Source organism: Flavobacterium dankookense (assembly GCF_004362665.1).
GTDB classification, from domain to species: Bacteria; Bacteroidota; Bacteroidia; order Flavobacteriales; family Flavobacteriaceae; genus Flavobacterium; species Flavobacterium dankookense.
Window position 1 is genome coordinate 1 of the sequence record NZ_SNXR01000013.1, and the last position, 230,686, is coordinate 230,686.

General features: G+C 31.4%; 202 protein-coding genes and 2 tRNA genes (1 of these 204 cut by a window edge). 138 read left to right on the top strand and 66 right to left on the bottom strand.

The features are described 5' to 3' along the window. The 4 genes from BC748_RS06625 to pafA form a co-directional block, all read left to right on the top strand. The coding region (locus BC748_RS06625; protein ID WP_133532697.1) for a T9SS type B sorting domain-containing protein at nt 1–5,533 on the top strand (5,533 nt) is incomplete at its 5' end. Between the two features lie 5 nt (nt 5,534–5,538). Next, a complete protein-coding gene (locus tag BC748_RS06630; RefSeq protein WP_246014016.1) occupies nt 5,539–6,504 on the top strand; it encodes a PorP/SprF family type IX secretion system membrane protein in 966 nt (321 codons plus the stop codon). A 9-nt stretch (nt 6,505–6,513) separates the two neighbouring features. Next, a complete protein-coding gene (locus BC748_RS06635; protein ID WP_133532698.1) occupies nt 6,514–8,394 on the top strand; it encodes an OmpA family protein in 1,881 nt (626 codons plus the stop codon). Nucleotides 8,395–8,539: 145 nt separating this feature from the next. Next, nucleotides 8,540–10,153 carry an alkaline phosphatase PafA gene (pafA, locus tag BC748_RS06640; protein WP_133532699.1) on the top strand — a complete coding sequence of 538 codons (1,614 nt, stop codon included), beginning with the start codon at nt 8,540–8,542 and terminating at the stop codon, nt 10,151–10,153. 43 nt (nt 10,154–10,196) lie between these two features. On the opposite strand, the gene BC748_RS06645 is transcribed toward pafA, so the two are convergent. The 3 genes from BC748_RS06645 to BC748_RS06655 all read right to left on the bottom strand — a co-directional run bounded on the left by BC748_RS06645 (nt 10,197) and on the right by BC748_RS06655 (nt 12,792). Continuing rightward, on the bottom strand, nt 10,197–10,991 hold the full coding sequence (locus tag BC748_RS06645; protein WP_133532700.1) for a DUF3667 domain-containing protein: 795 nt from the start codon (nt 10,989–10,991) through the stop codon (nt 10,197–10,199). Between the two features lie 90 nt (nt 10,992–11,081). After that, on the bottom strand, nt 11,082–12,287 hold the full coding sequence (gene lysA, locus BC748_RS06650; RefSeq protein ID WP_133532701.1) for a diaminopimelate decarboxylase: 1,206 nt from the start codon (nt 12,285–12,287) through the stop codon (nt 11,082–11,084). 85 nt (nt 12,288–12,372) lie between these two features. Beyond that, nucleotides 12,373–12,792 (bottom strand): hypothetical protein, encoded by a 420-nt coding sequence (locus BC748_RS06655; protein WP_133532702.1) that lies wholly within the window; start codon nt 12,790–12,792, stop codon nt 12,373–12,375. 164 nt (nt 12,793–12,956) lie between these two features. Between BC748_RS06655 and sucC the strand changes: the two genes are divergently transcribed. The 12 genes from sucC to ctlX all read left to right on the top strand — a co-directional run bounded on the left by sucC (nt 12,957) and on the right by ctlX (nt 32,817). Beyond that, a complete protein-coding gene (gene sucC / locus BC748_RS06660; RefSeq protein WP_133532703.1) occupies nt 12,957–14,150 on the top strand; it encodes an ADP-forming succinate--CoA ligase subunit beta in 1,194 nt (397 codons plus the stop codon). A 92-nt stretch (nt 14,151–14,242) separates the two neighbouring features. Further along, nucleotides 14,243–15,595 carry a glycosyltransferase family protein gene (locus BC748_RS06665; RefSeq protein ID WP_133532704.1) on the top strand — a complete coding sequence of 451 codons (1,353 nt, stop codon included), beginning with the start codon at nt 14,243–14,245 and terminating at the stop codon, nt 15,593–15,595. Nucleotides 15,596–15,692: 97 nt separating this feature from the next. Continuing rightward, nucleotides 15,693–17,657, top strand: coding sequence for a tetratricopeptide repeat-containing sensor histidine kinase (locus BC748_RS06670; RefSeq protein ID WP_133532705.1), 1,965 nt, complete (start codon nt 15,693–15,695; stop codon nt 17,655–17,657). 86 nt (nt 17,658–17,743) lie between these two features. Further along, on the top strand, nt 17,744–18,505 hold the full coding sequence (locus BC748_RS06675; protein ID WP_133532706.1) for a LytR/AlgR family response regulator transcription factor: 762 nt from the start codon (nt 17,744–17,746) through the stop codon (nt 18,503–18,505). A 102-nt stretch (nt 18,506–18,607) separates the two neighbouring features. After that, nucleotides 18,608–20,938: a T9SS type A sorting domain-containing protein gene (locus BC748_RS06680; RefSeq protein ID WP_133532707.1), complete on the top strand. Its 2,331-nt coding sequence runs from the start codon at nt 18,608–18,610 to the stop codon at nt 20,936–20,938. Between the two features lie 129 nt (nt 20,939–21,067). Next, entirely contained in the window at nt 21,068–23,782 is a 2,715-nt protein-coding gene (locus BC748_RS06685; protein WP_133532708.1) for a DUF7619 domain-containing protein, read from the top strand. 268 nt (nt 23,783–24,050) lie between these two features. Next, nucleotides 24,051–25,334, top strand: a complete 1,284-nt coding sequence (locus BC748_RS06690) for a citrate synthase (protein WP_133532709.1) — start codon at nt 24,051–24,053, stop codon at nt 25,332–25,334. 76 nt (nt 25,335–25,410) lie between these two features. Then, complete coding sequence (locus BC748_RS06695; protein ID WP_133532710.1) at nt 25,411–26,229, top strand: FkbM family methyltransferase; 819 nt, start codon at nt 25,411–25,413, stop codon at nt 26,227–26,229. A gap of 361 nt (nt 26,230–26,590) precedes the next feature. Next, nucleotides 26,591–28,828 carry a beta strand repeat-containing protein gene (locus tag BC748_RS06700; protein ID WP_133532711.1) on the top strand — a complete coding sequence of 746 codons (2,238 nt, stop codon included), beginning with the start codon at nt 26,591–26,593 and terminating at the stop codon, nt 28,826–28,828. 1 nt (nt 28,829) lies between these two features. Further along, entirely contained in the window at nt 28,830–30,797 is a 1,968-nt protein-coding gene (locus tag BC748_RS06705) for a T9SS type A sorting domain-containing protein (RefSeq protein ID WP_133532712.1), read from the top strand. 111 nt (nt 30,798–30,908) lie between these two features. Further along, the gene (locus BC748_RS06710; RefSeq protein ID WP_133532713.1) at nt 30,909–31,823 is read left to right on the top strand and encodes a dimethylarginine dimethylaminohydrolase family protein; all 915 of its coding nucleotides are present in this window, start codon (nt 30,909–30,911) and stop codon (nt 31,821–31,823) included. A gap of 58 nt (nt 31,824–31,881) precedes the next feature. Continuing rightward, nucleotides 31,882–32,817, top strand: a complete 936-nt coding sequence (ctlX, locus tag BC748_RS06715) for a citrulline utilization hydrolase CtlX (RefSeq protein WP_133532714.1) — start codon at nt 31,882–31,884, stop codon at nt 32,815–32,817. A 100-nt stretch (nt 32,818–32,917) separates the two neighbouring features. On the opposite strand, the gene BC748_RS06720 is transcribed toward ctlX, so the two are convergent. The 3 genes from BC748_RS06720 to BC748_RS06730 are packed head-to-tail and all read right to left on the bottom strand — an operon-like array spanning nt 32,918 to nt 35,668. Next, nucleotides 32,918–33,541, bottom strand: a complete 624-nt coding sequence (locus BC748_RS06720; RefSeq protein WP_133532715.1) for a chromophore lyase CpcT/CpeT — start codon at nt 33,539–33,541, stop codon at nt 32,918–32,920. 12 nt (nt 33,542–33,553) lie between these two features. After that, the gene (locus BC748_RS06725; protein ID WP_133532716.1) at nt 33,554–34,984 is read right to left on the bottom strand and encodes an SDR family oxidoreductase; all 1,431 of its coding nucleotides are present in this window, start codon (nt 34,982–34,984) and stop codon (nt 33,554–33,556) included. A gap of 48 nt (nt 34,985–35,032) precedes the next feature. After that, nucleotides 35,033–35,668, bottom strand: coding sequence for a MarC family NAAT transporter (locus BC748_RS06730; protein WP_133532717.1), 636 nt, complete (start codon nt 35,666–35,668; stop codon nt 35,033–35,035). 87 nt (nt 35,669–35,755) lie between these two features. Between BC748_RS06730 and BC748_RS06735 the strand changes: the two genes are divergently transcribed. After that, a complete protein-coding gene (locus BC748_RS06735; protein ID WP_133532718.1) occupies nt 35,756–36,121 on the top strand; it encodes a CoA-binding protein in 366 nt (121 codons plus the stop codon). A gap of 270 nt (nt 36,122–36,391) precedes the next feature. Here the strand turns inward: BC748_RS06735 and BC748_RS06740 are convergent, their stop codons facing one another. After that, nucleotides 36,392–37,888, bottom strand: coding sequence for a sodium:solute symporter (locus BC748_RS06740; RefSeq protein ID WP_133532719.1), 1,497 nt, complete (start codon nt 37,886–37,888; stop codon nt 36,392–36,394). Between the two features lie 122 nt (nt 37,889–38,010). Here BC748_RS06740 and recR point away from each other — a divergent pair, with 122 nt between their 5' ends. From recR to BC748_RS06890, 30 genes are all read left to right on the top strand, one after another. After that, complete coding sequence (gene recR, locus BC748_RS06745) at nt 38,011–38,631, top strand: recombination mediator RecR (RefSeq protein WP_133532720.1); 621 nt, start codon at nt 38,011–38,013, stop codon at nt 38,629–38,631. A gap of 76 nt (nt 38,632–38,707) precedes the next feature. Then, nucleotides 38,708–39,493 (top strand): polysaccharide biosynthesis/export family protein, encoded by a 786-nt coding sequence (locus BC748_RS06750; RefSeq protein ID WP_133533059.1) that lies wholly within the window; start codon nt 38,708–38,710, stop codon nt 39,491–39,493. A gap of 13 nt (nt 39,494–39,506) precedes the next feature. Continuing rightward, complete coding sequence (locus tag BC748_RS06755) at nt 39,507–41,972, top strand: exopolysaccharide transport family protein (RefSeq protein ID WP_133532721.1); 2,466 nt, start codon at nt 39,507–39,509, stop codon at nt 41,970–41,972. After that, on the top strand, nt 41,972–42,952 hold the full coding sequence (locus BC748_RS06760) for an SDR family oxidoreductase (RefSeq protein ID WP_133532722.1): 981 nt from the start codon (nt 41,972–41,974) through the stop codon (nt 42,950–42,952). Before BC748_RS06755 ends, BC748_RS06760 begins: the two co-directional genes overlap by 1 nt. Nucleotides 42,953–42,959: 7 nt before the next feature. After that, on the top strand, nt 42,960–44,351 hold the full coding sequence (locus BC748_RS06765; RefSeq protein ID WP_133532723.1) for a UDP-glucose 6-dehydrogenase: 1,392 nt from the start codon (nt 42,960–42,962) through the stop codon (nt 44,349–44,351). Between the two features lie 55 nt (nt 44,352–44,406). Continuing rightward, a complete protein-coding gene (locus tag BC748_RS06770; RefSeq protein WP_162846424.1) occupies nt 44,407–45,684 on the top strand; it encodes a nucleotide sugar dehydrogenase in 1,278 nt (425 codons plus the stop codon). Between the two features lie 3 nt (nt 45,685–45,687). Beyond that, complete coding sequence (gene rfbB, locus BC748_RS06775; RefSeq protein ID WP_133532724.1) at nt 45,688–46,734, top strand: dTDP-glucose 4,6-dehydratase; 1,047 nt, start codon at nt 45,688–45,690, stop codon at nt 46,732–46,734. A gap of 12 nt (nt 46,735–46,746) precedes the next feature. Next, complete coding sequence (locus BC748_RS06780) at nt 46,747–48,252, top strand: oligosaccharide flippase family protein (RefSeq protein WP_133532725.1); 1,506 nt, start codon at nt 46,747–46,749, stop codon at nt 48,250–48,252. A 2-nt stretch (nt 48,253–48,254) separates the two neighbouring features. Then, nucleotides 48,255–49,532 (top strand): hypothetical protein, encoded by a 1,278-nt coding sequence (locus BC748_RS06785; RefSeq protein WP_133532726.1) that lies wholly within the window; start codon nt 48,255–48,257, stop codon nt 49,530–49,532. Between the two features lie 13 nt (nt 49,533–49,545). Continuing rightward, nucleotides 49,546–50,520 carry a polysaccharide pyruvyl transferase family protein gene (locus BC748_RS06790; protein WP_133532727.1) on the top strand — a complete coding sequence of 325 codons (975 nt, stop codon included), beginning with the start codon at nt 49,546–49,548 and terminating at the stop codon, nt 50,518–50,520. Nucleotides 50,521–50,540: 20 nt separating this feature from the next. Beyond that, nucleotides 50,541–51,305 carry a glycosyltransferase family 32 protein gene (locus BC748_RS06795; protein ID WP_133532728.1) on the top strand — a complete coding sequence of 255 codons (765 nt, stop codon included), beginning with the start codon at nt 50,541–50,543 and terminating at the stop codon, nt 51,303–51,305. Next, nucleotides 51,302–52,504, top strand: a complete 1,203-nt coding sequence (locus tag BC748_RS06800) for a glycosyltransferase (RefSeq protein WP_133532729.1) — start codon at nt 51,302–51,304, stop codon at nt 52,502–52,504. The genes BC748_RS06795 and BC748_RS06800 overlap by 4 nt, the downstream gene beginning before the upstream one ends. 63 nt (nt 52,505–52,567) lie before the next feature. Next, nucleotides 52,568–55,078 (top strand): DUF7619 domain-containing protein, encoded by a 2,511-nt coding sequence (locus tag BC748_RS06805; protein WP_133532730.1) that lies wholly within the window; start codon nt 52,568–52,570, stop codon nt 55,076–55,078. Between the two features lie 104 nt (nt 55,079–55,182). After that, the gene (locus tag BC748_RS06810) at nt 55,183–56,613 is read left to right on the top strand and encodes an MBOAT family O-acyltransferase (RefSeq protein ID WP_133532731.1); all 1,431 of its coding nucleotides are present in this window, start codon (nt 55,183–55,185) and stop codon (nt 56,611–56,613) included. Beyond that, complete coding sequence (locus BC748_RS06815; protein ID WP_133532732.1) at nt 56,614–57,531, top strand: SGNH/GDSL hydrolase family protein; 918 nt, start codon at nt 56,614–56,616, stop codon at nt 57,529–57,531. After that, complete coding sequence (locus BC748_RS06820) at nt 57,528–58,625, top strand: EpsG family protein (RefSeq protein ID WP_133532733.1); 1,098 nt, start codon at nt 57,528–57,530, stop codon at nt 58,623–58,625. The genes BC748_RS06815 and BC748_RS06820 overlap by 4 nt, the downstream gene beginning before the upstream one ends. Nucleotides 58,626–58,629: 4 nt before the next feature. Beyond that, a complete protein-coding gene (locus tag BC748_RS06825; protein ID WP_133532734.1) occupies nt 58,630–59,553 on the top strand; it encodes a glycosyltransferase family A protein in 924 nt (307 codons plus the stop codon). A 3-nt stretch (nt 59,554–59,556) separates the two neighbouring features. Beyond that, nucleotides 59,557–60,546: a glycosyltransferase family 2 protein gene (locus tag BC748_RS06830; protein ID WP_133532735.1), complete on the top strand. Its 990-nt coding sequence runs from the start codon at nt 59,557–59,559 to the stop codon at nt 60,544–60,546. 109 nt (nt 60,547–60,655) lie between these two features. After that, a complete protein-coding gene (locus tag BC748_RS06835; RefSeq protein ID WP_133532736.1) occupies nt 60,656–61,822 on the top strand; it encodes a pyridoxal phosphate-dependent aminotransferase in 1,167 nt (388 codons plus the stop codon). Continuing rightward, nucleotides 61,810–62,346: a hypothetical protein gene (locus BC748_RS06840; RefSeq protein ID WP_133532737.1), complete on the top strand. Its 537-nt coding sequence runs from the start codon at nt 61,810–61,812 to the stop codon at nt 62,344–62,346. The genes BC748_RS06835 and BC748_RS06840 overlap by 13 nt, the downstream gene beginning before the upstream one ends. Nucleotides 62,347–62,430: 84 nt before the next feature. Beyond that, nucleotides 62,431–63,438, top strand: coding sequence for an ATP-grasp domain-containing protein (locus tag BC748_RS06845; RefSeq protein ID WP_162846425.1), 1,008 nt, complete (start codon nt 62,431–62,433; stop codon nt 63,436–63,438). Nucleotides 63,439–63,447: 9 nt separating this feature from the next. Continuing rightward, nucleotides 63,448–64,611, top strand: coding sequence for a glycosyltransferase family 4 protein (locus tag BC748_RS06850; RefSeq protein WP_133532739.1), 1,164 nt, complete (start codon nt 63,448–63,450; stop codon nt 64,609–64,611). Nucleotides 64,612–64,620: 9 nt separating this feature from the next. Further along, entirely contained in the window at nt 64,621–65,226 is a 606-nt protein-coding gene (locus tag BC748_RS06855; protein WP_133532740.1) for a sugar transferase, read from the top strand. Continuing rightward, nucleotides 65,226–66,197 (top strand): ATP-grasp domain-containing protein, encoded by a 972-nt coding sequence (locus BC748_RS06860; RefSeq protein ID WP_133532741.1) that lies wholly within the window; start codon nt 65,226–65,228, stop codon nt 66,195–66,197. The genes BC748_RS06855 and BC748_RS06860 overlap by 1 nt, the downstream gene beginning before the upstream one ends. Beyond that, nucleotides 66,198–66,827, top strand: coding sequence for an HAD family hydrolase (locus tag BC748_RS06865; protein WP_133532742.1), 630 nt, complete (start codon nt 66,198–66,200; stop codon nt 66,825–66,827). A 12-nt stretch (nt 66,828–66,839) separates the two neighbouring features. Beyond that, on the top strand, nt 66,840–67,637 hold the full coding sequence (locus BC748_RS06870; protein ID WP_133532743.1) for an FkbM family methyltransferase: 798 nt from the start codon (nt 66,840–66,842) through the stop codon (nt 67,635–67,637). Between the two features lie 8 nt (nt 67,638–67,645). Next, the gene (locus BC748_RS06875) at nt 67,646–68,776 is read left to right on the top strand and encodes a DegT/DnrJ/EryC1/StrS family aminotransferase (RefSeq protein WP_133532744.1); all 1,131 of its coding nucleotides are present in this window, start codon (nt 67,646–67,648) and stop codon (nt 68,774–68,776) included. Between the two features lie 65 nt (nt 68,777–68,841). Then, complete coding sequence (locus BC748_RS06880) at nt 68,842–70,788, top strand: polysaccharide biosynthesis protein (RefSeq protein ID WP_133532745.1); 1,947 nt, start codon at nt 68,842–68,844, stop codon at nt 70,786–70,788. Between the two features lie 54 nt (nt 70,789–70,842). Then, nucleotides 70,843–71,601: a polysaccharide biosynthesis/export family protein gene (locus BC748_RS06885; protein WP_133532746.1), complete on the top strand. Its 759-nt coding sequence runs from the start codon at nt 70,843–70,845 to the stop codon at nt 71,599–71,601. A 5-nt stretch (nt 71,602–71,606) separates the two neighbouring features. Continuing rightward, nucleotides 71,607–74,009, top strand: a complete 2,403-nt coding sequence (locus BC748_RS06890) for a GumC family protein (RefSeq protein ID WP_133532747.1) — start codon at nt 71,607–71,609, stop codon at nt 74,007–74,009. Here BC748_RS06890 and BC748_RS06895 read toward each other — a convergent pair. Then, nucleotides 73,992–74,729 (bottom strand): tyrosine-protein phosphatase, encoded by a 738-nt coding sequence (locus BC748_RS06895; RefSeq protein ID WP_133532748.1) that lies wholly within the window; start codon nt 74,727–74,729, stop codon nt 73,992–73,994. The two genes, BC748_RS06890 and BC748_RS06895, sit on opposite strands and share 18 nt — an antisense overlap. 149 nt (nt 74,730–74,878) lie before the next feature. Here BC748_RS06895 and BC748_RS06900 point away from each other — a divergent pair, with 149 nt between their 5' ends. The 28 genes from BC748_RS06900 to BC748_RS07035 all read left to right on the top strand — a co-directional run bounded on the left by BC748_RS06900 (nt 74,879) and on the right by BC748_RS07035 (nt 104,290). Then, on the top strand, nt 74,879–75,739 hold the full coding sequence (locus BC748_RS06900; RefSeq protein ID WP_133532749.1) for an ABC transporter permease: 861 nt from the start codon (nt 74,879–74,881) through the stop codon (nt 75,737–75,739). Continuing rightward, a complete protein-coding gene (locus tag BC748_RS06905) occupies nt 75,739–77,028 on the top strand; it encodes an ABC transporter ATP-binding protein (RefSeq protein WP_133532750.1) in 1,290 nt (429 codons plus the stop codon). Before BC748_RS06900 ends, BC748_RS06905 begins: the two co-directional genes overlap by 1 nt. 19 nt (nt 77,029–77,047) lie before the next feature. Next, complete coding sequence (locus BC748_RS06910; RefSeq protein ID WP_133532751.1) at nt 77,048–77,890, top strand: NAD-dependent epimerase/dehydratase family protein; 843 nt, start codon at nt 77,048–77,050, stop codon at nt 77,888–77,890. Further along, entirely contained in the window at nt 77,869–78,846 is a 978-nt protein-coding gene (locus BC748_RS06915; protein ID WP_133532752.1) for an ATP-grasp domain-containing protein, read from the top strand. The genes BC748_RS06910 and BC748_RS06915 overlap by 22 nt, the downstream gene beginning before the upstream one ends. Nucleotide 78,847: 1 nt before the next feature. Beyond that, nucleotides 78,848–79,486: an HAD family hydrolase gene (locus BC748_RS06920; protein ID WP_133532753.1), complete on the top strand. Its 639-nt coding sequence runs from the start codon at nt 78,848–78,850 to the stop codon at nt 79,484–79,486. Further along, a complete protein-coding gene (locus BC748_RS06925; protein WP_133532754.1) occupies nt 79,483–80,112 on the top strand; it encodes an acetyltransferase in 630 nt (209 codons plus the stop codon). The genes BC748_RS06920 and BC748_RS06925 overlap by 4 nt, the downstream gene beginning before the upstream one ends. A 1-nt stretch (nt 80,113) precedes the next feature. Next, nucleotides 80,114–81,247, top strand: a complete 1,134-nt coding sequence (gene rffA, locus BC748_RS06930) for a dTDP-4-amino-4,6-dideoxygalactose transaminase (RefSeq protein ID WP_133532755.1) — start codon at nt 80,114–80,116, stop codon at nt 81,245–81,247. Continuing rightward, nucleotides 81,237–82,388, top strand: coding sequence for a TDP-N-acetylfucosamine:lipid II N-acetylfucosaminyltransferase family protein (locus BC748_RS06935; protein ID WP_133532756.1), 1,152 nt, complete (start codon nt 81,237–81,239; stop codon nt 82,386–82,388). The genes rffA and BC748_RS06935 overlap by 11 nt, the downstream gene beginning before the upstream one ends. Then, nucleotides 82,381–83,328, top strand: a complete 948-nt coding sequence (locus tag BC748_RS06940) for a glycosyltransferase family 2 protein (RefSeq protein ID WP_133532757.1) — start codon at nt 82,381–82,383, stop codon at nt 83,326–83,328. The genes BC748_RS06935 and BC748_RS06940 overlap by 8 nt, the downstream gene beginning before the upstream one ends. 4 nt (nt 83,329–83,332) lie before the next feature. Next, on the top strand, nt 83,333–84,259 hold the full coding sequence (locus BC748_RS06945) for a glycosyltransferase family 2 protein (RefSeq protein ID WP_133532758.1): 927 nt from the start codon (nt 83,333–83,335) through the stop codon (nt 84,257–84,259). Next, nucleotides 84,260–85,513, top strand: coding sequence for a glycosyltransferase family 1 protein (locus BC748_RS06950; RefSeq protein ID WP_133532759.1), 1,254 nt, complete (start codon nt 84,260–84,262; stop codon nt 85,511–85,513). A gap of 70 nt (nt 85,514–85,583) precedes the next feature. Then, nucleotides 85,584–86,591 (top strand): N-acetylneuraminate synthase family protein, encoded by a 1,008-nt coding sequence (locus BC748_RS06955; protein ID WP_133532760.1) that lies wholly within the window; start codon nt 85,584–85,586, stop codon nt 86,589–86,591. Further along, complete coding sequence (gene neuC / locus BC748_RS06960) at nt 86,588–87,748, top strand: UDP-N-acetylglucosamine 2-epimerase (RefSeq protein ID WP_133532761.1); 1,161 nt, start codon at nt 86,588–86,590, stop codon at nt 87,746–87,748. Before BC748_RS06955 ends, neuC begins: the two co-directional genes overlap by 4 nt. Further along, nucleotides 87,748–88,446: an acylneuraminate cytidylyltransferase family protein gene (locus BC748_RS06965; protein WP_133532762.1), complete on the top strand. Its 699-nt coding sequence runs from the start codon at nt 87,748–87,750 to the stop codon at nt 88,444–88,446. The genes neuC and BC748_RS06965 overlap by 1 nt, the downstream gene beginning before the upstream one ends. Next, nucleotides 88,427–89,368, top strand: coding sequence for an NAD(P)-dependent oxidoreductase (locus BC748_RS06970; RefSeq protein WP_162846426.1), 942 nt, complete (start codon nt 88,427–88,429; stop codon nt 89,366–89,368). Before BC748_RS06965 ends, BC748_RS06970 begins: the two co-directional genes overlap by 20 nt. After that, the gene (locus tag BC748_RS06975) at nt 89,369–90,805 is read left to right on the top strand and encodes an MBOAT family O-acyltransferase (protein ID WP_133532764.1); all 1,437 of its coding nucleotides are present in this window, start codon (nt 89,369–89,371) and stop codon (nt 90,803–90,805) included. It begins immediately after the preceding gene. Next, nucleotides 90,805–91,701, top strand: coding sequence for a hypothetical protein (locus tag BC748_RS06980; RefSeq protein ID WP_133532765.1), 897 nt, complete (start codon nt 90,805–90,807; stop codon nt 91,699–91,701). The genes BC748_RS06975 and BC748_RS06980 overlap by 1 nt, the downstream gene beginning before the upstream one ends. 97 nt (nt 91,702–91,798) lie before the next feature. After that, nucleotides 91,799–93,196, top strand: coding sequence for a UDP-glycosyltransferase (locus BC748_RS06985; RefSeq protein WP_133532766.1), 1,398 nt, complete (start codon nt 91,799–91,801; stop codon nt 93,194–93,196). Continuing rightward, entirely contained in the window at nt 93,193–94,341 is a 1,149-nt protein-coding gene (locus tag BC748_RS06990; protein WP_133532767.1) for a glycosyltransferase family 4 protein, read from the top strand. Before BC748_RS06985 ends, BC748_RS06990 begins: the two co-directional genes overlap by 4 nt. A 104-nt stretch (nt 94,342–94,445) precedes the next feature. Then, the gene (locus tag BC748_RS06995) at nt 94,446–95,987 is read left to right on the top strand and encodes a glycosyltransferase family 2 protein (RefSeq protein ID WP_133532768.1); all 1,542 of its coding nucleotides are present in this window, start codon (nt 94,446–94,448) and stop codon (nt 95,985–95,987) included. Continuing rightward, nucleotides 95,984–96,982, top strand: a complete 999-nt coding sequence (locus BC748_RS07000; protein WP_133532769.1) for a glycosyltransferase family 2 protein — start codon at nt 95,984–95,986, stop codon at nt 96,980–96,982. Before BC748_RS06995 ends, BC748_RS07000 begins: the two co-directional genes overlap by 4 nt. After that, nucleotides 96,979–97,785 carry a class I SAM-dependent methyltransferase gene (locus tag BC748_RS07005; RefSeq protein ID WP_133532770.1) on the top strand — a complete coding sequence of 269 codons (807 nt, stop codon included), beginning with the start codon at nt 96,979–96,981 and terminating at the stop codon, nt 97,783–97,785. Before BC748_RS07000 ends, BC748_RS07005 begins: the two co-directional genes overlap by 4 nt. 14 nt (nt 97,786–97,799) lie before the next feature. Beyond that, on the top strand, nt 97,800–98,354 hold the full coding sequence (locus BC748_RS07010) for a serine O-acetyltransferase (protein ID WP_133532771.1): 555 nt from the start codon (nt 97,800–97,802) through the stop codon (nt 98,352–98,354). Continuing rightward, nucleotides 98,354–99,490: a glycosyltransferase family 4 protein gene (locus BC748_RS07015; protein WP_133532772.1), complete on the top strand. Its 1,137-nt coding sequence runs from the start codon at nt 98,354–98,356 to the stop codon at nt 99,488–99,490. The genes BC748_RS07010 and BC748_RS07015 overlap by 1 nt, the downstream gene beginning before the upstream one ends. After that, complete coding sequence (locus BC748_RS07020; RefSeq protein ID WP_133532773.1) at nt 99,468–100,541, top strand: glycosyltransferase family 4 protein; 1,074 nt, start codon at nt 99,468–99,470, stop codon at nt 100,539–100,541. Before BC748_RS07015 ends, BC748_RS07020 begins: the two co-directional genes overlap by 23 nt. A 6-nt stretch (nt 100,542–100,547) precedes the next feature. Then, entirely contained in the window at nt 100,548–101,897 is a 1,350-nt protein-coding gene (locus tag BC748_RS07025; protein WP_133532774.1) for an O-antigen ligase family protein, read from the top strand. After that, nucleotides 101,860–102,870, top strand: a complete 1,011-nt coding sequence (locus BC748_RS07030) for a glycosyltransferase family 4 protein (RefSeq protein ID WP_133532775.1) — start codon at nt 101,860–101,862, stop codon at nt 102,868–102,870. The genes BC748_RS07025 and BC748_RS07030 overlap by 38 nt, the downstream gene beginning before the upstream one ends. 28 nt (nt 102,871–102,898) lie before the next feature. After that, nucleotides 102,899–104,290 carry a sugar transferase gene (locus tag BC748_RS07035; RefSeq protein ID WP_133532776.1) on the top strand — a complete coding sequence of 464 codons (1,392 nt, stop codon included), beginning with the start codon at nt 102,899–102,901 and terminating at the stop codon, nt 104,288–104,290. Here the strand turns inward: BC748_RS07035 and BC748_RS07040 are convergent. Continuing rightward, a complete protein-coding gene (locus tag BC748_RS07040) occupies nt 104,270–105,385 on the bottom strand; it encodes a lipoprotein N-acyltransferase Lnb domain-containing protein (RefSeq protein ID WP_133532777.1) in 1,116 nt (371 codons plus the stop codon). The two genes, BC748_RS07035 and BC748_RS07040, sit on opposite strands and share 21 nt — an antisense overlap. Nucleotides 105,386–105,389: 4 nt before the next feature. Beyond that, a complete protein-coding gene (locus BC748_RS07045; RefSeq protein ID WP_484083215.1) occupies nt 105,390–106,457 on the bottom strand; it encodes a putative type IX sorting system protein PorV2 in 1,068 nt (355 codons plus the stop codon). 109 nt (nt 106,458–106,566) lie between these two features. Between BC748_RS07045 and BC748_RS07050 the strand changes: the two genes are divergently transcribed. Beyond that, a complete protein-coding gene (locus tag BC748_RS07050; protein WP_133532778.1) occupies nt 106,567–107,292 on the top strand; it encodes a CDP-alcohol phosphatidyltransferase family protein in 726 nt (241 codons plus the stop codon). Between the two features lie 13 nt (nt 107,293–107,305). Here the strand turns inward: BC748_RS07050 and lptB are convergent, their stop codons facing one another. The 4 genes from lptB to BC748_RS07070 form a co-directional block, all read right to left on the bottom strand. Then, nucleotides 107,306–108,058: an LPS export ABC transporter ATP-binding protein gene (gene lptB / locus BC748_RS07055; RefSeq protein ID WP_133532779.1), complete on the bottom strand. Its 753-nt coding sequence runs from the start codon at nt 108,056–108,058 to the stop codon at nt 107,306–107,308. A gap of 111 nt (nt 108,059–108,169) precedes the next feature. Beyond that, the gene (locus BC748_RS07060; protein ID WP_133532780.1) at nt 108,170–108,511 is read right to left on the bottom strand and encodes a carboxymuconolactone decarboxylase family protein; all 342 of its coding nucleotides are present in this window, start codon (nt 108,509–108,511) and stop codon (nt 108,170–108,172) included. Then, on the bottom strand, nt 108,504–109,316 hold the full coding sequence (gene tatC / locus BC748_RS07065) for a twin-arginine translocase subunit TatC (RefSeq protein WP_133532781.1): 813 nt from the start codon (nt 109,314–109,316) through the stop codon (nt 108,504–108,506). Before tatC ends, BC748_RS07060 begins: the two co-directional genes overlap by 8 nt. Then, on the bottom strand, nt 109,316–110,281 hold the full coding sequence (locus BC748_RS07070; RefSeq protein WP_162846427.1) for a KpsF/GutQ family sugar-phosphate isomerase: 966 nt from the start codon (nt 110,279–110,281) through the stop codon (nt 109,316–109,318). Before BC748_RS07070 ends, tatC begins: the two co-directional genes overlap by 1 nt. An 86-nt stretch (nt 110,282–110,367) precedes the next feature. On the opposite strand from BC748_RS07070, the gene recQ reads away from it, so the two are divergent. Next, entirely contained in the window at nt 110,368–112,566 is a 2,199-nt protein-coding gene (recQ, locus tag BC748_RS07075; RefSeq protein ID WP_133532782.1) for a DNA helicase RecQ, read from the top strand. Nucleotides 112,567–112,665: 99 nt separating this feature from the next. Here the strand turns inward: recQ and BC748_RS07080 are convergent, their stop codons facing one another. Both BC748_RS07080 and BC748_RS07085 read right to left on the bottom strand, forming a co-directional pair. Beyond that, nucleotides 112,666–117,075, bottom strand: a complete 4,410-nt coding sequence (locus tag BC748_RS07080; protein ID WP_133532783.1) for a beta strand repeat-containing protein — start codon at nt 117,073–117,075, stop codon at nt 112,666–112,668. A gap of 127 nt (nt 117,076–117,202) precedes the next feature. Then, nucleotides 117,203–117,439, bottom strand: a complete 237-nt coding sequence (locus BC748_RS07085; RefSeq protein WP_133532784.1) for a hypothetical protein — start codon at nt 117,437–117,439, stop codon at nt 117,203–117,205. A gap of 58 nt (nt 117,440–117,497) precedes the next feature. Here BC748_RS07085 and BC748_RS07090 point away from each other — a divergent pair, with 58 nt between their 5' ends. The 3 genes from BC748_RS07090 (at nt 117,498) to BC748_RS07100 (ending at nt 121,979) form a co-directional block, all read left to right on the top strand. Further along, the gene (locus BC748_RS07090; RefSeq protein WP_133532785.1) at nt 117,498–118,550 is read left to right on the top strand and encodes a DUF2891 domain-containing protein; all 1,053 of its coding nucleotides are present in this window, start codon (nt 117,498–117,500) and stop codon (nt 118,548–118,550) included. A 176-nt stretch (nt 118,551–118,726) separates the two neighbouring features. Continuing rightward, nucleotides 118,727–120,292 carry an NAD(P)/FAD-dependent oxidoreductase gene (locus BC748_RS07095; protein ID WP_133532786.1) on the top strand — a complete coding sequence of 522 codons (1,566 nt, stop codon included), beginning with the start codon at nt 118,727–118,729 and terminating at the stop codon, nt 120,290–120,292. 106 nt (nt 120,293–120,398) lie between these two features. Continuing rightward, nucleotides 120,399–121,979: an NADP-dependent glyceraldehyde-3-phosphate dehydrogenase gene (locus BC748_RS07100; protein WP_133532787.1), complete on the top strand. Its 1,581-nt coding sequence runs from the start codon at nt 120,399–120,401 to the stop codon at nt 121,977–121,979. Between the two features lie 97 nt (nt 121,980–122,076). On the opposite strand, the gene BC748_RS07105 is transcribed toward BC748_RS07100, so the two are convergent. Then, on the bottom strand, nt 122,077–123,174 hold the full coding sequence (locus tag BC748_RS07105; RefSeq protein WP_133532788.1) for a bifunctional methionine sulfoxide reductase B/A protein: 1,098 nt from the start codon (nt 123,172–123,174) through the stop codon (nt 122,077–122,079). 163 nt (nt 123,175–123,337) lie between these two features. Between BC748_RS07105 and idi the strand changes: the two genes are divergently transcribed. The 14 genes from idi (at nt 123,338) to BC748_RS07175 (ending at nt 132,991) form a co-directional block, all read left to right on the top strand. Beyond that, nucleotides 123,338–123,865, top strand: a complete 528-nt coding sequence (gene idi, locus BC748_RS07110) for an isopentenyl-diphosphate Delta-isomerase (protein ID WP_133532789.1) — start codon at nt 123,338–123,340, stop codon at nt 123,863–123,865. A 31-nt stretch (nt 123,866–123,896) separates the two neighbouring features. Next, nucleotides 123,897–124,307, top strand: a complete 411-nt coding sequence (locus BC748_RS07115; RefSeq protein WP_133532790.1) for a 6-pyruvoyl trahydropterin synthase family protein — start codon at nt 123,897–123,899, stop codon at nt 124,305–124,307. A 1-nt stretch (nt 124,308) separates the two neighbouring features. Continuing rightward, on the top strand, nt 124,309–124,764 hold the full coding sequence (locus BC748_RS07120; RefSeq protein WP_133532791.1) for a peroxiredoxin: 456 nt from the start codon (nt 124,309–124,311) through the stop codon (nt 124,762–124,764). A gap of 41 nt (nt 124,765–124,805) precedes the next feature. Then, on the top strand, nt 124,806–125,768 hold the full coding sequence (locus BC748_RS07125; RefSeq protein WP_133532792.1) for a type I phosphomannose isomerase catalytic subunit: 963 nt from the start codon (nt 124,806–124,808) through the stop codon (nt 125,766–125,768). 55 nt (nt 125,769–125,823) lie between these two features. Further along, nucleotides 125,824–126,090, top strand: coding sequence for a hypothetical protein (locus BC748_RS07130; protein ID WP_133532793.1), 267 nt, complete (start codon nt 125,824–125,826; stop codon nt 126,088–126,090). A gap of 78 nt (nt 126,091–126,168) precedes the next feature. Next, a tRNA-Thr gene (locus BC748_RS07135) sits at nt 126,169–126,242 on the top strand. A gap of 100 nt (nt 126,243–126,342) precedes the next feature. Continuing rightward, nucleotides 126,343–127,254: an EamA family transporter gene (locus tag BC748_RS07140; RefSeq protein ID WP_133532794.1), complete on the top strand. Its 912-nt coding sequence runs from the start codon at nt 126,343–126,345 to the stop codon at nt 127,252–127,254. Between the two features lie 53 nt (nt 127,255–127,307). Beyond that, nucleotides 127,308–128,015 (top strand): aquaporin Z, encoded by a 708-nt coding sequence (aqpZ, locus tag BC748_RS07145; RefSeq protein WP_133532795.1) that lies wholly within the window; start codon nt 127,308–127,310, stop codon nt 128,013–128,015. Between the two features lie 72 nt (nt 128,016–128,087). Continuing rightward, the gene (locus tag BC748_RS07150) at nt 128,088–128,690 is read left to right on the top strand and encodes an alpha-ketoglutarate-dependent dioxygenase AlkB family protein (protein WP_133532796.1); all 603 of its coding nucleotides are present in this window, start codon (nt 128,088–128,090) and stop codon (nt 128,688–128,690) included. Nucleotides 128,691–128,713: 23 nt separating this feature from the next. Then, on the top strand, nt 128,714–129,538 hold the full coding sequence (locus BC748_RS07155; protein ID WP_133532797.1) for a sterol desaturase family protein: 825 nt from the start codon (nt 128,714–128,716) through the stop codon (nt 129,536–129,538). Nucleotides 129,539–129,644: 106 nt separating this feature from the next. Then, nucleotides 129,645–129,920 carry a TIGR03643 family protein gene (locus tag BC748_RS07160; protein ID WP_133532798.1) on the top strand — a complete coding sequence of 92 codons (276 nt, stop codon included), beginning with the start codon at nt 129,645–129,647 and terminating at the stop codon, nt 129,918–129,920. Nucleotides 129,921–129,974: 54 nt separating this feature from the next. Next, entirely contained in the window at nt 129,975–130,256 is a 282-nt protein-coding gene (locus BC748_RS07165; RefSeq protein WP_133532799.1) for a TIGR03643 family protein, read from the top strand. Between the two features lie 85 nt (nt 130,257–130,341). Then, nucleotides 130,342–132,192: a M61 family metallopeptidase gene (locus BC748_RS07170; RefSeq protein WP_133532800.1), complete on the top strand. Its 1,851-nt coding sequence runs from the start codon at nt 130,342–130,344 to the stop codon at nt 132,190–132,192. 85 nt (nt 132,193–132,277) lie between these two features. Beyond that, nucleotides 132,278–132,991 carry a DUF4369 domain-containing protein gene (locus BC748_RS07175; protein ID WP_133532801.1) on the top strand — a complete coding sequence of 238 codons (714 nt, stop codon included), beginning with the start codon at nt 132,278–132,280 and terminating at the stop codon, nt 132,989–132,991. A 22-nt stretch (nt 132,992–133,013) separates the two neighbouring features. Here the strand turns inward: BC748_RS07175 and BC748_RS07180 are convergent, their stop codons facing one another. Next, entirely contained in the window at nt 133,014–137,018 is a 4,005-nt protein-coding gene (locus BC748_RS07180; protein WP_133532802.1) for a DUF7948 domain-containing protein, read from the bottom strand. 140 nt (nt 137,019–137,158) lie between these two features. Between BC748_RS07180 and BC748_RS07185 the strand changes: the two genes are divergently transcribed. Further along, nucleotides 137,159–139,345, top strand: coding sequence for a B12-binding domain-containing radical SAM protein (locus BC748_RS07185; protein ID WP_133532803.1), 2,187 nt, complete (start codon nt 137,159–137,161; stop codon nt 139,343–139,345). Here BC748_RS07185 and BC748_RS07190 read toward each other — a convergent pair. From BC748_RS07190 to BC748_RS07205, 4 genes are all read right to left on the bottom strand, one after another. Next, a complete protein-coding gene (locus BC748_RS07190; RefSeq protein WP_133532804.1) occupies nt 139,342–139,779 on the bottom strand; it encodes a hypothetical protein in 438 nt (145 codons plus the stop codon). The two genes, BC748_RS07185 and BC748_RS07190, sit on opposite strands and share 4 nt — an antisense overlap. Before the next feature lie 6 nt (nt 139,780–139,785). Next, the gene (gene rimO, locus BC748_RS07195) at nt 139,786–141,090 is read right to left on the bottom strand and encodes a 30S ribosomal protein S12 methylthiotransferase RimO (RefSeq protein ID WP_133532805.1); all 1,305 of its coding nucleotides are present in this window, start codon (nt 141,088–141,090) and stop codon (nt 139,786–139,788) included. A 110-nt stretch (nt 141,091–141,200) separates the two neighbouring features. Then, entirely contained in the window at nt 141,201–142,709 is a 1,509-nt protein-coding gene (locus tag BC748_RS07200) for an OmpP1/FadL family transporter (protein ID WP_133532806.1), read from the bottom strand. 56 nt (nt 142,710–142,765) lie between these two features. Then, entirely contained in the window at nt 142,766–143,743 is a 978-nt protein-coding gene (locus BC748_RS07205) for a hypothetical protein (RefSeq protein ID WP_133532807.1), read from the bottom strand. A 101-nt stretch (nt 143,744–143,844) separates the two neighbouring features. Between BC748_RS07205 and proS the strand changes: the two genes are divergently transcribed. The 3 genes from proS to rpsT all read left to right on the top strand — a co-directional run bounded on the left by proS (nt 143,845) and on the right by rpsT (nt 145,758). Continuing rightward, the gene (gene proS / locus BC748_RS07210; protein WP_133532808.1) at nt 143,845–145,323 is read left to right on the top strand and encodes a proline--tRNA ligase; all 1,479 of its coding nucleotides are present in this window, start codon (nt 143,845–143,847) and stop codon (nt 145,321–145,323) included. 78 nt (nt 145,324–145,401) lie between these two features. Beyond that, nucleotides 145,402–145,473 (top strand) — tRNA-Glu (locus tag BC748_RS07215). 30 nt (nt 145,474–145,503) lie between these two features. Beyond that, the gene (rpsT, locus tag BC748_RS07220; RefSeq protein WP_133532809.1) at nt 145,504–145,758 is read left to right on the top strand and encodes a 30S ribosomal protein S20; all 255 of its coding nucleotides are present in this window, start codon (nt 145,504–145,506) and stop codon (nt 145,756–145,758) included. A 51-nt stretch (nt 145,759–145,809) separates the two neighbouring features. Here rpsT and BC748_RS07225 read toward each other — a convergent pair whose 3' ends face one another. Both BC748_RS07225 and BC748_RS07230 read right to left on the bottom strand, forming a co-directional pair. Further along, nucleotides 145,810–146,220 (bottom strand): response regulator, encoded by a 411-nt coding sequence (locus tag BC748_RS07225; RefSeq protein ID WP_133532810.1) that lies wholly within the window; start codon nt 146,218–146,220, stop codon nt 145,810–145,812. Further along, nucleotides 146,221–147,942 (bottom strand): PAS domain-containing sensor histidine kinase, encoded by a 1,722-nt coding sequence (locus tag BC748_RS07230; protein WP_133532811.1) that lies wholly within the window; start codon nt 147,940–147,942, stop codon nt 146,221–146,223. A gap of 160 nt (nt 147,943–148,102) precedes the next feature. On the opposite strand from BC748_RS07230, the gene typA reads away from it, so the two are divergent. After that, entirely contained in the window at nt 148,103–149,899 is a 1,797-nt protein-coding gene (gene typA / locus BC748_RS07235; protein WP_133532812.1) for a translational GTPase TypA, read from the top strand. Nucleotides 149,900–149,959: 60 nt separating this feature from the next. Here the strand turns inward: typA and BC748_RS07240 are convergent, their stop codons facing one another. The 5 genes from BC748_RS07240 to uvrA all read right to left on the bottom strand — a co-directional run bounded on the left by BC748_RS07240 (nt 149,960) and on the right by uvrA (nt 159,831). After that, on the bottom strand, nt 149,960–150,436 hold the full coding sequence (locus tag BC748_RS07240) for a hypothetical protein (RefSeq protein ID WP_133532813.1): 477 nt from the start codon (nt 150,434–150,436) through the stop codon (nt 149,960–149,962). A gap of 172 nt (nt 150,437–150,608) precedes the next feature. Further along, the gene (locus BC748_RS07245) at nt 150,609–153,014 is read right to left on the bottom strand and encodes an alpha-ketoacid dehydrogenase subunit alpha/beta (RefSeq protein ID WP_133532814.1); all 2,406 of its coding nucleotides are present in this window, start codon (nt 153,012–153,014) and stop codon (nt 150,609–150,611) included. 185 nt (nt 153,015–153,199) lie between these two features. Continuing rightward, nucleotides 153,200–156,025: a gluzincin family metallopeptidase gene (locus BC748_RS07250; RefSeq protein WP_246014017.1), complete on the bottom strand. Its 2,826-nt coding sequence runs from the start codon at nt 156,023–156,025 to the stop codon at nt 153,200–153,202. A 54-nt stretch (nt 156,026–156,079) separates the two neighbouring features. Continuing rightward, nucleotides 156,080–156,805, bottom strand: a complete 726-nt coding sequence (locus BC748_RS07255; protein ID WP_133532815.1) for an LOG family protein — start codon at nt 156,803–156,805, stop codon at nt 156,080–156,082. 194 nt (nt 156,806–156,999) lie between these two features. Further along, a complete protein-coding gene (uvrA, locus tag BC748_RS07260; RefSeq protein WP_133532816.1) occupies nt 157,000–159,831 on the bottom strand; it encodes an excinuclease ABC subunit UvrA in 2,832 nt (943 codons plus the stop codon). Between the two features lie 112 nt (nt 159,832–159,943). Here uvrA and BC748_RS07265 point away from each other — a divergent pair, with 112 nt between their 5' ends. Beyond that, on the top strand, nt 159,944–160,465 hold the full coding sequence (locus BC748_RS07265; RefSeq protein ID WP_133532817.1) for a hypothetical protein: 522 nt from the start codon (nt 159,944–159,946) through the stop codon (nt 160,463–160,465). 31 nt (nt 160,466–160,496) lie between these two features. Here BC748_RS07265 and BC748_RS07270 read toward each other — a convergent pair whose 3' ends face one another. Genes BC748_RS07270 through BC748_RS07285 form a run of 4 tightly spaced genes read right to left on the bottom strand, consistent with a single transcriptional unit; the run spans nt 160,497 to nt 165,300 of the window. Next, the gene (locus BC748_RS07270; protein WP_133532818.1) at nt 160,497–162,317 is read right to left on the bottom strand and encodes a chloride channel protein; all 1,821 of its coding nucleotides are present in this window, start codon (nt 162,315–162,317) and stop codon (nt 160,497–160,499) included. Between the two features lie 37 nt (nt 162,318–162,354). Beyond that, nucleotides 162,355–163,026 (bottom strand): DNA alkylation repair protein, encoded by a 672-nt coding sequence (locus BC748_RS07275; protein WP_133532819.1) that lies wholly within the window; start codon nt 163,024–163,026, stop codon nt 162,355–162,357. A 9-nt stretch (nt 163,027–163,035) separates the two neighbouring features. Continuing rightward, on the bottom strand, nt 163,036–164,703 hold the full coding sequence (gene ggt / locus BC748_RS07280) for a gamma-glutamyltransferase (protein WP_133532820.1): 1,668 nt from the start codon (nt 164,701–164,703) through the stop codon (nt 163,036–163,038). 6 nt (nt 164,704–164,709) lie between these two features. Further along, entirely contained in the window at nt 164,710–165,300 is a 591-nt protein-coding gene (locus BC748_RS07285) for an acyl carrier protein phosphodiesterase (RefSeq protein ID WP_133532821.1), read from the bottom strand. Between the two features lie 208 nt (nt 165,301–165,508). Between BC748_RS07285 and glmM the strand changes: the two genes are divergently transcribed. Then, nucleotides 165,509–166,915: a phosphoglucosamine mutase gene (glmM, locus tag BC748_RS07290; RefSeq protein ID WP_133532822.1), complete on the top strand. Its 1,407-nt coding sequence runs from the start codon at nt 165,509–165,511 to the stop codon at nt 166,913–166,915. Between the two features lie 81 nt (nt 166,916–166,996). Here glmM and BC748_RS07295 read toward each other — a convergent pair whose 3' ends face one another. The 14 genes from BC748_RS07295 to BC748_RS07360 form a co-directional block, all read right to left on the bottom strand. Beyond that, nucleotides 166,997–167,776, bottom strand: coding sequence for a hypothetical protein (locus BC748_RS07295; protein ID WP_133532823.1), 780 nt, complete (start codon nt 167,774–167,776; stop codon nt 166,997–166,999). Nucleotides 167,777–167,888: 112 nt separating this feature from the next. Then, on the bottom strand, nt 167,889–168,248 hold the full coding sequence (locus BC748_RS07300; protein ID WP_133532824.1) for a bleomycin resistance protein: 360 nt from the start codon (nt 168,246–168,248) through the stop codon (nt 167,889–167,891). A 59-nt stretch (nt 168,249–168,307) separates the two neighbouring features. After that, complete coding sequence (locus BC748_RS07305) at nt 168,308–168,670, bottom strand: DUF2200 domain-containing protein (RefSeq protein ID WP_133532825.1); 363 nt, start codon at nt 168,668–168,670, stop codon at nt 168,308–168,310. A gap of 335 nt (nt 168,671–169,005) precedes the next feature. After that, complete coding sequence (locus BC748_RS07310) at nt 169,006–169,266, bottom strand: hypothetical protein (RefSeq protein WP_133532826.1); 261 nt, start codon at nt 169,264–169,266, stop codon at nt 169,006–169,008. 243 nt (nt 169,267–169,509) lie between these two features. Next, entirely contained in the window at nt 169,510–170,313 is an 804-nt protein-coding gene (locus tag BC748_RS07315) for a hypothetical protein (RefSeq protein WP_133532827.1), read from the bottom strand. 174 nt (nt 170,314–170,487) lie between these two features. Next, nucleotides 170,488–171,516, bottom strand: coding sequence for a HEPN domain-containing protein (locus tag BC748_RS07320; RefSeq protein WP_133532828.1), 1,029 nt, complete (start codon nt 171,514–171,516; stop codon nt 170,488–170,490). Between the two features lie 165 nt (nt 171,517–171,681). After that, the gene (locus tag BC748_RS07325) at nt 171,682–172,596 is read right to left on the bottom strand and encodes a toll/interleukin-1 receptor domain-containing protein (protein ID WP_133532829.1); all 915 of its coding nucleotides are present in this window, start codon (nt 172,594–172,596) and stop codon (nt 171,682–171,684) included. A 245-nt stretch (nt 172,597–172,841) separates the two neighbouring features. Continuing rightward, on the bottom strand, nt 172,842–173,279 hold the full coding sequence (locus BC748_RS07330; protein ID WP_133532830.1) for a VOC family protein: 438 nt from the start codon (nt 173,277–173,279) through the stop codon (nt 172,842–172,844). Nucleotides 173,280–173,297: 18 nt separating this feature from the next. Further along, nucleotides 173,298–174,146 (bottom strand): SRPBCC domain-containing protein, encoded by an 849-nt coding sequence (locus BC748_RS14365; RefSeq protein WP_342772711.1) that lies wholly within the window; start codon nt 174,144–174,146, stop codon nt 173,298–173,300. A gap of 403 nt (nt 174,147–174,549) precedes the next feature. Continuing rightward, complete coding sequence (locus BC748_RS07340; RefSeq protein ID WP_133532831.1) at nt 174,550–174,999, bottom strand: hypothetical protein; 450 nt, start codon at nt 174,997–174,999, stop codon at nt 174,550–174,552. Nucleotides 175,000–175,158: 159 nt separating this feature from the next. Continuing rightward, entirely contained in the window at nt 175,159–176,625 is a 1,467-nt protein-coding gene (locus BC748_RS07345) for a polysaccharide biosynthesis C-terminal domain-containing protein (RefSeq protein ID WP_133532832.1), read from the bottom strand. A 14-nt stretch (nt 176,626–176,639) separates the two neighbouring features. Next, nucleotides 176,640–177,935, bottom strand: a complete 1,296-nt coding sequence (locus BC748_RS07350; protein WP_133532833.1) for a glycosyltransferase family 4 protein — start codon at nt 177,933–177,935, stop codon at nt 176,640–176,642. Next, nucleotides 177,936–180,380 carry a YfhO family protein gene (locus BC748_RS07355; protein WP_133532834.1) on the bottom strand — a complete coding sequence of 815 codons (2,445 nt, stop codon included), beginning with the start codon at nt 180,378–180,380 and terminating at the stop codon, nt 177,936–177,938. It lies immediately after the preceding gene. 93 nt (nt 180,381–180,473) lie between these two features. Beyond that, nucleotides 180,474–180,746 carry a DUF4834 domain-containing protein gene (locus tag BC748_RS07360; protein ID WP_342772712.1) on the bottom strand — a complete coding sequence of 91 codons (273 nt, stop codon included), beginning with the start codon at nt 180,744–180,746 and terminating at the stop codon, nt 180,474–180,476. A 100-nt stretch (nt 180,747–180,846) separates the two neighbouring features. Here BC748_RS07360 and BC748_RS07365 point away from each other — a divergent pair, with 100 nt between their 5' ends. The 3 genes from BC748_RS07365 to BC748_RS14170 all read left to right on the top strand — a co-directional run bounded on the left by BC748_RS07365 (nt 180,847) and on the right by BC748_RS14170 (nt 183,383). Then, entirely contained in the window at nt 180,847–181,842 is a 996-nt protein-coding gene (locus BC748_RS07365) for a transporter (protein WP_133532835.1), read from the top strand. A gap of 2 nt (nt 181,843–181,844) precedes the next feature. Further along, nucleotides 181,845–182,963: a GTP cyclohydrolase gene (locus tag BC748_RS07370; RefSeq protein ID WP_133532836.1), complete on the top strand. Its 1,119-nt coding sequence runs from the start codon at nt 181,845–181,847 to the stop codon at nt 182,961–182,963. 213 nt (nt 182,964–183,176) lie between these two features. After that, nucleotides 183,177–183,383: a hypothetical protein gene (locus tag BC748_RS14170; RefSeq protein ID WP_162846428.1), complete on the top strand. Its 207-nt coding sequence runs from the start codon at nt 183,177–183,179 to the stop codon at nt 183,381–183,383. A 36-nt stretch (nt 183,384–183,419) separates the two neighbouring features. Here the strand turns inward: BC748_RS14170 and BC748_RS07375 are convergent, their stop codons facing one another. Continuing rightward, nucleotides 183,420–184,370, bottom strand: a complete 951-nt coding sequence (locus tag BC748_RS07375) for a TerC family protein (protein WP_133532837.1) — start codon at nt 184,368–184,370, stop codon at nt 183,420–183,422. 145 nt (nt 184,371–184,515) lie between these two features. Between BC748_RS07375 and BC748_RS07380 the strand changes: the two genes are divergently transcribed. Continuing rightward, nucleotides 184,516–185,031 carry a hypothetical protein gene (locus BC748_RS07380; RefSeq protein ID WP_133532838.1) on the top strand — a complete coding sequence of 172 codons (516 nt, stop codon included), beginning with the start codon at nt 184,516–184,518 and terminating at the stop codon, nt 185,029–185,031. Nucleotides 185,032–185,253: 222 nt separating this feature from the next. Beyond that, a complete protein-coding gene (locus BC748_RS07385) occupies nt 185,254–187,443 on the top strand; it encodes a glutamine synthetase III family protein (protein ID WP_133532839.1) in 2,190 nt (729 codons plus the stop codon). Nucleotides 187,444–187,512: 69 nt separating this feature from the next. Here the strand turns inward: BC748_RS07385 and BC748_RS07390 are convergent, their stop codons facing one another. Together BC748_RS07390 and BC748_RS07395 are read right to left on the bottom strand one after the other, a co-directional pair. Further along, nucleotides 187,513–188,634 carry a cadherin repeat domain-containing protein gene (locus BC748_RS07390; RefSeq protein ID WP_133532840.1) on the bottom strand — a complete coding sequence of 374 codons (1,122 nt, stop codon included), beginning with the start codon at nt 188,632–188,634 and terminating at the stop codon, nt 187,513–187,515. Between the two features lie 36 nt (nt 188,635–188,670). Continuing rightward, nucleotides 188,671–189,123 (bottom strand): T9SS type A sorting domain-containing protein, encoded by a 453-nt coding sequence (locus tag BC748_RS07395; protein WP_133532841.1) that lies wholly within the window; start codon nt 189,121–189,123, stop codon nt 188,671–188,673. Nucleotides 189,124–189,229: 106 nt separating this feature from the next. Here BC748_RS07395 and BC748_RS07400 point away from each other — a divergent pair, with 106 nt between their 5' ends. From BC748_RS07400 to BC748_RS07455, 12 genes are all read left to right on the top strand, one after another. Next, complete coding sequence (locus BC748_RS07400) at nt 189,230–190,114, top strand: OmpA family protein (protein ID WP_162846429.1); 885 nt, start codon at nt 189,230–189,232, stop codon at nt 190,112–190,114. Beyond that, nucleotides 190,114–190,932 carry an OmpA family protein gene (locus tag BC748_RS07405; protein ID WP_133532842.1) on the top strand — a complete coding sequence of 273 codons (819 nt, stop codon included), beginning with the start codon at nt 190,114–190,116 and terminating at the stop codon, nt 190,930–190,932. Before BC748_RS07400 ends, BC748_RS07405 begins: the two co-directional genes overlap by 1 nt. Continuing rightward, complete coding sequence (locus BC748_RS07410; RefSeq protein ID WP_133532843.1) at nt 190,933–191,700, top strand: OmpA family protein; 768 nt, start codon at nt 190,933–190,935, stop codon at nt 191,698–191,700. It begins immediately after the preceding gene. Nucleotides 191,701–191,778: 78 nt separating this feature from the next. Continuing rightward, nucleotides 191,779–192,957 carry an AIR synthase related protein gene (locus BC748_RS07415; RefSeq protein ID WP_133532844.1) on the top strand — a complete coding sequence of 393 codons (1,179 nt, stop codon included), beginning with the start codon at nt 191,779–191,781 and terminating at the stop codon, nt 192,955–192,957. A 116-nt stretch (nt 192,958–193,073) separates the two neighbouring features. Further along, a complete protein-coding gene (locus tag BC748_RS07420) occupies nt 193,074–195,227 on the top strand; it encodes a TonB-dependent receptor (RefSeq protein WP_133532845.1) in 2,154 nt (717 codons plus the stop codon). Nucleotides 195,228–195,439: 212 nt separating this feature from the next. Continuing rightward, entirely contained in the window at nt 195,440–196,060 is a 621-nt protein-coding gene (locus tag BC748_RS07425) for a hypothetical protein (RefSeq protein WP_133532846.1), read from the top strand. A gap of 46 nt (nt 196,061–196,106) precedes the next feature. Continuing rightward, nucleotides 196,107–197,447 (top strand): 2TM domain-containing protein, encoded by a 1,341-nt coding sequence (locus BC748_RS07430; RefSeq protein WP_133532847.1) that lies wholly within the window; start codon nt 196,107–196,109, stop codon nt 197,445–197,447. Between the two features lie 2 nt (nt 197,448–197,449). Next, the gene (locus BC748_RS07435) at nt 197,450–197,770 is read left to right on the top strand and encodes a 2TM domain-containing protein (RefSeq protein ID WP_246014018.1); all 321 of its coding nucleotides are present in this window, start codon (nt 197,450–197,452) and stop codon (nt 197,768–197,770) included. 2 nt (nt 197,771–197,772) lie between these two features. After that, entirely contained in the window at nt 197,773–198,075 is a 303-nt protein-coding gene (locus BC748_RS07440) for a 2TM domain-containing protein (RefSeq protein WP_246014019.1), read from the top strand. 2 nt (nt 198,076–198,077) lie between these two features. Next, nucleotides 198,078–198,386, top strand: coding sequence for a 2TM domain-containing protein (locus tag BC748_RS07445; protein WP_133532850.1), 309 nt, complete (start codon nt 198,078–198,080; stop codon nt 198,384–198,386). Between the two features lie 36 nt (nt 198,387–198,422). Then, nucleotides 198,423–199,067, top strand: coding sequence for a DUF2306 domain-containing protein (locus tag BC748_RS07450; protein WP_133532851.1), 645 nt, complete (start codon nt 198,423–198,425; stop codon nt 199,065–199,067). Between the two features lie 62 nt (nt 199,068–199,129). Then, nucleotides 199,130–199,885 (top strand): LytR/AlgR family response regulator transcription factor, encoded by a 756-nt coding sequence (locus BC748_RS07455; protein WP_133532852.1) that lies wholly within the window; start codon nt 199,130–199,132, stop codon nt 199,883–199,885. Between the two features lies 1 nt (nt 199,886). On the opposite strand, the gene BC748_RS07460 is transcribed toward BC748_RS07455, so the two are convergent. From BC748_RS07460 to BC748_RS07490, 7 genes are all read right to left on the bottom strand, one after another. Beyond that, nucleotides 199,887–200,186, bottom strand: coding sequence for a type II toxin-antitoxin system RelE/ParE family toxin (locus BC748_RS07460; RefSeq protein WP_133532853.1), 300 nt, complete (start codon nt 200,184–200,186; stop codon nt 199,887–199,889). Next, on the bottom strand, nt 200,179–200,427 hold the full coding sequence (locus tag BC748_RS07465; RefSeq protein WP_133532854.1) for a type II toxin-antitoxin system ParD family antitoxin: 249 nt from the start codon (nt 200,425–200,427) through the stop codon (nt 200,179–200,181). The genes BC748_RS07460 and BC748_RS07465 overlap by 8 nt, the downstream gene beginning before the upstream one ends. Before the next feature lie 119 nt (nt 200,428–200,546). After that, the gene (locus BC748_RS07470; RefSeq protein ID WP_133532855.1) at nt 200,547–201,407 is read right to left on the bottom strand and encodes an OmpA family protein; all 861 of its coding nucleotides are present in this window, start codon (nt 201,405–201,407) and stop codon (nt 200,547–200,549) included. Between the two features lie 246 nt (nt 201,408–201,653). Continuing rightward, nucleotides 201,654–202,046 carry a DUF1801 domain-containing protein gene (locus tag BC748_RS07475; RefSeq protein ID WP_133532856.1) on the bottom strand — a complete coding sequence of 131 codons (393 nt, stop codon included), beginning with the start codon at nt 202,044–202,046 and terminating at the stop codon, nt 201,654–201,656. A 51-nt stretch (nt 202,047–202,097) separates the two neighbouring features. Continuing rightward, nucleotides 202,098–203,150 carry an Omp28-related outer membrane protein gene (locus tag BC748_RS07480; RefSeq protein WP_133532857.1) on the bottom strand — a complete coding sequence of 351 codons (1,053 nt, stop codon included), beginning with the start codon at nt 203,148–203,150 and terminating at the stop codon, nt 202,098–202,100. Next, a complete protein-coding gene (locus BC748_RS07485) occupies nt 203,151–203,888 on the bottom strand; it encodes a T9SS type A sorting domain-containing protein (RefSeq protein ID WP_133532858.1) in 738 nt (245 codons plus the stop codon). It abuts the gene before it with no gap. Nucleotides 203,889–203,890: 2 nt separating this feature from the next. Beyond that, nucleotides 203,891–205,327 (bottom strand): T9SS type A sorting domain-containing protein, encoded by a 1,437-nt coding sequence (locus BC748_RS07490; RefSeq protein ID WP_133532859.1) that lies wholly within the window; start codon nt 205,325–205,327, stop codon nt 203,891–203,893. A gap of 139 nt (nt 205,328–205,466) precedes the next feature. Between BC748_RS07490 and BC748_RS07495 the strand changes: the two genes are divergently transcribed. From BC748_RS07495 to BC748_RS07510, 4 genes are all read left to right on the top strand, one after another. Beyond that, nucleotides 205,467–205,946, top strand: a complete 480-nt coding sequence (locus BC748_RS07495) for a TlpA family protein disulfide reductase (RefSeq protein ID WP_133532860.1) — start codon at nt 205,467–205,469, stop codon at nt 205,944–205,946. A gap of 1 nt (nt 205,947) precedes the next feature. After that, nucleotides 205,948–207,630, top strand: a complete 1,683-nt coding sequence (locus BC748_RS07500) for a DUF6029 family protein (RefSeq protein ID WP_133532861.1) — start codon at nt 205,948–205,950, stop codon at nt 207,628–207,630. Between the two features lie 86 nt (nt 207,631–207,716). Then, the gene (locus BC748_RS07505; protein WP_133532862.1) at nt 207,717–208,208 is read left to right on the top strand and encodes a TlpA family protein disulfide reductase; all 492 of its coding nucleotides are present in this window, start codon (nt 207,717–207,719) and stop codon (nt 208,206–208,208) included. Nucleotides 208,209–208,213: 5 nt separating this feature from the next. Then, a complete protein-coding gene (locus BC748_RS07510) occupies nt 208,214–208,819 on the top strand; it encodes a thioredoxin family protein (RefSeq protein WP_133532863.1) in 606 nt (201 codons plus the stop codon). Between the two features lie 38 nt (nt 208,820–208,857). Here BC748_RS07510 and BC748_RS07515 read toward each other — a convergent pair whose 3' ends face one another. The 4 genes from BC748_RS07515 to BC748_RS07530 form a co-directional block, all read right to left on the bottom strand. Next, nucleotides 208,858–209,628, bottom strand: coding sequence for a CDP-alcohol phosphatidyltransferase family protein (locus tag BC748_RS07515; protein WP_133532864.1), 771 nt, complete (start codon nt 209,626–209,628; stop codon nt 208,858–208,860). A gap of 50 nt (nt 209,629–209,678) precedes the next feature. Continuing rightward, complete coding sequence (locus BC748_RS07520; RefSeq protein ID WP_133532865.1) at nt 209,679–210,698, bottom strand: COX15/CtaA family protein; 1,020 nt, start codon at nt 210,696–210,698, stop codon at nt 209,679–209,681. 69 nt (nt 210,699–210,767) lie between these two features. Further along, nucleotides 210,768–212,189, bottom strand: a complete 1,422-nt coding sequence (locus tag BC748_RS07525; protein ID WP_133532866.1) for a CCA tRNA nucleotidyltransferase — start codon at nt 212,187–212,189, stop codon at nt 210,768–210,770. Between the two features lie 99 nt (nt 212,190–212,288). Beyond that, on the bottom strand, nt 212,289–212,855 hold the full coding sequence (locus BC748_RS07530; RefSeq protein ID WP_133532867.1) for an L-threonylcarbamoyladenylate synthase: 567 nt from the start codon (nt 212,853–212,855) through the stop codon (nt 212,289–212,291). A 74-nt stretch (nt 212,856–212,929) separates the two neighbouring features. On the opposite strand from BC748_RS07530, the gene BC748_RS07535 reads away from it, so the two are divergent. Together BC748_RS07535 and BC748_RS07540 are read left to right on the top strand one after the other, a co-directional pair. Next, nucleotides 212,930–213,823 (top strand): lysophospholipid acyltransferase family protein, encoded by an 894-nt coding sequence (locus tag BC748_RS07535; RefSeq protein ID WP_133532868.1) that lies wholly within the window; start codon nt 212,930–212,932, stop codon nt 213,821–213,823. A gap of 31 nt (nt 213,824–213,854) precedes the next feature. Continuing rightward, nucleotides 213,855–214,670, top strand: coding sequence for a glycosyltransferase family 2 protein (locus BC748_RS07540; protein ID WP_133532869.1), 816 nt, complete (start codon nt 213,855–213,857; stop codon nt 214,668–214,670). Here the strand turns inward: BC748_RS07540 and BC748_RS07545 are convergent. Genes BC748_RS07545 through BC748_RS07560 form a run of 4 tightly spaced genes read right to left on the bottom strand, consistent with a single transcriptional unit; the run spans nt 214,667 to nt 218,262 of the window. Next, nucleotides 214,667–215,713 carry a CDP-glycerol glycerophosphotransferase family protein gene (locus BC748_RS07545; RefSeq protein ID WP_133532870.1) on the bottom strand — a complete coding sequence of 349 codons (1,047 nt, stop codon included), beginning with the start codon at nt 215,711–215,713 and terminating at the stop codon, nt 214,667–214,669. The genes BC748_RS07540 and BC748_RS07545 overlap by 4 nt on opposite strands. Before the next feature lies 1 nt (nt 215,714). Then, nucleotides 215,715–216,395, bottom strand: coding sequence for a phosphocholine cytidylyltransferase family protein (locus BC748_RS07550; protein WP_133532871.1), 681 nt, complete (start codon nt 216,393–216,395; stop codon nt 215,715–215,717). 29 nt (nt 216,396–216,424) lie between these two features. Then, nucleotides 216,425–217,408, bottom strand: coding sequence for a Stealth CR1 domain-containing protein (locus BC748_RS07555; RefSeq protein WP_133532872.1), 984 nt, complete (start codon nt 217,406–217,408; stop codon nt 216,425–216,427). 38 nt (nt 217,409–217,446) lie between these two features. Beyond that, complete coding sequence (locus BC748_RS07560; RefSeq protein WP_133532873.1) at nt 217,447–218,262, bottom strand: 2,3,4,5-tetrahydropyridine-2,6-dicarboxylate N-succinyltransferase; 816 nt, start codon at nt 218,260–218,262, stop codon at nt 217,447–217,449. A gap of 198 nt (nt 218,263–218,460) precedes the next feature. Between BC748_RS07560 and ruvX the strand changes: the two genes are divergently transcribed. The 14 genes from ruvX to BC748_RS07630 all read left to right on the top strand — a co-directional run bounded on the left by ruvX (nt 218,461) and on the right by BC748_RS07630 (nt 230,325). Beyond that, nucleotides 218,461–218,877, top strand: a complete 417-nt coding sequence (gene ruvX / locus BC748_RS07565) for a Holliday junction resolvase RuvX (protein ID WP_133532874.1) — start codon at nt 218,461–218,463, stop codon at nt 218,875–218,877. A 33-nt stretch (nt 218,878–218,910) separates the two neighbouring features. Then, entirely contained in the window at nt 218,911–219,498 is a 588-nt protein-coding gene (gene def, locus BC748_RS07570) for a peptide deformylase (RefSeq protein ID WP_133532875.1), read from the top strand. Between the two features lie 57 nt (nt 219,499–219,555). Continuing rightward, entirely contained in the window at nt 219,556–220,035 is a 480-nt protein-coding gene (locus BC748_RS07575; protein WP_133532876.1) for a DUF5606 family protein, read from the top strand. 133 nt (nt 220,036–220,168) lie between these two features. Continuing rightward, nucleotides 220,169–220,942, top strand: a complete 774-nt coding sequence (gene mazG / locus BC748_RS07580) for a nucleoside triphosphate pyrophosphohydrolase (protein ID WP_133532877.1) — start codon at nt 220,169–220,171, stop codon at nt 220,940–220,942. A 123-nt stretch (nt 220,943–221,065) separates the two neighbouring features. Beyond that, on the top strand, nt 221,066–221,368 hold the full coding sequence (locus BC748_RS07585) for an antibiotic biosynthesis monooxygenase family protein (RefSeq protein WP_133532878.1): 303 nt from the start codon (nt 221,066–221,068) through the stop codon (nt 221,366–221,368). Nucleotides 221,369–221,419: 51 nt separating this feature from the next. Next, complete coding sequence (locus tag BC748_RS07590; RefSeq protein WP_133532879.1) at nt 221,420–222,868, top strand: APC family permease; 1,449 nt, start codon at nt 221,420–221,422, stop codon at nt 222,866–222,868. A gap of 27 nt (nt 222,869–222,895) precedes the next feature. Further along, the gene (locus BC748_RS07595; protein ID WP_133532880.1) at nt 222,896–223,735 is read left to right on the top strand and encodes a 1,4-dihydroxy-2-naphthoyl-CoA synthase; all 840 of its coding nucleotides are present in this window, start codon (nt 222,896–222,898) and stop codon (nt 223,733–223,735) included. 97 nt (nt 223,736–223,832) lie between these two features. Further along, nucleotides 223,833–224,348 carry a PH domain-containing protein gene (locus BC748_RS07600; RefSeq protein ID WP_133532881.1) on the top strand — a complete coding sequence of 172 codons (516 nt, stop codon included), beginning with the start codon at nt 223,833–223,835 and terminating at the stop codon, nt 224,346–224,348. Beyond that, entirely contained in the window at nt 224,348–225,841 is a 1,494-nt protein-coding gene (locus tag BC748_RS07605; protein ID WP_133532882.1) for a PH domain-containing protein, read from the top strand. Before BC748_RS07600 ends, BC748_RS07605 begins: the two co-directional genes overlap by 1 nt. Nucleotides 225,842–225,883: 42 nt before the next feature. After that, the gene (menA, locus tag BC748_RS07610) at nt 225,884–226,807 is read left to right on the top strand and encodes a 1,4-dihydroxy-2-naphthoate octaprenyltransferase (RefSeq protein WP_133532883.1); all 924 of its coding nucleotides are present in this window, start codon (nt 225,884–225,886) and stop codon (nt 226,805–226,807) included. A gap of 24 nt (nt 226,808–226,831) precedes the next feature. After that, entirely contained in the window at nt 226,832–227,320 is a 489-nt protein-coding gene (locus tag BC748_RS07615) for a hypothetical protein (protein ID WP_133532884.1), read from the top strand. A gap of 10 nt (nt 227,321–227,330) precedes the next feature. Next, entirely contained in the window at nt 227,331–228,008 is a 678-nt protein-coding gene (locus BC748_RS07620; RefSeq protein ID WP_133532885.1) for a metal-dependent hydrolase, read from the top strand. A 78-nt stretch (nt 228,009–228,086) separates the two neighbouring features. Next, nucleotides 228,087–229,283, top strand: coding sequence for a tetratricopeptide repeat protein (locus BC748_RS07625; protein ID WP_133532886.1), 1,197 nt, complete (start codon nt 228,087–228,089; stop codon nt 229,281–229,283). A 7-nt stretch (nt 229,284–229,290) separates the two neighbouring features. Next, nucleotides 229,291–230,325, top strand: a complete 1,035-nt coding sequence (locus BC748_RS07630) for an o-succinylbenzoate synthase (RefSeq protein WP_133533067.1) — start codon at nt 229,291–229,293, stop codon at nt 230,323–230,325. 111 nt (nt 230,326–230,436) lie between these two features. Here the strand turns inward: BC748_RS07630 and creD are convergent, their stop codons facing one another. Continuing rightward, nucleotides 230,437–230,686 carry the 3' end of a cell envelope integrity protein CreD gene (gene creD, locus BC748_RS07635; protein ID WP_133532887.1) on the bottom strand. 1,106 nt of this gene lie beyond the right edge of the window, so only the last 250 of its 1,356 coding nucleotides appear in the window; its start codon lies off the right edge, out of view — the gene reads right to left on this strand; the stop codon is at nt 230,437–230,439.

The following is a 230,686-nucleotide window of genomic DNA, read 5'->3' on the forward strand; positions in this document are numbered from 1 at the left end:
AAACGCAGCAGGAACAGCTACGATAGTAGTAAGTCCAACAGCAACAGGAACTATCAATATAGTAAGCGTAGCAAGTTCAGGTAATCCAAGTTGTATCAATCCACAAACGAGTAGTATTCCAATCACAGTTTTACCCTTACCAACGGCAAGTGTAACGGCCAATCCAACAACGATTTGTCAAAACGGAACTACGACTTTAACGTTTACAGGAACACCAAATGCAACAGTAACGTACAACATCAATGGAGGAACCAACCAAACGATAACATTAAACGCAGCAGGAACAGCCACAATATCAGTAAGTCCAACCACAACAGGAACAATCAATATAGTAAGCGTAGCAAGTTCAGGAACACCAAGTTGTATAAATCCACAAACGAGTAGTATTCCAATCACAGTTTTACCATTACCAACGGCAAGTGTAACGGCCAATCCAAGTACTATTTGTGAAAACGGAACCACGACTTTAACCTTTACAGGAACACCAAATGCTACAGTAACGTACAACATCAATGGTGGAACCAACCAAACAATAACCTTAAACGCAGCAGGAACAGCTACGATAGTAGTAAGTCCAACAGCAACAGGAACTATCAATATAGTAAGCGTAGCAAGTTCAGGTAATCCAAGTTGTATCAATCCACAAACGAGTAGTATTCCAATCACGGTTTTACCATTACCAACGGCAAGTGTAACGGCTAATCCAAGTACTATTTGTGAAAACGGAACTACGACTTTAACGTTTACAGGAACACCAAATGCTACAGTAACGTATAACATCAATGGTGGAACCAACCAAACGATTACGTTAAACGCAGCAGGAACAGCTACGATAGTAGTAAGTCCAACAGCAACAGGAACTATCAATATAGTAAGCGTAGCAAGTTCAGGTAATCCAAGTTGTACAAATCCACAAACGAGTATCATTCCAATCACAGTTTTACCATTACCAACGGCAAGTGTAACGGCCAATCCAAGTACTATTTGTGAAAACGGAACCACGACTTTAACCTTTACAGGAACACCAAATGCAACAGTAACGTACAACATCAATGGAGGAACCAACCAAACAATAACACTAAACGCAGCAGGAACAGCTACGATAGTAGTAAGTCCAACCACAACAGGAACAATCAATATAGTAAGCGTAGCGAGTTCAGGAACACCAAGTTGTACAAATCCACAAACGAGTAGTATTCCAATCACAGTTTTACCATTACCAACTGCGAGTGTAACGGCCAATACAAGTACTATTTGTGAAAACGGAACCACGACTTTAACCTTTACAGGAACACCAAATGCTACAGTAACGTACAACATCAATGGTGGAACCAACCAAACAATAACCTTAAACGCAGCAGGAACAGCTACGATAGTAGTAAGTCCAACGGCAACAGGAACAATCAATATAGTAAGTGTAGCAAGTTTAGGAACACCAAGTTGTATCAATCCACAAACGAGTAGTATTCCAATCACGGTTTTACCCTTACCAACGGCAAGTGTAACGGCCAATCCAAGTACTATTTGTGAAAACGGAACTACGACTTTAACGTTTACAGGAACACCAAATGCAACAGTAACGTACAACATCAATGGTGGAGCAAACCAAACAATAACCTTAAACGCAGCAGGAACAGCTACGATAGCAGTAAGTCCAACAACAACAGGAACTATCAATATAGTAAGTGTAGCAAGTTTAGGAACACCAAGTTGTAACAATCCACAACCGAGCAGTATTCCGATTACTATAGTTGAAGCACCAGTTGCTGGAGTTGCACCACAACCCCAAGTATTTTGTGTCACTTCACCGTCAATTGATTTATTTTTATTACTTGGAAATACAGCCCAAACTGGTGGAACTTGGTCATCAGCATTGGCAAGTGGAACAGGTGTTTTCAACCCTGCTGTTGATTTGTCAGGAAGTTATACTTATACTGTCACTGGCAATCCATTATGTCCTCCAGCACAAGTAACAGTACAAGTAACTGTAAATCCAATTCCAAATGCTGGAAGTGATGTCGTTAATTACAATATATGTTCCAATCAAAATCCAGTTGATTTGTTTACACTTTTGGGTTCAAATGCTCAAACAGGCGGAACTTGGTCACCAACATTAGTAAGTGGAACAGGAGTTTTGAATCCTTCTGTTGATGCTTCAACAACTTACACTTATACAGTAGTTGGAATTGCTCCATGTGTAGATGATTTTGCAACTATTGAAGTAATAATCACTCAAGGACCAGAAGCAGGAAATAGTAATTCAATCACTGTTTGCGAAAATAGTAATCCTCAAGACTTATTTTTAGCTTTAGGACCAAATGCTCAAACAGGTGGAACTTGGTCACCAGCATTAACAAGCGGAACAGGAGTTTTCGATCCTGCTTTAGACTTGGCAGGAGATTACACGTATTCACTTTCTGGAAATGACCCATGTGATAATGATGAAGCGACAATAACTGTAATTGTAAATCCTGTGCCTGATGCTGGAGAAGATGGGACACATATTTTCTGTACAAATGATGCACCTCAGGATTTATTTGATTTCTTAAATGGTAATCCACAAACAGGTGGAACTTGGTCGCCAGCATTAGCTAGTGGAACTGGCGTATTCAATCCTTTGGTTGATGTTGCTACTACTTATACCTATACTGTTGGTGGGAATTTATGTGATACTGATACTGCAAATGTTGTAATTACTGTGGTTCAATCTCCAATTGCTGGTGCTGACGGGCAATTAACAACATGTGCAGATGTAATAAATTTAGATTTAACTACTGGTTTAGATGGAACGCAAGGAGTTGGAACTTGGACAGATGATGACAATACTAGCGCTTTAACTGGAAATGTTTTCAATCCATCATTAGTTGGTGTTGGAACTTATACATTTACTTACACAGTTACAGGAGGAACTTCACCATGTACAACAGATACTTCAGTCGTAACTGTAACAGTTAATCCATTGCCAAATGCTGGAGATTTTGTAGCTACTTCTCCAATTTGTACTTCAGTAGGAACGTTTGATTTGGATACTTTATTGACAGGTCAGGACTTGGGTGGAAATTGGCTCGATAGTACAAATACAATAATAGTAAATCCAATTAATGTTAGTGCTTTAACCTCGGGAGTCTATAATTATACTTATGAAGTTACTAATTCTTGTGGAGATGACGAGCAGTTAGTACAATTAGAAATCTTACCAACACCAGTTGTTTTAACTTCAAATGTAACCATAACTCCAATTTGTATTGGCGGTAATGCTACTGTTCAGTTTAGTGGAATGCAAGATGGAAACTATACTATAAATTATTCTGTTTCGGGTGTAAATAATATCACAACTCAATCCGAAACTATAACAATAACTGGCGGTTTAGGAAGTTTTAGCATTCCATCAACATCGCTTTCTAACATCGGAACATCTACTATAACATTTGAAAACATTACTAATACAGTAACAAATTGTACCGCTACTTTAACAAATAGTTCAGCGATTATCGAAGTGAAACCTTTATTAGATATTTTTCCAAATGTAATCACAGTTGCAAATGTTTGCCTTGGTACTGATGTTACAGTTGTATATACTAATGCAACTAATTTCCCAGACGGAACATATCAATTTAATTATACCATTCCAACAGGAAATCCAACAACAGGAAATTCAGGAGATGTTTTAATTACTGCTGGAAATGGTCAATTTACAATTCCTGCATCTGTTTTTGCAACGGTTGGAAGTTATGCTTTAACTTTAACTGGAATAACTTCTACTACGGAATGCTCTAATCCAACGGTTTCATCATCGGTTACTTTTGATGTTCAAGCGACGCCAAATTCAGGAACATTTACTGGATTAATTTCTATTTGTCCATCAACGGGAGTTTTAGATTTAAATTCACTTTTGGAGAATGAAGATACAGGTGGCGAATGGAAAGATAGTACTGGACAAGTTGTCAATTCTCCTTTGACGATTATCAATTTTTCTCCAGCAACTTATTCTTATACCTATACTGTCACCAATTCGTGTGCTTCGGTTTCTACAACGGTTCAGTTTACTATTTTACCAAATCCACAAATAGCGTCATTTAATATTTCAATAAATCCGAACTGTCTTGGAATAGATACAATTGTAACTTTAAATGGAATGGTAGATGGTATTTATGCAATATCCTATGATTTGTCTGGAAGTAATACCTTAGCTGGACAAACTGCAACCGTAACAATTGCAGCTGGTACAGGAACTTTTACTATTCCAAGTTCAAATTTGACCAACATTGGAACAACTGTTATCACAATTACTGCTATTTTGAATACAGTAAGTACTTGTTCTAATAATGTTGTTAATGTTTCTGCTCAAATACAAATTACGCCACTTTCTTCAATTGATAGTTCTAATATTAGCATATCAAATGTTTGTATTGGAGATGATTTGACTGTTCAAATAACAAATGCTACCAATCTAGTTGATGGAGTATATCAGTTTAGTTATTCCATTCCTAATGCAAATCCAACTACTGGAAATTCAGGCGATGTAACAATTACTTCTGGTAACGGACAGTTTACAATTCCTGCAGCTTCCTTTTCAACAGCTGGGAATTATATTTTAACAATCGTTGGTATAACTACTAATTCGGGTTGTTCTAATACAACAGTTACAGCTACTACTAATTTTACAATTCAACCATCTTTAGATATAACTGGCGCAACGGTTTCTGCACAAGATACTTGTGTTAATTTTCAAAGTTTAGTGACTATTTCAAACGCAAATAATTTGCCAGATGATAGTTATACCATCACTTATACTTTATCTGGAGCAAATGCATTTACCGAAACCATAACAATTCCTTTTGTTTCTGGTTCTGCAATTTTCCCACTAGCGCAAACCAATTTAACTAACGCTGGTTCAACTACAATTACGATTACGGATATCATTTCTACCACAGTGATATGTGGATTAAACGGAATAACTTTTCCACCATATTCATTTGAGGTTGAACAATTAGGCACACCAACTTTAATTCAAGAAGGCAATCTTTTCTGTGAAGATGAAAATCCAACCATTGCTAATTTATCGGCAAATATTTTAAATGGACAAACTGTCATTTGGTACACTTCTGAAACTGGCGGAACAGCTTATGCAGAAACAGATTTATTAGTTCACAATACAACTTATTATGCTGCTTTAATTTCTCAAAGTGGTTGCGAAGGACCAACACGATTAGAAGTTACAGTTGATTTAACCATTTGTGATGATATTCTAATTCCTGATGGTTTCTCTCCAAATGACGATACCATCAATGATACTTTTGAAATTAAAAACCTGCCAATAGTATACCCTAATTTTAAATTAGAAATATATAATCGCTACGGAAACATATTATATAATGGAAATAAAAATACACCACTTTGGGATGGAACTACAACTGAAAAAGGATTGAATGTTGGAGGAAATGTACTGCCTACAGGTGTTTATTTCTATATTCTATATTTCAATGATGGTGTTAAAAAACCAGTTCAAGGCAGATTATATTTAAGCAGATAAAGGAAATGAGTACAATTATGAAACATCGATTTTTAAAATACCTCATTGCAACAGCATTCTTTTTGATGGCTGTAAAATCCTCTGCGCAACAAGATCCTATGTTTACACATTATATGTATAACATGAGTGTAATCAATCCAGCTTACGCTACTGATAATACTGATGTATTAAATCTTGGTGGATTATATCGAGCACAATGGGTTGGCGCAGTTGGCGGACCAACTTCAGGAACATTTTTTGCTCATAAAGCGATGTCAAAGAGAGTAGAGTTGGGTGTTTCTATTGTTCATGATGAAATTGGTGATGTGGTAAATGAAAATAATATATACGTTGATTTTGCTTATGTTTTGCCCATTTCAGAAACCATGAAATTATCGCTTGGCGCAAAAGGTGGTGTAACTTTATTTGACACTAATTTCAATGGTTTTGAATTTACTGATCCTGAACTTGATCCTGCATTTGCAAATAACATAAGTAAAGTTTATCCAAATGTTGGAGCAGGAATGTATTTGTTTGGCGATAATTATTATGCTGGAGTTTCTGTGCCAAATTTATTAATGACCAGACATCTCGAACGTCAAGATGGAATTGTTGAAACTGGAGTTGAAGCAATGCACTTTTTTATCACAGGTGGTTATGTTTTCAAATTTAACAATAACGAAAATTTCAAACTAAAACCAGCTTTCATGGCAAAAGCAGTTTCTGGCGCTCCATTATCTCTTGATGTTACGGCGAATATGCTTTTCAATAATAAGTTTGAATTTGGAGTTGGATACCGTCAAGGCGACTCGGTTTCAGGATTGGCTAGTTTCTATGTAACTCCAACACTGCGAATTGGCTATTCCTATGATTATACATTAACTAATTTAAGAAATTTCAATTCGGGTTCGCATGAAGTTTTCCTTTTATTTGATATTGATTTTGGAAAACTTTCAGGGAAAGGATATGATAAATCACCGCGTTTCTTTTAATACTTTGGCATGAAAAAAATATTCTACATACTATTTTTAATCGGTTGTTTTTCAAATCTTTTTGGACAAAAAAAAGGTACAGTAAAACAAGCCAACAAGCTTTTTGAAAGAAAAGCCTATGTTAAAGCCGCAGAAATGTATGAACAATTAGAAACGACCAAAGAAGTACTTCAAAATTTAGGAGATAGCTATTATTATAATTTTCAAATGCAGAATGCCGTTCGCGCTTATGGTCAATTGTTTTTTTCACATAAAGACAGTTTGAAACCCGAGGTGTATTTTAGATATGCTAATGCTTTAAAAGGAATAGCTGATTTTGACAAAGGTGATGCCATCATGACTGAGTATTTGGGCTATGAACAAAACACACCTAAATTCATGAAAAACATCACTAGAAATGCTGCTTTTACATATAAATTGGTGATGATGTCAAAAAATAAAACCAATGGTGATTTTGGTATTTCTTTTTATGGCGATAAAGTTGTTTTTGCATCCTTGCGAAATGCTGAAAATGCTTCCTATGGTTGGAACGAAAGACCTTATCTTGATTTATTTTCAGCTACCGTAAATAATGAAGGTCAATTGACAAATGTTGAACCATTTCCTGAAGAAATAAATACAAAAACTCACGAAAGTTCGGCAGTTTTCTCAGCTGATTTGCAAACCATGTATTTTAATAGAACGGGTGACAAACAAGTACAAATTGGCAACGAAAGATTCGCAACCGTAAAATTGTACAAAGCAGAATTTAAAGGAGGAAAATGGACAAACGTAACAATGTTGCCTTTTTCTAGCGATGAATATTCAGTAGAACATCCAGCACTTTCTAAAGACGGGAAACAACTTTTCTTTGCCAGTGATATGTTGGGAACTATAGGTTCTATGGATATTTTTGTTGTTGATATTAACGACGATGGAACGTATAGTCAACCACGAAACTTGGGCGAAACAATAAACACCAAACATAGAGAGCAATTTCCATTTATAGCCGATGATGGTTCGCTCTATTTTGCATCAGATGGTCATCAAGGTCATGGAAATTTAGATATTTTCATGAGTTATAAAATTAGCGAAACAGAGTTTGACAAGCCTCAAAATCTTGGATTAACCATCAATAGTGAAATGGATGATTTCAACCTAATTCTAGATTATAAAACAGGTAAAGGTTATTTTTCTTCCAATAGAACAGGCGATGATAATCTCTACACAGTAGCTATGGAGGAAAACAAACTTCTATTTGCAGTTGAAGGTGTTGTGCGTGATAAAAATTCCCTACAATTATTACCTGGAACAGCTGTGAAACTTTATAACGAAGCTGGCGAATTAATAGAAGAAGTTATTGTCGGAAAAGATGGAGATTTCGTTTTCAACACGGAACCAGATAAGAAATACAAAATCATGGCGTTCAGAGATTTTTATATTCCAGCCGAAGCCTATTTTGATACCAGCATAAAAGGAAAAGTATTCATTGATTTAGAGATGAAAGTAGAGTCGTATTCTGATGCTGAAAAGAATATTAAGAAAGATGCAGAAGGTTCATTCTTTATTGAGTTAGAAAATATTTATTTCGATTTAGATAAATCAGTAATTAAACCTCAGGCTGAACAAGTACTTGACGGATTATTAGCACTTCTTAAAAAATACCCTTACATGGAAATTGAAATTGGAGCACACACCGATTCCCGTGCTTCTGATATGTATAATTTACGATTATCTAACCGAAGAGCTGCTGCTGCTTTAGAGTATTTAGTTCAAAATGGTATTGATAGAAAACGTCTTCGCTCAATTGGTTATGGCGAGACAAGATTGTTAATTATTTGTCCGAAAAATGATTGTACAGAAGCTGAACATGCAACCAACAGACGTTGTACGTTTAGAATATTAAAATAATAGTTGTTGAATTTTAGTTGTTTTTTAAAATTGGGTACAAATGCACACTAACAAGTGTGCATTTGTTTTTTATAATAATTGATTAACACAAAAAAACATCCATTTTCAATACGAATCCTTACTTTTGTTTTTCAATCTTTATGTTATGAAAAACGTCCAATCAATTATCCTTTTACTAGTAGTTCAATTCGCCTTTGCACAAAATAAACAGCCAAAATTGGTTGTTGGAATTGTAATCGACCAAATGAAAATGGAATATTTATACCGTTTCAATAGTGATTTTTCTGAAAATGGTTTTAAACGATTAATGAACGAAGGATATACGTTTCATAACATGCATTATAACTACATGCCAACTTATACTGCACCTGGACATGCTTCTATTTATACAGGAACAACACCAGCAATGCACGGAATTGTTAGTAATGAATGGTTTCACAGAACCTTAAAAAAAGAAGTGTATTGTACAGATGATGACTCTGTGGCTACTTTAGTTTCGGGAACTGAGAAAGAAGGTAAAATGTCTCCAAAAAACCTTCAAACTACTACGATTACAGACGAACTAAAATTAGCTACCAATTTCAAAGGAAAAGTTATTGGGATGAGTATTAAAGATAGAGGAGCAATTTTACCAGCTGGGCATTTTGCCGATTGGGCATTTTGGTATACTAAAACTGGCAACTTTATTTCGAGTTCGTTCTATGGAAAAGAATTACCTAGTTGGGTAACCGAATTCAATAACGAAAAACAATATGAAACCTATTTAACTAAAGGTTGGAACTTGCTGAAGCCTATCGAAACCTACAATGAAAGTTTAGTAGATGACAATCCTTATGAAGGTAAACTGTATAAAAAACCACCTGTTTTTCCTTATGATTTAAAAGGAATGTATGAAGGAAATGATGCAGGTGTTTTGAGAGTAACACCTTTTGGTAACGATGTTTTGGCAAATTTAGCCAAAAGAGCCATAGAAAAAGAATCGCTTGGAAAAGATGATGTTACCGATTTTCTTGCGGTAAGTTTTTCATCAACAGATTATATTGGACATACTTTTGGTCCACGTTCAATTGAAATTCAGGATACTTACTTGCGTCTGGATTTGACCATTGCTGATTTTCTAAATTATCTTGACAAAACCGTCGGTAAAGGGAATTACCTCGTGTTTATGACTGCTGATCATGCTTGTGCCGAGAATTCATCGCACTTAAAAGACCACAAATATGAAGTGGACAATATTAGTTATAAAGATGTATCTAAAGATTTAACCGCGTTTTCTAATGCTACTTTCGGAGCTAATTTACTATTGAAATACGATAGTTATAATGTTCATTTAGATAAAGATATGATTAAATCAAAAGGACTAGATTTAGTTAAAGTGAAACAAAGCTTTAAAGACTTTTTATATACTAAAAACTATGTTAAACGAGTATATACTGAGGAAGAAATACTAGCGTCATCGAGCAACGATCAATTATTGAGTTTTGTATACAAAGGATATGATCCAACACAAAATGGTGATTTGTATTTTGTATATAAACCCGGTTTTGTAGAATATTCTGCAACTGGCGCAACTCATGGTTCGCCTTATACTTATGACACCAATGTGCCGTGTATTTTCTATGGCTGGAATATTCCAAAAGGAAATTCACACGACAAAAAAGTGATTACTCAAATTGCACCAACTTTAGCGCAGAAACTAAAAATCACTTTGCCTAATGCTACTGATAGTAATGTTTTGGAAGAAGTTTTAAGGAACTAGTCAAAAGTAAAGACTGCTTTTAAGTAGTCTTTTTTTTTAAAAGTTATTTTGGCTGTGGCGCTAATTTCAACAATCCTTCTGGACCAGAAATAATTAATGTTCCTATGATGAAAATGAATATTAAAGCAACATACAAAATAAAGCCAATAAGGATAAAGAAAACTACTTTAACAATAATATCACCAATGCTTTTTTCAGGATAGAATTCTTTATAAAACCAAACCATGATTACAGGAATGGAAAATATAGACAACAAGGAAATAATCATATAAGTAGTAAGATGACCATCTTTTAAAAAAAATAATATTGGATAGAGAATCAAAATGCAATAAATCGTATAACAGCACTGAATATAAGCATTCATGATAATGTGCTCATAGTAATTATTATTCCAACGTTTTAATAATAAGTAGGTTACCACGGAAATTAAAGGAATTGCCAAGAGCATAACCAACGAATTGTAGTTGGAAAGGAATGACATATACTCGTTGATAGCCGATTTATTTATGTTTTGTTTATCATAAGTTTGTTCCATTATTTTAGATACATTCAATATTTTAAACGAAATAAATGAAGAAATACCACTCAAAACAAAGGCAAGCATAAGTGGTTTGTAATGGTTGACACGATTACCTTCAATAAATTCTTTGGCGGTTTTCCCTGGATTTCTAAGAACATTTTTTGCAGAATAGAAAAAACCTTTATTGGTGTGCAAAAAAATGTATTGTATTTCGTCAATCAAGTACTTTTTATCAATACGCTTGAATTTCTTTTGTCCACAATTATTACAAAAATTACTAGCTACTAAACTGCCACAGTTTTTACAGTTGTCTTCCATTTCAGTGTTGATTTGATTAATTGACCAGAGAATATGTTAATTTTAACATCCAAAACTACAAAAAACCCCGAAATAAATTCGGGGCTTTTTTTATAATTCAATCATAATTTGATTTTGAAGTAAATCTTCAAATGTTTCTCGCTCTCTAATCAAATGACCTTTTCCATCTTTCCATAACACTTCGGCGGGTTTAAAACGCGAGTTGTAGTTTGATGCCATAGAAAAACAATAAGCACCAGCATTTCTGAAACACAAAGTATCACCTTCGTGAATTTCGGATATTTTACGGTTATTTGCAAAAGTGTCTGTTTCGCAAATATATCCAACAACAGTATAAAAACGTTCTTTCCCTTTTGGATTAGAAATGTTCTCAATAGTGTGTTGTGAACCATAAAACATCGGACGAATTAAATGGTTGAAACCACTATCAATACCTGCAAAAACTGTTGAAGTAGTTTGTTTTATTACATTTACTTTCGCCAAAAAATAACCTGCTTCACTCACTAAAAATTTCCCAGGTTCAAATGCCAACGTCAACTCGCGACCATATTCTTTTTCAAAAGACAAAAATCGTTTGGTTAGTTTTTTTCCTAATTCTTCAATATTGGTTTCGATATCGCCTTTTTTATATGGTACTTTAAACCCAGAACCAAAATCCAGAAAATCTAAATCTTTAAATTGTTTTGCAGCATCAAATAAAATTTCGGCAGCATATAAGAATACTTCAATGTCCAAAATGTCCGAACCCGTATGCATGTGAATTCCATTGATATGCATTTTTGTATTTTCAACTATGCGAAGAATATGCGGAATTTGATATATGGAAATCCCAAATTTACTATCAATATGTCCAACAGAAATATTCTCGTTTCCACCAGCCATTACATGTGGATTAATACGAATACAAACTGGAACTTTTGGATGTTTAGTGCCAAAATGTTCCAAAACCGAAAGATTATCGATATTAATTTGAACTCCAAGCGCGGCTACTTCTTCTATTTCTTCAAATGAAACACCATTTGGAGTGAAAATGATTTTATCTGGAGTGAATCCTGCATGCAAACCCAATTGCACTTCTTGAATAGAAACGGTATCAAGTCCTGAACCTAAATTCTTCAGTAGCTTCAGAATTGAAATGTTTGACAAGGCTTTCATTGCATAGTTGATACGAAGCTTTTCTACCTTGGCAAAAGCATTAGTTAAACGATTGTACTGAAATTCTATTTTTTCAGCATCATACACATAAAGTGGATTCCCAAATTCGCGGGCCAATTGTTCTAATTCTGTCGGTTGCATAATTATAATTTAAATTTATGCAAAGCTATCATTCCAAGTAGGGAAAAGCAAGGAAAAAAATAACAGAATTCGTGCTTTTTGAAAGCTATTCTATGAATTCTAGTTGAAAACCATCAGAGAAAGATTGATCGATAACTAATTTATTATTAACGATATCGATACAACCCATTTCAATTCCATCTATAGTGATAACATCATCACAAAGATTTGAAACAGGATTATTCTCAATTTGGTATTCATAAACACCAGTTTCAAAACCATCATAAATAATACTGTCGTCAGGATTGTTATTTACAATTGTAACTGTGTTGTTCGAAGTATTAAAAGTCCAAACAATTGTTATTGGGTCAAAAGTATGATTGATACCAACTAATCCACCAGCAACTTTTGTTAAACGCCACTGACCATTAATTTGATTTTCGAAGTTATCGTTTCTTTCGTCATCATTACAGCTAAACTGTGTTAAAACTAGCAATAGTAATAAGGTTTTGTAAATTGTTTTCATAAAATGTTTTTTACTTTAGGATGAAAAAAGAAAAAAATGGTTGCGCCAAATAGTTCAACGAATGTTAAAAATAATAATTGTACTAAATTGACATACATTTCTTTTTCGTTTGATACTAATTAATTACTTTTGTGACACTTTATAAAGCAAATAAAAATTTCAATATGAACATTCACGAATATCAAGGAAAAGAAATATTAGCTAGTTATGGCGTTAGAATTCAACGTGGAATTGTAGCAAACAGTCCAGTTGAGGCTGTGGCTGCTGCAAAACAACTAACAGCTGAAACAGGAACTGGTTGGCATGTTATCAAAGCTCAAATTCACGCAGGTGGAAGAGGAAAAGGTGGTGGAGTTAAACTAGCAAAAAACTTGCAACAAGTAGAAGAAATTGCTGAACAAATCATTGGGATGCAATTAATCACGCCACAAACGCCACCAGAAGGTAAAAAAGTGCATAAAGTATTAATTGCGGAAGATGTTTATTATCCTGGTGAAAGTGAAACATCTGAGTTTTACATGTCTGTTTTATTGAACAGGGCAAAAGGTAGAAACATGATTATGTATTCAACCGAAGGTGGAATGGATATTGAAGAAGTAGCAGAACACACACCACATTTAATTTTTACAGAAGAAATTGATCCAGCTGTTGGATTGCAAGGTTTTCAAGCGAGAAGAATTGCTTTTAACTTAGGACTTTCTGGAAATGCTTTCAAAGAAATGGTGAAATTTGTTGATTCATTATACAATGCTTACATAGGTTGTGATGCTTCAATGTTCGAAATCAATCCAGTTTTAAAAACATCGGACAACAAAATAATGGCAGTTGATGCTAAAGTAAATATTGATGATAACGCTTTGTTCAGACAACCAAAATATGCTGATATGCGTGACATTCGTGAAGAAAATCCAATCGAAGTGGAAGCTAAAGAAGTTGGACTTAACTATGTTGATCTTGATGGAACTGTGGGTTGCATGGTAAACGGTGCAGGATTAGCAATGGCAACTATGGATTTAATTAAATATGCCGGTTTTGAACCAGCAAACTTCCTTGACGTTGGTGGAACAGCTGATGCAAAACGTGTGGAAACAGCTTTCCGTATCATTTTGAAAGATCCAAACGTAAAAGCAATTTTAATCAATATTTTTGGAGGAATTGTACGTTGCGATAGAGTAGCACAAGGTGTTGTTGATGCTTATAAAAACATGGGTGATGCTATTAAAGTGCCAATCATTGTTCGTCTTCAAGGAACAAATGCAGAAATTGCAAAAGAGTTAATTGATAATTCTGGTATGCCAATTTTATCTGCAGTTCAATTCCAAGAAGCAGCAGATCAAGTCAAAGCAGCTTTATCATAATTAAAAATTTATCTTCTTATATTTAAAAATCCTGAGTTTTAACTCAGGATTTTTTATTACTTTTCGACACAATTAATTGATTTAAAGTTGTAATGAAAAACAAGTTGTTTCCTTTTAAAAAGTCGGATATCCTTATCGTAGCTATCTCTTTATTAATGATGATAGTAGTATTAAATCTGCCTTTCAAAGCAAAACCATTTGGTGATATTACTTTTCATGAAGAAGCAAAAAATTTAGCTCTATATATAAAAGGTGCGGTTGACTATGATAAAGTTACAATCACAAAAGCGCCTGGACCTGTTTTCTTTTATACACCTGCTTATTTATTGGCATCATCAACAGCTACAGATAATCAATTATGGGTTTATGGTGTAGTTTTTACATTTTTAATAATCACCATTAGCATGCTAATGATTTTTAGAATTGGTTCTAATTTGTTCTCAAAAGAAGTTGGATTGTTGAGTGTTTTACTATTTTTTATTTTTCCAATACATTGTTATTATTCTCTCGGTATTTTAGCCGAAGTTCCTGCTTTTTTCTCCCTTACAGTAGCTTTGTTTGGTTGGTCTATCTTGTTGAAAACGCCAGATAAATTCAAAGGATGGCTGTTTCTAATTTTAGGAGTTTGGTTTTTAATATTAAACCGACCTAATGCTATTTTGATTTTACCAATTGGATTTTTAGTAGTGATATATGCATTCTTTAAGAACAAAGATTTTTTTAAAACCTTTGCAAAAAAGCTGCTTATAAGCTTCTTTTGTATTGGTATCATGGGGTTTTTAACTTTGAAGTTGGCAAAAGCTATTTCAAGTTCTAAAACCTCAAGTGACCAAGTAGGATTATTATATTATGTAGCATTTCAAGGAAGATTTCAGTTTAGAGAGGAACCATTTGATTTTAGATTTTGGGATGATACTGTTCGACCTGATAGCAAGGATTATCAAAATTGGAAGTCAACAGGAGCTATTTTATCAGCAAAGACGGAAAATGAAAACGTAACTTCAACTCAAGTCTACAAAGATTTTTTAATTGATGATGCAATGGAACATCCGATATGGTTTACTAGACAGTTTTTTGTTAAATCTCTTTATGGACATATTTATGTGATCAATAGTGTAAAACCCGAAACATTTAAAATCGGACCAATTAAAGGAGCAGCTTTTTATTGGATGTTTATTGCGCTAATCAATTCCGTTAATATTTTAATTATTATCGGTGCATTTGTGTTTATTCGAAAGCAAAAAAACTTGGTTAACTATTGGCCATTTTGGTCTATTATCATTGCGTTGCTGCTATTTCATGGTTTGACTTATATGGAACCGAGATACATGTTCCCAGCACGTGTTGCTTTATACATAATGAGTGCTGCAGGTTTGTATCAAATTAAATGGTTTCAAAAGAAAGTAAATTTTATTGCAAACTTTGCCTTGAATTCTCGTCTTTAAATCAAATTCTAATTCAAACTACTCAAATACTCATTTAGTAATTGTTACTTCAAAGGAAATAGTACTTTTGTTAGAAATAGTGTTCAAACTGTTTCTAATGAAGAAAAAATATCTTTTATCGGTTTGTTTTTTGTGGCTTTCAACCCTATTAATGAATGCTCAAAACACAAAGATTGACAGCTTACTTCTTGTTTTATCTAAAACTAGAAATGATATTGACAAAGCACAACTACTCAACGCTGTTGCTGATCAGTATAAAACTTCCGACCCAAAATTAATGTTAAACTATGCTAACAAAGCATTAGCATTAGCCAAAAAAATTGACTTCAAACTTGCCGAAGGAAATGCGTTGCTAAATATTGGTAATGCCAATATCATTTCGGGAAATTATAGTGTTGCTCTACAATCATTTACTGAAGCACAACATCTTTTTGAAACGTTTGAAAACAAAACTATTGAAAAACAACAAGGACTTGCTAAAGCGTTAGGAAGTATTGGAATTGTTTTTTCGGAACAAAGTAATTATTCCAAAGCATTACAATATTATCTAAAAGCGGTAAAAATTTATGAGCAATTAAAAGACGAAGAAAAATGCGCCAAACTTTATAACAACATCGGAATTGTTTATACTTCACAAGCTTCCGATTTTAAAGCGTTAACTTACTTTGTTAAAGCGCAAAAAATTCAAGAAAAAAGAAATGATGCTAATATAGGAATAACCTATACCAACATCGGTAATGGCTATTTGAAACAAAAAAACTTACCTAAAGCATTTGATTATTACACCAAAGCCAAATCATCATTCGATAAACACCCAAATCCAAGAGCTTTAGGCGAATGGCATAACAATGTTGGACTGTATTATAAATCAGCCAATCAGCCAGAAAAAGCAATTGAAAGCTGGAATGCTGCTATTAAAACTTTCAAAACTATAGATGATAAATTTGGTGTTGCAGACAGTTATATTTATTTAAGTCAGCTGTTTTTAGAACAAAACAAATTGGCAATGGCAATGCAGAATGCAAAAAATTCATTGAATTTGGCGAAAGTAAGTAACGTTTTAGAACAAATAGTAATTTCAGAAAAACTACTAAGCGATATTTATTCGAAGCAAAATAATCTTCCGTTAGCGTTTCAACATTTTAAATCTTATAGCCAAGCCAAAGACAGTTTGACCAACGAAGAACACATTCGCAGAAGCGTGGAAGAAGAACTATCATTTGATTTTGAAAAACGCGAAGCCATTCAGCAAAAAGAAATTGAAAAGAAAGAAGTATTGCTTCAAGAACAATCCAAGCAGAGCAAAATGGAATTATTTTTTGCTGCTATTTTCGGATTGTTACTCTTTGGAATTGGATTTTTAATTTACAGTAGAATTCAACTCAAAAAGAATTTAACACTTCAAAAAGAGTTAGCTGAATACGAACAAAAAGCCTTGCATTTGCAGATGAACCCACATTTTGTATTCAATTGTTTGGGTTCAATATCTAGTTTTATTGTTCAAAACGGAACTGACTCCGCAATTAAATATTTATCCAAGTTTTCAAAACTGATGCGATTAACATTGGAATATTCCAAAGAAAGTTTAATCCCAATTGATAGAGAAATCGAGAGCTTACAAAACTACTTAGAACTAGAGCAATTGCGTTTCAATAACAAATTTACTTTTAGTATTTATAAAAGCGATGCAATAGAAGACGATTTGGCATTGCCACCACTTTTGTTACAACCTTTTATAGAAAACGCCATCATTCATGGAGTAATTCCTAAGAAGGAAATAGGAAGTATTGCTGTTCGTTTTACGATAGAAAAGGATAGTTTGCTTTGCACAGTCGAAGATAATGGAGTTGGTTTTCAACAGTCGCAGGCAGCAAAAGTAAACTCTGTAGTGGCGCACAAATCAATGGCATTGGATATTACCAAAAAGCGTTTGGAAATGATAGAATCAACTACCAAACAAAAAACCAATTTTACTATTGAAGAAGTGAAATCCGATAACGAAATAAAAGGAACAAAAGTAGTTTTGAATTTACCGATTCAGTATTTGAGCAATAAGCCATAAGCCATAAGCTCAAAGCCGAATTTGATAACGATAAAATAATAACAAAGCATAAAGCTTACTGCTTAAAGCATAAAGCCAAAAAACATATGATTACAGCAATACTAATAGACGACGATGATAATTTAAGAAGCGGAATGAAAAGTTTGCTTTCTCGCTATGCGCCCGAAATTAGAATTATAGGCGAAGCCGATAGTGTAGCAAACGGAACAACTTTGCTCATGGAAACCCAACCTCAAGTGGTGTTTTTAGACATCCATCTTGGCGATGGTTCGGGTTTTGATTTGTTGGAAGAAGTTTATAAAAACGGCGTGAAAGTAACAGCACAAATTATTTTCATCACCGCTCATGAGCAATACGCCATCAAAGCATTTCGATTTAGTGCGTTGGATTTTCTTCTAAAACCAGTTGATCCAGACGAACTCCAAAAGGTAATTGCCAAACTAAAAAGTGTAATTGACAAAAGTGATAGCGCAGCACACATCGATTTGTTATTAGAAAACATTAGGAAAAAAGTTGATAATTTCAAACGAATAGCCTTGTCTAATTCCGATGGAATACATCTTTTTGATGTCAGCGATATTATTCGTTGCGAAAGCGAAGACAATTACACTAAGTTTTATATTAAGAATAGCAAGCCGATTTTAATTTCAAAAACCTTAAAAGAATACGAAGAATTATTGGCAGAACATGGATTTGAGCGCATTCATCAAAGTCATTTGATAAACATCGCTTATCTAAAATCATACATCAAAAAAGATGGCGGTTATGTGGTTATGGCAGACAATTGTAATTTACCTATTTCGCAACGAAAGAAAGACCGTTTACAAGAGTTGTTAAAAATGATGTAGCGAATTCTAAATAGAAATAGGACTTTACTCATTTACAAATAATACATTAAATTGATTACAGTAATTTTATAAAAAAAGATTGTCAAAATAATAATACATACCATGAAAAAGCTATTTTACATTTTAATACTAATCACAGGATTTGCAAATGCACAGATTGTAAATATTCCTGATGCAAATTTTAAACAGAGTTTGATAGAGAATGGAGTTGATAGCAATAGCGATGGGGAAATTCAAGAAACTGAAGCGTTGGCAACTCTTGGTCTTCAAATTTATAGTCCTCAAACTATTTCAACGGAAGGTATTTCAAGTTTTATAAACTTACGAAATCTTACACTTGAGGGTATGAGTAATTTGCAAAGTTTAGACTTGTCAAATTTATCAAATTTACAATCTCTTACACTCGATATTTTGCCTGTTTTAGTAGATTTAAATCTTCCTATTCAATCTAGTGTTACAAATATGAGTTTATATGATTTACCATTATTAACTAGTGTAGGTTTTGATAATCTTACTTCTTTAATCTATTTAAGAATTATAAGAGCAAACAATTTATCAAATATAGATTTAAGTGGAAATATCAATATTGAAACATTAACTATAAATTACACTGCTAGTGGAGGATTGGTACCACCAATGAATTTGAATTCTTTAAATCTCACAGGATGTACTTCATTAACCTACTTAGAAATTGCTAATACTACTTTATCAGCACTTGATTTGTCAACTTGTATAAATTTAGAAACTTTAAGATATGAAGACAATCAAGTTGCGAATTTATCTCTTACTGGATTAGTTAATTTACAAGATGCATGGGTTATGTCAAATTCTGGTTCAAATACACTTCAAACTTTAGATGTAAGTGAATGTATTTCACTAACATCTTTACGACTTGATTTTAATTATCAACTTCACACAATATTTATGAAAAATGGAGCAAATGAGACTATTAATTTTTATCAAACTCCTAATATTCAATATATTTGTGCAGATGAAAGTCAAATTATTGCGGTGCAAAATAAACTTAATCTAGCAGGATTAACTCAGACAGTTTTAAGTTCCTACTGCACCTTCACGCCAGGTGGAAATTACAACACCATCGTTGGACAAGTACAATTTGATGAAGATAATAACGGTTGCGATGTAAACGGCGCTGGTTTGCCAAACGTTAGAATAAACATCGCAGATCCATCACTAATTGGTGCAACCTTTAGCAATGCAAACGGCGGTTACACTTTTTACTCCCAAGCCTTAAATCACGAACTATTTGTAGCTACCGAAAACCCAACATGGTTTACTGTTTCACCAGAATTAGCATCAGTTTCTTTTACGGATATAAACAATAATCAAACACTTCAAAACTTTTGTGTAACACCAAACGGCGTTCATCCTGACCTAGAAATCGTAATCACACCAATAAATCCAGCACGACCAGGATTTGACGCAACGTATAAAATTGTTTACCGCAACAAAGGAAACCAAACCTTGTCGCAACAATATGGTATCAACTTTTTCTACAATCAAAATCTGATGGAATATGTTTCTGCATCAGTAGTACCAAGTCAAATGGTTGCTGGAGGAATTTCTTGGGATTATGCCAATCTACAACCATTTGAAAGTAGAGAAATTGTATTTACCCTAAACATCAATGCACCAACGGAGGATATCAATCCAGTGAATAATGGAGATGTTTTAACTTTTACCACGTCCATCATGCCACAAGCAGGCGATGAAAACACAGGTGACAATACCTTTGTTCTAGACCAAATTGTTGTTGGTTCTTATGATCCAAACGACATCACGTGTCTCGAAGGCGATATCGTTTCACCAACCGAAATAGGCGAGTACCTTCACTACAACATTCGTTTTGAAAACACAGGAACAGCATCTGCCGAAAATATAGTGGTAAAAACCGAAATCAATCCAGCCGAATTCGACATCAACACTCTTCAACTATTAAATGCTTCTCATGCCGTTGATGCTAGAATAAGAGGAAACATAGTTGAATTTATTTTCAAAGAAATTTATCTACAAACTGGCGGACACGGAAACGTATTACTAAAAGTAAAAACCAAACCAAATTTACAAATAGGCGATTTGGTTAAAAACAAAGCCAATATCTACTTTGATTATAACTTCCCAATCCTAACCAATGATGCCGAAACCGTTTTCCAATCATTAAGCAACCCTGATTTTGAAACCGATAATAGCGTAAAAATCTACCCAAATCCAAGCAATGCAATAGTCAATATCAAGTCCGATTTCAATATCAAATCAATACAATTATACGATGTCCAAGGCAGAATACTGCAAACCAACATCGTAGAAGAAAACACCGCTTCGCTTGATATTGCCTCAAAAGCAAAAGGCATTTATTTTCTAAAAGTCATTACTGATAGAGGAATAAAATTAGAAAAGTTAGTCAAAGAATAACAGTTTTTCGATTACATCATCCGTCAATGTTTTCGAATTCTAAATGAAACCATTTGTTTGCTCAATCATTAAATAAAAACGAACAAAATCAGTATAATTTTATGAAAACAAAATAATAAAACAAACGCTATGAAAAAGTTTTTTTATAATTTACTATTGTTAAGTTCTTTTGCAGGAACTTCTCAAGTGGTTACAATTCCCGATCAAGTGTTCAAACAAGCACTATTATTATCAAACAGTACAAACCAACAAGTTGCCTATGATTTTCAAGGAAACCCAATGGTGGTTGATGTTAATCAAGATGGTGAAATTCAAACAACAGAAGCACTTGCTGTTTTTGGTCTTGACTTAGCAGGAAATGAAAATGGATTATTTTTAATAGAAGGAAATCCAATAACCGATTTAACTGGACTTGAGGCCTTTTTGAATCTAAAAAACTTAGATATCTCAACTAACCAGCTTACAGGACAAACCTTAAACGCTACATTATTTAGTAATCTAGAAAGTTTAAAAACACAAAACTCTGGATTAATAGCAGTGATAGTGAATAATTTAACATCATTAAGAAAATTAGATGTAACTGGAAATCTTCTAACAGAAATCAATTTAAATGGTTTAATTAATTTGGAAGAGTTAATTATAAATAGTAACCAAATATCTACTATAGATTTTTCTCAGACTTCATCATTAGTGAAATTGAATGCTAGTAGTAATCCCTTAACTACTTTGAATTGGTCGCAACTCACTCAATTGACCGATTTAGATCTTTCACAATGTAGAGAAATACAATCAGTAGATGTTAGTAGTTTGATTAATTTAAGGACTTTAAATGTATCCTTAACAGAAATTACAAGTTTAGATGTAAGTAATAATTTATTGTTGACCAAGCTAGATTGTTCCAAAGATGCAGTTTCGCAGGCTTCAATTTCAACTTTAGATGTTTCACCATTGATTAATCTAAAAGAACTAATTTGTAGTGGCAATCAATTGAATGGTCTTAATGTTAGCGGATTAACAAGTCTAGAATATTTGCAATTTATAGGCTGTAATGTAGCTACTCCTATTTTCGGTAATAACAATAATTTAACTACTATAGAATGTACTTCAAATCAAATTACAGCTCTTGATTTATCAATTTTCCCACAATTAATAAGCTTGTACTGCGCAAATAATAACCTATCAACATTAGATTTCTCAACTTTACCAAATCTAAATGCAGTCTCTTGTTCGTTAAACCAATTTCAATCGTTAGATTTTTCAAATAATCCTAACATAACCTATTTGGATTTAGGGACAAATAACGAGTTACAATATTTAAATATTAAAAATAATTCCTCAATGTTTTTTGGTTTTGTTTTTGATAGTGAATTAAATCTTCCAAATTTGATTTTTATTTGTGCCGATGATGATGAAATTCAATTCATTGAATCATTTTTATTACAAAGTATAGAGCAACAGATAGTTGTAAACTCCTATTGCTCATTTGTTCCAGGAGGAAGTTACAATACAATTAGTGGTTCCGTGACTTTTGATTCCAATCAGAATGGTTGCAGTCTAGAAGATATAGTTCAACCTTATATTAAGGTAACCATAAATGATGGAACAAATCAAGGTTCTGTTTTTACAGATTTAGATGGTAATTTCAAATTCTACGCTCAAGAAGGTAACTTTACTGTTAATGCCACAATAGAAAACAATTCACTTTTCACAATAAATGGACAAAACACCCAAGTATCCTTTTTAAATAATGAAAATAATACTGCAATTGTGCCATTTTGTATACAAGCATTAGACAATCAATCTGATTTGGAAGTTATTGTCTCTCCATTCTCATACCCAATTCCTGGCAGTGAAAATTTATATCAAATATTTTATAAAAATAAAGGAAATCAAACTCTATCAGGAAATATTAATTTTAATTATGACACATCCAAAGCAACTTTTTTATTTTCAGAACCAGTTCAAAACGCTATCAATCAAGCAGGCGAGTTAGAATACAGTTTCAATAATTTGCTTCCTTTTGAAAGTAGAACAATTATTGTTAGCTTAAATTTAAATGGACCAACTAGCCAAAATCCACTCACCGTTGGCGATATATTAGAGTTTACTGCCACAGCATCTATTAATTCGACTGACATAAACCCTTCAAACAATCAATTTACATACAATCAAATAATTGAAGAATTTATGCTATTAAACTCAATCATTTGCGTTGAAGGCGAAGAGGTTAGTGCCGACTTGATTGGGGATTATTTACACTATTCAATAAATTTTGAAAACAACACAAACCAAACAAGTTCGTTTATAGTTTTAAGAGCAACAATAAATCCGCAACAGTTTGATATTAATTCCATCCAACTCTTAGCCAGTTCAAGCAATGTTGAGGTCAGAATTACAGGAAATCTATTAGAATTAATTTTTGGAAATTTAGAACTTCAAACAGGTGGTCATGGAAATGTTTTACTTCGAATTAAATCTTCAAATCAACTTCAAGTAAATGATACAGTTAGATTTGAAACAGCTGTCTTTTTTAATGAAACAGAAGCTACCCAAACAAATACTGCTGAGACCACTTTTAGATTAGCAGGAAATTTGAACAATGATAATTTTGAAAAGACATCAATATTAATTTATCCAAACCCTACTAAATCAATTGTTTCAATAACATCCGATTTCAGCATCAAATCAATACAATTATACGATGTTCAAGGCAGAATACTACAAACCAACATCGTAGAAGAAAACAGCGCATCGCTTGATATTACATCAAAAGCAAAAGGTATTTATTTCCTAAAAGTGATTACAGATAAAGGAATAAAAGTAGAAAAGTTAGTCAAAGAATAAAAAGTTAATTTTAATTAATTAAAAAAACTCGCGACCTATAATCGTGAGTTTTTTTATATCATAAAATTAGGGTAAAACCCTATCCACTCGGGGTAAAACGCTATCCAATTGGGGTTATTCCAAATAATACAAAGCAACTACAAGCTAAATACCCGCTTTTTATAAAAAAATTAACTAAAACGTTATAGAAATTCTTTTTTATTTCGTTTTCAATTCCCTAATTTTGTTGAATTAATGATTTTATTAAGATTTATTCCCTTTTTATACCATGTCTAAAACAGCAATATTAGAATACGATGGCAACAAGTATGAATTTCCAGTAATAGTTGGAAGCGAAAACGAACCTGCTATTGATATTGAAAAATTACGTGCCTTAACTGGTGCTATTACTCTTGATCCAGGTTACAAAAACTCTGGTTCATGCCAAAGCGATATTACATTCCTTGATGGCGAAGAAGGAATTCTACGCTACAGAGGTTATGCCATCGAAGATTTAGCCGAAAAAGCCGATTTCCTAGAAGTATCCTATTTGGTTATTTTTGGTGAATTACCAACAAAACAACAATTAACCCAATTCGAAACCGACATTCGTAAATATACTTTGGTAAACGAAGAAATGAAAAACATCATTGATGGTTTTCCTAAAACAGCTCACCCAATGGGCGTTTTATCTTCGTTAACCTCTGCCTTAACTGCTTTCAATCCAAAAGTAGTCAATGTAGAGAACGAAAAAGAAATGTATGAAGCAGTTTGCAAAACCATGGGTAAATTTTTGGTTATTGCCACTTGGACGTACAGAAAAATGATGGGTTATCCATTAAACTATTATGATAATACACAAGGATATGTTGAGAATTTTATGCAGTTAATGTTTAAATTACCAACAGGACCATATACTGCTAATAAAACAGTTGTTGATGCTCTAGATAAATTATTTATTCTTCACGCAGACCACGAACAAAACTGTTCTACATCAACGGTTAGAATAGTAGGTTCTTCACACGCAGGTTTATTTGCATCTATATCTGCTGGAGTTTCTGCACTTTGGGGTCCATTACATGGTGGTGCAAACCAAGCCGTTTTAGAAATGCTTGAAGCTATTCAAAAAGATGGTGGCGATGCTGCAAAATATATGGCTAAAGCCAAAGATAAAGACGATCCATTCCGTTTGATGGGCTTTGGACACAGAGTATATAAAAATTTTGATCCAAGAGCAAGAATTATCAAAAAAGCAGCCGATGAGGTTTTAAAAACGCTAGGAGTTGACGATCCAATTCTAAACATTGCAAAACAATTAGAAGAAGCAGCTTTAGTAGACGAATACTTCGTTTCTAGAAAATTATATCCAAATGTAGATTTCTATTCTGGTATTATTTACCGTGCATTAGGAATTCCAACGGATATGTTTACCGTAATGTTTGCCATTGGTCGTTTACCAGGTTGGATTGCTCAATGGAAAGAAATGCGTGTAAACAAAGAACCAATCGGAAGACCAAGACAAGTCTATACTGGACATCCATTGAGAGATTTTAAACCGATGGATAAAAGGTAGTTTTAATATTATATTTAAAATTCACAAACTCTTCGTGAAAGCGAAGAGTTTTTTTATATTTGTTAAAAAATACAACATGAGTTTAAAAAAGAAACTAAAAAAGGGAATTAGCTTTTTTGTGCCAAAAGGATACACCAAAGAGAAAATAAAACTCTTTTTTTATAAAACGTTTAGTAAAAACAATGTTTCCTTTGATGTGCTAAAAGTAGCTAACACACACACACAAGGAAGTTACGTTTACAAAACAACTTTTGACGATATAACACTACTTACAAATCAAGCATTATATCCAATAGTAGATGATTTCGGATATTATAATTACAAATACAAAGCAAAAAGCGGAGATGTAATAATTGATGCTGGAGCTAACCTTGGACATATTTCAATATTCTTCTCAAAGTGTGTAGGCAAATCAGGAAAAGTATTTTGCTTTGAACCAGATAAACATAATGTAAAGCAGTTAGAGAGTAACATCAAACTCAATAAAGATTTAGAAGACAATATCATTTTGCAAGATATGTTATTGTGGAATGAAGACACTTTTATTGATTTTGAAGAGGCAGGAACAGTTGGTTCATCAGCAAAATGGTTTTCAGGAAATGCTAATGTGGTAAAAAAGCAAGCCATAACAATTGATAGTTGGGTGAAACAAAACAATATAAATCGATTAGATTTAATAAAAATGGATATTGAAGGCGCAGAAATAGAAGCCGTTGAAGGATGTTTAGAAATTATGAAAACATTGAAACCTAATTTTGCCATTGCTTCCTATCACATTATTAATGGAGAGCCAACTTACATTAAGTTAGAGGAGTTTTTTAAGAAAAATAATTACCCATATAAAACAGTTACTTTTAGAGGAAATGAAATTATAACATTTGCAGGAACTATTTAATAGTAATAATTTTAAGTCATAAGCTTCGCTACTCAGCGGAGCTTTTTTATTTAATGACTATTTATTATAAATTAAGAATTGTAGGTAAAATACATAATTGAAATATTAAAAAGTGTATTTCATCGAAAAAATATGCTTTTAATGGTTTTTTATAAACTCTTCTTCTATATTTGAATTGTCAAAAACAAGCAATATAAAAATCAAATAATTTAATAAACTCAAAGGTTAAATTATTTACATAAACAGGTTTTTATATCCTAGCTGTATAAGATTTAACGTTTCAGTTATTAATCAAAAATTAAAATTGTGAAAGCAATTTTTTGTGTTAAAAAGAATTAAAAAACCTCTAAATCCTACAGTTATGAAATTAAAAAATTACTCATTTATCTTATCATTTATTATTCTGGCTGCTATTGAAAATGGTTATAGTCAAAGTGGTAATACTTTTTCTGGTGAAGAAGCTGGAACTAATAGCACAGGAAATTATAATACTGGTTTTGGATTGTTTTCGCTTCATGATAATGCCAATAACAGTAATACTGCTTTTGGTGCCAATACTTTACCTTCCAATAGAGGAGGATTTAATTCTGCTTTTGGTAATGATGCCTTAAAACGAAACATAGATGGTCAATTAAACTCAGCTTTTGGAACAAGAAGTTTGGAAAATAATTTAACTGGAACTGGCAATGTTGCCGTTGGATTTAGAGCATTAGGTAATTCAAATATCACAGGTTCTAATAATACTGCAATTGGCTATGCCAGTCTTTTGATAAATGAAGGAAATTCAAATGTCGCTCTCGGTCAATACTCTGGATGGAATTTAGTATCGGGTAATGGAAATGTTATAATTGGTACAGACTCAGGTAAATTTTTGCAAAATGGTAACCAAAATGTTTTTCTAGGAAAAGTTGTCTTAGAAAATCAACCATCTACAAGTTTATTAGTTGGAAATGATGCTAGTAGAATTATTACTATTGCTGATGGTGCTGGAAATCAAAGAATTTTGGTAAACAATAACGGTAATGTTGGAATTGGTCTTGGTAACAATGTTAGACCATTGAATAGATTGGATGTAAATGGTGGAGTTGTAATTGGTAAAAATTATATGCCTAACATTGCTGACACGCCAGATGTTATTGCACCTGCAAATGGATTATTAGTTCAAGGAAATGTTGGTGTTGGTACAACTTTACCAAAAAACAAACTTGAAATTACTCATGGAACAGATGGAAAATCAGGGCTTCGATTTACAAATTTAACTAGCAATTCAGCACTTGATAACAACACTGCAACGGATAAGTTTTTAACTGTAAATGCGAATGGAGATGTGGTTTTGCAAAAAACAGCGACTAGTGCTTTGATTGGAACTTTAACAACAAACAATAATACCATTACTAGTAATGTAAATGGAAGTATATCTAATGCTTCAATAATAAATTCAGTTACAAATACTATAAACTCAAACAATCAATTAGTGACTACAATAAACGGAGTTACGAGTACACCAATCACATTTCCATCATTTACCGATACTGATGCTCAATCTCTTTCCTTGGTTGGAAATACATTATCTATTTCAAATGGTAATTCAGTAGTATTACCAAACTTTAACGAAGTTGATGGAAGTACAACTAATGAACTTCAAACTCTTTCTCAAGCAGGAAATATTATAACATTGTCTAATGGTGGAGGTTCTTTTCAATTACCAACTTTAACAGACACTGACGCTCAATCATTATCGCTTACTGGAAATACATTATCAATTTCAAATGGTAATTCAGTAGTATTACCAAACTTTAACGAAGTTGATGGAAGTACAACTAATGAACTTCAAACTCTTTCTCAAGCAGGAAATACTATAACATTGTCTAATGGTGGAGGTTCTTTTCAATTGCCAACTTTAACAGACACTGACGCTCAATCATTATCGCTTACTGGAAATGTTTTAGCAATATCAAACGGAAACTCTGTAACACTTCCTGTTCCCGTATTTACAGGAAATGGAAACATAACGATAACAGGAAATGGCTCAACAGCAACTCCTTATCTTATTAATTCAATTGACACAAGTATTTATACTAATAATGGAAGCATTAATCAGTTATCAACTACCAATGGGAATAGAGTTGTAGATATGAACAGTAGAAATATTTGGTTTAACACAGCAAACAGTCCAACTAACGGAAAAATTTATTTAGGTTCAACTGCTAATTATCCTAGTTCAACAGGAAATTATAAATTATTTGTAGAAGGTGGAATTTTAACCGAAAAAGTAAAAGTAGCTTTAAGAAGTACAGCAAATTGGGCTGACTACGTTTTTGCAGATGATTATAAATTAATGCCATTAGCAGATGTTGAAAAATTTATTTCTAAAAACAATCATTTGCCAGGTATTAAATCAGCTTCAGAATTGGCTGAAAACGGGTTAGATGTTGCAGAAATGCAAGCCAAACAAATGGAAAAAATTGAAGAGTTAACATTATATGCAATTGAGCAGGACAAAAAAATAAAGGAACAAAATCAATTGATATCTAAATTCAATACCGAATTAGAAGAATTAAAAAATCAAGTAAAAGCACTAATCGAAAAAACAAAATAACATGCAAAAAACAGCAAAAATAGTTTTGCTATTGTGTTTTTGCTTTCACTCCTTTTCGATTTTTGCTCAACATGATGAGTATATAGCTGCCGAAAACAGAAGGATTGCAAACACTAAGCAAACAGAGATAGAAATAGAAAAATTTGTCAATGATAATTTCAAGAATTACAAATTAGCTCGTGAAGTTAATGATGAAGTTATAAAACATCTTAGAGAGGAAGAAGAATTCACTCAAGAAGAACTTGAAGCGGCATTGATAAATGCAAAAAAACACGAATTAAGAAAATTATTCTTTAGAGAAAATCCAGATAAAAAAGCAGACTATTCTGCAGCTGAAATTTCGCGTTCTATTGCACAAGATTGTGTTAATGGTGATTTTGAAAATGGAACTGCTGGGTATTCATTTTGGTCTGATAATTATGCACAACCAGATTCGGGTGAAGATTTTTTCTTGTCTTGTGCAACGCCAACAGCACTTTCAGCATCAAATGTAATGACTGCTTCAACAAATAATTTTAATTCTAGAGTTAATTTAATTAATAGCACGGCACCGAACTACAGACAATTTGATCCAATTTTGCAAAGCTTTGGTGTTGATGTTCCAACTCTTAATTCCAATGGTGGTGAAAAATGTATAAAACTCAATAATACTGGTGGATATGGTTCGTCTGATATAACATCATTTTCTCGCTATTTTCCAAGTATTAATCAATCGACTATCGATTTCAATTTCTCGTTGATAATGGATAATAAACCAGAGCATGGTCAACCTATTCAACCTTTTTTTAGAGCTAGAGTTTTAGACCAAAACGGAAATGTTGTTGATGAAATATGTATCATTGCTAATCCTGATAATTGTCTTTTTAATATCATATATGTTAATGATGAAAGAAGAATATTGTACACCGATTGGATTTGTGCTCGATTAAATGTTGAAAGTATTTTAAATCAACCTGGTACAATTGAGTTTACTATTAGTGATTGTCAACCATCTAAACATTTTGGAACAGTTTATATAGATAACATCTGTGGTCTAACTTGCCCATCTCCGCAACTTGGTGCTTTAAGTTTAGATCCAACAAATATTAGTTGTCCCGATGTTTTATCGATAACGCCATTTAATGTTTGTGGAACCTATCAATCGCCTGCAAATGCTACACTTAATACTTTGATTTTACATATTTTACAAGATGATGCGATTGTTGCAACAATAAATGCGCCGACACAGTTAACCGCTAACACGTTTTGTTTTGAAGTACTGCCTAGTTTATTTGGAGTTGATCCGTCAGGTAATTTTGAATTTCAAGTTGATGCTACGTTTAATGTCACTTGTCCAGCAGGAAATTTTGTATACGACATAACCGATTTCTCTGCCAATGTTGGTCCTGATGTTTCATTTGAAGATTGTTGTATAGCAACACTTACCGTAACTTCACCAGCTGATGATTTGAGTAATCAAGCACCAAATAGTGAGAAGAAAAGAGAACGGTCCGATTGGATTAGAGCAACCAATATAATTGAAGTTGGAAATAATGATTTACAAGATGGAGTTGTTTATCACTCTGGTAATTTTGTGGAATTAAATCCTGGTTTTGAAGCGCTTTCAGGAGCACAGTTTGCAGCTTATATTGAAGGATGTTCTAGTAATTTTATGTATCGAACTGAAGTAGTAAATTCTCCTGTCGAAAAACAACCAATACAGGAAGAAGAATTAAATTTAATCAAGTTAGCAACAGGATTTACTATTCAGCCAAATCCTTCAAGTAGTTTTATTGAAATAATAATGAAAGATTCTCAATTTGATAAAGTGACAATAACTACAATTGACGGAAAATTGGTTTTGGAAAAAAACATTCAAAAAACGGATAGAGCACAACTAGATGTAAGCCGTTTTGCTAATGGAGTTTATCTAATAAATATTCTAACAAAAGATGGTCAACTCTTTACTGAAAAACTAATGAAAAATTAAATGTCAATTTGAAAAATACTTATAAACAAAGCTTCTCTTAATCGGGAAGCTTTTTTATATTTGTCAAAATCAGTGTTAAAAAGTGATGCTTTTTTGCACAAAATTAATTTTATGCTACAATTAAATGTAAAAAACGAAACGTCTCGATTGCGTGCAGTGGTTTTAGGTTCAGCGCTTAATAACGGACCAACACCAACTGCCGAAGAAGCTTATGATCCAAAATCTTTAGAACACATTCTCGCTGGAACATATCCAATAGAAGCTGATATGGTAAACGAAATGGAAGCTTTTAATCAAGTATTTCAAAAATATGATGTAAAAGTTTTTCGTCCGGAAATGATTGAAAATTACAACCAAATTTTTACTCGCGATATTGGTTTTGTAATCGACGATACATTTGTAAAAGCCAATATTTTACCTGATAGAGAACGAGAATTAGATGCCATTCAATATGTTATTGACCAAATAAATCCCGCTAAAGTCGTTCGTCCGCCAGATGATGTTCATATCGAAGGTGGCGATGTTATGCTATGGAACGATTATATTTTCATCGGAACATACAAAGGTTCGGATTATAAAGATTATATCACCGCACGAACTAATATGCAAGGTGTTCAGTATATTAAGGATTTGTTTCCTAATAAAATTGTGAAAGAATTCGATTTGGTAAAATCAAAATTGGAAGCGCGAGATAATGCTTTGCATCTCGATTGTTGCTTTCAACCTGTTGGTTCAAACAAAGGTATAATCTATAAAAGTGGTTTCCGAGAAGAAGCCGATTATGTGTATTTAGTAAAACTTTTTGGAAAAGAAAATCTGTTTCACATCACGCGAGACGAAATGTACCACATGAATTCCAATGTGTTTTCAATTGATGAAAATGTAGTTGTTTCGGAGAGAAATTTCACCCGATTGAACAATTGGCTTCGCGAAAACGGATTTACAGTTGAAGAAATTCCATATGCCGAAATTGCAAAACAAGAAGGATTGTTGAGATGTTCAACATTGCCATTAATTAGAGATTAATCTTTAAAGATGATGCATTGCACAAAGTCTTTAAATCCAAATAAATAAAATAAACAAAATGAACCAAACAACAAACTCAATTCTAATGATTCGTCCAGTAGCGTTTCGAATGAACGAACAAACTGCTGTTAACAATTATTACCAAAAAGTTCTCGACGGATTATCGCCTGAAACAGTAAATGCAAAAGCCCAACAAGAGTTTGATGTTTTTGTTGCCAAATTAAGAAAAGTTGGCGTGAATGTTATTGTCGTTGACGATACGCTTGAACCCAACACGCCAGACAGTATTTTTCCAAACAATTGGATATCATTTCACGAAAGTGGTGATGTAGCTTTATATCCAATGTTTGCCGAAAATCGTCGCGCCGAAAGAAGAGAAGATATTCTTGATATTCTTGAAGACGAAGGTTTTGTCATCAATGAAATCATGGATTACACTCTCGCAGAAGAAGATAACGTCTTTCTTGAAGGAACAGGTAGTTTACTTCTCGACCGAGAAAACGGAAAAGCCTATTGTGCTCTTTCACCACGTGCCGACGAAGAACTGATGATAGAATTTTGCGAAGATTTTGAATTTACACCCGTAATTTTCGAAGCTTTTCAAACGGTAAACGGCGAGCGAAAACTGATTTATCATACCAACGTAATGATGTGTCTTGGCGATACATTTGCTGTGATTTGTGCCGATTGTATTGATGACAAAAAAGAACGCAAAATGGTGCTCGACAGTCTTCGTGGTGATGACAAAGAAGTAATTTTAATTACCGAAGATCAAGTCAATAACTTTGCGGGAAACATGCTTGAAGTAAAAGGAAAAGACGATAAAAGATTTTTAGTAATGAGCGAGTCGGCTTATAAAAGTTTAACCAAAAAACAAATCGCTCAGCTCGAAGCGCATGTTGAAATTATTCATTCCAGTTTAGATACCATCGAAGCTTGTGGCGGCGGAAGCGCACGTTGTATGATGGCAGAAATTTTTCTTCCAACGGAGTAAGTTATTATTATTTAATAAATCAAAGAAAATAAAAATCCCAAATTCTAATTATGCTATTGGAATTTGGGATTTCATTTTTTGAACTCTTTTGAGTTTAAGATTATTTAATTTTAACAAATTTATATCCACCTTTTTCAGCACCCCAAACTTGCTTTCCGTCTTTATCAAAACCTTGATCCCAGGAAACAATTCCGTCCTTAGTAACAGTAACAATTGAATTGGCAAAACTAGCACCACGAAGTTCGCTTGGGCAAGTTTTATCTCCAGTTGAACCACTAAATTTATTTTTCTCAACTCGTTTTAAAACTACTTCACAACCTTGTTTTAGCTCAATGTCTGTCTCTGATAATTGGTTATATACTTCAGGATTTGTCCATTTTCCAATCCAATCTTTTTCATTTTTAAGGGTATAAATTTCACTTACAAATTCGTCGCCTCTTTGACTGACTTTATAAACTCTTACTCTATATGGTTTGCCTTGTTTGTCAAACATGGCTTGTTCTACAAAAAGATAATTTCCTTTTTCTTTCCAAATAGGTGTCATTCTTAAAGAAATGTTATAATATGATTTATCTTCAATGGAATGTGCTTCGGATGAATAATGTCCTTGCATGATTGAAACTAGTTCTTTTAAATTTTTATCAGTTTCTTTTTCTTTGTATGCTGCCGATTTACAGGATGAAAATAAAATTGAATAGAATAGTAAACATAAAAAAGACTTCATTTGTATTTTTTTTTAGGATTTATATTTGATGATATTGTCAATCATACCACCAAAGATAAAAAAATGAAATGGAACTAAGGAATACCAATACAATCTTCCCCAAATTCCTCTTGGTCTAAAGGTAGCAATCTGATGTAGTACATTATCGTCATCAATTCTAAATTCAAGCCAAGCTTCACCCGGAAGTTTCATTTCGGCATAAAGTAATAATCTTTTTTCCTCCTTGTTAGCAAGTAAAACACGCCAAAAATCGAGCGAATCTCCGTTATCTAAATGAATTGGATTTGTTCTACCTCGCCGTAAACCAACTCCTCCAAAAATTTTATCAATAAATCCACGTAGTTTCCACATCCAATTTCCATAATACCATCCACGAGAACCGCCAATAGACCAAATGTTCAAAAGTGTATTTTCAACATTTTCAATTTTTCTCATCTGATGGTCTTTCAAACAGCCATATTTTGGAATTTGGATAAATTCCGAAAAATTTGGAGCAAATTGACTACTACTTATGCTGTCTTTCCAACTAGAAATTACTAAGTTCTGCTCAATTTTTATAAAAGCAAGTTTGATAGCATCAACATAAGTGATTGGTTTTATATTTAATATTTTTTGTAATCGATTGTCACTACAAACCACTTCCATCTTCATACTATTAACTAAATTGATGGCAAGTTTGTATGAGGTTGAGGTAACAAAATATAACCAATAAGACGACAGTTTTGGTGTCATCATTGGTATTGTTACAATCATTAATTTAATACCTCGAGTTTTTGCATAAAGTTGCATCATTTCTTTGTAAGTTATGATATTTGGTCCGCCAATATCAAACGATTGGTTGTAGCATTCTTCTTTAGAAATGACACCCAACAAATAGTTAATTACATCGCGAATAGCAATGGGTTGACATTTTGTTAAAACCCATTTTGGTGTAATCATTACAGGAAGTTTTTCGCATAAATCTCTAATAATTTCAAAGGATGAACTTCCTGAACCTACAATTATTCCAGCACGTAAAACAGTAGTGTTAAAGTTACCTTGATATAAAATGGTTTCAACATCCTTTCGAGATTGTAAATGTTTTGAGAGTTTGTCTTCGTTTACAATTCCACTTAAATAGATAACTTGCTTAATACCAATTGCTTTCGCATATTCATTAAAATTTTTAGCAGCCTTGGATTCTAAAGTATCAAAATCTGTAGTTGAAGAAGACATTGAGTGTATCAAATAATATGCAACATCAATGTCTTTTGTAATTTTTTCAAATGAAGGAGTAGTCAAAAAATCGACTTCCCAAATTTCAATTAAATCCAAAGTAGATTTATCTAATCCCAATCGGTTTTTATCCCGAACACTACAAACCACTTGGTGTCCAGCTGTCAAAAGTTCGGGCAACAATCGTCTGCCAACATAACCATTAGCACCAGTAAGTAGAATTTTCATAAATACTATTTTGAAATAAAGATAGTACTTAAAAACATTCAACAGTAGTTAAATTCCTCTGATGATACTTAAAATAGCACTTATAATATACTGAATTCCAATAGCAACGGTTAAAAACCCTACAATTCTAGAAATAGCAACAATTCCCGAAGCTCCAAGATATTTTGCTAAATAATGAGCACTTCTTAAAATAAGGAATATCAAAAGTGAAACAATCATTATGGATAGTGAAGAAGCTAAAATATCCGTAGTGGAATTATGATCTTGGTTAAAAGCAATCAATAATGAAATCGAACCTGGACCAGCCAACATCGGCATCGCAAGTGGCGTTAACGCAATCGAATTTCGGTTCAACGAATCTTCTTCCACTTTTTTGCTAATTCCTTTTCGTTTTTTTGGATTCGCATTTAGTAAACCAAAACCAGAACTTGCAATCAAAATTCCACCTGCAATTCGAAGTGCCGAAATCGTAATTCCAAAAAATTTCAAAACATATTCACCAATAAAAAACGATATCAATAAAATAATACAAACATTTATTGCCGTCATTAGCGAAACTCGTGAACGTTCCGTTTTACTATAATCTTGTGTCAAACCAACAAAAATAGGAATAGCACCAATTGGATTTAGTACCGAAAACAAAGCACCAAGAAGAACAAAAAATGTGTTTAAAAAGACATCCATTTTTTCTAAAATTTTTATTCACTGCAAAGATAAACAAAGAATAAAAGGCAACGTTAAATAAAAAATAATATTCACTAATTTTGCAATATGAAAAACAAGAAAACACTCGTTCTCGGAGCTACAACAAAACCTGAAAGATACGCTTTCAAAGCCATCACAATGCTAACCGAAAAAGGACATTCCGTTTTGGCAATCGGGCAAAATGCAGGTGAAGTTGCCGGAATAAAAATCTACACAAAACAAATTCCACTAAAAAATATCGATACTATAACCTTGTATTTAAACCCAGTTCGTCAGCGCGAATACTACAACTACATCATCGAAACCAAACCCAAAAGAGTACTTTTCAATCCCGGAACCGAAAATCCAGAGTTTTACCAACTTCTGCAAAGCAATGGAATCAAGGTTGAAATCGCATGTACTTTGGTATTACTTGCAACCAATCAATATTAGGAGCGAATCGTTCAGGCATTTTATAAGCCATTTTCCCGCTTTTCGTTACAATCTGTCATTGCGAGGAACGAAGACACACGAGCGAAGCGAACTGAGCGTAAGCTAATCTCATCAAACTTTTGGCTCTGCAATGACAGGATTTCCACTTCAATCGGGGCTAAAAAGTTATCCATTTGAACTTTTGGAAAAAAAATCCGTGTGAATCTGTGAAATCTGCGTCATCCGCGTTCCAAAAATTCAAAAATATTTTGTGTTATTCGTGGTTAAATTTTAAAATCTAGTTTCAGAAGTAGCTGGTTTACTAATCAACAACAAACCAATAAACGTAATCAATCCGTTGATGATAATTAATTCGTTATCAATAACATAATTCCCAAAAAGCACTGCCGAATTTTTTGCCAAGAAAAAACAAACCAATGGAGAAATAATGCAAATAAACGGAACAAATTTATCGTGAACTGTTTTCGATTTCATAAACAAACCAAAAGCATACAATCCCAATAACGGACCATAAGTATAGCTTGCTACTTTAAAAATCATCGTCACAACCGATTGGTCATTCAAAGAATTAAAAACGATAATCACCAAAAACATCAATAGCGAAAAACCTAAATGAACCAAATGTCGCTTTTTTACATTTTTAGGATTTGATGCGTTTTCAGTTTTGTCCATGTTTAGAAAATCCACACAAAACGAAGTAGTTAAAGCCGTCAAAGCACTATCTGTTGTAGCAAAAGTGGCAGCCGTTAATCCTAACAAAAATATAATAGCAGGGAAAATTGCCAAATGATTAAACGCAATTTCCGGGAAAAGATAGTCCGTTCGTGCAACGCCATTTACCATCGGAATTTCAATATTGTTTTTAGTCGCAAAAAGATAAAGCAATGCACCAACACTAAGAAAAAAGATGTTGATAACCACAAAAATTCCAGTAAAAGTGAACATGTTTTTTTGAGCTTCGCCTATGTTCTTACAGCTTAAATTCTTTTGCATCAAGTCTTGGTCAAGTCCAACCATAGCGATAGTAACAAAAATTCCTCCAAGGATTTGTTTCAAAACAAAATTCCCTTTTAGATAATCTTCATAAAAGAAAATTTTGGAATAATTGCTGTTTTTTACCGCTTCAAAAGCTTCAATTGCCGATAAATCTAGACTTTGGCAAATGAAAATTATCGTCAAAAACACCGAAGAAACTAAGAAAAAAGTTTGTAAAGTATCCGTAATAATAATCGTTTTTAATCCGCCGCGATAGGTATAAGCAAAAATTAATCCGAGCGAAATTAAAACCGTTGCTGCAAACGGAACATCAAAGAAATCAAATACATAGCGTTGCAAAACTATTACAACCAAATACAATCGAAAAGCCGAGCCAATTGTTCTACTAATCAAGAAAATAGAAGCGGCTGTTTTATAGCTAACTATACCAAGTCGTTGTTCTATATAACCATAAATGGAAGTCAAATTCATCCGATAATACAACGGAAGTAAAACTTTAGCGATTATCAAAAATCCAATAGCATTTCCTAAAACAAATTGAAAATAACTAAACTGACTTTCAGGTGAACCAACATTTCCTGGAACCGAAATAAAAGTAACGCCAGACAATGCTGTTCCAATCATCCCAAAAGCAACTAAATACCATTTTGAATTTTTATTGGCTTTAAAAAAAGTATCATTATCCGAACTTTTCTTTGAAACTAAATTTGAAATTAGAATTAAAACTCCAAAATAAATGATGATGATGACTAAAATAGTTCCTGCTGACATGTGTGATTTTTTGTTGTGCTAAAATAGAAATAAAACAGAATATAGAAGAAAGAAAATAGAGAATAGATAACTCTGCATTCTTTGTTCTATTTTCTTTTCTCTTTTTACACTATTTTTGTCAAATGGAATTTTCTTCGAAATTGTTAGAAAAAGCAGTCAACGAAATGGCGCAATTACCTGGAATTGGTAAAAGAACAGCACTTCGTCTAGTTTTACATTTATTAAAACAACCTGTGGAACAAACTCAGTTTTTGTCGCAAGCATTAACAACGATGCGAGAAGAGATTAAGTTTTGTAAATCCTGTCACAATATTTCCGACGTTGAGGTTTGTGAAATTTGTAATAATTCGGCTCGAAACCATAAAATTATTTGTGTGGTTGAAGATGTTCGCGATGTTATGGCTATTGAAAACACCAATCAGTTCAAAGGAATTTATCATGTTTTGGGAGGTAAAATTTCTCCAATTGATGGCGTTGGTCCAAGTCAGTTGACAATTAATTCATTAGTTGAAAAAGTAAAGACAGGAACAATTGAGGAGTTGATTTTTGCGTTAAGTTCAACAATGGAAGGCGATACAACCAATTTTTATATCTACAAACAAATAAAAGAGTGTGAAATAAAAACTTCAACAATCGCACGAGGAATAGCTGTTGGCGACGAATTAGAATATGCTGATGAAGTTACGCTTGGAAGAAGTATTTTGCACCGAGTTCCATTCGAATTATCAATAAATAAGTCATAACAAAATAATAGCTTTCTACATTTTTGTAATTAGAATTGAAAAACTATCTTTGTTGGCTAACAAGTTATTACAGATAATGAATAAATACAATATTTTTCTTTTGGTATTCATAAGTGTGTTTTTTACATCATGCATTCCAACAAAGGATTTAATCTATCTACAAGAAAATAAAAACAAGGATAATAATAAGGCTGTTGAAGCTATAACGGACAAGCCTTACAGACTTCAGGTAAATGATTTATTAAACGTTACAATAAAGGCTATGGATCCTAAACTTGTTGAAATATTTAACTCAACTATAGGTTCAGCAGTAAACAATGAACAAGCGATATATTTTAATGGTTATGTTGTTGATGATCACGGAAATATTAGACTACCAGTTTTAGGAGAAATTAATGTTCTTGGTCACACATTTGAAGAAGTCAGAATTAAAGTAGAAAAGAAGTTATTAGAAGAATACTTTAATAAAGAAGCTGGGATATTTGTAAATGTTAGATTAGGAGGTTTTAGGTATACTGTAAATGGTGAAGTTTCTAGTAGCGGAACAAAAGTCTTGTATCAAGATCGAGTAAATATAATGGAAGCAATTGCGAATTCAGGTGATATAGAAATTACTGGAAATAGAAAGGATGTAGTTGTCATTAGAAGATTTCCTCAAGGGAACCAAACCTATCATATTGATTTAACTGATTCTAATGCTGTAAATTCACCTGCTTATCAACTTCAGCCCAATGATTATATTTATGTAAAACCGTTAAAACAAAAAACTTGGGGAACAGGAAGAACTGGAATAGAATCGCTTTCAACAATAATAACATTATTGTCATTGGCCACAACAACTTACTTATTACTTAATAGATAAACTCAATTTATCCATGCTGGAAGTTAAAGATTTTTCATTTTTTGAAAAACAAAATAGTTTTGATTTTAAAAGTTTCTTGGTCAAAATAGTAAGTTATTGGAAATGGTTTCTAATTTCTTTACTAATCACTTTTACAATTGCACATCAAGTAAACATAAGAAAGCAAAAAATTTATGGGATAGATACAGTTATTTCGGTGACGGAAGAAAATAACCCATTGTTTACTTCAAACACCAGTTTAATTTTTAATTGGGGTGGAACTTCGGATAAGGTACAGAGTATCGCAACAACATTTAAGTCAAGATCACACAATGAAATTGTAGTTGATAGTCTCCAGTTTTACACTGATTATTATACTAAAACAGATTATTATTTCAAAGATGTTTATGGGCAAGTGCCTTTTAAAGTGAGAATAAATCCTTCTGAATACCAAGTGTATTCGAAGTTCTTGAAAGTTAAAATGATTTCTTCAGACACTTATCTTTTGACAATACCATTTGACTCAGGCTCAATTGAAACTGTTAGATACATAGATGACTCTCACAAGTTTATTGATGTAGAAAACAATGAGTTTAGCAAACAATATAAAGTTGGACAACAAGTTGTTTTGCCATTTTTAAATTGGAAATTAGACAGAGATTCTTCGGTTAAGTTGAATATCGGAGAAGAAGTATTAATCCGTTTTAACTCATTTAACGAAACCGTATCCAAATATAAAAATATTGGTATCAATATAGATGAAAAGGCAGCTTCAATTCTGAGATTGAATATGGAAGGAACAAATAAACAACGAATGGTTGATTATCTGAATACTACAGTAGCTGTTTTAATAAAAACACAATTAGAGAATAAGAACCTATTTGCAAAAAACACAATTGCCTTTATCGACGAGACACTAGCTTCAATGGAAGGACAACTAAAAGATTCGGGAGATGAATTGAAAGATTTTAGCAGGAAAAATAATGTTTTGGATATTCAGGATAACGGTGCTGATTTTAAAGGGCGATTTCTTCAGTATGATGTTCAAAAAGATGGTGTTGAAAGAAAAATAGCTTATCTGAACTCGTTAAAAAATTATCTTAAAAATAGTGTTGATTATTCAAAATTGCCTGCACCGACGATAGCAGGAATTGAGGAGCCAAACATTTCAGCTAATGTTGCCAAACTTATAACATTATCTGTAAAGCGTTTTGAAATAAGAAAGGCCGTAAAAGGAACGATTTATTTTGATGAAATAGATAATGAAATTGAATCTCTTAAAAAAGTTCTACTTGAAAATGTTACTTCTTATCGAGCTACATTGCAATATGATTTAGATCAAGTTAATAGTAAATTAGCGAGTATTGAAGGTGAAATTAGAAGATTGCCAGAAAGCTCACAGCAGTATTTAAAAATTTCTAGGAAGTATAATTTAAGTGATAATATTTATAATACCTATTTACAAAAAAGAAGTGAAGCTTCAATTGTTAGAGCAGCGAATCTTTCAGATATAAGATTTATTGATACAGCTAAAGATGTTGGTGGTGGATTACTTGGACCAAAAACAACTGTAAATTATGTTTTAGCATTTATAATAGGTTTACTTATTCCGCTCGTTGTGGTGTTTTTATTATTTTTCATTAATAATGCAATTCATAATATTGAAGATATCTCTGCAATAACTCAAATTCCACTTATTGGAATTGTTGGTATAAAACATACAGATTCTAATCTTTCTGTTTTTGAAAGGCCAAAATCAGCACTTGCTGAGTCTTTTAGAGCAATTCGTTCCTCACTACAATTTTTATATAAGAAGCAAATTCATGAAGGCGCAAGAACGTTGATGCTGACATCATCAGTCAGTGGTGAAGGAAAAACATTTTGTTCAATTAATATAGCAACCGTTTTTGCTTTAAGCGAGAAAAAAACAATCATTCTTGGACTAGATTTAAGAAAACCAAAAATCTTTGATGATTTTAATATTCAAAATAATTTTGGTGCTGTAAATTATTTAATTGGTCAAAAAGGATTAGATGAGATTATTCAAAAAACGCATATACCTTATTTAGATGTAATTACTTCTGGACCAATTCCTCCAAATCCTTCTGAGTTAATTCTGGGAGAATCGATGAAAGAAATGATTACCTCATTGAAAAAACAATATGATTATATAATCTTAGATACACCGCCAGTTGGATTAGTTTCTGATGCGCTAGAATTAGCACAATTTAGTGATGTTACATTATATGTTGTTAGACAAAACTTCACCAAAAAAGAAATGCTAACTTTATTAAATAACAGAACAAAACGCGGTGAGTTGAACAATATCAGCATTGTGTTTAACGGTTATGAAAATAAAGCAAAATACGGAACAGGCTACGGTTATGGTTATGGTTACGGTTATGGTTACGGATATGGCTATTCAAATGGATACCATGATGATGATGTTCCAAAAGGATTTTTTGAAAAGTTGAAATATAAATTTTTGAAAAGAAAATAATGAGTTCAACACAAAATAGCATTTTAATAACAGGTGGAGCTGGATTTATTGGTTCCAACCTATGTGAATATTTCCTTGAAAAAGGAAATAAAGTTACTTGTTTAGATAACTTCGCGACTGGACATAAATATAATATTGAACCATTTTTAAAAAATCCTAACTTTCGTCTTATTGAAGGCGATATTAGAAATATCGAAACCTGTAGAATTGCGGTTAAAGACATTGATTATGTTCTTCATCAAGCGGCATTAGGTTCGGTGCCAAGATCAATTAATGATCCAATTACTAGTAATGAAGTTAATGTTTCAGGTTTTTTGAATATGTTAACCGCTTCTCGCGATGCTGGAGTTAAAAGATTTGTTTATGCTGCAAGTTCATCAACATATGGCGATTCAGAAAGTTTACCAAAAGTAGAAGATAAAATTGGAAAGCCGCTTTCTCCTTACGCTATTACAAAATATGTAAACGAATTGTATGCAGATATTTTCAGTAAAACTTACGGATTAGAAACTATTGGACTTCGCTATTTTAATGTATTTGGAAGAAGACAAGATCCAAATGGAGCTTATGCAGCGGTAATTCCAAAGTTTGTAATGCAACTTATGAAAAATGAAAGTCCAATAATTAATGGTGATGGTAATTTTTCGAGAGATTTTACTTATATAGATAATGTAATTCAAATGAATGAGTTAGCTATTACAACACAAAATAACGCAGCAATTAATACCGTTTATAACACCGCTTTTGGTGATAGAACAACACTAAATGATATGGTGTTTTATCTAAAAAAATATTTATCAGAATTTGATTCGAAAATTGCTGATGTAAATATAATTTACGGACCAAACCGAGTTGGCGATATTCCTCATTCGCTAGCAAGTATTGATAAAGCAAAACAATTATTAAATTATAATCCTAAATTTTCATTTCAAGATGGTTTAAAAGTGGCTGTGAAATGGTATTGGGAAAATCTAAAATAGATTACAAATGAATATTACAAACATTTGTTGTATTGGAGCAGGTTATGTTGGTGGACCAACAATGGCAGTCATTGCTGAAAAATGTCCAAATATAAAAATTACAGTTGTTGACTTAAATGAAACTAGGATTGCAAATTGGAATGATGAAGATGTAAATAATATACCAATTTATGAACCTGGTTTAAATGAAATTGTAGCAAGAACACGTGGTAAAAACTTATTTTTCTCTACTGATGTTGATAAAGCGATCGATGAATCACAACTTATTTTTATTTCTGTAAATACACCAACAAAAACGTATGGCACAGGAAAAGGAATGGCTGCTGATTTGAAACATATTGAATTGTGTGCTAGGCAAATTGCTAAAGTGGCAAAGAATAATAAAATAGTTGTTGAAAAATCTACTTTACCTGTTAGAACTGCTGAAGCATTGAAAAGCATCCTAGATAACACTGGAAATGGAGTTCAATTTCAAATTCTTTCAAATCCTGAATTTTTAGCCGAAGGAACTGCAATCCAAGATTTATTAAATCCAGATAGAGTTTTAATTGGTGGTGAAACATCACCTGAAGGTCAAAAAGCGATTGAAGCGTTAGTTGATGTTTACGCCAATTGGGTTCCAAGAGAACGAATTCTTAAAACTAATGTTTGGTCATCTGAGTTATCAAAATTAACAGCAAATGCTTTTTTAGCTCAACGTGTTTCTTCTATTAATGCAATGTCTGAACTATGCGAAAAAACTGAAGCAAATATAAATGAAGTAGCCAAAGCTATCGGAATGGATAGTAGAATTGGTTCTAAGTTTTTAAAAGCATCTGTAGGTTTTGGCGGTTCTTGTTTTCAAAAAGATATATTAAATCTTGTATATATTTCAAAAGCTTTTGGACTAAATGAAGTGGCTGATTATTGGGAACAAGTAATTATAATGAACGACCATCAAAAAAGACGTTTCTCAAAAAATATTGTACAAACATTATATAATACTGTTTCTGGAAAAAAAATTACATTTCTGGGTTGGGCTTTCAAAAAAGATACAAACGATACAAGAGAATCTGCCGCAATATATGTTGCTGATGATTTAATAAATGAACAAGCTTACATAGCCTTATTTGATCCAAAAGTAAGCCAAAAACAAGTATTATCTGATTTAGATTATCTTGAAACAAGAACTGCATCAGAAAATGAAAAACATATCACGTCATATGAAAATCCTTATGAGGCTTGTAAAAACGCTCATGCAGTTGCAATATTAACGGAATGGGATGAGTTTAAAGACTATGATTGGCAAAAAATATATGACAGTATGTTAAAACCAGCCTTTGTTTTTGATGGTAGAAATTTGTTAGATGCTGAGAAAATGAAATCAATAGGTTTTGTTTATCAATCAATTGGTTCTTAGTTAAATAAGTATATTTGTAAGCCAATAAAATTATAATTTTAATTAGAAAAATTTCATGAATATTAAAATAGCAATCATCGGACTTGGATATGTAGGATTACCACTTGCAAGACTATTTGCAACTAAATATCCTGTCGTTGGGTTTGATATAAATCAAAAAAGAATAAGTGAGTTAAACGCCGGAACCGATTCAACACTTGAAGTTGACGAAGACGTTTTAAAGCAAGTATTAGTTACTTCATCTTCTAACGAAAATGGACTTTTTTGTAGTAATCAAATGGATGATATAAAAGATTGTAATTATTATATAGTTACTGTTCCAACTCCAGTTGACAAAAACAATAGGCCAGATTTAACACCATTGTACAAATCCAGCGAAACGGTTGGAAAAGTATTGAAAAAAGGTGATATTGTGATTTATGAATCAACAGTTTATCCTGGTGTTACCGAAGAAGAATGTATTCCAGTTTTAGAAAAAATTAGTGGGTTGAAATTTAATGTAGACTTTTTTGCAGGCTATTCTCCAGAAAGAATAAATCCTGGAGACAAAGAACATACTGTTGAAAAAATTCTAAAAGTAACTTCGGGTTCAACTCCAGAAATAGGTCAAAAAGTCAATGATTTATACAAGTCAGTTATCATCGCTGGAACTCATTTAGCTCCATCAATAAAGGTGGCTGAAGCCGCAAAAGTTATTGAAAATTCACAGCGCGATATCAATATCGCTTTTGTAAATGAATTGGCTAAAATTTTCAATTTATTAGAAATAGATACGCATGCAGTGCTTGAAGCAGCAGGTACAAAATGGAATTTTCTTCCATTCAAACCAGGTTTAGTTGGCGGACATTGTATTGGTGTTGATCCTTATTATTTAGCTCAAAAAGCTCAGGAAAAAGGATATCATCCTGAAATTATTTTAGCAGGTAGAAGACTAAACGATAGTATGGGTGAATATGTTGCTTCACAAGTAGTTAAGCTAATGATAAAAAAAGGAGTAACTATTAATGGCGCAAAATTATTGATGCTCGGAATAACTTTTAAAGAAAATTGTCCAGACGTTCGAAATACTAAAATTGTTGACGTAGTTCATGCACTGGCAGATTATGGAATTCAAGTTACTATTTTTGATCCATGGGCAAAACCAGCCGAAGTTGAGCACGAATATCAGTTAAAAACAACTAATGATTTACCTACTGAAACTTTTGATGCAATTGTTCTTGGTGTTGCTCATAACGAGTTTACAGCTATCGATTTGTCAAAATTGAAAAAGGAAAATGGAGTTTTATTTGATGTAAAAGGGGTTTTAAAAGATAAAGCAGACGGAAGACTTTAAAAGATGAAAAAGATTTTAATAACTGGAGGTGCAGGATTTATTGGTTCACATGTTGTTCGTCGATTTGTGAACAATTATCCAAATTATCAAATTTTCAATCTTGATGCGCTTACTTATGCAGGTAATCTTGAGAATATAGCTGATATAGAAAACCATCCAAATTATACTTTTTTAAAAGCGGATATTACTGATGGTGAAACTATTATGGATTTGTTCAAAGAACATCAATTCGATGGTGTAATTCATCTTGCGGCCGAATCTCATGTTGATAGGTCAATCACCGATCCATTGGCATTTGTAAAAACAAATGTTATCGGAACCATGAATTTATTAAATGCTGCCAAAACCATTTGGAACGATAATAAAGAAAATAAACGATTTTATCACATTTCTACTGACGAAGTTTATGGAACTTTAGGCGCTACGGGTTTGTTTAGTGAAACCACAGCTTACGATCCCAATTCACCTTATTCAGCTTCAAAAGCAAGTTCAGACCATTTTGTTCGCGCTTATGGTGAAACTTATGGTTTGCCTTATGTGATAACAAATTGTTCCAACAATTATGGACCAAATCATTTCCCGGAAAAATTAATTCCACTTTTTATAAATAATATCATCACTAATAAGCCTTTACCAGTTTATGGCGATGGAAAATATACTCGTGATTGGCTTTATGTAATTGATCATGCTGTAGCTATTGATTTAGTTTTTCATGAAGGAAAAAATCATGAAACCTACAATATTGGTGGTTTCAACGAATGGCAAAATATTGATTTAGTAAATTTACTTTGCCAAAAAATGGATGAAAAACTAGGAAGAGTTTCTGGTGAATCTGAAAAATTAATCACTTACGTAAAAGATAGACCAGGACACGATTTGCGATATGCGATCGATGCTTCAAAAATAAAAAAAGAATTAGGTTGGAAACCATCAGTAACTTTTGAAGAAGGATTATCACAAACTATAGACTGGTATTTGAACAACGACGATTGGTTAAAAAATGTAACTTCTGGTGAGTATAAGAAATATTACGAAAAGCAATATTCATAAACTGCTAAATAAATGAGCCAACTTAAAAAAGGTGCGCTATTATCCTATGTTACCATACTATTAACCAATGGAATAGGATTAGTATTGACACCTTTTATGATTCATAAATTAGGTGATTCAGAATATGGTCTTTATACACTTATTGGTTCACTAATTGGATATATCAGTGTATTAGATTTTGGTTTAAATAATGCAATTATTCGATTTGTATCTAGATTTAGAGCATTAGAAGACAAAAAAGGCGAAGAAAATTTCCTAGCTACAACCATGATTATTTATGCTTTTATAGCTTCTTTAATAATAATTATTGGTATCGCATTATACTTCAATATTGAATCAGTTTTTGAAAAGTTAAGCCCAACCGAAATTGGAAAGGCTAAAGTGATGTTTGCAATTCTAATTTTTAATTTAGCAATAACACTTCCCGGTGGCGCATTTGCAGCAATATCAAGCGCATATGAGCAATTTGTTTTTCCCCGAATGTTAAATATTGTTAAGTATATCGTTAGGTCATTACTACTAGTTTCTATCTTGATTTATGGAGGAGATTCTATTTCAATTGTTATTCTAGATACAATTGTCAACCTTTTAGTAATAGCTATTAATGCGTATTTTGTTTTTAAAAAATTAAATGTTACTATAAAATTGCACAAACTTGAGTCTATATTAATCAAAGAAATATTTAAGTATTCCTTTTGGATATTCTTATTTGCAATGGTTGGTCAGTTTCAATGGCAATCTGGACAAGTGATTTTAGGAATGATTTCTGGAACAACAGCCGTTGCCATTTATGGAGTTGGAATAATGCTTGGAACATACTATGGCGCTTTTTCGACTGCAATTTCTGGAGTTTTTTTACCAAGAGCAACAAAAATGACTGTTCAAAACGCAACCAATGATGAAATGACTGATATGATGATAAGAATTGGACGTTTTTCTTTTATAACCTTATTATTAATTCTTGGAGGATTTATATTGTATGGACAGCAATTTATTCTGTTATGGGTTGGAAAAACATATCAAAATTCATGGATAATTGCATTAATAATTATGGTTTCATATACATTACCATTAGTACAATCTTTTGCTAATTCAATTTTAGAATCTAAAAATTTATTTTCCTTTAAAGCAAAAACGTATATAACTTTAATTGTTTTAGGAACAATTTTAGGTTTTTTTCTTTCAAAAAAATTCGGAAGTTTAGGTTTAATTACTGGAACAACTTCAGGATGGATTTTAAGCCAAATCATTATGAATTTTTATTATAAAAATGTATTACAACTCAATGTTTTTCGTTTTTTTAAAGAATTAGCAAATAAACTTGTACCAACATTTTTATTAATTTTAATTCTTGGTTGGCTTCTTAATTTTTTACCTGGAAATAATTGGTTTAATTTGGTAGTAAAAATATCAATATTCGTATCTATTTTTTCACTTTTGATGTTTAGATTTGGAATGAATCAAGAGGAAAGACAAACTATAAATTCTATGTTACCTAAATTTCTTAAATCAAAATAGTCATGCTCAAATTAGATAATTTATCCTATTCTGAGAAAGGAAAGAAGTTGACTTTCGGATATTCTTATGATACTTCTTTAGCAAAGTATTTTAATAAAAAAGAACTTTACTATGTTTATTATCAGGAGGATATTTCAAGTATTCCGAATAGTATTAATACAATTCCATTTTTAGCGAGTGTGATGCCAATAGCATGGTTTGTTGGTTTTGATGTTTATGTTGACGAATTAGACGAAACATTTTATAATTCACTTCATGAATTAAAAAAAGAGTTTGCTATTCATTTTCCACAGATAAAAAATGACACAAAACTTCATGTTAAAAAATTAGTTGCCAACACATTTGATAAAGACAATTATGGTCTTCTTTTTAGTGGTGGTTTAGATGCATTTGAATCGCTAACAAGAAATATTGAAAAGAAACCATTTTTAATATCAATTCACGGAGCAGATATTGAAATTAAAGATGAAAAGCGTTGGAATGATTTTAAAACATTCAATCTCGAAGAAGAAATTATCGAAGAAGAAAGAGTTTGTTATGTTGAGTCTAATCTAAGAACATTTTATACGTATGAAGTTGATTTATTAGTTGGTTTAGGTTGGTGGGGAAAAATTCAACATGGTATGGCTTTGTTGAGTTTGATTGCGCCATTAAGTTACATTCATGGAATAACAACTACATTAATTGCCTCTTCCAATACTGGTGAAGTTAATTTTGGTTGGGGTTCAACATCAGAAACAGATGAAAAAGTAAAATGGGCTAATCAAAAAGTCATCCACGATGGATTTCATTTGAGAAGAACTGAGAAGATTGAAAACATTGTTGCTTTTGCAAAAAAAACAGGATATCGAGTAAAACTCAGAGTTTGTTATTCGGAACTTCGAGAAGGATACAATTGTAGCCGATGTCCAAAATGTCAGCGAACAATGCTAGGTTTCATTCTTGAAGGTCAAAATCCAAATGACTATGGTTTTGAAGTTTCAAATGATTTTTATAAACTCATTTTGAAGAATTTTGATAAGAATGCTGTAATGTCTGTTGGAGTAAAATATGAGTGGCAATGCCTACAAGATAAAGCGAAAGTTATTTCCAAACCTTACATTATTAAAGATGAAAATTCAGAGTTAGAATATTTCAATACCTTTGTCAACCTAAATTTAGATGAAATAGTTAACAAGAATCAAGAAAAAGTACAAAAACAAAACGAGCTTAAATTTAAAATCATCAATAAGTTCCCTAAGTTGTTTCAATTATATCTAGATTTAAGAAGAAAATTATAAAAATTTCAAACGCATGAAATACGGTATTTTTACATACGAAGAAAATAAAAAATCATTCAATGTTGGTGATAATGTGCAAAGTTTAGCAGCAAAACAATATCTACCTCAGTTGGATACTTATATAAATAGAGAACATCTTGCTGATTATCACGGTGAAAAAATGAAAGTGATAATGAATGGTTGGTTCACTCACAATTATAACAATTGGGTTCCATCCGAAGATATTGAACCGTTTTTTGTTTCTTTTCACGTAAACAATACTGCAGCACCAGGCATGTTAAACGATAAAGGAATTGCTTATCTAAAAAAACACGAACCAATTGGATGTCGCGACCAGTTTACGGCAGATTTGCTAAAATCGAAAGGTATTGATGCTTATTTTTCTGGATGTTTAACTTTAACATTAGATACCTACAAGGTTGATGATTCTTTGCGTGGTGATGATATATATATCGTTGATCCGTTATACAGTTATCCAACATGGGAAAAAGTGACTTATGATTGGAAACATTTTTTGAGAAGTATCCAAAATGGAACTATTTTCAAACTAGGTGAAAGAAAAAAGCATGTTAGTAATTTTATAGACGCAGACTTATTAAAATCAGCTAAATATATCAATCAACAACCACCATCAAACACTTATTCTGATGATCAAAAATTTGCCATGGCTGAAGATATTTTAAATCAATATGCCAAAGCAAAACTGGTAATCACTTCCCGTATTCATTGTGCTTTACCTTGTTTAGCAATGGGAACACCAGTTATTTTTGTTAACGGATTTGACAGTTTTGTAGACTCATGCCGTTTTGATGGAATTTTAGATTTATTTAATCGAGTTGATGTGAATACAAAAACAGGAGAGTTTACTGCTAATTTTCCTTTAGATGGAAAAATTTCTAAAAATACTATTGTTAAAAATTTAGGAAAACACCATGCATTAGCAGAACCAATGAAAGAAAAATGCCGAGCATTTATTAATAAAAAATAGTTTTTATTCAAAAGCAAGTAATGATACCAAAAATAATACACTACTGTTGGCTTAGCGGAGATAAATATCCAGATAGTATTGAAAAATGTATAACTACTTGGAAAGAAAAACTTCCAGATTATGAGTTTATACTTTGGGATACAGCTAAGTTCAATCTTGAAGATTCACTTTGGGTCAAACAAGCCTTTGAAACCAAAAAGTATGCTTTTGCAGCTGATTACATTCGTCTTTATGCAGTCTATAATTATGGCGGAATTTATATGGATACTGATGTTGAAGTGGTAAAAAGCTTTAATGATTTATTAGAATTACCCTATTTTATTGGAACTGAAGGTGGAGGAATTGTTGAAGCTGGAGTTTTTGGAGCTGAACTAAAAACACAATGGGTTGGTGAATGTCTCGAATATTATAAAAATAGAGAATTCATAAAATCAGATACGACATTAGACATCCGAACGTTGCCAAGTATAATGATGGAGCAAATAGGAAAAACTAAAGTTGTAACTGAAATGAGCACAGATGAAAAGATATCATATTCATCAGATAGTTCTAAATTGATGATGTTTCCAGTTGATTATTTTTGCGCAAAAAATCAAGGAACAGGAATTGTTACTGTCACAAAAAACACCTACACCATCCATCATTTTGCAATGTCTTGGATTTCTAAAAAAACTACATTTCTACCCAATATCAAACGAAGTTTGATGAAAGTTTTTGGAGTGAATACGATTAATAAAATTATTGAAATTTTAAAACTTAGAGAAATTAAGAAAAAATTGTCATGAAAAAAATTTTACTAATTATGCCTTATGGAAGTGTTGGTGGAATGGAAAGATTGGCACTCAACTTTTACAACCATTATTCCAAACAAAATTATGAAGTCAAAGCTTTAAAAATAATTAGGCTAAAGGATGATATAATTAGTTTTGGAAATGATGAAATTGCTTTATCCGAGATTGACTTTTCAGAAATGTCTTCTTCCCAACGATTAAAGTTTTACTTCAAAGCGCCAATGATGATTCGTAAAATCATCAAAGAAAATCAGATTACGCATTCAATTTCTTTTGGTGATATGGCTAACTTTTTCTCTTCATTGTCTTTTACAAATGAACACAAAGTAGCAAGTATTCACGCACTCAAGAGTGTTGAATTAATTAACAAAAGTTTTTTTAATACAATTTCAAAAATCTCCTATAAATCCACTTACTATTTTTTTGATAAAGTAGTTTGTATCAGTGACGCTATCAAGAAAGATTTAATTGAAAATTGCGGTTTTGCTTTCAAACAAAAATTAAAAGTAATCTATAATCCGCACGACATAGAAAATATAGAATTTTTGTCTAATATTCCTATTGATTCAGAAGATGAAAAACAATTATTTAATAACGATGTAATAGTATTTTTAGGTAGATTTTCTTTTCAAAAATCGCCTTGGCATTTGATAAAAGCATTTAGTTTAATAGAAAAAAAACATCAAAATTTGAAGCTAGTTTTCATTGGAGATGGAGATTCAAATGTTGAAAGCTACCTGCAAGATTTAATTTTAAAGTTAAAAATATCGGATAAAGTTTTTTTCTTAGGAAGAAAATCAAATCCATATCAATATTTAAAAAAATCAAAAATACTTGCATTGAGTTCAAATTATGAAGGAACACCGAACGTTATAGTTGAATCAATTGCTTGTGAAGTTCCTGTTGTTTCTTCTAATTGTACAGATGGTATTATTGAGTTGATGAGTCTAGGGGAAATGAAAAAAACAGATAATCTTCTCGAAACAGAAAGCGGATTTATCACACCAAATTTCTTTAAAGGAGTTTTAGCAATTCCAAATAACGATGAAATTACAAGTGAGGAAAAAGATTTTGCTCATGCATTAGAATTAATTTTATCAGATGAAAAGTATAAGCAGAAATTGCTTCTCAATAAAATTGAACTTCTCTCAAAGTTTGATTTAAAAATAGTTACGAAAGCTTATTTGGATTGAACATAGGTTAAGATATTATTTTTATTATTTATATTTGAGGAAAATCCCCTGAAATCTATTCCTATGAAACAATTTTATTCTTTTAGTTTATTTTTTTTAATGATAAACTTAAACGCTCAAATTATAAACATTCCTGACTTAAATTTTAAAAATAAACTGTTATCTTCAAATCCGACTAATTATATTGTTTTTAATTCTAATGGATACCCAATTTCAATTGATGCGAATGGAAATAATGAGATTGAGGTATCTGAAGCGTTGCTTGTTGGTGAAATTAATGTTAGTAATTCTGCGATTCAATCATTGGACGGAATTTCAAACTTTGAAAATTTAAAAAGCTTACTTTGTGCAAACAATTCAATTACTTCATTAGATTTAACAGCGAATGTTGCTTTAAATGTTTTAAATTGTAATTATAATCAAATTAATTCAATTTTAATCAATCAGCCCAGCAATATCAGGAGTTTTGAGGCAAGGAATAATGCTTTAACTACTTTTGATTATTCTTTTTTCCTAATCAATAGAATTGACATTCAGTATAATCAAATCACAACAATTTCATTAGATATTCAGAATTATATTGCAGAAGGCATTATTGGATTTTATTGTAACAACAACCAGTTATCATCTATAAATGTTTCAGCACTGCTTCCAATTTTTATACAAGAATTTAACTGTAGTTACAACAATCTTACATCTTTAGATGCTGAGAGTTTTGATGTATCAGAACTTTTTAATTTTAATTGTTCTCACAATCAGTTAACTTCACTAGGTGTATTAAATTTTGTTGGTGGAGATTTTGACTGTAGTTATAATCAATTAACAGAGCTTATATTTCCTAATACATGTTTGTGGAAAGTTAGATGTAATAATAATTTGTTAACAAATTTTTCTCTTCCACCAGTAACAACAAATAATTGTATTTCTATGTTAAGTTTAAGTGACAATTTATTAACTTCTATTGATTTAAGTTCGATTGGGTCTGGAATTGTTGAAGTGTTTTGCTATAATAATCCAAATTTAACAAATCTAAATTTAAAAAATGGCATAGGAACAACTTATTTATTAATTACAGATAATCTATTTTTATATAATTTGCCAAACTTAGAATATGTTTGTGCCAACGAAAATGAAGTAACTTTAGTTCAAGAATATCTTTTAGAAAGAGGCTTTACAACTAGTGTTGTAAACTCTTATTGTAGTTTTGTTCCGGGTGGCGTTTTTTATACTATCAATGGAAATTCACGTGTTGATTTGAATGATAATGGTTGCGATAGTAACGATACTGTAGTTCAAAATCTAAAACTGAACATTACAAATGGTACTGCTTCAACAACTATTATTCCAAATGCAACAGGAAATTATTCTATACCAGTACAACAAGATTCGCATACTATAACACCAGTTTTTGAAATCCCATCTTATTTTACTGTATCACCGGCATCAATTACGGTTTCTTTTCCTGCACAAACAAGTCCTTTTGTTCAAAATTTCTGTGCTTCTTTTAATGGTTCTCATCCCGATTTAGAAGTTATTGTTATTCCACTAACAATCCAAAGACCAGGTTTTGATGCACTTTATAAAATTACATATAAAAATAAAGGAACTGTTGCCTTAACAGGTTCTGTAAATTTTCAATACCAAAACGATTTTCAGGAATTTGTTTCATCTATTCCTGGTGTTTCATCACAAAATACAACTACTTTGAGTTGGGATTTTGTTTCTTTAGCGCCATTTGAAAGCAAAGAAATTTATGTAACATTTAATTTGAATGCACCAACCGATAATCCACCGTTAGAAAGTGGTTCTATTTTGAATTATACCGCTTCAATTATAGGAAATCTAGAAGACGAAACACCATCAGACAATACTTTTGTTTTCAATCAAGAAGTGGTAAACTCATTTGATCCAAACGACAAAAGATGCCTTGAAGGAAATACAATTCCTTTAAACAAAGTTGGCGATTATGTTCATTACATGATTCGATTTGAAAATACTGGTACGGCAAACGCTCAAAATGTAGTTGTAGTAGATAATTTGGATGTTTCAAAGTTTGATGTTAGCAGTTTTCAAGCACTTAATAGTAGTCATCCATTTGTAACAAAAATTTCAAATTCGAATAAAGTGGAATTTATTTTTGAAAATATTAATCTTCCTTTTGATGATGCTTCAAACGATGGTTATATAGTTTTTAAAATTAAAACAAAAAATAATTTACAACTAAATGATACTTTTAGCAACACGGCAAGTATTTATTTTGATTATAATTTCCCTATCGTTACTGAACCCGCAATTACAGTTGTTTCGCAAGCATTAGGATTAGTGGAAGTAGATGGAGTTTTTGTTTCAATTGTACCAAACCCAACACAAGATGTGCTAACTATCACAACTAAAAACGAAATAAGTTCGGTTATGATTTTTGATACTAACGGAAGAATTATACAAACTAAAATACAAAACAACGAGCTAGAAACCCAACTTGATTTAACTTCATACCAACAGGGCGTTTATTATGTCAAAGTAATTACAAAAGAAGGATTTGGGATTAAAAAAATTGTAAAAAACAATAAATAAAAGAATTAATTTTCTAGTTTTCAAAAGGATGTTATGACCAATAAACATCCTTTTTTTATGGTAAGTTTATAAAAAGAAATATATTTGCTTCAAATAGATATAAAATGGTTTTTAATTCGTTTAACTTCTTATTGTTTCTTCCTATTGTTTTTGCGCTCTATTGGATTTTAGCCAAGAGCAGTAGTAAAAGTCAAAATATTTTATTACTTGTTTCAAGTTATTTCTTTTATGCTTGTTGGGATTATAGGTTTTTGTTTCTATTAATGTTTTCAACGTTTTTAGATTACTTTACAGGTATAAAAATGCACGAAGCTGCTTCTCAAAAAGGAAAGAAATTCTGGTTTTGGCTCAGTATTGGTATTAATTTAGGATTTTTAGGAATTTTTAAATATTATAATTTTTTCATTAGCTCTTTTCAAGAATTATTAGAAGGTTTTGGTTTCCATGCTAATTTTTGGACTATTTCAGTTATTCTTCCAGTTGGAATTTCGTTTTATACTTTTCATGGATTATCCTATGTGATTGATATTTATAACGATAAAATTAAACCAGAAAAAAATATAGTTGACTATTCTGTTTTTGTTAGTTTTTTCCCTTTGCTCGTTGCCGGACCAATAGAACGTGCCACTCATTTATTACCTCAAATTCAACGCGAACGCCATTTTGATTACACAAAAGCTGTTGATGGATTACGACAAATACTTTGGGGATTGTTTATGAAAGTGGTAGTTGCTGATAATTGTGCAACGGTTGTAAATCATGTTTTTAAAGACCAAGAATCATTAAATGCAGGTTCGTTATTTGTTGGAGCAGTATTTTTTGCTTTTCAAATCTATGGTGATTTTTCAGGATATTCTAATATTGCTCTTGGAACTGCTCGATTATTTGGTGTTGAATTGTTACGTAACTTTAATTACCCTTATTTTTCTAGAGATATTGCAGAGTTTTGGCGTCGTTGGCATATTTCTTTATCGTCTTGGTTTAAAGATTACTTATACATTCCACTTGGCGGAAGCAAAGGCGGAATGTGGATGCAAGTTAGAAATACAATTATAATTTTTGTAGTCAGTGGTTTTTGGCACGGTGCCAATTGGACATTTATTATTTGGGGTGCTTTGAATGCACTGTATATCTTGCCTTTAGTAGTTTTTAAATTAAACAGAAACAACACCAATATAGTTGCCGAAAATTCATTTTTGCCATCAATCAAAGAAGTTATTCAAATCACAATTACATTTATCCTAACTACAATTGCTTGGGTGTTTTTTAGAGCAGAAACGGTTACAGAAGCTTGGGTTTATGTTGTTAAAATGTTTAATTTTAAAGCATATGGCTTTCCTCAAGTTGATTTAAAACCATTTATTTACATATTCATTTTACTTTTTGTAGAGTGGATTCAAAGAAAGAAAAAGCATGGTTTAGAATTATCAAATGTTAGACATACTTATATTAGATGGATCATTTATTTATTAGTCTTTATTTTGATTTTATTTTTTGGTGCAAGTTCTGATTCATTCATTTATTTCCAATTTTAGATGAAAAAGTTTATACTACGACTTCTAGTTTTTTCAATACTTATTACAGGTATCATATTGTTTTTATTAAATAGATATGCTGGATATGTAGATTATTTCTATGGTAAAGTTTCTTCACCGGCGCAATCGTCATTAATCATTGGAGACTCTCGAAGTTTTCAAGGATTGCAACCAACGGTGTTTAATCAAAATTTGAGCAATACATTTGATTTACCAATGTATAATTTTAGTTTTACGCTAGCTCAAGTTTCGTATGGCGAAAGCTTATTGAAAAGTATTAAATCAAAAATAAATCCAGATACTAAAAACGGATTATTTATTCTTTCGGTTCATCCTTACATACTCTCACAAAGGGATAAAGATGATTTTGAAAACGGAGTCTATTTTGAAGAATCCTTTCCGCCAGGAAATATGAATTATGTAAACATGAATCCTAATGTTGAATATTTTTTCAAAAATTACGAATACTTTCATTTTAAAGCTGTCATAAGAAAAAATTCTATTGTTCATGATGATGGATGGTTAGAAGAAACCAATTTAACCACTGATAAAGCAACTTTAAACGGTTGGAAAAAAACACAAATAGAATTGTATGGTGGATTTATTAAAAAATGGAAAAAATCAGACTACAGAGTTCAAAAACTAAGTGAAACCATAAAGTTTCTTAAAAACCACGGAAGAGTTGTTTTAGTTAGAATGCCAAGCAGTGATGATATTGTAGCTATAGAAAATAGCTATTGGAACGATTTTAATCTTCAAATGAAAAACGTTGCTGATGAAAATAAAGTTCAGTATCTCGATTTTACATCTAACATGAGTTCTTTTCCAACCTATGATGGCGTTCACCTGGGCAAATCTGCTGGACAAAAATTCACAAAATCGGTGTGCGATTCAATCCTAAAATATAACAACAATTGAATACATTAGTTCCAATAGAGTATTATACTACAATATATTATAATATTTTGTTGTTTTTTATGCTGTTTTTTTTTATTTCAACTTTTAGAGAAGAGTTAACAAGTAAAATAAACTTAAGTACCAAAAACGCTTTTGGAATTTTTTTGTTAGTTTTTGTTATAAGCTATATTGGTTTTCGTCCTATAGATCCAATATTTGGTGATATGACAACCTACAGAGATTATCTGGAACGGTATGCTAGTGGTGAAGACTTTTTAGGAAATGAAAACGATTATATTTTTCAAGTTTTTATGAGATTTTGTGCCAGAAATGCAACACATGAAATATTCTTTCTCTTGTGCGCAATGCTATACATATATCCGCTTTATTCTGCTAGTAAAAATTTATTCAAAGAATACTGGTTTTATGCTTTCTTAATGCTAGTTATATCTTTTTCATTTTGGGGTTATGCTGTAAATGGTATTAGAAATGGAATTGCAACTACCATTTTTATTTATGGAATTTCCCAAAAAAAACGACTACTAATGTTCGCGCTGATTGGAATTAGTTATCTTACTCACAACGCAATGATGATTCCTGCAGCTGCTTTTTTAATTGCTATTTCATTAGACAAGACGAAATGGTTTCTATACGGATGGCTTTTATGTATTCCATTATCTCTTGTTCTCGGTGGTTCTCTAGAACTCTTTTTTAACGATTTAGTAGAATCAGAGAGAACGGTTGGATATCTGTCTGATACGGATGAGTTTTCGGAGCAGTTTTCATCTACTGGTTTTCGTTGGGATTTCTTATTGTATAGTATGAGTGGTGTTTATGCAGTTTGGTATTTTATCATAAAGCAAAAATTTGAAGACAAAACATATAGCTTAATTTGCAATACTTATTTGATTGCCAACGCTTTTTGGATACTAGTTATTAGAGCATCTTTTAGCAATAGATTTGCCTATTTATCTTGGTTTTTAATGGGAATCGTTATCATTTATCCTTTTTTGAAAAGGAAATTCTTTAGCGAACAACATAAACTTATGGGAAGATTGATTTTTGTTTATTTTGCATTTACTTATATAATGAATATCCTAAGAGGAAATAATTAAAACCATGAAAACACTTACCGTTTTTACCCCAACTTTTAATCGTGCTTATTGCTTACATCAACTTTACGAAAGTTTGGTAAGACAAAAATCTACTGATTTTTTGTGGTTAATTATTGATGATGGTTCTTCTGATGGAACTAATGAACTAGTGAAATCTTGGCAAGACCAAAACTTGATAGAAATTAGATATGATTATAAACCAAATGGTGGAATGCACACGGCTCATAACAGAGCTTATGAGTTGATTGATACAGAACTAAATATGTGCATCGATTCAGATGATTATGTAACTGATGATGCAATAGAAAAAATACTCTCATTTTGGTTAAAGAATAAAAATCCAAATGTTGGAGCAATTTATGCACTCGATGCTACGAAAGACGGATCAATTCTTGGCGATAAATATCCAGATGATTTAAAGTCTTTTCAAGGTTGGGGTTGTAAAATTGTAATCTACAATGAAAATAAAATTCATAAAGTGGTTGGCGATAAAAAATGTATTGCTGTAACAGCTTACTTAAAAAAGTATCCACCAATTCCTGTTTTTGAAGGGGAAAAGTTTTATTCCTTGTATTGGAAACAGCATTTTCTTGAACGTGATTATACCATTCTAATTCTTAACGAACCTGTTTGTATAGTTGAATATTTGCCCGATGGAGCGAGTATGAACAAATTCAAGCAATATTTTACCAATGCGAGAGGTTTTCAACATATGAGGATTATGTTGATGAAAATTTCACCTACATTCAAGCTTCGTTTTATGGAATGTATCCATTACATAAACAGTTCAATAATATTAAAAGACAAACAATTTTTTAGTAAAAGTTCTAATAAGTTGCTAACGATACTAGCCATTCCATTTGGAATTGTGCTATATTTTTACGCCAGATATAATTATGACAAGCAATTAAATTTAAACAAAAAGTAAATCATGCTCATCAGTGTCATAATACCTGTTTATAACGTAGAAAATTATATCAAAAAAGGAGTAGAAAGCGTTCTCAATCAAAGTTATACCAATTTTGAACTACTTCTCGTTAATGATGGTTCAAAAGATAACTCACCAAAAATTTGTGATGATTTTGCTTCAAAAGATAGCAGAGTAAAAGTACTTCATAAAATAAATGGTGGCGCATCCGATGCTAGAAATCAAGGAATTTTAGCTGCTAAAGGCGATTATCTGATGTTTCTTGATTCTGATGATTATTGGGATGATAATAATGCTATTCAAAAAGTTGTCAATAGATTGACGGAAAGTAAAAATGTTGATATTCTATTATTTTATTGGAAACAAATTAATTTAAACACTAACCGAGTTGAGATTTCCAATAAAAAATACCAAACTGAAATTTCCAAAAATGCAACAAAAACTGAAGTTTTAAAAAGTTTATTTGATACAGGTCTATTTCCTTCTTCCGCTGTGATAACAGTTGTTAATAGAGCGTTTATACTCCAAAACGAGCTGTTCTTTGTGAAAGGTATAAAAGCTGAAGATGTAGATTGGACTCTCAATGTTTTTAAACAGGCCAATAAAATTGATGCAATAAACGAAGATTTTTATGTTGTTTTGCTTAACAGAGAAGGAAGTGTGACTTCTACTGCTGATGTAAAAAGTATTGAAAGTATTTTGTTTATTCTCGATAAATGGTGTCCTGAATTTATAGCTAAAAACGACCCGTTAAGTCATCTTTTTTTAGGACATCTTTCGTTTCATTATAGTACTTGTTTTGTCATTTATCCCAATTTATCGAATGATGAGAAACAATTGGTAAAAAACAGGTTAATTGCCTATTTGTATTTGTTTAAATACACTCATAGCAAGAAAGCAGCACTTGTAAAATACATTATATCTTTTCTAGGAATTGAATTAGGAACTAAGCTATTAGATATCCTTTTTAGAATTAGAAAAAAAACAAGATAAAAATTTTTAGGTTTTCTAAACGTTTTTTTTAATACTCCTTTTTTAACAAAAAATTAATAAGTACTCACATTTTAACTAAATTTGCATTCTCAAGAAAACATTAATTATTATGAATTCAGAATTAAGCATCGACGTAGTCAATAAAATCAAAACATTAAAATCAGATTCGGGAACACATTCGCCTAGCATTGATACCATCTTGAATGAATGTCCTGAATTAAAAATAGGCGTTGATGCTTGTTTTTTATCAAATCCTTATGCAACTGATTTGTTTATGAAATGTCTTCATGAAGATTTGATTGATAATAACAAGTTAAGAGATGTTCTTGAATTTTATCCACCTCAAAATAGGGAAGTTGCAAAGTACATCTCCAAAGCAATAAATGTAGATTACAAAAAAATATTTGTTGGAAATGGTGCTATTGAAATTATTCAAGGTATTCTTCACAATTTTGTTGCAAAAAAAATATGCATTATTTCACCAACTTTTTCATCCTATTATGAATTTGTAAAAGATGATATAGAAATTGTATATTTTCCTCTTTTAAAGGAAGAAGAATATCTTCTTGATCCAAAAAAATATGTTGATTTCATCAAAAAGGAAAAACCAGATACTATAGCAATCATAAATCCTAATAATCCAAATGGTGGTTATTTAAAACAAGAGGATTTTCTATATATTTTATCAAGCTTGAGAGAAGTTACAAATGTTATCATTGACGAAAGTTTCATACACTTTGCATATGAAGATATAGAACTTTCACAAATTACTTCTGAAGAATTGACAGATACTTATTCCAATTTAATTATCGTTAAAAGTATGTCTAAAGATTTTGGGATTGCAGGACTTCGAGCTGGATATGCAGTTATGAATGCTGACAAAGTAGATAAGTTACTCAAAAACGGTTATTTATGGAATGTTTCTGGTTTGACTAATTATTTCTTCAAGGTATATTCTGAAAAAGAATTTATTGATAAGTATGATATTGAGCGTAAGAAATACATAATGAATACATTAATGTTTCTTAACGAATTAAAAAATATTCCAGGAATAAAAGTGTATCCTTCAAGGGCAAATTTTGCATTGGTAGAAATAGAAAACGGAATGACTTCGTTTGATTTTACTATTAGTCTTCTAATAAAATATGGAATTTATGTTAGAGATTGTTCCGACAAGATTGGTCTTGATGGTCAGTTTGTTCGTATTGCATCAAGGTCTTTCGAAGAAAACTTGTTAATTATAAAAGCAATGAAAGAACTTTTATGCGAAAAATAATTAAAGCTTTTTACAATCCTTTCATACAGTTCTATTTTAATTCACAATTAAAAACGTTTACTAAAACAAAAAAATCAAATTCATTTTTAGTTTTAGATATTGATAACACAATTGCGGATACTTGGACTAATTTAAATGGATTTAAAAAAGACAGAAATGCTTTTTTTTTAAATCTTCAACCACTTCATGGAACTTTAAATTACATCAATAATCATTTCTCAAACTTGCCAGTCATTTTTATAAGTAACAGGAATATTATTGACTATAAAGTAACAAAAAAATGGTTGATAAAAAATGGTTTTAACATGAATGATAACTTATTGATTGTTACTAATAATCCAATTGATAAAATTAAATATTTAAAATATCTTAGTAATAATTTTGAAATAATTTACTTTGATGATTTAAGTTATAATCATGAAAAAGGAAAACCGCTTTTCTTCGGAGAAGTAATAGATGAAGTAAAAAAAATGAATTTAAAATATTATGATTATCAGTTTATTTTAAATTTGAATTCAAAATAATTTAATTCCATAACAATGAAGTTTATCAATCGATTGTTTTCAAAAATTTTTGCATTTCTTTATTTATTTCTAAGAATATCTAAAATGAAATGGATTAAAAATTATGATAAAAATGCTGATACCATAATTTGGATTAAAACAAACCCTTTCACAACATTATTGCGATATCTAAAACATAACGATTTGCTGAGTGATTTTGCATTGATAGAATCTATTGCAATCAGAAATATTCCTTTTAAAATTGTTATTGGAAACAATATTGGAAAATATAATAATAAAACTATTTTCTATACTGTTTCTGAAAATTGTAATCCGTACAAAGTAGCAAATTATTCTGCAACACTTTTTCATACCGTTCATGAGCTTGAAAATCAAGGAAATAAACTTTTTCCTGAAACAAGTGAAATTGAATATTGGGAGAATAAAGCTTTTATGCAAGAACAATTTTTAAAACTTGGAATAAATCATCCCAAAACAATAATTTTAAATAGAAATTATTCGATTAATGAATTGGATAATCTTCAGTTTCCAGCATTGATAAAAGAAATACATTCCGCAGGTTCTCGTGGAATTACAAAAGTAAACTCAAAGGAAGATTTACTTAAAAATTTGGATAAAATTTGGGCAAAAGGTCATTCAAAAACTATTGTTCAAAAATTGGTTGATATGAGACGCGATTTGAGAGTTGTAATCTTAAATGGTGAAGTAATTTCGTTTTATTGGAGAGTAAATTCTAGTAAAGAGTGGAAACCAACGGCAACCTCATTTGGAAATACTACTGAATTTGGGAATTTCCCTGAACAATGGAAATCTCTATTTATTGATTTTTTACACAAAATGAATTTACCAACCGGAGCTTTTGATATTACTTGGGAAAAGGATGATTTAAATTCTCAACCTTTAGTTTTGGAGGTTAGTCCATCTTACCAATTAAATCCAAGTTTGCCTGAACGCTATAAATCAATAACTTATAAAGAATATAAAAAGAAACTCTTTGTTTCTGATGCTTACTATAAAGAATATGTTGATATAGTTTTTAATTGTAGAAAACAAATCACAAATTACTATTTTAATAAGTTGAAAAAAGCATAAAAATTGTTTATGCAAAAAAAAACTCTCATACGAATTACAACAGTTCCAATTTCACTTGAAAAATTACTTTCAGGGCAGTTAGAATATATGGGTAATCATTATAATCTAATAGCCGTTTCATCTGAAAAAGAAAATTTAGAAAAACTCGGAAAGAAAATAAACCTACCTGTTTTTTTTGTTAACCTAACACGACAAATTACACCAATAAAAGACTTGTTGGCGCTTGTGAAAATGTATTTTTTTTTCAAAAAAACAAAACCATTTATAGTGCATTCTCATACTCCAAAAGCAGGAACAATAGGAATGTTAGCTGCAAAACTCGCAGGTGTTCCAAATCGTTTACACACAGTTGCTGGTTTACCTTTATTAGAAATTGGTGGAAAAAAAAGAAAACTGTTAGATTTTGTTGAAAAACTAACTTACAGTTGCGCAACTAAAGTTTATCCAAATTCATTGGGTTTAAAAGATATAATAATCGAAAATAAGTATTGCAAAGCCAACAAATTAAAAGTTATAGGAAACGGAAGTTCTAATGGAATTGACACTTCGTTCTTTAATCCAGAATTGTACTCTTTTGAAAATAACCAAGATTTAAAAACAAAGTTAGGAATTGACCAAAACGATTTTGTCTTCATCTTTGTGGGAAGATTAGTAAAAGACAAGGGAATTAATGAGTTAATTGCTGCTTTTTCTAAACTTCAATCTCAACATAAAAACATAAAGCTCTTACTAGTAGGTGATTATGAAACCGATTTAGATCCACTTTCATCAGAAACATTAGATGAAATAACATCAAATTCATCAATAATTTCAACTGGATTTGAATATGATGTTCGACCTTATTTCGCCATTAGTAATGCCTTAGTTTTCCCAACTTATCGTGAAGGATTTCCAAATGTGGTGATGCAAGCAGGAGCAATGAATTTACCTTGTATAGTAACCAATATAAATGGTTGTAATGAAATTATCATTGAGGGAGAAAACGGAATAATTATTCCCGTTAAAAATGAAAATGCTATTTTTGAAGCTATGAATGATTGTATTCTTAAATCTGATGCAATACTAAGAATGAAAAAAAATGCACGAAAAATGATTGTGTCTCGATATGAACAACATGTAGTTTGGAAAGCAATTTTTGAGGAATATCAGTCCTTTGAAAAAAATAATCACTAAAAATTTAAAATGTACAAACATTTTTTTAAACGAGTTATAGACTTTACAGCATCACTAATTGGATTTGTTTTAGTGTTACCTTTATTTATTCTAATAGTATTATTTTTAACAATTGCCAATGATGGAAAGCCTTTTTTCTTCCAAAAACGTCCAGGAAAAAATGGTAAAGTATTCAGAATAGTTAAGTTTAAAACTATGAATGACAAAAAAGATAAGGATGGAAAGTTACTTTCTGATGAAGTAAGATTAACTGCAGTAGGTAAATTTGTTCGAAAAACTTCATTAGATGAAATTCCTCAGCTTTTAAATGTAATTATTGGAGATATGAGCTTAATTGGACCAAGACCATTATTAACGGACTATTTACATTTATATAATGATTTTCAAAATCGTCGACATGAAGTAAAACCCGGAATAACAGGTTGGGCACAAGTCAATGGTAGAAATGCCATATCATGGGACAAAAAATTTGAATATGATGTTTGGTATGTGGATAATATTGGTTTTTTACTCGACTGCAAAATAATTTTAAAAACAGTTCAAAAAGTAATCCAAAGCGAAGGAATAAATGCCCAAGATGGAAATACAATAGAACCATTTAATGGATATAATTAATGAATAATATACTAATAACATCAGCTGGACGTCGTGTTTCTTTGGTCCGATTTTTTCAAAAAGAATTGAAAAGCGTTTTTGCTGAAGCAAAAGTTTTTACTACAGATGCAAATCCAGATTATGCTTCAGCGTGTCGAATTTCGGATGGTTATTTTAAAATGCAACGCGTCACCGAACCAAATTATATCGACGATTTGCTACAATTAGCGATAGAAAATGGTGTTAAAATTATTGTCCCAACCATAGATACTGAGTTACTTATTCTTTCTAAAAACATTGAAGTATTCAAGTCAAAGGGAATAGAGGTCGTGATTTCGGATTATGAAATAATGAAAATATTCAGAGACAAGAGATTAACACATCAATTTTTTGAAAAATATGGTATTAATTGTGCCAAAGAATATTCTAAAGAAAATTATCAGTTACCTATTTATATCAAACCTTACGACGGAAGTAGAAGTGTAGATAACTTTATTATTACAACTCAAGAACAATTAACCGATTATCATTTTCAAAATGACAAACTACTATTTCTTGAATACTTGGATCACAAAAAACATACAGAGTTCACTATTGATTTATACTATGATAAGAATTCGGATTTAAAATGTTTTGTTCCAAGACAACGAATTGAAGTTCGTGACGGTGAAGTGAATAAAGCCGTAACAAAAGACGCATTTTTTATACCAGAAATTTGGAAAAAAATGCAACATATTGACGGTTTTCGAGGTTGTATAACGTTTCAAGTTTTCGTTAATTTAGAGACGCAGCAAATATTTGGAATAGAAATAAATCCTCGTTTTGGTGGCGGTTATCCTTTGAGTTATTTAGCAAAAGCTAATTTTCCTAGATGGATTATTCAAGAATATATGATGGAAAATCAAGGTGTTGAAGTTTTTAATGATTGGGAAAAAAACTTGATGATGCTTCGATATGATGATGAAATTCTAATACATAATTTTAATCACTAAATGACTAAAACTGTTGTTTTTGACCTTGATGATACCATCGTTAAAGAAATTGAATACCTCAAATCGGCATTTAATTCGATTGCTGAATATGTTGATATTAAAAACGAAACTCTTTTCGAACAGATGATGGAATGGTATTTTGATAAACAAAACGTCTTTCAAAATATTATTAATCAATATCAAAACATCGAAATTCAAACATTAAAAAATATTTACAGAAATCATTTTCCAAATTTTAATTCACAATCAGAAGAACGAAATCTTTTAATTGATTTAAAAAATAAAGGATATAAATTAGGATTAATTACTGACGGATTTTCAATTACACAGCGTAACAAAATCAAAGCTTTAAACATTGAAAATTTATTTGATTTAATTATAATTTCAGAAGAATTTGGAAGTGAGAAACCAAATAAAAAAAACTATGAAGTTTTTCATAAATTCAAAACAGATGATTACTACTATATTGGTGATAATGTTAAAAAAGACTTTGTTACTCCAAATGAATTGGGATGGAAAACAATTTGTATTTTAGATGATGGAAATAATATCCATAAACAAGATTTTAATAAAGAAGTACTATATTTACCGCAGATTAGACTTTCTAATCTTTTAGATATCAATCTATAATTTAAACACATTATGTTACGAAAAATTGTCCTTAAAATTTTAAAAGCTACTGCAAAAGATATAACTATCACACATCACTATACTCATAAAAAATTCATGCTTAATTCCTATAACCACAAAGGTTATTGGTATCATGGAAAAAAACGTGAAGAAGAAACCGTTGCCATGTTCAAAAAATGGATTTCTAAAGATAATTATGTTTTAGAAATTGGTGGTCATATTGGATATTTTTCAACTTTTTATGCAGATTTGGTTGGCGATAAAGGTAAAGTTGTAGTTTTTGAGCCGAGCAACGAAAATTTGAAATACCTTACTAAGAACATTGATTTTTTAGATGAAAATTTAAAAAGTATTATATCAATTGTTCAAAAAGGTGCAGGAGATATTGTGGGAGAATTAGATTTTTATATTGATCCAATTTCGGGACAAAACAATTCTTTTGTTAAAGATTTTGACGGATTTAAAACGAGTAGAGCACATTCAGCAGATACAAATGTAGATGTTGAAGTGCAAAAAGTGCCTGTAATTACTTTAGATAGTTTTTATGAAAATGAAACTAAGTTTCCCGATTTTGTTAAGATAGATGTTGAAGGATTTGAATGGAATGTCATTCAAGGTTTTAAGCAGACTATTGAAAAAGCCAAGCCAAACTTAATGATTGAAATTCAGAGTGATGAAGATAAAATCATAAACTATTTCAAAGGAATAGGTTATATTATTTATAACGATAAATTAGAGAGTATAAATTCTATTGAAGATTACAAAAGAAAACGTAGTGCAAATATTTTTTTCAAATGGGGACAAAAATAGAAGATATTTTGAAAACTAAAATCTGGCTTTCTTCACCACATATGGGTGGAAATGAACAAAATTATGTCAAAGAAGCATTTGATACCAATTGGGTTGCACCACTAGGTCCAAATGTTACTGGTTTTGAACAAGATTTAGAAAAATTTCTCAATGAAGATGTACATATTGCTGCATTAAGTTCAGGAACAGCGGCGTTACATTTAGGATTAATATTATTAGGAGTAAAGGCTGGTGATGAAGTAATTTGTCAAAGTTTTACCTTTTCAGCTTCCGCCAACCCAATTGTATATCTTGGTGCAACACCTGTTTTTATCGATAGTGAAATAGAAACTTGGAATATGTGTCCAGTTGCCCTTGAAGATGCAATTAAAGATAGAATATCTAAAGGTAAAACACCAAAAGCTATTATCCCAGTTCATTTATACGGAATGCCATATAAAGCAGATGAAATAAGATCAATTGCAAACAAATATAATATTCCAATCCTTGAAGATAGCGCTGAAGCTTTAGGAAGTCATTACAAAGGAAAAATGTGTGGAACGTTTGGAGATATTGCAGCTTTATCATTTAATGGAAATAAAATTATTACAACTTCTGGTGGTGGAGCTTTGGTTTCTCATTCAAAAGAAATAAAAGAAAAAGCTGTTTTCTTAGCAACACAAGCAAGAGATAATGCGCCTCATTACCAACATTCCGAGATTGGATATAATTACAGATTGAGTAATATTTCTGCAGGAATTGGAAGAGGACAAATGGAAGTCCTTCAAAAACACATTAATTTAAGAAGAGAAATGCACGACTTTTATAAGTCTATTTTTAAAGATAATGATGCAATAACCGTGTTTCAAGAACCAAATTCAGACTATTTTTCAAACCATTGGTTATCTTGCATTACCATAAATTCTGATAAACTAGGAAAATCAAGAGAAGAGATTCGACTTGAGCTTGAAAAAGAAAACATAGAATCAAGACCACTTTGGAAACCAATGCATTTGCAACCAATATTTAAGGATTATCCATACTACGGCGGGAAAATATCTGAAACATTATTTGAAACAGGTCTTTGTTTGCCGTCTGGTTCAAATTTGAATAACGATGATAAGAATAGAATTAAAGAAGTTTTTCAACGATTTTTTTAATATTTATATTTAAAAATGTCTTTAATGTTAATTTTATCTTAAATTTGTTAGTCGAATAGTATTATATGGGTAACTCTACTTTTTCAGAAATAAAAAATAACGTAATAAGTAAACGCTTTAGCAATATTGGTTATTTACCAAGATGGATAATATTTGCTATCGATGTGTTTATTGTTATAACAGCTATTATTGTAACCTATGTTATTTTAGATAGTTTGTCTGTTATCTATACTAGTCAACTTGAAAGACCATTTCGGGCAGGAATAATTATTCTTGTTAATGCAATGTTTTTTCTTTTTTATAGAACCTACTCAGGAATTATTAGACATTCAACTTTTATTGATGGAGTTAAGCTACTAGTTGCTACAACATCGTCTTATTTATTTTTATTAACGGTAAATTATTCATTAGTTTTCTTTTTCAAAATAAAGATTTTTCTATCAACAAGTTTGTTTATTACCTATGTAATTTCATTTTTATTATTATTTTTATTCAGGATTTTAGTCAAAAACTTTTTCGAAAAATATCTTCAATCTGACGATAAAGTTAAATTGGTTAAAGCTGTAATTTATGGAGCAGATGCTAATGCTATTTCTGTTGCCAATGCTTTAAGAACAGAAAAACCATCACGTTTTAAGTTAGTTGCATTTATTGATAAATATAAAAAAGTAAAAACATCCAAGAGCATTCTAAATTTACCGATTATAAATCAATCTAAAAAAGTTCACGTAATTTTAAGAAGTTTAGGAGCTGAAGCTTTAATCATTGCAGAAAAAAGTTTGTCAAAAGAAGAAACAATTGCACTAGTTGAGGAATGTTTAGAATATAATTTCAAAGTTTTTACAGTTCCATTAATAACAGATTGGGAAGACCAAAAGCAGATATCCAATCAGTTAAAGAACTTTGCTATTGAAGACTTATTAGAACGAAAACCCATTTTATTAGATAATCATGGAATTTCATCTCAAATAAAAGGTAAAACAGTTTTAATAACAGGTGGAGCAGGTTCTATTGGAAGTGAAATAGTTAGACAAGTAATAAATTTTGAACCACACAAAATTGTTATTCTTGACCAAGCCGAATCGCCATTACATAATTTAAAATTAGAGATTTCTGAGTTTGCAGATAAAATAAAAATTAGAACGGTTTTAGCGGATGTTAAAGATTTTGTAGCTGTTGAAAATGTTTTCAAAAAATTTAAACCAGATTTTGTTTATCATGCTGCTGCCTACAAGCACGTTCCTTTAATGGAGGAAAATCCATCACAAGCAGTTTTTACAAATGTTATCGGAACAAAAAACTTAGCCGATTTATCGAGTAAATATTTAGTAGAAAAATTTGTTTTGATTTCTACTGATAAAGCAGTAAATCCAAGTAGTGTGATGGGAGCAAGTAAACGAATTGCAGAAAAATATGTACAATCTTTAAATTTTTATTTAGCAAATTCTAAAAGAGAAAATAAAACAAAATTCATCACTACTAGATTTGGAAATGTATTAGGTTCTAATGGCTCAATTGTTCCATTATTTACAAAACAAATACAAGAAGGCGGACCACTTACCATTACACATCCAGAGATTATTAGATATTTCATGACAATACCAGAAGCTTGTCAACTTGTTCTTGAAGCAGGTGCAATGGGACAAGGCGGAGAAATCTATATTTTTGATATGGGTAAACCAGTTAAAATAATTGATCTTGCAAACAAGATGATACGCTTAGCAGGTTTTATACCAGATAAGGAAATTAAAATAAAAATTATTGGTTTGCGTCCAGGTGAAAAATTATATGAAGAATTATTGAATGATACTTCAAAAACTCTGCCAACCCACAATGAAAAAATTCTTATTGGACAAGATAATTTTGATAAATTTGAAGAAGTAGATATTCTAGTTAATGAATTAATTGCGACTTCAAAAAAAGCATCAAATGATGAAATAGTTGGTTTGATGAAAAAAATTGTCCCAGAATTCAAAAGTATGAATTCAATTTTTGAAACTCTTGATGCATAATTCAACTTTACTATAAGATAAATCGTTAACTTTGCATTCTTTATAATATTTAATATGAAATTCTCTAATGTACTAGCAACATTATTAAGTGTTTGCCTTTTTTTATCATGTGCTTCTAGAAAAGACATTGCTTATTTACAAGATGTAGATAACCAAACTTTAGCTAATACTAGTTATGAGCCAATAATAAAATCTGATGATTTGTTGAGCGTAATAGTTGCAGCATCACAACCTGATCTAACTATACCTTTCAATTTACCTCAAGTTCAAGGAAATTATCAAGATGGTGATAGTCAGGCTGGAATAAAAACATATTTAGTTGATAGTGAAGGGAATATTGATTTTCCTGTGATAGGGAAAGTAAAGTTAGGTGGGTTAACTAGAACTCAAGCAAAAAATTTGTTAGAAGAAAAAATTAAAGAATACATAATTAATCCTTCTGTTAATTTAAGAATGTTAAACTATAAAATATCGGTTTTAGGAGAAGTTAATAAGCCAAATACATATAAAATAGTTAGTGAACGCATTACAATATTAGAAGCTTTAAGTTTAGCAGGTGATTTGACAATTTATGGGAAAAGAGATAACATATTGGTTATAAGAGAAATTGATGGTAAAAAAACTTTCAATAGATTGAATTTAACTAATAAAGATTTTGTTTCCTCACCATTTTATTACTTAAATCAAAATGATGTAGTTTTAGTTGAACCTAATAAAACAAAAATGAATTCATCAGTTATTGGGCCAAATATTTCAGTTACAATATCTGCACTATCATTAATTACCACAATTGCAATTATTCTATTTAGATAAAAATTATGCAAGAACACCAATCTTTTAACAATAAAACAAACGATGAAAGTTTAAATATCAGAGAACAATTTGATAAATATTTTATTCATTGGAAATGGTTTTTATTATCAATAATTATTTGTTTTATAATAGCACTTTTATATTTAAGATATACGGTTCCACAGTATAGTGCATCAGCAACAATATTAGTGAAAGATGAAAGAAAAGGTGGAATCCAATCAGAGTTAAGTGCTTTTTCTGAATTAGGTTTTGTTAAAAATGTAAAAAACAATGTTGATAACGAAATTGAGATAATAAAATCTAGAAACATCATCAACCAAGCAGTTAAAAGCTTAAACTTAAACGTTGAATATTTTGCAGAAGGACGAGTTAAATCTGTTGAGTTGTATAATGAAAGTCCAATAGAGGTTAGATTCTTTGAACCAAATGATAGCTTTTATAACAAAAATTTTAGCTACGAAGTTATATATTTAAGTGCAAATCATTTTGAACTAAAAAAATATCAAGGAAAGTCATTAGGTAAATTTAATTTTGGCTCAATAGTTAATTTACCAGAAGCCAAACTCGTTGTAACAAAGAAACCTTTTATTACTAAATACATAACAAAAGAAGACTATAAAATAATAGTTAAAGTTAATAAATTAGCTAATGTTGTTCAGAAGTATAGAAGTAAAATAAATATCACACCGCTAAGTAAAAACTCTAGTGTTGTAGAACTTTCAATGAATGATCCAGTTGCTGATAAAGCAGAAGATTTACTAGATGCAGTTATTGAAAACTATAACAAAGATGCAATAGAAGATAAAAAATATGTTTCGTTAAACACACAAAAGTTTATAAACGACAGATTAAAATATATCACAGAAGAACTCGGTGATGTTGAAAAACAAGGAGAAGATTTCAAAACAAATAACAGAATCACAGAAATTACTGCTGATGCTGAATTGTATATTCAAAATTCTGCACTTTTCGAAAAATCACTTATAGAAACCGAAACTCAAATTAGGATAATACAATCCATGATTGCCTATTTGAATAGTTCACCAACTGACGAAATTATACCTAGCAATATTATTCCACAAGATAATAACGCTTCGATAATGATAAATGATTTTAATGAAGTAGTTATAAGAAGAAATAGAGTTCTAGGTAGTGGAACTGTTAAAAATCAGAGAGTTATTGATTTAAATGCAGAGATTGATGAAAAAAGAAGGAACATTAAAGAAAGTTTAGCACGACTTTTAGAAACCTATAAAATCAAAAGAGAAGATTTACAAAAGCAAGATAGATCGTTAAATAATAAAATTTCTAAAATACCTAATCAATCTAGAGAACTTACAAGTATTGGAAGACAACAACAGATAAAAGAATCGCTTTATCTATATCTTTTGCAAAAAAGGGAAGAAATTGGAATTTCTTTAGCAGTTGCTGCACCAAATTCTAAACTTATAGACTCAGCATTAGCTACAAGTTCTCCAGTTTCACCAAATAGAAACTTTGTTTTATTGGGAGCAATTATCGCCGGATTGTTGATTCCATTTCTGATTTTATTTGTATTAGATTTATTAGATACAAAAATCAAAAATAGACAAGACATTGAATCTAAAACAAACATTCCATTCCTTGGTGATATACCAAAATCAGAAACACAAGATGAATTGATAAATGCAAGTAGCCGATCTAGTTCAGCAGAAGCCATTCGAATAGTTAGAACAAATTTAGAATTCATGCTAAATAATGTTCCAGCTGATAAAGCTAAAACAATATTTGTAACATCAACTTTACCTAAAGAAGGAAAAACGTTTGTAGCATTAAATCTTGCTAGTACAATTGCACTTTCAAATAAAAAAGTATTACTAATAGGTTTAGATATTAGAAATCCTAAAATTGATAAATATGTCAACATTCCTTCAAAAGGATTGACTAATTATTTAGCAAAAGCCAACCAAGATGTAAAAGATTTTATTGTAAAAATTGATAATTTCGAAAACTTCTATATTCTACCGTCTGGAATTATTCCACCAAATCCAGTTGATTTATTGATGAGCGATAAAATAGGAGAGTTATTTGACACTTTTAAAAATCAATACGATTATATTATTGTAGATACAGCGCCAGTTAGTTTAGTAACAGATACTTTATTAGTAGCTAAATATGCTGATTTGTTTATCTATGTTATGAGAGCTAATTATTTAGATAAAAGACTTATAAAAGTAGCTGACAGTTTCTATCAAGAAAAGAAATTACCAAATATGGCAGTACTTTTAAATGACACTATTTGGAGAAAAACCTATGGTTATGGCTATGGTTATGCTTACGGCTATGGATACGGCTATGGTTATGGTTATGGAAACGATGTAGAGCAAACAAAAAAATCGTGGAAAGATAAACTATGGATGAAAAAATAGATTTTTATCAATAGCAAACTTTAGTGCTTCAGTATTTTTAATTGAAACTTTTTTATAAAAAGATTGAATGTGATTAGTATGATGAACATCACTACCAACAAAATCTATCATTCCTTTTTGCAAAAGTTTATCAGCAATTGAAGTGATATTTTTTCCATAATAATCAACTGTTGATAATAAGTTGAGTTGAAACAGACATCCTGTTTTTTTAAGTTTTTCGTACTCGGAAAAATTATTGTGATAGAAATTATAACGCTCAGGATGTGCTAAAATCGGCTTATACCCTGCAAGTTGAATTTCAAAAATTATATCATACAATTGAATTGGAGGATTTAAATAAGACATTTCGATTAGGATAAAATTACCCTTTAAAGTCAACAACTTTTCAGTTTCCAATCTTTTCATAAAGAAAGAATCTATCATATATTCTGCTGCCACATTAAACGACGAAAAAAGTTCTTCTTTTTCTAGTTTACTAAATACGGATTCGTAATGCTTTTTTATATTTTCTTCCGTATTGTCCCATACATTGGTTATGATATGTGGAGTTGTAATGAAATGATTGTATCCAAAACTTTTCAATTCTAACATTAAATTTCGCGTATCGTCAATTGTTTTAGCTCCATCATCTATTCCTGGTAGTAAATGAGAATGAATGTCAACAAAATTATTTGGAATTAAATCCTTTAAAACGGGTTTTTGTTTAAAAAAAGAAATCAAAATTTTAAATATTTAGAACGGTAAAAATAACTAATATTTTAAAGTTATGTAACGATTAATTATCAAATAAATATGTATTAATCGTTTCATAGGATTTTGTTATTTATATATTTGCAATAATAAGTTTTTCAAACATTAAAAATAGATTAATGCAACACATTCAACCTGAAAAATGGGACTTAGTTATCAAAGGTCATACATCACTTTTTGATGTAAAGTTTAAAGATCTTTGGCATTATAGAGATTTATTGGCGATGTTTGTCAAAAGAGATTTTGTTAGTTTTTATAAGCAAACAATACTTGGTCCACTTTGGTTTTTTATTCAACCTATTTTTACTACTATAGTTTTTTCATTTGTATTTGGTAACCTTGCAGGAATTAGTACTGATGGTGCGCCAAAATATCTTTTCTATTTAACAGGAATAACATCATGGGCTTATTTTTCAGATTGCCTTACTAAAACAAGTACCGTTTTTAGGGACAATGCTAATATTTTTGGAAAAGTATATTTTCCAAGATTAATTATGCCATTAAGTATTGTTGTTAGTAATTTGGTTCGATTTGGAGTGCAATTACTTTTGCTAATTTGCATGATGATTTATTTCTACTTTTTTCCCGAAGGAACATTTCACATTACACCTGCAATACTTCTCTTCCCAGTTCTAGTGCTATTAATGGCGTTACTTGGTTTAGGATTAGGTTTAATCATCACTGCAATGACTACAAAATATAGAGATTTAACTTTCTTAGTGACTTTTGGAGTTCAATTATTAATGTATGCCACTACGGTGATTTATCCTTTAAGTTACGCAAGAGAAAAAGGATATGATCATATAGTACAATTAAACCCTATGACAGGAGTTATTGAAGCTTTTCGTTACGCTTTTTTGGGAACAGGTGAGTTTACTGCCGCAAGTCTTGGCTATTCTGCTGTTGTGACCATTATAATTTTATTTTTAGGAATAATCATTTTTAATAAAACAGAGAAAAACTTTGTTGATACAATCTAATGAGTAACAAAATAATAAAAGTAGAAAATTTATCCAAAGCATATCAAATTGGGCAAATAGGAACTGGAACAATCTCAAAGGATTTAGAGCGTTTCTGGGTTACAAAAGTGCTTGGAAAAGAAGATCCATTTCTGAGAATAGGGGAAACTAATGATAGAAGTGTAAAGGGAGAAAGCAACATCGTATGGTCATTGCGAGATATTAATTTTGAAATAAATCAAGGCGATGCAGTAGGTATTATTGGAAAAAACGGTGCAGGAAAAAGTACACTTTTAAAGCTTTTATCTAGAGTAACTTCTCCAACAACAGGCGAAATAAAAGTCAAAGGTAGAATAGCAAGTTTACTTGAAGTAGGAACAGGTTTTCATCCAGAATTAACAGGTAGAGAAAATGTCTATCTCAATGGAGCAATTCTCGGAATGCGAAAAAAAGAAATCACCAGAAAACTTGATGAAATTATTGATTTCTCTGGAGTTGAACGATATATTGACACTCCTGTGAAAAGATATTCATCAGGAATGTATGTGCGTTTAGCATTTGCTGTTGCAGCTCATCTAGAGAGTGAAATTCTAATTGTAGATGAGGTTCTAGCAGTTGGAGATGCAGAATTTCAAAAAAAATGTCTCGGAAAAATGAGTGACATCAGTAAAGGACAAGGAAGAACAGTTCTTTTTGTTAGCCACAATATGGCTGCTGTAAAAAGCTTATGTAATAGTGGAATAGTTCTAGAAAACGGCAAAGTAGTATATCAAGGAGAAAGCGATGATGCAGTTAATTTTTATCTATCAAATTCATCAAAAACAAAAGATATTTCACTCCAAAATCGATTAGATAGATTGGGCAATTTAAAATTAAAAGTTGTAGGAGTTGATTTTTTAAACGATAAAAATCAAAGTGTAACTCAAGTAATATCGGGTGAACTTTTGAAAGTAAGATTGCATATTGAGAAAAGAAGTTTTGTTGACTTATCGAAATTATTTGTCGGGATTGCTTTTTTCGATAATCAAGAAAATAGAGTTCTTTCTTTTTTTAGTGATGAAATGGCTTCAGATTTTACTAATCTTGAAAAAAGCAATTATATTGAATTAAATATACCTAAATTTTTCATTCGCGCCGGAGGTTATGATTTAACAATTCAATTAAGTGATGGTTCAACTCGGGCAGATTCTTTTATTGATGTTGTTGAAAAAGCAGCTGAAATATTTGTACTTCCTGGAGATATTTGGCAAACAGGCAAGACTAATAGAGCTGGGACATATGCAGTTCTACCAGGTTTTTTTGAGAGCTAAACATTATAATATCTAATTAATGAAAGTATTAATTACTGGGATTTATGGTTTTTTAGGATCTAATTTGGCAAATGAACTTTGCTCAAACCATGATGTTTTTGGTTTATACAATACAAGTAAAAATAAAATAATTAATGACTCAATCACAACTTTTGCAGCTCTAGAAGAAATAAGTTTTTCTCCAGATGCAATTGTAATGTGTCATGCGGCAATAAACTCGGGAACAACAGTGCTTTCTGATGATGAATTGAAGAAAACAAATGTTCTTTTTACAAAAAAGATTTTAGATTATTTTCCAAACGTAAGAGTAATTTATATTTCATCGGTTTCTGTCTTTGGAGATACTTTAGATAGATTAACAGAGTTATCAGTTCCAAATCCTGAGAATAATTATTCCAAATCAAAACTTGAAGCCGAAAAACTTGTTTTAACAAATAAATTAAATAATGTTATTCGATTGTCTTCATTGTATGGAATTGGAATGAAAGAAAACACTTTGATACCTAATTACTGTAATCAAGCAATAAAAAACAATAAAATTGAAGTATGGGGAAATGGTTCACGTAAGCAAAACTATATCCATATTGATGACGCTATTGATTTGATTGCTAGAGTAATTCAACATAAAAAAAATATTAATTTCCCGATTCTTGGTGTTGATAAAAATGAATATTCAAATATTCACTTAGCAGAAATTATTGCTTTAAAGACAAATTCTAGAATAGAGTATGTTGGAAGTGATAATTCATTTTCATACTTTTATGATAATAAACTAACTCAAGAAGAATTAAATTGGAATACTAAAATTGAATTAAAAGAAGGAATAACTAACTACTTAGAATGGAAAGAAAAACAGTTTTAGTAACAGGAATAGGTGGAAATGTAGGTCAAGGAGTTTTGAGAAATATTATAGATTTAAATTTAGATATATTTCTTATTGGTACAGATGTTGCAACTTTTACGGCAGGAAATTATCTTTGTGATGTTACATACAAAGTTCCATATGCTTTTGATACAAATTATATCTCTGAAATTTCTGCTATTGTAGAAAAACATCGAGTTGATATAATACTACCAACAACTGATTATGAAGTATATTTTTTATCATTAAATCAAGATAAAATCAAATCAACAGTCGTTGCAAGCGATTCCTCTCTAGCAAAAAAATATTTAGATAAATATTTAACCTTTTTACACCATCAAGAATTAAATATTCCATTTGCAAAAACATGGTTGCCCAGCCAGTTTGTTAAAATTGATGGAGATATTATTGTCAAACCACGCGAAGGAAGAGGATCAAGAGGAATTGAAATTAATCCTGAAAATCCTTCTAGCTTTTCTGATGAATATTTAATACAACCACTTCACAAAGGAAAAGAGATTACTACAGCTTTTTATGTAAAAAAGGATGGCAGCTTACATGGATTATTTACAATGGAAAGAGAACTCACTAATGGAGCAACATCGAAATCAAAAACATGCAATAAATATGATGCCGAATTAGAAAAAATCATCAAGAGTATGATACAATTTCAAGGATTAAGAGGAAGTATAAACATACAATCTATTGTTGAAGATGATCAAACTATAATACCATTTGAAGTGAATTGTAGAATTTCAGGAACAAATTCTATTAGGCACAATTTAGGTTTTCAAGATGTTAAATATTCACTTCAAGAATACTTGTATAATCAAGAGCCAGATGAAGTTAAGACAATCGAAGGTATTGCCACACGATTATTATATGATGTGATATATCCAAATGCAACAGACGAAAATCTGTTGAATAATAATTCAAGTAATTTTAAACTTTATTAAAATGAAATATTTATTACTGGATGTTTCTGGAACGATTTTGCACAAACCAATTTTTTTTGAAAAAATAGCAACTATATTATACGATTTCGGATATGAAGTAGGAATAGAAAAACTTAAATATAACCACAAACTTCTCTCAGAAACAATAAAATTTCCCGATAGAACTGATAGCACTTTCTATCATTATTTCAACACGGAGTATCTATTTTCGCTAGGTATCGTACCTAACGAAAATATTTTGGAAACAATTTTTAAAGCTTGTTCCTATTTGCCATGGGAGAAATATGATGATACCAAAGTTCTTAATAATTTAGATATTCCAATTGGAATACTTTCAAATTTCAACTCATCATTAGAAGATAAGCTGAACAATTATTTTGGACCAATTTTTAAAGATATTTTCGTTTCTGAAACAATCGGAATTTCTAAACCGTCATTAGATTTTTATCAATATGCAATAGATAAAATTGGTGTTTTACCTTCCGAAATTATTTATGTAGGAGACTCTTTTAAACTTGATTTTGAACCTGCAACTAATTTAGGAATTACTACATTTGTAATTGATAGAGATGGATTTTATCCAAAAAGTGATAAAATCATTAAATCATTAAATGATTTAGAAGGAAAGTTATATTCATGAAAACACTCGCAATTCTGGGTTCAGGACACTTAGGACAGCAAATTGCACATTATGCTTTGTCCGACAATCATTTTGATAATGTTGTGTTTTTTGACGACTTTTCATCTGAAAATAAAGTTAATGGCATTCCTATATTGGGCAATTCGAATCAAATTATAAGTGAATTCGAAAAAGGTTCATTTGATGAAATAATTCTTGGAATAGGTTATCATCATCTCAATGAAAAAAAAGAAATTTACAATCGATTTAAAGATTATTTACCTTTTGCAACACTAATTCACTCCTCGTCTTGGGTTGATAAAACAGCAATTGTAGAACAAGGATGTGTAATTTATCCAAACTGCGTTATTGATGCAAAGGTTGTTATTAAAGCAAATACAGTTTTAAACATCTCTTGCACAATTGCACATGATACAGTTATAAAAGAACACTGCTTTTTATCACCAAGAGTTGCAGTTGCTGGATTTGTAACTATAAATGAAAAATGTATAATAGGAATTAATGCAACATTAATCGATTCAATTCAAATAGCTGAAAACACAAGAATTGGCGGAGCAACTGTAGTTATAAAATCAATTGAAAAAAGTGGGTTATATGTTGGCAATCCAGCAAAATTTATAAGATAAAATGATACCATTCAATAAACCTTTCCTAACAGGAAATGAAACAAAATACATAGAACAAGCTGTAAAATCAGGAAAAATCTCTGGAAATGGTGATTTTACCCAAAAATGTCAACGCTTTTTTGAAGATAACTATGGAATAAAAAAAGCATTATTAACAACATCTTGTTCTGATGCTTTAGAAATGTGTTCAATGCTAATCGATTGCACTCAAAATGATGAGATAATTGTTCCTTCATATACTTTTGTTACATCTGCACTGGCTTTTGTTCGTCAAGGAGCAAAAATTGTTTTTGCAGATTCCTTACCTAATCATCCAAATATTGATGTATCCAAGCTTGAATCTTTAATAAACAGTAATACTAAAGCTATAGTTGTAGTTCATTATGCTGGGATAGCAGTCGATATGGACGAAGTGATGCGATTAGCAGATAAATACAATCTGTTTGTAATAGAAGATGCAGCGCAAGCTATTGATTCATTTTATAAAGGAAAACCTCTTGGAAGTATTGGTCATCTTGCAGCATTTTCATTTCATGAAACTAAAAACATAATTTCAGGAGAAGGTGGTTTATTAGCAGTTAATGACGATAGATTTATTGAAAGAGCAGAAATAATTTGGGAAAAAGGAACTAATAGAGCTTCATTTTTTAGAGGTGAAATAAACAAATATGGTTGGGTTGATACTGGTTCTTCATTTTTACCTTCAGAAATAATAGCCGCTTTTCTTTGGGCACAACTTGAAAATATAGATGTTATTCAAAAAAGAAGAGTTGTAATTTGGGATAATTATTTTGAACAATTAAAACAATTAATTTCAAGTAGAAATATAACTTTACCTGAAATCCCTGATTTTTCTACAAACAACGGACATATGTTTTATTTAGTTTGCAATTCATTAGATGAAAGAACGAGATTAATAAAAACACTAAAAAATTCAGATATTCTAGCAGTATTTCATTATCTAAGTTTGCATAAAAGCGAATTTCACTTAAAAAATAATGAATCTGTAGAGTTACCAAATGCTGATTTGTTTACAGATAGATTAGTTAGATTGCCTTTTTATTATGAATTAACCAATGAAAATCAGCAAAAGATAATTGATATTATAGTAGATTTTTATAAAAATGAAATATAATATTATTCATATCTGTGAAGACGAAAAATTTATCAACTCGGCAATAAACCAGTTTGAAATAATTTTTCCAAATCAGAACAAGTTTTACATTGTTGATACGGATAATTCAATTCCATTTAGACATGTAACACCTTCAAATTGCACCAAATCTATAAGCACTATCGAATTGGTTCAATTATCTGAAACTTTGGACAAGTCTAGCTTAGTTATTTTGCACAGTTTATCTAGTAAGTTTTATTCTTTTGTTCTAAAACTTTCGAAAGAAATAAAAATAGTTTGGTTATGTTTTGGTTTCGAAGTCTATAATGATTCATACTATTATAAAAACAATCAATTATTAGATAAAATAACATTAAAAAAATATCCGTCAAATGACAAAACCTTAAGTTGGCGCAAAAAAATTAGACCTTTATACCGTATTATAAAACCCAATTTACCTTTTTCTGATTATGAATTAAAAAGAAAAGCTATCCAAAGAGTAAATTATCTAGGTTCAACATTTCATGATGAATATGTAGTTATTCAAAAGTTATTGAATGTTAAAAAAGATTTTTTCAATTTTTGGTATTATCCTCTAGAGCAAATAGTTGAAATCAATTCGCCAATAAATTTTGATAAAACTACAATGCTAATTGGAAATTCAGGATTCAAATCATTAAACCATCTTGATGTTTTTGATAGAATAAAAAACTATAACTTAAAAGCATCAAAAGTTATTATTCCTTTAAATTATGGTGTTGAGAGTTATATTAATGACATTGTTGAACAGTCTAATTTAACCTTTGGAGAAAAGTCATTTCCTCTTTTGAATTTTCTATCTTTGTCTGATTACAATGAATTACTTAACAACGTTGGAATTGCAATTTTTAATAATCATAGACAACAAGCATTAGGAAATACTATAGCGTTATTATGGTTTGGTGTGAAGATTTTTTTAAGTGAACAAAATCCTTTCTATACTTTTTTAAAAAGAAATAATATTCATATTTTTAGCTACGAGAATGAGTTAAATGAAAATTCATGTAATACATTTTTAACACAAGAAGAAATAGAACAAAATAGATACATATTATTTAAATTACTACAACAAGACGTAGTTACAGCTATACTTAAGAAACATATAGATACAATCTATGCATAATCCATTATTTTCTATAATCATTCCTACATACAACAGATCACATCTGTTGAGTAAAACTATTAATAGTTTAATTTCTCAAACTTATAAAAATTGGGAATGTATAATTGTTGATGATGTTAGTACTGATGATACAAGAACTCTAGTTGAAAAATATAGTAAGTCAGATTCAAGATTTCAATTTTATGTTAGAGAAAATAATCCAAAAGGTGCTTCACATTGTAGAAATATTGGATTAGAAAAGGCAAAAGGAGATTATATTATTTTCCTTGACTCAGACGATATGTTGCTGGATTTTTGCTTAGAAAAGAGATTGGACTATATAAATAAAAATCCATTCTTAAATTTTTACGTTTTTCCAATGTTAACAGAAGTGAAAACCAATGTTTTTAAAGAGAAAAAAATTCCTGAAAGCAATTATCTTGAAGATTTTTTGAGTTATAAAATTTGGTGGGGAATTATGTGTGTTACTTGGGAAGTTAGTTTTTTAAAAAAATTAGGAGGCTTCAATATTAATTATGCAAGGCTAAATGATCCCGAAATTCATATTAGAGCTATGTTATTAAGTGATAATAACTATAAAGTTTTTAATGATTCACAACCAGATTCAAAATATGTTCTAGCAGAACGAAAAGATTATAAAGTTTTTTCGCAGAAATATTACGATACAATTTTATTATTCATTCCAGATATTATAAAAAAATTAGAAGAGAAGAATAAATCTGATTTGAAGCATCTATTAATAAGCTATTTACATACTTGGTTGAAGCATTTTATAAATTATGCCAGTATAAAACAGAATAGACATGTTTATTATTTATTTAAAAAAAATAGTATAATTGGTCACAATATGTATAGATTATTAAGGATTTATTCCTATTTCCGAAAAGTAGATAAATATTTAGGATTTAGAATAAAAAGAATATTAGCAAAGACTATTTAAATTAATGAAACCAGAAATTTCAATTATAATGGCAACCTACAATAGAGCACATTTTATTGTAGAAACATTGCAATCTATTCAAAAACAAACATTTGAAAATTTTGAGTGCTTAATAATTGATGATGGTGGAACAGATAATACGCAAGAGGTTATTCAGCCAATTCTGGACAACGACAAACGATTTTTATTTCAAAAAAGAACAGAAAAATATAAAAAAGGATTACCTGGTTGTAGAAATTATGGGTTAGATATAGCCAAAGGAAATTATATAATTTTTTTTGATGATGATGATATTATTCATTCACAAAATTTAAATACACTAATTCAAATAATAAAAACTAAAAACATAGATTTCTGCAGCTATCAAAAACAATCTTTTAAGAATAAAATTCCTAAAGAAAAAAATGAAAAAGTAGTTGTCGAAAATACGATTTCAATAAAAACCATTTACGAAATAGTTACAAAAAAAATACTTATTGCTTCTTGCACTGTACTTTGGTCAAAAGAATGTTTTGAAACTATTAGATTTAATGAGAATTTAATGTATGCCGAAGAATGGGAATGCTACACCAGAATTATTTTAGAAAACAAAAAAGGTATTCAAATTAATTCTATACTATATTTCAATCGTAAACATCCAAATTCTAACACAAGTGAGTTTTATGCCAATAATCCTGTTAGAAGAAATTCAAACAAAGATGCAGTACTTGAAAATTTAAAAAATATACAATCAAAAAAAGTATTATCGCAAAAGTTGTTTAAGTATTTTGTACAAATTGCATATAATTTCAGAGATTTTAATCTGATAGATGATGTGTTTAAAGAAGTAAAATTATCTTTGCCCATAAAAATATACTGGAAGTTCTACTATAAAACACTTCCTTTTCGAATAGCAAATACCAGATTATTAAAGCGGTTAAAAATAAAATAAATGAAAATTTTAATAATTTCTGAATCTATAAATGTTGAAGATAGCAGTGCATCAAAAGGAAGAGTTGCGCTAATAAATAATCTCAATAAAGCAGGATTTGATTTAAAAGTTCTTCATTATTCACACAAAGAAATTAAACTGCCGAATATTGATTGTCAGTTGATAAAAGAAAATAAATTTTCAATTTTATTCCTTCTCTCTAGGGCAGTTAGAATATCACAAAGAATTTCTAAAATTTATTTTAATGAAAAATTAGAAAAAATATTCGGATTTTCATTTACTCACACAAATGACACAAATGCTATAGCCAAAGCAATAAAGAGAAATCAAGATTATAAACCAGATTTAATTTTTACATTAAGCAAAGGAGGAAGTTTTAGACCACATAGAGCAATGTTAAAATTACCTGAATTACATTCAAAATGGATGGCATATATCCATGATCCATATCCTTTTCACGTATATCCAAGACCATATAATTTCGTTCAAGAAAGTTACAAATCAAAGGAAGAATTCATGCAATTAATAACGCAAAAGGCTAACATTTTATCCTTTCCAAGCTTATTGTTAAAAGAATGGATGCAAAGTTATTTTCCTGATGTTACTAATAAAAGTGTCATAATTCCACATCAAATCAAGGTTGATGGAGAATTGCAACCACTTCCTGATTTTTTTCAAGTTAATCAGTTTTCTCTTTTGCATGCTGGAAATTTGTTGAAACAACGGAATCCTGCTTTCTTAATTGATGCATTTTTAAATTTTCTAGAAAAAAATCCATACGCTAAAACCGAAGCTAAACTTTATTTCGTTGGCAATTATAACGAACACTCAGCACTTTTAGATAAATATAAAAACCATCCAAATATTATAATCCATGGTTATGTTGAATATAAAATTATTCAAACCATTGAAAATGAAGCAGCAGTAAATATTGTTCTTGAAGCAATCTCTGAAATAAGCCCTTTTTTGCCAGGAAAATTTCCAAATTGTATCAAATCGAATAAGCCAATGCTTCTCGTTGGACCATATTATAGTGAAGTTAGAAGATTGTTAGGAAAGGAATATCCATATTGGTCTGAAGCGAATGATAGTTTGGCAATTCAAAAGAACATAGAGGAATTATACACAATCTGGAAAAATAATCCAAATGAATTCAAATTAAATAGAAAAGATTTAGAAAATTATTGTGATGAAATCGCATTGAAGAAAGTCTTTGATGTTGAAGTCAAAGAATTATTAGCCATAAAAAAGTAATTTGGAACAATAATTTACCTCAAAAAAATAAAATTAGTTACTTTTACTACCATATCAATCCGTTTTTTGAATGAAAAACAAGCCCTATTTAATTGCCGAAATTGCTCAAGCTCACGATGGAAGTCTAGGAATTCTTCATTCCTATATTGATGCAGTAGCTAAAACTGGCGTGCAAGCCATTAAGTTTCAGTTGCATATTGCTGATGCTGAAAGCAGTATTCATGAACCATTTCGAGTAAAATTTTCAAAAGAAGATGCTACACGTTTTGATTATTGGAAACGAATGGAATTTACACTTGAACAATGGAAGGAAATCAAAAGCCATTGCGATGAAGTAGGTTTGGATTTTATTTGTTCTCCATTCAGTAATTTGGCTGTAGATTGGCTGGAACAAATTGATGTAAAACAATATAAAGTTGGTTCAGGCGAAGTAAATAATTTTCTTCTTTTGGAAAAGATTTGTCAAACAGGAAAACCAATCATTATCTCATCTGGAATGAGTAGTTTTGATGAATTAGACAAAACAGTTGAGTTTCTTAGAAGTAAAAAGGCAACATTTTCGATACTTCAATGTACCACAGCTTATCCAACAAAGCCCGAACAATATGGTTTAAATGTTATTTCTGAATTAAAAAAACGATACGATGTTCCAATCGGATTTTCCGACCACTCGGCCAAAGTAGCTACAGGAATTGCTGCTGTAACTCTTGGAGCTGAAATTTTAGAATTTCATGTGGTTTTTAATAAACAAATGTTTGGACCAGACGCAGTTGCTTCTCTAACAATAGAAGAAACAAAGCAGCTGGTTGATGATGTTGCTGCTATTTATTTGGCTCAAAATCATGTGATAAGTAAAGAAACTAATGAACAATTCAAAGAATTGAAAGCCATTTTTGAAAAGTCATTAGCAATAAATAAAAATTTGCCAAAAGGTCACATTATAACTTTTGACGATTTAGAAAGTAAAAAACCCAAAGGATATGGAATTCCTGCTTCCGATTTTCAAAAAGTAATTGGAGCCAAACTAAAAAACGATAAATCCCAATGGGATTTTTTGAATGAAGATGATTTAGCATGAGCGAAAAAAGAAAAATAGCTGTAGTAATCACAGCAAGACCATCATATAGTCGAGTAAAAACCGTTTTATCGGCTATAAAAAAGCATCCCGAATTGGAGTTACAGCTTATTGTTGCTGCATCTGCATTACTAGATAGATATGGAAGTGCTGTGAATTATATTGAAAAAGATGGGTTTGAAGTTGCTGCCAAAGTTTTTAATGTGCTTGAAGGCGAAAATCTTACGGCTGCAGCCAAAACCACTGGTATCGGAATTTTAGAATTATCAACTGTTTTTGATAATTTAAAACCAGATATTGTAGTGACAGTTGCTGACCGATTTGAAACTATGGCAACAGCAATTTCAGCTTCTTATATGAATATTCCTTTGGCACATATTCAAGGCGGTGAAGTTACAGGAAATATAGATGAAAAGGTACGACATTCAATTACTAAATTAGCTGATTATCATTTTGTTGCTTCTGAAAATGCGAAAGTTAGAGTAATTCAACTCGGTGAAAATCCCAATATGGTTTTTAATACGGGTTGTCCATCAATTGATATTGCAGAAGAAGTTGCAAAAAACACACAACTAACCTTCAATCCTTATGAAAAGTATGGCGGTGTTGGTTCTCAACCCGATTTGAAAAATGGTTACATAGTAGTAATGCAACATCCTGTTACTAATGAATATCAAGACTCAAGAAAGCATATTGAGTCCACACTTCGTGCTATTCAAAAAATAAATAGACCCACGCTTTGGTTTTGGCCAAATGTTGATGCTGGAGCCGATGGGACTTCCTCTGGAATTCGTTCTTTTCGTGAAAAATATAAAATGGAAAATGTGCATTTTTTCAAAAACATGGAAGGTGACGATTTCTTGAATTTATTAAATCATTCGTTGTGTTTGATAGGAAATTCAAGCGTTGGAATTCGTGAATGTGCTTATCTTGGTGTACCAACGATTAATATTGGTTCAAGACAAAATCGCAGAGATAGAGGAAGCAATGTAGTTGATGTTAGCTACAGTGAAGAAGAAATTATTAATGCAATAGAATATAGTATTACCAATAGTAAAAGAGAAAAATCAACCGTTTATGGTGGTGGAAATGCAGGCGAAAAAATTGCAGAATTGCTAAAAGATTTACCATTACAATTTCATAAAACCATTACGTATTAATGAGAGTTTTAGCTATTATTCCTGCGCGTGGCGGTTCAAAAGGTGTTCCAAAGAAAAACATAAAACTTCTTGGTGGTAAACCTTTGATAATGCATGCCATTGATTGCGCTAAAAATGCTAGTAAAGTGACTAAAGTTGTTGTTTCCTCTGATTCTAATGAAATTATTCAGATTGCTATCCAAAATGATTGTCAAGTAATTAAAAGACCAACAGAATTAGCCGATGATAATAGTAATGTAGTTACAGCTGTTGAACATGTTTACAACCAACTTAACGAAGAGTTTGATGTTATTGTTTTGCTTCAACCAACATCGCCATTAAGAACACCAAATGATTTAAATGCTATCATTTCTATGTTTGAAAAAGAAGCTGATTTGGATGGTGTTATTAGTGTTGTTGCTTTTGATGATTATCATCCTGCAAGAATGTATAGTTTAGATGAAAATTTAGAGATGATTCCACTTCAAAAAGAAGGAGAAACAACCAGAAGACAAGATTTAAAACCTGTTTATTATCGTAATGGTTGTTTTTATGCGGTGAGAGTAAAAGCCTTTTTTAAAGAGAAATCTTTTATGGTTAAAAATAAAAAAGGATTCATAATGGATGCTAATTGGCTTTTAAATATTGATACCCAAAGAGATTTTAAAATAGCAACTTTGCTTTACGATGACTGGAAAAATGAAATTGTTAATCACTGAATCTGAAAATTTTAGTGAAGATGCTATTCTTGAACTCAAAAAACATTTTGAGGTTGAAGTAGCAAATCTATTTTCAGAAGCAGAACTTATTGAAAAGATTCAAACAGTAGATGTACTTTTTATTCGTTTGAGATTTAATTTATCTAAAGAAATTTTAAGCCAAACTAGTTCATTAAAATATATTTTAACTGCAACAACTGGCCTAGATCACATTAATGTTGATTATTTTCAAGGAAATGGTGGAAGAGTAATTTCCCTAAAAGGAGAAGCCGATTTTTTAGGCACAATACCATCAACGGCAGAACATACTTGGGGATTGTTATTGGCTTTAATGAAAAAAATTCCAAATGCTTTCGCAGATGTTAAATCAGGAAACTGGAATAGAGATAATTTTAAAGGGAATAATTTAAAAGACAAAAAAATTGGAATTCTTGGTTTAGGAAGAGTAGGTAAGCAAGTGGCAAAATTTGCAGAAGCTTTTCAGATGGAAATAGCCTATTTTGATGTTCAACAAATTGAATCGTATTATTTGAAATTTACTGACGCTAAAGATTTATTTTCTTGGGCTGATATAATTTCGATACATATTCCTTATACTTTTGAAAATGAAAAGTATGTTGATAAAGATTTATTAAGTAGTTGTAATTCAAATGCAATTTTAATTAATACTTCTCGTGGAAAAATTTGGGATGAAACTGTAGTAGCTGAATTTTTGAGAGAGAACAAAATAAAGGCAATTGCCACTGATGTGCTCTTTGATGAGTATAATAATTCAGTGTCCAAAAATCCGTTAGTTCAATTGACAAATTTAAATTATAATATAATTATCACACCACATATTGCAGGAGCAACTTTCGAATCAATGACGATGACGGAAGATTTTATTGTAATGAAGTTTTTAAATACTTTAAAATCCAATTAAATGCTTTTTAATTCTATTTCCTATTTATTTTTTCTGCCAATAGTTTTTGCAATTTATTGGATGTTGAATGCCAGAAAATTGAAATGGCAAAATTTATTTTTATTAACAGCTAGTTATTTTTTTTATGCTTGCTGGGATTGGAGATTTCTTTTTTTATTGATGTTTTCAACAGGATTAGATTATTTTACAGGAATAAAAATGTTTGAAGCAAAAAGTGTTAAACTGAAGAAATTTTGGTTTTTTGCTAGTATTTTTATTAATGTTGGATTTTTAGGAGTTTTTAAATACTATAATTTTTTCATAGAATCCTTTGAAGATTTGCTAACTAATTTTGGTGTTACTTCTCATTTTTGGACATTGAAAATTATTTTACCAGTTGGTATTTCATTTTATACATTTCACGGATTATCTTATGTCATTGATATTTACTATAATAGAATAAAACCTGAAAAAAACATCGTTGACTATTCATTGTTTGTTAGTTATTTTCCATTATTAGTTGCCGGACCAATTGAAAGAGCAACCCATCTTTTGCCTCAAATTAAGAAAAAAAGAGTTTTTAATTATGAAAATGCAATGGAAGGTTTTTATCAAATTCTCTGGGGTTTGTTCAAAAAACTAGTCATTGCTGATAGCTGCGCGGTTTATGCAAATGAAATTTTTGATAATCATCAAAGTATGAATTCTATTTCATTACTACTTGGAGCAGTCTATTTTTCATTCCAAATTTATGGAGATTTTAGTGGCTATTCTGACATTGCATTGGGAACATCCAAACTCTTTGGAATTGATTTACTTAGAAACTTTAATTATCCCTATTTTTCAAGAGATATAGCAGAGTTTTGGCGAAGATGGCATATATCATTATCTACTTGGTTTAGAGATTATTTATACATTCCGTTAGGTGGAAGCAAAGGAGGAATGACAACTAAAATTAGAAATACCTTTATCATTTTTTTGGTTAGTGGTTTTTGGCATGGAGCGAATTGGACATTTATAATATGGGGATTTTTAAATGCTTTATTTTTTCTTCCTCTGTTAATCACAAACAATAATAGAAACAATATATCTATTGTTGCTGAAGGGAAAATGTTTCCAACAATCAAAGAGTTCTTCAGTATATTATTGACATTTACAATTACAACCTTTGCATGGATATTTTTCAGGTCAAATACGGTTAGTCAGGCTATTGAGTTTATAAAAAATATTTTTAAGTTTAATGTTAATGGTGGTTTTCAATACTTAACTTTTGACAGATATACCATTGAATTGGTTTTTCTTTTACTTCTTTTTCTTTTTATAGAATGGATTTCAAGAGAAAGAGTTCATCCAGTTTTTGGTAAATTCAAATCGTTAAAAGTAATCGCCATAATAACCATGATCTTGATTTTTGGAGTATTTTCAGAAGCTAAAGAGTTTATATATTTTCAATTTTAATGAAGAAGTTTATAGTAACCATATTATCCTATTTGATGGCAACATTTTTAATAATGTTCGCTCTTGATTTTGGCTATACTAAAGTGTATGAAAATGCTAAACCTAGAACAAAGTTTCAATATTTTAGGTCTTTAAAAAATAAACAATTTGATTGTGTTTTTCTTGGTTCTTCTCGTGTTGAAAATGGTATAATTCCTACTATTATAAAAGAAAAAACAGGATTGGAAACACTCAACATGGGTTTTCAAGCCTCAAAATTGAATGACATTTATACAATTTTACAACTTCTAAAAGAATATAATATTCAAGGAAAAAGAATTTTTATTCAAATTGATTACATCTATAATTTAAAAGGGAATTCTAAAATTCTTCAGTATCAAATGATACCTTTTATAAATGAAAATGAAGTATTGAATAAACATTTTAAAAACAATTCTGAAGATTATTTTGGATACAATTATGTTCCATTTTATCGATATAGTCGTAATGACTTAAAATTAAATTTTAGAGAAATACTACTTAGTATTGCTAAGAAAAAAACAAACGCAATGGAAGGAAATGGTTATGCTCCAAAATATGGAACATCAAAAAACCATAGATTGACACTTCCTACAGAGTTAGAAAAAGAAAATGTAGTTTTCGATTCAATTATTAAATACATTGAAAAAAATAAAATAAATGCTACTTTCTATTGTGCACCTTTCTGCTATCATGGAAAAAACATGGAATTCATAGCAAAACTCAAAAATAAAGTTCCAAATTTTTATGATTTTTCAAGAGCTGTTTCTGACGAAAAATTATTTCAAAATTCAAATCATCTCAATCATGATGGAGCAATATATTTTACCAATATTTTTATCGACCAAGTACTTTTGAAAAATAATATTGAAGAGTAAATGCAACTCTAGTGAAAATCTATTTATTATATTTTTCACATTGATTTTTTAGTTCCTTTAAAAATCAAGATATTTGGTGTCAAATTGAAAATTATAGATGACTTCCAAAAAAATATTCATATTACTACCCGATGGTATTGGTTTAAGAAATTTTGCTTTTACAAATTTTCATAAAATTGGTTTAGAAAAAGGTTTTGATATTACTTTTTGGAACAATACACCATTCGATATAAGTGAATTAGGCTATAAAGAAGTAAAAATTAATAATCCTAAAAACCATCCTCTTACAGAGATATACAAAAATGCTAGAAAGCAAATAGAGTTAAATCTTTTTATAAAAAGATTTAACGATACAACTTATAATAGTTATCGCTTTCCATTTTCTACTAAAACTGTAAAACAAAAAATAAAAACCTTTCTCACCAAAAGAATAATTTCAAAATATAATTCAGAAACAAGACTTAAAATTCTTTTAAAAAAAATTTCCGAGTTAGAAAAGAAAACGAACTATTTTGATGATTGTATAAATACGCTTCAAAAAGAGAAACCCAATTTTGTTTTTTGTACCAACCAAAGACCAATGTCAGCAATTGCTCCGATTGAAGCAGCAAAACAACTTGGAATTCCAACAGCTACATTTATTTTCTCTTGGGATAATCTTCCTAAAGCTACATTAGTTATCGATACAGATTATTATTTCGTTTGGAGTGAATTTATGAAAAAGGAAATATTGAAATATTATCCAAATATTTATGAAAATCAAATAGTTATAGTTGGAACGCCTCAATTTGAAAATCATTTTGATTTAAGTTTAAAAGTTGAAAAAGAAGTGTTTTTCAAAAAAAACAATCTTGATTTAGATAAAAAATACATTTGTTTTTCAGGTGATGATGTTACGACTTCTCCTAATGATCCACAGTATTTAAAGGACACTGCTGATGCTATTAGAAATCTGAATAAAAAAGGATTTAATCTAGGAATAGTTTTCAGAAGATGTCCTGTTGATTTTTCTAATAGATTTGATATTGTTCTAAATGATTACAAAGATGTTATTGTTCCAATAAATCCAGTTTGGAGAAAAATTGGTGAAGGATGGAATACCATTTTGCCAACATATGAAGACATGATACTACAAACAAATACCATTGCTCATACTGAATTTGTTATAAATCTTGGTTCTTCGATGGTTTTTGATTATGTATGTTATCAAAAACCATGTGTTTATATAAATTATGATGTCCTTAAATTGGAGTCATCAAATTGGAACGTTGAAAAAATTTATAAGTATATTCATTTTCGTTCGATGCCAACAAGTAATTCAGTGATTTGGTTTAACAATGTTGATGAAATAGAACAGAAAATTCAATCTATTTTAGAAAGAAAAGTTACAACATTGAAAGAGGCAACAACTTGGTTTGAAATTATAAATCAAAAGCCAGCAAACCAAGCATCAGAAAGAATTTGGGAATTTATTAATACGCTAACAGAAAAATGAAAATAGGATTTTTAACACCCGAATTTCCACATCCAAAATTTGGACATTCTGGTGGAATTGGTACAAGTATATTGAATTTATCAAAAGGACTATCCCAATTAGGAAATCAGGTTTCAATTTTTGTTTATGGACAATCTGAAGATGAAGTATTTGAAGAAGATGGAATTACATTTTACAGAATTAAAAATGTAAAAATAAAAGGACTTTCATTATTTTTTACTCAAAAAAAAGTTCAAAAACTAGTTAATTCTTTAGTTAAAAAAAATCAATTAGATCTATTAGAATCACCTGATTGGACAGGATTTTCATCGAATATAAAAGCCAAATGTCCATTAGTAGTTAAGTTACACGGTTCGGATACTTATTTTTGTCATTTAGATAAAAGGCCTGTTAAATTCAAAAATAAATATAACGAAAAAAAAGCATTGAAAAATGCAGATGCAATAGCATCAGTTAGTGAATATACAGCTAATGTAACGAGAGAATTATTTGATTTAGATAGAAAAATTGAAGTTATTCCAAATAGTATTGACTTGAAACAATTTTCCGCAATTGATAGTAATTCAGACCATATTATACTTTATTTTGGAACTCTAATTCGGAAAAAAGGACTTCTTGAATTGCCTTTGATTTTTAATGAAGTATATAAGCAAAATCAAGAAGCAAAATTAGTTCTTGTTGGAAAAGACACACCCGATGTATTATCTGGAAATGACTCTACTTGGACTATCATGCAAAAATTATTTGATACCAAGGCGTTGGAAAATGTTACTTACTTAGGAAGTGTTTCTTATGATAAAATTAAAACACTAATTAGCAACGCAACATTATGCGTTTTCCCTACATTTGCCGAAGCATTACCAGTTTCATGGATTGAGTCAATGGCAATGGAAAAGCCTGTAGTAGCAAGTAATATAGGTTGGGCAAAAGAAATTATTGAAGATGGAAAGGAAGGATATTTAGTTGATCCAAAATCGCACCATGAGTTTGCTGAAAAAATAAATAAATTGCTACTTGATAAAGAACTCAGTCTAAAATTTGGTAAAGCATCAAGAGCCAAAGTTATACTTAAGTTTAGTCTTGAAGTTGTAGCTAATCAAAATGTCGATTTTTATAAAAAAGTTTTATCAAATTGGCATAGATAAGATTGATTTTAATATTAAGTAATTGATTAACAAATAATAAAAATCAGCCTCGAATCCTGTCAAATAATTACTTTTGTTGGATTAGTATTGAATACATTTTAAAGATGATTATTTTTTTTCACGATAATTCAAAAATTACAGAAATAGTTTCTTCAAATGGAGATAATTTTTCGGTTACAAAGAATAGTTTGATTGTTCCAACAATCATTGAATTTGCTGAAAAAAATAATAATGAAATTCTTGTATGGTGTCATCAAAATGAAAAAGAAAACTTAAATCATTCCTTTATTGAAAGCTTTTTTTTCCACAATAAGTTTTTAATATCATTCAATCCTAGTGATTCTAATTACTTTGAAAGATATGTTGGATATATTGAAGATACTCAGTTTGTTAATGTTAACAAAAAAGTAAAATATGCTACTTGGATGATGAGTAGTTATGTTGGAGCAATACATGCCGCTACGATTATTGCATTTAAAAACAGTAATAATAGAAAAGATAATTTTGATTATTTTTTAAACTCAATTGCTCGATTGGGATTACCAAAAGGATTATTTTGTTATTCCGCACCAAAATTATTAATCAAACCATCTCAAAATGTCAATCTAAAATCGGCTTCTCTTTTTGATTTATATCGTTTCACAAAACAGCATTATAGAATTAGATGGGTTTTTCTACTTTTTTTCAGTTTACTTCTTTTTGAAAAGAAATTTACTTTTGCTCCTTTTCTTGCTTCACTTTTCTATAAAAGAAGAACAATAAGCACCAAAAATTTAGACCAAATTACTTTAGTTTCTAAAATAAATAAATTAGAAATAAGGTCAATTGATGTCCTGATACCAACTATTGGAAGAAAAAAATACTTGTTAGATGTTTTAAAAAAATTAGCATCTCAAACTCATTTGCCAGCTAATGTTATCATCATTGAGCAAAACCCAATTGAAAATTCAGTCTCTGAGTTAGAATATATCGATGAAAACTGGCCTTTCAAAATAAAACATCATTTTACACATCAAACTGGTGCTTGTAATGCTAGAAATATTGGACTTCAATTAATAGAAAGTGAATTTGTTTTTATGGCGGATGATGATATTGATTTTGAAAACACCTTACTTGAAAATGCTATTTCGATTTTTGAAAAAATGAATTTTGATGCCTTTTTAGTCGCTTGCCATCTTCAATCACAAGTAATTAAAGTAGAATCACCAAAACAATTTGCCGTTTTTGGTGCAGGACATGCTTTTGTAAAATCAAGCTGTTTAAAAAACATTAAATTTAATACTTCGTATGAATTTGGATTTGGTGAAGACAATGATTTTGGAATGCAACTCAGAAATAAAGGATACGATATTCATTATATTTCCGATTTTAAAATTTTACACCTGAAGGCGCCAATTGGAGGTTTTAGAGTAAAACCAAAACGTCTTTGGAGTGATGATGTTATTCATTCTAAACCATCGCCAACGGTTATGTTATTTAGAATTCTACATTGTTCAAATGAACAAAATTCCAGTTATAAATTAACTTTGTTCATCAAAAACATTAATAAAAGTTTTTTTTTAAATCCTTTCAATTACATATCATTGTTTAAAAAAAGATGGAATAGAAGTTTGTATTGGGCAAATATTTTAAAAAATAAAAGATGAATTTCACATTAATAATATGCACATATATGCGACCTGAAGCGTTGTGTAAATTATTACTATCAATTGATAAACAAACGGTATATCCATCTGAAATTTTGATTATTGATGGTTCATTGAACAATGAAACCAACCTTATGCTAGAAAAAAATGTCTTCAAAAATCTACATTATTTTTTAGTTGATAGGGTAAATAGAGGTTTGACAAAACAACGAAACTTTGGAATTAATAAAACTTCTGAAAGCTCTGAAATCATTTTTTTTCTTGATGATGATACGATTTTAGAACCAAACTATTTTGAAGAAATCTTAAAGACTTATTCTTTATATCCAGATGCATTGGGAGTTGGAGGTTACATCAATAATGAAGTAGTATGGAAAAAAGTTCCGGGAGATTATAGACCAAAAAGCAACGAATTTTTATATGATGGTTGGATAAGAAATGAAAGTAGTCGATTTATAATTAGAAAAAAATTACAACTCGATGCTGATAGAAATCCAGGTTGTCATCCTTCATTTTCTCATGGAAGAAGTATTAGTTTTTTACCGCCATCGGGAAAAACATATGAAGTTGAACAGTTAATGGGTGGTGTTTCCTCTTTTAGAAAATTAGTATTCAAAACTTTTCAATTTTCTACTTATTTTGAAGGATATGGTTTGTATGAAGATGCTGATTTTACGCTAAGAGTTTCTAAAACTGGAAAATTATATATAAATACAAATGCACAACTTGGTCATTTTCATGACTCAGCAGGAAGACCGAATAAATATAATTATGGAAAGATGGTTGTTAGAAATGGTTGGTATGTTTGGCGTGTTAAATATCCAAAACCAAGTATAAAAGATAAATTTAAATGGCATTCTATAACTTTATTATTGACATTCATCAGATTTAGCAATATATTTACAACCAATAAAAAACAAGAAGCTTTTACTGAATTTATGGGGAGAACATTAGGATGGTTTTCTTTATTTAGCAACAAACCAAGACAGAAATGAGAACGCAAGAGGAAATAATTGAAATCAACAAAAAACAAAAAGAGTTTTATAATCATAAAAAGAAAAATCTTCCAACAAGAATTTGGTCTTTTGTTCGTGAAAAAACATTAAAAAAAATCAGAAAAGATATTGGAGTACTCAATCAATCTTATGATTTACATAAAGTTTGGTTTGGAGATGTTTCAAATAAAAAAGTACTTGATTTAGGTTGTTTTGCCGGGAATTATTGGAGTTTATATTTAGCGGAACATAGTAAACAATATATAGGACTAGATTTAAGTGATTTAGCGATTGAAAAACTAAATAAAAGGATTGAGAAATTTCCAAATGCAAAAGCCGTAGCTGTTGATTTTCTCTCGGATGACTTTGCTGAAAAAGATTTTGATATAATTTATGCCTATGGCGTTTTGCATCACTTTCAAAATCCGGATGTATTAATTGCTAAACTAAACGAAAAATTAGCTCCAAACGGAACCATAATTAGTTATGATCCATTGGAGACAAGTTTACCGATAAAATTTATCAGAGTTTTGTACAGACCATTTCAATCAGATAAAGATTGGGAATGGCCATTTTCCAGAAAAACCTATTATAAATTTCACAATACTTTTAAAGTTATTGAAAGACATGGTGTTTTAGGTCAAGCGAAATGGTATTTTTTGATAAACTTATTGCCAATTTCAGATGAAAAAAAGCAAGCAATTGGAAAAAAATGGCATAAAAAAGATTGGGATTTATCAGCTACTTCAGATAGTCATTTATTTAAGTGTATGCAATTGACGATGTTAATGCAGAAAAAGTAATTTAAAAAAACTTAATGACTGTTGTTCAATTAATAATATCCGATTTCAAAAAACACAAAAAATATGGTGCTAACTTTCTTGTAATACTATTTTTTACACAAGGATTTTGGGCAACTTTTCAATACCGAATTGCTAATTATTTTCACAGAAAAATAAGATTGCAGCCATTTAGAGCAATTTTTTTGTACCCAATGTTTTTTTGGCAAAAATTAATTGAGATTTTCGCAGGAATTTCAATACCGTCATCTGCACAAATAGGACATTCTTTTTATGTAGCCCATTTTGGTGGAATAATTTTAAATTCGAAGGTCATAATTGGCAATAATTGCAATATTTCTCAAGGAGTTTCAATTGGTGTTTCAGGATTAGGAGAATTTAGAGGAGTTCCAATAATTGGCGACAATGTTTTTATTGGTTCAAATAGCATTGTTGCTGGTAAAATAAAGGTTGGAAATAATGCTTTAATTGGTTCATGTTCTTTGGTAACTTCAAATGTTGAAGAAAACGCTGTTATGCTTGGCGTTCCAGCGGTAAAAATTTCAGAAAAAAGTTCAAAAGGATATATTTAATGAGATTAGTTATACTATCAAATGCACCATTAATAAAGCAGCAAGAGGAATATTTTGCTTACAGTCCTTATGTAAAAGAGATTGAATATTGGATGAAGCACTCTGATGAGACTGTCTTTGTGTGTGCTGTTTTACCTGAATATAAAAATCTTTTAATAGAAAAAATAAATCCCATAATAAAAGAAGTAGTTGTACTCAAGGATTTTAATCTAACAACAATAAAAAATTCTTTTTTTGCTTTTTTCTATTCGTTTTATAATTGTTTTATAATTTACAAAGCATTCAAAAAAGCGGATCACATCCATTTGCGTTGCCCCGGAAATATTGGATTGTTGGGTTGTTTAGTTCAAATTTTATTTCCAAAAAAAATAAAAACTGCTAAATACGCAGGAAATTGGGCTCCAAATTCTAATCAGCCATTAACATATCGAATTCAAAAATGGATTTTAAACAATACCCTTCTTACCAAAAATATGCAAGTATTAGTTTATGGCGAATGGGATGGAAGTTCAAAAAATATAAAACCTTTTTTTACAGCAACTTATAAAGAAATTGATAAAGCCAATGTTTTTCCAAGAGATTTTTCAAATGCAATAAAGTTTTTATTTATAGGAACATTATCTTCCGGAAAAAGGCCATTATATGCTATACAACTCATCGAAAGTTTAAGAAAATCAGGGTGTAAAGTTGCATTGGATTTATATGGAGAAGGAAGTGAAAGACTTGATTTAGAAAACTATATTAAAAATAATTCACTTGAGAATTATATAAATTTAAAAGGAAATCATTCTCAAGAAACAATTAAAAAGGAATTGCAAGAAAATCATTTTGTAGTTTTACCCTCAAAGAGTGAAGGTTGGCCAAAAGTTTTAGCTGAAGGAATGTTTTGGGGTTGTCTACCCATTTCGACAGCCATTTCTTGTGTTCCAACTATGTTAAATAATGAAGAAAGAGGCTTATTACTTTCACTAGATATTGAAAAAGACACGGAAAAAATTTTAAAACTACTTTCAAATGAAAATCATTATCAAAAAATGTCATTGAAAGCAATAGAATGGTCTAGAAAATATACACTTGACTATTTTGAAACCGAAATAAAAAAATTACTTCAAGATGAGAATAATTCAAATCATTGATTCCTTGGAAGTTGGAGGAGCAGAAAAAATGTCTGTCAATTATGCTAATGCGTTATCAGAAAAAATTGAATTTTCAGGATTAGTTTCCACTAGGAAGGAAGGCTATCTTAAAGAGCTTATCGATAAAAAAGTTAGCTATCTTTTCCTTAATAGAAAAAAAAGATTTGATATTGAAGCTGTTATGCGTTTAAAAGAGTATTGTATTTTTAATAATGTAGAATTTGTTCAATCTCATAGCAGTTCTTATTTTATTGCTTTCATGTTAAAGCTTATCTATCCTAAAATTAAAATTATTTGGCATGATCACAATGGTTTGAGTGAGTTTTTAGGAAAAAGGAATACCTATGCCGTTAAAATGGCTTCCTTCTTATTTAGAGGAGTAATAGCAGTAAATTATCAGTTAAAAAATTGGGCAGAAAGAGATTTGTTTTGTAAAAATGTAACCTATTTGCCAAATTTCACCAAGTTTGATAAAGGTATTGAACACGAAACAGTATTAAAAGGAATTTCAGGAAAACGAATTTTGTGTTTAGCAAATTTGCGCCATCAAAAAAATCATTTTTTATTATTAGAAATAGCAGAAAAATTTAAATCAAATTACCCAGATTGGACTTTTCATTTGGTTGGTAAATGTTTTGAAGATCAATATTCTAAAGATGTAAGGGAAATGCATGTTCAAAAAAATCTTCAAGAAACTGTATTTATTTATGGAACTAGAAAAGATACAGAAAACATAATAAATCAATCTGACATAGCTATTTTAACTTCTAATTCAGAAGGATTACCTGTTGCTTTGTTAGAGTATGGATTGTGTAAAAAACCGGTTGTTTCAACTAGTGTTGGTGAAATTCCATTAATTATTAAAAATGATGAAAATGGTTTTACAGTTCCTGTAAATGATGTTAAAAGTTTTTACAATGTTCTAGAAAAATTGATAAATGATAAAGGATTAAGAGAAAAACTTGGAGCAAATTTGAATGTAACTATAAACGAGAATAATTCTGAAGAAGCAATTATAAATAGGTACATAACTTGGTTAAAAACAATATAAATAACAATGAAAGATAGAAATTATATACTTTTAGTTGTGATTCATGCTTTATTGGGCATTCTAATATATTTATTTCCATTTTTATCAAAAATTTATGCTGTAGCAATTGTAGTTTTTGGATTTTTATATGTTTTAAAAACTCAGAACAAAAGCAATAATGTTCTACTAGTTGCAGGTTATGTTGTTGGTAGTGAGGTTTTTTTAAGGATGACACAAGGAAGTTTTTTTTATGAATTCTCAAAGTATGGCGTTATGTTTTTCTTGCTTATGGGAATGTATTATAGAGGATTTTCTAAAAATGCATTACCTATGTGGATATACTTATTGCTACTAATTCCAGGAGTAATAATAGCCACAGAAACCCTCAATCTGACTACTGATATAAGAAAAGCTATTCTATTTAATATTTCTGGACCTCTTTGTCTTGGTGTAGCTGGTATTTATTGTTATAACAGAAAAATTTTATTCACTGATGTTAATAAAATATTGCTTTTTATAGGTTTACCAATTATATCAAATACAGTATATCTAATTTTAGTAACACCAGATTTAAAAGAAGTTCTAGTAGGAACAGGTTCAAATCCATTAACCTCTGGAGGTTTTGGACCTAATCAAGTTGCTACTGTCTTTGGGTTAGGAATGTTTGTTTTCTTTTCACGATTGTTGTTCGAATCAAAATCCAAACTGATTATGATTGTTAATATGATAATTGTTTTCAATATCTCTTATCGTGGTTTATTAACATTTTCAAGAGGAGGAATGATTACTGGATTTATAATGATAATTATATTATTAGTAATCATTTACATAAAAACTAATTCTGCTGTAAAAAGCAAATTGAATTTAATGTTTATTTTTTTATCTATAATTATGTTAATAACATGGTTATATGCATCCAATGAAACGGATGGACTTATTGAAAAACGATATGCCAATCAAGATGCAAGTGGGAGAACAAAAGAAAGCCAGCTGTCTGGTCGAGAAGATATTTATAAATCTGAAGTTAATGCATTTCTTGCAAGTCCTGTTTTTGGTGTTGGAGTAGCAAAAGGAGTAGAAATTAGAGAAGCAGAAACAGGAGGTCTTATTATAGCTTCACATAATGAAATTACTAGAATGCTTGCAGAACATGGTATTATGGGAATTTTTGCTCTAATGATTTTATTTATAACACCAATGTTCTTGTATATATCCAATAGAGAACATTTATTTTTGTTTTGTTTTATAATATTTTGGATTTTAACAATAAATCATGCTGCAATGAGAATAGCAGCTCCAGCCTTTATTTACTCACTTTCGCTATTAAAAGTCAAAATGTATGAAGACGATACTATATATAGGGAACAAACTGTCTAACAAAGGTAATAACCCAACTTTAATTGATACTTTAGGTAAGTATCTCGAAAGTGAAAATTATAAAGTTTACTACGCATCCTCACAGAAAAATAAGGTTTTAAGAATGCTCGATATGACTATGTGTGTTCTAAAATATGCAAAAAAAGCTGACTATGTTTTAATAGATACTTATAGTACAACTAATTTTTGGTATGCTTTTCTAACAAGTCAAATATGTAGAATATTTTCAACTAAATATATACCAATTCTTCATGGAGGAATGTTACCTTCAAGGCTTATAAAAAGTAAAACAATTTCAGAGATGATTTTTAAAAATGCTCACATAAATATCGCGCCTTCAGGATTTTTATTGAATGCATTTATATCGAATGGATTTGAAAATACTAAATTAATACCTAATTCAATTCAGCTAGAAAATTTTCCATTTCAATCAAGAAGTTATGATTTTCCTAGATTATTTTGGTTAAGGTCATTTTCTAAAATTTATAATCCTATTTTGGCTGTAAAAGTATTTTTAAAACTTAGGGAAACATTTCCTCAAGCCACACTGTGTATGGTTGGACCAAAAAAAGACGATAGTTTTGAAGAAACTAAGAATTTTGCTGAAAAGAATAACTTAAATATTGAATTTAAAGGAAAACTTTCAACAAAAGAATGGATTTCAATATCTAATAATTATAATGTTTTTTTGAATACAACACATTTCGACAATACACCATTAAGTGTTATTGAAATTATGGCTTTGGGAATTCCAATAGTTTCTACAAATGTTGGTGGAATACCTTATTTGCTTGATCATAATTTTAATGCTTTGTTAGTAAATGATAATGATTTAGAAAAAATGGTTTCAGAAGTTGAAAGAATATTTGTAGAAAAAGAGTTAGCGGAAAAATTGATTACCAATGCCCAAAATACGGTCAAGAACTTCGATTGGAAAATTATAAAAAACCAATGGATTGAGATATTACAATAATTAGTAACTTGCAGCTTCAAAAAAGTTTATGAATAAATATAAAGATATACACTTTGAAGTTTCAGAAAGGAAAATTCTACTTAGGATTTTTGACGTAATTTCTGTGCTTCTTTCTTTATATTTTGTAGGTGTAATTTTTCATTTTGATTATTTCAATATCTCAGCAACTAATTACTATTGGACAATTGTTTTAGCAGTTTATATCTTAATGATTGGTTCCATTTTTGAAATGTACAATTTACAAGTAGCAAGTAGTCAATTTCAAATAATAAAAAGTATAATATTAACCTCTTCAACAACAGTTCTTTTATATCTTTTAACACCTTTTTATACACCAGTTTTACCATCAAATCGTGTTCAAATTTTAATTTTCTTTTTTGCCATTTTTGGAGCATTGTTTTTGTGGAGAATTACTTATGTTCGTTTTTTTGCTTCCAATAGATTTGTGAAAAAAGTAATCTTAATTTGTGATCAAGATCAAGCAGAAGAGTTAATTAATGGATTGGTGTCTGTTGATCCACATTACAGAGTTTTAGGTTTTGTAAATTCTGATAGTAATGCAGAGCACAATGATAACTTTATCATAAATAACATACCAATTGATGGGTTAGGGAAATTTGTAAATAAAAATTCAGTTTCAGAAATAGTTGTTGCATCTCAAAAAACGGATGGAATAACAGTTAAACTTTATAATCAACTAATTAATCTTTTAGAAAATGGTTATATAATTCGTGAATATACTCAAGTTTATGAGTCAATAACTCAGCGAATTCCTGTTCAATATGTTTCAAGAGATTTTTATAGATATTTTCCTTTTAGCAGAAGCAATCAAAATCATTTTTATTTAATAATTGTTAGACTTCTTGAAATCATAATTTCTTCAATAGGAATTGTATTTGGAATAGTAATACTACCACTAATTCTAATAGGGAATTTGATTGGAAATAGAGGTGATTTATTTTATACTCAAAAACGTGTCGGCAAAAATGGTGAAGTTTTTAAAATCGTAAAATTTAGAACGATGGTTAAAAATGCTGAAAAAAATGGAGCTGTTTTTGCAACTACAAACGATGTTAGAATTACACCATTCGGTAAATTTTTAAGAAAATCACGATTGGATGAATTTCCTCAATTTATTAATATTTTAAAAGGTGATATGGCAGTTATTGGACCTAGACCAGAACGACCAGTTTTTGTAAAAGAAATTGCTGAAGTAATGCCTTTTTATGAAACAAGACATGTTGTAAAGCCTGGTTTGACAGGTTGGGCACAAGTCAATTATTCTTATGGAGCAACTATTGATGACAGTTTAATTAAACTTCAATATGATTTATATTATATCAAGCACAGAAGTCTTTTTCTTGATTTTAATATACTTTTTAAAACCTTTAGTACTGTTTTATTTTACAGAGGACAATAGTTTTTCCTGACTTTTTTTCTTTAATTTTAGTAAAATATAAATACTACTCAAAATGAATGGTATCATAAGAACTAAATAAGGTTTTGTGAAAATAATTACAATATAAACTAATAAAAGAATTAGATTAAAATCTATTATTTTTTTGAAAATGTTTCCTTTTACAAATGGTAATAGAATAAATAAAGGACTAAAAAGTAGTGCGTTATAATTCCAAAGAATTTCTTGATGTTCTGAATAAAAACCAACTAAACAAAGGAAAATACCCAAAAGTCCGCAAACAGATAAATAACTCAAAAATAAAATTCGTTTGTTGATTACAATTATAAGTAGGAGAAAAGCAATTATAAAATAAATGCTGTTAAAGAAAGAAAAAGAAGTTGGTTTTTCTTTTCCTTTAATAATAATCTCTTTTTTTGATACAAGTAATTTTCCATCAACTTTTGCCTTGTCTAAACTATTTAAAAGTTCAACAGGTAAGAACAATTTTTCAGCTTTCGCATCTGTTTTTGCGCCAAAAATGATGTTGATGCCTAGTTTGTACCAAAAATAATCATCAAAATAAGGATATAATAATTCGCGGTAACTGATTGATTTGTCATCTACTTTTTCAATAAGTTTTTCGCTAAATAATCCATTGATTTTATCGGCAACCATAGTAGTGCAGTTTTTGTCAATGAACTTGTAGGTGTAATATTTTTCAGTAGAAAATAAGTTGGTATTCAAATGCTCAAAAAGTTCTTGTTTTTTTTCTAACGAAAGATTTAATTTTTGTTCAATAACTTCTCTTTCGTCCATTTGATATTCCATGATAAAATCTTCTACTGAAGTTGCTGTCATGAAATATTGTAAATCGCCTTTGACAAATTTTAAATAAAAATTCTCGGTTCTAAAATCAAAAGCACCATAATTATACACTACATCCAGTTGATTTTCAACATCTTTAATTCGTAAAGCAGTATGACCAAAAGTGGAATACAATTGATCTCCACGTCCGCAAGTAAAAATACTTACTTCGGTTGATGGCGAAAGTTTTTGTTCCTGTGAAAACGCAATACTAGTGAATAGTAAAAGAAAAAAGAATATTTTTTTGAACATGATTTTATCTAAAAATGCTTAAATCTACTTTTACCGAAAATATATTGGAATACAAAGCGGCACTTTGGTCACCCAAATCGGTTAAGGCATAATCAACTTGAATTCCTCTGTATTTAAAACCTAAGCCAATATTTGGTTGAAAATTTACTTTAGTTGAACCATCAAGTTGTACTACATTTTGAAAATTTCCAACTCCAGCACGAAGAAAAACTAAATCGGTATAGCCAAATTCAAATCCAATTGCTGGATCAATACTAACTGCATCGGAAGCCAAAATATCATTAGTTCTTGCAAATTGCATGTTTAAATTTACGGCAGCTAATAATGTATAATCATAATGGAATTCAAATTTTTTAGCAATTCCAAGTTGTGCTTTCGGTAAAGTGATTTCGGTATCTTCAGGCAGATCTTGATTTTGACCTTCAACAGCATCTTTAATTTCGTTGAATTTATCTTCATCAATTGCCCAAACATTATAAGTTGTAGTTATGTCGCGAACCATTATACCAAATTGCCAATCATCTTTCTGATATTGCAAACCAGCATCTATTCCAAAACCCCAAGAATTAGCAAATTCACCAATAATTCTTCGGATAACTTTAGCATTTACTCCATAGGTAATCTCTTTTAGTTGTGATTTTCTAGCATAGGAAAACGTCAAGGCATAATCGGCAGTAGAAAAAAGACTAATTCTATTATAATCAATATTTCCTTGACTATCAATTAATTGTGTAGTGTTTAAAATATCATCAACTCCAAAACGAATTAATGAAATTCCCCAAGCACTTCTGTCATCAATTTTTTTGGCGTAAGCAGCATAATCATATTGGGCAATATTGGCAAAATAACTGGCATGCATCAACGAAGCTTCACTGTCTTCTATTCGAAATAATCCTGCAGGATTCCAATAGCCTGAATTAACGTTTCCAGTTGAAGCGGTAACTGCATTCGACATTCCTAATGCAGCAGCATCAACACCAATATTCATAAACTCATTAGAATACTTTCTAACTGACTGAGCATGAGTTAAAATGCTAACAAAAAGCAATAAAACAAAAAGCGTTTTTTTCAAGGCAATTTTTCTTTTTACAAATATCATATAAAAATCTCTAATATAAAACGTAGAATGCTCTAACATATTGTATTAAATTTGTAAAAATTTCAAATTAATACACTAACCAATGAATATCAAAGCCCTAATTCCCAACTTATTTACGATGCTTAATTTGTTTTGTGGTTGCGTTGCATTGGTTTTTGTGGCTGATTTTAAATTTGAATTAGCTTTTTATCTGGTATGTTTGGGTATTTTTTTCGATTTTTTTGATGGTTTTTTTGCTAGAAAATTCAATGTTGCTGGTCCGCTTGGAGTTCAATTAGACTCATTAGCTGATATGATAACCAGTGGAGTTGTTCCAGGTTATGCGATGTATCAAATTTTGTATAATATAGAGATGTTTTTTGGAACAATTTACAGTGATTTTATTCCTTTTCTAGGCTTTATCATTACTCTTGGTGCTTGTTATCGCTTAGCAAAATTTAATATTGACACACGACAATCCGATAGTTTTATTGGCTTGCCAACACCAGCAAATGCTCTTTTTTTTACAAGTTTACCTTTAATAGCCGATTATTTTCACACTGAAATTGATTTAGGTTTTTCTTATAGTAAATGGATTTTATTAGCATTAACTTTTTTAAGCGCTTATGTCATGAACGCTGAAATTCCATTGTTTTCTTTAAAGATTAAAAACTTCATTTTTGCCAAATATAAGTTGCAGATTTTCTTTTTAGCCATTTCAGTTTTGATGCTGATTTTTCTTCAAATTGTGGCTGTTCCACTGATAATCTTGATTTATGTCTTACTTTCAGTAATCAATAATATAGTAAACAAAAAAGCTTCCGTTTAGAAAGCTTTTTTATTTAATGAGGCTGATTAAAATCAATTTTCTTTTTACGAAGTTCAAAATTTTGACCTAAATATACTTTTCGTACCATTTCGTCTTCAACTAATTCTTCTGGTTTTCCAGCTTTCAAGATTCCACCTTCAAACATTAAATAGGTTTTATCAGTGATAGCAAGTGTTTCTTGAACGTTATGGTCGGTTATTAAAATCCCGATGTTCTTATTTTTTAATTGCGCTACAATTCGCTGAATATCTTCTACGGCAACAGGATCAACTCCGGCAAATGGCTCGTCCAAAAGAATAAATTTCGGGTCGGTTGCCAAGGCACGTGCGATTTCGGTTCTTCGTCGTTCTCCACCAGAAAGTAAATCACCACGATTAGTTCGGATATGTTGCAAACTAAATTCGTCAATTAAACTTTCCATTTTAGCTTCTTGTTCCGCTTTTGAAAGATTGGTTAACTGCAAAACACTCAAAATGTTATCTTCAATACTCAGTTTTCTAAAAACCGAAGCTTCTTGAGCTAAATAACCAATGCCATATTGTGCGCGTTTGTACATTGGAAATTCGGTAATATTCATATCGTCAAGATAAATATTACCTGAATTTGGTTTTACTAAACCTACAATCATATAGAACGAAGTTGTTTTTCCAGCTCCATTTGGACCAAGTAATCCAACAATTTCTCCTTGATTCACTTCTACAGAAATGCCTTTTACAACACTTCTTTTTTTATAGGTTTTAACTAAATTTTCAGCTCTTAATTTCATATCTAGAGATTCAGATTTTTAGAAAGTTAGATTTTTTGACAAATTAACAAATAAACTAATCACCAAATCGACGATTTAACTAATTATTAATTTTTAATTCTCAATTTTTAATTATTTTTCCAATGCTTCCCAAAATTCATAAGCTCTTCGCAAATGAGGAATAACAATCGTTCCACCAACTAAGGTTGCAATTCCCATGGTTTCCATCATTTCTTCTTTGGTTACTCCATGCTTGTAGCTGGTTTCTAAATGATATTTGATACAATCATCGCATCGCAAAACCGCCGAGGCAACTAATCCCAGAAGTTCTTTGGTTTTTACGTCCAATGCACCTTCAGCATAAGCATTAGTATCCAAATTGAAAATTCTTTTGATAACTAAATTGTTATCTGCCAATAATTTTTCGTTCATTTTAGAACGATAATCGTTAAATTCTTGTACTAAATCAGCCATTTTTTAATTTCTTTTTTTCTACAAATACCGATAAAAATATACTTGCTTCATAAATTATAAGCATTGGAATAGCTACTGTAATTTGGCTCACAACATCTGGAGGTGTTACAATTGCCGCCACAATTAGCACAATTACGATAGCGTATTTTCTATATTTTCTGAGGAAATTTGGTGTTACTAATCCTAATTTGGTTAAAAAGTATATAATAATTGGCAGTTCAAAAAACAATCCGGCTGCTATAACCGATGTTTTTATCATACCTATATATGAATCTAAATTGAATTCATTTTTTACAACATTACTGACTGAAAATGTTGCCACAAAGTTGATAGAAAGCGGTACAATGACAAAATAGCCAAAAAGCACACCAAGAAAAAATAAAACAGACGACATTAGTATGAAACCAATTGCGCCTTTTTTTTCTTTTTCATACAACGCTGGACTTATAAATTTCCAAAGTTCATACAATATATATGGAAATGCAAGAATAAATCCAGCCGTGATACACGTCCAAATGAAAACATTAATTTGTCCTTCCATTGAAGTGTTTTGTATTGTGAAAGGAAGATCTTTGACACAAATATCGCCTGTTACACCAAGTGACTGAGCCAAATCACAAAAAAAGCGATAGGTTATGAAGTCAGTATGAGTTGGACCAAATATGATGTCGTCAAAAATAAAATCACTAAAAGCGTAGGTCACAATCGCCATAATTACAATTACAGCCGAACTTCTTACTAATAACCATCTTAAATCTTCAAGATGATCCAAGAATGACATTTCATTTATATTCTTTTTTGCCATTATACAATACCTTCTTTTAGAATATCATGTAAATGCAAAACACCTTTATACTCACTTCCGTCAACTACTACAAGTTGTGTAATCGAAAAATCTTCGAGTATATTCAGTGCATCACTGACTAAATCAGTAGTTTTAATCGTTTTTGGATTAATAGTCATAATGTCTTTTGCCGTTAAACCACTAATAGTCTCGGTTTTATTTAACATTCTTCGAATATCACCATCGGTAATAATTCCAATTACTTTTTCATTTTCAACAACTGCCGTTACACCAAGTCTTTTTTCGGATATTTCTACAATTACTGTTTTTACACTCGAATCTGATGAAACAATAGGTTTGTGAGTTGTATCCAGCATTTCACCAACACGGAGTAAAAGTTTTTTTCCTAAAGCTCCACCAGGATGGTATTTGGCAAAATCTTCCGCAGTGAAATTTTTCATTTCCATCAAGCAAACTGCAATTGCATCGCCAATAACTAATTGAGCAGTTGTGCTGTTAGTTGGCGCTAAATTATTAGGACAAGCTTCTTTTTCTACATGAGTGTTTAACGTGTAATCAGCTTCTTTTCCTAAAAATGAAGTTACATTTCCAGTAATGGCGATTAATTTATTACCAAATCGTTTTAAAAGCGGAACCAAAGCTTTAATTTCAGGACTGTTTCCACTTTTAGAAATACAAATAACTACATCATCCGGTTGCACCATTCCCAAATCGCCATGAATCGCTTCTGAAGCATGAAGAAATAAAGAAGGCGTTCCAGTAGAGTTTAATGTAGCAACAATTTTTTGAGCAATAATAGCACTTTTTCCTATTCCTGTAACCACAAGTCTACCTTTGGAGTTGAAGATAGTTTCAACTGCTTTTACAAAATCAGTGTCAATATAATTAACTAGTTTACTGATAGATTCACTTTGAGAAAGGATTGATTTTTTTGCTGATGCTATAATGTCTTCTGTAGTTATCAAAATTGAAATAATATAAAATTTGTATGTTTAAAAGAAAGTTGTATCTTTATGTGGTGCAAATTTATGTAAAATACCATTAACTAAGAATGAATTCAAACGAAATTGACATACATAAAGAATTAAAAAAGTATTTTGGTTTCTCGCAATTTAAAGGGTTGCAAGAAAAAGTTATAAAAAGTATTATTAATCGTAATAACACTTTTGTTATTATGCCAACTGGTGGTGGAAAATCTCTTTGTTATCAACTTCCAGCATTAATTCATGAAGGAACAGCTATTGTAGTTTCTCCTTTAATTGCTTTAATGAAAAATCAGGTTGACGCTATTAGAAGTTTATCATCTGAGAATGGAATTGCTCATGTTTTAAACTCTTCGTTGACCAAAACAGAAATCAATCAAGTAAAAAAAGACATTACTTCGGGAATTACTAAACTTTTATATGTTGCTCCAGAGTCGTTAACAAAAGATGAATACGTAGAGTTTCTTCAAAGTGTTCCTGTTTCTTTTGTTGCCATTGATGAAGCACACTGTATTTCAGAATGGGGACATGATTTTAGACCTGAATATAGAAATCTTCGCCATATTATAAAACAGCTTGGAGAGAATATCTCAGTTATTGGTTTAACAGCTACTGCTACACCAAAAGTACAAGAGGATATTTTAAAAAATCTTGACATGTCGGATGCAACAACGTTCAAGGCATCGTTCAATCGTCCCAATTTATTTTATGAAGTAAGAACAAAAACTAAAAATATTGAAGCGGATATCATTCGTTTTATAAAACAAAACAAAGGAAAGTCAGGAATTATTTATTGCTTGAGCAGAAAAAAAGTTGAAGAAATTGCAGGAGTTCTCCAAGTTAACGGAATTTCTGCTGTTCCTTATCATGCAGGTTTAGATGCAAAAACTAGAGCCAAGCATCAAGATATGTTTTTGATGGAAGATGTTGAAGTTGTTGTTGCTACAATTGCATTCGGAATGGGAATCGATAAACCAGACGTTCGTTTTGTAATTCATCACGATATTCCTAAATCATTAGAAAGTTACTATCAAGAAACGGGTAGAGCTGGACGCGATGGTGGTGAAGGTCATTGTTTAGCTTACTATTCATATAAAGATGTAGAAAAATTAGAAAAATTCATGTCTGGAAAGCCAGTAGCAGAACAAGAAATTGGATTTGCTCTTTTGCAAGAAGTTGTTGCTTATGCAGAAACTTCAATGTCTCGACGTAAATTTTTATTGCATTATTTTGGTGAAGAATTTGACAGTGAAACTGGCGAAGGTGCTGATATGGATGACAATGTTCGTAACCCAAAAGTAAAAGTTGAAGCAAAAGACAATGTTAAAAAATTATTGGAAGTAGTTCGCGATACCAAACATTTGTATAAATCAAAAGAAATTGTTTTCACTTTAATTGGAAGAGTTAACGCTACTATAAAAGCACACAGAACTGATACGCAAAGTTTTTTTGGATGTGGAAATGACCAAGAAGAACGTTATTGGATGGCGTTAATTCGTCAGGTTTTAGTTGATGGAATGCTTACAAAGGATATTGAGACTTATGGAATTTTAAAAGTTTCTGATAAAGGACACGATTTCATTAAAAATCCAACTTCGTTTATGATGTCAGAAGATCATGAATATAACGAAGCTGAAGACGACGCCATAGTAACAGCTGCAAAATCATCAGGAACTGCAGATGAAGCATTGATGGCAATGTTGCGTGATTTGAGAAAAAAAGAAGCAAAAAAGCTTGGTGTTCCACCGTTTGTAGTTTTTCAAGATCCATCATTAGAAGATATGGCTTTGAAATATCCAATAACTATGGATGAATTAATTAATATTCATGGAGTTGGTGAAGGAAAGGCAAAAAAATATGGTGCTGCATTTGTTAATTTAATTGCAAGATATGTAGAAGATAACGATATCATTCGTCCTGATGATTTAGTTGTGAAATCTACAGGCGCCAACTCGGCAAATAAACTGTATATTATTCAAAATATTGATCGAAAACTTTCTTTGGAAGATATTGCCAAAGCAAAAGGAATGAAAATGGACGATTTGATCAAAGAAATGGAGCAAATAGTCTATTCAGGAACAAAACTGAATATAAAATATTGGATAAATGAAATCCTTGATGATGAGCAACAAGAAGAAATCCATGAATATTACATGGACTCAGAGTCAGATAATATTGAAGCTGCTCTTGCTGCATTTGATGGCGATTATGATATTCAGGAGTTACGATTGATGCGAATAAAGTTTATTAGCGAAGTTGCTAATTAATTTTTTTAATAGATTATTGAATTAATCTTTTTAATTCTTAAAAACAAAATCGGCTACTTTTTTAAAGTAGCCGATTTTTATTTGAATTGAAGTTTAGTTTTATCTTTTGATAACTTGAAGTGTTTTGGTTTTTCCTTCTTGAGATACTGAAACATTGTAAACTCCAGTTGGATAGCCATTACCAATTTCTGCATTTGATAAATTAGTATAATTAACCACTTTGTTTTCAATTAATCGTCCAATCATGTCATAAACTTTGATTATAACATCAGCTGAACTGTTAGTTTGAATGTCTAATTTAAATGTTTCAGAATAAGGATTTGGATAAGCAATAACTTTTGTTAATGAATCTGAAAATGTAGGATTTCCTAATTCACATTCTTCAGCCGTTTGAACTGTTGCAATAACAGGAATTCTTGCAGATGAACATACTTCAGTAACATCCCAATCAAAGAAAAAGTTATAACTATATGTATCGATAAAACCGTTGTTAATATCTCCAATTATAGATACAGCACCATTTGTAACAGGGAATGGACTAGGAAATGGACTAACATAAGCTAATGCATTATCATAAGAAGCACCATCAGTAATTTCAAGTGAGTAATTATTACCTGCTTGTAATGAATAATTAAGAGTAATAGTTTGTGCCGTAGTTGTTGGAGACCAACCAGAAGCAGCATCTGGAGTGAAAATCACTTCAGAAGTTCCTGGAACTTGAACACCATTTTGAAATACTTTAATTGTAATTGGAGCTACGCCAGTTCCTCCTGAATTTTGTTGTGGATAAACTTTAACTGAATTCAAAATAATTGAATTTGCTAAATTAAATACTAATCCTCTGTTTAAACCACCTGAACCGTATCCGTCATTTGTATATTGTAAACCAGCTGTACCGTTAGAGGTAGTTTCTGTTCCAGCATAGAAAGTTGTAGTTTCTGTAATTACTGGTGTTGTAAATGTATTTCCAGTTCCAAGTGCTGTTCCGCCAACTTGTGTTCCATACCATTTTACATCACCTGAAGATGAAGTAGCTGATAAAGTGGCAGTATCAATAGGCATACAAATAGTTGCAGGTGTAGCAGAAACTATAGTATTATTTAACGTTAATTGAACTGCTGTTGAAGCTACAGTTGTCGAACTAAACGAACAACTAACATTGCAACGATAGTATGTATCTTGAAGCGGTGTAACAGAACAAGTCGTAGCAGTTTCACCATCAATATCTGTGTAATCTGTACCGTTTATTGAACTTTGCCATTGATAAGTAATACCTTCACCAATAATAATGTTTTCTAAACTTAAAGTAACTGATTTTCCAGAACAAACTGCTGTTTCAGAAGCAAGTGTATTGCCAGGAGTAACTGTAGAACATTCTGCTTGTCGAGCAGTAGAAAAGTAACCTTTGAAATCATCAAACGATAATGGTTCGCTTGTTGATGTTAATGTATTTGGCGTTCCAGCAACAAAAGTTGAAGTTATTCCAAAATCATTGTCATAAACTCCAGTAGCTGAATCTGCCTGAACAATGATACTAGTCTCAATGGCGTTTGCATCTGCAACACTAATATTAAAATCGATAACTGTTCCTGCTGTTTTTGAAACTTCCCATCTGTTTTGGCTTAAATTTGAGATATTTGATGAAGCTGTTCCAGGATTAGTTTCAAAAGCTTCTACTTTTAAATTTGTTCCAGGACTACCAAATGATCCAGCCGGCGTTGTAACTGCAACCCAAATTGGAGCATAAGATGATTTTCCAACTGGGAAAAAGAATTTATCTATAAAACCAGAACCGTTTGTTAAATCATTTGCATTTTGTCCGCCTCCGATATCTTTTGCAAATGGACCATCAATATAACATGTTTCTCCAAAATTTCCAGATACAGATGCTGTATATGACATTGCTGGAGCTCCAATTTTTAAGATACTTGTTTCAGAAGTATGAATAATACCTGCTGTCATGTTTAGTCCAACAACTACGTTGAATGGCACTAAGAAAGTTACACCTTCTGAACTAGTATTATTCACTCTAAGTTGAGAAACTGAACCGGTATTAGCTGGAGTATTTAGCATTACATCAGTTTGTGCATTAAATGTTCCTGTTCCAGAAATAGTTTGCGGTTTTGAAGTAGCTACATAATTCCCATCAATAAAATTTCCAAAAGTTGTAGTGTTATATAAATTTAATTCGCCATTGTTTGTAATGTTTCCACCAAAATAAGTCTCCACGCCAGCGCCTTTTACTTTTCCTTGTGTTATTGTAAAATCATTTTGAACATTCATTGTAGAAGAACCACTTGGGTTGCTTGAATCTAAATTAACAAAACGGTTTGTAGCATCTAAAGCATTAATAGTTAAATTATTCAATGATAAAGTTCCGCTATTAGCTCTGAAACTACAATTAAATCCATTCGTAGTTACAACACTTTTTTGAGTTGAAATACCATCACCTATTTGAAGTGTATGATTTTCTCCTGCGGCGTAGTTATTACTAGAGTCGTAGATAAATGTAGAAGGAGAATTAGTCACAGTATAAAAAGTCAATTCTAGTGGTAAATTTAATCCTGTTTCTGGTAAACTTGGATTAGTATTAATTGAACCGTCAAAATTAATGTTTGCAATGGTAGTTCCAGCAGGAATTCCATCACCAACAACAACTTGTCCAACGGATAATCCATCAACCGAATCTAAAGTAACACTTGTTGGATACCAGCACAAAAATCCTACGCATGGAACAATAGCTGTTGCTGTATGAGTTGTTGCTATAGTTGCACTCGAAACGGCTGGATCTACTATCGTTATTTTTCCTCCAGTTAAGTTTAATGTTGCATTTCCAATTTTGAAAAGTGTTTGGTCAATACTTGTTGCAGCATCACCATTATTATTTCCATCTACAATGATATCACCACCAATTTGATTGAATGTACTTCCATCAGTATGAACTATATTTCCATTAACAACTAATGAACCACCATTAATGGTATATGTTCCTCCATTGAAAAATGTAGCGTTATTATTAGTACAACCAACGGTTAAGGTTGCAGATTCGTTAATTAAAGTTGCTCCTGCAGAAATATTCACACCTGTTACTGCACTGGCAGAGTTGATAGTTATGGAATGTCCTGAAAGTAGCGTTACTGTATCACTACATGTTGGAATACTGTTGCTACTCCAAGTTGAAGCGTCATTCCAATTTCCTGATTGAATAGATGTTACAGGTGTGTCTACAGCAGCATTATATCCTATTTGAAAAACATTTTCTAAATCAGAATCCGAAAGACCAATTCTAGTAGCAAAAGGTATAATTGTTCCAGATTGATGATTTCCAATTGTTGTTCCATCTGCTTTTACAATTCTTGAATTACCATTTTTAACTAAATAAGCATCTTGAGCAGAAAAAGCTATAGAATGATTTCCGATTGGAAACGAATAAGTAGCATCTTTTGAAACAACCCAAGCACTTTCATAAATGTCGGTTACTGTATAAGTTCCATCTGCAATTGCAAATCCTGAAGAAACAGCAGTTGCATCATAATAAGCAACAGAAAGTTCTCCTGAAACTGCTGATGAAGTGTTATCATTTGGTCTTACAATATAGGCAGCTCGGCTTTTACCGTCAATATTAATGAATGGAAAAATTGCGTTATTATTGTTATAATCTGAACCAGATGTTATTGCAGGAAAGTTATCATAACTTCCATACCATCTTCCAATAGTTCCAGTTAGAAAACCATTTCCAGCTGTGCAATTTGTCGTAGCAGAACCATAATTTCCAATGGTAATTTTATTTTCCGCTAAATCAACACGTCCATTGGCCAAAGTCAGCACGCTTTTGATTTTGATATTATTAAATCCCCAAATAACATTTGGAGTAGCAGAACTTGAATTATCAATAATTAGTTGATTAATTACAGCTCCATTATTTGTGTTGTCCGTTACATATAAAGTTCCTCCAAAAGTACCCAAACCACTTACAGTTTGAACTGTAGTACCATTTAAAACTAAAGCACCTTCTGGATTATAACTAGCTCCAACAGACAAATCTATTCTACCATTATTTATTATATTTCCAGCAACGGTCAGTTGTGTTGATTTATCATAACCAAAACTACCAGCATCATAATAAAAAACAGCATCAAATAAACCTCCATTATTAACGGTCAAATTCCCTTTGATAGTAAAATCTGGTGAATCAGTACCACTTTCGAGTATTCCAGAAATAGTTACATCGTTTACAGTTATCAAATCGTCCAAAAGAACAGTTGTTCCAGTAGCAATTACGATATTGTCAATTGAAGTTGGTGCTGTTGCTGTTCCCCAAGTTGTTGCGTCAGTAAAATTTCCCGATTGAACAGAAGTAAAAGTGGTTTGTGATTGAACATTCATCGCAATGAATAAAAACATTGCAACTGATGAGATCATTTTTAAAGAATGATTTTTTTGTTTTGAAATTTTCTCTCGATTGTTGATGACTTTCGATAGAATTTTTAGAAAGTAATGTTGTGACATAAATTTTAGAATTGATTAGTTTAACCAAAACTATATCATTTAAATCTATAATTTTAATTGTATACTTTCAAAATTACGGAATTTTTAAAGCTATTTATGGATTTTTAAAAGCCTTTTCCGCTCATAATCAAGGATATAATTCACCTCGATGAGGTTTTAAAACATCGCGAACTTGTATCATGTACTCATCCGTCACCACCATATAGGCAATGGCGTGTAACTCATTTTTAACCTCAAAACCAGTGATGCTAATAGGCAATTTTTCCATAGCAATATATTCTTTCAAATGAATTTCATGATGCTCGGCAGTTTTTGCAGCAGCTTCACCTCGAAAATCCCAAATCAGTTTAATTTGTCGTGACATAGAGTAAAAAGTAGTTTGACAAAGGTAAGTTTTTGTTACATTTGAAAAAAACAACACCATGAAATTCATCTATATTTTATTTTTATCAGCTTGTTTCAATAGCTTTTCTCAAGAATTAACACTCGAACAAGCCAATCATTTAGCCACATTACCATTAAAATGCTTGCAACAAGAGTATCCAAATAAATTGGGCCAAATGCTCATTGACAGCACCGAAATTCAATCACCCAAAAAACTCCATCCAACATTTTATGGTTGTTTCGATTGGCATTCCTCAGTTCACGGACATTGGAGTTTGGTTTATTTGCTCAAGCGATATCCTAATTTGGCTAACAAAGAACAGATTATCCAAAAACTAAAAACCAACCTTTCCAAAGAAAATATTCAGGTAGAAATCGATTATCTCAATAAGAAACACGAAAAATCATTCGAACGAACCTACGGCTGGAACTGGTTGCTCAAACTACAACTCGAACTCGAAACCAGCAACGAACCTTTCGCTGCGGAATTGGCTCAAAATCTTAAACCACTTTCTAATATAATCATCGAGCGTTACATCGAATTTTTGCCTAAATTACTTTATCCAGTTCGCGTTGGAACACATTCAAACACCGCTTTCGGACTAACAAATGCTTGGGATTATGCTGTGTTTTCTAAAAATGAAGTACTCCAAAAAAGCATCAAAGAAAACGCCATTCGGTTATTCCAAAAAGACGAAAACTGTCCATTCAATTGGGAACCAAGTGGAACCGATTTCCTTTCGCCGTGTATGGAAGAAATGGCGTTAATGCAACGAATTTTAAATAAAAAAGACTTTCTAACTTGGCTCAAAAAGTTCGCACCAAACCTTTTCAAAAAAGACTACAAATGGGAAGTCGCCCGCGTTTCCGACAGAACCGATGGACATCTAGTGCATCTCGACGGACTAAATTTCAGCCGCGCTTGGAACATGTATTATTTGTTAAATCAATATCCAAACGAGTTCAAACACCTGAAAAATCTCGCCGATTACCATCTCAATTTCTCGCTTCCGTCCGTGGTTGACGGCAATTATGAAGGCGAACATTGGCTGGCTTCCTTCGCTTTACGAGCTTTCGAAGAAAAGAAATAATTTTTCTTGGGCGACAATTCGTGCTATCCGTTTCAAGTTCTCGCTAAAAAAACTATTTTTGCAACAACAGAAAAGAGCTTCTTTTAGTCGCTTTTTCTGTTGGCAAAAAATAAGTTTTTTTTAGCTCAAAGCTTTTCACTACTATCACGGTCGCAACCTATATTATACATTAAAAAATGCCACAAGAATTAAACCTACAAGTTTCTCCTGAAATAGCTGCCAATGAAAGTTTGCTCTATGACTATGTGGCAAAAACAGTACGAGTTTCGACTAAGTTAGTTCAAAAAGTGGTAGTTCTAAAACGCTCCATCGACGCGCGACAAAAAGCCATAAAAATTAATCTAAAAGTCTCTGTTTACTTAATCGATGAAGAATTTGAAGCGCAAAAAATAGCACTTCCCGATTATCAAAACGTTTCCAACCAGCAAGAAGTTATAGTTGTTGGCGCTGGACCAGCTGGACTTTTCGCAGCTTTACAATTAATTGAATTGGGTTTAAAACCAATAGTTATCGAAAGAGGAAAAGACGTTCGCGGTCGTCGTCGCGATTTAAAAGCTATCAATCGTGATCATATTGTCAACGAAGACAGCAATTATTGTTTTGGCGAAGGCGGAGCAGGAACGTATTCCGATGGAAAATTATATACACGTTCAAAAAAACGTGGCGATGTAGATAGAATTCTCCGATTACTAGTAGCTTTCGGAGCTTCCGATGATATTCTAGTGGAAGCACATCCACATATTGGAACCAATAAATTACCTCAAATTATTCAAGACATTCGAGAAAAAATTATCGAATGTGGCGGAAAAGTTTTATTCGATACTCGCGTCACCGATTTTTTGGTAAAAAGTAATGAAATTCAAGGAGTTGTCATTCAAAATGGAGATGTAATTTCAGCCAATAAAGTCATTTTAGCCACAGGACATTCGGCTCGTGATATTTTTGAATTATTAGACAGAAAGAAAATTTTAATAGAAGCCAAACCATTTGCATTAGGCGTTCGAGCAGAACATCCACAAGAACTAATTGATAGAATTCAATATTCCTGCGATTTTCGTGGCGAGTTTTTACCTCCATCACCATATTCTATTGTAAAACAAGTCAATGGACGCGGAATGTATTCCTTTTGTATGTGTCCAGGTGGTGTAATTGCGCCTTGTGCTACAAGTCCAGGCGAAGTAGTAACCAACGGTTGGTCGCCATCCAAACGTGATCAAGCTACTGCCAATTCGGGAATTGTAGTCGAACTAAAATTAGAAGATTTCAAACCTTTTGCCAAATTTGGCGCTCTTGCCGGTATGGAATTTCAAAAAGCCATTGAACAAAGAGCGTGGCATTTAGCAGGTCAAACTCAAAAAGTTCCAGCACAACGAATGGTCGATTTTACGCAAAATAAAGTTTCGTCTGATATTCCAAAAACATCTTATGTTCCCGGAACAACTTCAGTAGAAATGGGACAAGTTTTCCCAGGATTTTTATCTCAAATCATGCGAGAAGGATTTAAAGAATTTGGAAAAACCATGAAAGGTTATTTAACAAACGATGCTATTCTTCACGCACCAGAAAGCAGAACTTCATCGCCAGTTAGAATTCCAAGAGATAATGAAACATTAGAACATGTACAGTTAAAAGGTTTGTATCCATGTGGCGAAGGTGCAGGTTATGCTGGCGGAATTATTTCGGCTGCCATTGATGGCGAAAAATGCGCAATCAAGATTTCGGAAAGTCTTAGAAAATTCTAACTATATTTTTTATTTAATTCTATTACAACGTTTTAGTTAATTTCTTTTTAATAAAGTCTGTTGGGCGTTTTTGTAGATGTAGTACTTTTATAAAAAAATCATATCTATGAACGCTATTCCTAAAGAATTTCAAATTACTAATTTATTACATCAAGATACTTATCTGGTAAATGGCGAATTAAAAAAATGGACAGGAGAAACGTCAAAAGTCTATTCAACTATTTCTTCAACTGAGCATTATGAACCAACTTTGTTAGGAACAATTCCAACTATGGGCGAAATGGCTGCCGATGAGGTCGTGAAATCCGCAGTTGCAGCTTATGACAAAGGACAAGGAATCTGGCCAACAATGAAAGTGAGTGACCGAATCAAATGTATGGAAGATTTTGTCACGCAAATGAAAGCTACTCGTAGCGAAGTAGTGAAATATTTGATGTGGGAAATTGGCAAATCATTATCTGATTCGGAGAAAGAATTTGACAGAACTGTGGAATACATTTATGATACTATCGAAGATTATAAAGAATTAGATAGAAACAATGCACGATTTACAAAAAGTCAAGGTGTGAATGCCATGGTAAGACGCGGTCCACTTGGTGTAGTGCTTTGTCTTGGACCATATAATTATCCGTTGAATGAAACTTTTTCATTGTTAATTCCTGCAATAATTATGGGTAATACCGTAATTTTTAAACCAGCCAAACATGGTGTGTTGTTAATTTCTCCTTTACTTGAAGCGTTTAGAAGTAGTTTTCCAAAAGGGGTTATCAATATAGTTTATGGTAGAGGAAGAGACGTGGCTTCTCCAATAATGAAATCAGGAAAAATTGACATTTTGGCTTTGATTGGTAATAGTAAATCAGCAATTGCTTTACAAGATCAACACCCAAATAAAAATCGTCTTCGTTTGATTTTAGGATTGGAAGCAAAAAATCCAGCAATTATTCTACCTGATGCCGATTTAGATTTGGCGATTCAAGAATGTATTACTGGAACATTATCTTTCAATGGTCAACGATGTACCGCTCTGAAAATTCTTTATGTTCACGAAACTATTTCAGCGGAATTTAACAAACGATTTGCCGAAAAAGTAGATGCTTTGCCTTTCGGAAATCCATGGGAAAAAGGCGTTTCACTAACACCATTACCCGAAGTTGAAAAACCCAATTACATTCAAGAACTCATTGATGATGCTACCATTAAAGGTGCTAAAATAATTAATCAAAAAGGTGGAGAACGAACTGAGAATTATATTTTTCCATCAATTTTATTTCCTATAAACAAACAAATGCGAGTTTATCATGAAGAGCAATTTGGTCCTGTAATACCAGTTCTGACTTTTAAAGATATTCAAGAACCGCTGGATGATATGGCAGAATCAAACTATGGTCAACAAGTAAGTTTATTTGGTAGAGATATAAAAACTATTGGACCGCTTATTGATACATTGGTTAATTTGGTTTGCCGTGTGAATTTGAATAGTTCTTGTCAGCGTGGACCAGATGTTTATCCTTTTACAGGAAGAAAAGATTCGGCAGTAGGAACTTTGAGTATCCATGATGCATTGCGGTCTTTTTCTATCAGAACTTTTGTTGCTTCAAAAGACAATGCCTACAATAATGAAATTCTTCAGGCTTTATTAAATAGCAAAGAATCTAATTTTATAAATACGGATTATATTCTGTAGAATTCTAACTGTTTAGAAGAAAAAACACAGATTTCACAAATTATCGCAGAAAAAAAGTTGTATGAATTTGTAAAATCTGTGTTTAACTTGAATATTATTATTTTTTTAATCTATCCTTAAAAACTTTTTCAAATTTTTCAATTTTTGGTTGAATGACCATTTGACAATAGGGTTTGTTTTTATTATTTTCATAATAACCTTGATGGTATTCTTCCGCTTTGTAGAATTTTTTAAGCGGTTCAAGTGTTGTTACAATCTTGTTTGAGAACACTTCAGTATTTAATTCTTTAATCAAGTCTTGAGCAACTTTTTTCTCGTTTTCATTTTTATAGAAAATAACCGAGCGATATTGCGTACCAACATCAGCACCTTGACGATTTAAAGTAGTTGGATCATGAACGGTGAAGAATACTTTGAAGATTTCGTCCAAATTCGTTTTGGTTTTGTCATATGTAATTTCAACTACTTCTGCTGCTCCAGTTCTCCCGGTGCAAACTTCTTCATAACTCGGATTTTCAACGCTTCCTCCAGCATAACCTGAATAGACACTTTTTACACCATCCAAATTTTGATAAACGGCTTCAACACACCAAAAACAGCCGCCACCAATAACAATTGTTTCTAAATCACCTGAAGTTGAAGTTACACCGTCTGGAACAAAATCTAGAGAAATTGCATTCATGCAATATCGCTTTCCGGTTGGCTCAGGACCATCATCGAATAAATGCCCTAAATGACTATCACATCTTCCACAAAGTGCTTCAGTGCGTTGCATTCCATAGGAATTATCAGCTTTGAAAGTGATGCTTTCTTTGTTGTTTTGCTCAAAAAAACTTGGCCATCCACAGCTACTCACAAACTTTTGGTCTGATTTAAATAATTTATTTCCGCAGGTTGCACAATAATAGGTTCCTTTGGTTTCACTTTTCCACATCGTTCCCGTAAAAGCACGTTCTGTATCGGCTTCACGCGCAACTGCATACAAATCTGGAGATAGAATTTTCTTCCATTCGGTATTTGGGACATTTAATTTTTTTGTGTCGGTATTCGAATAATACGGATTTTCAGGTTTGCTGATTACGTTTTCCATTGCAATTGTTTTTGTTGTTGTGTTTTTTTGTTTGTTGTTCGATTGACCGCATGCGTTTAAAACGAACAGTGGAATGATAACTAAAATATTCAAGATTTTTTTCATAGCAATCTTATTTAAATAGAGTACAAATTTACAACAGATATACGCTGTAAAATGTCTTGCAGATTACAAAATGAGTGGTTTTAAGTAAAGTTTAACGGTTGTTGAAAATATAAAAATAACATAGCAATTCTTTTTTCGTATTTTTGACCTTCATAAAAAATCTATGAAAGAAGAGCAAGTAATATTAGTTAACGAAAAAGACGAACCTATTGGTTTGATGAATAAATTGGAAGCTCACGAAAAAGCAGTTTTGCATCGTGCCTTTTCAGTTTTTATATTGAATGGTAAAAATGAAGTCATGTTGCAACAACGTGCACATCATAAATACCATTCGCCTTTATTGTGGACCAATACTTGTTGCAGTCATCAACGTGCTGGAGAAACTAATATTGAAGCAGGAAAACGCCGCCTTTATGAAGAAATGGGTTTCAAAGCAGAACTAAAAGAACTTTTTCATTTTATTTACAAAGCACCTTTTGATAACGGTTTGACCGAACACGAACTCGATCACGTAATGATTGGTTATTCTAATGAAGAACCAAATATTAATTGTGAAGAAGTAGAAAGTTGGAAATGGATGACCATTGAAGATATTAAAGACGATATGGTTGCCAATCCACATATTTATACTGTTTGGTTCAAGATTATATTCGATGAATTTTACCATTATTTAGAAGATCACAAACTATAAATTTCAAATTCCAAATTTCAAATTCCAAAATATGAAAGTTACCGTTTCTAGAAAAGCACATTTCAACGCCGCACACCGATTGTATCGAAAAGATTGGACAATGGAGCAAAACGATTTGGTTTTTGGCAAATGCAATAATCCCAATTATCACGGACATAATTATGAACTTATAGTTTCAGTTACTGGAGAAATCGATCAGGAAACTGGTTTTGTGATTGATGTTAAAATCCTTTCCGATTTAATTAAAGAGCATATAGAAAACGCTTTCGATCATAAAAATCTAAATCTAGATGTTGTTGATTTTGCCGATTTAAATCCGACTGCCGAAAATATTGCGGTTGTAATTTGGAATAAACTTAGAAAATTTATCGATGCCAATAAAGAGTTAGAAGTCGTTCTTTATGAAACACCTCGCAATTTTGTAACCTATAAAGGAAACTAAAATGGCACTAAAAATAGGTGATAAGCTTCCCAATTTTAAAGCAAAAGATACGAACGGAAATCTCTTTGATAGTCAAGATTATATAGGAAAGCAACCACTTGTTATTTATTTTTATCCAAAAGACGAAACAAAAGTTTGTACTGAACAAGCTTGTAGTTTTAGGGATAATTACGAAGAATTTAAAGAATTAGGAGCTGAAATTATTGGAATTAGTGCTGATACAGTTCAGTCGCACATAAATTTTAAGAAAAAATTTAATCTGCCTTTTATTTTGCTTTCCGATTATGACAAAAAACTTCGAAAACTTTTTCAAGTAGAGAATGATTTCTTGTTTATTCCTGGCCGTCAAACCTTTGTAGCCAATAAAGAAGGTGAAATTGTTCTAGTTTTTAATAGTATGTCAGGTAAAATTCATATCGAAAAAGCATTAAAAATAGTGCAGAAAATGACAAAATAGTATTTTTTTAATTTTGCATCTTTGTACTTTAAAATTATCAAATGAAACTTTATCCATTGCAATTTCAACCTATTCTAAAAGACAGAATTTGGGGAGGAACAAAACTTAAAACGTATCTAAACAAACCTATAACTTCAGAAATAACAGGAGAAAGTTGGGAGATTTCTACAGTTGAAAATGATGTGAGTATCATTGTAAATGGTTTTTTTGAGGGAAAATCGTTGAACGAGTTGATAAATGAGTTTCCAGAACAAGTTTTAGGAATAGAAGTTTTCAAAAGATTTGGAAAACAATTCCCTTTATTATTCAAATATCTTGATGCACGCGAAGATTTGTCAATTCAAGTTCATCCCAATGATGAATTGGCTGCCAAACGTCATAATTCCTTTGGAAAAACGGAAATGTGGTATGTTATGCAAGCCGACGATGACGCACGATTAATAGTTGGTTTTAAAGAAAAATCATCTCCAGAAGAATATATTCAGCATTTAGAGAATAAGACATTATTGAATATTCTGGATACCAAAAAAGTAAAAAAAGGCGATGTGTTTTTTTTAGAAACTGGAACTGTTCATGCCATTGGTGCTGGAACTGTAATTGCCGAAATCCAGCAAACCTCAGACATCACTTATAGATTGTATGATTTTGATAGAGTTGATGCCAATGGAAATGTGCGTGAACTTCATGTTGATTTAGCTCTTGAAGCGATTAATTATGAAACAGTTGAAGCGCAAATAAAATATTCAAAAATAGAAAATAAACCAAATGAAGTTGTTGATTGTCAGTATTTCACAACTAATTTTATCCCTTTAAATGGAAAAATAGATTGCAATAAAAATCAAAATTCATTTACCGTTTATATGTGTGTTGATGGCGATTTTGAATTGATTTTAAATAAAGAAAAGTATAATTATAAGAAAGGCGATACTGTTTTAATTCCTGCTTTTTTAACTGATTTTCAGTTAAATGGAAATGCATCGGTACTAGAAATTTATATTTCTTAACCTATATTCAAAAGATTATACTTAATTTTGCACCAAATTTTAAAAATAAAAGAAAATGCCAAGTGTTAAAAATTTAAAAAAAGATATCAATTTTGTTTTAGGTGATATTATTGAAGCAGTATATATCTATGAGATGACAACTTCAGGAAAACCATCTGATAAATCAAATGGTATTATAGATGAAGCAATTACATCTTTTGATAGTTTGATTAAAAAAGTAAATGCAAAGAATGTTGAGAATAAAAAAGCGCATTTTAAACAAATCAATACAGAATTAGAACAAACTGCTAATCAATTGGTTGAAAAAATCAACGCTTTATAGTCAAAAAAATCAATAAAAAAGTGTAAAAATATTTTGGAGATTTCATTTTCACTATTATATTTGCACTCACGTTGAAACGCCAGCGTAGCTCAGTTGGCTAGAGCAGCTGATTTGTAATCAGCAGGTCGTGGGTTCGAATCCCTCCGCCGGCTCAATAAAACCACCACTTTTTAGTGGTGGTTTTTTGTTTTTAATATATTCTCCAAAACCATTTCTATTCTATATCTTTGTCCGCTTTTTAAAAAATAGATAATGATTGGAAATAAAATATTGAAAGGTGTTGTATTAGTTGGACTTGGAGCTGCAAGCTATGGGATGTTAGCTACGTTCGTAAAGTTAGCATATTCAGATACGAGTTCACAAGGACTTCATTACACACCAGCAGAAGTTATAACAGCTCAATTTGTAATTGGTATTCTCATCGTTTTATTGATTAATGCTTTTGAAAAAAACAGAAAAGGGAATACAGTAATCAAAGCAACTTCATCTGATGTCAAAAAGTTAATGTTGGTTGGAACTTCGACCGGATTGACGAGTATCTTTTATTATTTGGCTGTAAAATATATTCCGGTTTCTATTGGTATTGTTTTATTAATGCAAACCGTTTGGATGGGTGTGGTTTTAGAAATGTTTTTAGAGAAAAAATTACCGTCGAAAGTAAAAATCATCGCAGTTTTAATTGTGTTATTCGGCACTTTACTAGCTACAAATGTGTTAAATAATTCAGTAAATCTTGACTGGAGAGGTATTGTTCTTGGACTTTTAGCGGCAGCATCTTTTACAACAACCATGTTTGCTGCTAATAGAGTTGCATTAACAATTTCTTCAGCTCAAAGAAGTTTATATATGCTTTTAGGTGGAATTGTAGTAGTGTTTATTTTTGCAATCTTTACACAAGATACACCTTTTAATTATGATATTTTCTTTAAATGGGGAATTTTACTTGCGTTATTTGGCACAGTTATTCCACCAATACTACTCAACGCTGGTTTTCCTCTAACTGGTATTGGTCTTGGAAGTATAGTTTCAGCATTAGAGTTACCTGTTTCTGTTATGATGGCATTTATAATTTTAAATGAAAATGTAGTTTTCAGTCAATGGCTCGGTATTGTGTTAATTATTGCAGCAATTGTGATTATGAATGTAAAATTTAAGAAAAATTAACATTTTAATAGAAAATTCCGTATTTTTGATTGTAATCAATAAAATCAAAACATATGAGAAAACTATTCGCAGAATTTTTTGGAACTTTCTGGCTCGTTTTTGGCGGCTGTGGAAGCGCACTTTTTGCAGCAGGAATTCCAGACTTAGGAATTGGATTTGCTGGTGTATCATTAGCATTTGGATTAACTGTTTTGACAATGGCATATGCTGTTGGTCATATTTCTGGCGGACATTTTAACCCTGCTGTTTCTTTTGGACTATGGGCAAGTGGACGTTTTTCTACTAAAGATTTACTACCTTATATTGTTGCGCAATGTTTAGGTGGAATTGTTGCAGCTGGAGCTTTGTTGTTTATCCTTTCAGGAAAAGCAGGGTTTACAATTGACAATACTAAACCTGGAGCTTTTGCAACCAATGGTTATGATGCTTTTTCTCCTGATGGTTATTCAATGACAGCAGCTTTTACAACAGAATTTGTTTTGACAATGTTCTTCTTAATCGTAATTCTTGGTGCAACAGATAAAATGGCAAATGGAAAGTTTGCAGGCGTAGCTATTGGATTAGCATTAACTTTAATTCATCTGATTAGTATTCCAATTACAAATACATCAGTAAATCCTGCGCGATCCACTTCACAAGCTATTTTTGCACAAGGAGAATCGTTATCACAACTTTGGTTGTTTTGGGTTGCACCGATTGCAGGAGCAATTGTTGGAGGATTTTTGTATAAATTTTTATTAGACAAAAAGGATACTTTATAAGTAACTTCGATTTGAATAGTAATAAAGAGAAAAGAGTGAAATTATTCATTTTTTTCTCTTTATTTTTGTTTTATGAATACACTTTTTCCATCAGAAAGCATCGAATTTAATCTTCCCGATTCTGAAATCATTTATTATCCTAATTTTTTTAATAAAGAAAAAGCAGATGAGTTTTTTGAAAAACTAAAAAAGGATATTCCTTGGCAACATGATGATATTACTGTTTTTGGAAAAAAATATCCACAACCAAGGTTAACATCACTTTTTGGAAACGAAGGAAAGCCATACAGCTATTCTAATATAGTTATGAAGCCGCATTCATGGAATTCTTTACTCATGTTTATTAAAAATCAAATCGAAGAAGTTTGTCCAGAAAATTTTACTACCGTTTTACTAAACTATTATCGTGATGGAAAAGATAGTAACGGTTGGCATGCTGATAACGAAAAAGAATTAGGAACAAATCCAGTTATCGCCTCAGTAAGTTTTGGAGCAGAAAGAAGTTTTCATTTGCAGCACAATTCCTTCAAAGAGCAAAAATTAAAAATAAATCTCGAGCATGGAAGTTTATTGATTATGAAAGGAACAACTCAGCATTTTTGGAAACATCAAATTCCAAAAACGGTTAAACCAATTGGACCAAGAATAAATTTAACCTTCCGAATTATCAAATAGTTAGTTTTGTTATATTTGTAGTTATGCAAGAAATAATCAATTATTTTTCGTCAATTCCTTCGTCACACAGAGCTTCGATTTTAGCTGGCGGAATAGCTTTGTTTTGGGTAATTGAAAGTGCAATTCCTTTTATAAAATTTAAGTATAACAAATGGCAACACGCTGGAATTAATATTTTTTTTACGCTAACAACCATAATTATCAACTTTTGTTTGGCTTTTATTTTGCTAAAATCAGCGCAATGGACAGTCGATAATCAATTTGGAATTTTGAATTGGTTACCTAAAATGAATTTGTGGTTGTTTGCTATAATCGGATTATTGCTTTTAGATTTAATTGGAGCTTATTTAGCCCATTTGGTTGAACATAAAGTAAAATTTCTTTGGCGATTTCATCTCATTCATCATTCAGATACATGGATTGACACCACTTCAGGAAATAGACATCATCCCGGCGAAAGTGTCATTCGGTTTGTTTTTACAACAATTGGAGTTTTAGCTGTTGGAAGTCCAATGTGGATGGTTTTTTTATACCAAACATTATCAGTAGTTGCAACGCAATTCACACATGCAAACATAATTTTGCCAAAAAAGTTAGACAACTTTATAAGCTATTTTCTCGTTTCGCCTGATATGCATAAAGTACATCATCACTATGTTTTGCCATACACCGATAGCAATTATGGTAATATTTTTTCCATTTGGGACAGGATTTTTGGAACTTTTAAAACTTTGGATAGAAGCAAGTTAATCTATGGTGTTGATACACACATGAAACCTGAAGAACATAATAATTTAAAAAATTTATTGTCAATTCCTTTCCAAAAACTTCGTTCGCCAGAGAATTAATTAAAAAAAATAAATGTCCAATTAAAAACTAATTATTTTTTTTACTAATATTGAATTATTAATTTAATGAGTTTATATCTTTTTAAAAAAAAATGCTTTTACAGAAATGAAAAAAAGTAAGCGAGTAGAACTTGACAACGAACAAATAGAAAGGGTTGTCAGCATGGCGCAAGAGGAAAGAAAGCCTTTTGAAGTTATAAAAGAAGAATTTGGACTTACAGAAAATGAAGTTACCGAATTGATGAGAAAACGTTTGTCCAAAGACAATTTTGAGCTATGGAAGAAAAAAGCCGTTGGAAGCAAGCCAAAACCAAAACCTATTATTGATGACTTTGATGATGATTTGGATAGTAAATATTACATTAAAAATAAATTTGACTAAACTTTAACTCTTGTTCAACAAGAGTTTTTTTATTTAATACCGAATTTTGTTTCTATGAAATCAAAAATTTTCACGGAACAACAAATTGACAGAATTATAGAAATGGCTTGGGAAGATAGAACTCCTTTCGAAGCTATAACTTTTCAGTTTGGTATATCCGAGCAAGAAACTATCGAAATCATGCGCCGCGAAATGAAACCTTCAAGTTTTAAAATGTGGCGTGAAAGAGTTCAAGGCAGAACTACCAAACATGCCAAACTTCGTGTAAACGGAATTGACCGTTTTAAATGCACATTGCAAAAGCAAATCACACACAACAAAATTTCTAAACGATAATATCATTGTTAATCCTTTCTTAAAATTAACAGTTATTGTAACGAATGTTTATTTTTGTTGACTTATCGATAAAATATTTTATAAAATGAAAAAAGTAATTCTGTCATTTCTTTTTACAGTTGTTCTTTCTACAAGTATTTATGCTCAAAAGAAAGCTGCAAGTGAAGAAGTAAAAGTAACAATTGATTTGGTAAATGTTAAAGAGGACAAAGTTCAAGTAACTGTTATTCCGCCAGCTTTTACAACAAATGAAGTTATTTATCAAATTCCAAAAACCGTTCCAGGAACGTATTCTACGGATAATTATGGAAAATATATAGAAGGTTTAAAAGCTTTTGATAAAAAAGGAAATGAACTTGAAACCATAAAAACGGACGACAATACTTGGAAAATCAGTAATGGAAAGACGTTATCAAAAGTTACCTATTTAGTTAATGATACTTATGATACCGAGACTGGAAGAGGTTTTGGTAAAGAAGAAGTATTCTCTCCAGCAGGAACTAATATTTTAGCAGGAACTAATTTCATGTTAAATAATCACGGTTTTGTTGGTTATTTCAACGGGAAAACTGAAACTAAGTACAATTTGACTATCAATCATCCTGAAAACTTAGTTGGAACGACATCATTAGAAGATGTAAATAAAAGCACAACTGTTGATGAATTCAATGTTGCAAGATATTTTGATGTTACCGATAATCCAATTATGTATTCAAAGTCGGATTTTGTAACATTTATGGTTGACGGAATGGAGATTTTATTTAGCGTTTATTCTCCAAATGGCGTTCATACTGCTAAATCGCTCTCAGCAGATTTAGAAAAAATGATGCGTGCTCAAAAAGCATTTCTTGGTAAAATAAACAACAACAAAAAATATACAATTTTACTTTATCTTTCTGATATGGAGAAAGATGATGCTAAAGGATTTGGTGCATTAGAACATCATACATCAACTACTGTTGTATTTCCAGAAGCTATGCCAGCTGGAATGCTGGGAAAACAATTAATTGACGTTGTTTCGCATGAGTTTTTTCATATCGTAACGCCGTTGAGCATTCATTCAAAAGAAATTCAATATTTTGATTATAACAATCCTAAAATGTCAAAACACCTTTGGATGTATGAGGGTGTTACAGAATATTTTGCTAATCTTTTCCAAATTAATCAAGGATTGATAGATGAAGATGAGTTTTATCAACGAATGGTAGGTAAAATTGACAATGCATCAAAAATGAATGATACGATGTCATTTACAGAAATGAGTTCAAAAGTTCTTGAGAAACCATACAAAGATCAATATCTAAATGTATATGAAAAAGGAGCATTGATAGGAATGTGTATTGACATTATTATCAGAGAAAAAAGTAATGGACAAAGAGGAATTTTGGATATGATGCAAAAGTTATCAGCTGAATATGGAACGAATAGACCATTTGACGATGAAGAACTTTTTGGAAAAATTGTATCAATAACCTATCCAGAAGTTGGAGCATTTTTAAAAACCTATGTAGAAGGAACAACACCAATAAATTATGATGAGTTTCTTGCGAAAGTTGGTGTTGGAAAAGTGAAAATTCAAGTTCCTAGTAATCCATTCTTAAATGGTCAAACGCCTTATGTTTCTGTTAATCAATCAAAAGAAATATTCGTTTTGCCAAATACAGATTTAAATGATTTTTTCAAATCTTTAAATATAAAAGGTGGCGATGTTTTACTTGCATTTAATGAAAAGGCTTATAACGTTGAGAATATTTATGATATGGTAATGGAAAGCCAAAATTGGAAAGTTGATGATGCTATTTCTGTTAAAATAAAAAGAGATGGAGTAGAGCAAACCATTACTGGTAAAGTCAAATTATCAACTGAAGAAGCAGAGAGTTATCAAACGAGTGATTCATCAAAACTGAAATTGAAAGAATCTTGGTTAAAAGGATAAATACTTTTTTAGCTATAAAATCAAATCCTCAATTTGTCATTCAGATTGAGGATTTTTTTTGTAACATTGCGCCAAAATTTTAGTTATGCGTAAATCGATTATTTTATTATTTAGTGTTGTGTTTTTGCTCTCATGTTCTGAAAAGAAATCAGAGAAAAACTTTGTTCTAACTGGAAATATCAAAGGATTAAAAAAAGGGACTTTATACATTCAAAGAATAAAAGATACTGTTTTAGTTGGAATAGATACTATAAAAATTAATGGTGATTCTAACTTTAAAAGCGAATTTGATTTGCAATCTCCAGAAATGTTGTATTTGTTTCTAGATCGTGGAGTAACTAATTCGTTGGATAATAACATTCCGTTTTTTGCAGAACAAGGTAAAATGAATATCGAAACGTCGTTAGATTTTTTTACATCAGATGCAAAAATTACAGGTTCAAAAAATCACCAGTTATATGAAGAGTATAAAAAAGTAATGTCGAGATATGTTGATCAGGATTTGAATTTGATACAGAAAAAATTAATGGCTTACAAAGCAAAAAAGACAGATGAAATTGCAAAAATTGAAGAAGAACAAAACGGAATTTTAAAAAGAAAATATCTTTATTCAACTAATTTTGCTGTAAATAATGGTGATTACGAAGTTGCTCCTTATGTAGCTTTAGCTGAAATTTATGACATTAATTTTAAATACTTAGATACAATTTATAAAACGATGACACCAAAAGTTGCTAAATCGCTTTATGGAAAGAAACTAACCGAATATTATAAGGAAAGAAAGAAATCTGGGAAATAAAAAAAGTGCGGATGCACTTTTTTTATCTTTTCATAGTAAAATGTCCTCTGTGAATTCTTCCATCGTTTCTTGTAATTTGAAACCAATAGTCGTCTGAAGGAAGTTGTTTTCCGTTATAATTTCCATCCCAACTTTCAAGCTTATTTAAAACTTTGATTATTTTACCATATCGGTCAAAAATTTGAGTTACAAAATTTTCTTCAAATTGAGAGAATTTAACTTTCCAAGTGTCGTTATGTCCATCACCATTTGGTGTAAAGAATTTGGGATAGTTTAAAAGATATACTTGTTTTGTTGCCGTGCCGCATTCTTTAGTATCTTTAACAGTTACTGTATAAACTCCGTTTGATAAATCACTAAAAATTGGGCTTTCTTGAAAATTAATTCCATCAATAGAATATTCATAATCGCCTAAGCCAGTTACGTTAACTGTAATACTATTTTCAAAATCAGTCCAATCAATTGTATTGATTGAAGTAATAGTTGGTTTGTTTGACAATACTACTGTAAAGTTTTTAGTTGATGAACAAATGGTTGAGTTATTATTTTTTGTAACTGTAACCCAATAATTTCCAGCTTGATTTATTATAATTGATTGATTTGTAGCATTGTTTGACCATGTATAACTATCAAATCCTGAACCAGCATCAACAGTAACAATGCCTCTTTCACAAAGTGTAATTTCATCTAGAATTGGAATTTCGGGAACATTTATTAGTGTAAGTTGTAATTGAACAATTTGGTAACAACCGTTGGACGAATCAATTCTCACAAATATTGTGTTTATTCCTGATAATATAGTATGACTGCTATTTAATTGTTCACTTGATATTTGATTTTCAGCTCCATTTATTGATTTGTAATATGTAAAGATATTTTCTAACGAATTGATTAACAAGTTATTAAAAGAAGTTAAGTTAGTGATTTCGGTTCCTTCATTTCCGTTGTCACAAATGATAGATGAATAATCATTTGCATTTAAAGTTGAAATTAGACTAATAGTTATGGGTAATCGAGTAGTGCTTTCGCAACCGTTAAGAGTTTGTGTAGCATAATAGATTGTATTATCAGTAAGAGGAGTTGTTTGAGGAAGTTCGGTTGTGCTAATAGTATCTGAAAACCATTTGATAGTATTTCCACTAATTATAACATCGTTTAGTGTTGGATTTTGAACCGCACAAAAAGATTGATTACTACCAGTTGGAGCAGATGTATCATGAATTTGAACTGCAATAGGAATTCTTGAACTTTCACAACTGTTTAGCGTTTGAGAAGCATAATAAGTCATTCCATCAATCAAAATAGTTGAACTAGAAAGTAAATTTCCTCCAGTTTCAGAATCATACCATTTGATGTTTTGCCCCGTTATAGTTAGATTATTAATCGTTGCATTTTGTTGGATACAGAAGGATTGGCTAGGATTTCCATTAGGTAAAGTAACCTGATTTATAATAATTGTTTGATTTTGTGTTGCAATATTTCCGTTTCCATCATTATAATTCCAAACAATAGTGTGACTTCCAGAAGATAGTGTGTTTACTAATGTTGTAGTGGTGCCAACTATGCTTCCTGAACAATTATCAGTAGCAGTAGGAGCAGAGAGAATTACATTACAATCAGCAGTTATTGTTGGTAATGTAGCAATATTAGGTATTGGTTTAGTTGTATCTCCAATTAAAACGTCAATAGTTATTGTATCATCACAACCACCACTTCCCGTTATACTACAAACATATTGACCAGAATTTAATGAAGTAGTATTTAGTAATGTTGGATTTTGTAAATTGGATGTAAATCCATTTGGACCTGTCCAAGAATAGCCCGTTCCGCCTGATGCAGTTAAATTCAAATTTTCTCCGAGACAAATTGGTGAGTTTGAATTTACTGAAGCTAATGATTGACAATCACGTAATTTTACAAGATAAGTATCTGGATTTGACCCAAGAGTAGTTTGACTAGCATTTAAGGTTGCTATACCGCTTGTACTCCCGTTTGTATTTCCATAAAGATAAATATCATTGTTATTGTCTATTGTTACAAAACCTAATTGTTCAGCATGACTTCCTCCATAGTATGTACCCCAAAGTCTTTGTCCATTTTGATTTAATTTAGTAAGATATGATTTCTGATATAAAGTTTTTGTTGGCATATAGCTATCTGGAGTTGTTATTCCTGTATTAATACCTGTGTAACCAGAGAAAAACACATTGTTATTTGAATCAATATCAACTCCTATAATCTGTTCTACAAAATAACTACCCCAAATATACTGCTCCATTTGATAGTTAAATTTACAAATGAAACTATTTTCGTTTCCACTCATAGTCGAGCCAGAAGGAAGTGTTTGAAAGGTTTCTTGAAATGTTCCTGGTGTTCCGATATTACTGTTTGGAAAAGCTCTACCAGTTAAATAGATATTATTGCCTTTTAATTTACTTCTTAGAGTGTATGTTCCATCAGCAATGAATGTTCCCCAAATTCTATTTCCGTTTAAATCGAATTTACCGATCATTCCACCAGTTCCATTAAAAGTTGTTTGATAAGCTCCTGGAGTAGTTATATTATTCTGACTATTATGTGTTCCAGTAGCAAATAAATAACCATCACTTGAAATATCACAACTGAAAAATCCATCTGCTAATTCTCCTCCGTAAAAAGTTCCCCAAATTCTATTTCCTAAAGAATTAAATTTTGCTAAAAAACCAGTTTCATAATCTCCTGATGAAGCTTTTGTTATTTGAAAAGCTCCTGGAGTTGAAAATGAATCTGTGCTATTGGTTCCGCCGACTATATATATGTTTCCATTGTTGTCAACTGATAAGTCGTTAATAGTTTCATTTTGATTTCCTCCATAATAAGTTCCCCATTCTTTTGCACCAGATGAATTAAGCTTGACTAAGAAACCTGATGTATATATGTCTTTTATGGGTTGATGACAACCTGTCGAAGGAATATTAGGGTTAGCTTGAAGCAAACTCCCAAAAACATACATATTGTTATCTTGGTCAATTTTCATATCACTAGTTGAAAAAGGATAATACGATGACCAAATTCTGTCTCCATTGGAGTTGAATTTTGCAATAAAATCATTTCCACTCGTGTAACCACTTGTATTGGATCCAGCTGTTGCAATGTTATTAGAGCTTCCTGTTCCTCCTGATAGTAAAACGTTATTATTACTATCAACATGAATTGAACCAGCCATTTCACCACCAGAACCGCCATAATAAGTTCCCCAAAGTCTTATTGGAACAGGATCAATAATTACTTTTTGATCATAAATGTTTTCATTTGTTGTAAATCCGTAGGTATTTTTATTGATTTTTTTATAATTGACTAAAACTTCTTTTTTTTCATTTTTGTTTTCAATCCAACTCATAGGTAGTGTTTCTTCCATTTCACCAAAACGAATTTTCATTTTGATTTTATTATTCACTATTTCAGTTTTTGTACCACTAAATTTTATTTGAATATCGTTGATTTTTCCATTAGGTCTTATTATAAAATTATATTCAACAGGTTTGGTATTGTCATCAGGAATAAAGAAAACCACATCAATATTGGGATAAATATTTTTATAAGTGACTTTTTGAAATCTATGCACATTTAATACACCTTCTGGTATGTTTAAAACATTATGATAGTTATCATAATCTGTTGATTTTCCTTCAGCCAATAAAATTGAATTAGTATTACAGTTTATAAAATCAATATCTATTCGATGGGTAATATTTTTAAAAGTAACTTCTTCTTCCTCTTTATGGTCAGGTATTACTTTAATTATTTTTTGATTGGATTTTTTTGTAAATTGTTTTTTTGTTTCATAAACATCATAGGAAAAGCCGTTTTGTCTTAACTGTACATTTAGTCCGTTCGTGTTTAAAAGATATTTTACGGCTTGATTAGATTTTCCGTTTTGGTCAACGATTTGACCTTTGTTTTCAATAAAACCATTTGATTTATTTAAGTTTTGAGAAAAACATAAATTACAAATTAGTAGAGAGAAAATAATTGATAAATATTTCATGAAGTGAAAAATGTGACTTAAAAGGTAAAAATAATATTTTAAAAATAAAACGAGGTATTTTATTGTTAAAATTTCTAGTAGTATATAATGTTTATCAAAACATACAAAATATAAAGTATTTTTGCCAAAATTTCCAACTCTTGAAAAACATTCTTCTCATAACGCCACCATTTACACAACTGAATACGCCATATCCAGCGACGGCTTATTTGAAAGGATTTTTGAACACCAAAGACATTTCTTCTTTTCAAACGGATTTGGGAATAGAAGTGATTTTGGAGCTTTTTTCAAAGAATGGATTAGAAAATTTGTTTCAAGTTACAAGTTTTAAGTTTGAAGAGTTTGGTGAAAATGCTCAGCGAATATTTTCTTTACAACAAGATTATATTAAAACTATTGATAGCGTAATTGCTTTTCTGCAAGGAAAGAATCCAACTTTAGCTCGACAAATTTGCAGTGGAAATTTTCTTCCCGAAGCTTCTCGATTTGACCAATTGGACGATATGGAATGGGCTTTTGGTTCAATGGGAATGCAAGACAAAGCCAAGCATTTGGCAACATTATATCTCGAAGATTTATCTGATTTTATAGTAGAATGTGTCGATGAAAACTTTGGTTTTAGTCGTTATGCCGAGCGTTTGGGAAGAAGTGCTAATTCATTTGATGAAATGTATAGTCATTTGCAAAACGATTTGACTTATATTGACAAAATCACACTTCAAATTTTAGAAGAGAAACTCAAATTGGTTAACCCAAAATTGGTTTGTATTTCGGTTCCGTTTCCTGGCAATTTATACAGTGCTTTTCGCTCTGCACAATTTATAAAAAAGCATTTTCCAGAGATTAAAGTTTCGATGGGCGGAGGTTTTCCCAATACCGAACTCCGTGAGTTGAAAGATAAACGTGTTTTTGAATTCTTTGATTTTATCACTTTAGATGATGGAGAACTTCCAGTTGAGTTATTATATTACAATGTTCAAATTCCAAATTCTAATGAGTTTAAAAGAACTTTTAAATTAGAAAATAGCAAAGTAATTTATATTAATAATTCTTCTCGCCACGATTATAAACAAGCTGAAGTTGGAACGCCAGATTATTCCGATTTGTTATTAGATAAATACATTTCGGTTATAGAAATTGCCAATCCAATGCACAGTCTTTGGAGTGATGGACGATGGAACAAACTCACGATGGCACATGGTTGCTATTGGGGAAAATGTACGTTTTGCGATATTTCACTCGATTACATTAAGGTTTACGAACCTATTGCAGCCAAAATTTTGGTTGACCGAATGGAGGAATTAATTGCTCAAACGGGCGAAAATGGTTTTCATTTTGTAGATGAAGCTGCGCCACCAGCGTTGATGCGAGAAGTTGCTTTGGAAATTTTGAAACGAAATCTTTCGGTTACTTGGTGGACGAATATCCGTTTTGAAAAAAGTTTCACAGCCGATTTATGTGTTTTGCTAAAAGCTTCGGGTTGTATTGCGGTTTCTGGCGGATTAGAAGTGGCTTCGGATAGATTATTGGAATTGATAAAAAAAGGCGTAACGGTTGAGCAAGTTGCCAAAGTTACCCGAAATTTCACCGAAAGTGGCATTATGGTTCATGCTTATTTGATGTATGGTTATCCAACGCAAACAGTTCAGGAAACGATTGATAGTTTCGAAATGGTGCGTCAAATGTTTGAAATTGGAATTATTCAAAGCGGATTTTGGCATCAATTTGCTATGACTGCACATTCGCCGGTTGGCATGTTTCCAGAGGAATTTGGTGTTGTTCCAGAAAAAAGTGAAATTACTTTCGCCAATAACGATATTCAGTTTAAAGACAAAACAGGAATTAATCATGATAAATTCAGTTTTGGTCTAAAAAAATCATTGTTCAATTACATGCACGGCATTTGTTTTGATTACGATTTACAAGATTGGTTTGATTTTAAAATTCCAAAAACGAAGGTTAGTCCAGATTTTATTGAAAATTGCTTGTTAGAAGAAACTTCATTTGCTGTAAAATCTTCTTCTAAAATAGTTTGGTTAGGAGGAAAGCCTCATGTTGAATCGTTTACTAAATCTAAAAAAGGGATTTCTTGGGAAATGATGAAGCTAACTTTTCACGACAAAAGACAAATATTTGACATTTCACTTGAAAAAGATAAAGCATTATGGATGATTGAACTGTTAGAAAATTGTGTAGTTCAAAATGATAGAAAAATGACTTTAGGTTCAATTAAAGAAAATTTCGAACAACAATTTGAAGATTTTGAAATGTTTTGGTTTTCAAAATCTATTGAAATTTTAAAAGAAAACGGATTATTATCTCTTTAATTCCCTTCATGAATTAACTCTTCTTTTTCTTCTTTTTTATCTTTCTTAACCTTTTTTTTCTTGTCTTTAGAGTTTTTATCTTTTAATTTTTCCAGAAGGACTTTTTGATTTTCATTTAGAATGGTATTCATCTGAGTATTCATTTTTTCATTTGAAACTTTCAGTTTCTCAATTTTGTCCTCGGTAGTTATATCCAAAGCTAAGATATATTCTCTTTCTTTCATATTTTCTTCTATAAAAGTCTTGGTTGCTGCTTCTTGAAAAGTATCTAAGTTTAATTCCTTCTTTAAATAATTTAGTGAAGTTTCTCTAGGATCAACCTTTTTTTGAGAATTATTATTTGGAATTTGGGGTGTACGACCCATTCGTCTATCTAATTGTGCAAACGACATAGATGTAATTAAAACAAAAACAATACAAAATAAATTTTTCATAAAATATTAATTTTCAGGTTCGCCATAAAGGTCAAATTCGGTAGCATCGATAATTTTTACTGTTACAAATTCTCCTGTTTTTACATAAAATTTAGATGCATCAATCAACACTTCGTTATCAACATCTGGACTATCAAATTCGGTTCTTCCAACGAAATATTGACCTTCTTTTCTATCAATAATACATTTGAATGTTTGACCAATTTTTTCTTGATTTAAATCCCATGAAATTTGAGATTGTAAATCCATAATCTCTTGTGCACGAGCTTTTTTTACTTCCTCAGGAACATCGTCTTCAAGTGCAAAAGCACCAGTGTTTTCTTCATGCGAATAAGTAAAACATCCTAAACGCTCAAATTTCATTTCTTGAACCCAGTCTCTCATGATTTCAAAATCTTCTTGTGTTTCGCCAGGATAACCGACAATTAAAGTTGTTCTGATTGTCATTCCCGGAACAGCTGCGCGAAATTCCTTTAGCAATTTAGTTGTTTTCTCTTTTGTAGTTCCACGTTTCATGGATTTCAAAATACTATCTGAAATGTGCTGCAACGGAATATCGATATAATTACAAATTTTTGGTTCGCGCTTCATCAAATCCAATACATCCATGGGAAAACCTGTCGGGAAAGCATAATGAAGACGTATCCATTCGATTCCTTCTACTTTTACTAAGTTTTCAAGAAGTTCGGCTAGGTTTCTTTTTTTGTATAAATCTAAACCATAATAAGTCAAGTCTTGGGCAATAAGAATTAGTTCTTTTACCCCATTTTTAGCCAATCCTTCAGCTTCTTTTACCAGTTTTTCAATAGATTGCGATACATGTTTTCCACGCATTAACGGAATAGCACAAAAACTACAAGGTCTGTCGCAACCTTCAGCAATTTTTAGGTAAGCATAATTTTTTGGAGTTGTTGTCAAACGTTCGCCAAGAAGTTCGTGCTTATAATCGGCACCAAGTGCTTTTAATAACAAAGGTAATTCGGTTGTTCCAAAATATTGGTCAACATTTGGAATTTCTTTTTCTAAATCTGGTCGGTATCTTTCCGAAAGACATCCCGTTACGAAAACTTTATCAACAATACCTTTTTCTTTTTTATCGGCATATTCCAAAATGGTATTTACTGATTCAGCTTTGGCATTATCGATAAATCCACAAGTGTTTATAACGACAATATTACCTTCTTGCTCATGTACAACATCTTTTCCGCTAGCTTTTAATTGTCCCATTAAGACTTCGCTATCATAAGTGTTTTTTGAGCATCCAAGTGTGATGACGTTGATTTTGTTTTTCTTTAAAGATTTAGTTCTCATTGACTTAAAAATTGGAGTGCAAAATTACGGTTTTATTTGGTTTTTGCAGTCATTAAAATAAAAAACCATTCTGAATTATCAGAATGGTTGAGAAATAGTAGCTTTATAATTTAAAAATTAACAGAGTAACTCAACGTTATATTGTTGTTGTAACGACTTATTCTGGCTGGATCTGTCATTCCTGATGAAAGAAATGCTTGGTTCATTTTTCTGTGTTCATAGTTGTAGGCTAAATCAATTTTATTTTCGCCAAAACTATATCCAATACCACCTGAATAACCAGTTAAATCGCCAAAATTTTGATCTACTTTATATGGACTTTGGTCAAAACGATAACCACCACGAATAGATAGTTGTTTGATTTTGTATTCGCCACCAAGTCTAAATTCTAATGCATTGCCAAGAGCAGTATTCATATAATTATTCAAAACACTATGCACGACATCATTTTTTGGTTTGAATCGAGTAGTGCTATAATCCTTAGTTGAAACATCCGCACTTAGTAACCCTTTTTTAGCAAAGATAAAAGCAACACTTCCAGTCCATTTACTTGGAGTTTGAATATTATAAGGTAAATATTCAATAGTTGGTTGGTATGAAGCAGGAAATTCATTATTGTCTGGATTATTTAAACTTCTTGTAGCAACACCTTGAGTTAATTCATCAGTAATTCTGTACCATGTTGGTGATTCGTAGGAAACTCCAAAACGAACATATTCTGCTGGTTTTACAATAGCACCAAGGTTAAAAGAAATTCCTGTTCCTAACGTATTTAATTGATTTTCAAAAAGAACTTCTGTAATAGTTGAACCAGTATCATATAATGGGTTTGAATTTTCTTCATATACAGTAAATGATTTACGAATGTCAACGAAATGAAAATTAACGTTTGCTCCTAAAATTATTTTATCTTTATATGAAGTGGAAAAATTCCCAGTTAATTTACCATTATAACCAGTTGTAGAAACCTGATTTTGTTGAAAATAATTTCCACCTAAAGGAATATTGGTGTAATATTCGGTGTCGTTTAAATTACCAGTTTGTGATTCAAAAATATACGTATCATAACCCAAATAAGCTTGTTGCTCATAAAAATTTAAACTAGTATAATCGTAATTTGTTATAAAATCCAACGGAATTCCTTGCGCAATATTTACAAAGTAATTTCCAATCGAATTATAAGGATTTGTTCCAGCAGAGAAAACGCTGTTGCCGAAATTATTAGTGTTCTCGTAATTTACAGCTACAGAGAATTTTTTCCAATCTGTTTTTCCAGAGTTATCTTTGAATACAAAAACAGCTCCAAATTGGTTTAAATCTAATGAAACATCTGTTTCTGATGTTTTTGTTCCAAAATAACGCGAGCTATTTTTTGTGTTAAACATTGATCCAGTAACTGTTCCGAAGTTATTGTTAAAAAATATTGAACCAGCAGGGTTTTGATTAATGGCTGATAAATCACCACCAACAGCTCCAAATGCGCCACTCATTGCTCTATATCGAGCTGTCCCTGTAATGTTGTCAACGGCTAATCTAAGTGCATCGTCAACATTTGTTTCTTGGGCTTGTAATGATGTTATTGACAACCCGATTAATAGAATAGAAATGTACTTTTTCATATATAATTTTTTCAAAAAAAATCCTATTACTTTACTTCACAGGATGTAAAATAGTTTTATCGTCTTCCGCCGCCGCCAGATGATCTTCCACCACCATAGCTTCCGCCGCCATAACTTCCACCACCAGATGATCTTCCGCCACTGTAGCTTGAATTTGATCTTGGCGAATCATTCCTTGAAGGAGAAGTTGTTCTAACACTGTTGCTTCTTGTTTGCGAATTTGAAGCACTAGGTCTTGTATTTGAATTTGTAGAATTTACATTTCTTGTACCAACGGTATTAGATCTTGTTGTAGTTCCTCTGGAAGATCCAAAAGTTGAGTTGTTTCTGCCCGTTGTTGTAAATGAATTCCCTCGTCTTCCTACAGTTGCAGTATGTGTTCTTCCATTTCCATTTCTTGAATTATATCCATATCCGTCATTTCTTCCTCTTCTTCCACCGTTGTAGTAACTGTTGTAAAAACCATTATTCCAACCCCAGTTATTTCCATACCAATAAGGATTATTCCAACCCCAACCCCAATTAGGTCCATACCAGTTATTCCATCCCCAACCAGCATTCCAACCTAAGCCGACATTCCATCCCCAATTTGGTCCATACCAACTATTCCAAGCCCAATTGTTCCAACCCCAATAGTTGCCGTACCAGTAATTATTCCAAAAACCTGCACCCCAATTATTGTCATAAACATTTACAGTGACATTTTGAGGGTTATTTCCCCAGCCTGAATATGAATTATTATATTCTTCTTGATTATTTGACGGTTCTGTACTAGAAACTGAAGAATAATTTTCTACATCTGTAAAAATTTCATTCGAATCTTGATTTAAGGAACTAAAATACTCTTTGTATTTGTTGCTGTTTGTATTGTCTGGAGTTACTTCATTAGTTTTATTGGTAGTGTCTGAATAAACACCATCATTGTCATAATATGATGTGTTTTGATAAGAACCACAAGAAAATAGGACAGCATATAAACATCCAACGGCTATCGAATTGGATATTTTTTTCGTAAAAGGAAAGTTTGTTTTCATATCAGTAGCATTTTTTATTGTTGGACTATACAAAAATAGTTAGTTTTGCTAAATAAAATAGTTAAAAAAAGATTAACAATATTTGTGCCAAAGTATTTAATATGAGCAAGAACTTAACAAAAAGAGAAGAAGATTATTCTAGATGGTATAATGAACTGGTTGTCAGTGCTGATTTGGCTGAGAATTCAGGTGTTCGAGGTTGTATGGTTATCAAACCTTATGGCTATGCTATTTGGGAAAAAATGCAAGCAGAATTAGATAGAATGTTTAAAGAAACGGGACATAGTAATGCTTATTTTCCTCTTTTCGTTCCAAAAAGTATGTTTGAAGCTGAAGAAAAAAACGCTGAAGGCTTTGCTAAAGAATGTGCTATTGTCACTCATTATAGATTAAAAAATGATCCAGACAAACCAGGAAAATTGATGGTTGACCCAAATGCTAAGTTGGAAGAAGAATTAATTGTTCGTCCAACTAGTGAAGCTATCATTTGGAGTACATATAAAAATTGGGTACAATCCTATAGAGATTTACCGTTATTAATAAACCAGTGGGCAAATGTTGTTCGTTGGGAAATGAGAACTCGTTTATTTCTTAGAACAGCTGAGTTTCTTTGGCAAGAAGGTCACACTGCACATGCAACAAAAGTGGAAGCTATTGAAGAAACAGAACGAATGATGAATGTTTATGCTGATTTTGTTCAAAATTTCATGGCAATTCCTGTTGTAAAAGGAATAAAAACCGCAAATGAACGTTTTGCTGGAGCTGATGAAACCTATTGTATTGAAGCATTAATGCAAGATGGAAAAGCGCTTCAAGCTGGAACTTCACATTTTCTAGGTCAGAATTTCGCAAAAGCATTCGATGTTAAATTTACAAATAAAGAAGGAAAACAAGAGCATGTTTGGGGAACTTCGTGGGGAGTTTCAACACGATTGATGGGTGCATTAGTTATGACGCATTCAGACGACAAAGGTTTGGTTTTGCCTCCAAATTTAGCTCCAATTCAAGTGGTGATTGTTCCTATTTTTAAAAATCACGAGCAATTTGACCAAATAAAATTAGTTGTTGATGATTTAGTTCAATCATTAAAAAAACTTGGTGTTTCTGTAAAATTTGATGTTCGTGATACACTTTCACCAGGATTTAAATTTAACGAGCATGAATTAAAAGGTGTTCCAATACGAATAGCTGTTGGACCAAAAGATATAGAAAATGGAACTTTTGAAATAGCTAGACGCGACACTTTGACTAAAGAAATAGTTTCTAAAGATGGAGTAGTGCATTATGTTTCAAACTTATTGGAGCAAATACAAAACGATTTATTCAACAAAGCACTTGATTATAGAAACAACCATATAACAGAGGTTAATTCGTTTGAAGAATTCAAGGATGTATTAGAAAATAAAGCAGGTTTTATTTCTGCTCATTGGGATGGAACATCAGAAACTGAAGAGAAAATTAAAGATTTAACCAAGGCAACCATCCGTTGTATTCCATTAGATAGAAAAAATGAAGAAGGAATTTGTATTTTTTCTGGAGGGCAATCTGTTGGTAGAGTGTTGTTTGCAAAGGCGTATTAAAAAAAAATAAAAAAAAATTATCCTGACACTTGCGAAAATAAAAAATAGTTGTATTTTTGCATCCGCAATGAGAAAGTTGGCCCGTTCGTCTATCGGTTAGGACGCATGGTTTTCATCCATGTAAGAGGGGTTCGATTCCCCTACGGGCTACAAAATTTATTTAATTAAGAAAAAGAAAAAATGGCAAATCATAAGTCAGCTTTAAAAAGAATTAGAAGTAACGAGAAAAAAAGAGTGTTAAACAAATACCAACACAAAACTACTCGTAATGCTATAAAAGCGTTAAGATTGTCAACTGACAAATCTGATGCTGCTACAAAATTATCAGCTGTGGTTTCTATGATTGATAAATTAGCTAAGAAAAATATCATTCATGATAACAAAGCTTCAAACTTGAAATCAAAATTAACTAAGCATGTTTCTAGTCTTGCGTAATTAATTAATTCATATTATAAAAAAAGCACTCATTTGAGTGCTTTTTTTGCTTTATATTTTACCCTTCAAACTTTCTAGAATTTCTTTTGTAATCGGTTTAGATAAAAAGCCGATTACCATTGGATAGTTTTTTGATTTTTCCACATCACTAGGATCTATAGTGGATGATAATACTATGAATTTTGAGTTTATAAATGTTTCATTGTATTTTTTCTTAAAATAACTGTCCAGAAATTCCCAACCGTTCATAATGGGCATATTTAAATCTAAAAAAATCAATTCTGGGTATATGGTGTTTGTGTTGTTTTTAAACACCTCAATTAGGTTGTCAAAATAAAGTAAAGCTTCTTCACCATTTTGAGCTACGTCAATTTCTTGGGCAAATTCTACCTTCTCGATGACTTTTTTACAAAGCATCAAAGTGATTGGATCATCATCAACACAAAATACTTTTTTTATCATTTAATTGTTTTTAAAAGTGATTGTAAAGGTAGTTCCTTTTCCAACTTCACTTTCTACATCTATACTTCCGTTCATGGATTCTACTTGAGATTTTACTAAATACAAGCCTAATCCTTTGCTGTCTGGATGGTTGTGAAATCTTTGATACAGTCCGAAAATTTTATTTTTGTTTCTTTCCATATCAATTCCAATTCCGTTGTCTTTAAAACTCAAAATTATATTGTCATCAACTACTTTTGATGTTATTGTAATTTTTAATTGTTTATTTGGAGACTTATATTTAATTGAATTCGTGAGTAAATTTAAAAAAATACTTTCTAAATATGATTTATTTGAGTTTAAAATTGATAATTCATCTAGTTCAATTTTTAATATTGGTTTATGAATGCCGATTAGAAAGCTCAATTGATTGAATACATTTTCAAATACTTCTTTTATTAAAACCTTTTCCTTGTTTATGGATGGATTGTCCTTAATTATAATAACTTTAACTAAATCATTTATAGTTTCATTTAGAAGATGTGTTGACGTTGAAAATCCGTTTATTATTTCTTTTAATTCTGGATTGTCAATTGGAATATCATCAACAAGGTTTAAAAGTCCAGTTAAATTTGATAATGGTGCTCTTAAGTTATGTGAAGTGATGTAGGAGAATTGTTTTAAATCATTATTGTTTTGAGTTAATTCTCTAATGAGTTGTTCGCGTTCTTTTTCTTTTTCCTTTTCGATTGTAACGTCTCTTTGAATTGAAATCCAATGTGAATGATCTCCTGCTTTGTTGGTTACTGGCATCATCGAGAAATTAATCCAAAATTCGGTTCCGTCCTTTCTATAGCTTATAGTTTCAATAGTAAATCCTTTATATTGAAGGATATTGGTTCTTATTTTATCTAGTTGTAAAACATCTGATTTTTCACCAAAAAGAATTAAAGGTGATTTTCCAATTGCATCTTCGGCATCATATCCTGTTATTTTAGTAAATGCAGAGTTTACAAAAAGTATGTTTGGAATTGAATTTTCATCAAGAGTAATTCCAGTGATCATAATGGCATCTTTAGATTGCGTAATCACAGTTTCTAATAAACGTAGGCGCTGTTCTTCCTCTTTTTCTTTAGTGACATCTTGAATTGCTCCAATCATTCGAATGGGTTTGTCGTCTTTGTCTTTTATTAAAAAACCTCTGTCAAGAACATATTTAAAACTACCATCAGCACACATAAATCGGTATTCATCTTGCCATCTTTCTGTTCTTTGCTCAATGAAAGAATAGAGTTTTATAGACATTCTAAGCGTATCTTCGGGATGAATCTTACTAAACCACCAAGTTGAGTTTTTTCCGATTTCTTCTTTTCTATATCCAAAAACTCCTTGAATTCCCTTATTCCAAACCATTTGGTCTTCTTCCAATTTCCAATCCCAAATTGTATCACTGGTAGCTTTTGCAACTATGTCATAACGTTCTTTCGACTCGATGATTTCACGGTTAGTGTTTTTTAATTTTTTTAAAACATTTCGATTGTGTTTTTCGTTTTGACCAATTAAAAATTTAAAAACAAGTGCAGAAATTAAGATTAATACAACATCTTTTATATAGTTATAATACTCTAATTTTTCAATAGAAGAAATAGTGAAATATCCAAATACTAGCTTATGTGCAACATAAGCCACAATAATTAATATAACAACATAGGCTAATGTTATTTTATTGGAATTATTTTTCATTACTCCAAATATAGACAAATTCGAATTAGTAAAAAATTTTACTTGAAACTTATTGATGTTTTTTTTAAACTATCTCACTTTTAAATAATTGTAAACTAAATTAGGTTTCATTTTTTATATCAAATAAAAGTGTACCTTTGCACCTTCAAAAAAAACACAGATGGAATCTATTAGAAACATTGCTATTATTGCTCACGTTGACCACGGTAAGACTACTTTGGTTGATAAAATTATGTATCATTGTCAGTTATTTCGTGAAAACGAAAACACAGGTGATTTAATTCTTGATAATAACGATTTAGAGCGTGAACGCGGTATTACTATTACATCAAAAAATGTTTCGGTAACGTATAAAGGAACTAAAATTAATATTATTGATACTCCAGGTCACGCGGACTTTGGCGGAGAAGTAGAAAGAGTATTGAACATGGCCGATGGTGTTTGCCTTTTGGTAGATGCTTTTGAAGGTCCAATGCCACAAACTCGTTTTGTTTTACAAAAAGCAATTGATTTAGGTTTAAAACCTTGTGTGGTTATCAATAAAGTTGATAAAGAAAACTGTACTCCTGAAGAAGTTCATGAAAAAGTTTTCGATTTAATGTTTGAATTAGGTGCTGAAGAATGGCAATTAGATTTCCCAACAGTTTACGGTTCTGCCAAAAACAATTGGATGTCTGACCATTGGGAAAATCAAACTGATAATATTGAGCCATTATTAGACATGGTAATTCAAAATGTTCCTGCTCCAAAAGTATCAGAAGGAACACCACAGATGCTAATTACTTCATTAGACTTTTCAGCATTTACGGGTCGTATCGCAATTGGACGTCTAGAAAGAGGAGTTTTAAAAGAAGGAATGCCAATTTCTTTAGTAAAAAGAGATGGTACAGTGATGAAATCTAGAATAAAAGAATTGCACACTTTTGAAGGTCTAGGGCGTAAAAAAGTATTAGAAGTTATAGCAGGTGATATTTGTGCAATTGTTGGAGTAGAAGGTTTTGAAATTGGTGATACTATTGCTGATTTTGAAAATCCAGAAGCTTTGCAAACTATTGCTATTGACGAACCTACAATGAGTATGTTGTTTACTATCAATGACTCACCTTTCTTTGGTAAAGAAGGTAAATTTGTAACTTCTCGTCACATTAGAGACAGACTGACTAAAGAATTAGAGAAAAATTTAGCCATGAAATTGGGCGAAACCGATTCGGCTGATAAGTTTATGGTTTTTGGTCGTGGAGTTCTTCATTTATCTGTACTTATTGAAACAATGAGAAGAGAAGGGTATGAATTGCAAATTGGTCAACCACAAGTTATCATTAAAGAAATTGATGGTGTAAAATGTGAACCAATAGAAGAATTAACAATCGATTTACCTGAAACACTTTCTGGAAGAGCAGTGGAATTTGTTACGCAGCGAAAAGGTGAAATGCTAAGTATGGAAACTAAAGGTGAACGTATGATTATCAAATTTAATATTCCATCTCGTGGAATTATTGGATTGCGTAATCAATTGCTTACTGCTACAGCTGGAGAAGCAATTATGGCACACCGTTTTATTGGATATGAACCATATAAAGGAGAAATTGCTGGTCGTAACAAAGGATCGTTAATTTCTATGGAAAAAGGGAAAGCTATTCCTTATTCTATCGATAAATTACAAGATCGTGGTAAGTTTTTTGTTGAACCAAATGCTGAAATCTATGAAGGTCAAGTAATTGGTGAAAACTCTCGTGGTGATGATATGTGTGTAAACGTAACTAAAGAGAAAAAACAATCTAACGTTCGTTCTTCTGGAAATGATGAAAAAGCTAGAATTATTCCGCCAATTATTTTTTCTTTGGAAGAAGCTTTAGAGTACATTCAAAAAGATGAATATGTAGAATGTACGCCAAAATCTATTCGTTTAAGAAAAATCTATCTTACTGAAACGGATAGAAAAAGATATAAGATATAATTTATAGATTTAAATAGTACAAAAAAACCATCTGTGAAAATAGATGGTTTTTTTGTTTTTTTAAAAGGGCACTGGTTTTACTTCTTTTGTGTTAATAGCTGAAACTTTGTTTTCAGAATTGATTGTCACAAATAGTTCTCGTTTATAGAGTTTCTTTTCATAATCAATAGCATATCTAAAAACGTATTCGTTTAAAAAGGTGTCATGTTTAACATCAATTAAGTTAATACCGATGAATTTTCCGTTGCGTTGGTTTATTTTTTTGCAGGTAGCAGCAATTTTTTCTACTGTGGCATTTGCAATAACTTTATCCGTAGCCTCGGATTTAGAAAAAGCTTTAAATTTTGAAGTTGAGCACGTTTCTAATAATCGTTTACCCAAATCGTAAGCGCGATCCTTTTTTAGGTTATCAACTTCCGTAGGTTTTAAAATAACAATTTTTTCTTCTATTGGTTTATTATCGCTATCAGATGTTGCTTTTTTACTCTTGCATGATGCGATAACCAAAACCATAGCAAGTAAAACTATTTTTTTCATAACGTCATGTTTTGTATTGATAAATTGAATAACGTTAAAGATAGTTTTATAGTATGTGAAAAGTCGTAAAGTTTTAGATTTTAACATTCCATACTGTTTATTTTAACTCATTTTAATAATAGCAAATAGTCTTTAAACATAAAAAAAGGAACCAAATTTGGTTCCCTTATTTTTAATATAAACTTGAATATTTTTCAGGCATTGCTTCGTGCATGATGGCGTAAATTTTCTCAAAAACATCTTCAGCTGAAGGTTTTGAAAAATAATCACCATCTGTTCCATAAGCTGGTCGATGCGCTTTAGACGCCAACGTTTGTGGTTGACTATCTAAAAACTGATAAGCATTTTGTTCATCAATTACTTGTTGAAGAATAAAAGCACTTGCACCTCCAGGAACGTCTTCGTCAACAACTAACAATCTATTAGTTTTAGCAACGCTTTTAGCAATATCATGCTTGATGTCAAACGGTAGAAGCGACTGTGCATCAATTATTTCTACGTCAATACCAATTTCTAAAAGTTCTTTTGCGGCTTGTTCAACTATTCTAAGTGTTGAGCCATAAGAAACAACTGTAATATCACTTCCTGATTTTATAGTTTCAACAGCTCCAATTGGTGTTTTAAATTCACCCAAATTGGTTGGCATTTTTTCTTTTAATCGATAACCGTTTAAACATTCGATTACTAATGCTGGTTCGTCAGTTTCTAACAATGTATTATAAAAACCTGCAGCTTTGGTCATATTTCTTGGTACTAAAACATGAATACCTCGAATAGCATTAATTATCATTCCCATTGGCGAACCTGAATGCCAAACACCTTCAAGTCGATGTCCACGAGTTCTAATAATCAAGGGTGATTTTTGTCTTCCGTGAGTTCTATATTGCAATGTTGCCAAATCATCACTCATAATTTGAATAGCATACAACAAATAATCTAAATATTGAATTTCGGCAATTGGTCGTAAACCACGCAATGCCATTCCAATTCCTTGACCAAGAATGGTTGCTTCACGAATTCCTGCATCGGCAACACGAAGTTCTCCATATTTTTCTTGCATTCCTTCGAGACCTTGGTTTACATCACCAATATTTCCAGCATCTTCTCCAAAAATCAAAGCTTCAGGATATTTGCTAAAAATAGCATCAAAGTTATCACGCAATACTAAACGAGCATCTACTTCTTCGGCAGTTTCGTCATAGGTTGGAGCTACAGTTGTTGCCGCCAAAACATTTTTGTCTGATTGTGAAAAAAGGTGAGAACTGAATTTTGGCTGGATTTTTTCTATGTAATTTGTTATCCAACTAGCTAATTTTTCTCTTCCATTTTCGTTTATAACCAAACGCAAAACCTTACGAGCTGTTGTGATTATATCTTTGCGAATAGGTTCTTTAATCGACGCTAAATCACTAGCTTGTTTTTCAATAAAAACTTTATTTGCACTTGACGAAGCTATTGAATTCAGCAATGCCACTAATTCGTTTTGTTCCTCTTTTATTGGAGAAACAAACGCATTCCAAGCTGCTTTTTTACCTTCTAAAACTTCTTTTCTTGCAGTTTCATCAATTTCATCTAATTCTTCAGCTGTTGCCAAATTATTGTCAACTAGCCAATTACGCATTTGTGCTAAACAATCAAATGTTGCTTCCCAAGCCAAGCGTTCGGCATTTTTATAGCGTTCATGACTTCCAGAAGTCGAATGACCTTGTGGCTGTGTTAATTCGTCAACGTGAATTAAAACAGGAACATGTTCCTCGCGTGCTATAGCTGATGCTTTTTCGTAAGTGGCAACTAATGATGGATAATCCCAACCTTTTACCGTTAGAATTTCAAAGCCATTGTTTTCGTTATCACGTTGAAAACCTTTAAGAATTTCAGAGATACTTTCTTTAGTAGTTTGATATTTTGCATGAACTGAAATACCATATTCATCATCCCAAACACTCATAACCATTGGAACTTGTAAAACTCCTGCAGCATTAATGGTTTCAAAAAATAATCCTTCGGATGTTGATGCATTTCCAATTGTTCCCCAAGCAACTTCGTTTCCTTCATTAGAAAAATTAGTTAGGCTTTCTAAACCACGAACGTTTCTATATATTTTTGAAGCTTGTGCTAATCCTAATAATCTGGGCATTTGTCCTGCTGTAGGTGAAATATCAGCACTAGAATTTTTTTGTTCGGTTAGATTTTTCCAATTACCGTTTTCGTCTAACGAATGGGTTGCAAAATGACCACCCATTTGCCTTCCAGCACTCATTGGATCAAAATTTAAATCAGTATGACCATACAAACCAGCAAAAAACTGCTCAATAGTTAATTGACCAATCGCCATCATAAAAGTTTGGTCGCGATAATAACCTGATCGGAAATCACCGTTTTGAAATGCTTTTGCCAAAGCTAATTGTGGCACTTCTTTTCCATCACCAAAAATTCCAAATTTTGCTTTACCAGTTAAAACTTCTTTTCGTCCTAACAAACTACATTCGCGGCTAATTCGGGCAATTCTATAATCATTTAAAACTTCGGCTTTAAAATCTTCAAATGTGATTTCGGATTTGAGTTGTGGTTCAATCATAACTGAATTTATTTCTAGATGTAACAAATTTAGCTAAAAAGAAGTAATAATTATAATTCTTTGAAAAAAATATAATTTAAGTATCGATAAGGAATAGGTTGTATATAGCTTTAATTTTATATTTAATTCAATTAAAAGCTGTATTTATAGTAAATAATTTAATTTTAAGGATTGTTTTGCACTTATTAGAACCATTTTCTTGTAAATAAAGTAACTAGCGCTTCTGGATTAAATGTAATTATAAAACGTATTTTTTCTCCGTAATTTTGTTGACCAACTTCCCAACCATTGCTGGAATGAACAGGAAGATAAAGTTCAAAATAATCGGTCACTAAATTTAGGCGAATGCCGCTACCGTAAACAAATTTTGTTGGAATATCTTTATTCTTAAAAGCACCAAAATCACTGTAAACTTCTATCCAGTTCCAAATGTTACAACTGATATTTGTTGTTGCCATCCAGCGGTTGGCAAAACGAGTTTCGAAAACAGATTTAAAAAAACCATCAGAAACAATAGATTGCTGACTAAACAATCCAGTACTTTCGGAACGACCAAGATATTCACTTTCAAATAGATAGTCTGTTGGTCTGTCCAATCCAAAATCAAAGAAACTTGATTTAGTGTTGTTGTATAAAAATGTTCCAGCAAATAGACGAACATTCAATTGTCTATTATTATTGAATAGTTTTCGGTATTGTATTTCGCCTTGAAGTTTTCCAAAATCTTTTGCGAATTGTGTTTCAGTTAGAAAATTATAATGGTTTGTTATTTCGGTTCTTCCGTTATAATATTTTGCTGAAAAAACAGAATAATTCTCCGTATTTTCTTCTGTCGTAAAATCTGATTTTTCTCTGTCAATAATGGTTTGTTTGACGATGATATTTTGAGTTTTATTGTCTCTATAATCATCAGGTCGTATTCTAAAATATATTGCGGGCATTAATTTTATATACGCAGCTTCAGGAGCATAATGCAAATAATGTCCGTTCAGCAAATAGCGAATGTGGTATAAATTACTATCACGATTAAACTGATTGAAGAAAATGGTTCCTCTTCCAGTTAGTTTTTGTGTTTTTGTAGAATAACTTGGGTTAACATCAAAAATGAATGGTTTGTCTAAAATGGTTTTGTTATGAAAGCGCATTCCAGGATAAAAACCGTCATAAAGATTAAATTCTAAAGTTGGAATATAAACGATTTGGTTGTAATTTGGATCTTCTAAATCTTTAAAAAATATAAATTTTATTGGTCTGTTGCTCAATCGGAAACCTTTCAGCGAACGCCAATTATTTCTCAGATTAAATTCGGGAACTTCGTTTTTATAATTGATGATTATTTTGTCTGCATTGTTTTTAGAAATAGTATAAATACTGTCTTTTGGTAAAGCATCAATCCATTTTTTAAATACGATTTCTTTCTTTTTTGTGCCATAAATTGGAATTGGAACATGGGTTTCCGTTTTGTTTTTTAATCGAAAACGAATACTGTCATTAGTTTTTGAAACCATGTCAAATTTATAGTCAAATGTTTCTCTTGAGTTGATTATTTTATCAAAAAACCAATCTATTTTTTTTGTAGAATTCTGTTTTAGAAGTTGTTCAAAATCACTTGAAACACTTTGTTGCTTTAAATTTAGAGAATAAAATTCTGGAATTATTTTGTCGACCAAACCATTTTCAGAATATTCATTTAAGTATTTTAAACTCAAACCTGCGCGATATTTTGAAGCGATTTTTTCATTGAATTTTATCAGTTTGTCTTTTGGCATATTTAATGGTTGGTCTAAATTTTTTCGTGCCATCAGCATATAAAAATAACTGTATTGACCATTAAAATCTAAACTCACTAAGTTGTAACCTCGGAAGATTTTTAATTTTGCTACATTTCCCATCATAGCAGTTCCAGGATGAAATTCATCAATATATTTCATCATTAAATAAACCTGAATTCCATCATAAATCCAGTTGTCATTCCTTGGATTTAGGTTGATTGTGCTGTGAATGTAATTGTTCAAATAGGTTTTTAAAAACTTTATTTCATATAGAAATTGATCAGGAAATGGTGCAATAAAAGCTGGAAGCTGATTCAAGCCATAAAATGGATTTCTTTCATAATCTGCTTTGGCAACTACTATTTTTTGATTGGGATAATTGCCTAATTTTTCTTGAACCCAATTAGCAATTTTATCAATTACAATGGCACGTTGAATGTCATCAACACGTTCATCTCTGAAATTAGTTACAACTTCAATTTTTTCATTTTTAAAACTTTCAAATTCGTTTTTTGTACCAATTAAGAGTTTAAAAGCTAAACGATTTTTACCTGAAAAATGATATTTTTTTTGATTATTTATTACTTCTGATTTCACTTCATCCAAATCTGAAAAAGCTTCAAGATTTTGGGTTGTTGTTACATGAAGTTCATAATCACAGACAGCATTAGTAATATCATCAAGGTTGTGATTATTGTTTTTTACAAAACCATGATTTTCATATCGAGCTGGCGATAAAAACCAATCTTTTAGATAGATTTTTCCATTGTCGTCATAGCCATATTTTGTAAATTGACCACTTGGAATTTTGACTGAATAGGTTAGAAGTATTTTGATTTTTTCATTTGGAAAAAGTTTTTCTCTTAATCTAATTTGAATAACATCAGCACTGTTTTCATCACGTTCCCAAGTTAAAAATGATTTTTCCTCGTTCAGTATAGTAATATTCTCGGTTCTTCCACGTTCTTTCTCGCTAGCAAGATGAAAGCCGCGTTCAAATTCATCAGCAAATCGCTTTCCAATTTCAGAATTTTTATCGCCATAAGCATTCATCCAATCATTGAGCACGATATTATTTAAAGTATCATTGGTTTGATTGAAAAAAGTCAACTCTTGAACTACAGAAATCGTTTTATTTTCATGATTGATTTCTGCAATAATATTGCATTGATGTTGTGCCAATGAAATCATTGGCAACAACATAAAACACAGAGCAACTATTTTGCAAATTGATTTCAAAAAAAGACGTTTTAAATGTAGATGCAAAATATTGGATTTGGTTTCAAAAGAAACTTAAAAATTCGGACTTAAATTGTATTTTTTATAGAAATTATCCAAAGCTTCAACCACTTCGTCTTCGGTATCTACAATTTTTATCAAATTCATATCGTCAGGACTAACTGTTTTTTCTTGGTCAATTAGAACATTTTTCACCCATTCGATTAAACCTGACCAAAATTGGGTTCCAACAAGTATGATTGGAAATTTCCCGATTTTTTTGGTTTGAATTAATGTGATAGCTTCGAATAATTCATCCAAAGTTCCAAAACCACCAGGCATTACAACAAAACCTTGTGAATATTTTACAAACATAACTTTACGAACAAAAAAATAGTCAAAATTTAGATTTTTGTCTTTATCAATATAAGGATTGAAATGTTGTTCAAAAGGTAATTCGATATTCAATCCAACGGAAGTTCCACCGCCATTATGAGCACCTTTATTTCCAGCTTCCATAATTCCTGGTCCGCCGCCAGTAATTACACCATAGCCAGCTTTACTAATTTTATAAGCGATTTTTTCCGCTAGCAAATAATATTTGTCGTCTGGTTTTGTTCTTGCCGAGCCAAAAATAGAAACGCATGGACCAATTCGTGCCATCGATTCATATCCATTCACAAATTCAGACATAATTTTAAAAATTGCCCAAGAATCGTTTGTTCTTATTTCATTCCAAGTTTTTTGTTTTAGTTTTTCTTGGATTTTATCATCATCATTTTCGTATTTCTCTAATGCCATAGTAATAAATTTTATTTTTTTTTGGAGCTATTTACTTCGTCAGTTCGCTCTTTTGGAGCTCGTGTCCAGCTTTCCATTACAATCTTTTTTATTGTTTTTGTAACGTTTATTGCATCCCGAAGTTTCGGGAAAGACGTCTTTCAAAAAAACAATAAAAAAGGATTTCCATTGCAATCTGGGCTAAAAACAGCCTGCTAATTTAGTTCTTTTTTTAAAAATTGCGCTGTATAGCTTTTCTTATTCTTTATGATTTCTTCTGGAGTTCCTTTTGCAACAACTTCTCCACCAGCTTTTCCACCTTCTGGACCAATGTCAATAATATAATCTGCTAATTTAATTACGTCCATATTATGTTCGATAATCAAAACTGTATTTCCTTTTTCTACCAATTTATTAATTACATCCATCAAAACCCGAATATCTTCAAAATGCAAACCAGTTGTTGGTTCATCCATAATGTAGAATGTATTTCCCGTATCTTTTTTAGATAATTCAGTCGCCAATTTGATACGTTGTGCTTCACCACCAGAAAGTGTTGTACTTTGTTGTCCAAGCGTGATGTAACCCAATCCAACATCCTGAATGGTTTTTACTTTTCGGTAAATCTTGGGTATGTTTTCAAAAAATGGAACGGCTTCGTCAACTGTCATATTCAACACATCTGAAATGGATTTTCCTTTGTATCTGATTTCCAAAGTTTCCCGATTAAAACGTTTTCCTTGACACGTTTCACATTCTACATAAACATCAGGTAAAAAACTCATTTCTATTGTTCTAACTCCTGAACCTTCGCAAGTTTCGCATCGTCCGCCAGAAACATTAAAACTAAATCGACCAGCTTTATAACCGCGAATCATAGCTTCTGGTGTTTGTGTGTACAAACTTCTAATTTCCGAAAAAACATCAGTATAAGTCGCAGGATTGCTTCTTGGAGTTCTTCCAATTGGACTTTGGTCAATGTCAATCACTTTATCAATGTGCTCCAAACCTTCAATTTTTTTGAAAGGCATTGGTTTTTTTACTGCATTAAAGAAATATTCGTTCAAAATAGGGTAAAGGGTTTCATTAATTAAAGTTGATTTTCCACTTCCCGAAACTCCAGTAACGCAAATCAATTTTCCTAAAGGAAATTCTACCGAAACATTTTTTAAGTTATTTCCAGTTGCACCAGTTAATTTCAGCGTTTTTCCGTTGCCTTCACGACGTTTTTTTGGAACTTCAATCTGCATTTTTCCATTCATAAACTGCGCCGTAATGGTGTTCTCTTTCAGCAATGCTGTTGGTGTGCCAATACTAATGATTTCTCCACCAAATTTCCCAGCTTTTGGACCAATATCAATAACATAATCCGCTCGTTCAATCATGTCTTTATCGTGTTCTACTACCAAAACAGAATTGCCAATATCACGAAGATTTTCTAATGAATTAATCAATCTTTCGTTATCTCGTTGATGTAATCCTATACTTGGTTCGTCCAAAATATAAAGTACACCAACCAGTTGTGAGCCAATTTGAGTAGCCAATCGAATACGTTGTGCTTCACCACCCGAAAGCGATTTTGAACTTCTGTGTAAAGACAAATAATTCAAACCAACATCCATCAAAAACTGCAATCTCGATTTGATTTCTTTTAGAATTTCGGTTGCAATAGTAATTTGTTTTTCAGATAATTTTCCATCCAAATTTTGAAACCAATCAATCAGTTCAGAAATATCCATTGTAGATAAATCGGCTATATTTTTTTCATTGATTTTGAAATACAAAGCTTCTTTTTTCAATCTGGAACCGTGACAATCTGGACAGGCAATTTCGTCCATGAATTCTTTAGCCCAACGTTTTAAAGAGGTTGAATTGCTTTCGTCATATTGATTTTTGATGAAATTGGCAATACCTTCAAATTCAATTTTATAATCTTTCGTTACGCCTGCAGCTTCTGATTTTACAGAGAATTTTTCGTTTCCACCGTTCATAATCATTTCCATCGCTTCGGCAGGAATAGTTTCGATAGCATCGTTTAATGTAAAGCCAAACTTTTCGCCAATGATTTCTAATTGCTTAAAAATCCAAGATGATTTGTATTCGCCAAGTGGCGCAAAACCACCAGCTTTTATGGATAATTTTGGATTTGGAATAATCTTTTTTTCGTTGATTTGGTTAATTGTTCCCAAACCATTACAGCTATCGCAAGCACCTTTGGGCGAATTGAACGAAAAATTATTCGGTTCTGGATTTGGATAGGAAATCCCGGTAGTTGGACACATCAGCGTTCGACTGAAATAGCGAACTTCATTGCTGCCATGTTCGATAACCATCATAATATTTTCGCCATGATACATTGCGGTTTTGATGCTTTCTGCCAAACGTTTATCCGTATCTTCATTGTTACTGATTTCCATTCGGTCAACCACAATTTCGATATCGTGTGTTTTGTATCGGTCGAGTTTCATACCGGAAACCAAATCCTGAATTTCGCCATTTACACGAACTTTTACAAATCCTTGTTTGGTAATTTGCTGAAAAAGTTCTGCATAATGACCTTTTCTGGCACGAATGACTGGAGCTAAAATATTAATTCGTTTTCCGTTGAAAGTTTCTTTAATCAAACCTTGTATTTGCTCATCTGAATAAGAAACCATTTTTTCACCTGTGTTGTAACTGTATGCATCGGCAGCACGAGCAAAAAGTAATCGCAAGAAATCATAAATTTCAGTTATAGTTCCAACGGTCGAGCGAGGTGATTTGCTCGTTGTTTTTTGTTCAATAGCAATTACTGGAGAAAGTCCGTCGATTTTATCCACATCAGGTCGTTCCAATCCACCGAGAAATTGACGCGCATAAGCCGAAAAAGTTTCAATATATCTACGTTGACCTTCGGCATATATCGTGTCAAAAGCCAAAGATGATTTTCCCGAGCCCGACAAACCAGTAATTACGACTAGTTTTTCGCGTGGAATTGTAACATCAATATTTTTTAAATTATGAGCTCTTGCTCCAATAACTTCGATAAATTCGTCTTGATTTTGCATAAAATAGTGCTGAAACGCAAAAGTACTTTTTTTAACTCAAAATTCATTATAACGTTTGACAAGAATTTGTTAAAGAATTTTATATTTGGGAAAATTTTAAAAAAACAAAATAATGAAAATACTTGGTATCGGTTCACGTTTAAAACATGCTGAATATGGTGTTGGAGTTGTAACCAACGTCACTGCAAAGCATTATTGGGTAACTTTTATAGAAAACGGATTGGAAACTATTGATGTAGATAGTGAATTTGAAGTAATTGAAGCAGTTGAAGGTGAAGTAGATACAGTTAGTTTTTATGAAGTAGAAAAAACCTTGAAAAATCTATTGCAAAAATGGAGCGATGTTTCGCAAATTGTTCCCATTGCCGATAAATGGAAAGGCGGAAAATTAATAATGGAACCAGGAACACCAACTCAAAACAAAGAAGTTCCTATAGATATTTTTTTCAATAAAATAATTATGGTAAGAGATCGACTTCGAGTTATGGAACAAAAAATAAATTCAAGTAATTTAGATAATTCTGAAAAGGTTGAATTGCAACAATACATTACACGATGTTACGGAAGTATGACTACTTTTAATGTATTGTTTAAAAGTACAAACGATTATTTTGTGGGAGAAAAAACGAAGTAGTAATAGAAAACCTTTCAATTGAAAGGTTTTTTTATTCAATAACCATTTCCTTGAAATTGGTTCTATAATTTTCCAGAATATCAAGTTTAGAAAGACAACCAAAGTATTTACCATCTTTTACTAAAGGTAATACTTCGTGGTTGGTTTTGTCAAAGGATTTCATGATTTTTTCCATTCCATCATCAAACTGTAATATAACTTCGGGTTGAGTGAGAATTTCTTTTATGGTTGTGAATTTTACTCTGTAAGGATTGAAAATAAACGATTTGACATGTTGAAATTCAATTACACCGAGAAGATTTCTCTTTTCATCAACAATAGGAATTACTTTTTGAGATGTTGACGCAAATATTTCTACCACTTTTTCAAGTGAGTTTTCTACAGAAAGCGTTTGGTAATTGGTTTGGATTAATTTTAAAACATCAATTTTCAGTAAAATATTTTTGTCTTTATCACTGGTAAAAACATCGCCTTTATCTGCCAGAGGTTTTACATCCATTGAATGTTTTTCAAAACGTTTTGAAACCGCAAAACTAATGGAAGAAACAATCATCAACGGAACCATCAAATTGTATCCACCAGTAATTTCACCAATCAAAAAGATAGCAGTTAATGGCGCATGAAATAAACCACTTAAAATTCCTGCCATACCAACAATAGTAAAATTTGCAACGGGTAAATGGTTGTTAATTCCGGTTAAATCAAAAAATTTGGCAACAAAAAAACCCAAATAACTTCCAACAAAAAGTGATGGTGCAAAATTACCGCCATTTCCTCCTGAACCTAAAGTTAATCCGGTTGCAAAAGATTTCAGTAACATCGTTACACCAACAAAAATTAGTAAAATCCATTCGTTACTTTTATGATTGTCTAGTAAAGTATTTTCTAATAATGCACCAGGATTTTTGGTAGAAAGTGTTTTGATACTTTCATATCCTTCGCCAAAAAGTGTTGGAAAAAAGAAAATCATTAGGGCTAAAATACTTGCTCCAAAAAGTGCTTTGTTATAAATTTTACTTTTCTTTTTTTGAAAATAATGTTCCACTCTGCGAAAATTTCGAGCATGAAAAACCGAAACTAATCCTGCTAAAATCCCCAAAAGAATATAATAGGGAATATTATGATAATCAAATACTTGCTGTTGCTTAAATGACAACAAAACATCTTCATTTAATACAACTGTTGAAACCAAAGCTCCAGTTGCTGCCGAAATCATTATCGGGATAAAAGCCGAAATAGTAACATCGGCAAGAACAACTTCTATAGCAAATAAAACTCCAGCAATTGGCGCATTAAATGCAGCACCAATTCCAGCAGCAACGCCGCAGGCTAACAATAAAATTCTATCTTTTTGGCTTAAATGATAGCGTTGTGAAAAATTAGAACCAAATGCTGCGCCAGTGATTACAATTGGACTTTCTAAACCTGCAGAACCGCCAAGCCCAACGGTTAATGAGCTTGTTACAATTTGGGCATACATCTGTTTTTTGGGAACAATTCCACCTTTTTTGGCAACTGCATATAAAATTTTAGAACTTCCTTTTTCAATGCTTCCATCAAGTAAATGTTTGACCACAAAAACCGTTAAAAGAATTCCAATAATAGGCAACAAACTGTTGATATAAGGAAGTTTGAGATACGTATTTACATAATTAGCAAATACAAAAACGGAGTGCGCAAAATTCTTTAATAAAATTACGGCAAGCGAACATGAAATAGCAACAACTACAGCCGAAAAATAAAGAAATTGTCTTTCGGATATTTTCTCTTTCAAAGAAAAGATAATATTCTCTATTCTTCGAAAAATATTTCGGAAAACGATTTTATATAGTGGTGCTTTTTTTGTTGGCATTTATTTGAGAATATTCTACAAAAATAGCTATAAATGATTATTTTAAAATATTTCTCAGTGCTTCTTTTTTACTCAAAGGTTTTAAATTAGTGTTTTCTACATAGCTTTTTACCGCATTTGGATTAAATCGACCATAATCTCGAAGTGACCAACCAATGGCTTTTTGAATAAAAAATTCATTCGAATATTTGTGTTTTTCGCATTCGGATTTCAATAATTCAAAATTGGTTTTTTGCTTATAACTCAATTGAAAAAGAATGGCACTTCGATTGAGCCACATATTTTCTGAATTTGAAAACCGTTCGATTACTTTTAATGTTTTATCAGGAAATTGCAAAAGATAACCACCCAAAAGATATTTTGCCAAAACATCAACACTATCCCACCAAGAATTGGTAATAATCCATTGTTCAATGAGTTTGGCGTCTTCTTTTAAATACTTTTTTTTAATTTCTTTAATTAAAATTTCCATTCCACAATACTGGAATTCACGCTCTTTTTTGTTGAAAAGTTCCCAACTGATTTCTCGAAAATTGGATTGTATTTCCGATTGGTGTTTTTTCCATAAATCTTGAAAAACAGCTCTTCTTGTTTCGGTTTTAATACCTAAAAAAGAAAAATTATGCTTCATGTAAGCTTCCATTTTTGCTGCGTTTTCAGTATTTTTATGACGAAACAATTCGGTTTCTAATTCTTGTATGAAATTCATTTTTTTAATTTAATATCCAATAGCTTTATCATCTCCGCGAAAATCGGCTCCGCCTTCAATATTGCCATTTGGTAAAACCAAAATCGCATTTACTTTACCAATAATAGGTGCAAATTTTTCGTTAATAACATGACCTTTTTGTTTGAGCTTTTCTTTGACTTCTAAACTGAATTTTTTAGGTTCAAGCATAATTTCATCTGGCAACCATTGATGGTGAAAGCGTGGTTGATTTACGGCTTGTTGCATTCCCATTTCAAATTCATATACATTTAAAATAGTTTGCAAAACCGAAGTGATTATGGTCGAACCGCCAGGCGAACCCAAAAGCATTAATAATTTTCCATTTTTCTCCACGATTGTTGGTGTCATCGAACTAAGCATTCGTTTTTCGGGAGCAATGCTGTTGGCTTCAGCACCAATTAATCCGTAATAATTAGGAACTCCGGGTTTTGCCGAAAAATCATCCATTTCATTATTGAGAAAAAATCCCAGTTCGTCACAATATAGTTTAGAACCATACGCACCGTTCAAAGTTGTCGTCACCGAAACGGCATTTCCGTTTGTATCAACAATCGAATAATGAGTGGTTTCATCACTTTCTACAACCTGAATGTCACCATGACTAACTTCTTTGGATGACGTTGCATTTTCAAAAGAAAAGTTTTGCATTCGATTTTTTAAATAATTTTCGTTGAGCAATTCTTTTTCTGGTATAGTAACAAAATCCGGATCGCCAAGGAAATAATTTCTATCGGCATACGCTCTACGTTCAGTTTCGCTCAAAAGATGGATGTAGTTAGCCGAATTGTGTTGCAGTTTTTTAAGGTCGAAGGGTTCAATCATTTTCATAATTTGAGCCAAAGTAATTCCGCCGCTACTTGGTGGTGCCATCGAAATGATATTCAGTTCTTTGTATTGAAAAGTTATCGGTTTTCGCCAAATGGTTTTGTACTTTTTTAAATCTATTAGCGAAATTATTCCGCCTTTGCTTTTTATAAATTTGACTAATTTTTTTGCAGTTTTTCTTTTGTAGAATTCGGCTTCTCCGTTTTTAAGAATTTGTTCTAATGTATTAGCTAATGCCATATATTTTATGGTATCGCCAACTTTAAAGTTTTCTGCATAAAGTGTTTGATTCCCGCTTAGTTCAACAATTTTAGAGCGATATTCATTGAGTTTTGCATGTTCTTTTTCGGTTACAACAATACCTTTTTTTGCCAAAAGGATAGCAGGTTCAAACAACTCTTTTAGTGGTAATGAACCAAATTTTCTATGGATTTCAAATATAGCTGCAACACTTCCCGGAATGCCAACGGATAAAGCACTATCGGTACTCAAATTAGGAATTACATTGCCATTTTTGTCCAAATACATGTTTTCGGATGCTTTTAACGGTGCTTTTTCTCTGAAATCAAGCGAACCAATTTCACCGTTATTTTTTCGATACACCAAAAATCCTCCACCCGAAATATTTCCTGCATAAGGATAAGCAACTGCCAATGCCAAATGTGTTGCAATCATAGCATCAAATGCATTTCCACCTTTTTTTAGAATGTCAATGCCAATTTTGGAAGCTTCTTCACGAGCCGAAACCACCATGCCATTGGAAGCAGTTACACCTTGCTGTCCAAAACAAATTTGAAGTAAAAAAAGGAAAAGGATAATCGTATTTTTCATATAATATTATCCGTTTAATTCGTGAATTTTTTGTTGGCAATGCTCTTGAAGTTCCATAAAAAATTGCGTAAACTCGGTTTCAAACTCCAAGTAAAACTTTTGTAATTCCACTATCGATTCATGCATCGCAACACGATTTTTGGTTCGGTGATCCATTTGGAACAAAATCATTTCCAAGCCTGAGATGGAAGCATAGCTTACCAACCAATTTCGAGCAATCATATACGGCATCATTCCTTGAATTTTAGCCGTAAGTAAATCATAATTGTCTTGTAAAAGCTGATAAAATTCATCGGCATACTCTTCTAGTTTTTTATTGGAATAATTTGCCCAGTTTTTTGCCAAAAAATGGTCGTAAAAAATGTCCATAATCACACCAGAATAATGTCCGTATTTTTCATGCAATCGATGTTTGCTTTTTCTATAAACGGGATGCATATCCGTAAAACTGTCAATCGTGCGATGGAGTAAAATACCTTTTTTTATTTCTTCGGGATAATTTTCATAGCTATTTCCACGAATACTATCTGCCATAAAATTACCAATTTTCAGCAAATCGTTGTTACCAGACAGATAAATATGTGCTAGGAAATTCATTAAATAGTTTAAAAGGTTAAGTGTTTATGAGTTTAAATTGTTTTAAATCCATTTTACTATCAAATAGCTTCGTTTATTTCTGATTGTTTTGTAAATATATTAATTCTTTCAATGTTTTATTAAAATCCAAATCATAACTTTTTATATTTGTATTTTACACGAGTTAGCTCTTAAACTTTTAAACTCATAAACTTTTAAACAAAAAATAATGACATTAATCAAATCAATATCAGGAATTCGCGGAACAATAGGAGGAAAGGTTGGAGACAATTTAACGCCAGTAGATGCTGTGAAATTTGCTTCGGCTTATGGAACATTTCTAAAAGCCGGAAGAGATTCTTCGCAAGCTCAGAATGACAAAAAGATGAAAGTAGTTATTGGTCGTGATGCTCGAATTTCAGGTCCGATGATTCATAATTTAGTAGTCAATACTTTAATTGGTTTGGGAATTGATGTTATTGATTTAGGTTTATCTACAACACCAACAGTTGAAGTTGCCGTTCCGATGGAACAAGCCGATGGCGGAATTATTTTAACAGCTTCTCACAATCCAAAACAATGGAATGCTTTGAAACTTTTAAATGCAAAAGGTGAATTTCTTAGCGGTGCTGAAGGTGCAAAAATATTAGAAATTGCCGAGGCAGAAGCGTTTGATTTTTCGGATGTAGATAGTTTAGGAGAAATTATGGCAAACGATGCTTACATGGATATTCATATTGATGAGGTTTTAGAATTACCTTTAGTTGATGCCGAAGCTGTTGCCAAAAGAAAATTCAAAGTAGTAGTTGACGGCGTGAATTCTTCAGGTGGAATTATTATCCCAAAACTTTTGGAACAAATGGGTGTAGAATGTGTAAAATTATACTGTGAACCTAACGGACATTTTCCTCACAATCCAGAACCATTGAAAGAACATTTGGGTGACATTTGTAAACTAGTCATTGAAGAAAAAGCCGATTTCGGAATTGTTGTTGATCCAGATGTTGACCGTTTGGCGTTTATTTCTAATGATGGCGAAATGTTTGGCGAAGAATACACGTTGGTTGCCGTTGCGGATTATGTTTTGAGTAAAACACCAGGAAATACTGTTTCTAATATGAGTTCGTCGCGTGCGTTGCGTGATATTACTGAAAAACACAACGGAAGTTATCAAGCCAGTGCCGTTGGAGAAGTAAATGTGGTAGAATTGATGAAAGCCACAAACGCCATAATTGGTGGCGAAGGAAACGGCGGAATTATTTATCCAGAACTGCACTATGGAAGAGATAGCTTGGTTGGTGTGGCTTTGTTTTTAACGCATTTAGCAAATTTAGATGTTACAGTTGCTGAACTTAGAGCAAGTTATCCGCAGTATTATATGAGTAAAAACAAAATTGAGTTAACACCACAAATTGATGTTGACGGAATTTTGGCAACACTTACTGAAACTTATAAATCTGAAAATATATCTACAATTGATGGAGTAAAAATTGATTTCCCAACGGAATGGGTTCATTTGCGTAAATCAAACACGGAACCAATTATCCGAATTTATACAGAAGCACCAACCCAAGGTGCTGCTGATGCTTTAGCTGTTCGTTTTGTAAATGAATTGAAAGCTATTGCTGGTATATAATTTATTTTTTATCTCTAAAAACAAAAAGCCCTGACAATAAACATCAGGGCTTTTCAACTTAAAAACAAATCTCAAAAATTATTAATCATCTAGTTCACAGGAATCTTTAATTTTATTTTTTATAGCGTTGGCTAACGATTGATTTCCATCAGTGTCGTTTGGACCTATCTCAATCAAACCATCACCATCACCATCGGTAGCGTTGCTTAAATCTACTTGGCTCAATACTTGGTTTAAATTGAAGTTGAATACCAATTCATAAGAACCATTATTAACAACTAAGTTTTGGTTGTCATCTTCATAATCGATTTCGAAATCTTCTTCAACATTATGCCAAAATACAAATGGTGTACCGCCAATAGTTCCTTTGATTTCAATTGATTTATTGTACATTTCTGATGCAGAGTCAACATTGCGGTCTAGTTTGAATTCTACTTCTTCATAAATACCGTTTGGAATACTAACTGTAGTAACTACTGAATTTTGGTTTAATAAGTCCAATTCAAATGGTCCAGCTAAGTCAAATTCATCATCATCTCCATAAAATCCGTCATCGTCATAGCTGTTGTCATCATCATCATAACCATCGTTGTCATCGTCATCATCATTGTCGTTGTCATCATAGTAGTCTTCAGCAAATTCAAATTCAATTTCTCTGATGTTGATTTTGAAGGAAGTTAAAACTACATCTTCATTCATCGCTACACCGTTTGCAGAACGATTGGCTGTTGGCGTATATACAGCGCTTGCTTTGATGCGTAGTTGATTGTTACCGTTGTTGCTGGTACTGTCGTCACTAGAACAAGACGCCACAAACAACATTAATAATAAAATACCCAAAAGTGCTTTTACATTTTTCATAGTTATAAATTTTGTGTTATATAACTAAAACAAGCTACTTTAAATTTACCCTACTTAAATTTTGAAAAAAAATAAAATAATTTTCACTTTTAGGTCTAAAGTACTGGTGGAGTTAAAGATAGCTTTCGCCAAAAGTCAATAAGTTTTTATCAGGATCAAGGATGGAAAACTCTTTTTGTCTCCAAGGTTTTAGTTCGAGCAAACCGTTGGGGTGAATTCGTGTTTTGTTGTCGAGCAATGTTTGATAGAGGTTGTCAATAGCATTGGTTCGAATGTAAACCTGACCGTAGTTTTCATCAGGATTTAAATCGGCAAATTCAAAAAAATGAATTTCTACTTCGTCTTTTTTTACCATTAAATAGGAATCGTAGTCTTCTTTGCCAATATCAATAAACCCTAATTGATTGATATAGAAATCTCGGGTTTTGGCTTTGTTGCGCATGGGTAATTTTGGGTGAATTGATGTTAGCATAGTTTGATTTTTTTATTTTTTGCCACGGATTGCAAGGATTTTACGGATTATTTTGTGTTTTAACTCCGCAAAATCTTTTCCATTGTTTTTCCTTTTGCTAGTTCATCAACCAGTTTGTCGAGATAGCGAACTTGTTTTGTCAACTCGTTCTCGATTTCTTCAATGCGATAACCACAAATCATTCCTGTGATGAGGTTTGCCTTTGGATGGAGTGTTGCTTTATTGAAAAAAGTTTCAAATGTAGCGTTGCTTACTATCAGTTCTTGGAGTTGTTGGTCATTAAAACCAGTTAACCAACTAATCACTTGGTGCAACTCTTCTTTAGTGCGGTTTTTTTTCTCGACTTTCGTTACATAATGCGGATAAACCGATGCAAAAGTCATTTTGGCTATGCGTTCGTTATGTTCGTTAGTTGGGTTCATTTTTTTTATCCTTGTATGCAAAATTGAGTTACTAGCATTTTTCTTTTATTGTTGAAGAAACAACATATATATAATTACCCAAACGCCTACACATACAAAACCAACATACAACGTATTTAGATTTTGCTTCAAGTCTTTTTTTATTAACCCTCGATATACTATCCAAAGAGCAAAGTAGGTTATAAACGCTAAAGGAAAATATAATCTAAACATGGTTGGTGTTGTTTGTTAATTATTTCTGTTAAAGATAAAAATTCTTTCGAAAAGTGAACGTGAACTTACCGCAAAATTCACAATCGTGAGAAATGGCTGTTATAAGCTGGCTTCGTATTCCCTTAGGCAGGTGTCTTGTTGACTTTGGCGGATGCTTTGTTTAGTTTGGCGGATGCCTTGTTCACTTTGGCGGAAGGCTTGTTTAGTTTGGCGGATGCTTTGTTCACTTTGGCGGGTGTCTTGTTCACTTTGGCGGATGCTTTGTTTACTTTGGCGGGTGTCTTGTTTACTTTGGCCGGTGCCTTGTTTACTTGAGCCAAAGGCTTGTTTAGTAGAGCCAAAGGTTTGTTTAGTTGAGCCAAAGGCTTGTTTAGTTGAGCCAATGTCTTGTTTAGTTTGGCCAGTGCCTTGTTTATTTTTTGAAAAGTTAGTTTCTAAGCTACTTTTTTGGTTTCTTCCAACGTGAATTTACTTTACCGCAAATTTTTTGAGAAGCTAGCTTATGACGTTCCTGTGCTTGGTGAGGTTGCGAACTTTTGAAGTGATTATTTTCTGTTGAGGGTAAAAATTCTTGTGAAATGGAAAGGTGGACTTGTGACGAAATTTGTAATTGCTTGAAAAGGTTGTTAGTGGCTGGCATTTTGTATCTTTTCAAAGTAGTCTCCTTTAAATTGATATTTTATTTTCTGTTTTGTCAACTTTCCTTCTTCTGTAATTAACGGTATAATTATAACTTTATTCTTCACATCATATTTTAACCAAGCATATTCTCTGTCAAGCGAGTTCGGTTCTTGATTAACACTTGATGAGAAGTCAATATCATAACTTAATTCATTTTTAATTCCAGATTTTGTTTTTATAAGTTTAGCGTTATCATTTAATTTTCCGTTTTCAATACTGAATATTTTTATTTTATGACTTGAAACTGCGGAGCTACCAATTGAAATGCATTTTACAATATAAAAAGTTTTCTTTTTTGAGATTACTTGGTCAAGAATTTCATAAGAATAGCTACTTTCTCCGTATTCATCAACATCGGATAATAACTTTTGAGAAAAGACTTTTTTACTGCTTTTAAATTGAAATATATTCCTAAAACTTCTCATTGTTCCACCAGTTTCTGTATCCCAAGAATAAATCCTAAAAAGACTGTTTTTGGATGTTGATATTTCCAAACCACTTTTCGTTAAATCTTTAAAGTCAAGAGTTAATGTTTCTGGAAATGAAGATGTACATTGTAGCAATAGTTTTTCAAAATCTTCATTACTTTTATTAATTGAATCGTAAGCAAATTCATTTTTGCCTCTTTGGTCTGTGTAAAATTCAATTTTTTCAAAAGTATCTTTTAATTTTCTGTTACAAGTTTTAATGTCTTGTCCATAACTTGGAAAAGTTAATATAGATACTAAAAGCCATATTTGAAATTTCATATAGTCTTATTTAACGTGATGTATACTTGCCACTAACGTTCCGCCGATTCTCTTCAGTTGCGAACTTCGGAACTGATTATTTTATGTTAAAGATAAAAATTCTTGTGAAATGGAAGGGTGAACTTAGTACAAAATTGGCAATTGCGCCAAACGTGTGTTACCGGCTGCTTTTGATTAAGTATGATGCTTATTTTTTTTACTCAAAGATGGTAGTATAAGATAGTTGATTACAGATAATTTGCTCAGCATAACTATTTCAAGTATCGTAACAAATTCTGCATCATGTTCTTTTTCTGTTAACTCATTCCAAAATGGTTCAGTTGAAAAGCTAAATCCTGTATGGACTATTTTTGAACGCAGACTATAAAGATTATTAAACTTTTTTTTGAATCCATCTCCATTACCAATAAAATCTAATAAAAAATCTAAGTATCGTTTGGAAATCTTATATCTTGGTTGTCCGCATTCTTTACACAGTTCGGGTTTATAATTCTTATAATAGAAATTCATCACAGTTTCTATTGATGTAAATGCAGATAAAATCCCTAAAGTTGTTTTATCTTCCATTAGTTCCATACTTAAACAAGAGTATTTTATAGCGGAATCTATAACTCTTTTTTCTTCAGTACTCAAATTAAAATAAGCTCGTAAACCCATTATAATATTGTTTGGTAATGTTATTTCTTTTGTTTGATCATAATCATAGTTTGGTTCATTTTGATAATATTCTGAATATTCAATTACCTTAATTGGTTTGTATTGATTTGAAACCTCGGTAAACTCAATAATATCTAAATTAATCCCTTTGTGTAAAAAATGATTATAAAGAAATTCTGAGCCATCGATTTCTGATATTTCTTCTTTCGACATCTTAGTAGTTATAGGTAAAACCCAATTTCCTTCTATTTTATATTTAAAAAAAGTAAACGTCGAGAAAAGATTCAGAAGATTGATAATTTTGTCTTGCTTTGTTTGGATTGTTGCAGTTTCAGATATTTGTTCTTCGAACTCTTTAATGGAAAATTGTGGTTTGATTTTATCTTCTTCATTGAGTTTAAATTCCAGAAAGATTGGATAATGTCGATGTTTTTTTGTTTCTAAATACTTATCCTCAACTGGATAAATTTGGAATTCATTCTCGTACTTGAAATAACTTTTAAGTGGTGTTTTGGTAAAGATTATTGTCTTGTAAATGTCTTTCATTTTACGGTTTCGTGGTTAAAGTTGCCGTTAACGTTCGGCGGCTTAGCGCAGTAGCGGTGCCAGCGAGCTACTTATTTTCTGTTAAAGATAAAATTTTTTCGTGAAGAAAAACGTGAGGTTGAAACTAAACTAGCTATTGCACCAAACCGCTGTTATGCGTAGTCATTATTCTGATTCAAGTATTAACTCTATTCTACTAGCAACTTTTTCATATATGAGTTCTTGGTCATATTCTGTCATATTGCATAAAGGTGTTGAAGGATCATTTGCTGATTGAAATTGAGATATGCTTGGTTCTCGGGTAAACCTACACGGCTTTACAACCAAAGGAATAATTAATGTGCCTTTATCTTCAGCAGCTTTCAATAAAGGTTGCAATTCATTATTTATGATAAATTCAGACGCAAGAAAATCAGCACTAATAAGGATTAATGCTATTGAAGACTTGTTTAGTGCGTCTTCTATTTCCTTTTTCCATTTTTCTCCACTTTTTATTGAGGTATCTGACCATAATTGAATAAGACTTTTTCTTTCTAAAGGTCTTAAATGAATCTGAATTCTTTCTAGATATTTAAAATCTTTATGACTATAGCTTACGAATACTGTTTTTAAATCTTTTAACGATTTGTTGTTTAATGGATTTAACTTCCAACTTGCTGGATCTTTGAGTGCTTGTCTTATTAGATTTGCCAAATTTGTACTTATATTATTTTCTGCCTCATCACTTTTTTTAATTGCTTGTTCATTGTAAGTAATATACCTTAAACTATGAATCCCATATGGTAAGTTAGATTCATCATCTATCAGTAATATATTTGCTTTATCAAGAGTATGAGCAACTGCAATTCCATACATTCCGTTAGAATTATCCTTAGAAAGATGAGTAATAATTAAATCCGATGTTTGAATTGTAGTTTTAACTTCTTCAAAAAAACTTTCAGCTGTTAAGTTGCCTGCTTCAATTAAATTGATTTTAAAATCGGAAAGATGACTTATTGATTTTTTAACGATTTTTAAAGCTTGATAATAATCATTTAGGTCTTCGACAGGACTAGCAAAAAATATTTGAAATGTCTTCATTAGAGATTCGTGTTTAATAATTACGCATAACTTGTGTATAGTCGCTACAAAGTAGCGACTATATACCCAAATTTGGGTAGATTGGCGCTACTAAATAACATTCCCTCAAATATATAAAATTATCCCAACCCTTTTATATTTCGAAATAGTGAAACATATCCTAGTTGTATTGAAAAATATAGATAGTTTCAACAAAAAAACTCCATCACAAGGATGGAGTTTTTTATTAATTTGTGATTAACGAATTAGTTATGCGGCACTTCATCAAAATTAATCATCCAGTTGATACCAAATTTATCGGTAAACATCCCGAAATAAGCACCCCAAAATGTTTTTTCCATCGGCATAATGATGTTTCCACCTGCGGAAAGTCCGGCAAAAAGTTTATCTGCTTCGGCTGTGCTATCGGTATTGATGGACACGGAAAAATTATTTCCAAAAGTTACATCGCCGTGCGCCGCAGTAGTATCGCTCGCCATTAAAATGGTTTCTTTACTGATGGGTAACGCCACATGCATAATTCGGTTGCCTTCTTCTTCTGTGATTTGTTGTCCATTTTCGTCGGCTGGCATGTCTTTAAATTTGCCGATATGAGCAAATTCGCCACCAAAAACGGATTGGTAAAAAAGAAATGCTTCTTCCGCATTTCCATTGAAAGTTAAATAAATGTTTACTGTTGCCATTGTTTTATTGTTTAGGTTTTATTGTTCGGCGTATTTTTTGAAATTATTCAAAATAGCTTGCCATCCGTCGCGTTGTAGTTCAAGCGAATGGATATTTTCTGGAAAGAAATTTTCGGTAACGATGATGTTATCGTCTAGTTTATGGAATTTTACGGTTACTTTTCGACCGTCTTCCATGTGATAAACAAAGTGCTTCTTTGGTAGTACTTCGTCGTAGGTTCCAACGAAATCAAAACTCATTTCGCCATCTTTGGAAGCCATGGTATATGTAAAGTTTTTGCCCGCTTCAAGTTGGTTTTCCGCTTTGGGACAATGCCAATCATCCGAAGCAAAATTCCAGTGGACGATGTGTTCCGGTTGGGTAAATTTATTCCAAACGTTTTCCAAAGTACCTTTTACAGAAGTTTTTACGCTAATGGCGGTGTTTTGATTGCTTTCGGCTATTTGTTTTACTTTTTCTAAACCGCTTGGAAAGGTTTTATCGAAATAATCCACATGATCTTCTACTGTATCAACACTGGCGGTTACTGTTGTGATGCCATTTTTTTCTACTAAATCGTAGCGTTCTTCACAACCCGACCAAAGTTTTGTCGCTTCGTTAATCGGTTGTTCTTCGAAGTTTTCTAATTCACCATAATGCTGAAAAAGCATGGTTTCAAATAGTTTTTTTATGGTAATTCGGGAAAACATTCCGCCACCTTCTGGCGAAAGGAAATGAATTTTGCTGCCATCAGTCCAATCGGATACAACAGTTGAACCTGAGCAAAAAACACTGGTCCAGCTTTCATAGTTTTCTTCATCCCACAAGGCGTACCATACTTTTTCTTTTGGCGCATTGATGTCGATAGAAAAGATTAATTTTTTCATTGGTTGGTTTTTTAGTGAAGTAAATTTAGAACATTTCATTCTATTTCATAAAAAAACATCGATTAAAGGCTATCGAGTTTTGTTTTATCGAGTTTTGGAGTAGATTAACGATTTTATGATGCTGAAGTAATTGAAGACTATACTTTTACATTGTAATCAGAAATGATTTAGGAAACTAAAGTACAGCTTACTTAATAATAAAACGTCAAAAATCAAGTCAAACTATGTTTGAGAAACCGTTTCGCAAGAGACGGTTTTTTTTTGTGTTGAAGTTTTTGTAGAAAAAAATAATTTTATAATTTTGGAATACTCATGCATAAAATTAATTGTTAATATGGAAGCCGTCTTGAAAGAGACGGTTTTTTTATTTCATGAGTTTTGTTGTTTTTAAAACCCTTATTAGTTAATCTAAATTGTTATAAAGTTCCAACCATTCAATCCATTTTCCTCTTTTTTTTCTCCAAAAAGCAATTTTTTTATAAGGTTTAAAGTTTTTTTCTGAATTGACTGAATAACCAAATAGACAAAATTTATTCTTTCTAAAGAAAATTGGCTTAGAGAATGAATATATAATATAGTTTTTGTTTTTCATTTCAACAGTTGCACTTGTGTCATTGATAGAAATGTTTTCGAATTCTAATCGGTATGGTTCGTTTCTTTTTTTTAAGTAACTTTCAACTTCTTCTAGTTCAATTTTTTCAGAGTTATCAAATAGATTAGAATTCCATAAGTAATTTTCAAGAGTTGAAATTTCGTTTTTTATATATTGATATTCTTTATCTGTAAATTCAATAGTGTTTGTATTGTTGAGGTTGTAATTTTTGTATTTCTTTTTGTTAAATTTTTCTTTCATTATGTTCCAACCAAAACTTTCACTAGTATAAATTAGTGTATCTTTATGTGAAAAAAAGTTTTTTAAAAACTCATTTTCAATTTCATTTTTTTGCGAAAAACATATGTTCATTGTGCAAAATAATAAAAGCAAGAAGTTTATTTTAGTCATTAATTTTCGTTAGTTACTATACAATTTTTTGAAAACTTTCTCAATCACACCATTAATATCTCCCGAAAGTCTAGCTTTATAAACTATTCCAACATAAACTATAGCAACCAAAGCCGATTTCAACATAATATTTAGAATTGGATGAAATGGAAATTCCCAATAGTAAAATCCGAAGAAACAAAGCAATCCAATTAGTAAAGCATAAATATTTTTAACAGTAAACGGATAGAGTTTCATTTTTAACACTACAAAAAGCAGTTTGGCAATGCTGTAGAGTGTAATTGAAATTAATGTTGCAATGGCAGCGCCATCAATGCCATATTTTGGAATAAAAATCATGTTGAGTGTCACAGCAAAAAAACCAAGTAGTAATCCTAAAAACAATACGGCACGATAGTATTTGGAGTTGAAAATAATCGAATTATTATTGCCCAAAATCAAATCGAAATATTTGGAAAGTCCGATGACAAAAACCACAAAAATACCACCACGATAATTATCTGGAAGTAAGAGATAAAGCTGATTGATATTCACTATAATACCAACATAGATCAATCCGCCAATAATTTGAAGCGTTATCGATGACTTTTTATACAAATCGTTCAATTCGTCGTATTTGTTTTCAATCATCAATTTGGCGGTAATCGGGTAGGTGATTTGATGCATAGATCGACTTGGAACGGCAATTACTGTTGCAATAAAAATAGCGACCGAGTAATAAGACAAATTTTTAATTTCGATGTATTGGTTCAGCATCGTTTTGTCGATATCCAAAAGCATGTTGGCAACACTTCCTGATAAAATGATAAAACTAGAATACACTAATATGGCTTTGGCGTTGTTTGGTATTTTAAATCTAAAAGAAATTGGCTGTACTTTGTTGGCATAAAAAAGCATTAACAACATGCTAATCAAATAGGCAAACATTGTAGCAGTAATGAATTGTTCAACCGTTATAACTTGAAAATATACTCCTAATAAAAAAATAGAAATCAATATTCGTAACCCAATTTCTTTAAGAAAATTTCCATAAACCGATTGCATATGCACTTTTACCCAAGCATAAAATATCTCAAAGTATCCCATACACAAAGCGATGATTGGAATTTGCCAAACATAGTCGTAAACAACATGATTTTTTCGGGATAAAAAAGAAGCAATGCTATCATAACCTAGTATGCTGATTGCAAAAACAGGTATGATTATCAATAACGGAAGCGCGAGAACAAAGCCGAGAAATTGTTTTTTTTCGTTTTCGGTTTTGTATTCGGAGAAAAATTTAATCAACGTATTATGAACACCAAAAGCCATCAACGGAAACAACACATTGGCAGATGATAATATATAAGTGGTAATTCCGTAAAATTCTTCCTCTAAAAAATGCGGATACATGTACAACGAGTTTACCGCACCAATCGCAAAACCGATATAGGTTATGACCGTGTTTTTTATGGATTGGTTGATGACGATGCCCATGTTTGAAGTACGATTTACGATTTACGAAGTACGAGGTTTGATAATTGTTCCGTTAAACTTTTTCTTGAATATTGTTGTAAACCAACAGCATTCACTTTTAAATTTTGTTCTTTGTACAAATTATAATAGTTCAAAAGTAGTGCTTTTAATTGTTCCATTTCGTCATATAAAAAGAAAACACCGGTGTTGGTGGAAGTGATAATTTCTGCAAAATCAGAGCCTTCTGGACCAAGTGCAATAATTGGTCTTTCGGAGACCATGTATTCGAATAATTTTCCAGGAATGATGCTTTTAGTATCGTTTGAATTGATTTCGATTAACAATAAAACTTGCGATTTTCGTTGGTGTTCCACCGCTTCTTGATGAGAAACATAACCCAAATTCAAAACGTAATCATTTAGCCTGAATTCAGTTATTGTATCCAAAACTTCCTGACTGACAGCGCCAATTAGTTTTAATTGGAAATCTTTTTTAAAATCGGGATTTTCTTTAATTAATTCTCGTAAAGCTTTCCACAAAATCCTAGGATTTCGTTCCGAAAGAAACGAACCGATATGTGCCAAAGTGAATTTTTCGTCCAATGGTTGTTTGGTAACTTTTTCCACATCATAACCGTTGGTAATTACTTCAATTGGTTGTGAGGTTATCGCTTGGAATTCGGTTTTGGTGGTTTTACTAGTTACGATTATGGTATCGGCAGTTGTAAGGACTTCTTTTTCGAGTTCTTTGTGTTTTTTTTCAGCAGAAGACGACAATTTCAACGCTTTGTGATAACCAATAGTTGTCCACGGATCACGAAAATCGGCAAACCATTTTACGTTCAACTCTTTTTTTAATTGCAAACCAATCAAATGCAAACTATGTGGTGGACCAGAAGTGACAATCGTGTCGATTTGGTTTTCTTCAATGTATTTTTTCAAATACTTTACCGAAGGTTTTACCCAAAGAAAACGCGCATCAGGAATGAAAATATTACCTCGAACCCAAAGCAATGTTTTTTCTACAAACGATTGTTTTTTTTGATTGGGAATAATTCCCGAACTGATTTTTTTGGTTTTATTTTTTCCTAAAAAAGAAGCAAAGCCATACGGTTCGAAGATTTTCTTTTTTAGAATAATCGCTTTCTCTGAAACTTCGCTTTGCAAACCGTTATCAATAATCGGATAGGTCGGATTTTCAGGTATATAAACGATTGGTTGAATATTAAAATCTGGTAAATATTTGACAAACTTTAACCATCGCTGAACGCCTGGTCCACCAGCTGGCGGCCAATAATAGGTAATGATTAAGAGTTTTTTTGGTTCAGACATTTAATCTTCTTTCTTCTTTTTTCTCTCAAAATAAACGCCACCAACAATCAATAAAAACATTCCAATCGAACTAAACAAAGCAATTGTACTTCCTGTTTTTACCACTTCTGGTTCAAATTTGAATTCGATGGTGTGTTTTCCTTTTGGAACTTCTAAGCCACGAAGTGTGTAATTCACTCTATAAATTGGTGCTTCTTTTCCATCGATAGTTGCTTTCCAACCATTTTTATAATAGATTTCAGAGAAAACAGCAAAACCGTCATTGCTATTATTGGAAGTATATTTTAAATGATTGGGTTTGTATAAATCGAGTTTGATTGTTGACAAGCTGTCTTTAGTAAACTTTTTTGGATCACCAAGTTTAGTATTATTGAAATCTTGGGTAACAGCAACATTTTTTGTATCCAATTTATCCAATGCTTTCATTTCTTCATCAGCTGAATTGACATACTGAATTTTAGAAACAAACCACGCATTTCCATTAGCATCATTATTCATAGAAGCAATTTCTTGCCCTTTTTCGTCGCTTTGAATGATGTATTTCACATTGAGCATATTCAAAACTTCCATGTTGTTTTTTGTGATTTGGTAATCAAATAATTCTTGTGTTCGTTGAGGTCTAACTGCAGAATATCCTCCAATCGATTTATGGAAATAAGATGCTTTCCCTGTTAAATATCCTTCAACATCTAAAACTCGATAATGAGTAGTATCTTGTAGAATTTGCAAATCTGCCTGACTTTCCGTGAAAGGAATATCCATTTCTCTTGCGCTAACAAAATCCTCTTTGTTTACATAATTTTTATCAATAAAAAATAAATCACCAACCATGAATAATCCAACTAAAATCATTGCTGTTGTTGCTGCTAATTTATTTTTGGTGTAGAAGTAAAGTGCTATGAACGAAATTATTACAAAGAAACTAGAACGCAATAAATCGGCTGAATACAAACTTTTTCGGTCTTCAACTAAAGCATCAATAAAGCCAATTCCAAATGATTTGTCCTGACTTTGACTGAACATTTCTAGTAATTGTTGATCCATTTGTCCTGAAAAACTGAACGTATTTTTCATAACAAATAGAACTAAAAACAATCCTAAAACTGTTGCGGTGGATTTCCAAAGGCTAGCCCATTGTTTTTCTTTTTCGATAGTAAAAAAGGACTGTAATCCTAAAATAGCCAAAACAGGAAAACACAATTCTAAAATCACTTGAATGGATGAAACAGCTCTAAACTTATCATACATCGGAACATAATCAATGAAGAAATCGGTTAGTAATGAAAAGTTTTTTCCCCAAGATAAAAGCAGTGATAACAATGCTCCAGCTAGAAAAGCATATTTCACTTTTCTCTTGTCATGATACAATCCTAAAATCGCTAAAAAGAAAACGACAGCTCCAATATATGCTGGCGCTTCAACTATTGGTTGTTCACCCCAATAGGTTTTAGCATACGATTCGGTAAACATTTTTGCTTCTTCTGGTGATGCGCCATAATTGGATACAAAATTGTAAACATTAGAATCTTCAGTTAGTTTTTCGCCGTTTCCACCACCAAACAATCTTGGTGCAATCAAGTTAAAACTTTCAGAAATACCATAACTGTATTCGGTGATGTAACTTCTGCTTAAAGCGGTATCTTCTGTTTTCTTTTTGCCATCAGAAGTGTAAGTCAACTCACTTTTACCACGAATACTGAAGTCGGCATATTCTTTTGTAGCCAACAAATTGGTAGCATTTACTCCAACTGCCAAAATGACCGCAACAGCAAATGTTCCGATAATTTTAGGTAGTGCTTTTAAGTCTTTATTTTGGTATAATTTGTACATAAAATAAACCGAAAACACTAAGAGGAATAACAACAGATAGTAGGTCATCTGAAAGTGATTGGCGTTAATTTCTAGCGCAACGGCAAGCATGGTTAGAATTCCACCATGAATGTAATGCTTCTTAAAAACAACTATAAATCCAGCAACAACCAATGGCATATAAGCAATAGCATGTGCTTTGGCGTTATGTCCAACGCCGAGAATTATTATCAAATAGGTAGAAAACCCAAAGGCTAAAGCTCCAAAAAAAGCTTTCAAAGGATCAACACGGAAGACAAGTAGTAAGGCATAAAACCCTAAGAAATAAAGAAACAAATAATCAGCTGGTCTCGGAAGAAAACGCAAAGCATCATCAAGCATTCCAATAAAATCATTCGGATATTTGGCACCAAGCTGATAGGTTGGCATTCCGCCAAAGCCAGAGTTTGTCCAATAAGGTTCAGCGTTGTATTCGGCTCTGAAATCGTTTTGTTCTTTTGCCATTCCAGTATATTGAACAATATCGGATTGGTATATTTTTTTGCCCTGAAGTACTGGATAAAAATAGATTAACGCAATAACGACAAAGCCAACAATGGCTAATAAATGCGGATAAAACTTTTGAAGTTGCTTCATTGTATTTGGTTAAGATAATAGATAATAGACTATAAGATGATAGATGTTAAATTTCCATTTGAGAATATGTGTTTTTCATATACGTCATCAAACTTACTCTATTTCTTCAAAGTCAACATATTCGCCAACAACTTTTTTCTCTTTTGGTTTTTCCTGAGTTTGCTGTTGGGCTTGTTGCTGTTGCTGATAATGTTGTTGCTGTTGTTCAAATTGTTGCGATGCTTTTTCTACCACTTTTTTAGCTAAAACAGGTAAGAAAAGTTTAGCTAAGAACTTAAAAATATAGTAAAAAGCAATTATATAAAGTATGGTTTTTAAAAAACCCGGCATTGATGCTGTTTCCATCTCTGAGATAATTTTTGCCAAAAATACGAATTTCCACAATGTAAAATTCGCTTTGAGTTCTTAAATAAATGATAAATTGTATTACTTTTGGAAGACAATATTCCTTGAAATAATTTGCACTATGTTAAAATTAAAATCAGCTTTTCTTGTTGGGTTTTTGATGGCTACAACATTTCATTATGGTCAATATACCGATGTTATAAATTCCAACCGACCAGGAAAATCACAATCGGCTTTCTCTGTTGGAAAAACAGTTATACAAGCTGAAGGTGGTTTTTATGGAATTCAAGAAGAACACAGCGACTTGCGCTATGAAGCCAGTGGTTTTGGGAGTGATTTAAGTATCAGATATGGTGCTTTTTTTGAACAATTTGAGTTAAATATGGATTTGCAATATCAATTAGATTGGTACACAGCACCTTTGATTAACGAAACTCGTAGTGGATTAAAACAGACAACTATTGGCGCAAAATATCTTATTTATGATCCATTTAAAAATTTAAGAGAAGATAAACCTAATTTGTATAGTTGGAAAGCCAATCATAGCTTAAAATTCAATTGGAGAGATTTAATTCCTGCCGTTGCTTTATATGCTGGTGTAAATTTAAAAGTAGGGAATAATCCTTTTTTTCCTGACGATAACTCCGTGATAAGTCCAAAAATGATGTTGATTACTCAAAATCATTTTGGAACTAAATGGGTTTTTGTTAATAATATTTACATGGATAAATTTTTAACCAATTATGAAAATGTTGGTTTGGTTTCTACATTAACCAGAGGTTTCAATATGCGTTGGTCTGGATTTTTAGAATTTCAGGCTACAAAAAGTGATATTTATGCTGATTTTTTCTTTCGTGGTGGTGCAGCTTATTTAATTAGAGAGAATATTCAAATAGATGCTTCTGTTGTAAAAAATATTAAAGATACGCCTTCATTATTAGGTGCAAGTGTCGGCTTGTCTTGGCGATTTGATCAAAACTATGAAAAAGTATATCTGAGAAGTACAAAACCAGTTGACGATAAAGACAAATCAAAAGACAAAAAAGACAAAAAGGATAAAAAAGACAAAAAGAAAAAGCGCAAAGATGAAGTTGAAGTAGAAGAACCAAAGCCATAATAATGATTACAATTGTAGAAGCCAATTCAAAGAAATTAATGAAGGATTTTGTGAAATTTCCTTTTGAATTATATAGAAATCATCCGTATTGGGTTCCGCCATTAATAGCTGATGAATTAGAAACTTTTGACAGAGCTAAAAATCCAGCTTTTCTAACTGCTGAAGCAACTTTTTATTTGGCTTATAGAGAAAATAAAATTGTAGGTCGAATAGCCGCTATCATTAATTGGAATGAAGTAAAAGACCAGCAAAAGCTTAAAGTACGTTTTGGTTGGTGGGAAACTATTGATGATGTTGAAGTTACTAAAGCATTGCTTGAAAAAGTCTATGCGTTAGGAATAAAAAATAACTTGGAATATGTTGAAGGTCCAATGGGATTTTCAAATTTAGATAAAGTTGGAGTTATCATCGAAGGTTTTGAAGAAATGGGTTCGATGATTACATGGTATAATTATCCTTATTATGCTTCACATTTAGAGAAATTGGGCTATGTCAAGGAAAAAGAATATTTAGAAAATAAATTCCCTTTTGAAAACGTAAAACCGGAATTCTTTTTTAAAATACAGGATTTGATTAAAAAACGTTATCAACTAAAACCTTTGAATTTTACTAAAACGAAAGACATTATGCCTTATGTTGACAAAATGTTTGATTTGTTCAATAGGTCGTATGCTTCGTTGTCCTCATTTGTTGCGATTACGGATATTCAAAAAGAATATTTTAAAAAGAAATACATTAGTTTCATAAATCCTGAATACATCAAGTTTGTGGTTGATAAAGACGACGAAATTGTAGCCTTCAGTATCGTTATGCCTAGTTTTTCAGAAGCTTTGCGAAAAGCCAATGGCAAATTATTTCCATTTGGTTTATATCATATGCTGAACGCAAGGAAAAACAGTAAAGATGTTTTATTTTATCTTATAGGTGTTGAACCAGAATATCAGAGTAAAGGTGTTACAGCTATTATTTTTAATGAATATTATGAACTTTTCAATAAAAAAGGAATAAAAAACTGTATTCGAACTCCAGAACTTGAAGATAATCATGCGATTCATAATATTTGGAAACACTTTAATCCAGAAATTTTCCGACGAAGAAGAACCTATTCAAAGAAAATTTAATCGACGAAATTCACCTGCAATGTTCGTTATCGAGAAAAAAATACAATTGGTAGAAAACCTTATCTATTATTCTTTTCGTATATAAAATAAAATTAAATTTACACTCCCAATCAAATCTACAATTAAACTACACTAATAGGAATTGCTAATTAAAATTAGTATTTTCAATTATGTGACCTATTCATGATTTGGAAATTAATGAAATTTCAGGTTATGAAAGATAGAATAAAATACAGTTTGTTACGTTTACCAGTTTTGCGTAATTTCTTTTCGCAGAATAGCAATGAAAGCTATTTGCGACTTGATTTTACAGTAAAGAATTATGATAAATCTAATGACGAGATTACAACTAATAAAAGTTTTAATAGCGCAATGTTGCTAATGATACTGTTTTTATTAGTTAATTTTTTAATATACTAAAAGATTTATACATTAAATACTACTTGATTGATAAGGTTAGTTTTTATGGCTAACCTTATTTTTTTGTAGTGAAACGATAATTCCTGTCAATAATGAAAGCGCAATAAAGCTAAGCGAAACCCATTCTGGGAATTTAAAATAATGTACCAAAAGCATTTTGATTCCAACAAAAGTTAATATAGCTATCAAACTGTACTCCAAATAGCTGAATTTTTCAAGCATATTTGCCAAAAAGAAATACATAGAACGCAAACCAAGAATAGCAAAAATATTAGAACTAAAAACTAGAAAAGGATCAGAAGTAATCGCTAAAATAGCAGGAACGCTATCTAAAGCAAATAAAACATCCATTAGTTCAATAACTATTAAAGCAATAAATAAAGGAGTTACATAACGAATTTTATTTTCTTTGATAAAGAATTTCTGTCCTGAAATTTCAGATTTAATTGGAAAAAAGCGTCCAATAATTTTATAAATTTTAGAGTCTTGTGGATTGAAATCTTCTTCCTCTTTTGTGAAAAGCATTTTCATAGCTGTAAAAATTAAAAATGCTCCAAATACATAAGTCATCCAAGAAAACTTATTTATCAAAGCTACTCCAAGAAAAATCATCAAGCCACGGAAAAAAACAGCACCAATAATTCCCCAAAACAAAACACGATGTTGGTATTTTTGTGGGATTTTGAAAGAAGAAAATATAATAGCAATTACAAAAATATTATCAATACTTAATGATAGCTCTATCAAATAGCCCGTGATATATTTAATTGCTGCTTGTTGAGGTTTAAGTTCGGTTGGATTTGCAATATAATTGTGCTCGTATAACAAATAGATTACTCCAGAAAATAACAGAGACAATGTTACCCAAAGTAATGTCCATGATGAAGCTTCTCTTGAACTAATGATATGTGGCGTTTTATTAAAAACACCTAAGTCTAAAGCTAAAAAAATAAATATCGACGCAAGAAAAATTATCCAAACTATCATAATAAAATATATTTCTACAAATATAGTTTTCAAATAATTATTTTGCACACAATTATATTTTTTTTAAACATTTTGGGTAAAATATTTTTTTTGGCACAACAATTGAATAGAGTTTAATATCATTAATCATTTAAAACTATATATTATGAAAAAAATTACTTTATTGTTTATGTTTATCGGGATGATAACATTACAAAGCTGCACAGTTAATGAAGATACTGATAATTTTGATAACGATACTATTAGTGAAGTTTGGGAATACAATCAAAATGTGAATTTTATACCAAATAATAATTTTAGTGTATTATTACCTTTTCAACATTCTATTTTTCCTTCAGATATGGTTTTAGTTTACAGACTTTCTGATTTTGATAATGGTAATGATGTTTGGAAGTTAATGCCTGAAACCTATTACTTCGCCGATGGAACTTTGGATTTTGGATATACCAATGATTTTACTCAAAATAATGCTTTAGTTCAAATGATAGGAAATGATCTTTTAAGTCTTCCAGCAGATTTGAGATTAAATCAAGTGATTAGAATAGTTGTTGTACCAGGATTTTTTGGAAATAAAGGAACGGAAATCGACTTCAGTAATTATGATGAAACAATAGAAAAACTTGGTTTAACCAATAAACCAATCAAAAAGATAAGTTTGTAAAATCATATCTGAATAATTTCAAAACCACACTTTTTAGTGTGGTTTTTTTATGATTTTTAGTTGCGTTTTTGTCAAATCTGTAAATTCAACTGCTTTTTAACGATAAAAAATACATTTAAACAATTTTTACCCCTAAAAAAATAGGGTATAATTATAATTTGAATAAAATGTTTATATATTTGCATCGAATTATTAGGGTATAACTTTTAAAAACTTAATTTTATGTCAACTTTACGTTTTCAAGCATTAAAAGATGCATCGGGTAGAAAGCCTGTAAAATTTGAAGAAGCTGGAAAGAAATCAGCTCTTTTTGGTTCTAATGTGTTTAATGATAAAGCAATGAAGCAATATTTAACTTCAGATGCTTATAAAGGAGTAAAAGATGCAGTGCAGCACGGAACTAAAATTGATAGAAAATTAGCCGATTATATTGCAATGGGTATGAAAGAATGGGCGCTTTCTAAAGGTGTAACTCATTATACACACTGGTTTCAACCACTAACAGGAACAACTGCAGAGAAGCATGATGCTTTTTTTGAAACTTCATATGATGGTTCAGATCCAGTTGAAAAATTTGGTGGTGGTCAATTAGTACAACAAGAACCTGATGCTTCTTCTTTTCCAAATGGAGGAATTAGAAATACATTTGAAGCTCGTGGATATACTGCTTGGGATCCAACATCTCCAGCGTTTATTTTTGGAACTACTTTATGTATTCCTACAGTTTTCATCTCATATACAGGTGAAGCTTTAGATTATAAAACACCACTTTTACGAGCTTTAAATGCAGTTGATGAAGCGGCAACTGAGGTTTGTAAATATTTTGATAAAAACGTTAAAAAAGTAACTGCAACTTTAGGTTGGGAACAAGAATATTTCTTGGTAGATGCTTCTTTAGCAAATTCTCGTCCTGATTTAGTGATGACAGGAAGAACATTACTTGGTCATACTTCTGCAAAAGGACAACAACTAGATGATCATTACTTTGGTTCAATTCCTTCTCGTGCATTAAATTACATGAGAGAATTAGAAGAAGAATGTATGTTATTGGGAATTCCAGTTAAAACTCGTCACAATGAAGTAGCTCCAAATCAGTTTGAGTTGGCTCCAATTTTTGAAGAAACAAATCTTGCAGTTGACCATAATTCACTTCTTATGGATGTAATGTCTAAAGTTGGTGAACGTCATGATTTTAAAGTACTTTTCCACGAAAAACCATTCAAAGGTGTTAATGGTTCAGGTAAACATAACAACTGGTCATTGGCCACAGATACTGGTGTGAATTTACTTTCTCCAAGTAAAACTCCAATGAGTAATTTACAATTTTTATCGTTTTTTATCAATACAATTAAAGCGGTAAATGATTATGAAGAATTACTTCGTGCTGCAATTGCAACTGCAAGTAACGACCATAGATTAGGTGCCAATGAAGCTCCGCCGGCAATTATTTCTGTGTTTATTGGAGAGCAATTGACTAAAGTTTTAGCTGAATTAGAAGGTGTTTCTAAAGGAAAATTATCTCCAGAAGAAAAAACCGATTTAAAATTGAACGTAGTTGGTAAAATTCCAGACGTAATGTTGGATAATACCGATAGAAACAGAACGTCTCCATTCGCATTTACAGGAAATAAATTCGAATTTAGAGCGGTTGGTTCTTCTGCTAACTGTGCTAACGCGATGACAACTTTGAATTCTATCGTTGCAAAACAATTGAAAGAATTTAAAAAAGAAGTAGATGCGTTAATCGAGAAAAAAGACTTGAAAAAAGATGAAGCTATTTTCAATGTGTTGAGAGAATACATCAAAGAAACTAAAAACATCCTTTTTGAAGGTGATGGTTATAGCGATGCTTGGGAAAAAGAAGCTAAAAAACGTGGCTTAAGTAATCATAAAACTACGCCAGCGGCTTTGAAAGCTAAAGTATCTAAAAAAGCGTTGGATTTATTCAAAGAATTAAACGTTATGAACCACGTTGAGGTAGAAGCACGTTACGAAATCGAATTGGAAGAATACACTAAAAAAATCCAAATTGAAGGTAGAGTTTTAGGTGATATTGCTCGTAATCACGTAATTCCAACGGCTATTCGTTACCAAAACACGTTGATTGAAAACGTACGTGGATTGAAAGAAATCTTCGGAAAAGATTTTGAAAAAATTGCAAAAGAACAAATCTCTTTAATCAAAGAAATTTCGGCTCACATCGAAGGCATTAACTCTAATGTTGAAGCCATGACAGAAGCTCGCAAAAAAGCGAATGCATTAACTGATGCGCAAAAAATGGCTGAAATGTATTGCGATAAAGTAAAACCATATTTCGAAGTAATTCGCGAGCACTGTGATAAATTAGAGCTTTTAGTGGATGACGAAGTTTGGACGTTGACTAAATATAGAGAATTGTTGTTTACAAGATAATGAGTTTCTAAATAACAAAAAAAGTCCCGATTAATCGGGACTTTTTGTTTAATAATACTAACCAACTTTTTATAATTGTGTTACAGTATATGTTGCTGAACCATTAAAGTTGATGGTTAGTTCTATTCTATAGTTTTTTGGTGTTCCAGTTGTGTTGCTTATCGTTATTGGTGTACCATTACTTTCAACACTTCCATCGGCTAGGTTGTCACCATGTAATTCTCCTTTTGGATCTGGATAATAAAAATCATATTGTAGAGAATTATTAGCTGAAATACTAATATTGAATGTGAACTTATTAGTAGCTACAGAATAGGTACCATTATAGTAATTCGAAGTAAGAGAATTTCTAAGTTTAGGAGCAAGAGAATCCAAGCCTAAGCCAAATTGATTAAGCGGATAATCTGGATTATATGCATTTCCTAATTGAATTAAATAAAATCCATTTGTATCAACTAAAAAACTAGCGCCATTTACTTGAAGATTATTTGTTAAATTAACTCCATATACAGGTGAAGAAGCATTGTTTGTAGCAAGAAACTTTAATTCTGTTCCAGCAGTTAAATACCTGAATCCGTATCTGAACAAACTTGTTCCATCATTATAATTAGCCATCAACAATGCTGTTGTTGGGTTAAATGTGTTGAATGTACCATACATATAAAAATTATTTGGACTGCTAGCTGATGGATTATTAGTAGTTGGCAATGACAACTCTCCGCTATCGCTAACGGTTAATTGATAAGGTGTTCCGTTTGGAGAAACCAAAGTAATTCCTTCGCCAGGAGAAGTAATTAAACTGTCAGCCGCCAAAGCATAAGGAACAGAAAGTAACTGCGTTGTTCCAACAGCTACATAGTTTGTTCCACCAGTGGCATCCATTTCAACTTTTAAAAACTTGGAATTCGTTCCCCAGTTTATGGTGTTAAAAGTTCCGGAAACTACTGTTCCTTGACCAATAGTTAAGTTGAATAAACCTTGTGGATTAGTTGTTTTTAAATGTGTTTCTGAGTATAAAACTGTTCCTGTTGCAATATTGTCTAAAACAGAAAGTTTTACTCTAACATTAGAACTCACAACTGGATTTCCTGATGTGTTTAAAGCAATTGCTTGATATGAAATACCTTGTGGAACTTGAGCGTTAGTTATAAGTGTCGTTAAAAGTGTAACTAAAAATACTATTTTTTTCATAATTGATTTTTGAATTTGATTTTTGAAATTGAAATATTATCGTTTGATTATTTTGAAAGAATTGATTTTTTTATTGTCAAATTGAATTAAATAAACACCTTTGGCAACATCAGATAAATCTAAAGCGTTGCCTCCAGAAACTTGTTTTTTCGAAACCAATTGTCCTGATAAGTTATAAATGGAAATTTTTTCATTAGTCAAATCGGTAGCCGTTTGAAAAGAAATTGAATTTGTTGTTGGATTTGGAAAAACACGAATAGTATTGGTCAATTCCAGTTGCGGAACTTCCAGAGTTTGGTCATTTACCTGTGTCAAAATACCAATAATGCCACTAACTGATTGGTTTTGATTTTCAGGAATAATCACAATTTCTCCAATAGAAATGCTGCTGTTTGTAGTGATAATGCTTCCTGAATTGACTGATTGAACAACCGATTGGGCTTTTCCAGATAGACTTATCATTAAAAAAAATAATAAAGTTTGTTTCATATTCTGTTGATTTTTTGGCAAATATAAAATTGTTATTGGTATTTTGATGTAGAATTATTTCTATTTGATACTATTTTTTACTATATTTCGTTATAATACTATGATTATGAAAAATTACATCAGCTATATCTTTTTTTTGTTTCTGGTAAATGCGTCTTTTTCTCAAGAGCAATTTTCAATTTATTTCGAAAGCAATAAGCATGAACCAATTGTAAAAGAAAATAGAAGATTACAACAATGGATTTTAGAAAATCCAACTTCAAAAATTGTTGCAATTAATGGTTATACTGACGAAGACGGAACTTCTGGCTACAACGATACTTTAGCAAAAAAGAGAGTAGATTTTATTTTTAATGAAGTAAAAAGTTACATCAAGATTAGAGAAGACTTTAAATCGAGAAGTTTTGGCGAAAATTTCAAACAAGCTGCGAATAAATCAGAGAATAGAAAAGTAACGATTTATTATATTTTAGAAAAAGATTTACCTCGCGAAAACGAAATTCTAGGCATTAAAGAAGAAAAAACTATTGAACCAAAAGTTGAAATCGACTATCCCGAAAAATTGGTTTTTGATAATCCAAACGGAACAAAATCGGAGTTCAAACTCGATAGAGCTTTTATGAAAAAAGTAGGAAATGCAACCGTTGGAGAAAAACTAACCATTGATAATTTAAATTTTATTGTAAACACTTTTGCCGTAGTTCCTGAGTCGAGAGGGAAATTATATGAGTTGCTTTTGGTGATGCAAAGTAATCCCAAATTGAAAATAGAAATTCAAGGACATTTGTGTTGTATGCCTACCGATAGAGTAGATCTTTCTACAAAAAGAGCAAAATCAATTTATAGTTTTTTGATTGCTAATGACGTATATTCTGGTCGATTGTCGTACAAAGGTTTTGGAAGTACACAACCAATTTATCCATTACCAGAAAAAAATGAAGCAGAAAGAGCCGCAAATCGTAGAGTAGAAATAGTAATTGTAGAAAATTAATGTTCAAAAGAGTAAAATATTTAGTTCTTCTCATTTCAATTTTCGGATTTGGTCAGAGCAAGTTTAGTGTTTATTTTGAGTTCAATCAACACCTTCCCAATCAGCAATCGATAGAACAACTTAAGGATTGGTATTCGAATAAAAATATAGAAGTTTTAAAAATAGAAGGTTTTTGCGACAGCACTGACACCAAGGAGTACAACAAAGAATTAGCAGAAAAACGTGTAAAATCCATTCAAGAGTTATTGCAAAAAAACAACGTTGCTTTAAGTGAAAATATTGAGTTGGTTTCTTATGGAAAAGATTTCAATCGTTCCGAAATTCAGTCTGAAAACAGAAAAGTAATAATCACGTATTTTGATACTGAAAAAGATTTTTTCCCCGAAACTGAAATTCCAAAAGGCGAATTGATTAAACGAATAAAAGAAGAAAAAAAATCGCTGGCAGCCAAGTTTCAAAAAGCAAAAGTCGAAGATTATATTCGAATAAACAATATTCATTTTGCATTAAATTCTGAGAAAATCATTCCCGAATCGTATGCTATTTTGGAAGAACTTTATATGATTATGGTGGTTAACCCAAAAATGGTTATCAAGATTAATGGAAACATTTGTTGTAATCCAAATCCAGCGGCAACGAAACTTTCGTATCGACGTGCTTTAAAAATTTTTAATTTTCTAAAAGGTCGTGGAATAGCGCAAAACCGATTGGCTTATAACGGAATTGGAAGCAATTTTCCAATTTATCCCATTCCTGAAAAAAATGAAGAAGAACGAATTGCCAACCGACGTGTTGAGATTTTAATTGTTAGAAAATAAATGAAAAAAGTTATTCTATATAGTATTCTTTTCTTTTCCTTTTTTGGTTTTGGTCAAAAGCAGTTTGAAGTGTTTTTCGATTTCAATCAAGATTTTCCTAATCCGCAATCGATATTAAAAATCAACGAATGGTTGTCTCAAAATAAATCTATCGAAGTGACTAAATTATCGGGTTATTGCGATAGTGTTGATACAAAGAATTATAATAAAAAACTAGCCGAAAGACGAATCGAAAATGTGATTCTTTTGCTTCAAAAAAGCGGAACTAAATTGGCTGAAAACCTTGTGCGAATTCCTTTTGGAAAAGACTTTAAGCTATCACAAATTCAAGCCGAAAACAGAAAAGTAGTCATCGAATATAAGGTAGATGAAAAACCAGTTGCTAGCGAATTGACAAAACAAATAAGGAATGCTAAAGCAGGTGAAACCATCAAATTGCCTAACATTTATTTCTACAATAATTCAGCTCGAATAGTTCCTCAATCGCAACTCGTTTTATACGATTTATTGTGTGCAATGGAAGAAAACCCAAAGCTTGTTATCGAAATTCAAGGACACATTTGTTGTCAGCTTGTTCAGGATGTTGCTGATATTTCAACTGCTAGAGCCAAAGCGATATATAATTTTTTGATACAAAATAAAATCGATAGAAAGCGAATGACTTATAAAGGATATGGTATTTCAAGACCAATTCACAAAATCCCTGAACAAAATGAAGATGAAGCTAACGAAAATCGTAGAGTAGAAATTTTGATTGTCAAAAATTGAGTTTAAAAAATTGTACTTTGTATTTCGTATTTCGTACTTCAAATTCCTATCTTTGCCGTACACAACTAACTACAACAAATGAGCTCTGATAACAGTCAACGCTACTCACTTCGTGGAGTTTCGGCTTCCAAAGAAGATGTACACAACGCTATCAAAAATATTGATAAAGGTTTATTTCCAAAAGCTTTCTGTAAAATCGTTCCCGATTATTTAACCAATGATGAAGACTATTGTTTAATCATGCATGCTGATGGTGCTGGAACAAAATCGTCATTAGCCTATATGTATTGGAAAGAAACAGGAGATTTGTCGGTTTGGAAAGGCATTGCTCAAGATGCGTTAATCATGAACATTGACGATTTATTATGTGTTGGAGCAACTGATACTATTTTACTTTCTTCAACAATTGGTCGTAATAAAAATCTAATACCTGCCGAAGTCATTTCTGCAATTATTAACGGAACGGAAGAATTGATAGCAGAACTAAAAACCTATGGAGTGAACATTCATTCTACTGGAGGCGAAACAGCTGATGTTGGTGATTTGGTTCGTACTATCATCGTAGATTCAACAGTTACTGCTCGAATGAAACGCGGTAAAGTAATTGATAATGCTAATATTCAAGCTGGAGATGTGATTGTTGGTTTGGCTTCTTTTGGTCAAGCCAATTATGAAAAAGAGTATAACGGTGGAATGGGAAGTAACGGATTAACATCGGCACGACACGATGTTTTCGCTAATTATCTTGCCGAAAAATTCCCTGAAAGTTTTGACAGTTCAGTTCCCAAAGAATTGGTCTATTCTGGAAATGTAAAATTAACCGATGCCGTTGAAAATGCTCCTGTAGATGCAGGTAAATTAGTGCTTTCGCCAACGCGAACTTATGCGCCAATTATCAAAACAATATTAGATAAATACACTCCAAATGATATTCACGGAATGGTGCATTGTTCTGGTGGTGCACAAGCAAAAGTGTTACACTTTGTGGACAATGTTCATGTGATAAAAGATAATTTGTTTCCAATTCCTCCATTATTCAAGTTAATCCAAGAACAATCAAAAACAGATTGGAAAGAAATGTATCAAGTGTTCAATTGTGGTCACCGAATGGAGTTATATGTTCCACAAGCTATTGCTAGCGATATTATTGCCATCTCAAAATCGTTTGGTGTTGATGCACAAATTGTAGGTAGAGTAGAAGCCAGCGAAAACAAAAAACTCACTATCACTAGCGAGTTTGGGGAGTTTGTTTACTAGTAGTTTAAAACAAACATAATTAATACACTTCATCCACTAATTTCTACAGTTCGGTAAACTATTATTTCATAGTTGTGTAAGATTGTACAATTTTGTCCTATCAAAATACAACCTCTATGAAAACTTTTTACAATCTAGTTTTATTTTTTATCAGCGTAACGGCTTTAGCACAAAACGAAATTTCGGGAACAGTTCTTGACGAAAAAAGCAAGCCAATCACTGGTGCAAACATCTATATTGATGGTTCGTATGACGGCGCATCGTCTGACGAAAATGGAAAATTCTCTTTCACAACAACGACTACTGGCAATCAAACGTTGGTAATTAGTTTTATTACCTATGAAAATATATCAGTTTCAATTGATGTTACAAATGCCAAAAACAAAACGTATAAAATGCGCGAAAGTGTTAACACTTTAGATGCGGTTATCGTTACAGCTGGAACGTTTGACGCTGGCGAAAAAGCTCGTGTTTCAGTTTTGAAACCATTAGATATTGTTACAACTGCTGGTGCGTTAGGTGATATTGTTTCGGCATTGCAAACGCTACCAGGAACAAACACCGTTGGTGAAGATGGACGACTTTTTGTTCGTGGTGGCGAAGCTGATGAAACCCAAACTTTTGTTGATGGAATTCGGGTAGCACAACCTTATGGTGCAACAACCGCAAATGTGCCAACTCGTGGACGATTTTCTCCATTTCTTTTTAGTGGAATGTCGTTTTCAACTGGAGGTTATTCTGCAGAATATGGCGAAGCGCTTTCAAGTGTTTTGTTGTTAAATACTCAAGACGAAATGGTGGAAGAAAAAACAGATATTTCCTTGATGACAGTTGGTTTAGGATTAGCCAACACCCAAAAATGGGGAAAAAATTCTATCTCTTTCAACACGGCTTACATCAATTTAGAACCATATCAAAAGTTAGTTCCACAAAATGCTGATTGGAACAAACCATATCAATCGCTTTCAGGTGAAGCAGTTTATAGATATAATTTTGAGAATGGTTTATTCAAATTATATGCTGCTTTTGATGCGGCTCAGTTTGACATTAACCAAGAAAGCATCAACTCAGCAAACAAAACTAGAATAGATTTGAATAATAACAATTTCTACTTGAATGCTTCATATAAAGCCAATTGGAGTAATCAATGGCAGTTTTTTACTGGATTAAGTTATGGTTTTGGTCAAAACAAAATTGGAATTAATGTTGACGATGCTAAAAACGATGAGCATTCGTCTCACATGAAATTACGATTGAAAAAATCATTTTCTGATAGAGTGAAGTTAACATTTGGTTCGGATTATTTCATCACGAAATTTGACGAAACTTTTAAAGAAAATTTGGGTAATATGTTTGCTATTGGTTACAATGCAAATATCGCGGCAGCTTATGCGGAAACAGATATTTTCTTTTCAAAAAACTTTGCCATAAAATTTGGTGCGCGACTTTCTAATAACGATTTGCTAAATGAAACAGTACTTTCTCCTCGTGCCTCAATGGCGTATAAAGTTTCTAAAAACGGTCAGTTCTCTTTAGCGTATGGAAGTTTTACACAAGCTCCAAGACAAGAATATTTGAAATATGCCGATTATTTAAGCAGCGAAAAAGCATCGCATTACATTTTAAACTATCAGTATAATAAAGACAGAAGAACGTTTAGAGCAGAAGCCTATTTCAAAGATTATGCTGATTTAGTGAAGTTTGACACGGATAGTCCACAATTTAATAGTAACTATTTCAATACTGGCGAAGGATATGCAAAAGGGTTGGACATTTTTTGGAGAGACAATAAATCAATCAAGAATTTAGAATATTGGGTTTCGTATTCTTATATCGATACGCAGCGAGATTACAGAAACTTTCCAACAGAAGTAACACCCAACTTCGTAGCAAAACATAGTTTAAGTGTAGTATCAAAATGGTGGATAAACAAATTAAAATCTCAGTTGAGTATTACCAATAGTTTTTCAACTGGACGACCATTTAACAATCCAAATGAAGCAAATTTTATGGCAGGAAGAACAAAAGGTTACAACAATCTTAGTTTGGGTTGGTCGTATTTATTAACACAACAAAAGATATTGTATTTCTCTGTGACAAATGTTTTAGCTACACAAAATGTGTTTGGCTACGAGTATTCGAATACAGTTAATGCCAACGGAACATTCGACAGAAGAGAAATTCGTCCGACAGCCGATCAGTTTTTCTTTGTAGGTTTCTTTTGGACTATTAGCGATAATATGAAGGATAATCAGTTGAATAATTTGTAATAAAAAGTAAAAATTAAAAAGTAAAAATTAAAAAGTCAAGAGTAGTATAGCTTATCACTATTTGCTAAAAGAAACAATTCATCCATCAAAAACGACAGTTCAGTAATAATAAATTTTATAGCCAATAGAACCGCTATACTTTTGGACTATAATTAAACAACAAGTTTCAATTAATCAATTAAAAAAATCAACAATTTAAAACCTTAGAAATTATGAAAACATTTATCATCATCACAGCTTTTTTTGTTAGTACAATGCTAACAGCACAAACTCAATATGAAACAGGAATGCAAAAAGCATTATCACTTTGGGGTGAAGGAAAAGCAACAGAAGCAACCGCTTTATTTGAAAGAATTGCTTCAGCAGAAAAATCAAACTGGTTGCCAAATTATTACATCGGAATGGTAAATGCTACCGAAGCTTTTAATCCAAAAAACAAAGACAAAGTAGCTTCATTGATTGAAAAAGCGCAAGATGCCATCGACCAAGCAAGTGTTATTTCTCCAAACAATGCTGAGATAATGGTGTTACAAGCAATGCTTTACACAGCTATTTTAGTACAAGATCCAATGACTAATGGTATGAAATATTCAGGATTAGCGATGGAACAATATTATAAAGCTCAAGCAATTGCGCCAAACAATCCAAGAGTAATGTTCTGCAAAGCAGAGTTTGAAATTGGTGGTGCAAAATGGTCTGGAGCTGATACAAAACCAATGTGTGCGCAAATTGCAAAATCAATTGAATTATTTGCTACTTTTAAAACGGATACACCTTTTGCACCAAATTGGGGTTTAGATAGAGCGCAAGAAGCGTTGAAAGGTTGTAAATAATAGTTTTATTGTAGAAACTTTTTAAATTTTATTCAAAACTAGTGCCATGAAAAATAGATATTTAAGAGAATTTCCAAGAGCAATTGTAATCGGTTTAGGGATTTTTTGTATCATAACCTTTATAAATGTATTGAATGGTGCTAGTTTACAATTTAATGACGAATTAAAATCAACATTTCTATATACATTACTTTACACTACATCTTTACATTTAGCAAACACATCATTATTCATTTTTTTAGACAAAATTTTTAAAGAAGAACGATTTTCAAAACGAAGAATATTTATTGGGTTTGCTTTATCATTTGTTCTTTCACTATTTGTAATTTTTTTACTCCGAGTTTTTGAAGATGTAGTTATTGAAGGAAGTACGTTTTTAGATTTTATAAAAAATGAAAAAGCGGGTAATTATATTGTAGCATCAGTTTTTACTTTTATTGTAATCTCTATTGTACACATCATATATCTCTACAAATATTATCAAGAGAATAAACTTAAAGAACAAAAAGTTATTGCAGGAACTGCTTCAGCGAAGTTTGAAAGTTTAAAAAACCAAATTGATCCACATTTCTTATTCAATAGCTTGAATGTTTTGAGTTCTTTGATTGAAGAAAATCCAGATAATGCGCAACGATTTACGACTTCATTATCAAAAATCTACCGCTACGTTTTGGAACAAAAAGACAAAGAACTAGTTCCAGTAGAAGAAGAATTGCAATTTGCTAAAACGTATATGAATTTGCTGAAAATGCGTTTTGAAAACAGTATCAGCTATGAATTACCAACCGATTTTGATAATTTAGAAGCTAAAGTCGTTCCGTTATCATTGCAACTTTTATTAGAAAATACCATAAAACATAATGTAGTAAGCGAGCAAAAGCCGTTGCACATTAAAATTTATATCGAAAACAATTATTTAATCATCGAGAATAATTTACAAAAGAAAGAAGTGCTTCAAGATAGAAAAGGCGTTGGACTGCAGAACATCGTTAATCGCTATGCACTGATTTCAGAACGAAAAGTTTTGGTGGAAGAAACATCAGAAGTTTTTAAAGTAAAAATTCCAATTTTAACCAAACAAATTGTCATCATGGAAACACAAAATATTTATAACGAAAATATGGCTTATGCCAAAGCTAAAGATAGAGTAAACCAATTAAAAGGATTTTATGGCAACTTAACTTCCTACTGCTTTGTTATCCCGATTTTAATTTTTATAAATCTAAGCACTTCAAATTTTCAGTGGTTTTGGTTCCCAATGTTGGGTTGGGGAATGGGTTTAACGTTTCACGCACTTGAAGTTTTCGGTTATGGAAAAACATGGGAAGAAAAGAAAATTAGAGAAATTCTTGAGAAAGAAAACAATCAAAGCAACAAATGGAATTAGCCATGGAAAATCAAGACAGTAAGAGTATTTTACAACAACTTGCTCGAGATAGAGTAAACAAATTAAAGAAGTTTTACACTCATTTGTTTATTTACGTTATTGGAATAGTGTTTTACATACTGAAAACATATTTTAACGTACCATTTAACTTTTTACCACTAAGGTATATAAATGAATTTGTAATGTGGGTTTGGACTTTTTTCTTAGTAGTTCAAGGAATACAAGTGTTTTTTGCTGAAAAAATTTTTGGTTCAAAATGGGAACAAAAGCAAATTGATAAAATACTGGAGAAAGACAAAACATCCAATAATAAATGGGAATAATCATGGAAAGGAATAATAACGAATACGAAAGATACCAAAAAGCGAAAAAGCAAGTAGAAGAAATCAAAGGGTTTTATGTTCATCTTTCTTCCTATATCGCAGTGATGATAGTGTTGATTTTTATCAATTTAAAATACACACCACACTATTTATGGTTTTTTTGGTCACTATTAGGTTGGGGAATTGGACTATTCATTCACGCTGCTTTGGTTTTCAAATTCTTAACCTTTATTGGTAAAGATTGGGAAGAAAGAAAGATTAAAGAATTTATGGAAGAAGAAAAATCAAAAAACAAATACAATTAATCATGGAAAATCAAGACGAAATTAGATATCAAGAAGCCGCAAAACGCGTAAAGAAAATCAAAGGATTTTATTCTCATTTAGGTGTTTATATTGTTGTAAACATTATGATTTTTATACTAAATGCTCAAAGTGTTAACGAAGGCGAAAGTTATTTTCAATGGAAAACGTTGTCAACTCCTTTCTTTTGGGGAATTGGATTAGTAGCTCACGGACTTTCGGTTTTTCTACCATCAATGATTTTGGGTGAAAACTGGGAAGAAAAGAAAATCAAAGAATTAATGGAAAAAGAAAAGAACAATAAATGGGAGTAATTTTGAAACTCAATCACCAATAGATAATAAACGCCAATGGAAACTATTTTTACAATTTTACTAATCATTCACATTATCGCTGGAAGTATCGGATTGCTAACAGGAACAATAAATATCATTAAAAAGAAAGGCGATAAAGCGCATAAAAACGTAGGTAAGTTTTTCTTTTATAGTATGTTGATAAATGGTTTCGCAGGTTTAGTAATTTCTTTAATTCATAGAAATGACTTTCTATTGATTGTTGCCGTTTTTTCTATTTATATGGTGGCAACAGGACAACGTTTTCTTTCTTTAAAACAGTTGCATAAAGAACAAAAACCAAAAACTATCGATTGGATTTTGACCTATACCATGTTAGTTTTTGCATTTCTTTTCATCATTTACGGAAGTTATTTATTGATAAACAAAGTCAATTTTGGAATAGTACTTCTTGTTTTTGGTGTAGTTAGTTGTTTGATGGCGATAAAAGACATCAAAGTCTATAAAGGTAATATCAAAGAAAAAAACTATTGGTTGTTATTGCACATTCAAAGAATGGTTGGTTCATACATTGCTGCATTGACGGCTTTTATCGTGGTGAATAATCATTTTTTGCCAGGAATTGTTGGTTGGTTGCTGCCAACAGTAATTTTCACACCATTAATTGTGAAATGGACAAAGCAATATAGAGTGCAAATTTAAGGTTCCATTTTACGCAGAATAAAGTTTAGAAGTCAAATCATCAAATCCACAAATAATCAAATATGAACATCATTATCATTGAAGACGAAAAACCAGCCGCACGATTATTGCAAAGAAAGGTTGAAAAATTAGGATTGCAAGTCAACACCATGTTGCATTCGGTTGAAGAAGCCATCAACTGGTTCAACAGTAACCAACATCCTGATTTGATTTTTCTGGATATTCAACTTTCCGATGGATTATCATTTGAAATATTTGAGCAAATCGAAATCAAAAGTGCCGTGATTTTTACCACTGCTTATGATGAATATGCCTTACGAGCGTTTAAATTAAACAGTATTGATTATTTGTTGAAACCTATTGACGAAGACGATTTAGAAATTGCGGTTAATAAATTCAAAGCTAGAAACGTTGCAGCTCCAAGTTTGTCTTTAGACTTCGAAATGATTAAAAAAATGTTGGTTAACCCAATGGATCGCGAATATAAAAAACGCTTCACGATAAAAATGGGGCAACAACTGAAAATGATTGCCATTGAAGAAGTAGAATGTTTCTACAGCGAAAACAAAGGAACATATCTGCATACTTTGGATAATCGTGATTATTTGTTAGACAACACTTTAGAACAACTCGAAACCGAACTCGATCCAAAACTATTTTATCGAGTTTCAAGAAAATTCATCATCCCGATGAAAGCGATAAAGGAAATTCAGTTGCACAGCAATTCACGACTGAAAGTGATTTTACCAACCTACAAAGACGATGAGGTAATTGTAGCTCGCGAACGTGTGAATGATTTTAAGGAATGGTTGGGGTAATTTAATCCTGAATTCTATTTTTCAAATCCATTTGAGAATGTAAAAACCTTGTGATTTCTATCGTTTCGTTATCTATTTTTCGATAAAAAATGATATGTCTTACAGATTTGTATCCAAAAATTTCTTTTGAAATTTCAGAATAATTTTTACCGAGATTTTGATTTCTTGCTAACTCTTTACAATCGTTTAGAAGTTGAAAATAATATTTATCAGCTTGGCTTTCCGACCATTCTTCAAAGGTGTAATTCCAAATTTCAGATAAGTCATCAACAGCTTTATTGGTTAATAAAAAATTAGCCATTTTTTTTCTTTGCTTTTAGAAGTTCAAGATGATTTTTTGCATCAAAATTTTTAGCAATTCCACTTTCAATTCCTTGATGAATAGCATTTTTTAAAGCTAAAATTTTATTTTCTTCTTCTTCTAACAAGCGCAAACCAGCACGAATAACTTCGCTCGTATTTTTAAAACGACCTTGATTCACTTTTTTATCCACAAAATCTTCAAAATAATCTCCCAAAGAAACAGATGTATTTCGTCCCATAATTTTTAATTTTAATCAAAGTTACCAAAAATTGGTAATTTTTACAAAAAAAATAAAATTTACTTTTGCTCGCGAACGTGTGAATGATTTTAAGGAATGGTTGGGGTAAGATAAACTTTTCATTCGGTTTTTATAAACTCAACTCTTCTATTTTTTTCACGTCCTTCAGCGGTATCATTTGAAGCTATTGGCTGTGTACTTCCAAAGCCTTTATGAGAAAATCGACTCGTAGCTATACCTTTTGAAACAAGGTAGTTCAGAACTACCTTGGCACGTTCTTCAGAAAGTGATTGATTTTTAGCCTCTGTACCTTTGTTATCGGTATGACCTCTAATTTCTATTTTTATAGACAAATTAATTTCAAGTTGTTGGGCTAATTTATTTAAAGGTTCAAAAGATTGCTCCAATAAAATCGATTTGTTGGTTTGAAATAATACGTTTTCTAGAATGATAATTTCTTCATATTTGTTAGCTCCTGGTAATCCATAAACACTTCCTAAGTCAAAACCTGGAGAGGAACCTTTATTGTCTTTACCAATTATTTTAATGTATTTAACTTGTTTTTTATAATTGATTTTTGCCAAATCAAATTCATTAACACTACCATCTCCAGCAACACCTAAAAAAGTATATTCTAAATTATCAGAACTTACAAATACATCAGCATATTCACCTGCACCTCCAACTTCTTCAATAAAAATATCATTCTGTTGTGGTGCATCAATTATGTAATTATCAGTAAATCCCACAATTATATAGCTGTCTTGAGGTAAACTAATGAAGCAGTCATTTTTAAAGAAAAGAGAGTCTAAAGATACTGCGATTCTCTTTGACGGAACTTTTGAACCTCCATAAAACTTATCACGAGTTTTGGAAGTACTATTATAAGAGTCAATGATTGTATCGGGATATTGACTTTGGTTTTGAGAAAATAGAATAAAAGGTAGTAATAAGAAAAAAAGATGAAATGATTTAATCATGTTCAATTGAAAATTAAAATGTTTTAATATTAAACGTATAGAATTAATAATTATTGTTCAACTTTTTTGAGAATTTTAAAATAAGAGTAATAAATATTTAATTTTAGTATTTAGCTGATGCAAAAAATCATTTTTTAAGTAAAAGAAGGAAAAATATAATAAAAATTAACCCTCACAGCCTATAAAGACGATGAAGTAATTGTAGCTCGCGAACGTGTGAATGATTTTAAGGAATGGTTTGGGTATTTAAAAAAGTGGCTCAAGTTTACCTTTTAGTTTCACGATATTTTTATAATCCCATTGTATATTGAATGATTTTTCAACCCAGCGTTTTACATCGTCAGTATTTACTTGGTTTAAAGACGTGTAAGTTATGGAAGCATCTTTAAATTTTCCTGAGCCAATTTTTAGTTGTTCTTCATCAAAACTTGCGCCACTCCAAAACATCAATCGCAAACCGTTTTTCAGTTTGTCAAAACCAACAATTGGGTTTCCGTCTATAAACCAAACCGGATGACGATGCCAAATTTTATTTTCGGTTGAAACCAAATTTGCTTCAATCACTTCAAATAATCGATGAGCAATTTCCTGATAATTTTCATCCAAAAGCGAAATGTAATTGGTGATTTCTTCTTTCATTATTTAAAAAATGAAATAAAAAAACCGCCATAAATGACGGTTTCTTTCTGTTTATAATTCTTCGAATACTTGTTGTTCGTTTATGGCAGCTTTCCTAACGTTGATTACTTTATTATCACTTCCAACGACAAAAGCCACAAACTCTACATTTTGAGCATTTGCAATGTTTGAAGGTAAAGGAATATTAAAGCTACGTTGATAAACATTAGCAGGAACAGTTTCTGAATTAGCAATGTTATCTCCTAAAATAGGTGTTATACAATCACGAAGAACATGATTGTGAGTATAGTTTGGAAGCGGGTGTATTGCGCCATAATAATTGGTGTAATTATATTGGTCATAAATCAAACCATTCTCCAAAACATAGACTACCAGTTTTAGATTATCAAATGTATTACTGAACTTCACATTTACATCTAGTGAAAGTTGATTTCCAGTTAATGTTGAGTTCATAGCTAATCCAAGTTTTGGATTGTCACCTTGCGTAAGTGTTAGAGCTTGATTAACGTTATTTGGTTCTGGAAAATTCCATTGAATTGTTCTGTTTAATGTTGATTTTGGATAACCAGGAATGTTAATTAAATTTTCAAGTTCCGTTGCATCATAATTAAATGGATCATAATTACTACTAGTTGGATTAGAACTAGCTCTGTGAATGGCAACTGCAACAGCTTTATCCGTTTGGTTATTTACTAAGTCTATTGCATGAGCAACTCTTGGACAATAGCCACACCAAGTTCCTGTGTAATCTTCAATTAAAACCCGTTTTGTAAAGTTTACTTCGGTTCCATCAAAGTAACTTATAGTCATTATCTCAGACTCTACACCAAGATAAACGGCTTTAACAGAGTAGTTTCCAACACTGTTTGATTGATAAGTATTACCATTAATTTCTACATTGTTTACAAAAAAAGTTGCATCAGAAGTTACATCAACATCGTAATTATTTTTTACAGTAAATGTAAACGTTGACCCAATAAGTTTTGTAGTATTATCAGTAGTGATATAAATTGTGTCAACTTCATTCAGAATAGTATACTCTTCATTACAAGATGTTTGTAATAGAGATAATAATACAATGTAAAAACCAATAATCTTTTTCATTTATTTTTTCAAAACTTTTATTGTTCCGATTATACCATCTTTATTTTCAAATTTAGCAAAATATACCGCTGATTTTAGACTAGAAAAATCAATCGTATTCTCACCAGTTAAAAAATAATTTTTCGAAATAATTTTACCGTTAATATCACTCAAAATAACGTTAGTATCAATTGTTGAATTAAAACTTAAGGAAGAAGAAACTATTGTACTGTTTAATAAAATTCCTTTATTTTTTAATGTATCAAAATCCGATGAACTAAGGTTTGGCTGATAGCGATAGGTAATTGATATGCTATTACCGATTTCAACACCAGAGTCATTTAGTTGATAAAATTTAAGTCTATAATCTATTGGGAAATTTTCTCCATTACCAGTATTTGTATTCCAAAAATGATCAAAATTACCGTTGCTTTCACCAGGTCCAAGTGTTAATGGAAAATTTGGAGGATAACTATTTCCTGCTGTTATCGAAAAAAAACATAAGTCACCAAAACAAAGCTGAAAATCCGAACCATTAGCATTAATAATTTCTTCCACTTTAATTTTTACATTTATATCATCTGTAGTTGATGTATTAGTGACTTTAAATTTAAATTCTGCAATAGCAGCACTTATTCCATCAAATGTAAAGATATCACCATCATTGATTATTGGACCATTAAGTTTAGAAACGCTAAACTGTGCCTGTGATGAAAGAGTTGCTAATAGAATAGCAATTATGCTAAGAAATTTTTTCATTTTTATTTGATGATTAATTTAATTGTTTCAGAGTAGTTGTCACCAGTAACTTTTGCTAAATATAAACCACTATTCAATTGGTTAATATTGATTATAGCGTTGTTTTCCATATTAGTTCCTGCAAAAACTTTTTTACCACTAATATCATAAATTTCTACATCTACTAAAATTTCAGTAGTTAAAGTAAAAATACCATTTGATGGATTTGGCAACATTGAAATTTTTGCAATTTCATTTTCATTTACAGAAAGTGATGATGTTGTTCTAAAAGCAGCTGATCTATTTAATGCGGTACCAAAATTTGCTACCGATAAATTAAAGATTGAATTATCACCATTAAAAATTTCTAAACCATGTGGTGTGCTTCCATAACCCCAACCATCTCCATAACTATCTAATAATTCTACAGAAAAACAATCAGTAGCATCTGTTAAAGTTAAATTATGGATTTTTGTTGTATTTGCATCAGCACCACCACCATTTGGACTTCCAACATATGGTCCGCCACTCGCAATAATAGTTCCTGCACCATTTTTTATTCTCCAGCTAATTTCAGTTGGATAATCATCTGTATAAACCCTTACTTGTGCTTGTAATGCAGAATTATTTGCTAAATTGAAAGCTACGACTTCATTGGTTAAATTATTGTTGTATGGTGTAGCATTATTTATATTTGAAATTTCAACTTCATATTGAGAGGTTGCATTTAAATCAACTGCATTGAATGTTACGTTTGCTGAGTTGTACATTGTTAAAACACCTGCATAATTTTTTGTTGCCACAACAGAACCATTTTCTTTAAGAGAAAGTGTTGCACTAGTTATTGAATTAGTACCGTAATTTTTGATTTTTGCTACTGGAATAGCAGTAGTTGAACAACTATTCAAATCATCCATTTCAACTTTACCATGATTTTGTGCGCCTGGCATAGTTCCACAATTACTATTTAGATTATTTCTTAGAGATGTTACATTTGCAGTTTGTATACTTGTAACAATTCCGGTTGGACAAATTCTAAATAAGCTTGGAAAGTAAGTTATACCATATAAATCTGAGATTTGACTATTATCAATAATTGGATAAGGAGTATTTGCAACCCAATTGCCTTGAGTATTATTTCCAGTTCCATTTAAATCAGCAGAAGTCGTTTGTGCGTCACCTTCTACAAATAAAACAACCAAATCATTAGAACCATTTGGTCCATATGAATTGTATAAATCTTCAAGCGCATGACCGTTGTGAAAATTCCAACACGGACCACACCATGTTGCAGAAATATCAAGGATAACAGTTTTTCCTTGAGCCAAATATGTTGATAGTGTATGCGTTTGTCCATTAATATCAGTAACCGTGAAATCTGGTGCTTGAACACCACTAATTTGAGAATTAATGGTCATAGATGTGCAACAAAGTAGAAGAGCAAGTAGAGTTTTTTTCATTTAATTTGATTTTTTTAGTTTGTTAGTTGGTTATTAATTAATTAAAAACAAATATTAAAAAAAATTATTCTAAATCAAAAAAAAAACAAATATTTGTCAAACTTTTTTTTTAACAATTCATTAACCTTTTCATGCTATTATGAATAAAATTTATCTAGTTGCAGTTCTATTCTTAACTTTTTCTGCTTTCTCACAATCCAAATTACCGAATGTAACTGTTAAAGATTTGGATAATAATCCAATTAATGTTTCTACAGATTTTACTGAACAAGATAAAATATATGTTTTTTCATTTTGGGCTACATGGTGTGTGCCTTGTATCAATGAGCTAGAGGCTATAAATGATGTTTATGCTGATTGGAAAAAAGAACTCAACCTTGAATTAATTGCAGTTTCTATTGATGATTCTCGTACACAAAAAAGAGTAAAACCACTTTTAAACGGAAAAGGATGGGAATACAAGATGTTACTGGATGGTAATCAAGATTTTAAAAGAGCATTATCTATAGCAAATATTCCTTACACCATTATTGTAAAAAATCAAAAAATTGTTCATATACAAAATGGATATAGTCAAGGTGCTGAAAAAGAATTATTTTCTGTTTTAAAAACATTATAAAATGAAATATTTATTCTTTGCATTAGCACTGTTATCTATAAAAGTTTCTTTTGCACAAAATAATAAAAATAAATGGGGAACTGTTTTTGGTGGTTTCGAATCCAATGCCCAATGGTATTTAAATGACAAAGAAAGAGGTTTGCCACATCCAGAAGATCCAATTCGTTCTAATAACTATTTGTTTTTAAATTATAATTATAAAAAATGGACGACTGGTTTTCAAATAGAGTCTTATGAACCAAATGCATTGCTAAATTTCAATCCCAAATATAAGGGTACAAATTTTGGAACTTATTTCATAAACTACAAATCAGATAAATTTGAAGCAACAGTTGGTCATTTTTACGAGCAATTTGGAAGTGGATTAATTTTGCGAACATGGGAAGACAGAGCTTTAGGTATCAATAATGCTATTCGTGGCGCAAGAATTATTTACAGACCAACAAACGACATCGTATTAAAAAGTTTTTATGGACAACAACGTTCTGGTTTTGATGTTTCGAAAGGGAAAATATTTGGTGCAGATCTTGATTACAACCTATCAAATTTACTTAAATTTTCAAAAACTGATTTAAGTTTTGGAATTTCATATGTTGGAAGAAAAGAAGAAATTGAACTTGAAAATCCTAGTTTCTCTGAGTTAACAAATGCTTTTGGTGCAAGAATAAATTTTATGCACGATGCTTTTTATGTAAATTCTGAAGTCAATTTTAAATCAACAGACGGAATTTTAAATGTTCAAAATAAGTTAAATAATGATTTTGTAAAATCAGGTAGTGCAATTGGATTAAATTTTGGGTATTCAAAAAAAGGTTTAGGAGTTGATGTTTCTTTAAGACGACTTGAAAATTTTAGTTTTCTTTCTGAAAGAATTCCAACAAGTCTTCTCGACGGAAATACGAGTTTAAACTATAATGATAAAATTTTAAATTTTACTCCTGCTTTAACAAAACAACACCACTCCAATTTAGCAAATATTTATGTTTACCAAGCTCAAAATCGAGTTGATTTTTCAGATCAATCCATAATGAAAGCTGGAGAAACAGGTGGACAGATTGATTTTTTATATAAATTTCAAAAAGGAACATCTTTAGGAGGAAAATATGGAACAAGTGTAGCTGTAAATCTTGCCTCTTGGTATAATTTACCAGGAAAATATTCTTTTGTTCCTTCTGATTATGATGTTGATTTTTTCGGTGTTGGAAATAAATATTTTTCAGATTACAATATTGAGATAAAAAAGAAATTATCACAAGAATGGTTGACTGGATTTTACTTTATAAATCAATATTATAATCGTAGGTTTATTGAAGGTGGAGATGAGATAAATTCAAATATCATAGCAGCTGAAGGAATTTATTCTTTTGGAAAATCAAAATCAATCCGTTTTGAAGCAGAACATCTTTGGGCTGATGCCGACAGAAAAAATTGGATTGGTGGAACTTTGGAGTATAGTTTCAATGATAAATTATCTGTATATGTTTGGGATATTTACAATTATGGGAATAAAAATGAATTAAATAAAACACACTATTATAATGTTGGCGGAGCTTATAGAAAAGGAGCAAATCGTATTGCTTTCAACTATGGAAGACAACGCGGTGGATTAGTTTGTGTTGGTGGTGTTTGCCGATTTGTTCCAGAAAGTACGGGATTTACTATTAATTTAAGCACTTCTTTTTGATAATATCAAAATATCATTCCATTTACAATATAAATTTTTGTTAATACCAAGCAGCTTCTTATCTTAACTCACTAACTTCGTAGATTATGATAAAAAAAGCTGTTCATCATTTATTCGTTTTACTTTTCGTTACTTTTTCGGTTCAAGCGCAAGAAAAAGTTACGGTTTATGATACCTATGACGATTTTGCCACAAACATTTTGATAGAAGACGAAAACATTTATGTTATCAATTTTTGGGCAACTTGGTGCGCGCCGTGTATCAAAGAATTACCGTATTTTGAAAAATTAAACGCCGAGAATAAGAACGTAAAAGTCATTTTTGTCAGTTTGGACAGCAAGAAAGATTTAGACAAAAAACTCATTCCATTTATCGAAAAAAGAAAATTGAAATCCAAAGTTTTGCTCTTAGCAGACAAAAATTATAATTCGTGGCTTTCCAAAGTAGATGATGATTGGTCTGGTGCTATTCCGGCTACGTTACTTCTCAATGGAAAGAAAAAACAATTTGCCGAACGCGATTTTGAAAATTTTGATGAACTTAATCAATACGTAAACTCATTTATCAATCTAAAATAATAATTATGAAAATAGTAACATTACTTATGATGTTTTTTTCTTCCTTTTTAGTTGGAGAGAAAACGTTATCAACTGGTTATCAACCAGGCGATAAAGCAACAGATTTTAAACTTAAATCAGTTGATGGAAAGCAATACAGCATGGCAAATTATAAAGATGCTAAAGGTTTTATTGTTGTTTTTACATGCAATACGTGTCCGTTTGCAGTAAAATATGAAGACAGAATTAACGATTTGGCAAAGAAGTATAAAGAGAAAGGGTATTATCTTTTGGCAATCAATCCAAATGATCCTGCGGCGCAACCTGACGATACTTTTGAATTGATGCAAAAGAAAGCCAAAGAAAAAGGATTTTCGTTTCCTTACTTAGTTGATGAAGGACAAAAAATCTATCCACAATATGGTGCAACCAAAACGCCTCATGTATTTCTTCTTGATAAAAATCTTATCGTAAAATATATTGGTGCGATAGATGATAACACCGATGATGCTTCGGCAGTAAAAGAAAAATATTTAGAAAATGCCATTGCGGCTTTAGAAAAAGGAACTGAACCTTCTCCAGTGGTTACAAAAGCCATTGGATGTTCGATAAAGGTGAAGAAAAAAGCATAACAAATACAACAAAAAAGACTTCAATTTGAAGTCTTTTTTTAGTTTATAAATCGTTTTCTAATCAATATTAATACAAAGATTAGAATGGAGAAAACTATAAAAAAGGGAACGATAAATTCAATCCAACCTAAAGGTAGCATTACCGCTATAATCAATAATTGGAATCCTAAACCATAAATTGAAAGTAGTGTCATAAACCAGTTTGGAAATGTCTTGACTTTGTAGGCATCATTGTCTAAAGCGTGTATCATTTTATCAAAACTACCATAAACTACAGTATAAATTTTAAATAAAACATCAACGGATTTTTGAGTTTCGCCTGGCAAAGCTTTGGGCGTTTTGTATTCAAACACTTTACTCGTTGTATCGCCACCAACAGATTTGTTTCTCAAGATAACATAATAGTAATTGTATAATGTTCCTTGGAGCTGAATACAAATAAAAGCCAATAAACTAAACCAAATAGTAGTTTTTGAAACATAACAAATGGTCATTAAAAACAGAAAATTTAAAATAATATCAAAAACACTATCCAAATATCTTCCCGAATAGGATGGCGTATTTTTCATTCTTGCCAGTTCACCGTCAGCTGCATCAATACCCGATTTTAGCACGATAAAAAAAGCGGCTAGCCAATATTGATTATTTATGATAAAATAAATAGCTAATATTCCAGAAATTCCGAAAAGGAGCGTAACATGAATAGGAGTAAAGCGAGTTTCTTTTAATTGATTAGCAAAAAATCTCCCGAAAGATCTTCCATAATCTGATAAATCTAAAAATTTATCTTCTTTGGCAAGTTTTGACATTTAAATGGTTAACAAGTAACTGCGACAATATAGTCTGTATCAATATAATTTTATTCTAATTTTTTTCTTGAAAATTGTTCTAGTATCATGTAAAATTGAAATCCAAATAATACAGTAGCTAGAACAATATGTAGTGTTTGTGTTCCAAATGGGAAATCAAAATAATACATTGCAATTCCAGTAATAATCTCCGAAATTAGCAAAAGCATAACCCAATTCATTTTCTCAAATCCCAAATTCAGTTTTTTGTTTCGGTTAATCAAATACAAATTAACAAGAAAAACTAAAATTGAAAAACTCCTGTGAATATAAAAAGAGAAGCTTGGATTTTGAAGCCACGTTTCTTTTGGTAAACCTAATTCGATTATTTCATCAACATGTTCTCGAACACTTGTGCCAAAAATTATTTGGATAATAGTAAACACCAAGGCTATTAGTAAAAAGTTTCTAAAACGGTTATCTTCAACTCGTTTTTTGTGGTTAATTTTGGTTTTGTAGATAATCAATAGCTGTAATGCCACTATTAACAAAGCAGCTAGCATGTGCGTTGTTATTTTAACAGGATTCAATACCGAATCAACAACTGTTTTTCCTAGCCAAGCTTGAAAACCCATCAACACGCATACAAAAAAAGAAAGGAAAATTAATTTCTTATTTTCACTTCGGTAACCAAAAGACAATAGAAATGTTACAAAACAAGCAATTCCTGCAAGTGCGCCAAGTAGTCTATTAATATACTCAACCCATGTGTGCATAGGATTAAAAATTGCGTAATCGTGTTTTGTATATTTTTCCCAATCTTTTTGTTCAAAAGTTTTATTTGATCTAAAATCTTTGTTTGCAACCCAAAGCGTTTCATCTTTAATGATTACTTGACCTTTGTCGTATTCTTTTCCAGAAGCAAAAAGTAATTCTTTTTCCTGTGTTGGCGGAATATAGTAACCAAAGCATTTTGGCCAATCAGGACAACCCATTCCTGAACCGGTCAATCTAACAAATGCTCCAGCAAAAATGACCAGATATACTAGAACTAAAGCAATCTTTGCAGATTTTTCAAAATATTTTTTCATGTTTATAATTCTAATACAAAAATAGATAATCTTATAAATTTTAATCTAGAACAAAAGTTAATCTATCCTTTATTCTTTCGATTTTTTCAGTCCAATATCAGTTGCTTTTTTCAAAACAAAATCCAATGCTGCTTGATATTCATTTGGGATTTCGCCTTCAAGAATAGCTTCTTTTACAGCTTCTTTCAAAACGCCAATTTCTCTCGATGGTTTTAAATTAAAAAGCTCCATAATTTCTTCTCCCGAAATTGGTGGTTGAAAATTACGAACATGATCGCGTTCTTCTACTTCAATAATTTTCTTGCGAACAAGGTCAAAATTATCGTGATATTTCTTGAATTTTTTGGGATTTTTGGTCGTAATATCTGCTTCGCAAAGTGTCATTAGATTGTCCACATCTTCACCAGCATCAAAAACCAATCGTCGCACAGCCGAGTCAGTAACAATATCATCGGCTAAAATGATTGGTCGAGAACTCATCATGACCATTTTTTGCACAAATTTCATTTTTTGATTTAATGGCATGTGTAAACGTTCAAATATTTTTTTCACCATTTTTCCGCCAAGAAATTCATGACCATGAAACGTCCAGCCTTGTTTTTTATTAAACTTTTTAGTTGGTGCTTTTCCAATATCATGAAGCAAAGCAGACCAACGAAGCCAAACATCATCAGTATTTGGGCAAATATTATCTACAACTTCTAGTGTATGATAGAAATTGTTTTTATGTGTTTGTCCTTCAATTTCTTCCACATTATTCAAAGCCGTCAACTCTGGAAGAATGATGTCTAAAAGTCCAGTTTTATACAAATGCAAAAATCCAATAGATGGTTTTGGCGTTTCTAAAATTTTATTCAATTCATCTACAATTCTCTCGCCTGAAATAATTTTAATGCGGTCTTTATTTTCGGCTATAGCTTGAAGCGATTTTTCTTCAATGGTAAAGTTCAATTGCGTTGCAAAACGTATTCCTCGTAACATTCGCAATGGATCATCAGAATAAGTTATGTCAGGATTTAAAGGTGTTTTGATGATTTTATTTTCTAAATCTTCTAAACCATTGAACGGATCAATTAATTCACCATAATTAGCCGTATTTAATGAAAAAGCCAATGCGTTTATGGTAAAATCACGACGATTTTGATCATCTTCTAATGTTCCATTTTCAACCGTTGGATTTCGACTTTCTTCTGTGTAGCTTTCTTTTCTGGCGCCAACAAATTCAATATCAATTTCTTTGTAACGCAACATTGCTGTTCCATAATTCTTAAAAACCTGAACTTTGGGTTTATTGGGTAATAATTCGGAAACTTTTAAAGCCAAATCAATTCCAGAACCAACAGCTACAACATCAATGTCTTTTTTAAAATCGCGTTGCAATAAAAAATCACGAACAAAACCACCAATAACGTAACTTTCAAGATTAAGTTCTTGACTCGCTTTGGAGATTATTTCAAATATTGGATTGTTTAAGGCTGTTTTGTAGTTCATAATTTATTTTCAATCTTGTCATTCCGAGGAACGAGGAATCTCATAATCAGAATAGTTTGATGAGATTCCTCGTTCCTCGGAATGACAACGAGTAGTGTTTTATTTACGTATAATTGTTACTTGACTATCATTGGTCAACTTAATAATCGTTGATGGTTTGTCACAAATTTTTTCGCGGTGCAAATTTACAACATAGTCAACACCATTTATAATTTCGGGAGCTATTTCTTTGAAAGATTTTGGAGTAAACATACCCGAAATATTTGCTGAAGTGGATACCAATGGTTTTTTCATTCGCTCCATCAATTTGAAGCAAAAAGGTTCTTTAACAATTCTTACTCCAAGAGTTTTGTCTTCCGCAATAATGTTGGCAGCTACGTTTCTTGGATTATCTAGAATTAAAGTGGTTGGTTTCTCGGATAAATCCAGAATTTGCCAAGCTACTTCTGGAATTTCTTTGAAAACATTGTACATCATTTTTTCGCCATTCATTAAGCAAATCATACTTTTGCTTTCTTCGCGTTGTTTCAAAGCGTAGATTTTTTTTATCGCTTCCGGATTTGTAGCATCACAACCAATTCCCCAAACCGTATCAGTTGGGTAAAGAATAATTCCTCCGTTTTGGATTACTTCAAAGGCGTTATGAACTTCTTCGTTGATATTCATTTTTTCAAAATTTTAGCAAAGATAAAGCAAACTCATAGAAAAATAGTTTTAGTTATATTTGTAAAAAAAAAGAAATGCAACTCATATTATTTTGGATTTTGTATCCAATCCTGTTTTTAATCTCAATTTTACCTTTTAGAATTTTATACATTGTTTCTGATGGCGTTTATTTTTTGGTCTATTATGTTATTGGTTACAGAAAAAAAGTAGTCAGAGAAAATATCGCATTATCATTACCACATCTTTCCGAAAAAGAGCGAAGAGAAATTGAAAAAAAATCATATAAACACCTGTGTGATATGTTTTTAGAAATGATAAAAACGATGTCAATTTCGGTGAAAGAAATTGAAAAGCGTTTCGTTGTAAAAAATTTAGATGAATATTTAGAGCTAGAAAAAGAAGGGAAAAGTATAGCGTTAATGTGTGGTCATTATGCTAGTTACGAATGGAGTATTTCAATTAATAGTCAAATCACTTTTGATGGATTTGCCATTTATAAAAGAATTACCAATAAACATTTTGACAATTTGGTAAAAAAAATTCGCTCTCGTTTTAAAGCATATTTAATCACAACGAAGGAAACCATCCCAACAATTGAAAAAAATGATGAAAATGGAGTGAAAGGATTATATGGTTTTGCTAGTGACCAATCGCCACAAATAAGACAGAAAACCTATTGGAGTAAATTTATGGGAATTGAAGTTCCTGTATATGTTGGAGCAGAAATACTTGCTAAGAAGTTCGATATGAACATAATGTTTATGAAAATCAAAAAAGTTAAACGAGGTTTTTATGAAGCAGAATTTGAGCTTTTAACTAAAGAGCCAAAATCAATTCCAGATTTTCAGATTACGGAAACATTTTTACGAAAAGTAGAACAACAAATTTTAGAAGCACCAGAATTTTATCTTTGGACGCACAAAAGATGGAAACATAAAGGCAAAAACAAATTGAATAAGGAATCGTAACTTACAATTTTATTTTTGTAGTATTGTAATAATGAAATTATCTGTAATAATCACCACCTATAATGCTGAAGAATGGCTTCACAAAGTGCTTGTAGGTTATAGTGTTCAAACTATAGATGATTTTGAAATTGTCATTGCAGATGATGGTTCTACCGATAAAACAAAAGCAGTTTTAGCCTTATTTTCAAATAAATTTAAGTATCCAATTGTTCATGTTTGGCATGAAGATAAAGGTTTCAGAAAATCAGAGATTTTAAATAAAGCCATTCTTAAAACAAATTCTGATTATTTACTTTTTACTGACGGCGATTGCATTCCGAGAAAAGATTTTGTTTCAATTCATTTAAAAAATAAAGAAGTCAATTATTTTCTTTCGGGTGGTTATTTCAAATTGCCAATGGACGTTTCTAAAGCCATAACGGATAACGATATTGAAACTCAAAATTGTTTCAATGTTTCTTGGTTAAAAAAACAAGGCTTAAACTTGAATTTTAAAGCAACCAAACTCACACATAATAGGTATTTTGCCGCATTTATGAATTGGTTAACGCCAACCAAAAGAACTTTCAACGGACATAATACTTCTTGTTTTAAAAAAGATATTTTGGCAGTTAATGGTTTTAATGAAGACATGCAATATGGTGGTTTGGACAGAGAAGTTGGCGAAAGAATGTTTAATAACGATTTATTTTCAAAACAAATTCGATACTCAGCAATTTGTATTCACTTAGATCATTCTCGCGGTTATTACAGTCAAGAAGGTTGGAATAAAAATTTAGCTATCAGAGCTTTCAACAAAAAAAATGGTGTCGTGAAAATCAAAAACGGTATAGAAAAACTACCTTAATTTTTTGATGGTTTTCCAAATAGCGAATGCATTTTCATTCTTCTAAATAAAGAGATTTTCCTTTTCTTCGGAACACCATTTTTGGCAATATAATTTTTTACTGCTTCAACCATTCTTTCTGCGGATTTTCCATCGTTATAGGGATGATATTGTTCAAAAATGTCTTTTCTGTTTTTTGCAAAAGTATCTTCAGAAAGGTTTTTTTCTACCAAAGGAATTAATTGAGCATAATCAAAGCTGTTTTCCCAAACGATATTTTCAGAGATGTTTTTGAAAGTTATTGCGGGTTTATTTAAAAGTAAAAATTCATAAATTACAGAAGAAGTATCACTAATCATTAAATCAGCCATTAGTAGAAATTTGATGATATTTTTTTCTGTTTCAAAAATAATATTCGGTGTTTCATCGGCTAGATTTTTGTATATATCTAACCAATTTTTATCCATCAAAGGATGAAATTTTAATAGAACTAAATAATCAGGATTTTTAACCAATGCTTTTAACTCATCAACCAAAAACGGTGCTGAAGTAAGTTTTGGCGAAAAAGTTGGTGCATAGAGCAGTATTTTTTTTGCATTGAAATTGGCTAAAAGCTGCTTCTTTTCATCATCATATAAATGTAAGTCAGTTCCATATACATCAAGTTTTGGCCAACCCGTTTCGATAACGTCAAAATCTTGGTATTTATTTTTAAAATCAATAAATTTTTTAGTAAAATATGGACCTTGGGTTAAGTATAAATCAAAATAGTGACGAATTCTAAAATGTCCTTTTTTCTCTCCAGCCAAACCATGAAAAACTTGTACTTTTAATCCATGCAAATAATGAGGAACTTCGTTTCCGGGAACAAAAATAGCATCTGCTTTATAGTTTTCTAAATTAGTAATTAATGATGTATGATTTTCATTCTTAAAGGGAAAATCAGGTAGTATTTTTTCATTGATGTACCAAATGTAATCATGGTTTTTTGCCAGTAAATAATTTTTTATTGGTTCAAGAATTCCAAAGGAATAATTATTTTGACAAAAAAGAATACATTTCATTTTAAAGCATTTTGTTTACATTTTCTAAATCTTCTACAAAGTCAATTTCCATACAATTAAAAGCAGAAATGTCAACGGCAGTGATTTTTATTCCATCTTTTTCAATAGCCAATTCCAATCCTCTTTCAAAGTAATCGTTGTCATTACATTCTTCTAATCTATTGATAAAAGCTTGAATGTCTTTTGAGGAAATAAAATTGATACCAACTGCTTCACCAAGACCATTTTTTACGGTTTTTGAAAGTTCGTTGATAAAACCATCTTTTAATGTGTATTTTACTTCTTCATCTGCTACTTTACTTGTATTAACAGCTACAAAAGAAGTTTTTGATTTTATATATGGATGTAAAATGTCTAAAATTTGTCTATCAAAAACCACATCGCCGTTGAACCACATTACTGATTTATCACGATTTTTTTTCAATGCTTGAAGCAAACTTTTAGAAGTATTTGTTCTGTCAAAAAAGGGATTGTATATATAGGTAAGTTCAGGAAAACGCTCCATGATTAAATCTTTTTTGAAACCAACAACTACGTTTATATCATCAATATTAAATTTTGAAGCAATGTTCTCTGTTTGATATTCCATTATACTTTTACCATTTTTTAAAGGTGTTAATGGTTTTGGGAATGGATTGCCAAGTCTTGAGCCAATTCCTGCTGCGAGAATAATTATTTTCATACTATTATTATTTGATGATAATATTGTGTTTATTGATTGTATATCTTTTTATTTATCCATTTTAAAACATAAGCCTGCATACTTTTTTTTCCTAGTTCAAGGCTTTGAAGACAAACGAATAACTTTTTCTTGTTTAAATCAAACCAAAACAATTTAAAAATGGTCGGTATGGTTTTGTAGGTTCTGAAATAGGTTAATTGAAAATTTGTCTTTAGAACATAAGTTTCATTTTTTATTTCAATATGATTGGACAAGGATGAAATTATAAATTGATCATTGTTCCTAAATTTATGTTTAATGTTGTTCTCCAAAAGATTTGGATGTTTTGAAAAGAAGTTTACTAAAGTTGATTTTCTAACCGAAACTGGAGTATGATCTCTTCGAACGTATTTTTTTTCAAATCCAACAATTTTGGCACTTTTTTGTTGTAAATGCTTGTAGCCAACGTTTGTTTTTAAATTTTTATTGAAGTATTTATTATAGGTTTTTCTAAACCAATTGTTGGAGTAAAAACTATCCCATCTTCCACGAATTACAGGCAATCCATTGATAAAAAAATCATCCTTTTTAGTATCTCTCATCAATAGAGTATCATCATTAAAAATGATAAAATGCTCAGCTAAAGTTGGAATTCTATAAAGCGCCGTGATAATCGAACATGAGTTAAACGTTGGTAAGTAATTTTCAAAATCTTTAAAAATTACAGTATGGTCAACCAGTTCTAAATTGATGTTGACTTTTTTACCTTTTTCTCTAAGTTTATCAAAAGCTTTAGGTTTTTGATTATCAGTTACTATAAAAATAGTTCTAATAAATGGAGCAAACTTTATGATAGATTCAATTGTTAATTCAATTTCATCAATAGAGTTATATCTTTTGCTACTTACTTTATTATTCCAATCAATTTTTTTTTCTAAATGAGTATTGATTTTATTTCGCCAGACAACGTCACTACCATCAACCCAAGTGATAACCGCATCAATTTTGAAATTATTTTTTACTAAATCACTCATTTGGTTTACGATACTAAAGTTTAATAATTAAAATGATTTTAAACCGCTACATCATATTCTCTCAAAGCATCATTGAGTGAAGTTTTTAAATCAGTTGATGGTTTGCGAGTTCCAATAATTAATGCACAAGGAACTTGAAAACTACCAGCTGCAAACGTTTTTGTATAACTTCCAGGAATAACAACACTTCTTGAAGGAACAAATCCTTTGTATTCGATTGGTTCACTACCAGTAACATCGATAATTTTTGTTGACGCTGTAAGACAAACATTGGCGCCAAGAACAGCTTCTTTTTCTACACGAACGCCTTCAACAACAATACATCTTGAACCAATAAAAGCACCATCTTCAATAATTACTGGAGCAGCTTGAAGCGGTTCTAAAACACCACCAATTCCAACACCACCAGAAAGATGAACATCTTTGCCTATTTGTGCACAACTTCCAACTGTTGCCCATGTGTCAACCATTGTTCCTTCGTCAACATAAGCACCAATATTAACATAACTTGGCATCAAAATTACACCTTTCGAAATATAGGAACCATATCTTGCTACAGCAGGCGGAACAACACGAATACCTTTCTCAGCATAACCAGTTTTGAGCAACATTTTATCATGATATTCGAAAATCCCAGCTTCCCAAGTTTCCATTTTTTGAATTGGAAAATAAAGCACTACCGCTTTTTTAACCCATTCATTCACTTGCCAACCTGAAGTTGTTGGTTCAGCAACTCGCAAAGTTCCAGCATCAAGTAAAGAAATAACTTCTCTGATAGCGTTTGTAGTAGTTTCTTCTTGAAGTAAAGCACGGTTTTCCCATGCTGATTCTATGATAGATTGTAATAGTGTCATTTATTGTAATTTTTTACAAATATAGTCGCATTTATGTATTTTTCAAATCATTTAATTATCAACGGAATTTACTTGTTTTTATGAATCTTGATTAACTTTGTATAAATAAATTATCAAAACTTAATGAGTTATTGATAAAATAATTCAAGCTTTTTTATTTATAATTTCGAAACAACGAGCTGTAAAAATAAAATTAATATGCCAAGAATTCTAGCCATTGATTATGGAATCAAACGAACAGGAATTGCTGTTACAGATGAGTTACAAATTATAGCTTCTGGATTAACAACCATTTCATCAGAAGCGACTATAGCTTTTTTAAAGAATTATTTCTCTCTGGAAAAAGTAGAAAAAGTACTCATTGGCGAACCCAAACAAATGAATGGTTTAGCTTCTGAAAGCACTCCAATTATTGAAAAATTTGTTCTAGATTTTCGAAATAACTTTCCAGAAATGAAAATTGAAAGAGTAGATGAACGATTTACTTCTAAAATGGCTTTTCAAACCATGATTGATAGTGGATTGAAGAAAAATCAAAGAAAAAATAAAGCTTTAATAGACGAAATAGCAGCTACTATTTTACTTCAAGATTATTTGACTAGAAAAATGATTTAAATTCATTATTTTTGTCACTTTAAAATTAAAAAAATGATTATTCCTATTTATGGTTATGGCGAACCTGTTTTAAGACAAGTCGGAGAAGAAATTTCGCGAGAATATCCAAATTTAAAAGAAATTATTGCCAATATGTATGATACTATGTACAATGCATATGGTGTTGGATTAGCTGCGCCACAAGTAGGTTTGGCTATTCGTTTGTTTGTTATCGATACAGAACCTTTCAGTGACAGTGATGATTTGTCAAAAGAAGAACACGAACAATTAAAAAACTTCAAGCAGACATTTATCAATGCAAAAATGTTGAAAGAAGAAGGCGAAGAATGGGGATTTAATGAAGGCTGTTTGAGTATTCCTGATGTTCGCGAAGATGTTTATAGAAACGAAAGAATTACTTTAGAATATTATGACGAAGATTTCAATAAAAAAACAGAAGTTTTCGACGGATTAATTGCTCGAGTTATTCAACATGAATACGATCATATTGAAGGAATTTTGTTCACGGATAAAATTTCAATGTTAAAAAAAACACTGATTAAGAAGAAGTTACAAAACATAATGGAAGGAAAAGCAAGGCCAGATTACAGAATGAAATTTGCCAATAAAAAAGGAAGATAATTAACATTTTTAAAATAAACATTTAAATATATTTGTGCCCTAAATTAAATTAATAAGATGAACGTAGAAAAAATATTAGCTATTGCTGGAAAACCAGGTTTATTTGAATTAAAATTACAAACACGTTCTGGATTTGTTGCGGAATCTCTACTTGACGGAAAAAAAATCACAGTAGGAATGAGAAGTAACGTAAGTTTACTTTCCGAAATTTCAATGTACACTTACAGTGAAGAAAAACCATTGGTTGAAATCATGAGAGCAATTGCTATAAAAGAAAACGAAGGTCCAGCCATTTCTCATAAAGAAGATAATGATAAATTAATAACTTATTTCAAAGAAATTCTCCCAGATTATGATGAGGATAGAGTTTATGCTTCTGATATTAAAAAACTTTTAAACTGGTATAATATTTTGCAAGCTAAAGGTTTAGTTTCAAAAGAAGAGCCAAAAGTAGAGAATGCTGAAGTAATTAAAGAACAAGTGGTTGAAGAAGTAAAGGCTAAAAAAGCAACAAAAAAAACTAAAAAAGAAGAATAGTTAATTACTTCTTTATAAATACAAATCCTATTGTTGAAATCAACGGTAGGATTTTTTAATTTTACGAAGTTATTATTTAAAAAATAAAGTCTATTATCTATTTGTCTATCATCTAAATATCTAAAATCTAAAAATGAACACACGCCAGCAACAACTTGATGCTTTCAACAGACTACTAGATATCATGGACGATTTGCGCGAAAAATGTCCTTGGGATAAAAAGCAAACACTTGAAAGTTTACGCCATTTAACCATTGAAGAAACCTATGAGTTAGGCGATGCAATTTTGGATAATGATTTGGTTGAAATCAAAAAAGAATTAGGTGATTTGCTGCTTCACATTGTTTTTTATGCCAAAATAGGAAGCGAAACCAACTCCTTTGATATAGCCGATGTTGCCAACAGTATTTGTGATAAACTAATCGACAGACATCCACATATTTATGGTGATGTTATCGTTGCCGATGAAGAAGAAGTGAAGCAAAATTGGGAAAAACTAAAACTTAAAGAAGGTAAAAAATCAGTGCTAGAAGGTGTTCCGAAAAGTTTACCCGCATTAGTTAAAGCCAGTCGTATTCAAGACAAAGTAAAAGGTGTCGGATTTGATTGGGAAGAACCACATCAAGTTTGGGATAAAGTTCAAGAGGAGTTAAACGAATTACAAGTCGAAGTCCAAGCAGGAAATCAAGATACAATAGAAGCTGAATTTGGCGATGTATTGTTTTCCATGATAAATTATGCACGTTTTCTAAACGTCAATCCCGAAGATGCTTTGGAACGAACCAATAAAAAATTCATAAAACGATTTCAATATTTAGAAAGCAAAGCTTCAGAGTTGGGAAAGCCACTTGCTGATATGACACTCGCAGAAATGGATATTTTTTGGGAAGAAGCGAAAAAATTATAATTTGCAGTCTTCAGTAATCAGTCTTCAGTTTCCAATCAAGTTGGTGATGATAATTAGAAGTAATCAGTTGTCACGCTGAGCAACAACAAACCAAAACTTGAAACTTGAAACCAAAACCAAATTATGAAAACACCTTACTATGCCGTTATTTTTACTTCTTCTTTAGAAGAAAACAAAGATGGATATGTTGAAATGTCTGAGAAAATGGTTGAATTAGCCAGTCAACAAGAAGGTTTTTTAGGAATAGATTCTGCTCGTTCAGAAATTGGAATTACAGTTTCCTATTGGAAAGACTTAGCATCAATTCAGCAATGGCGACAAAATACAGAACATTTAGTTGCTCAAAAATTAGGTAGAAAACAATGGTATAAAAAATTTTCAGTAAGAATAGCATTAGTAGAACGCGAATATGATTTTGAAAAATAGGTATTGATTATTTTTATTACATTTGATGCTAACCAACCAAAATACCAAAATATGTCTGAAACAAAGCATGAATTAAAACGTTCACTAGGATTAATTGACGCCACAAGTATTGTTGCCGGTTCCATGATAGGTTCCGGTATTTTTATTGTTACTTCCCAAATGGCGCGCGATGTAGGTTCCGCAGGTTGGTTAATCGTTTTATGGTTAATCACAGGTTTGTTAACCATGTCAGCCGCATTGAGTTATGGAGAATTAGCTGGAATGATGCCAACGGCTGGCGGACAATTTGTTTACATTCAACGAGCTTACGGAAAATTAGCTTCGTTTCTTTATGGTTGGACGGTTTTTACTGTAATTCAAACTGGAGTCATAGCTGCTGTTGCAGTGGCATTTGCTAATTATACGGCCGTTTTTTTTCCAGCCTTAGAAAATAAAATTTTAGAATTTGGCGAGAGTTATTCTTTTACCAACAAACAAGTTTTAGCGATGGTTAGTATTCTTTTGCTAACATACATTAATTCTAAAGGTGTAAAAAGTGGCAAAACACTGCAACTGATTTTTACTTTTGCTAAACTTTTTGCGCTTTTTGCTTTGATTTTTTTTGGATTATACGTTGGTTTACAAAGCGATGTTTTGGCTGATAATTTCACCAATATGTGGCAAGCTTCCAAAACAGTTTTAAATTCAGATGGTTCAATATCGGTAACACAATTAACTGGCGTAGCGTTGCTTGGCGTAATGGGAGCAACAATTATTAATTCATTGTTTTCTAGTGATGCATGGAACAACGTTACGTTTATTGCAGGAGAAATTAAAGAACCCAAAAAGAACATTCCGCGAAGTCTTTTTTTAGGAACAACTATTGTAACCATTATTTATATTTTAGCAAATATTGCTTATTTGGCTCTTTTACCAATGTCTGGAACTCCAGATGGTTCGTCTGTTGCCGAAAACGGGATTATGTTTGCAGCTCAAGATAGAGTTGGAGCTGCAGCTGCTAATGTTATGCTTGGAAATATTGGTGTTTTTGTAATGGCTGCTTTAATTATGGTTTCTACTTTCGGATGTAATACTGGATTGGTTTTGGCAGGCGGACGAATTTTCTATGCAATGGCAAAAGATGGATTGTTTTTCAAAAAAGCAGCCGAACTAAACCAACACGATGTTCCCGAAAAAGCGCTCTGGTTTCAATGTGTTTGGGCATGCGTGCTCTGTATTTCAGGGAAATATGGTGATTTATTGACCTATGCAACCTTTGCTTCTTTATTATTTTATATGTTGACTATTTATGGTATTTTTATCCTTAGAAAAAAAGAACCAAATGCTGAACGACCATACAAAGCTTTTGGCTATCCATTCATTCCTGCATTATATATTTTTATGACAGCATTGATTTGTATTGCACTATTGATTTATGATACAGTAAATACGGGATTAGGATTAGTAATTGTAGCTTTGGGAATTCCAGTTTATTATTTATTTATTGACAAAAGAAAATAATTTTATATTAAAAAAAAATAGCTATTTATGAGTAAAATACAATGGCAAATTGCCAAAGAATTTGAAGATATAACCTATAAAAAATGCAATGGCGTAGCACGAATTGCTTTCAATCGTCCTGATGTTCGCAACGCTTTTCGTCCAAAAACTACGGCCGAATTACTGCAAGCTTTTCACGATGCTCAGGAAGATACTTCCATTGGAGTAGTTCTGCTTTCTGCCGAAGGTCCAAGTTCCAAAGACGGAATTTGGTCGTTTTGTTCTGGTGGCGATCAAAAAGCGCGTGGACATCAAGGCTATGTTGGTGATGATGGTTACCATCGATTGAATATTTTGGACGTTCAGCGATTAATTCGTTTTATGCCAAAAGCAGTAATTTGTGTTGTTCCTGGTTGGGCTGTTGGTGGCGGACATTCGCTTCATGTGGTGTGCGATTTGACTTTGGCAAGTAAAGAACACGCAATTTTCAAGCAAACCGATGCCGATGTAACGAGTTTTGATGGCGGTTATGGTTCGGCATATTTAGCTAAAATGGTCGGACAGAAAAAAGCACGTGAAATTTTCTTTTTAGGACGTAATTATTCCGCTCAAGATGCTTTTGAAATGGGAATGGTAAATGCCGTAATTCCACATGCTGAGTTGGAAGATACAGCTTATGAATGGGCACAAGAGATTTTGGCAAAATCGCCAACATCTATCAAAATGCTAAAATTCGCAATGAATTTAACCGATGATGGAATGGTTGGACAACAAGTTTTTGCTGGCGAAGCAACACGTTTAGCTTACATGACTGACGAAGCTAAAGAAGGTCGAGATGCGTTTTTGGAAAAAAGAAAACCAAACTTCGATAAAAAGTGGTTGCCATAATTTAATATTCAGTTTCTACGCACAGTTTGTCATTCCGACGAAGGAGGAATCTCATATAGATTTATCAACAAGACTTTCATAAAATTAGAAATTAACCATGCAGAACTTCACCAACGAACCAATCGATATTTCAGCTTTACCAAGGTACGAAGAAGTAAAATTGAATGCATTGCAACCAAAATATTGGAACGTAATTTTATTAAATATTTCGGCAATTTTTCTAATCATTGGGATAGCTTCAGCTGTAATTATTTATTTTGTTGAAGAAATTCATTTCATGTCTTGGCTTTTCGGATTGGTTTATGTTTTGTTTTTGGGATTTACATTTTTATTGAGTAAAATTTCATTTCAAAAAAGAGGTTTCGCTTTCAGAGAACACGATGTAATTTACAGAAGCGGAATTTTAGCTACCAATACAATGATTATTCCCTACAATCGAGTACAACACGTTGCTTTGCATGAAGGTTTTATTTCGCGTTATTTTGATTTGGCAAAAGTAGAAATCTTCACTGCTGGTGGCGATTCTAGTGATGTATCAATTCCAGGAATTAAAAAAGAGCAAGCCGAAGATATCAAACAATTGCTAATGGGTAAAATTCAAAAGCAACTATAATGAAATCTGAATTTTCAACTCCACAAAGACAATCCAAAACAGGTTTACTCGTCTTGTTTGCTAATTCGCTTTTCGAATTTTTAAAAGCGATGTGGATTGTGCTAATTATTTTCTTTCTGAAAGGAAAAGCAACGGATATTTTTTGGGGAATTGGAATTTTTGTATTGGTTTTACTGGGTTTCGGCGTTTATTCTTATCTGAAATACCGAACTTTTACTTTTTATATTGATGAAAAGCAAAATGAATTCGTTGTGCAACACGGCATTTTGAACAAAACAAAAACGGTTATACAATTACACAAAATCCAACAGGTAAATTTAAAGCAAAACATTATTCACAGGATTGTTGATGTGTATCAAGTTAACATTGATTCGGCTGGAAGTGAGGAAAAAGAAGCCGTAATCAATGCCGTTTCAAAAGAAGTTGCCATGGTTTTAAAAGCTAGGCTTTTGGATAACGAACGAGTTGATATAGTCGATGATTCGTTTGAGGTTGAAAAAGAAATGGAGAATAAACCGTTTTTAAAAATTGACTTAATCAGTTTACTGAAAGTTGGAATTACGTCCAATTATGCCAAAAGTATCGGTTTGTTGTTGACTTTTTTCTTCACCATTTATGAAAATCTCAACCAAGCTGGTGCCGAAGAATATGTCGATGGAAGCAAAGTGAAGGATTTTATTCAAAGCAATACAGAAGTTTATTCGGTTTTACTGGCAATAGTACTATTGTTTACCCTGATTTTCATCATCAATATCGTTAGAACTTTGGTAAAATATTATGGTTTTAAAATAGCAAAGCAAAAAGGTTCGTTAGTTATGTCTTATGGTTTAATTGCAACACAAAGCACGATTTTAAAGCCGGAAAAAGTTCAAATTGTGAAAATTACACGAAATTTTTTCCAGAAAAAGCTAAAAATCCTTGAAATAAAAATCAAGCAAACGATTAATGATGAAAGCAAAAAAGACAAATCAACCATTGAAATTCCTGGTTGTAATGAGATAGAACGTGACGAAATCCTGCAATTGATTTTTAATGAAATCCCAGAAAAAGGAGAAAAATTAAAACCAAATTTTCGTAAACTTCTCTTTTCAATCTTTATATTAATTGTATTACCTTTATCTGCCTATTTAGCGATAGGAAATTGGTTGGTGAATTCCCTCTTTGAATACAAAAATATTGCGATAGTTTGTGCTGTTTTTATATTCATTGGATTGTTTTTTGGATTTAAAAATAATAGTTTATTCATCAACAATAAGCACATTATCATGCAAAGCGGCGCTTGGGATGTTGATAATGAAGTTATAAAAATTGAAAAAATACAAGCCATAACAACATCACAATTATTTTGGCACAAAAGCTTAAATATTGGTTCATTAACGATACATACCGCAGGAGGAAATGTTAGTTTTCAACTAGGTAAATTTGACAAAATCAATCAATATGTCAATCATTGGTTGTACCAAATTGAAAAAAACGAGAGTAATTGGATGTAAATCTAAAAATCTAATAAGTCTAAAAATCTAGAAGTCTATATCATGAAACATTGGGTTGAAGCTGCGCGAGTGAGAACATTGCCTTTATCGGTATCAGGAATTATTGTGGGAAGTTTTTATGCCATGTCGCAAGGAATTTTCAATTGGAATATCGTAATTTTTGCGCTTTTAACGACTTTAGGATTGCAAATTCTATCCAATTTTGCCAATGATTACGGCGATGGAGTAAAAGGAACGGATAACGACGATAGAGTTGGACCAAAACGGGCAATTCAAAGCGGTGTAATTTCGCCTACAGAAATGAAACGAGCAATAGTAATTACATCCTTAATTACGCTATTATTTGCCGTTCTGTTGATTTATTTTGCATTCAAAGGGAAATACTTGGTGTTTTCATTAATCTTTCTTGTATTGGGAATTTTGGCTATTGCTTCTGCAATTCGATATACCGTCGGAAAAGGTGCTTATGGTTATCGTGGTTATGGCGATGTATTTGTTTTCGTATTTTTCGGAATGGTAAGTACATTTGGAGTGTATTTTATGTTTTCTAAAACCTTGGATTTATTGTTGTTACTTCCAGCTACTTCAATTGGATTTTTAAGTGTTGGAGTTTTAAATTTAAACAACATGCGCGACGAAGAAAGCGATAGAAAAGCGGGAAAAAATACGATCGTAGTTAAAAACGGTGGAACTTGGGCAAAGAAATACCACTTCTTTTTGGTGATTTCGGCTATGATTTTGGTGCTGATTTTTGCGTTCTTAAATGACTTTCATTTTGATCAATACATTTTTGTCGTGGCTTATTTTCCAATGATTAGTCATTTGATAACAGTTTATAAAAATAAAACGCCTCGACTTTTAGATCCAGAATTGAAAAAATTAGCAATAAGTACGTTTTTATTGGCGGTACTTTTAGCCTTGTGTTTGATATTCTTCATATCAGATGTGGTTGTGAATTATGTTTAAAAATTTTATTTAAAACATAAAAGATTGAAAAGTACTTTTGAAGTTGATAGTAAGAAGTTTAATGAGTTTTTGAAGGTAAATGTAGAGCGTGGAACTTTGCATACTAAAAGATATTCATTGAATATTGTGTTTTTTATATTTACAAAAACTGAAAAAAAATTTTTTGGAATGAATGGAAAGAATAAGTTTGAAATTACTGAAACTTTTGAATATTTTCCAAATATGTACAGAATTAGCGGTGATTATAAGTTAAAAAGCAACAATCAAACAGAAGTGAATTATGAATTATTACCGTTAGGATTTGTTTATCATTGGTTTAAATTTATGCCGTTAGCTGTAATTCCGTTGTTTAATTTAATCCTTTGTTTTCAGGTGAAATCGGCTAGTTATAAAGATTTTGTGATTGCAAACTCAATAATGATTTGTTTTGTGTTTTTTAGCTGTTTTTATATGTGGCTAAAAAAAAGAAAGCTTGAAAATATTTTTAAAGAAGTATTTGAAATAGAAAAATAAAAAATAAGTTATGAAAATTACATTTTACGGTCATGCTTGCATCGGAATTGAAGTAAGCGGAAAAAACATCATCATCGATCCGTTTATTTCAGGCAATGAAAAAGCGGCGCATATCGATATCAATTCATTAAAAGCAGATTATATTCTGATTACACATGCGCATTTTGATCATATTTTGGATGTTGAAGCGATTGCAAAAAATACAAATGCAGTTATTGTTTCGAACTGGGAAATTGCGACCTATTTTGGGAATAAAGGTTTTCAATATCATCCGATGAATCACGGAGGAAGCTGGCAGTTTGATTTTGGAAAAGTGAAATATGTTGCTGCGGTTCATTCTAGCGCTTTTCCAGATGGAACATATGGTGGAAATCCTGGTGGTTTTGTAATTGAAGGCGAACATAAAAATATTTACATTTCGGGAGATACAGCGTTAACTATGGATATGAAGTTAATTCCAATGCGAACCAAACTAGATTTGGCTGTTTTTCCAATTGGAAATTGCTTTACAATGGATGTGGAAGACGCAATTTTAGCTTCCGATTTTGTAGAATGCGATAAGATTTTGGGTTGTCATTTTGATACTTTTGGATTTATTATGGTTGATCACAATGACGCAAAAAAGAAATTTTTCGATGCTGGAAAGGATTTAATGTTACTTGAAATAGGGCAAAGTATTGATTTGTAAATCAAATAAATAATAGATGATAAAGAGTGTCAAATTTTTGGCACTCTTATTGTTTTAAGTGAAAATAAAAATCATAATATGAACAAAAGATTAAATGTATTGTTTGCGCTGTTTTCTTCTTTCGTTTTAGCACAATCTAAAGATGGATATTGGGATAATGTTCGAACTACAAACGAAACGATTACGCTTGGTGCTGGAAAAAAGAAAATGATTAAAACCGCCGATTTTCCACTTGGAACAACGGAAGTTGTGTATCGAATTTCGATTCTAGATGATAACCAAAAGATTTCTTCGAGTTTGGTTTCAGTTTTGAAAGCAATTCCAGATCCAACGGGAATTAGCCAAGGTTCGGCTGGAGCAGTTTTTTTAGCTTCGACAATTTCAGGAGATGATAAATGCAAATACGCTGTTTTTAGCAACGAAAAAGACGCATTGGAGTATGAGAAATCAACTGTGCTGAAAAATGCTTGTGTGATTCAAAACGAACCTATAAACAAAGAAGCAAAATTGCTTTCGGAGAAATCGAAATGTTTAAACGGCAATCAAAATCTATGGTTTGTTTTTGAAAGTGATAATTGGATTATGAAGCAAAAAATAGTTTTTGAAGTCGTGCCTTGGGTAGATTATAAATTCAAGAATGGCTGGACAAATGCAGCGAAAAAAGAATTGCTTTTAGAAATTGAAAACAATGATTTTTTTAAATCTATAAATCAGAAAGATATATTATTAGGATATTTTATTGAAACTTTTACTTCAAAATATAATTTCAATGATTTTAAAGAAATAATTCCTGCAGAAAGAGCAAAAGCGTTCAATGATGTAATGGATGAAAGCTTAAAGAAATCAGGTTTGATGAACGGTTATTTGGATGGAATTCGCGCTGAAGCAAAACGATTTTTATCGGCTAAAGAATATGAAAAAGGAATGTCGCTTATTGAAAACGATATCATTCAAAAAGGCAGAGCAACCGATTTGGATTATGGTTTACAAGGCGATTTTTATTTGATGACAAAGCAATACATAAAAGCGGAAGTGGCAATTAAGAAAGCGATTTCAATGAATGCTACAAATATCGAACATCAATTGCGTTTGGCGCACGTTTATTTGTTTTCTAATCGAATAAGCGATGCTAAAGATATTCATAAAAAATACCGTTCAAACAATGTAAGTTCCAGTAAAAGTTGGACACAAGCCACAAAAGAAGATTTTGAAAACTTCAAGAAAAACGGTTTGCCAACAGATGATTTCAAAAAGATTTTCCGAATTTTAGAATAAAAAAATGATAAAAGCAACGTATAAAAAGCATATCCTTCAATTTAAGCAAGCATCAGGAACGTCTCGAGGAGTCATGACGGAAAAAGAAACTTGGTTTGTTATTTTGGAAGAAAACGGTAAAAAAGGAATAGGTGAATGTGGAATTCTCCGCGGACTTTCGGCTGATGATCGACCAGATTATGAAGAAAAACTACAATGGACATGCGAAAATATTCATCTTGGAGAGGAAAAATTATGGCAAGAATTGATTGAGTTTCCATCCATTCAGTTTGGAGTTGAGATGGCTTTTTTGTCTTTACGAAGTAAAAATCCGTTTCAATTATTTTCTTCCGAATTTGTTTCTGGAGGAAAATCTATTGTTATAAATGGATTGGTTTGGATGGGAAATGAAGCCTTCATGAAGCAGCAAATAGAGGAGAAGATTGCTCAAGGTTTTGGCTGTATAAAAATGAAAATCGGAGCGATAGAATTTGACAAAGAATTGGAGTTATTGCGCTTTATTCGTCAAAATTTTGATGAAAATACGATAGAAATCCGTGTTGATGCTAATGGTGCTTTTAATGAAAATGAAGCTTTAAATAAAATAAATCAATTAACTGGTTTTAAATTGCATAGTATTGAGCAACCAATACAAAAAAATCATACTGACACGATGTCAGTATTGTGTAAAAATACGAATTTACCTATAGCTTTAGACGAAGAACTAATTGGCGTGTTTTCGGCATCTGAAAAAGAAAATTTGTTACAAAAAATAATGCCACAATACATCATTTTAAAGCCAAGTTTTATAGGTGGATTTCGAGGAACTTTAGAATGGATTTCGTTGGCAGAAAAATACAATATCGGTTGGTGGATTACTTCAGCTTTGGAAAGCAACATCGGTTTGAATGCGATTGCACAATTTACTTTTACGTTAAATAATAAAATGCCTCAAGGTTTAGGAACGGGAAGTCTATATACCAATAATTTTGATTGTCCGCTTGTGGTAGAAAAAGGTCAACTTTGGTACAAACCAGAATTAGGTTGGAAAGTTGATTTGTGATTTTTTGTAACACGTTTTTTGTATCACAGAGTTTCACAAAGTTTTTTCACAAAGCTTCACAGAGTTTTTTTGTGTAACTCTGTGAGAACTTTGCGAAACTTTGTGTAAAAACTATTTACTCCAATCGATTTTTCTTGAAAAATACATCACAGCTGCCAAAATGAAGAACAAACCAATACTTCCAGCAAGCAAAGCATAATCTTCCATTTGGATAATCACAAAAATAAATGCGTATAAAACCGAAAGCGATGTGGCAATAAACATCGGGAATTTTTTATTTTTTAGAATGGAAACCGAATACAGCGATATCAAAGCTACAACTGCAATTCCCGAAATTCCATATGCCAAACTGAAACTACTG

Coding starts and splice junctions, on each gene's coding strand:
- BC748_RS06630 (WP_246014016.1), top strand. CDS start 5,539: ATGAGTACAATTATGAAACATCGATTTTTAAAATACCTCATTGCAACA.
- BC748_RS06635 (WP_133532698.1), top strand. CDS start 6,514: ATGAAAAAAATATTCTACATACTATTTTTAATCGGTTGTTTTTCAAAT.
- pafA (WP_133532699.1), top strand. CDS start 8,540: ATGAAAAACGTCCAATCAATTATCCTTTTACTAGTAGTTCAATTCGCC.
- BC748_RS06645 (WP_133532700.1), bottom strand. CDS start 10,991: ATGGAAGACAACTGTAAAAACTGTGGCAGTTTAGTAGCTAGTAATTTT.
- lysA (WP_133532701.1), bottom strand. CDS start 12,287: ATGCAACCGACAGAATTAGAACAATTGGCCCGCGAATTTGGGAATCCA.
- BC748_RS06655 (WP_133532702.1), bottom strand. CDS start 12,792: ATGAAAACAATTTACAAAACCTTATTACTATTGCTAGTTTTAACACAG.
- sucC (WP_133532703.1), top strand. CDS start 12,957: ATGAACATTCACGAATATCAAGGAAAAGAAATATTAGCTAGTTATGGC.
- BC748_RS06665 (WP_133532704.1), top strand. CDS start 14,243: ATGAAAAACAAGTTGTTTCCTTTTAAAAAGTCGGATATCCTTATCGTA.
- BC748_RS06670 (WP_133532705.1), top strand. CDS start 15,693: ATGAAGAAAAAATATCTTTTATCGGTTTGTTTTTTGTGGCTTTCAACC.
- BC748_RS06675 (WP_133532706.1), top strand. CDS start 17,744: ATGATTACAGCAATACTAATAGACGACGATGATAATTTAAGAAGCGGA.
- BC748_RS06680 (WP_133532707.1), top strand. CDS start 18,608: ATGAAAAAGCTATTTTACATTTTAATACTAATCACAGGATTTGCAAAT.
- BC748_RS06685 (WP_133532708.1), top strand. CDS start 21,068: ATGAAAAAGTTTTTTTATAATTTACTATTGTTAAGTTCTTTTGCAGGA.
- BC748_RS06690 (WP_133532709.1), top strand. CDS start 24,051: ATGTCTAAAACAGCAATATTAGAATACGATGGCAACAAGTATGAATTT.
- BC748_RS06695 (WP_133532710.1), top strand. CDS start 25,411: ATGAGTTTAAAAAAGAAACTAAAAAAGGGAATTAGCTTTTTTGTGCCA.
- BC748_RS06700 (WP_133532711.1), top strand. CDS start 26,591: ATGAAATTAAAAAATTACTCATTTATCTTATCATTTATTATTCTGGCT.
- BC748_RS06705 (WP_133532712.1), top strand. CDS start 28,830: ATGCAAAAAACAGCAAAAATAGTTTTGCTATTGTGTTTTTGCTTTCAC.
- BC748_RS06710 (WP_133532713.1), top strand. CDS start 30,909: ATGCTACAATTAAATGTAAAAAACGAAACGTCTCGATTGCGTGCAGTG.
- ctlX (WP_133532714.1), top strand. CDS start 31,882: ATGAACCAAACAACAAACTCAATTCTAATGATTCGTCCAGTAGCGTTT.
- BC748_RS06720 (WP_133532715.1), bottom strand. CDS start 33,541: ATGAAGTCTTTTTTATGTTTACTATTCTATTCAATTTTATTTTCATCC.
- BC748_RS06725 (WP_133532716.1), bottom strand. CDS start 34,984: ATGAAAATTCTACTTACTGGTGCTAATGGTTATGTTGGCAGACGATTG.
- BC748_RS06730 (WP_133532717.1), bottom strand. CDS start 35,668: ATGGATGTCTTTTTAAACACATTTTTTGTTCTTCTTGGTGCTTTGTTT.
- BC748_RS06735 (WP_133532718.1), top strand. CDS start 35,756: ATGAAAAACAAGAAAACACTCGTTCTCGGAGCTACAACAAAACCTGAA.
- BC748_RS06740 (WP_133532719.1), bottom strand. CDS start 37,888: ATGTCAGCAGGAACTATTTTAGTCATCATCATCATTTATTTTGGAGTT.
- recR (WP_133532720.1), top strand. CDS start 38,011: ATGGAATTTTCTTCGAAATTGTTAGAAAAAGCAGTCAACGAAATGGCG.
- BC748_RS06750 (WP_133533059.1), top strand. CDS start 38,708: ATGAATAAATACAATATTTTTCTTTTGGTATTCATAAGTGTGTTTTTT.
- BC748_RS06755 (WP_133532721.1), top strand. CDS start 39,507: ATGCTGGAAGTTAAAGATTTTTCATTTTTTGAAAAACAAAATAGTTTT.
- BC748_RS06760 (WP_133532722.1), top strand. CDS start 41,972: ATGAGTTCAACACAAAATAGCATTTTAATAACAGGTGGAGCTGGATTT.
- BC748_RS06765 (WP_133532723.1), top strand. CDS start 42,960: ATGAATATTACAAACATTTGTTGTATTGGAGCAGGTTATGTTGGTGGA.
- BC748_RS06770 (WP_162846424.1), top strand. CDS start 44,407: ATGAATATTAAAATAGCAATCATCGGACTTGGATATGTAGGATTACCA.
- rfbB (WP_133532724.1), top strand. CDS start 45,688: ATGAAAAAGATTTTAATAACTGGAGGTGCAGGATTTATTGGTTCACAT.
- BC748_RS06780 (WP_133532725.1), top strand. CDS start 46,747: ATGAGCCAACTTAAAAAAGGTGCGCTATTATCCTATGTTACCATACTA.
- BC748_RS06785 (WP_133532726.1), top strand. CDS start 48,255: ATGCTCAAATTAGATAATTTATCCTATTCTGAGAAAGGAAAGAAGTTG.
- BC748_RS06790 (WP_133532727.1), top strand. CDS start 49,546: ATGAAATACGGTATTTTTACATACGAAGAAAATAAAAAATCATTCAAT.
- BC748_RS06795 (WP_133532728.1), top strand. CDS start 50,541: ATGATACCAAAAATAATACACTACTGTTGGCTTAGCGGAGATAAATAT.
- BC748_RS06800 (WP_133532729.1), top strand. CDS start 51,302: ATGAAAAAAATTTTACTAATTATGCCTTATGGAAGTGTTGGTGGAATG.
- BC748_RS06805 (WP_133532730.1), top strand. CDS start 52,568: ATGAAACAATTTTATTCTTTTAGTTTATTTTTTTTAATGATAAACTTA.
- BC748_RS06810 (WP_133532731.1), top strand. CDS start 55,183: ATGGTTTTTAATTCGTTTAACTTCTTATTGTTTCTTCCTATTGTTTTT.
- BC748_RS06815 (WP_133532732.1), top strand. CDS start 56,614: ATGAAAAAGTTTATACTACGACTTCTAGTTTTTTCAATACTTATTACA.
- BC748_RS06825 (WP_133532734.1), top strand. CDS start 58,630: ATGAAAACACTTACCGTTTTTACCCCAACTTTTAATCGTGCTTATTGC.
- BC748_RS06830 (WP_133532735.1), top strand. CDS start 59,557: ATGCTCATCAGTGTCATAATACCTGTTTATAACGTAGAAAATTATATC.
- BC748_RS06835 (WP_133532736.1), top strand. CDS start 60,656: ATGAATTCAGAATTAAGCATCGACGTAGTCAATAAAATCAAAACATTA.
- BC748_RS06840 (WP_133532737.1), top strand. CDS start 61,810: ATGCGAAAAATAATTAAAGCTTTTTACAATCCTTTCATACAGTTCTAT.
- BC748_RS06845 (WP_162846425.1), top strand. CDS start 62,431: ATGAAATGGATTAAAAATTATGATAAAAATGCTGATACCATAATTTGG.
- BC748_RS06850 (WP_133532739.1), top strand. CDS start 63,448: ATGCAAAAAAAAACTCTCATACGAATTACAACAGTTCCAATTTCACTT.
- BC748_RS06855 (WP_133532740.1), top strand. CDS start 64,621: ATGTACAAACATTTTTTTAAACGAGTTATAGACTTTACAGCATCACTA.
- BC748_RS06860 (WP_133532741.1), top strand. CDS start 65,226: ATGAATAATATACTAATAACATCAGCTGGACGTCGTGTTTCTTTGGTC.
- BC748_RS06865 (WP_133532742.1), top strand. CDS start 66,198: ATGACTAAAACTGTTGTTTTTGACCTTGATGATACCATCGTTAAAGAA.
- BC748_RS06870 (WP_133532743.1), top strand. CDS start 66,840: ATGTTACGAAAAATTGTCCTTAAAATTTTAAAAGCTACTGCAAAAGAT.
- BC748_RS06880 (WP_133532745.1), top strand. CDS start 68,842: ATGGGTAACTCTACTTTTTCAGAAATAAAAAATAACGTAATAAGTAAA.
- BC748_RS06885 (WP_133532746.1), top strand. CDS start 70,843: ATGAAATTCTCTAATGTACTAGCAACATTATTAAGTGTTTGCCTTTTT.
- BC748_RS06890 (WP_133532747.1), top strand. CDS start 71,607: ATGCAAGAACACCAATCTTTTAACAATAAAACAAACGATGAAAGTTTA.
- BC748_RS06900 (WP_133532749.1), top strand. CDS start 74,879: ATGCAACACATTCAACCTGAAAAATGGGACTTAGTTATCAAAGGTCAT.
- BC748_RS06905 (WP_133532750.1), top strand. CDS start 75,739: ATGAGTAACAAAATAATAAAAGTAGAAAATTTATCCAAAGCATATCAA.
- BC748_RS06910 (WP_133532751.1), top strand. CDS start 77,048: ATGAAAGTATTAATTACTGGGATTTATGGTTTTTTAGGATCTAATTTG.
- BC748_RS06915 (WP_133532752.1), top strand. CDS start 77,869: ATGGAAAGAAAAACAGTTTTAGTAACAGGAATAGGTGGAAATGTAGGT.
- BC748_RS06920 (WP_133532753.1), top strand. CDS start 78,848: ATGAAATATTTATTACTGGATGTTTCTGGAACGATTTTGCACAAACCA.
- BC748_RS06925 (WP_133532754.1), top strand. CDS start 79,483: ATGAAAACACTCGCAATTCTGGGTTCAGGACACTTAGGACAGCAAATT.
- rffA (WP_133532755.1), top strand. CDS start 80,114: ATGATACCATTCAATAAACCTTTCCTAACAGGAAATGAAACAAAATAC.
- BC748_RS06935 (WP_133532756.1), top strand. CDS start 81,237: ATGAAATATAATATTATTCATATCTGTGAAGACGAAAAATTTATCAAC.
- BC748_RS06940 (WP_133532757.1), top strand. CDS start 82,381: ATGCATAATCCATTATTTTCTATAATCATTCCTACATACAACAGATCA.
- BC748_RS06945 (WP_133532758.1), top strand. CDS start 83,333: ATGAAACCAGAAATTTCAATTATAATGGCAACCTACAATAGAGCACAT.
- BC748_RS06950 (WP_133532759.1), top strand. CDS start 84,260: ATGAAAATTTTAATAATTTCTGAATCTATAAATGTTGAAGATAGCAGT.
- BC748_RS06955 (WP_133532760.1), top strand. CDS start 85,584: ATGAAAAACAAGCCCTATTTAATTGCCGAAATTGCTCAAGCTCACGAT.
- neuC (WP_133532761.1), top strand. CDS start 86,588: ATGAGCGAAAAAAGAAAAATAGCTGTAGTAATCACAGCAAGACCATCA.
- BC748_RS06965 (WP_133532762.1), top strand. CDS start 87,748: ATGAGAGTTTTAGCTATTATTCCTGCGCGTGGCGGTTCAAAAGGTGTT.
- BC748_RS06970 (WP_162846426.1), top strand. CDS start 88,427: ATGAAATTGTTAATCACTGAATCTGAAAATTTTAGTGAAGATGCTATT.
- BC748_RS06975 (WP_133532764.1), top strand. CDS start 89,369: ATGCTTTTTAATTCTATTTCCTATTTATTTTTTCTGCCAATAGTTTTT.
- BC748_RS06980 (WP_133532765.1), top strand. CDS start 90,805: ATGAAGAAGTTTATAGTAACCATATTATCCTATTTGATGGCAACATTT.
- BC748_RS06985 (WP_133532766.1), top strand. CDS start 91,799: ATGACTTCCAAAAAAATATTCATATTACTACCCGATGGTATTGGTTTA.
- BC748_RS06990 (WP_133532767.1), top strand. CDS start 93,193: ATGAAAATAGGATTTTTAACACCCGAATTTCCACATCCAAAATTTGGA.
- BC748_RS06995 (WP_133532768.1), top strand. CDS start 94,446: ATGATTATTTTTTTTCACGATAATTCAAAAATTACAGAAATAGTTTCT.
- BC748_RS07000 (WP_133532769.1), top strand. CDS start 95,984: ATGAATTTCACATTAATAATATGCACATATATGCGACCTGAAGCGTTG.
- BC748_RS07005 (WP_133532770.1), top strand. CDS start 96,979: ATGAGAACGCAAGAGGAAATAATTGAAATCAACAAAAAACAAAAAGAG.
- BC748_RS07010 (WP_133532771.1), top strand. CDS start 97,800: ATGACTGTTGTTCAATTAATAATATCCGATTTCAAAAAACACAAAAAA.
- BC748_RS07015 (WP_133532772.1), top strand. CDS start 98,354: ATGAGATTAGTTATACTATCAAATGCACCATTAATAAAGCAGCAAGAG.
- BC748_RS07020 (WP_133532773.1), top strand. CDS start 99,468: ATGAGAATAATTCAAATCATTGATTCCTTGGAAGTTGGAGGAGCAGAA.
- BC748_RS07025 (WP_133532774.1), top strand. CDS start 100,548: ATGAAAGATAGAAATTATATACTTTTAGTTGTGATTCATGCTTTATTG.
- BC748_RS07030 (WP_133532775.1), top strand. CDS start 101,860: ATGAAGACGATACTATATATAGGGAACAAACTGTCTAACAAAGGTAAT.
- BC748_RS07035 (WP_133532776.1), top strand. CDS start 102,899: ATGAATAAATATAAAGATATACACTTTGAAGTTTCAGAAAGGAAAATT.
- BC748_RS07040 (WP_133532777.1), bottom strand. CDS start 105,385: ATGTTCAAAAAAATATTCTTTTTTCTTTTACTATTCACTAGTATTGCG.
- BC748_RS07050 (WP_133532778.1), top strand. CDS start 106,567: ATGAATATCAAAGCCCTAATTCCCAACTTATTTACGATGCTTAATTTG.
- lptB (WP_133532779.1), bottom strand. CDS start 108,058: ATGAAATTAAGAGCTGAAAATTTAGTTAAAACCTATAAAAAAAGAAGT.
- BC748_RS07060 (WP_133532780.1), bottom strand. CDS start 108,511: ATGGCTGATTTAGTACAAGAATTTAACGATTATCGTTCTAAAATGAAC.
- tatC (WP_133532781.1), bottom strand. CDS start 109,316: ATGGCAAAAAAGAATATAAATGAAATGTCATTCTTGGATCATCTTGAA.
- recQ (WP_133532782.1), top strand. CDS start 110,368: ATGAATTCAAACGAAATTGACATACATAAAGAATTAAAAAAGTATTTT.
- BC748_RS07080 (WP_133532783.1), bottom strand. CDS start 117,075: ATGTCACAACATTACTTTCTAAAAATTCTATCGAAAGTCATCAACAAT.
- BC748_RS07085 (WP_133532784.1), bottom strand. CDS start 117,439: ATGTCACGACAAATTAAACTGATTTGGGATTTTCGAGGTGAAGCTGCT.
- BC748_RS07090 (WP_133532785.1), top strand. CDS start 117,498: ATGAAATTCATCTATATTTTATTTTTATCAGCTTGTTTCAATAGCTTT.
- BC748_RS07095 (WP_133532786.1), top strand. CDS start 118,727: ATGCCACAAGAATTAAACCTACAAGTTTCTCCTGAAATAGCTGCCAAT.
- BC748_RS07100 (WP_133532787.1), top strand. CDS start 120,399: ATGAACGCTATTCCTAAAGAATTTCAAATTACTAATTTATTACATCAA.
- BC748_RS07105 (WP_133532788.1), bottom strand. CDS start 123,174: ATGAAAAAAATCTTGAATATTTTAGTTATCATTCCACTGTTCGTTTTA.
- idi (WP_133532789.1), top strand. CDS start 123,338: ATGAAAGAAGAGCAAGTAATATTAGTTAACGAAAAAGACGAACCTATT.
- BC748_RS07115 (WP_133532790.1), top strand. CDS start 123,897: ATGAAAGTTACCGTTTCTAGAAAAGCACATTTCAACGCCGCACACCGA.
- BC748_RS07120 (WP_133532791.1), top strand. CDS start 124,309: ATGGCACTAAAAATAGGTGATAAGCTTCCCAATTTTAAAGCAAAAGAT.
- BC748_RS07125 (WP_133532792.1), top strand. CDS start 124,806: ATGAAACTTTATCCATTGCAATTTCAACCTATTCTAAAAGACAGAATT.
- BC748_RS07130 (WP_133532793.1), top strand. CDS start 125,824: ATGCCAAGTGTTAAAAATTTAAAAAAAGATATCAATTTTGTTTTAGGT.
- BC748_RS07140 (WP_133532794.1), top strand. CDS start 126,343: ATGATTGGAAATAAAATATTGAAAGGTGTTGTATTAGTTGGACTTGGA.
- aqpZ (WP_133532795.1), top strand. CDS start 127,308: ATGAGAAAACTATTCGCAGAATTTTTTGGAACTTTCTGGCTCGTTTTT.
- BC748_RS07150 (WP_133532796.1), top strand. CDS start 128,088: ATGAATACACTTTTTCCATCAGAAAGCATCGAATTTAATCTTCCCGAT.
- BC748_RS07155 (WP_133532797.1), top strand. CDS start 128,714: ATGCAAGAAATAATCAATTATTTTTCGTCAATTCCTTCGTCACACAGA.
- BC748_RS07160 (WP_133532798.1), top strand. CDS start 129,645: ATGAAAAAAAGTAAGCGAGTAGAACTTGACAACGAACAAATAGAAAGG.
- BC748_RS07165 (WP_133532799.1), top strand. CDS start 129,975: ATGAAATCAAAAATTTTCACGGAACAACAAATTGACAGAATTATAGAA.
- BC748_RS07170 (WP_133532800.1), top strand. CDS start 130,342: ATGAAAAAAGTAATTCTGTCATTTCTTTTTACAGTTGTTCTTTCTACA.
- BC748_RS07175 (WP_133532801.1), top strand. CDS start 132,278: ATGCGTAAATCGATTATTTTATTATTTAGTGTTGTGTTTTTGCTCTCA.
- BC748_RS07180 (WP_133532802.1), bottom strand. CDS start 137,018: ATGAAATATTTATCAATTATTTTCTCTCTACTAATTTGTAATTTATGT.
- BC748_RS07190 (WP_133532804.1), bottom strand. CDS start 139,779: ATGAAAAATTTATTTTGTATTGTTTTTGTTTTAATTACATCTATGTCG.
- rimO (WP_133532805.1), bottom strand. CDS start 141,090: ATGAGAACTAAATCTTTAAAGAAAAACAAAATCAACGTCATCACACTT.
- BC748_RS07200 (WP_133532806.1), bottom strand. CDS start 142,709: ATGAAAAAGTACATTTCTATTCTATTAATCGGGTTGTCAATAACATCA.
- BC748_RS07205 (WP_133532807.1), bottom strand. CDS start 143,743: ATGAAAACAAACTTTCCTTTTACGAAAAAAATATCCAATTCGATAGCC.
- proS (WP_133532808.1), top strand. CDS start 143,845: ATGAGCAAGAACTTAACAAAAAGAGAAGAAGATTATTCTAGATGGTAT.
- rpsT (WP_133532809.1), top strand. CDS start 145,504: ATGGCAAATCATAAGTCAGCTTTAAAAAGAATTAGAAGTAACGAGAAA.
- BC748_RS07225 (WP_133532810.1), bottom strand. CDS start 146,220: ATGATAAAAAAAGTATTTTGTGTTGATGATGATCCAATCACTTTGATG.
- BC748_RS07230 (WP_133532811.1), bottom strand. CDS start 147,942: ATGAAAAATAATTCCAATAAAATAACATTAGCCTATGTTGTTATATTA.
- typA (WP_133532812.1), top strand. CDS start 148,103: ATGGAATCTATTAGAAACATTGCTATTATTGCTCACGTTGACCACGGT.
- BC748_RS07240 (WP_133532813.1), bottom strand. CDS start 150,436: ATGAAAAAAATAGTTTTACTTGCTATGGTTTTGGTTATCGCATCATGC.
- BC748_RS07245 (WP_133532814.1), bottom strand. CDS start 153,014: ATGATTGAACCACAACTCAAATCCGAAATCACATTTGAAGATTTTAAA.
- BC748_RS07255 (WP_133532815.1), bottom strand. CDS start 156,805: ATGGCATTAGAGAAATACGAAAATGATGATGATAAAATCCAAGAAAAA.
- uvrA (WP_133532816.1), bottom strand. CDS start 159,831: ATGCAAAATCAAGACGAATTTATCGAAGTTATTGGAGCAAGAGCTCAT.
- BC748_RS07265 (WP_133532817.1), top strand. CDS start 159,944: ATGAAAATACTTGGTATCGGTTCACGTTTAAAACATGCTGAATATGGT.
- BC748_RS07270 (WP_133532818.1), bottom strand. CDS start 162,317: ATGCCAACAAAAAAAGCACCACTATATAAAATCGTTTTCCGAAATATT.
- BC748_RS07275 (WP_133532819.1), bottom strand. CDS start 163,026: ATGAATTTCATACAAGAATTAGAAACCGAATTGTTTCGTCATAAAAAT.
- ggt (WP_133532820.1), bottom strand. CDS start 164,703: ATGAAAAATACGATTATCCTTTTCCTTTTTTTACTTCAAATTTGTTTT.
- BC748_RS07285 (WP_133532821.1), bottom strand. CDS start 165,300: ATGAATTTCCTAGCACATATTTATCTGTCTGGTAACAACGATTTGCTG.
- glmM (WP_133532822.1), top strand. CDS start 165,509: ATGACATTAATCAAATCAATATCAGGAATTCGCGGAACAATAGGAGGA.
- BC748_RS07295 (WP_133532823.1), bottom strand. CDS start 167,776: ATGAAAAATGTAAAAGCACTTTTGGGTATTTTATTATTAATGTTGTTT.
- BC748_RS07300 (WP_133532824.1), bottom strand. CDS start 168,248: ATGCTAACATCAATTCACCCAAAATTACCCATGCGCAACAAAGCCAAA.
- BC748_RS07305 (WP_133532825.1), bottom strand. CDS start 168,670: ATGAACCCAACTAACGAACATAACGAACGCATAGCCAAAATGACTTTT.
- BC748_RS07315 (WP_133532827.1), bottom strand. CDS start 170,313: ATGAAATTTCAAATATGGCTTTTAGTATCTATATTAACTTTTCCAAGT.
- BC748_RS07320 (WP_133532828.1), bottom strand. CDS start 171,516: ATGAAAGACATTTACAAGACAATAATCTTTACCAAAACACCACTTAAA.
- BC748_RS07325 (WP_133532829.1), bottom strand. CDS start 172,596: ATGAAGACATTTCAAATATTTTTTGCTAGTCCTGTCGAAGACCTAAAT.
- BC748_RS07330 (WP_133532830.1), bottom strand. CDS start 173,279: ATGGCAACAGTAAACATTTATTTAACTTTCAATGGAAATGCGGAAGAA.
- BC748_RS14365 (WP_342772711.1), bottom strand. CDS start 174,146: ATGAAAAAATTAATCTTTTCTATCGACATCAATGCGCCAAAAGAAAAA.
- BC748_RS07340 (WP_133532831.1), bottom strand. CDS start 174,999: ATGAAAGAAAAATTTAACAAAAAGAAATACAAAAATTACAACCTCAAC.
- BC748_RS07345 (WP_133532832.1), bottom strand. CDS start 176,625: ATGGGCATCGTCATCAACCAATCCATAAAAAACACGGTCATAACCTAT.
- BC748_RS07350 (WP_133532833.1), bottom strand. CDS start 177,935: ATGTCTGAACCAAAAAAACTCTTAATCATTACCTATTATTGGCCGCCA.
- BC748_RS07355 (WP_133532834.1), bottom strand. CDS start 180,380: ATGAAGCAACTTCAAAAGTTTTATCCGCATTTATTAGCCATTGTTGGC.
- BC748_RS07365 (WP_133532835.1), top strand. CDS start 180,847: ATGTTAAAATTAAAATCAGCTTTTCTTGTTGGGTTTTTGATGGCTACA.
- BC748_RS07370 (WP_133532836.1), top strand. CDS start 181,845: ATGATTACAATTGTAGAAGCCAATTCAAAGAAATTAATGAAGGATTTT.
- BC748_RS14170 (WP_162846428.1), top strand. CDS start 183,177: ATGAAAGATAGAATAAAATACAGTTTGTTACGTTTACCAGTTTTGCGT.
- BC748_RS07375 (WP_133532837.1), bottom strand. CDS start 184,370: ATGATAGTTTGGATAATTTTTCTTGCGTCGATATTTATTTTTTTAGCT.
- BC748_RS07380 (WP_133532838.1), top strand. CDS start 184,516: ATGAAAAAAATTACTTTATTGTTTATGTTTATCGGGATGATAACATTA.
- BC748_RS07385 (WP_133532839.1), top strand. CDS start 185,254: ATGTCAACTTTACGTTTTCAAGCATTAAAAGATGCATCGGGTAGAAAG.
- BC748_RS07390 (WP_133532840.1), bottom strand. CDS start 188,634: ATGAAAAAAATAGTATTTTTAGTTACACTTTTAACGACACTTATAACT.
- BC748_RS07395 (WP_133532841.1), bottom strand. CDS start 189,123: ATGAAACAAACTTTATTATTTTTTTTAATGATAAGTCTATCTGGAAAA.
- BC748_RS07400 (WP_162846429.1), top strand. CDS start 189,230: ATGAAAAATTACATCAGCTATATCTTTTTTTTGTTTCTGGTAAATGCG.
- BC748_RS07405 (WP_133532842.1), top strand. CDS start 190,114: ATGTTCAAAAGAGTAAAATATTTAGTTCTTCTCATTTCAATTTTCGGA.
- BC748_RS07410 (WP_133532843.1), top strand. CDS start 190,933: ATGAAAAAAGTTATTCTATATAGTATTCTTTTCTTTTCCTTTTTTGGT.
- BC748_RS07415 (WP_133532844.1), top strand. CDS start 191,779: ATGAGCTCTGATAACAGTCAACGCTACTCACTTCGTGGAGTTTCGGCT.
- BC748_RS07420 (WP_133532845.1), top strand. CDS start 193,074: ATGAAAACTTTTTACAATCTAGTTTTATTTTTTATCAGCGTAACGGCT.
- BC748_RS07425 (WP_133532846.1), top strand. CDS start 195,440: ATGAAAACATTTATCATCATCACAGCTTTTTTTGTTAGTACAATGCTA.
- BC748_RS07430 (WP_133532847.1), top strand. CDS start 196,107: ATGAAAAATAGATATTTAAGAGAATTTCCAAGAGCAATTGTAATCGGT.
- BC748_RS07435 (WP_246014018.1), top strand. CDS start 197,450: ATGGAAAATCAAGACAGTAAGAGTATTTTACAACAACTTGCTCGAGAT.
- BC748_RS07440 (WP_246014019.1), top strand. CDS start 197,773: ATGGAAAGGAATAATAACGAATACGAAAGATACCAAAAAGCGAAAAAG.
- BC748_RS07445 (WP_133532850.1), top strand. CDS start 198,078: ATGGAAAATCAAGACGAAATTAGATATCAAGAAGCCGCAAAACGCGTA.
- BC748_RS07450 (WP_133532851.1), top strand. CDS start 198,423: ATGGAAACTATTTTTACAATTTTACTAATCATTCACATTATCGCTGGA.
- BC748_RS07455 (WP_133532852.1), top strand. CDS start 199,130: ATGAACATCATTATCATTGAAGACGAAAAACCAGCCGCACGATTATTG.
- BC748_RS07460 (WP_133532853.1), bottom strand. CDS start 200,186: ATGGCTAATTTTTTATTAACCAATAAAGCTGTTGATGACTTATCTGAA.
- BC748_RS07465 (WP_133532854.1), bottom strand. CDS start 200,427: ATGGGACGAAATACATCTGTTTCTTTGGGAGATTATTTTGAAGATTTT.
- BC748_RS07470 (WP_133532855.1), bottom strand. CDS start 201,407: ATGATTAAATCATTTCATCTTTTTTTCTTATTACTACCTTTTATTCTA.
- BC748_RS07475 (WP_133532856.1), bottom strand. CDS start 202,046: ATGAAAGAAGAAATCACCAATTACATTTCGCTTTTGGATGAAAATTAT.
- BC748_RS07480 (WP_133532857.1), bottom strand. CDS start 203,150: ATGAAAAAGATTATTGGTTTTTACATTGTATTATTATCTCTATTACAA.
- BC748_RS07485 (WP_133532858.1), bottom strand. CDS start 203,888: ATGAAAAAATTTCTTAGCATAATTGCTATTCTATTAGCAACTCTTTCA.
- BC748_RS07490 (WP_133532859.1), bottom strand. CDS start 205,327: ATGAAAAAAACTCTACTTGCTCTTCTACTTTGTTGCACATCTATGACC.
- BC748_RS07495 (WP_133532860.1), top strand. CDS start 205,467: ATGAATAAAATTTATCTAGTTGCAGTTCTATTCTTAACTTTTTCTGCT.
- BC748_RS07500 (WP_133532861.1), top strand. CDS start 205,948: ATGAAATATTTATTCTTTGCATTAGCACTGTTATCTATAAAAGTTTCT.
- BC748_RS07505 (WP_133532862.1), top strand. CDS start 207,717: ATGATAAAAAAAGCTGTTCATCATTTATTCGTTTTACTTTTCGTTACT.
- BC748_RS07510 (WP_133532863.1), top strand. CDS start 208,214: ATGAAAATAGTAACATTACTTATGATGTTTTTTTCTTCCTTTTTAGTT.
- BC748_RS07515 (WP_133532864.1), bottom strand. CDS start 209,628: ATGTCAAAACTTGCCAAAGAAGATAAATTTTTAGATTTATCAGATTAT.
- BC748_RS07520 (WP_133532865.1), bottom strand. CDS start 210,698: ATGAAAAAATATTTTGAAAAATCTGCAAAGATTGCTTTAGTTCTAGTA.
- BC748_RS07525 (WP_133532866.1), bottom strand. CDS start 212,189: ATGAACTACAAAACAGCCTTAAACAATCCAATATTTGAAATAATCTCC.
- BC748_RS07530 (WP_133532867.1), bottom strand. CDS start 212,855: ATGAATATCAACGAAGAAGTTCATAACGCCTTTGAAGTAATCCAAAAC.
- BC748_RS07535 (WP_133532868.1), top strand. CDS start 212,930: ATGCAACTCATATTATTTTGGATTTTGTATCCAATCCTGTTTTTAATC.
- BC748_RS07540 (WP_133532869.1), top strand. CDS start 213,855: ATGAAATTATCTGTAATAATCACCACCTATAATGCTGAAGAATGGCTT.
- BC748_RS07545 (WP_133532870.1), bottom strand. CDS start 215,713: ATGAAATGTATTCTTTTTTGTCAAAATAATTATTCCTTTGGAATTCTT.
- BC748_RS07550 (WP_133532871.1), bottom strand. CDS start 216,395: ATGAAAATAATTATTCTCGCAGCAGGAATTGGCTCAAGACTTGGCAAT.
- BC748_RS07555 (WP_133532872.1), bottom strand. CDS start 217,408: ATGAGTGATTTAGTAAAAAATAATTTCAAAATTGATGCGGTTATCACT.
- BC748_RS07560 (WP_133532873.1), bottom strand. CDS start 218,262: ATGACACTATTACAATCTATCATAGAATCAGCATGGGAAAACCGTGCT.
- ruvX (WP_133532874.1), top strand. CDS start 218,461: ATGCCAAGAATTCTAGCCATTGATTATGGAATCAAACGAACAGGAATT.
- def (WP_133532875.1), top strand. CDS start 218,911: ATGATTATTCCTATTTATGGTTATGGCGAACCTGTTTTAAGACAAGTC.
- BC748_RS07575 (WP_133532876.1), top strand. CDS start 219,556: ATGAACGTAGAAAAAATATTAGCTATTGCTGGAAAACCAGGTTTATTT.
- mazG (WP_133532877.1), top strand. CDS start 220,169: ATGAACACACGCCAGCAACAACTTGATGCTTTCAACAGACTACTAGAT.
- BC748_RS07585 (WP_133532878.1), top strand. CDS start 221,066: ATGAAAACACCTTACTATGCCGTTATTTTTACTTCTTCTTTAGAAGAA.
- BC748_RS07590 (WP_133532879.1), top strand. CDS start 221,420: ATGTCTGAAACAAAGCATGAATTAAAACGTTCACTAGGATTAATTGAC.
- BC748_RS07595 (WP_133532880.1), top strand. CDS start 222,896: ATGAGTAAAATACAATGGCAAATTGCCAAAGAATTTGAAGATATAACC.
- BC748_RS07600 (WP_133532881.1), top strand. CDS start 223,833: ATGCAGAACTTCACCAACGAACCAATCGATATTTCAGCTTTACCAAGG.
- BC748_RS07605 (WP_133532882.1), top strand. CDS start 224,348: ATGAAATCTGAATTTTCAACTCCACAAAGACAATCCAAAACAGGTTTA.
- menA (WP_133532883.1), top strand. CDS start 225,884: ATGAAACATTGGGTTGAAGCTGCGCGAGTGAGAACATTGCCTTTATCG.
- BC748_RS07620 (WP_133532885.1), top strand. CDS start 227,331: ATGAAAATTACATTTTACGGTCATGCTTGCATCGGAATTGAAGTAAGC.
- BC748_RS07625 (WP_133532886.1), top strand. CDS start 228,087: ATGAACAAAAGATTAAATGTATTGTTTGCGCTGTTTTCTTCTTTCGTT.